At 54.9% G+C, this 226,295-nt stretch carries 217 protein-coding genes, 5 tRNA genes, 1 other RNA gene, 1 pseudogene and 1 riboswitch (2 of these 225 only partly in view); of the genes and pseudogenes, 121 read left to right on the top strand and 103 right to left on the bottom strand.

Annotated features, from left to right (window positions below):
* The 13 genes from tolR to pnuC form a co-directional block, all read left to right on the top strand.
* Positions 1-236, top strand: the 3' portion of a protein-coding gene (tolR, locus tag ACI2J2_RS11725) for a colicin uptake protein TolR (RefSeq protein WP_037418155.1). 193 nt of this gene lie to the left of the window's left edge; 236 of the gene's 429 nt are visible here — the last part of the coding sequence; the start codon falls outside the window, past its left edge; it ends in the stop codon at positions 234-236.
* Positions 237-317: 81 nt separating this feature from the next.
* The gene (gene tolA / locus ACI2J2_RS11720; RefSeq protein WP_404760150.1) at positions 318-1,559 is read left to right on the top strand and encodes a cell envelope integrity protein TolA; all 1,242 of its coding nucleotides are present in this window, start codon (positions 318-320) and stop codon (positions 1,557-1,559) included.
* Between the two features lie 133 nt (positions 1,560-1,692).
* On the top strand, positions 1,693-2,985 hold the full coding sequence (gene tolB, locus ACI2J2_RS11715) for a Tol-Pal system beta propeller repeat protein TolB (RefSeq protein ID WP_020825685.1): 1,293 nt from the start codon (positions 1,693-1,695) through the stop codon (positions 2,983-2,985).
* A 44-nt stretch (positions 2,986-3,029) separates the two neighbouring features.
* Complete coding sequence (gene pal, locus ACI2J2_RS11710) at positions 3,030-3,539, top strand: peptidoglycan-associated lipoprotein Pal (protein ID WP_037418161.1); 510 nt, start codon at positions 3,030-3,032, stop codon at positions 3,537-3,539.
* 9 nt (positions 3,540-3,548) lie between these two features.
* A complete protein-coding gene (gene cpoB / locus ACI2J2_RS11705; protein ID WP_404760149.1) occupies positions 3,549-4,349 on the top strand; it encodes a cell division protein CpoB in 801 nt (266 codons plus the stop codon).
* Positions 4,350-4,528: 179 nt separating this feature from the next.
* Positions 4,529-4,604: transfer RNA gene (locus ACI2J2_RS11700), tRNA-Lys, on the top strand.
* Positions 4,605-4,636: 32 nt separating this feature from the next.
* A tRNA-Val gene (locus ACI2J2_RS11695) sits at positions 4,637-4,712 on the top strand.
* A gap of 7 nt (positions 4,713-4,719) precedes the next feature.
* Positions 4,720-4,795: transfer RNA gene (locus tag ACI2J2_RS11690), tRNA-Lys, on the top strand.
* 131 nt (positions 4,796-4,926) lie between these two features.
* A tRNA-Lys gene (locus tag ACI2J2_RS11685) sits at positions 4,927-5,002 on the top strand.
* A gap of 55 nt (positions 5,003-5,057) precedes the next feature.
* A tRNA-Lys gene (locus ACI2J2_RS11680) sits at positions 5,058-5,133 on the top strand.
* Between the two features lie 43 nt (positions 5,134-5,176).
* Positions 5,177-5,301: non-coding RNA, RtT sRNA (locus ACI2J2_RS11675), on the top strand.
* Between the two features lie 447 nt (positions 5,302-5,748).
* Positions 5,749-6,810, top strand: a complete 1,062-nt coding sequence (gene nadA, locus ACI2J2_RS11670; RefSeq protein WP_404760148.1) for a quinolinate synthase NadA — start codon at positions 5,749-5,751, stop codon at positions 6,808-6,810.
* A gap of 32 nt (positions 6,811-6,842) precedes the next feature.
* The gene (pnuC, locus tag ACI2J2_RS11665; RefSeq protein ID WP_404760147.1) at positions 6,843-7,568 is read left to right on the top strand and encodes a nicotinamide riboside transporter PnuC; all 726 of its coding nucleotides are present in this window, start codon (positions 6,843-6,845) and stop codon (positions 7,566-7,568) included.
* Positions 7,569-7,617: 49 nt separating this feature from the next.
* Here pnuC and zitB read toward each other — a convergent pair whose 3' ends face one another.
* From zitB to ACI2J2_RS11650, 3 genes are read right to left on the bottom strand one after another with little or no spacing between them, the layout of a single operon-like run.
* Positions 7,618-8,580, bottom strand: coding sequence for a CDF family zinc transporter ZitB (gene zitB, locus ACI2J2_RS11660; RefSeq protein ID WP_209636232.1), 963 nt, complete (start codon positions 8,578-8,580; stop codon positions 7,618-7,620).
* A complete protein-coding gene (locus ACI2J2_RS11655; protein WP_404760146.1) occupies positions 8,580-11,792 on the bottom strand; it encodes an ATP-binding protein in 3,213 nt (1,070 codons plus the stop codon). Before ACI2J2_RS11655 ends, zitB begins: the two co-directional genes overlap by 1 nt.
* Positions 11,789-12,394, bottom strand: a complete 606-nt coding sequence (locus tag ACI2J2_RS11650; RefSeq protein WP_209636228.1) for a response regulator transcription factor — start codon at positions 12,392-12,394, stop codon at positions 11,789-11,791. Before ACI2J2_RS11650 ends, ACI2J2_RS11655 begins: the two co-directional genes overlap by 4 nt.
* A gap of 331 nt (positions 12,395-12,725) precedes the next feature.
* Between ACI2J2_RS11650 and aroG the strand changes: the two genes are divergently transcribed.
* Complete coding sequence (gene aroG / locus ACI2J2_RS11645; RefSeq protein WP_209636226.1) at positions 12,726-13,781, top strand: 3-deoxy-7-phosphoheptulonate synthase AroG; 1,056 nt, start codon at positions 12,726-12,728, stop codon at positions 13,779-13,781.
* 68 nt (positions 13,782-13,849) lie between these two features.
* On the opposite strand, the gene gpmA is transcribed toward aroG, so the two are convergent.
* The 9 genes from gpmA to modE all read right to left on the bottom strand — a co-directional run bounded on the left by gpmA (position 13,850) and on the right by modE (position 22,880).
* Positions 13,850-14,602: a 2,3-diphosphoglycerate-dependent phosphoglycerate mutase gene (gene gpmA, locus ACI2J2_RS11640; RefSeq protein ID WP_004941818.1), complete on the bottom strand. Its 753-nt coding sequence runs from the start codon at positions 14,600-14,602 to the stop codon at positions 13,850-13,852.
* Between the two features lie 214 nt (positions 14,603-14,816).
* Positions 14,817-15,155, bottom strand: coding sequence for a PsiF family protein (locus ACI2J2_RS11635; RefSeq protein ID WP_209636224.1), 339 nt, complete (start codon positions 15,153-15,155; stop codon positions 14,817-14,819).
* Between the two features lie 196 nt (positions 15,156-15,351).
* Complete coding sequence (gene galM / locus ACI2J2_RS11630) at positions 15,352-16,395, bottom strand: galactose-1-epimerase (protein WP_209636222.1); 1,044 nt, start codon at positions 16,393-16,395, stop codon at positions 15,352-15,354.
* Entirely contained in the window at positions 16,389-17,543 is a 1,155-nt protein-coding gene (gene galK / locus ACI2J2_RS11625; protein WP_314587329.1) for a galactokinase, read from the bottom strand. Before galK ends, galM begins: the two co-directional genes overlap by 7 nt.
* Positions 17,540-18,589: a galactose-1-phosphate uridylyltransferase gene (gene galT / locus ACI2J2_RS11620; protein ID WP_209636219.1), complete on the bottom strand. Its 1,050-nt coding sequence runs from the start codon at positions 18,587-18,589 to the stop codon at positions 17,540-17,542. Before galT ends, galK begins: the two co-directional genes overlap by 4 nt.
* 286 nt (positions 18,590-18,875) lie before the next feature.
* Positions 18,876-19,697 (bottom strand): CPBP family intramembrane glutamic endopeptidase, encoded by an 822-nt coding sequence (locus ACI2J2_RS11615; RefSeq protein ID WP_209636217.1) that lies wholly within the window; start codon positions 19,695-19,697, stop codon positions 18,876-18,878.
* Between the two features lie 136 nt (positions 19,698-19,833).
* Positions 19,834-20,406 carry a cysteine hydrolase family protein gene (locus ACI2J2_RS11610; protein ID WP_209636215.1) on the bottom strand — a complete coding sequence of 191 codons (573 nt, stop codon included), beginning with the start codon at positions 20,404-20,406 and terminating at the stop codon, positions 19,834-19,836.
* A gap of 128 nt (positions 20,407-20,534) precedes the next feature.
* On the bottom strand, positions 20,535-21,998 hold the full coding sequence (gene modF / locus ACI2J2_RS11605; protein WP_265554294.1) for a molybdate ABC transporter ATP-binding protein ModF: 1,464 nt from the start codon (positions 21,996-21,998) through the stop codon (positions 20,535-20,537).
* 90 nt (positions 21,999-22,088) lie between these two features.
* Positions 22,089-22,880 (bottom strand): molybdenum-dependent transcriptional regulator, encoded by a 792-nt coding sequence (modE, locus tag ACI2J2_RS11600; RefSeq protein ID WP_209636211.1) that lies wholly within the window; start codon positions 22,878-22,880, stop codon positions 22,089-22,091.
* 200 nt (positions 22,881-23,080) lie between these two features.
* Between modE and ACI2J2_RS11595 the strand changes: the two genes are divergently transcribed.
* The 9 genes from ACI2J2_RS11595 to modC all read left to right on the top strand — a co-directional run bounded on the left by ACI2J2_RS11595 (position 23,081) and on the right by modC (position 31,846).
* Positions 23,081-25,249: a TonB-dependent siderophore receptor gene (locus tag ACI2J2_RS11595; protein WP_404760145.1), complete on the top strand. Its 2,169-nt coding sequence runs from the start codon at positions 23,081-23,083 to the stop codon at positions 25,247-25,249.
* 7 nt (positions 25,250-25,256) lie between these two features.
* Entirely contained in the window at positions 25,257-26,258 is a 1,002-nt protein-coding gene (locus ACI2J2_RS11590; protein WP_265554291.1) for an ABC transporter substrate-binding protein, read from the top strand.
* 1 nt (position 26,259) lies between these two features.
* Positions 26,260-27,015: a class I SAM-dependent methyltransferase gene (locus ACI2J2_RS11585; protein ID WP_404760144.1), complete on the top strand. Its 756-nt coding sequence runs from the start codon at positions 26,260-26,262 to the stop codon at positions 27,013-27,015.
* Position 27,016: 1 nt separating this feature from the next.
* Entirely contained in the window at positions 27,017-28,066 is a 1,050-nt protein-coding gene (locus tag ACI2J2_RS11580; RefSeq protein WP_404760143.1) for a FecCD family ABC transporter permease, read from the top strand.
* Positions 28,063-28,848: an ABC transporter ATP-binding protein gene (locus ACI2J2_RS11575; protein WP_404760142.1), complete on the top strand. Its 786-nt coding sequence runs from the start codon at positions 28,063-28,065 to the stop codon at positions 28,846-28,848. Before ACI2J2_RS11580 ends, ACI2J2_RS11575 begins: the two co-directional genes overlap by 4 nt.
* 169 nt (positions 28,849-29,017) lie before the next feature.
* Positions 29,018-29,161, top strand: a complete 144-nt coding sequence (locus ACI2J2_RS11570) for an AcrZ family multidrug efflux pump-associated protein (protein WP_037421566.1) — start codon at positions 29,018-29,020, stop codon at positions 29,159-29,161.
* A gap of 157 nt (positions 29,162-29,318) precedes the next feature.
* Positions 29,319-30,092 (top strand): molybdate ABC transporter substrate-binding protein, encoded by a 774-nt coding sequence (gene modA, locus ACI2J2_RS11565; RefSeq protein WP_265554280.1) that lies wholly within the window; start codon positions 29,319-29,321, stop codon positions 30,090-30,092.
* Positions 30,089-30,778: a molybdate ABC transporter permease subunit gene (gene modB, locus ACI2J2_RS11560; protein WP_209636196.1), complete on the top strand. Its 690-nt coding sequence runs from the start codon at positions 30,089-30,091 to the stop codon at positions 30,776-30,778. The genes modA and modB overlap by 4 nt, the downstream gene beginning before the upstream one ends.
* Positions 30,779-31,846, top strand: a complete 1,068-nt coding sequence (modC, locus tag ACI2J2_RS11555) for a molybdenum ABC transporter ATP-binding protein ModC (RefSeq protein ID WP_404760141.1) — start codon at positions 30,779-30,781, stop codon at positions 31,844-31,846.
* Between the two features lie 39 nt (positions 31,847-31,885).
* Here the strand turns inward: modC and ACI2J2_RS11550 are convergent, their stop codons facing one another.
* Positions 31,886-32,710 carry a pyridoxal phosphatase gene (locus tag ACI2J2_RS11550; RefSeq protein ID WP_209636192.1) on the bottom strand — a complete coding sequence of 275 codons (825 nt, stop codon included), beginning with the start codon at positions 32,708-32,710 and terminating at the stop codon, positions 31,886-31,888.
* Between the two features lie 178 nt (positions 32,711-32,888).
* Here ACI2J2_RS11550 and pgl point away from each other — a divergent pair, with 178 nt between their 5' ends.
* Positions 32,889-33,893, top strand: coding sequence for a 6-phosphogluconolactonase (gene pgl, locus ACI2J2_RS11545; RefSeq protein WP_404760140.1), 1,005 nt, complete (start codon positions 32,889-32,891; stop codon positions 33,891-33,893).
* Between the two features lie 300 nt (positions 33,894-34,193).
* Here the strand turns inward: pgl and ACI2J2_RS11540 are convergent, their stop codons facing one another.
* On the bottom strand, positions 34,194-34,676 hold the full coding sequence (locus ACI2J2_RS11540; protein WP_209632188.1) for a kinase inhibitor: 483 nt from the start codon (positions 34,674-34,676) through the stop codon (positions 34,194-34,196).
* Positions 34,677-34,843: 167 nt separating this feature from the next.
* Here ACI2J2_RS11540 and ACI2J2_RS11535 point away from each other — a divergent pair, with 167 nt between their 5' ends.
* Entirely contained in the window at positions 34,844-35,269 is a 426-nt protein-coding gene (locus ACI2J2_RS11535) for a YkvA family protein (RefSeq protein WP_209632189.1), read from the top strand.
* Here ACI2J2_RS11535 and bioA read toward each other — a convergent pair.
* Entirely contained in the window at positions 35,250-36,524 is a 1,275-nt protein-coding gene (bioA, locus tag ACI2J2_RS11530; protein ID WP_404760139.1) for an adenosylmethionine--8-amino-7-oxononanoate transaminase, read from the bottom strand. The two genes, ACI2J2_RS11535 and bioA, sit on opposite strands and share 20 nt — an antisense overlap.
* Before the next feature lie 90 nt (positions 36,525-36,614).
* Here bioA and bioB point away from each other — a divergent pair, with 90 nt between their 5' ends.
* Genes bioB through bioD form a run of 4 tightly spaced genes read left to right on the top strand, consistent with a single transcriptional unit; the run spans position 36,615 to position 40,227 of the window.
* Positions 36,615-37,652 (top strand): biotin synthase BioB, encoded by a 1,038-nt coding sequence (gene bioB, locus ACI2J2_RS11525; protein ID WP_404760138.1) that lies wholly within the window; start codon positions 36,615-36,617, stop codon positions 37,650-37,652.
* Positions 37,652-38,803, top strand: coding sequence for an 8-amino-7-oxononanoate synthase (gene bioF / locus ACI2J2_RS11520; RefSeq protein ID WP_404760137.1), 1,152 nt, complete (start codon positions 37,652-37,654; stop codon positions 38,801-38,803). The genes bioB and bioF overlap by 1 nt, the downstream gene beginning before the upstream one ends.
* On the top strand, positions 38,787-39,554 hold the full coding sequence (gene bioC / locus ACI2J2_RS11515; protein ID WP_404760136.1) for a malonyl-ACP O-methyltransferase BioC: 768 nt from the start codon (positions 38,787-38,789) through the stop codon (positions 39,552-39,554). The genes bioF and bioC overlap by 17 nt, the downstream gene beginning before the upstream one ends.
* Positions 39,547-40,227, top strand: a complete 681-nt coding sequence (gene bioD, locus ACI2J2_RS11510; protein ID WP_404760135.1) for a dethiobiotin synthase — start codon at positions 39,547-39,549, stop codon at positions 40,225-40,227. Before bioC ends, bioD begins: the two co-directional genes overlap by 8 nt.
* A 57-nt stretch (positions 40,228-40,284) precedes the next feature.
* Here the strand turns inward: bioD and ACI2J2_RS11505 are convergent, their stop codons facing one another.
* Together ACI2J2_RS11505 and ACI2J2_RS11500 are read right to left on the bottom strand one after the other, a co-directional pair.
* Positions 40,285-41,916: a hypothetical protein gene (locus ACI2J2_RS11505; RefSeq protein ID WP_209632195.1), complete on the bottom strand. Its 1,632-nt coding sequence runs from the start codon at positions 41,914-41,916 to the stop codon at positions 40,285-40,287.
* Positions 41,917-42,095: 179 nt separating this feature from the next.
* Entirely contained in the window at positions 42,096-42,806 is a 711-nt protein-coding gene (locus tag ACI2J2_RS11500; protein ID WP_209632196.1) for an ATP-binding cassette domain-containing protein, read from the bottom strand.
* Between the two features lie 1,273 nt (positions 42,807-44,079).
* Here ACI2J2_RS11500 and uvrB point away from each other — a divergent pair.
* Both uvrB and ACI2J2_RS11490 read left to right on the top strand, forming a co-directional pair.
* Positions 44,080-46,092 carry an excinuclease ABC subunit UvrB gene (gene uvrB / locus ACI2J2_RS11495; protein ID WP_404760134.1) on the top strand — a complete coding sequence of 671 codons (2,013 nt, stop codon included), beginning with the start codon at positions 44,080-44,082 and terminating at the stop codon, positions 46,090-46,092.
* 107 nt (positions 46,093-46,199) lie between these two features.
* The gene (locus ACI2J2_RS11490) at positions 46,200-46,457 is read left to right on the top strand and encodes a VF530 family DNA-binding protein (RefSeq protein WP_209632198.1); all 258 of its coding nucleotides are present in this window, start codon (positions 46,200-46,202) and stop codon (positions 46,455-46,457) included.
* A gap of 4 nt (positions 46,458-46,461) precedes the next feature.
* Here the strand turns inward: ACI2J2_RS11490 and yvcK are convergent, their stop codons facing one another.
* On the bottom strand, positions 46,462-47,379 hold the full coding sequence (gene yvcK / locus ACI2J2_RS11485; protein ID WP_209632199.1) for a uridine diphosphate-N-acetylglucosamine-binding protein YvcK: 918 nt from the start codon (positions 47,377-47,379) through the stop codon (positions 46,462-46,464).
* A 260-nt stretch (positions 47,380-47,639) separates the two neighbouring features.
* Positions 47,640-47,782, top strand: a riboswitch (molybdenum cofactor riboswitch).
* Here yvcK and moaA point away from each other — a divergent pair.
* From moaA to ACI2J2_RS11455, 6 genes are all read left to right on the top strand, one after another.
* Positions 47,769-48,755: a GTP 3',8-cyclase MoaA gene (moaA, locus tag ACI2J2_RS11480; RefSeq protein ID WP_404760133.1), complete on the top strand. Its 987-nt coding sequence runs from the start codon at positions 47,769-47,771 to the stop codon at positions 48,753-48,755. Its footprint overlaps the riboswitch before it by 14 nt.
* A gap of 147 nt (positions 48,756-48,902) precedes the next feature.
* The gene (moaB, locus tag ACI2J2_RS11475) at positions 48,903-49,415 is read left to right on the top strand and encodes a molybdenum cofactor biosynthesis protein B (RefSeq protein WP_209632201.1); all 513 of its coding nucleotides are present in this window, start codon (positions 48,903-48,905) and stop codon (positions 49,413-49,415) included.
* A 4-nt stretch (positions 49,416-49,419) separates the two neighbouring features.
* Positions 49,420-49,899, top strand: a complete 480-nt coding sequence (moaC, locus tag ACI2J2_RS11470) for a cyclic pyranopterin monophosphate synthase MoaC (protein ID WP_122077649.1) — start codon at positions 49,420-49,422, stop codon at positions 49,897-49,899.
* A complete protein-coding gene (gene moaD / locus ACI2J2_RS11465; RefSeq protein ID WP_209632202.1) occupies positions 49,896-50,141 on the top strand; it encodes a molybdopterin synthase sulfur carrier subunit in 246 nt (81 codons plus the stop codon). Before moaC ends, moaD begins: the two co-directional genes overlap by 4 nt.
* A 2-nt stretch (positions 50,142-50,143) precedes the next feature.
* Positions 50,144-50,611 carry a molybdopterin synthase catalytic subunit MoaE gene (gene moaE, locus ACI2J2_RS11460; RefSeq protein ID WP_404760294.1) on the top strand — a complete coding sequence of 156 codons (468 nt, stop codon included), beginning with the start codon at positions 50,144-50,146 and terminating at the stop codon, positions 50,609-50,611.
* A 187-nt stretch (positions 50,612-50,798) separates the two neighbouring features.
* Positions 50,799-51,509, top strand: coding sequence for a Bax inhibitor-1/YccA family protein (locus ACI2J2_RS11455; RefSeq protein WP_209632203.1), 711 nt, complete (start codon positions 50,799-50,801; stop codon positions 51,507-51,509).
* An 87-nt stretch (positions 51,510-51,596) separates the two neighbouring features.
* On the opposite strand, the gene ACI2J2_RS11450 is transcribed toward ACI2J2_RS11455, so the two are convergent.
* Genes ACI2J2_RS11450 through cecR form a run of 5 tightly spaced genes read right to left on the bottom strand, consistent with a single transcriptional unit; the run spans position 51,597 to position 57,300 of the window.
* Complete coding sequence (locus ACI2J2_RS11450; protein ID WP_265554867.1) at positions 51,597-52,703, bottom strand: ABC transporter permease; 1,107 nt, start codon at positions 52,701-52,703, stop codon at positions 51,597-51,599.
* Between the two features lie 11 nt (positions 52,704-52,714).
* Complete coding sequence (locus ACI2J2_RS11445; protein WP_265554252.1) at positions 52,715-53,869, bottom strand: ABC transporter permease; 1,155 nt, start codon at positions 53,867-53,869, stop codon at positions 52,715-52,717.
* The gene (locus tag ACI2J2_RS11440; RefSeq protein ID WP_404760132.1) at positions 53,866-55,596 is read right to left on the bottom strand and encodes an ATP-binding cassette domain-containing protein; all 1,731 of its coding nucleotides are present in this window, start codon (positions 55,594-55,596) and stop codon (positions 53,866-53,868) included. The genes ACI2J2_RS11445 and ACI2J2_RS11440 overlap by 4 nt, the downstream gene beginning before the upstream one ends.
* A gap of 9 nt (positions 55,597-55,605) precedes the next feature.
* Positions 55,606-56,592 carry a secretion protein HlyD gene (gene hlyD / locus ACI2J2_RS11435; protein WP_265554248.1) on the bottom strand — a complete coding sequence of 329 codons (987 nt, stop codon included), beginning with the start codon at positions 56,590-56,592 and terminating at the stop codon, positions 55,606-55,608.
* An 18-nt stretch (positions 56,593-56,610) separates the two neighbouring features.
* Positions 56,611-57,300: a transcriptional regulator CecR gene (gene cecR, locus ACI2J2_RS11430; RefSeq protein ID WP_209632208.1), complete on the bottom strand. Its 690-nt coding sequence runs from the start codon at positions 57,298-57,300 to the stop codon at positions 56,611-56,613.
* Positions 57,301-57,602: 302 nt separating this feature from the next.
* Between cecR and rhlE the strand changes: the two genes are divergently transcribed.
* A complete protein-coding gene (gene rhlE, locus ACI2J2_RS11425; RefSeq protein ID WP_209632209.1) occupies positions 57,603-58,964 on the top strand; it encodes an ATP-dependent RNA helicase RhlE in 1,362 nt (453 codons plus the stop codon).
* Positions 58,965-59,043: 79 nt separating this feature from the next.
* Here the strand turns inward: rhlE and ACI2J2_RS11420 are convergent, their stop codons facing one another.
* On the bottom strand, positions 59,044-60,072 hold the full coding sequence (locus tag ACI2J2_RS11420) for an HlyD family secretion protein (protein ID WP_404760131.1): 1,029 nt from the start codon (positions 60,070-60,072) through the stop codon (positions 59,044-59,046).
* 2 nt (positions 60,073-60,074) lie between these two features.
* Positions 60,075-61,682, bottom strand: a complete 1,608-nt coding sequence (locus ACI2J2_RS11415; RefSeq protein ID WP_404760130.1) for an MFS transporter — start codon at positions 61,680-61,682, stop codon at positions 60,075-60,077.
* Between the two features lie 159 nt (positions 61,683-61,841).
* Here ACI2J2_RS11415 and ACI2J2_RS11410 point away from each other — a divergent pair, with 159 nt between their 5' ends.
* The 4 genes from ACI2J2_RS11410 (at position 61,842) to dusC (ending at position 65,080) form a co-directional block, all read left to right on the top strand.
* Positions 61,842-62,621 carry an IclR family transcriptional regulator gene (locus ACI2J2_RS11410; RefSeq protein WP_209632212.1) on the top strand — a complete coding sequence of 260 codons (780 nt, stop codon included), beginning with the start codon at positions 61,842-61,844 and terminating at the stop codon, positions 62,619-62,621.
* 12 nt (positions 62,622-62,633) lie between these two features.
* Positions 62,634-63,083, top strand: coding sequence for a universal stress protein (locus ACI2J2_RS11405; protein ID WP_209632213.1), 450 nt, complete (start codon positions 62,634-62,636; stop codon positions 63,081-63,083).
* Positions 63,084-63,108: 25 nt separating this feature from the next.
* Positions 63,109-64,068, top strand: coding sequence for a D-2-hydroxyacid dehydrogenase family protein (locus ACI2J2_RS11400; RefSeq protein WP_404760129.1), 960 nt, complete (start codon positions 63,109-63,111; stop codon positions 64,066-64,068).
* A 79-nt stretch (positions 64,069-64,147) separates the two neighbouring features.
* Complete coding sequence (dusC, locus tag ACI2J2_RS11395) at positions 64,148-65,080, top strand: tRNA dihydrouridine(16) synthase DusC (protein WP_404760128.1); 933 nt, start codon at positions 64,148-64,150, stop codon at positions 65,078-65,080.
* An 80-nt stretch (positions 65,081-65,160) separates the two neighbouring features.
* Here the strand turns inward: dusC and ACI2J2_RS11390 are convergent, their stop codons facing one another.
* Together ACI2J2_RS11390 and ACI2J2_RS11385 are read right to left on the bottom strand one after the other, a co-directional pair.
* The gene (locus ACI2J2_RS11390) at positions 65,161-65,922 is read right to left on the bottom strand and encodes an arylamine N-acetyltransferase (protein ID WP_265554235.1); all 762 of its coding nucleotides are present in this window, start codon (positions 65,920-65,922) and stop codon (positions 65,161-65,163) included.
* Between the two features lie 75 nt (positions 65,923-65,997).
* Entirely contained in the window at positions 65,998-66,936 is a 939-nt protein-coding gene (locus ACI2J2_RS11385) for a LysR substrate-binding domain-containing protein (RefSeq protein WP_404760127.1), read from the bottom strand.
* Positions 66,937-67,017: 81 nt separating this feature from the next.
* Here ACI2J2_RS11385 and ACI2J2_RS11380 point away from each other — a divergent pair, with 81 nt between their 5' ends.
* Positions 67,018-67,878 (top strand): DMT family transporter, encoded by an 861-nt coding sequence (locus ACI2J2_RS11380; RefSeq protein WP_404760126.1) that lies wholly within the window; start codon positions 67,018-67,020, stop codon positions 67,876-67,878.
* 95 nt (positions 67,879-67,973) lie between these two features.
* Here ACI2J2_RS11380 and ACI2J2_RS11375 read toward each other — a convergent pair whose 3' ends face one another.
* The 3 genes from ACI2J2_RS11375 to ACI2J2_RS11365 all read right to left on the bottom strand — a co-directional run bounded on the left by ACI2J2_RS11375 (position 67,974) and on the right by ACI2J2_RS11365 (position 72,694).
* The gene (locus tag ACI2J2_RS11375) at positions 67,974-69,017 is read right to left on the bottom strand and encodes an NAD(P)/FAD-dependent oxidoreductase (protein ID WP_404760125.1); all 1,044 of its coding nucleotides are present in this window, start codon (positions 69,015-69,017) and stop codon (positions 67,974-67,976) included.
* Positions 69,018-69,347: 330 nt separating this feature from the next.
* Complete coding sequence (locus tag ACI2J2_RS11370; protein ID WP_404760124.1) at positions 69,348-71,372, bottom strand: hypothetical protein; 2,025 nt, start codon at positions 71,370-71,372, stop codon at positions 69,348-69,350.
* A 29-nt stretch (positions 71,373-71,401) separates the two neighbouring features.
* Complete coding sequence (locus tag ACI2J2_RS11365; RefSeq protein WP_404760123.1) at positions 71,402-72,694, bottom strand: flippase; 1,293 nt, start codon at positions 72,692-72,694, stop codon at positions 71,402-71,404.
* A gap of 153 nt (positions 72,695-72,847) precedes the next feature.
* On the opposite strand from ACI2J2_RS11365, the gene ACI2J2_RS11360 reads away from it, so the two are divergent.
* Positions 72,848-73,702 (top strand): ATP-grasp fold amidoligase family protein, encoded by an 855-nt coding sequence (locus ACI2J2_RS11360; protein WP_209632219.1) that lies wholly within the window; start codon positions 72,848-72,850, stop codon positions 73,700-73,702.
* A 13-nt stretch (positions 73,703-73,715) separates the two neighbouring features.
* On the opposite strand, the gene ACI2J2_RS11355 is transcribed toward ACI2J2_RS11360, so the two are convergent.
* Positions 73,716-74,618 carry a LysR substrate-binding domain-containing protein gene (locus ACI2J2_RS11355; RefSeq protein WP_404760122.1) on the bottom strand — a complete coding sequence of 301 codons (903 nt, stop codon included), beginning with the start codon at positions 74,616-74,618 and terminating at the stop codon, positions 73,716-73,718.
* Between the two features lie 112 nt (positions 74,619-74,730).
* On the opposite strand from ACI2J2_RS11355, the gene ACI2J2_RS11350 reads away from it, so the two are divergent.
* Complete coding sequence (locus ACI2J2_RS11350) at positions 74,731-75,510, top strand: 2OG-Fe(II) oxygenase (RefSeq protein ID WP_265554226.1); 780 nt, start codon at positions 74,731-74,733, stop codon at positions 75,508-75,510.
* 38 nt (positions 75,511-75,548) lie between these two features.
* On the opposite strand, the gene ansP is transcribed toward ACI2J2_RS11350, so the two are convergent.
* Entirely contained in the window at positions 75,549-77,012 is a 1,464-nt protein-coding gene (gene ansP / locus ACI2J2_RS11345) for an L-asparagine permease (protein WP_209632222.1), read from the bottom strand.
* A gap of 446 nt (positions 77,013-77,458) precedes the next feature.
* Entirely contained in the window at positions 77,459-77,896 is a 438-nt protein-coding gene (locus ACI2J2_RS11340; protein ID WP_130379645.1) for a PACE efflux transporter, read from the bottom strand.
* A 133-nt stretch (positions 77,897-78,029) separates the two neighbouring features.
* Here ACI2J2_RS11340 and ACI2J2_RS11335 point away from each other — a divergent pair, with 133 nt between their 5' ends.
* Both ACI2J2_RS11335 and ACI2J2_RS11330 read left to right on the top strand, forming a co-directional pair.
* Positions 78,030-78,923 carry a LysR family transcriptional regulator gene (locus ACI2J2_RS11335; protein WP_209632223.1) on the top strand — a complete coding sequence of 298 codons (894 nt, stop codon included), beginning with the start codon at positions 78,030-78,032 and terminating at the stop codon, positions 78,921-78,923.
* A 78-nt stretch (positions 78,924-79,001) separates the two neighbouring features.
* Complete coding sequence (locus tag ACI2J2_RS11330; protein ID WP_209634116.1) at positions 79,002-79,625, top strand: LysE family translocator; 624 nt, start codon at positions 79,002-79,004, stop codon at positions 79,623-79,625.
* 127 nt (positions 79,626-79,752) lie between these two features.
* On the opposite strand, the gene ACI2J2_RS11325 is transcribed toward ACI2J2_RS11330, so the two are convergent.
* Complete coding sequence (locus ACI2J2_RS11325; RefSeq protein ID WP_209632224.1) at positions 79,753-80,316, bottom strand: DedA family protein; 564 nt, start codon at positions 80,314-80,316, stop codon at positions 79,753-79,755.
* Positions 80,317-80,366: 50 nt separating this feature from the next.
* Positions 80,367-81,047 carry a DJ-1/PfpI family protein gene (locus ACI2J2_RS11320; RefSeq protein WP_404760121.1) on the bottom strand — a complete coding sequence of 227 codons (681 nt, stop codon included), beginning with the start codon at positions 81,045-81,047 and terminating at the stop codon, positions 80,367-80,369.
* 91 nt (positions 81,048-81,138) lie between these two features.
* Here ACI2J2_RS11320 and ACI2J2_RS11315 point away from each other — a divergent pair, with 91 nt between their 5' ends.
* The 3 genes from ACI2J2_RS11315 to pbpG all read left to right on the top strand — a co-directional run bounded on the left by ACI2J2_RS11315 (position 81,139) and on the right by pbpG (position 84,326).
* Positions 81,139-82,083, top strand: a complete 945-nt coding sequence (locus tag ACI2J2_RS11315; protein ID WP_404760293.1) for a GlxA family transcriptional regulator — start codon at positions 81,139-81,141, stop codon at positions 82,081-82,083.
* Positions 82,084-82,130: 47 nt separating this feature from the next.
* Complete coding sequence (locus ACI2J2_RS11310) at positions 82,131-83,234, top strand: adenosylhomocysteinase (protein WP_265554217.1); 1,104 nt, start codon at positions 82,131-82,133, stop codon at positions 83,232-83,234.
* A gap of 162 nt (positions 83,235-83,396) precedes the next feature.
* Entirely contained in the window at positions 83,397-84,326 is a 930-nt protein-coding gene (gene pbpG, locus ACI2J2_RS11305) for a D-alanyl-D-alanine endopeptidase (RefSeq protein WP_209632227.1), read from the top strand.
* A 36-nt stretch (positions 84,327-84,362) separates the two neighbouring features.
* On the opposite strand, the gene ACI2J2_RS11300 is transcribed toward pbpG, so the two are convergent.
* Positions 84,363-84,818 carry a GNAT family N-acetyltransferase gene (locus tag ACI2J2_RS11300; protein ID WP_404760120.1) on the bottom strand — a complete coding sequence of 152 codons (456 nt, stop codon included), beginning with the start codon at positions 84,816-84,818 and terminating at the stop codon, positions 84,363-84,365.
* 82 nt (positions 84,819-84,900) lie between these two features.
* Here ACI2J2_RS11300 and ACI2J2_RS11295 point away from each other — a divergent pair, with 82 nt between their 5' ends.
* Both ACI2J2_RS11295 and ACI2J2_RS11290 read left to right on the top strand, forming a co-directional pair.
* Positions 84,901-85,308 (top strand): VOC family protein, encoded by a 408-nt coding sequence (locus ACI2J2_RS11295; RefSeq protein WP_404760119.1) that lies wholly within the window; start codon positions 84,901-84,903, stop codon positions 85,306-85,308.
* 97 nt (positions 85,309-85,405) lie between these two features.
* Entirely contained in the window at positions 85,406-86,326 is a 921-nt protein-coding gene (locus ACI2J2_RS11290; RefSeq protein ID WP_209632230.1) for a DUF808 domain-containing protein, read from the top strand.
* A gap of 32 nt (positions 86,327-86,358) precedes the next feature.
* Here ACI2J2_RS11290 and ACI2J2_RS11285 read toward each other — a convergent pair whose 3' ends face one another.
* Together ACI2J2_RS11285 and ACI2J2_RS11280 are read right to left on the bottom strand one after the other, a co-directional pair.
* Complete coding sequence (locus ACI2J2_RS11285; protein WP_209632231.1) at positions 86,359-86,907, bottom strand: GNAT family N-acetyltransferase; 549 nt, start codon at positions 86,905-86,907, stop codon at positions 86,359-86,361.
* A gap of 108 nt (positions 86,908-87,015) precedes the next feature.
* On the bottom strand, positions 87,016-87,939 hold the full coding sequence (locus tag ACI2J2_RS11280) for a DMT family transporter (protein ID WP_404760118.1): 924 nt from the start codon (positions 87,937-87,939) through the stop codon (positions 87,016-87,018).
* Positions 87,940-88,037: 98 nt separating this feature from the next.
* Here ACI2J2_RS11280 and ACI2J2_RS11275 point away from each other — a divergent pair, with 98 nt between their 5' ends.
* Complete coding sequence (locus tag ACI2J2_RS11275; RefSeq protein WP_404760117.1) at positions 88,038-88,916, top strand: LysR family transcriptional regulator; 879 nt, start codon at positions 88,038-88,040, stop codon at positions 88,914-88,916.
* Between the two features lie 6 nt (positions 88,917-88,922).
* Here ACI2J2_RS11275 and ACI2J2_RS11270 read toward each other — a convergent pair whose 3' ends face one another.
* From ACI2J2_RS11270 to ACI2J2_RS11250, 5 genes are all read right to left on the bottom strand, one after another.
* Entirely contained in the window at positions 88,923-89,948 is a 1,026-nt protein-coding gene (locus ACI2J2_RS11270; protein ID WP_404760116.1) for a MerR family transcriptional regulator, read from the bottom strand.
* Positions 89,949-90,073: 125 nt separating this feature from the next.
* Positions 90,074-90,886 (bottom strand): MetQ/NlpA family lipoprotein, encoded by an 813-nt coding sequence (locus ACI2J2_RS11265; RefSeq protein WP_209632235.1) that lies wholly within the window; start codon positions 90,884-90,886, stop codon positions 90,074-90,076.
* 133 nt (positions 90,887-91,019) lie between these two features.
* On the bottom strand, positions 91,020-91,856 hold the full coding sequence (locus tag ACI2J2_RS11260; RefSeq protein ID WP_404760115.1) for a DUF1460 domain-containing protein: 837 nt from the start codon (positions 91,854-91,856) through the stop codon (positions 91,020-91,022).
* 103 nt (positions 91,857-91,959) lie between these two features.
* Positions 91,960-92,502 carry a GNAT family N-acetyltransferase gene (locus ACI2J2_RS11255; protein WP_209632237.1) on the bottom strand — a complete coding sequence of 181 codons (543 nt, stop codon included), beginning with the start codon at positions 92,500-92,502 and terminating at the stop codon, positions 91,960-91,962.
* Positions 92,499-92,969, bottom strand: coding sequence for an acyltransferase (locus tag ACI2J2_RS11250; protein ID WP_404760114.1), 471 nt, complete (start codon positions 92,967-92,969; stop codon positions 92,499-92,501). Before ACI2J2_RS11250 ends, ACI2J2_RS11255 begins: the two co-directional genes overlap by 4 nt.
* Before the next feature lie 204 nt (positions 92,970-93,173).
* Here ACI2J2_RS11250 and ACI2J2_RS11245 point away from each other — a divergent pair, with 204 nt between their 5' ends.
* A complete protein-coding gene (locus tag ACI2J2_RS11245; protein ID WP_209632239.1) occupies positions 93,174-93,764 on the top strand; it encodes a Yip1 family protein in 591 nt (196 codons plus the stop codon).
* A gap of 53 nt (positions 93,765-93,817) precedes the next feature.
* Here ACI2J2_RS11245 and ACI2J2_RS11240 read toward each other — a convergent pair whose 3' ends face one another.
* From ACI2J2_RS11240 to ACI2J2_RS11225, 4 genes are all read right to left on the bottom strand, one after another.
* On the bottom strand, positions 93,818-94,669 hold the full coding sequence (locus tag ACI2J2_RS11240) for a DMT family transporter (RefSeq protein WP_209632240.1): 852 nt from the start codon (positions 94,667-94,669) through the stop codon (positions 93,818-93,820).
* A 385-nt stretch (positions 94,670-95,054) separates the two neighbouring features.
* Positions 95,055-96,773: a D-lactate dehydrogenase gene (dld, locus tag ACI2J2_RS11235; RefSeq protein WP_404760113.1), complete on the bottom strand. Its 1,719-nt coding sequence runs from the start codon at positions 96,771-96,773 to the stop codon at positions 95,055-95,057.
* Positions 96,774-96,901: 128 nt separating this feature from the next.
* Entirely contained in the window at positions 96,902-97,696 is a 795-nt protein-coding gene (map, locus tag ACI2J2_RS11230) for a type I methionyl aminopeptidase (RefSeq protein WP_209632242.1), read from the bottom strand.
* Positions 97,693-97,896, bottom strand: a complete 204-nt coding sequence (locus ACI2J2_RS11225) for a ParD-like family protein (RefSeq protein WP_208060662.1) — start codon at positions 97,894-97,896, stop codon at positions 97,693-97,695. The genes map and ACI2J2_RS11225 overlap by 4 nt, the downstream gene beginning before the upstream one ends.
* Before the next feature lie 170 nt (positions 97,897-98,066).
* Here ACI2J2_RS11225 and ddlA point away from each other — a divergent pair, with 170 nt between their 5' ends.
* Complete coding sequence (ddlA, locus tag ACI2J2_RS11220) at positions 98,067-99,170, top strand: D-alanine--D-alanine ligase (RefSeq protein ID WP_404760112.1); 1,104 nt, start codon at positions 98,067-98,069, stop codon at positions 99,168-99,170.
* 38 nt (positions 99,171-99,208) lie between these two features.
* Here ddlA and ACI2J2_RS11215 read toward each other — a convergent pair whose 3' ends face one another.
* Together ACI2J2_RS11215 and ACI2J2_RS11210 are read right to left on the bottom strand one after the other, a co-directional pair.
* Positions 99,209-99,988, bottom strand: coding sequence for an ABC transporter substrate-binding protein (locus ACI2J2_RS11215; RefSeq protein WP_265556269.1), 780 nt, complete (start codon positions 99,986-99,988; stop codon positions 99,209-99,211).
* Positions 99,989-100,030: 42 nt separating this feature from the next.
* Positions 100,031-101,185 carry a pyridoxal phosphate-dependent aminotransferase gene (locus ACI2J2_RS11210; protein ID WP_404760111.1) on the bottom strand — a complete coding sequence of 385 codons (1,155 nt, stop codon included), beginning with the start codon at positions 101,183-101,185 and terminating at the stop codon, positions 100,031-100,033.
* 342 nt (positions 101,186-101,527) lie between these two features.
* Here ACI2J2_RS11210 and ACI2J2_RS11205 point away from each other — a divergent pair, with 342 nt between their 5' ends.
* Entirely contained in the window at positions 101,528-102,457 is a 930-nt protein-coding gene (locus tag ACI2J2_RS11205) for a LysR substrate-binding domain-containing protein (protein ID WP_404760110.1), read from the top strand.
* Positions 102,458-102,571: 114 nt separating this feature from the next.
* Positions 102,572-104,869, top strand: a complete 2,298-nt coding sequence (gene bglX / locus ACI2J2_RS11200; protein ID WP_404760109.1) for a beta-glucosidase BglX — start codon at positions 102,572-102,574, stop codon at positions 104,867-104,869.
* 109 nt (positions 104,870-104,978) lie between these two features.
* On the opposite strand, the gene ACI2J2_RS11195 is transcribed toward bglX, so the two are convergent.
* Positions 104,979-106,001, bottom strand: a complete 1,023-nt coding sequence (locus ACI2J2_RS11195) for a methyltransferase (RefSeq protein WP_404760108.1) — start codon at positions 105,999-106,001, stop codon at positions 104,979-104,981.
* A gap of 334 nt (positions 106,002-106,335) precedes the next feature.
* Between ACI2J2_RS11195 and ACI2J2_RS11190 the strand changes: the two genes are divergently transcribed.
* From ACI2J2_RS11190 to ACI2J2_RS11175, 4 genes are read left to right on the top strand one after another with little or no spacing between them, the layout of a single operon-like run.
* Positions 106,336-107,385: an ABC transporter substrate-binding protein gene (locus ACI2J2_RS11190; RefSeq protein WP_209632248.1), complete on the top strand. Its 1,050-nt coding sequence runs from the start codon at positions 106,336-106,338 to the stop codon at positions 107,383-107,385.
* Positions 107,382-108,380: a FecCD family ABC transporter permease gene (locus ACI2J2_RS11185; protein ID WP_404760107.1), complete on the top strand. Its 999-nt coding sequence runs from the start codon at positions 107,382-107,384 to the stop codon at positions 108,378-108,380. Before ACI2J2_RS11190 ends, ACI2J2_RS11185 begins: the two co-directional genes overlap by 4 nt.
* On the top strand, positions 108,373-109,152 hold the full coding sequence (locus ACI2J2_RS11180) for an ABC transporter ATP-binding protein (RefSeq protein WP_209632250.1): 780 nt from the start codon (positions 108,373-108,375) through the stop codon (positions 109,150-109,152). Before ACI2J2_RS11185 ends, ACI2J2_RS11180 begins: the two co-directional genes overlap by 8 nt.
* Positions 109,145-109,876, top strand: coding sequence for a substrate-binding domain-containing protein (locus tag ACI2J2_RS11175; RefSeq protein ID WP_404760106.1), 732 nt, complete (start codon positions 109,145-109,147; stop codon positions 109,874-109,876). Before ACI2J2_RS11180 ends, ACI2J2_RS11175 begins: the two co-directional genes overlap by 8 nt.
* A gap of 32 nt (positions 109,877-109,908) precedes the next feature.
* Here ACI2J2_RS11175 and ACI2J2_RS11170 read toward each other — a convergent pair whose 3' ends face one another.
* The 6 genes from ACI2J2_RS11170 to lsrK form a co-directional block, all read right to left on the bottom strand.
* Positions 109,909-110,205 (bottom strand): hypothetical protein, encoded by a 297-nt coding sequence (locus tag ACI2J2_RS11170; protein WP_209632252.1) that lies wholly within the window; start codon positions 110,203-110,205, stop codon positions 109,909-109,911.
* Positions 110,202-110,837: an AAA family ATPase gene (locus ACI2J2_RS11165; protein WP_037425112.1), complete on the bottom strand. Its 636-nt coding sequence runs from the start codon at positions 110,835-110,837 to the stop codon at positions 110,202-110,204. Before ACI2J2_RS11165 ends, ACI2J2_RS11170 begins: the two co-directional genes overlap by 4 nt.
* A 276-nt stretch (positions 110,838-111,113) precedes the next feature.
* Positions 111,114-111,455 (bottom strand): HNH nuclease YajD, encoded by a 342-nt coding sequence (gene yajD / locus ACI2J2_RS11160; protein ID WP_037425115.1) that lies wholly within the window; start codon positions 111,453-111,455, stop codon positions 111,114-111,116.
* 98 nt (positions 111,456-111,553) lie between these two features.
* Positions 111,554-112,447, bottom strand: coding sequence for a LysR family transcriptional regulator (locus tag ACI2J2_RS11155; RefSeq protein WP_209632253.1), 894 nt, complete (start codon positions 112,445-112,447; stop codon positions 111,554-111,556).
* Positions 112,448-112,507: 60 nt separating this feature from the next.
* On the bottom strand, positions 112,508-113,692 hold the full coding sequence (locus tag ACI2J2_RS11150; protein WP_404760105.1) for an MFS transporter: 1,185 nt from the start codon (positions 113,690-113,692) through the stop codon (positions 112,508-112,510).
* Positions 113,693-113,927: 235 nt separating this feature from the next.
* Positions 113,928-115,493 carry an autoinducer-2 kinase gene (lsrK, locus tag ACI2J2_RS11145; protein ID WP_209632255.1) on the bottom strand — a complete coding sequence of 522 codons (1,566 nt, stop codon included), beginning with the start codon at positions 115,491-115,493 and terminating at the stop codon, positions 113,928-113,930.
* Positions 115,494-115,680: 187 nt separating this feature from the next.
* On the opposite strand from lsrK, the gene lsrG reads away from it, so the two are divergent.
* Both lsrG and ACI2J2_RS11135 read left to right on the top strand, forming a co-directional pair.
* Positions 115,681-115,974, top strand: a complete 294-nt coding sequence (lsrG, locus tag ACI2J2_RS11140) for a (4S)-4-hydroxy-5-phosphonooxypentane-2,3-dione isomerase (protein ID WP_209632256.1) — start codon at positions 115,681-115,683, stop codon at positions 115,972-115,974.
* Between the two features lie 87 nt (positions 115,975-116,061).
* Positions 116,062-116,655, top strand: a complete 594-nt coding sequence (locus ACI2J2_RS11135) for a LysE family translocator (RefSeq protein WP_209632257.1) — start codon at positions 116,062-116,064, stop codon at positions 116,653-116,655.
* On the opposite strand, the gene ACI2J2_RS11130 is transcribed toward ACI2J2_RS11135, so the two are convergent.
* A complete protein-coding gene (locus tag ACI2J2_RS11130; protein ID WP_404760104.1) occupies positions 116,652-117,464 on the bottom strand; it encodes an AraC family transcriptional regulator in 813 nt (270 codons plus the stop codon). The two genes, ACI2J2_RS11135 and ACI2J2_RS11130, sit on opposite strands and share 4 nt — an antisense overlap.
* 66 nt (positions 117,465-117,530) lie before the next feature.
* Between ACI2J2_RS11130 and ACI2J2_RS11125 the strand changes: the two genes are divergently transcribed.
* On the top strand, positions 117,531-117,749 hold the full coding sequence (locus tag ACI2J2_RS11125) for a hypothetical protein (RefSeq protein WP_265556279.1): 219 nt from the start codon (positions 117,531-117,533) through the stop codon (positions 117,747-117,749).
* A 33-nt stretch (positions 117,750-117,782) separates the two neighbouring features.
* Here the strand turns inward: ACI2J2_RS11125 and ACI2J2_RS11120 are convergent, their stop codons facing one another.
* The 5 genes from ACI2J2_RS11120 to ACI2J2_RS11100 all read right to left on the bottom strand — a co-directional run bounded on the left by ACI2J2_RS11120 (position 117,783) and on the right by ACI2J2_RS11100 (position 122,078).
* Entirely contained in the window at positions 117,783-118,631 is an 849-nt protein-coding gene (locus ACI2J2_RS11120; RefSeq protein ID WP_037425137.1) for a PA4780 family RIO1-like protein kinase, read from the bottom strand.
* A gap of 123 nt (positions 118,632-118,754) precedes the next feature.
* Positions 118,755-120,245 carry an alpha-amylase gene (amyA, locus tag ACI2J2_RS11115; protein WP_404760103.1) on the bottom strand — a complete coding sequence of 497 codons (1,491 nt, stop codon included), beginning with the start codon at positions 120,243-120,245 and terminating at the stop codon, positions 118,755-118,757.
* Between the two features lie 130 nt (positions 120,246-120,375).
* Positions 120,376-121,035: a DUF799 domain-containing protein gene (locus ACI2J2_RS11110; protein WP_404760102.1), complete on the bottom strand. Its 660-nt coding sequence runs from the start codon at positions 121,033-121,035 to the stop codon at positions 120,376-120,378.
* Positions 121,032-121,388, bottom strand: a complete 357-nt coding sequence (locus ACI2J2_RS11105; RefSeq protein WP_404760101.1) for a DUF4810 domain-containing protein — start codon at positions 121,386-121,388, stop codon at positions 121,032-121,034. Before ACI2J2_RS11105 ends, ACI2J2_RS11110 begins: the two co-directional genes overlap by 4 nt.
* Before the next feature lie 18 nt (positions 121,389-121,406).
* Positions 121,407-122,078, bottom strand: coding sequence for a CsgG/HfaB family protein (locus ACI2J2_RS11100; RefSeq protein WP_061806966.1), 672 nt, complete (start codon positions 122,076-122,078; stop codon positions 121,407-121,409).
* Between the two features lie 465 nt (positions 122,079-122,543).
* On the opposite strand from ACI2J2_RS11100, the gene ACI2J2_RS11095 reads away from it, so the two are divergent.
* Positions 122,544-123,467 carry a GNAT family N-acetyltransferase gene (locus ACI2J2_RS11095; RefSeq protein WP_404760100.1) on the top strand — a complete coding sequence of 308 codons (924 nt, stop codon included), beginning with the start codon at positions 122,544-122,546 and terminating at the stop codon, positions 123,465-123,467.
* Between the two features lie 24 nt (positions 123,468-123,491).
* Here ACI2J2_RS11095 and dapF read toward each other — a convergent pair whose 3' ends face one another.
* From dapF to ACI2J2_RS11080, 3 genes are all read right to left on the bottom strand, one after another.
* The gene (gene dapF / locus ACI2J2_RS11090; RefSeq protein WP_404760099.1) at positions 123,492-124,349 is read right to left on the bottom strand and encodes a diaminopimelate epimerase; all 858 of its coding nucleotides are present in this window, start codon (positions 124,347-124,349) and stop codon (positions 123,492-123,494) included.
* Positions 124,350-124,468: 119 nt separating this feature from the next.
* On the bottom strand, positions 124,469-124,726 hold the full coding sequence (locus tag ACI2J2_RS11085; protein WP_037425152.1) for a DUF1471 domain-containing protein: 258 nt from the start codon (positions 124,724-124,726) through the stop codon (positions 124,469-124,471).
* Positions 124,727-124,929: 203 nt separating this feature from the next.
* Positions 124,930-125,187, bottom strand: coding sequence for a YdgH/BhsA/McbA-like domain containing protein (locus ACI2J2_RS11080; protein ID WP_209632266.1), 258 nt, complete (start codon positions 125,185-125,187; stop codon positions 124,930-124,932).
* Positions 125,188-125,362: 175 nt separating this feature from the next.
* Here ACI2J2_RS11080 and ACI2J2_RS11075 point away from each other — a divergent pair, with 175 nt between their 5' ends.
* Complete coding sequence (locus ACI2J2_RS11075) at positions 125,363-126,007, top strand: TetR/AcrR family transcriptional regulator (protein ID WP_209632267.1); 645 nt, start codon at positions 125,363-125,365, stop codon at positions 126,005-126,007.
* Positions 126,008-126,066: 59 nt separating this feature from the next.
* On the opposite strand, the gene ACI2J2_RS11070 is transcribed toward ACI2J2_RS11075, so the two are convergent.
* The 5 genes from ACI2J2_RS11070 to ACI2J2_RS11050 form a co-directional block, all read right to left on the bottom strand.
* Positions 126,067-126,888: a MetQ/NlpA family ABC transporter substrate-binding protein gene (locus ACI2J2_RS11070; protein ID WP_404760098.1), complete on the bottom strand. Its 822-nt coding sequence runs from the start codon at positions 126,886-126,888 to the stop codon at positions 126,067-126,069.
* A 17-nt stretch (positions 126,889-126,905) separates the two neighbouring features.
* Positions 126,906-127,574 carry a methionine ABC transporter permease gene (locus ACI2J2_RS11065; RefSeq protein WP_404760097.1) on the bottom strand — a complete coding sequence of 223 codons (669 nt, stop codon included), beginning with the start codon at positions 127,572-127,574 and terminating at the stop codon, positions 126,906-126,908.
* A complete protein-coding gene (locus ACI2J2_RS11060) occupies positions 127,567-128,592 on the bottom strand; it encodes a methionine ABC transporter ATP-binding protein (protein WP_209632269.1) in 1,026 nt (341 codons plus the stop codon). The genes ACI2J2_RS11065 and ACI2J2_RS11060 overlap by 8 nt, the downstream gene beginning before the upstream one ends.
* 251 nt (positions 128,593-128,843) lie before the next feature.
* The gene (locus ACI2J2_RS11055) at positions 128,844-129,287 is read right to left on the bottom strand and encodes an acetyltransferase (RefSeq protein WP_061806970.1); all 444 of its coding nucleotides are present in this window, start codon (positions 129,285-129,287) and stop codon (positions 128,844-128,846) included.
* A 29-nt stretch (positions 129,288-129,316) separates the two neighbouring features.
* A complete protein-coding gene (locus ACI2J2_RS11050; protein WP_209632270.1) occupies positions 129,317-130,207 on the bottom strand; it encodes a LysR family transcriptional regulator in 891 nt (296 codons plus the stop codon).
* Positions 130,208-130,327: 120 nt separating this feature from the next.
* On the opposite strand from ACI2J2_RS11050, the gene ACI2J2_RS11045 reads away from it, so the two are divergent.
* The 5 genes from ACI2J2_RS11045 (at position 130,328) to trpS (ending at position 135,290) form a co-directional block, all read left to right on the top strand.
* Complete coding sequence (locus tag ACI2J2_RS11045) at positions 130,328-131,308, top strand: quinone oxidoreductase family protein (RefSeq protein ID WP_404760096.1); 981 nt, start codon at positions 130,328-130,330, stop codon at positions 131,306-131,308.
* A gap of 57 nt (positions 131,309-131,365) precedes the next feature.
* Positions 131,366-132,238, top strand: coding sequence for an oxygenase MpaB family protein (locus ACI2J2_RS11040; protein WP_404760095.1), 873 nt, complete (start codon positions 131,366-131,368; stop codon positions 132,236-132,238).
* Positions 132,239-132,403: 165 nt separating this feature from the next.
* A complete protein-coding gene (locus ACI2J2_RS11035; RefSeq protein ID WP_404760094.1) occupies positions 132,404-133,507 on the top strand; it encodes a suppressor of fused domain protein in 1,104 nt (367 codons plus the stop codon).
* A gap of 27 nt (positions 133,508-133,534) precedes the next feature.
* Positions 133,535-134,062 carry a cysteine hydrolase family protein gene (locus tag ACI2J2_RS11030; protein ID WP_404760093.1) on the top strand — a complete coding sequence of 176 codons (528 nt, stop codon included), beginning with the start codon at positions 133,535-133,537 and terminating at the stop codon, positions 134,060-134,062.
* A 220-nt stretch (positions 134,063-134,282) separates the two neighbouring features.
* Entirely contained in the window at positions 134,283-135,290 is a 1,008-nt protein-coding gene (gene trpS / locus ACI2J2_RS11025; protein ID WP_404760092.1) for a tryptophan--tRNA ligase, read from the top strand.
* A 34-nt stretch (positions 135,291-135,324) separates the two neighbouring features.
* On the opposite strand, the gene ACI2J2_RS11020 is transcribed toward trpS, so the two are convergent.
* Both ACI2J2_RS11020 and ACI2J2_RS11015 read right to left on the bottom strand, forming a co-directional pair.
* Positions 135,325-136,683, bottom strand: a complete 1,359-nt coding sequence (locus ACI2J2_RS11020; protein WP_404760091.1) for an MFS transporter — start codon at positions 136,681-136,683, stop codon at positions 135,325-135,327.
* Between the two features lie 225 nt (positions 136,684-136,908).
* On the bottom strand, positions 136,909-137,814 hold the full coding sequence (locus ACI2J2_RS11015) for an FCD domain-containing protein (protein ID WP_404760090.1): 906 nt from the start codon (positions 137,812-137,814) through the stop codon (positions 136,909-136,911).
* 139 nt (positions 137,815-137,953) lie between these two features.
* On the opposite strand from ACI2J2_RS11015, the gene ACI2J2_RS11010 reads away from it, so the two are divergent.
* From ACI2J2_RS11010 to ACI2J2_RS10985, 6 genes are all read left to right on the top strand, one after another.
* Positions 137,954-138,976 (top strand): zinc-binding alcohol dehydrogenase family protein, encoded by a 1,023-nt coding sequence (locus tag ACI2J2_RS11010; protein WP_404760089.1) that lies wholly within the window; start codon positions 137,954-137,956, stop codon positions 138,974-138,976.
* A gap of 122 nt (positions 138,977-139,098) precedes the next feature.
* Positions 139,099-139,932 (top strand): phosphonate ABC transporter ATP-binding protein, encoded by an 834-nt coding sequence (gene phnC, locus ACI2J2_RS11005; RefSeq protein ID WP_209632279.1) that lies wholly within the window; start codon positions 139,099-139,101, stop codon positions 139,930-139,932.
* A gap of 41 nt (positions 139,933-139,973) precedes the next feature.
* The gene (phnD, locus tag ACI2J2_RS11000) at positions 139,974-140,906 is read left to right on the top strand and encodes a phosphonate ABC transporter substrate-binding protein (protein WP_209632280.1); all 933 of its coding nucleotides are present in this window, start codon (positions 139,974-139,976) and stop codon (positions 140,904-140,906) included.
* Between the two features lie 184 nt (positions 140,907-141,090).
* On the top strand, positions 141,091-141,954 hold the full coding sequence (gene phnE, locus ACI2J2_RS10995) for a phosphonate ABC transporter, permease protein PhnE (protein ID WP_209634123.1): 864 nt from the start codon (positions 141,091-141,093) through the stop codon (positions 141,952-141,954).
* Positions 141,951-142,850 carry a phosphonate ABC transporter, permease protein PhnE gene (gene phnE, locus ACI2J2_RS10990; protein ID WP_209632281.1) on the top strand — a complete coding sequence of 300 codons (900 nt, stop codon included), beginning with the start codon at positions 141,951-141,953 and terminating at the stop codon, positions 142,848-142,850. The genes phnE (ACI2J2_RS10995) and phnE (ACI2J2_RS10990) overlap by 4 nt, the downstream gene beginning before the upstream one ends.
* A gap of 236 nt (positions 142,851-143,086) precedes the next feature.
* A complete protein-coding gene (locus ACI2J2_RS10985) occupies positions 143,087-143,551 on the top strand; it encodes a DUF1456 family protein (protein WP_209632282.1) in 465 nt (154 codons plus the stop codon).
* Between the two features lie 122 nt (positions 143,552-143,673).
* Here the strand turns inward: ACI2J2_RS10985 and ACI2J2_RS10980 are convergent, their stop codons facing one another.
* The 4 genes from ACI2J2_RS10980 to ssuD form a co-directional block, all read right to left on the bottom strand.
* On the bottom strand, positions 143,674-145,320 hold the full coding sequence (locus ACI2J2_RS10980; RefSeq protein ID WP_404760088.1) for a methyl-accepting chemotaxis protein: 1,647 nt from the start codon (positions 145,318-145,320) through the stop codon (positions 143,674-143,676).
* Between the two features lie 352 nt (positions 145,321-145,672).
* Entirely contained in the window at positions 145,673-147,073 is a 1,401-nt protein-coding gene (locus ACI2J2_RS10975) for an FAD/NAD(P)-binding protein (protein WP_404760087.1), read from the bottom strand.
* A complete protein-coding gene (gene sfnG, locus ACI2J2_RS10970) occupies positions 147,066-148,157 on the bottom strand; it encodes a dimethylsulfone monooxygenase SfnG (RefSeq protein ID WP_209632285.1) in 1,092 nt (363 codons plus the stop codon). Before sfnG ends, ACI2J2_RS10975 begins: the two co-directional genes overlap by 8 nt.
* Before the next feature lie 16 nt (positions 148,158-148,173).
* Positions 148,174-149,334: an FMNH2-dependent alkanesulfonate monooxygenase gene (gene ssuD, locus ACI2J2_RS10965; protein ID WP_404760086.1), complete on the bottom strand. Its 1,161-nt coding sequence runs from the start codon at positions 149,332-149,334 to the stop codon at positions 148,174-148,176.
* Positions 149,335-149,413: 79 nt separating this feature from the next.
* Between ssuD and ACI2J2_RS10960 the strand changes: the two genes are divergently transcribed.
* The 3 genes from ACI2J2_RS10960 to ACI2J2_RS10950 all read left to right on the top strand — a co-directional run bounded on the left by ACI2J2_RS10960 (position 149,414) and on the right by ACI2J2_RS10950 (position 154,301).
* A complete protein-coding gene (locus ACI2J2_RS10960) occupies positions 149,414-149,596 on the top strand; it encodes a hypothetical protein (RefSeq protein WP_404760085.1) in 183 nt (60 codons plus the stop codon).
* 11 nt (positions 149,597-149,607) lie between these two features.
* A complete protein-coding gene (locus ACI2J2_RS10955) occupies positions 149,608-151,494 on the top strand; it encodes an aliphatic sulfonate ABC transporter substrate-binding protein (protein ID WP_404760084.1) in 1,887 nt (628 codons plus the stop codon).
* Between the two features lie 239 nt (positions 151,495-151,733).
* A complete protein-coding gene (locus ACI2J2_RS10950) occupies positions 151,734-154,301 on the top strand; it encodes a putative mucin/carbohydrate-binding domain-containing protein (RefSeq protein ID WP_404760083.1) in 2,568 nt (855 codons plus the stop codon).
* 41 nt (positions 154,302-154,342) lie between these two features.
* Here ACI2J2_RS10950 and ACI2J2_RS10945 read toward each other — a convergent pair whose 3' ends face one another.
* A complete protein-coding gene (locus ACI2J2_RS10945; RefSeq protein WP_209632289.1) occupies positions 154,343-154,540 on the bottom strand; it encodes a hypothetical protein in 198 nt (65 codons plus the stop codon).
* Positions 154,541-154,874: 334 nt separating this feature from the next.
* Here ACI2J2_RS10945 and atzF point away from each other — a divergent pair, with 334 nt between their 5' ends.
* From atzF to urtE, 8 genes are all read left to right on the top strand, one after another.
* On the top strand, positions 154,875-156,743 hold the full coding sequence (gene atzF, locus ACI2J2_RS10940) for an allophanate hydrolase (protein ID WP_404760082.1): 1,869 nt from the start codon (positions 154,875-154,877) through the stop codon (positions 156,741-156,743).
* Between the two features lie 87 nt (positions 156,744-156,830).
* On the top strand, positions 156,831-160,454 hold the full coding sequence (gene uca, locus ACI2J2_RS10935; RefSeq protein WP_404760081.1) for an urea carboxylase: 3,624 nt from the start codon (positions 156,831-156,833) through the stop codon (positions 160,452-160,454).
* Positions 160,455-160,507: 53 nt separating this feature from the next.
* Positions 160,508-161,203, top strand: coding sequence for a GntR family transcriptional regulator (locus tag ACI2J2_RS10930; protein ID WP_404760080.1), 696 nt, complete (start codon positions 160,508-160,510; stop codon positions 161,201-161,203).
* 105 nt (positions 161,204-161,308) lie between these two features.
* The gene (gene urtA, locus ACI2J2_RS10925) at positions 161,309-162,577 is read left to right on the top strand and encodes an urea ABC transporter substrate-binding protein (RefSeq protein ID WP_209632293.1); all 1,269 of its coding nucleotides are present in this window, start codon (positions 161,309-161,311) and stop codon (positions 162,575-162,577) included.
* Between the two features lie 63 nt (positions 162,578-162,640).
* Entirely contained in the window at positions 162,641-164,221 is a 1,581-nt protein-coding gene (urtB, locus tag ACI2J2_RS10920; RefSeq protein ID WP_404760079.1) for an urea ABC transporter permease subunit UrtB, read from the top strand.
* The gene (gene urtC / locus ACI2J2_RS10915) at positions 164,221-165,297 is read left to right on the top strand and encodes an urea ABC transporter permease subunit UrtC (protein WP_209632295.1); all 1,077 of its coding nucleotides are present in this window, start codon (positions 164,221-164,223) and stop codon (positions 165,295-165,297) included. The genes urtB and urtC overlap by 1 nt, the downstream gene beginning before the upstream one ends.
* Positions 165,294-166,100, top strand: coding sequence for an urea ABC transporter ATP-binding protein UrtD (gene urtD, locus ACI2J2_RS10910; protein WP_404760078.1), 807 nt, complete (start codon positions 165,294-165,296; stop codon positions 166,098-166,100). Before urtC ends, urtD begins: the two co-directional genes overlap by 4 nt.
* An 8-nt stretch (positions 166,101-166,108) precedes the next feature.
* The gene (gene urtE / locus ACI2J2_RS10905; protein ID WP_265556301.1) at positions 166,109-166,807 is read left to right on the top strand and encodes an urea ABC transporter ATP-binding subunit UrtE; all 699 of its coding nucleotides are present in this window, start codon (positions 166,109-166,111) and stop codon (positions 166,805-166,807) included.
* A 269-nt stretch (positions 166,808-167,076) separates the two neighbouring features.
* On the opposite strand, the gene ACI2J2_RS10900 is transcribed toward urtE, so the two are convergent.
* Positions 167,077-167,340 carry a type II toxin-antitoxin system ParD family antitoxin gene (locus ACI2J2_RS10900; protein WP_404760077.1) on the bottom strand — a complete coding sequence of 88 codons (264 nt, stop codon included), beginning with the start codon at positions 167,338-167,340 and terminating at the stop codon, positions 167,077-167,079.
* A gap of 131 nt (positions 167,341-167,471) precedes the next feature.
* Between ACI2J2_RS10900 and ACI2J2_RS10895 the strand changes: the two genes are divergently transcribed.
* Positions 167,472-167,984 carry a DUF2165 family protein gene (locus tag ACI2J2_RS10895; protein ID WP_265556303.1) on the top strand — a complete coding sequence of 171 codons (513 nt, stop codon included), beginning with the start codon at positions 167,472-167,474 and terminating at the stop codon, positions 167,982-167,984.
* A 158-nt stretch (positions 167,985-168,142) separates the two neighbouring features.
* Entirely contained in the window at positions 168,143-169,855 is a 1,713-nt protein-coding gene (acpA, locus tag ACI2J2_RS10890; protein WP_404760076.1) for an acid phosphatase, read from the top strand.
* Positions 169,856-169,858: 3 nt separating this feature from the next.
* Here the strand turns inward: acpA and ACI2J2_RS10885 are convergent, their stop codons facing one another.
* Together ACI2J2_RS10885 and ACI2J2_RS10880 are read right to left on the bottom strand one after the other, a co-directional pair.
* The gene (locus ACI2J2_RS10885) at positions 169,859-170,371 is read right to left on the bottom strand and encodes a GNAT family N-acetyltransferase (RefSeq protein WP_209632301.1); all 513 of its coding nucleotides are present in this window, start codon (positions 170,369-170,371) and stop codon (positions 169,859-169,861) included.
* A gap of 216 nt (positions 170,372-170,587) precedes the next feature.
* Positions 170,588-171,805, bottom strand: coding sequence for an FAD-dependent oxidoreductase (locus tag ACI2J2_RS10880; protein ID WP_404760075.1), 1,218 nt, complete (start codon positions 171,803-171,805; stop codon positions 170,588-170,590).
* A 230-nt stretch (positions 171,806-172,035) separates the two neighbouring features.
* On the opposite strand from ACI2J2_RS10880, the gene ACI2J2_RS10875 reads away from it, so the two are divergent.
* Entirely contained in the window at positions 172,036-172,905 is an 870-nt protein-coding gene (locus ACI2J2_RS10875) for a LysR substrate-binding domain-containing protein (protein WP_209634125.1), read from the top strand.
* On the opposite strand, the gene sseA is transcribed toward ACI2J2_RS10875, so the two are convergent.
* From sseA to ACI2J2_RS10855, 4 genes are all read right to left on the bottom strand, one after another.
* Entirely contained in the window at positions 172,902-173,747 is an 846-nt protein-coding gene (gene sseA / locus ACI2J2_RS10870; RefSeq protein ID WP_265556307.1) for a 3-mercaptopyruvate sulfurtransferase, read from the bottom strand. The genes ACI2J2_RS10875 and sseA overlap by 4 nt on opposite strands.
* Before the next feature lie 145 nt (positions 173,748-173,892).
* Positions 173,893-176,115: a virulence factor SrfC family protein gene (locus ACI2J2_RS10865; protein ID WP_404760074.1), complete on the bottom strand. Its 2,223-nt coding sequence runs from the start codon at positions 176,113-176,115 to the stop codon at positions 173,893-173,895.
* The gene (locus ACI2J2_RS10860) at positions 176,112-179,057 is read right to left on the bottom strand and encodes a virulence factor SrfB (protein WP_404760292.1); all 2,946 of its coding nucleotides are present in this window, start codon (positions 179,055-179,057) and stop codon (positions 176,112-176,114) included. Before ACI2J2_RS10860 ends, ACI2J2_RS10865 begins: the two co-directional genes overlap by 4 nt.
* Positions 179,057-180,277, bottom strand: coding sequence for an SrfA family protein (locus tag ACI2J2_RS10855; protein ID WP_404760073.1), 1,221 nt, complete (start codon positions 180,275-180,277; stop codon positions 179,057-179,059). The genes ACI2J2_RS10860 and ACI2J2_RS10855 overlap by 1 nt, the downstream gene beginning before the upstream one ends.
* Before the next feature lie 264 nt (positions 180,278-180,541).
* On the opposite strand from ACI2J2_RS10855, the gene ACI2J2_RS10850 reads away from it, so the two are divergent.
* On the top strand, positions 180,542-180,970 hold the full coding sequence (locus ACI2J2_RS10850) for an NUDIX hydrolase (protein WP_404760072.1): 429 nt from the start codon (positions 180,542-180,544) through the stop codon (positions 180,968-180,970).
* Here ACI2J2_RS10850 and ACI2J2_RS10845 read toward each other — a convergent pair.
* From ACI2J2_RS10845 to ACI2J2_RS10835, 3 genes are all read right to left on the bottom strand, one after another.
* Positions 180,967-181,467, bottom strand: a complete 501-nt coding sequence (locus ACI2J2_RS10845; protein WP_209632307.1) for a DUF523 domain-containing protein — start codon at positions 181,465-181,467, stop codon at positions 180,967-180,969. The two genes, ACI2J2_RS10850 and ACI2J2_RS10845, sit on opposite strands and share 4 nt — an antisense overlap.
* A gap of 162 nt (positions 181,468-181,629) precedes the next feature.
* Positions 181,630-182,655: an AraC family transcriptional regulator gene (locus ACI2J2_RS10840; RefSeq protein WP_404760071.1), complete on the bottom strand. Its 1,026-nt coding sequence runs from the start codon at positions 182,653-182,655 to the stop codon at positions 181,630-181,632.
* A gap of 80 nt (positions 182,656-182,735) precedes the next feature.
* The gene (locus ACI2J2_RS10835; protein ID WP_209632309.1) at positions 182,736-184,190 is read right to left on the bottom strand and encodes a PLP-dependent aminotransferase family protein; all 1,455 of its coding nucleotides are present in this window, start codon (positions 184,188-184,190) and stop codon (positions 182,736-182,738) included.
* 198 nt (positions 184,191-184,388) lie between these two features.
* Between ACI2J2_RS10835 and ACI2J2_RS10830 the strand changes: the two genes are divergently transcribed.
* From ACI2J2_RS10830 to ACI2J2_RS10820, 3 genes are all read left to right on the top strand, one after another.
* On the top strand, positions 184,389-184,553 hold the full coding sequence (locus tag ACI2J2_RS10830; protein ID WP_404760291.1) for a DUF1127 domain-containing protein: 165 nt from the start codon (positions 184,389-184,391) through the stop codon (positions 184,551-184,553).
* Positions 184,554-185,177, top strand: a complete 624-nt coding sequence (locus ACI2J2_RS10825) for a glutathione S-transferase family protein (RefSeq protein WP_404760070.1) — start codon at positions 184,554-184,556, stop codon at positions 185,175-185,177.
* A 224-nt stretch (positions 185,178-185,401) separates the two neighbouring features.
* Complete coding sequence (locus ACI2J2_RS10820) at positions 185,402-186,532, top strand: Gfo/Idh/MocA family protein (protein ID WP_404760069.1); 1,131 nt, start codon at positions 185,402-185,404, stop codon at positions 186,530-186,532.
* Between the two features lie 104 nt (positions 186,533-186,636).
* Here ACI2J2_RS10820 and ACI2J2_RS10815 read toward each other — a convergent pair whose 3' ends face one another.
* Genes ACI2J2_RS10815 through ACI2J2_RS10805 form a run of 3 tightly spaced genes read right to left on the bottom strand, consistent with a single transcriptional unit; the run spans position 186,637 to position 189,764 of the window.
* A complete protein-coding gene (locus ACI2J2_RS10815; protein WP_209632313.1) occupies positions 186,637-188,508 on the bottom strand; it encodes an amidohydrolase in 1,872 nt (623 codons plus the stop codon).
* A 21-nt stretch (positions 188,509-188,529) separates the two neighbouring features.
* On the bottom strand, positions 188,530-189,075 hold the full coding sequence (locus ACI2J2_RS10810) for an antibiotic biosynthesis monooxygenase (protein ID WP_209632314.1): 546 nt from the start codon (positions 189,073-189,075) through the stop codon (positions 188,530-188,532).
* A gap of 44 nt (positions 189,076-189,119) precedes the next feature.
* Entirely contained in the window at positions 189,120-189,764 is a 645-nt protein-coding gene (locus ACI2J2_RS10805) for a hydrolase (protein WP_037422649.1), read from the bottom strand.
* A 141-nt stretch (positions 189,765-189,905) separates the two neighbouring features.
* Here ACI2J2_RS10805 and ACI2J2_RS10800 point away from each other — a divergent pair, with 141 nt between their 5' ends.
* Both ACI2J2_RS10800 and ACI2J2_RS10795 read left to right on the top strand, forming a co-directional pair.
* Entirely contained in the window at positions 189,906-190,814 is a 909-nt protein-coding gene (locus tag ACI2J2_RS10800; RefSeq protein ID WP_209632315.1) for a LysR family transcriptional regulator, read from the top strand.
* A gap of 38 nt (positions 190,815-190,852) precedes the next feature.
* Positions 190,853-191,233 (top strand): cell envelope integrity TolA C-terminal domain-containing protein, encoded by a 381-nt coding sequence (locus ACI2J2_RS10795; protein ID WP_404760068.1) that lies wholly within the window; start codon positions 190,853-190,855, stop codon positions 191,231-191,233.
* Between the two features lie 33 nt (positions 191,234-191,266).
* Here ACI2J2_RS10795 and nudI read toward each other — a convergent pair whose 3' ends face one another.
* Positions 191,267-191,692: a nucleoside triphosphatase NudI gene (gene nudI / locus ACI2J2_RS10790; RefSeq protein WP_209632317.1), complete on the bottom strand. Its 426-nt coding sequence runs from the start codon at positions 191,690-191,692 to the stop codon at positions 191,267-191,269.
* A 210-nt stretch (positions 191,693-191,902) separates the two neighbouring features.
* On the opposite strand from nudI, the gene ACI2J2_RS10785 reads away from it, so the two are divergent.
* The 6 genes from ACI2J2_RS10785 to ACI2J2_RS10760 are packed head-to-tail and all read left to right on the top strand — an operon-like array spanning position 191,903 to position 197,636.
* Positions 191,903-192,970 (top strand): fatty acid desaturase, encoded by a 1,068-nt coding sequence (locus ACI2J2_RS10785; RefSeq protein ID WP_404760067.1) that lies wholly within the window; start codon positions 191,903-191,905, stop codon positions 192,968-192,970.
* A gap of 29 nt (positions 192,971-192,999) precedes the next feature.
* The gene (locus tag ACI2J2_RS10780) at positions 193,000-193,932 is read left to right on the top strand and encodes an ABC transporter substrate-binding protein (RefSeq protein ID WP_209632319.1); all 933 of its coding nucleotides are present in this window, start codon (positions 193,000-193,002) and stop codon (positions 193,930-193,932) included.
* Between the two features lie 47 nt (positions 193,933-193,979).
* Positions 193,980-195,140, top strand: a complete 1,161-nt coding sequence (locus tag ACI2J2_RS10775) for an ABC transporter permease (protein WP_404760066.1) — start codon at positions 193,980-193,982, stop codon at positions 195,138-195,140.
* Positions 195,137-196,072, top strand: coding sequence for an ABC transporter ATP-binding protein (locus tag ACI2J2_RS10770; RefSeq protein ID WP_209632321.1), 936 nt, complete (start codon positions 195,137-195,139; stop codon positions 196,070-196,072). The genes ACI2J2_RS10775 and ACI2J2_RS10770 overlap by 4 nt, the downstream gene beginning before the upstream one ends.
* Entirely contained in the window at positions 196,069-196,845 is a 777-nt protein-coding gene (locus tag ACI2J2_RS10765) for an ABC transporter permease (protein ID WP_404760065.1), read from the top strand. Before ACI2J2_RS10770 ends, ACI2J2_RS10765 begins: the two co-directional genes overlap by 4 nt.
* An 11-nt stretch (positions 196,846-196,856) precedes the next feature.
* Complete coding sequence (locus ACI2J2_RS10760; RefSeq protein WP_404760290.1) at positions 196,857-197,636, top strand: phosphate/phosphite/phosphonate ABC transporter substrate-binding protein; 780 nt, start codon at positions 196,857-196,859, stop codon at positions 197,634-197,636.
* A 2-nt stretch (positions 197,637-197,638) separates the two neighbouring features.
* Here the strand turns inward: ACI2J2_RS10760 and ACI2J2_RS10755 are convergent, their stop codons facing one another.
* On the bottom strand, positions 197,639-198,367 hold the full coding sequence (locus ACI2J2_RS10755; protein ID WP_265556319.1) for an SDR family oxidoreductase: 729 nt from the start codon (positions 198,365-198,367) through the stop codon (positions 197,639-197,641).
* 129 nt (positions 198,368-198,496) lie between these two features.
* Here ACI2J2_RS10755 and ACI2J2_RS10750 point away from each other — a divergent pair, with 129 nt between their 5' ends.
* Positions 198,497-199,408 carry a LysR family transcriptional regulator gene (locus ACI2J2_RS10750; RefSeq protein ID WP_404760064.1) on the top strand — a complete coding sequence of 304 codons (912 nt, stop codon included), beginning with the start codon at positions 198,497-198,499 and terminating at the stop codon, positions 199,406-199,408.
* On the opposite strand, the gene ACI2J2_RS10745 is transcribed toward ACI2J2_RS10750, so the two are convergent.
* From ACI2J2_RS10745 to ACI2J2_RS10735, 3 genes are all read right to left on the bottom strand, one after another.
* Positions 199,396-199,569, bottom strand: coding sequence for a hypothetical protein (locus ACI2J2_RS10745; protein ID WP_404760063.1), 174 nt, complete (start codon positions 199,567-199,569; stop codon positions 199,396-199,398). The genes ACI2J2_RS10750 and ACI2J2_RS10745 overlap by 13 nt on opposite strands.
* A 102-nt stretch (positions 199,570-199,671) precedes the next feature.
* A complete protein-coding gene (gene yedA, locus ACI2J2_RS10740) occupies positions 199,672-200,595 on the bottom strand; it encodes a drug/metabolite exporter YedA (protein ID WP_209632325.1) in 924 nt (307 codons plus the stop codon).
* Positions 200,596-200,762: 167 nt separating this feature from the next.
* Positions 200,763-201,416 (bottom strand): metalloregulator ArsR/SmtB family transcription factor, encoded by a 654-nt coding sequence (locus ACI2J2_RS10735; RefSeq protein WP_209632326.1) that lies wholly within the window; start codon positions 201,414-201,416, stop codon positions 200,763-200,765.
* Between the two features lie 104 nt (positions 201,417-201,520).
* Between ACI2J2_RS10735 and ACI2J2_RS10730 the strand changes: the two genes are divergently transcribed.
* The 3 genes from ACI2J2_RS10730 (at position 201,521) to ACI2J2_RS10720 (ending at position 204,210) form a co-directional block, all read left to right on the top strand.
* Entirely contained in the window at positions 201,521-202,999 is a 1,479-nt protein-coding gene (locus tag ACI2J2_RS10730) for an MFS transporter (protein WP_314586700.1), read from the top strand.
* 120 nt (positions 203,000-203,119) lie between these two features.
* Complete coding sequence (locus tag ACI2J2_RS10725) at positions 203,120-203,689, top strand: helix-turn-helix domain-containing protein (protein ID WP_209632327.1); 570 nt, start codon at positions 203,120-203,122, stop codon at positions 203,687-203,689.
* Positions 203,690-203,691: 2 nt separating this feature from the next.
* Entirely contained in the window at positions 203,692-204,210 is a 519-nt protein-coding gene (locus ACI2J2_RS10720) for a GNAT family N-acetyltransferase (protein WP_404760062.1), read from the top strand.
* A gap of 68 nt (positions 204,211-204,278) precedes the next feature.
* On the opposite strand, the gene ACI2J2_RS10715 is transcribed toward ACI2J2_RS10720, so the two are convergent.
* The 3 genes from ACI2J2_RS10715 to ompC all read right to left on the bottom strand — a co-directional run bounded on the left by ACI2J2_RS10715 (position 204,279) and on the right by ompC (position 207,411).
* Positions 204,279-205,109: a 5'-nucleotidase, lipoprotein e(P4) family gene (locus tag ACI2J2_RS10715; protein WP_404760061.1), complete on the bottom strand. Its 831-nt coding sequence runs from the start codon at positions 205,107-205,109 to the stop codon at positions 204,279-204,281.
* Between the two features lie 21 nt (positions 205,110-205,130).
* Positions 205,131-205,982, bottom strand: a complete 852-nt coding sequence (locus ACI2J2_RS10710) for a GNAT family N-acetyltransferase (protein WP_404760060.1) — start codon at positions 205,980-205,982, stop codon at positions 205,131-205,133.
* 331 nt (positions 205,983-206,313) lie between these two features.
* Positions 206,314-207,411 (bottom strand): porin OmpC, encoded by a 1,098-nt coding sequence (gene ompC, locus ACI2J2_RS10705; protein ID WP_209632331.1) that lies wholly within the window; start codon positions 207,409-207,411, stop codon positions 206,314-206,316.
* Between the two features lie 241 nt (positions 207,412-207,652).
* On the opposite strand from ompC, the gene ACI2J2_RS10700 reads away from it, so the two are divergent.
* The 4 genes and pseudogenes from ACI2J2_RS10700 to dinG all read left to right on the top strand — a co-directional run.
* Positions 207,653-208,303 carry a glutathione S-transferase family protein gene (locus ACI2J2_RS10700; RefSeq protein WP_404760059.1) on the top strand — a complete coding sequence of 217 codons (651 nt, stop codon included), beginning with the start codon at positions 207,653-207,655 and terminating at the stop codon, positions 208,301-208,303.
* A 135-nt stretch (positions 208,304-208,438) separates the two neighbouring features.
* Complete coding sequence (locus ACI2J2_RS10695; RefSeq protein ID WP_404760058.1) at positions 208,439-208,771, top strand: carboxymuconolactone decarboxylase family protein; 333 nt, start codon at positions 208,439-208,441, stop codon at positions 208,769-208,771.
* Positions 208,761-209,147, top strand: coding sequence for a tautomerase family protein (locus ACI2J2_RS10690; protein ID WP_404760057.1), 387 nt, complete (start codon positions 208,761-208,763; stop codon positions 209,145-209,147). Before ACI2J2_RS10695 ends, ACI2J2_RS10690 begins: the two co-directional genes overlap by 11 nt.
* 62 nt (positions 209,148-209,209) lie before the next feature.
* Positions 209,210-211,301: pseudogene (gene dinG, locus ACI2J2_RS10685) on the top strand (ATP-dependent DNA helicase DinG); the annotation flags it as partial.
* A gap of 107 nt (positions 211,302-211,408) precedes the next feature.
* Here the strand turns inward: dinG and ACI2J2_RS10680 are convergent.
* Entirely contained in the window at positions 211,409-211,843 is a 435-nt protein-coding gene (locus ACI2J2_RS10680; protein WP_209632336.1) for an Lrp/AsnC family transcriptional regulator, read from the bottom strand.
* 135 nt (positions 211,844-211,978) lie between these two features.
* Here ACI2J2_RS10680 and ACI2J2_RS10675 point away from each other — a divergent pair, with 135 nt between their 5' ends.
* The gene (locus tag ACI2J2_RS10675; protein WP_404760056.1) at positions 211,979-212,893 is read left to right on the top strand and encodes a DMT family transporter; all 915 of its coding nucleotides are present in this window, start codon (positions 211,979-211,981) and stop codon (positions 212,891-212,893) included.
* Here ACI2J2_RS10675 and ACI2J2_RS10670 read toward each other — a convergent pair.
* Positions 212,852-214,204: a DHA2 family efflux MFS transporter permease subunit gene (locus tag ACI2J2_RS10670; RefSeq protein ID WP_404760055.1), complete on the bottom strand. Its 1,353-nt coding sequence runs from the start codon at positions 214,202-214,204 to the stop codon at positions 212,852-212,854. The genes ACI2J2_RS10675 and ACI2J2_RS10670 overlap by 42 nt on opposite strands.
* 113 nt (positions 214,205-214,317) lie before the next feature.
* On the opposite strand from ACI2J2_RS10670, the gene ACI2J2_RS10665 reads away from it, so the two are divergent.
* Positions 214,318-215,232, top strand: coding sequence for a LysR family transcriptional regulator (locus ACI2J2_RS10665; protein WP_404760054.1), 915 nt, complete (start codon positions 214,318-214,320; stop codon positions 215,230-215,232).
* Positions 215,233-215,288: 56 nt separating this feature from the next.
* Positions 215,289-215,918, top strand: a complete 630-nt coding sequence (locus tag ACI2J2_RS10660) for a LysE family translocator (RefSeq protein WP_209632340.1) — start codon at positions 215,289-215,291, stop codon at positions 215,916-215,918.
* A gap of 2 nt (positions 215,919-215,920) precedes the next feature.
* Here the strand turns inward: ACI2J2_RS10660 and ACI2J2_RS10655 are convergent, their stop codons facing one another.
* Positions 215,921-216,757: a helix-turn-helix transcriptional regulator gene (locus tag ACI2J2_RS10655; RefSeq protein ID WP_265556334.1), complete on the bottom strand. Its 837-nt coding sequence runs from the start codon at positions 216,755-216,757 to the stop codon at positions 215,921-215,923.
* A gap of 100 nt (positions 216,758-216,857) precedes the next feature.
* Between ACI2J2_RS10655 and ACI2J2_RS10650 the strand changes: the two genes are divergently transcribed.
* From ACI2J2_RS10650 to ACI2J2_RS10635, 4 genes are all read left to right on the top strand, one after another.
* Positions 216,858-218,279, top strand: coding sequence for an MFS transporter (locus tag ACI2J2_RS10650; protein WP_404760053.1), 1,422 nt, complete (start codon positions 216,858-216,860; stop codon positions 218,277-218,279).
* 63 nt (positions 218,280-218,342) lie between these two features.
* Positions 218,343-218,975, top strand: a complete 633-nt coding sequence (locus tag ACI2J2_RS10645) for an FMN-binding negative transcriptional regulator (protein WP_404760052.1) — start codon at positions 218,343-218,345, stop codon at positions 218,973-218,975.
* A 38-nt stretch (positions 218,976-219,013) separates the two neighbouring features.
* A complete protein-coding gene (ybiB, locus tag ACI2J2_RS10640) occupies positions 219,014-219,973 on the top strand; it encodes a DNA-binding protein YbiB (RefSeq protein WP_404760051.1) in 960 nt (319 codons plus the stop codon).
* Positions 219,974-220,024: 51 nt separating this feature from the next.
* Positions 220,025-221,881, top strand: a complete 1,857-nt coding sequence (locus ACI2J2_RS10635; RefSeq protein ID WP_404760050.1) for a M3 family metallopeptidase — start codon at positions 220,025-220,027, stop codon at positions 221,879-221,881.
* Between the two features lie 63 nt (positions 221,882-221,944).
* Here ACI2J2_RS10635 and ACI2J2_RS10630 read toward each other — a convergent pair whose 3' ends face one another.
* Both ACI2J2_RS10630 and ACI2J2_RS10625 read right to left on the bottom strand, forming a co-directional pair.
* The gene (locus ACI2J2_RS10630; RefSeq protein WP_404760049.1) at positions 221,945-222,205 is read right to left on the bottom strand and encodes a YdgH/BhsA/McbA-like domain containing protein; all 261 of its coding nucleotides are present in this window, start codon (positions 222,203-222,205) and stop codon (positions 221,945-221,947) included.
* Positions 222,206-222,370: 165 nt separating this feature from the next.
* On the bottom strand, positions 222,371-223,009 hold the full coding sequence (locus tag ACI2J2_RS10625) for a flavin reductase family protein (RefSeq protein WP_404760048.1): 639 nt from the start codon (positions 223,007-223,009) through the stop codon (positions 222,371-222,373).
* A gap of 119 nt (positions 223,010-223,128) precedes the next feature.
* Between ACI2J2_RS10625 and rlmF the strand changes: the two genes are divergently transcribed.
* From rlmF to ACI2J2_RS10610, 3 genes are all read left to right on the top strand, one after another.
* Positions 223,129-224,094: a 23S rRNA (adenine(1618)-N(6))-methyltransferase RlmF gene (gene rlmF, locus ACI2J2_RS10620; protein WP_209632348.1), complete on the top strand. Its 966-nt coding sequence runs from the start codon at positions 223,129-223,131 to the stop codon at positions 224,092-224,094.
* 304 nt (positions 224,095-224,398) lie between these two features.
* Positions 224,399-225,703 (top strand): PAS domain-containing methyl-accepting chemotaxis protein, encoded by a 1,305-nt coding sequence (locus ACI2J2_RS10615; protein WP_209632349.1) that lies wholly within the window; start codon positions 224,399-224,401, stop codon positions 225,701-225,703.
* A 190-nt stretch (positions 225,704-225,893) separates the two neighbouring features.
* Positions 225,894-226,295, top strand: the 5' portion of a protein-coding gene (locus tag ACI2J2_RS10610) for a TetR/AcrR family transcriptional regulator (protein ID WP_404760047.1). It continues 162 nt past the right edge of the window; only the first 402 of its 564 coding nucleotides appear in the window; it begins with the start codon at positions 225,894-225,896; the stop codon falls past the right edge of the window.

Genomic DNA, 226,295 nt, shown 5'->3' with positions numbered 1-226,295 from the left:
TCCTTGAGGTTTCCGGTGTGGGTCAATACACGTTAGTGGTAGATCACGATCGCATGGAGCTATTGCCGCCGGAGCAGGTTGCTGCCGAAGCCAAGTCGCGTTTAGCGGCTAACCCTAAAACGGTCTTTTTGATCGGTGGGGCAAAGGAAGTTCCGTATGATGAGATTATCAAGGCATTGAATATTCTCCATCAGGCGGGCGTCACTTCTGTAGGGCTGATGACCCAGCCGATCTGACCCTGAGGTCAGTGGCAACCCGGTTCCTGTGCTGCGGCGCAGGAACCCCGTATAAGCAACGCCAGTTTTTGGGAATCTATTTTGGTAAAGGCAACTGAGCAAAACGATAAGCTGAACCGCGCCGTTATTGTTTCGGTCGTTCTGCACTTTGTATTGATTGCCCTGCTGATTTGGGGATCGCTGCAAGAAAACGTCGAAATGAGTGCCGGCGGTGGCGGCGACGGTTCGGTCGTCGGTGCAGTGATGGTCGATCCCGGGGCAGTGGTGGAGCAGTACAACCGCCAACAACAGCAGAGTAACGACGCGCAGCGTGCTGAAAAGCAGCGCCAGAAAAAAGCGGAACAGCAGGCCGAAGAACTTCAGCAGAAGCAGGCGGCGGAACAGCAGCGCCTGAAAGAGCTGGAAAAAGAGCGTTTGAGCGCGCAGGAAAAAGCGGCCCAGGACGCCAAAGCGCAGGCTGAACAGCAAAAGCAGGCCGCAGAGCAACAAAAGCAGGCGGCTGAACAGCAAAAAGTGGCCGAGAACGCTGCGGCGAAAGCCAAAGAACAACAGAAAGTAGCGGAAGCGGCCGCTGCGAAGGCCAAGGCTGAAGCGGATAAAGTCGCTAAAGCGCAGGCGGACGCACAGAAGAAAGCCGAGTCTGAAGCCAAGAAAGAAGCCGCTGCTGCCGCAGCCGCCAAGAAACAGGCGGAAGAGGCGAAGAAAGCTGCTGCTGAGGTTGCAGAACAAAAAGCTGCCGAAGCCGCGGAGAAAAAGGCTGCTGCTGACGCCGAGAAGAAAGCGGCGGCAGAAGCCGAGAAGGCTGAGAAAAAAGCGGCCGCAGAAGCTGAGAAAAAAGCCGCTGCTGCCGAAAAGGCTGCTGCTGAGAAAGCCGCAGCCAAGAAAGCCGCAGATGCCAAGAAGAAAGCTGCTGCAGCCGCTGCACAGTCATCAGAAGTTGACGATTTGTTCGGTGGTCTGGCGGACGGCAAAAACGCGCCGAAAGGCGGCGGCAAGCAGAAGGGTGACGGCAAACCGGCGGGTCAAGGCAATGCCAAGACTGCGGGTGCCAGTGGTGCTGAAATCAACGGCTATTTGGGGCAGATTACTTCGGCCATTCAAAGCAAGTTTTACGACGCAGACTTGTATAAAGGACGTAAGTGTGACCTGCGGATCAAATTGGCACCGGACGGCCTGTTGATTGATGTTAAATCTGAAGGGGGTGATCCAGCACTGTGTCAGGCGGCAATAGCTGCTGCGAAACAGGCGAAGATCCCGAAACCGCCAAGTCAGGCAGTTTATGAGGTGTTTAAGAATGCTCCCCTTACGTTTAAGCCACAATAATGGTTGTTTTAGCTAAGTCATATCGCAGGGATGTACTAAGGTAACCAACAGGGATTATGTAGTTTTGTTTGCGTTGGTTTGTTAAAATTCTGCTAATTTATCGCAGGCATCCCGCCTGGATAAGGGAGATGAGATGAAGCAGGCATTTCGAGTAGCGTTAGGTTTTTTGATTCTGTGGGCGTCCGTTCTTCACGCGGAAGTTCGCATTGAAATCACCCAAGGGGTCGACTCTGCTCGTCCTATTGGTGTGGTGCCGTTTAAATGGGCGGGCCCAGGCACGCCTCCAGAAGATATTGGCAAGATTGTCGGCGCAGACCTGCGCAACAGCGGCAAATTCAACCCAATTGACGTGGCGCGTATGCCGCAGCAACCTACCACCGCGTCTGAAGTGACGCCGGCGGCATGGACTGCATTGGGCATTGACGCGGTCGTGGTCGGCCAGGTGCAACCTGGTGCAGACGGCGGCTACCTGATCTCTTATCAACTGGTGGACACCTCGGGTTCACCTGGCACCGTTCTGGCGCAGAACCAGTATAAAGTGACCAAGCAATGGTTGCGTTATTCTGCTCACACCGCCAGTGACGAAGTGTTTGAGAAGTTGACCGGTATTAAAGGTGCATTCCGTACCCGTATCGCTTACGTGGTGCAGACCAACGGCGGGAAATTCCCGTACGAGCTGCGCGTCGCGGATTACGACGGCTACAACCAGTTTGTGGTACACCGTTCACCGGAACCACTGATGTCCCCAGCCTGGTCGCCGGACGGCAGCAAGCTGGCGTACGTGACCTTTGAGAGCGGCCGTTCAGCGTTGGTTGTGCAGACGCTGGCTAACGGTGCTATCCGTCAGATCGCTTCGTTCCCGCGTCACAACGGTGCACCTGCGTTCTCACCGGACGGCAGCCGACTGGCTTTTGCGCTGTCTAAAAGCGGCAGCCTGAACCTGTACGTGATGAACCTTGGCTCTGGCCAAATCACCCAAATCACCGACGGGCGCAGCAACAATACCGAACCGACCTGGTTCCCGGATGGCCAGTCTCTGGCTTATACCTCCGATCAGGGCGGCCGGCCACAGATTTATAAAGTCAGTGCCAGTGGCGGTGCGTCACAGCGTCTGACATGGGAAGGCTCTCAGAACCAGGATTCTGAAGTCAGCTCTGATGGTAAATTCCTGGTGATGGTGAGCTCCAACAATGGTGCTCAGCATATCGCCAAACAAGATCTCGGATCGGGCGCCGTTCAAGTTTTAACCGGCACCTTCCTGGACGAAACGCCTAGTATTGCGCCAAATGGCACCATGGTGATCTATAGCTCCACGCAAGGTATGGGCTCCGTGTTGCAACTGGTATCGACTGATGGGCGTTTCAAAGCGCGTCTTCCGGCAACTGATGGACAGGTCAAATTCCCTGCCTGGTCGCCGTATCTGTGATGCATGTGTAAATATGTATGGCAAACTATAAAAGGATTAAAGAAATGCAACTGAACAAAGTGCTGAAAGGGCTTCTGCTGGCACTGCCAGTTCTGGCTGTAGCGGCTTGTAGTTCTAACAAAAGCGCAAACAACGACCAATCTGGTATGGGCGCTGGCACTGGTACAGAAAATGGCAGCAGCAACCTGTCTTCTGAAGAACAAGCTCGTCTGCAGATGCAAGAACTGCAGAAGAACAACATTGTTTACTTCGGCCTGGACAAGTATGACGTGAGCTCTGAGTTCGCTCAGATGCTGGACGCGCACGCTGCATTCCTGCGTAACAACCCGTCTTACAAAGTGACCGTAGAAGGTCATGCGGATGAGCGCGGCACGCCGGAATACAACATTGCCCTGGGTGAGCGTCGTGCTAACTCAGTGAAAATGTACCTGCAAGGTAAAGGCGTTTCTGCTGACCAGATCTCTATCGTTTCTTACGGTAAAGAAAAACCAGCAGTACTGGGCCACGACGAAGCGGCTTATGCTAAAAACCGTCGTGCAGTTCTGGTTTACTAAGAGAATCGCATGAACAGTAACTTCAGACGTCACTTGTTGAGTCTGTCGTTACTGGTTGGCGTAGCGGTCCCATGGGCCGCTACTGCCCAAGCGCCAATCAGTAATGTCGGCTCCGGCTCGGTCGAAGACCGTGTCACCTCACTTGAGCGCATCAGCAATGCTCAGGGCCAGCTTTTAAACCAACTCCAGCAACAACTCTCTGACAACCAGCGTGATATTGACTCTCTCCGCGGGCAAATCCAGGAAAACCAATATCAACTGAATCAGGTTGTTGAACGCCAAAAGCAGATCTATCAACAAATGGATAGCATCAGCCAGGGCGGCGCTCAGGGCTCTGCTGCCGCAGCAGGTGCCGCGGGTGGGGCAGCAGCGGCTGCATCTTCCGATGGCGCTGAGAGCGCGTCTGCGGGCGCTACAGCTGCAGCATCCGCCAGCTCGGGCGATGAAAACAGTGACTACAATGCCGCTGTTTCATTGGCGCTGGAAAAAAAGCAGTATGACCAGGCAATTTCCGCTTTTCAGACCTTCGTAAAACAGTACCCAAAATCGACTTACCAGCCTAATGCCAACTATTGGCTGGGCCAGTTGTTTTACAACAAGGGTAAGAAAGATGATGCGGCCTACTATTACGCGGTCGTGGTGAAGAATTACGGAAAATCACCAAAGGCACCGGACGCAATGTACAAGGTGGGTATCATCATGCAGGAAAAAGGGCAGGCTGATAAAGCCAAAGCCGTGTTCCAGCAGGTGATTAAACAATACCCAACCAGTGCTGCGGCCAAACAGGCGAAAAGTCGCGTCGCCGGTTAGCAAGCAAAAAAAATGAGCCCAGAAGTTAGTCGATTTGACCGATTTCTGGGCTCATTCGTGTGAAGAACAAGCAGTTGAACCACTTGTTCGAAAATTTAAGTTGCGCTGCCAAGATAAATTAGTAATATATGCCGCCGTTGCCAAGACATCTTGCAAGATGTTAAAGCAGCAAGGAAATTGGGTCGTTAGCTCAGTTGGTAGAGCAGTTGACTTTTAATCAATTGGTCGCAGGTTCGAATCCCGCACGACCCACCAATTTCTGAAGTAGTAGCAGTAACCACACTAGTGGGTGATTAGCTCAGTTGGTAGAGCATCTCCTTTACACGGAGGGGGTCGGCGGTTCGAGCCCGTCATCACCCACCACTGCTGTGGGCCGTTAGCTCAGTTGGTAGAGCAGTTGACTTTTAATCAATTGGTCGCAGGTTCGAATCCCGCACGGCCCACCATTTTCAGATTGGTAGAGATGTGAAACAGAAGGTCCAAATCGAGTTTTTCGAATTGTCCCCCACCCCGCATCGTTTTTCCGCAATACAGTCTTAGCGTCTGTATTGGTTGTTCAGCAGTAAACCACGTCAGTGGGCCGTTAGCTCAGTTGGTAGAGCAGTTGACTTTTAATCAATTGGTCGCAGGTTCGAATCCCGCACGGCCCACCATTATTGCAGCGAGTCCTTCTCCTGCTTGCGCGGTTCAGCAGTAAACCACATCAGTGGGTCGTTAGCTCAGTTGGTAGAGCAGTTGACTTTTAATCAATTGGTCGCAGGTTCGAATCCCGCACGACCCACCATTTCTCAAAGTACTTCAGCACTTTTCCCAAACTCGAATATCGCATAACGCACGAATCGTGTGGGTGAGACCCTGCGTTCAGGTTCGAGCATCGCGCAGCGATACGACAACGCGTAGCGTTGCCCGAAGGGTGAGGCCAACGGCCGAATCAATCCCGCTCGACCCACCATTTCTCAAAGTACTTCAGCACTTTTCCCAAACTCGAATATCGCATAACGCACGAATCCTGTGGTGAGACAAAAGCATATACGCTTTTGAACAGCGCTTGCGCTGGCCCGAAGGGCGAGTCTCTGAAAGAGACGAGTAACCTGCGTTCAGGTTCGAGCATCGCGCAGCGATACGACAACGCGCAGCGTTGCCCGAAGGGTGAGGCCAAAGGCTGAATCAATCCCGCCCCTTTGAGCTGATTAATCCCTTTTAGACCCCCGCACGGCCCTCTTTTGAACTTCATTATCCCAACATTTTTAATGTATTAAACACAATTAGCGTAAACGCAAAAATATCAGCGGACTTTTCGCGCGATTTTAGGTATTTTGTTTAGTATATAAAACGAATAGGTTGTGGTAGGGGGAGTACCCTTGCAGCAGACACCCAGCCTAGCACAGAGATTGTAGCGATGAGTGAAATGTTTGATGTGAACGCGGCGGTGTATCCGTTCCCGCCTAAACCCGTGCCGCTGGATGTTGCGCAGAAGGCATTTTATCGCGAGAAAATTAAAACGCTGCTCAAGCAACGTAATGCGGTGATGGTAGCCCATTATTATACCGATCCGGAAATCCAGGCGTTGGCTGAAGAAACGGGCGGCTGCGTGGCGGATTCGCTGGAGATGGCACGATTCGGCAGCAATCACCCGGCGTCGACTCTGCTGGTTGCCGGCGTCCGTTTTATGGGGGAAACCGCCAAGATCCTCAGCCCGGAAAAGCAGGTGCTGATGCCGACGTTACATGCGGAATGCTCATTGGATCTTGGCTGCCCGGAAGAAGAGTTCAATGCCTTTTGTGATAGCCATCCGGATCGTACCGTGGTGGTCTACGCTAATACCTCCGCGGCGGTAAAAGCACGTGCCGACTGGGTCGTGACGTCCAGTATTGCTGTTGAATTAATTGAGCATCTCGACAGCCTGGGTGAAAAAATCATCTGGGCACCGGATCGCCATCTGGGTAACTATGTGCAAAAGCAGACGGGTGCCGATGTTCTTTGCTGGCAGGGCGCTTGTATCGTCCATGACGAGTTTAAAACCCAGGCCTTGATGCGTATGAAGGCCTTGTACCCAGACGCAGCGATACTGGTGCATCCAGAGTCGCCTCAGGCAGTGGTTGATCTGGCAGATGCGGTGGGTTCAACCAGCCAATTGATTCAGGCGGCACAAACGCTGCCTAATCCGCAGCTGATTGTCGCCACCGACCGCGGTATTTTCTATAAGATGCAACAAGCCTGTCCGGACAAAGAATTATTCGAAGCGCCTACTGCCGGTGAAGGCGCCACTTGCCGAAGCTGCGCACACTGTCCGTGGATGGCGATGAATGGCCTGAAGGCCATCGCTGATGGGTTGGAGCAAGGTGGCGCACCGCATGAGATACACGTCGACGCTTCGCTACGCCAGAAGGCCCTGATCCCACTGAACCGGATGCTGGATTTCGCTGCGCAATTAAAAATGCAGGTAAAAGGGAACGCCTGAGGGCAGATTAACCGCTTAATAAGGATGATAAAATGAGCTTTTTCAGTACCAGCAATATTTTGGTGCATATTCCGTTGGGGGCCGGAGGCTACGATCTTTCTTGGATTGAGGCCATTGGCACCCTGTTCGGTTTGCTGTGCATTTGGTATGCCAGCAAAGAGAAGATTATCAACTACCTGTTTGGTTTGATTAACGTGACGTTGTTTGCGGTGATCTTCTTCCAAATTCAGCTCTACGCCAGCCTGCTGCTGCAGCTCTTCTTCTTTGTTGCCAATATCTACGGTTGGTACGCCTGGAGCCGTCAGACTCAGGATAACCAGGCTGAATTGAAAATCCGTTGGTTGTCATTGCCGAAAGCGCTGGCCTGGGCTGCGGTGTGTGTTATCGGCATTGCCTTGATGACGTTCAATATTGACCCTGTGTTTGCCGGGCTGACGCAGATTGCGGTCGCGGTGATGCAGGGCTTGGGCCTGAGCGTGCAAATGCCGCAGTTGCAACCGGATGCCTTCCCGTTCTGGGACTCAACCATGATGGTGTTGTCAATCGTGGCGATGATTTTGATGACCCGCAAATACGTGGAGAACTGGCTGTTGTGGGTGGTGATCGACGTGATCAGCGTAGCGATTTTCGCCTACCAGGGAGTTTATGCCATGGCGCTGGAATACGTGATTCTGACGCTGATTGCGCTGAACGGCTCTTGGCTATGGATCAAGAGCGCGAGCAGTAACCAATCGCGGCCTTTATCTTCCGCCTCATAATCTTCCACATATAAATTGTTAGGGCACCTTATTAGGTGCCCTACGTGTTTTAGTGATGATGCCCCAGGTGAGAATGTGAGCCGGAATGTGAGTGGTCACTTGGCTCGGGCGCGCGGTTAATTCCGCAGTCGGGCGTATCACAATGCCGGTATTCCATCTGAATGGTGACATGGCCAATCCGGTAGTGCTCCAGTAGGTAAGCCTGGATGCGATACAGCAGGCCATCGTGATCGTTTGGCGGTATCACCTGCGCATGCAGTGTCATGAGCTTCTGCTCACCAATTTGCCAGACGTGCACATGATGGATGTTACGTACTTCCGGAATATTCAGGCACAGGTCTTTTTGCAACTTGTTGATATCCACCTCCTGCGGTGTACCTTCCAACAGCTCGTGGAAGCTTTCTTTCAACAGCCGCCAAGCGCTGCGTATGACCAGGCAGGAGACCAACACCGAGAGTATTGGGTCGATTGGCGTCCAGCCGGTGGTCAATATCACAATGGCGGCCGCAATGGCACCCACGGATCCCAGTAAATCCCCCAGCACGTGCAATGCAGCGGCGCGTACATTGATATTCTTCTCTTCACTGCCACGGTGTAGCAGCCAGAAGGCGAACAGGTTAGCCAGCAGCCCCGCTATGGCGATAATCAGCATTGGCGTACCCATCACTGGCTGTGGTTCGAAGAAACGTCGTATGGCCTCCCACAGGATGAATACAACAATCACCAGCAACGCGGCTGCGTTGAGGAAAGCCGCCAGAGTGGTCAGGCGCAGATAACCAAAAGTGTGGCGTGCATTGGGTTTACGTTGCGAGAAGTGCACCGCCATTAGCGCGACCAACAGCGCTGCGGCGTCGGTGAGCATGTGGCCGGCATCTGCCAGCAGTGCCAGTGAACCGGAAATTAACCCACCGGCGACTTCGGCGACCATAAATACCGCAGTGACTAAAAAAGCGGTCAGTAGGCGTTTACTATTACTGTCTTTTGGCTGGTGTACATGTGGGGCGTCCGACATTATTCATCCTTATGCATAGCGAAATACGACTTGTCAGTGCTGACCAGACCCGCCAGTTCTATCAGTATCTGTTCCACTAACACACTTAATTCAGTATAGGCGGCCTGATTTAATGTTCCTTCACGGCCACTTTCTACCAGGTGCTGGCACAGGTTTGCTGCTGCCGGCAGTTGCAGCATCAACAGGCTGCCCTTAATACGATGTGCGCTTTGCCCCAATGCTGATAAATCTTGGCTCTGCAGCGCCTTTTCAAGCCGTTGTCGGTCTTGCTGTAACGTTGCCAGCAGTGTTGTCGCCAGACGTTGGAGCATCGCGTGATCATTACCCGCCATCTCGATCAGAGTCTGTTGTAGGTCAGTGAGGACTAACTGTTGCTCTGTCACCTGCGGCTGCTGCGGTAATACTTGAGCGATAGCCGACAGCGAAATAGGTTTGGTTAAAAACCGATCGATCGCCACCCGTCCTGATGGGATGCGAGTAAATTCCTGCACATCTGCCGAGCACAGAATAATTTGGCAGGCGGGAAGGTGGTGGCGTTGTTCGTCCCGGCGTATCAATCGTGCCAGTGTCAGGCCGTCCGGGCGCGGCATATTGTAATCAATAAACAGCAGGTCAAACGGATGCTGGCGGTGGGCTTTCAGCAGTGTATAGCCCTGTTCGAACAGGGTTGGTCGTAGCCCGAAGTGGCGTAATTGCCGCTCCATCAGCAACAGATTGGTGGGATGATCGTCGATCAGTGCCACGCGTAGGGTTGGCGACGGTAAATTGAACGGTTTGTCAGCCGGGTGGGTTGCCCGATCAGCCGCGATCGGAGTCACTGGCACCCTAACATAAACCTGGGTGCCCACGCTGGGTTGTGAATGTAGCGCAATATGGCCACCCATTTGCTCGACGATTTCCTTGCAGATAGACAGACCCAGCCCGGTACCCTGCACGGATACGCGCTGTGCACTGCGCGCGCGGTAAAAGGGTTGGAACAGCTTGTCTATCTCGTCGGCGGCGATACCACAGCCGCTGTCGGCCACCGTCAGGCACAGGTCCCCCTGAGGCGCGGCGGACGCGTGCCAATCGATATTCACCTGAATAGTGCCGCGGGGGGTGAATTTAATCGCATTATTTATCAGATTGTTAGCTACCTGAAGTAAACGCTCACCATCAACAAGAACGGCGGTGGGTAGGTTGTCGGCCGCATTCACACTGAATCTCACCGGGCGTTCGCCAATCAGTGGTTGATACAGGGCGCTGATGTGGTCAATCCAGGGGCGCAGCGTCACAGCTTTGGGCACTAATGTCAGCGAGCCGGTTTCCAACCTTGCGTGATCCTGCAAGTCATTGAGTAAGTTGAGTAACGATGACGCTGAGCTGTAAATGACCGGTAATCCCTCAGGGGCTGGCTGGCGCTTTAGCTCCAGCTCCAGCAAGCCGAGAATAGCGTGCATTGGCGTGCGCAGTTCATGGCTGACGGTAGCCAGAAATTTGCTTTTCATGCGATTTTCCGCTTCAGCATGTCGGCGTGCCTGCTCGAGCACTTCACGCTCGCGCTTTTCTCGTCGTTGAAGCACAAAGCGGCGAAGTGTCAGCCCCAGCAACAGCAAGATTGCTGCTGCCAGCAGCGCTAAAAGCCAGGTAGTTTGTGGCTGCATACGGTTTTCGTTCACGGCATCAATCAAGTTGCTGCGATCGACAATCCATTCATCGCGTAATGATTGCAGCGTTTCTGACGGGATCTGCATCAGATTTTTATCGAGGATAGCTAACAGCAACGGCTGATCCTGACGTACACCGAAGGCCACTGGGTAGGCAATGTTATTGGCGGCAAACGCCAGTTTTATCGCACCAGAATAGCGTGACAGGGCGACAAAGTTTGCTGAGATCACATTATCTACCAGCGCATCTATTTGGCCGTTGGCCAACGCGTCATACAGGGTTTTGCTGTCGGTAAAACGGATCAGCTCTTCATCGGGGGGAACAAGCCCTTGAGCCAGGTCCCCCTGCAACACCCCGATACGCTTGCCGGCCAGATCGCTCCAGGTGGAAATGCCGTTGGTGTGTTGGCCAATGTAAACCCCCCACAGCGAGCGGTGGATTGGCATGCTGGCGCTGTAGCGCGCTTTAACGCCACGGGCTAATGGCAGTGCCGTTCGGAAACTGGCCTGACCGGATTGCACCAGTTGGTCCGCCTCCTCGGCATTACGTGCCCAAAGCGGCATAAAGCGCAGCCCGGTGTTCTGCGCAATGATATTCAAAATGTCGATTGCGTAGCCGCGCGGCTGCCCACCGGCACCGCGGTAGGCGAACGGAAAGTTATTCTCAATGGCGGCGTAATAAACGGTAGGGTGGGTTCCCACCCAACTTTTTTCCATTTGGGTCAGATCGGCGTTGCCAGTGTCGAGATAGCTGGGGATTTTTTTGCTCCAGCGGCTTTGAATGGCATTCATAAACTCCATCGGGGTATCGGCGATGGCAATATTGAGAGTGTCTATCAGTTGCGGGTTGCCGGCGGCAAAGACGAACGACAAATTCCCGAGATTAACGGTACTTTCGATCTGATAAAGCTGCCCGAGCTGCAATTGGTCAATAATAAAGCTGGCGCTGGCTTCGTCAGCAATAAAGTAGTCGCTGCTGCCGTTCAGTAAGGCATATACCGCCTGCAAGTTATTGTCATAACGCTGTACGTGAGGGGAGATCGCTTTCAACGCGTTACCGGCCTGCATATCGGTTAAGGTACTGATCGCCACCCGTGCATTGGCGGAATTGAGCATCACCTGACGGTCATTACTGCGATCTCGCAGTACACGTAAGTTACTGACGTAATAAGGCTGAGAGACTTTCAGATTATGCAGCGCTTCGTTTTGCGGAATGCCGTACACCAGATCGATAGTGCCGTTATGTAATGCCTGCTCAAGGCGTGCCAGATCGGTAAAGCCGTAGATTTGAAAGTGGATGCCTGTGACCTGCTGAATGTAACCGAGGTAGTCGGCGTTCAGGCCGTACAAATCGTCATCCACAATGATGTTATAGGGGCTGGTGTTTTCACTGATGATCCCGATGCGCAGGCTGGCGTCGCGCCAGGGGTTTTTCTCACTGGCGATCAGCATATCGGGAGGGATACTCAGGTTGCTGACCAGTTGGTAGCGCACCGGTTGCCCCGCTTGCGCGGTTTTACCTAAACACAACAGCAGGGCTAACAACAATAGAACGCCACGCATCATGGCGTTAGCTCTTTAAATACCGCTACCAGTTCCAGCAGGTTGCTGGCACCGGTTTTGCGCAAAATATTCTTCTTGTGGGTGCTGACGGTTTTGTTACTGATGCTCAGCATGTCGGCAATTTGCAGATTAGACAGTCCCTTGCTGAGTAATCCGAGAACCTGCAGCTCTTTTGGGGTCAGCAGCGCCCCTTCCACTGACTGAGTTTCTTCTGCCATTGCCGTGTCGGGAAAGCTCAGGGCACCATCGAGTACAGTTTCAATCGCTTGCACCAGCTGTTCGAGTCGGCTGCCCTTATGGACAAACCCATTGGCACCTGCTGCATAGGCCATACGGGCATAAATGTCTTCTTCCTGTGCGGTATAGATCAAGACCGGTTGCTGTGGATAGCGACGACGGATTTTTTTCAACAGCTGCAGGCCATCTACCTGCGGCAGGCCAATATCGAGGATCACCAACGAAAAATCGCGAATGGCCAGTTGGCTCAGCGCCTGGACATCGTCTTGTACCGCCTGCAGGTGATACGGGCGGGACGATTTGATTAGCGCCGCTTCCAGTGCGACATGAACCACCGGGTGGTCATCAACTAATAACAGAGAGGGCATGGTTTGGCTCGAGTAACTGTATCCTGGTTGTTAGCATAACGAAAAAGGAGCCACTACGCTCCCCTGATGAAACAGCACAATCTACTGTTAATTTGGCCGTTCATTCTGCGGGCGGCAAAGGTGATTTACAGCGCTACCCTCACAGGCTAAATTGATGGGATCTATACCCGTCGCCTTTCAAGTTGCAGCGTTGTTACCTGCACTCACTCACCTCAGTGACTTACTTAAGTAAGCGCCTGGGGATGAGTGAACTGGGTGCCTAGCTGCAACTTGAAATTCATAGGGTATGCGTTTTGTGAAATACCGCCTCTCGATACCGAATGGAAAAGTTATGAATTACCAAAACGACGATTTACGCATTAAAGAAATTAAGGAACTCCTGCCACCGGTGGCCCTGTTAGAAAAGTTTCCGGCGACTGAGCGCGCAGCAGAGACGGTGTCCAAGGCACGCAATGCTATTCATCAGATCCTTCGTGGTAGTGACGATCGCTTGCTGGTTGTCATCGGTCCTTGCTCTATTCACGATACCAAAGCGGCCAAAGAATATGCGGGCCGTTTGCTGTCACTGCGTCAGGAGCTGAGTGGCGAGCTGGAAGTCGTGATGCGTGTTTATTTTGAAAAACCGCGCACCACCGTGGGCTGGAAAGGCCTGATCAACGATCCACAAATGGATAACAGCTTCCAGATCAACGACGGTCTGCGTCTGGCACGCAAACTGTTGCTGGATATCAACGACAGCGGTCTGCCGGCAGCTGGCGAATTCCTCGACATGATCACCCCGCAGTATCTGGCGGATCTGATGAGCTGGGGCGCGATCGGCGCACGCACTACAGAATCCCAGGTACACCGCGAGCTGTCTTCCGGCCTGTCTTGCCCGGTTGGCTTCAAGAACGGTACTGACGGCACCATCAAGGTCGCGATTGACGCCATCAATGCTGCCAGCGCACCGCACTGTTTCCTGTCAGTCACCAAGTGGGGCCATTCGGCGATTGTGAATACCAGCGGTAACGGCGATTGCCACATCATTTTGCGTGGCGGTAAAGAACCGAACTACAGTGCTTCACATGTGAAAGAAGTCAAAGAAGGCCTGGTCAAAGCGGGTCTGCCTGCACAGGTGATGATCGATTTCAGCCATGCGAATAGCAGCAAGCAGTTCAAGAAGCAGTTGGACGTGAATGCCGACGTTTGTGGGCAGATCGCCGGGGGTGAAAAGGCGATCATGGGTGTGATGATCGAAAGCCATCTGGTGGAAGGTAATCAGAACCTGGAAAGCGGCGAGCCGCTGGTTTACGGCAAAAGCGTCACCGATGCTTGCATCGGCTGGGCGGATACCGAGACGGTACTGCGCGAACTCGCGCAAGCCGTGAAAGCACGACGCGCCAAATAAAGCTCGCTTTGCGCCATAAAAAAAGCCCCCGGCCAAAACCGGGGGCTTTTTAGATCAACGGGCGAAAATTACTTCGCTTTACCCTGGTTTGCCACGGCGGCCGCTTTAGCAGCGATCTCGTCGGCATTGCCCAGATAGTAACGTTTGATCGGCTTGAAGTTCTCGTCAAACTCATACACCAACGGCACGCCGGTTGGGATGTTCAGTTCGAGGATCTCGTCTTCGCTCAGGTTATCCAGGTATTTCACCAGTGCACGCAGGGAGTTACCGTGTGCCGCAACGATAACGCGCTCACCGCTTTTGATACGTGGCAGAATTTCTTCGTCCCAGTATGGGATCACGCGATCGATAGTCAGGGCCAGGCTTTCAGTCAGTGGCAGCTCTTTTTCGGTCAGCGCAGAGTAACGTGGGTCGTGGCCCGGGTAACGCTCGTCATCTTTGGTCAGCTCTGGTGGGGTGACGGCAAAACCGCGACGCCATTGCTTAACCTGCTCATCACCGTATTTTTCTGCGGTTTCAGCCTTGTTCAGACCCTGCAGCGCACCGTAGTGACGCTCGTTCAGCTTCCAGGATTTCTCCGTCGGCAGCCAAGCCTGATCCAGTTCGTCCAGAATGTTCCACAGGGTGTGGATTGCACGCTTCAGTACGGAGGTGTAAGCAAAGTCAAAGGAGAAACCTTCATCTTTCAACAGCTTGCCTGCTGCTTTTGCTTCGGTACGGCCTTTGTCTGACAAATCAACATCATACCAACCGGTGAAGCGGTTTTCGTTGTTCCACTGGCTTTCGCCGTGACGCACCAGAACCAGCTTAGTTACAGCCATAGCTTAACTCCTTAATAATCTGACATTTCAATGATAACGAAAATCATTATATTGCCGCGGCCAGTGGCTCGGCAATCGATAGTGTTTAACCATAGCCAATTTCTTGCCGCAAAGTAAGTGCTGTGCTGAGGAAAAGCTGAATCGTTCAGGCGGGCGCCGAAAGGGAAAGTCGCACGGCTAAAGGGAATTCAGCCGTGCGGCAAGAGCAGGGGAATCAGGCCGATTTTTTCAGGCAATTACTCATAAAGGTTTTACGTTCGTCGCCTTTCAGACTTTTGGTCTTGGCATCGGCGTTACAGGTTTTCATTTTCTGCTGCTGCGGTGTCAGCGTTTTCGTCGCAGCGGTACCTTCAGATTTCAGGCAGGTGCTCATAAAGGTGGAGCGGTCCGCGCCTTTCAGCGTTTTGCTAGAGGCCTGTTGATTACAATCGGTCATGCGTTTCTGCTGCGCGGCCTGGGCGGGTGAAGGTGTTTTTGTTGCCGTTTCAGCCGCCATCAGGTTGGTGCTAAGCAGTAAACCTGCCAGTAATGGAAGTGCAGTAATCAGACGCATAGGTGTTCCTTCAGCTATTGACCGGCCGGGCTGGCCGAAAATTGTGACGTTGCACAAGGTGTTGTGCTTATCACCGTAGCCTGATTCTAGTGCGAGGTTTGGAATAAGGAAAGGTAACGGCCGGCAGGGTGGAGATGTAAAAAGGTAAGTATTTATAACAAACGGCCCCTTGCCGCATGGCAAGGGGCGTAGCGGGTCAGATAGGATAAAACTGATAATGGGTGGCGCTTTGATAACGTTGGCCGGGTTGCAGCCAGCAATTGGGCTGCGGCCATTCTGGGTGGTGCGGGCTGTCCGGTAAGAACTCGCTTTCAAGAGCTACGCCAGCGTAATTTGCGTAACTGCCCCCGTCACGCGCTGGGGTACCGCCCAGATAGTTGCCACTGTAGAGCTGCAATGCCGGTGCAGTGGTGAAGACACTCATTTTCACCTGGCCATCTGCCGACCACAGGTGCGCCGCCGGGCTGTCTAACGCAACGCATGTGCGGTGCAGCAGGAAGGCGTGATCGTAGCCCTTTACACGTTGTTGGTCGCGGTCGCGCAGAAAATCCTGCAGCAATGTTTTTGGTTGACGGAAATCCATGCCACTGCCTTCTACCGGTGTAAGCGCAGCACAGGGGATCCCATCACTGTCGACCGGCAGATAACGGTCGGCAAACAGTTGCAACCGCTGGTGGCGTGCATCGGTGCCCTCACCGTCCAGGTTGAAGTAGGCGTGATTGGTCAAGTTGACGGGACAGGCGCTATCGGTTTGCGCCTGGTAACTGATTTCCAGCCGGTTATCGGCAGTGAGCTGATAGCACACCTGGACATCGAGATTACCGGGGAAGCCTTGGTCACCGTCTGGCGAATGGAGGGTGTAACTGACCTGACGTTCACTCTGCTCAATAATCCGCCATCTCCGGGCGTTGAAACCCTCTGGCCCGCCGTGTAACTGGTGTTCCCCTTGATTGGCATCCAGAGGATGCCGCTTGCCATCAATCTGCAGGCTCGCGGTCGCGATACGGTTAGCGTAGCGCCCGACGGTGGCTCCCAAATAGGCCGCTTGCAGCAGATAGTCAGCCGGCGTTTGGCAGCCCAGCAGCAGTTCGCGGGTTTTGCCTGATTTCAGCGGAAGGACGGCAGAAAGCCAGGTAGCGCCCCAGTCCATCAGGGTTACCGTCATCCCGGCTGCGTTTTTCAACTGGGTTAATTGGTAGGGCTGGCCGTCAGGCGCCAGCGCCTGGTTGTCGCTCAACATGTACCAGCCCCCTCGGATGCTTTGCAAACGTAGAAGGTTTCTTTCAGCCCATTGGTCTGTAATGGATATTCACGGGCTACTGCTTCGCGCACGGGGGCAACTAACGCCTGTGGCATCAAGGCAACAATACAACCGCCAAAGCCGCCACCCGTCATACGCACCCCGCCTTGGTCGCCGATAACGGCTTTGACAATGTCTACCAACCGGTCGATTGGCGGCACGGTAATTTCAAAGTCATCGCGCATAGAGGCGTGAGATTCCGCCATGAGTCGGCCCATCAATGTCATATCGCCCGCGGCCAATGCATCAGCCGCGGCCAGCGTACGATCGTTTTCACTGATCACGTGGCGCGCTCGTTTGGCGACGATCGGATCCAGTTCATGTTGGATCGGGAAAAACAGATCTGGGCTGACATCGCGTAGCGCCTTGACGCCAAAGAAGCGCGCTGCGGCTTCACACTGCTGGCGTCGGGTGTTGTATTCGCTGTCCACCAAACCGCGTTTTACATTGGAGTTGATGATGACCACGGCAATATCTTCCGGTACGGATACCGCCCGTGTCTCCAGTGAACGGCAATCGATCAACAGAGCATGATCTTTCTCACCGAGTGCGGAAATCAATTGATCCATAATCCCGCAGTTGCAGCCGACAAACTGGTTTTCTGCCTCTTGTCCATTCAGTGCCAGTGCCACGCCATCCATCGGTAATTGATACAGAGCCTGTATCGCCTGGCCTACAGCAACTTCCAGCGAGGCAGAGGAACTTAGGCCGGCACCCTGCGGCACGTTGCCGGAGATCACCAGATCGGCACCGCCAAAATCGGCGTTGCGCTGCTGCAGGTGTTTGATCACTCCCCGCACATAGTCGGACCAGCGCTGGCTCGGGTGGCTCACGATCGGCGCGTCGAGCGAGAATTGATCCTGTTGGTTGTCGTAATCGGCGGCAATGACCCGGATCTGACGATCATTGCGTTTGGCACAGGCGATCACTGTCTGGTAATCAATGGCGCACGGCAGCACAAAACCGTCGTTATAGTCAGTGTGTTCGCCGATCAGGTTCACCCGGCCAGGGGCCTGAATAGTCAGCTCTGGCGCGTAACCAAAACGTTCGCTGAACAGGGAGTGGGTAAGATTTTTCAAACTCATTATTGGACTCCGGCTTCACGGTAATGAATATCACTAACGGCGCGCAGACGCTCTGCGGCCTGTTCTGCTGTCAGATCACGTTGGGTTTCCGCCAGCATTTCGTAACCCACCATAAATTTACGCACCGTGGCGGAACGCAGCAGCGGTGGATAGAAGTGAGCATGCAATTGCCAGTGGCGGTTATCCGCATCATTGAACGGCGCACCGTGCCAGCCCATGGAATATGGGAAGGAGCACTGGAACAGGTTGTCGTAGCGGCTGGTGAGCTTTTTCAGTGCCACGGCCAGATCGCCACTTTGTGCGGTACTGAGATCGGTAATACGCTGCACGCTCTGCTTCGGCAACAGCAGCGTTTCAAACGGCCAAGCGGCCCAGTAGGGCACCACAGCCAACCAGTGTTCGGTTTCCACTACGGTGCGGCTGCCGTCGGCCAGTTCGCGTTGAACGTAATCCAGCAGCATGGGGGATTGGTGTTGTTGGAAATAGGCGCGCTGAAGGCGATCTTCATGCTCGACTTCGTTTGGCAGGAAACTGTTGGCCCAAACTTGCCCATGCGGATGGGGATTGGAGCACCCCATCGCTGCACCTTTATTCTCAAATACCTGGACCCACGGATAGCTGCGCCCCAGATCGGCGGTCTGTTCTTGCCAGGTTGCGATCACGCATTCCAGCGCCGGAAGCGTCAACTCCGGCAGCGTTTTGCTGTGGTCGGGGGAGAAGCAAATCACCCGGCTGGTACCACGTGCGCTCTGGCAGCGCATCAAAGGGTCTGCACTTTCCGGTGCCAGTGGGGTGTCAGTCATCAATGCGGCAAAGTCATTGGTGAACACAAAGGTATTTTTATAATCCGGGTTTTTATCGCCGGTCACGCGGGTATTTCCTGGGCACAGGAAGCAGTTCGGATCGTGCTGCGGCAGTGTTTCTTGCTGCGCGGATTCCTGCTGGCCCTGCCAAGGCCGTTTGGCGCGGTGCGGTGAAACTAATACCCATTGCCCAGTCAGCGGGTTATAGCGGCGATGGGGGTGATCGATTGGGTTAAATTCCGTCATGACGGTTCCTTTTCTTGGTCGATGCGGCTGGGTGTAATCGCTTTCATCTGCCGCTAACGGCCCAGTAATGCATATAAATGGATAGCTATGGGCAAAAAGATAGCACGTCTTTCGGAGGGAAAAGGTGATCTAGCGCGAAAAATGGAATCGCTTACACAAGGTGTGCCGGTAAGGAGTGCCGGTGATGTAGTCCGAGGAATATCAGGAAGGAAACAAGAATTCGTGCATGGGTGATAACGTTTTCACCAGGACGGCCGGCAGGCAGGTACCTACCGGCTAAAAGGTGTCAGGAATGTTGATAGAGCGGGTAAGTGAACAGCAACAAATGTGTCAGATTAAGCCCAAAGTGGAACAAAATAGGTACCCACAAGCGACCACTCCACATCCATGCCAGACCGTATATCAATCCGGCCAGCGTGGCGAAAGCCACCATCAACATGCCACCAGCCAGATGTGCGGCACCAAAAATCACGGCTGCGATAATCAATGCCGGCCAGGCACCCAACCATTGGCTAAGACGTTGCTGCAAATAACCGCGGAATAATGCCTCTTCAGCCATGCAGACAAAGAACAGGTTAGCCATGACGAACGGCAGGATCCAGGCCGGGGTATGCAGCTCGATCTTCAGGCCGCCAAGTGCCACGGCTATCAGCAGTAGAACCGGAACGCTGATAATCAACGCTATCCAGGACAATGACCCTCTGCTTTTCTCCGGTTCGTCGCGTTTAAATAACGTTGGTAAACAAGCAAATAGAAGGAATGGCACCAGCGCTTTGTCGAAGTTGTAGTACATCGTAAAAGGCGCGCTTAACGGGCCCGCTTTTTCACCGTCGATCATCAATTGGTTATTGATGCCCGGCACCAGATGCAGGAACAGCGCCACACAACTTGCAACGACCAGCACTTCGAACAGGACACTGAGATTACGCTGCGCGCGGAAATGGTGCCTTAGCCCCGCGAGAGCAACGATGCCCAATAAGCATGCCAGGCTGAGCGGAGTAAGCACCCCATGGTACATCCCCATCCCTGCTGAAGCGGCCAAAATTGACCAGGCAATCAGCCGGTTAAATGGCAAAAAGAATAACGAAGCAGCCAGTACGCCCCACATAACTATGTCCCTTTAAAATATGTACACGGCGCTCAGTGCCTTTGCGGCGTGTGATTATGGCGGAATTGAGCGCTAAGTCGGATAGTAACACAGTGAAGTTACAGTAAAGGTCGGGGCAGTAGCGCAAATGTTGCTATTAACCTTTCATCCAGGTTGACGACCGGGAAATTTCCGCCAAATTCTGCAAAATGTCCAGACTCTGCTGGTGGATTTCCAGGGTGGGGGCTGCACACAAATCCTGTAAGACCGTGATCTGAAAACCGGCATCGTGCGCCTGTCTGGCGGTACTTTCTATTGCCAGTGGCGTGCTGACGCCGCCCAGCAATAGATGGTGGCAATGATGTTCCTGCAACCAGGCTAACAAATTGTTACCGGCAAAGGCGGAGACGCCATGCTTTTCAAACTTAATATCTGCCGGCAACACCTGCAAATCCTTATCCCATTGGCAACCGGGGCTACTCAAACGCAGCGCGCCTATCTGTTTTAGGTGGTTGAACAGAGGGGAGTGGGCGGGAATATCGTGATAGTCGTCGGCAAAACCGACGCGCACCCAAATCACCGGGATTTTACGCACACGGGCGTAAGCCGCAGCGGCATTGGTGTTGGCAATCAGATTTTGCGCCACTGCCTGTTCACGACAATGATTCGCACGGCCTTTGGGGCCAATCAGATCGTCAATAAGATCGATAATAATCAGTGCGGCGGACATAGTGTCTCCAGAAACGAATCCTTTACCCCTTATGATAAAAGGCCAAATGTGATGTGTTACGGAGGAAGTGTTGCCGGATATGTCATCGGATGAGTGGCCTTGCCACCCATCCGCATCATTCTCGGGGATTAGGCTAATGCATCGTGCTGATAGCGATATCCTGCATCGTCAGGGACAAAGCTCAGGCGGTGAGTAATGCTCTGCGGCGCGTCTTCTGCATGGTGAGAGACAAACAGTAACTGGGTGTTACCTTGGGCGATCAATACGTCGATAAACCGGCGTACCAGCTGGCGATTGAGCGGATCCAACCCTTGTAGTGGTTCATCGAGGATCAGCAGCGTCGGGTGCTTGACCAGTGCGCGGGCGATCAGGGCCAATCGCTGTTGTCCCCAGGACAGGCTATGAAACGGCGCTTCTCCCTGTAATCCCAACAGCGCCAACCATTGATCGGCCAACTGCCGTTGGCGATCGGATACCGCCTGGTAAATACCAATCGAATCGAAGAAACCGGACAGGATCACGTTGCGGACGTTGGTGCTGACACGGTAGTCGAGGTGCAGGCTACTGCTGACGTAACCGATGTGGCGTTTGATATCCCAGATGGTTTCTCCGCTACCGCGACGGCGACCAAACAACGTGAGATCGTTGCTGTAGCCTTGAGGATGATCGCCAGTGATCAGGCTGAGCAGGGTGGATTTTCCCGCACCGTTCGGACCAACGATCTGCCAGTGCTCCTTGGGGTTAACCTGCCAGTCGAGGTGGTTAAGGATCGGTCTGTCGTCGTAACTGACAATGCCGTCGCGCAGGACAATTAACGGTTGATCCGCCGGTAACGTGGTTGTTTGGGTTGGATCTTCCGTTTCTGGCAGTGCCAGGCCATCAAGATTTTCACTGTGCGCCAATTGTGCGACCAACGCGTCGGCCATGACCTGTTCGCGTGTCCCCTGGCTTGCCAGCGTGCAATCTGCCAATACGCCAACCTGGCGGATAAAGTCCGGCACTTCGTCAAAGCGATTGAGCACCAGGACCAGGGTATAGCCATGCCCAGAAAGGTCGCTCAGCAGTGCAGCCAACTGGGCACGCGAATTCACGTCCAGCCCGTCGAACGGCTCGTCCAGGATCAGTAAATCGGGTTGTGGCATCAGCGCGCGGCACAGCAGCGTTTTGCGTGTTTCGCCGGTTGAAAGGTATTTGAAACGGCGTGACAGCAGCGGAGTAATGCCAAACAGCTCGGCGAGTTGCGCACAGCGCGCGGGGTCTTTGACGTCTTCCTGAATGATTTCAGCCACGGTGCGCCCGGTGTCTTCTTCACCGGGACTGAGCAGGTCGGTATTGTTGCGTTGCCATTCGTCGCTGACCAGCTTTTGCAACTGTTCGAAAGAGATGCGCACCGCATGCTTGAAATCGCTGCTGCGTTCGCCGTTGAGCAGCACCAGTTCATCGGCAAGTGCACGTGCCAGCGCGGATTTTCCGCTGCCGTTGGCACCAACAAAGGCCCAACTGTCGCCGGCCTGAATATCCAGCGTCTCCAGCGTCAGGGTACGGGTATCGCTTAAGCGAAACGAACCTTGCGAAATGTGCAACGACGACATCACCTATTCCTTTTTATGCAATTATTTTGTTTAGAAATAGGCGCATTGCAAGGCGATGTCAATCGGCAAAAATGCAACGTAACGTTGCGTTTAGCACAACGTCGCGACGATCACGCGATCGGCATTAAACAAGGCCTGTACTGTGCTGCCGGGGCGTAATTTAAGTTGTTGCAACTCTGGATTGGCTACTGTGGCGCACAGGGTTTCACCGCCCGTCAGCGTGACCAGCACTTCGCTATGATCGGTGCCTGGCTGGATACTGGCTACCACGCCCTCCAGCGCGTTGTCCGCGGCCCCCGCCAACGCGGGATCGGTATTCAGCTTTACCCAAGGGGCTTTAATCAACGCCAGCACGTCTTTACCGGGGGAGAGTTGCAGTCTATCGGCACTTTGCTGGGTTATCGCCGCACTAAGACGCGTTTTGCCGTCGTTAAGCAAGATATCGAGATGTTGTTGTACTTTCTGGTGATCGCGTCCTATCACGGTGCCAAAGAATTGGTTACGCGCACTGGTTTGCAACGAGAAACGCGAGATGGCCGCCAATAGGCTGTCGAGCGGCAGGTTGTCTTGTTGCAACACATCGAAGGCTTTTTGCTGGATCTGCCCCAACAGGTCGTAAAGCTGGATCAGACGTTCACCGTAATGGGTCACCTGCGCACCGCCACCGCCTTTTCCCCCGGTCGCACGCTCAACCACAGTCTGCTCCGCCAACTGGTTCATGTCGTTAATCGCATCCCAGGCGCTTTTATAGCTGATACCCGCCAGTTTTGCGCCCTGGCTAATGGAGCCTGTGTGCCGGACCTGTTTAAGCAGCGCTATGCGGCGTGGATCGGCGAACAGTTTTTGCTGGAGTTTTAACGTGAGAAGAATTTCGGCCTGCATAACGCGTCCTGTCGGCTGCAAAAGTCTTATTGTCGCTGATTTAGCGGCAAAGCGCCAAAGGATGGCGCGTTAGTTGTCGTGGGGAGTGCACAAGGACAATAAAACTGGCGCCCAAGTTTCGATATGTTATAACATAACAAAAAATATAATGATGGCCTTAGGCCTCGCCACGTTTTTATTTCACCACAGGGATGCTGTAAATGAGTGCTGCACGCCGGCGTTTCGTCACGCCAATAAAATCACTTTATCGTCTGATTGCCACGGGGTTTTTTCTCTTCTCGGGTGTCGCTCTGGGCGCCGTCAACGGTTGCGACAAAGCAGACGCGTCACCAGGCTGTGAAGACAGCGTTACCGTAGAAGCTTCAACTGCGTCTCCAGGAACCTACAGCGCCTTGGCGTCTGTCACACACGCGGCCTCACGTTTGGGACTGACCAACAAGGAAACGCCGCGCAGTGTGGATGTGATCGGCCACCAGGCTATTGCGCAACGTGGGGACAAAACGCTGGCTGACGTGGTCGAACACGCAACCGGTATGTCTGGCGTGGCATCACCTACGCTGAGTAATAACTTTTCGCTACGTGGTTTTAGGCCGGTGTCTTGGCTGTATAACGGTGTCGAAACACCCGGCAGCACGATCCAACTGGCGGATCCGTCGCACTACGACAGTGTTGAGGTGCTGCGCGGCCCCGGCTCGGTGCTCAATGGCCTGAGCGCAGCCGGCGGTAGCGTCAATCTGGTGTCACGCCAGCCAACGTTTAGCCGCCAGCCTGTTGAGTTCGACTACGGCTTAGCCAGTTACAACAGCCAGCGTTTACATTTTGGTTCTGGCGGCACGCTTTTGGATGATGTGGCAGCTTATCGTCTGGATGTCAGCGGTAACGACAACGGTACCAACGTGCAATATGAACGCGATAAGCAGAAACGCGTATCCGGCTCATTGCTGTTTAAACTGACAGAAAATGCCCTGCTGACGCTGAGTTTGGATCGCATGCTTAACCGCACGACCAATCCTTACTACGGCACACCGCTGGTGGACGGGCGCATTGCACGCGAGCTGCGCGATATCAACTACAACAACCTGACTGACAGCCGGATTCAGAGCAATGCGACGTCTTTCCAGGCCAGTTTGGACTGGTTCACCACCCCGGAAATCGAGCTGCATAATCAGTTCTATTACTACAGCGGTTTTCGTGAGTGGCGCAATGTAGAACGTTATCGTACATCTGCCGCGACCCAACCCGGCTATGTAAATCGCGATTCTTTCGGGGCGTTGGCCCACGATGATGATCTGATAGGCAACCGCAGTTCACTGGTATTCGATCGGCCGCTGGGCGGTTTTGACAACCGGTTGGTGATCGGTGTTGATGTAAGCAAAAGGCGCTTCCAGTACTACTCCAACGGGTTTCCCGGTTCTGAGGACGTTTCGCTGCTAACGCCGGTCAGAGAGGACTTCTCGCAGGGAACGGATCTTCAGCGTTCTCCTGTTCGTCACGTCACGCAAAACCAGTACGCGGGATTCCTGGAAGATCATTTCAGCCTGACTGAGCGCTTAACCTTGCTGGGGCAGCTGCGTTACAACCACATGCTGATGGATTGGCATTTCCAAAGCCCACAAGAAGAAAGCCATGAGCACACCTACGCGTTTAGCGTCTGGAGTCTGGGGCCCAGCTATGCGCTAACCGACAACCTTAATGTCTACGCTAACTACACCACGGGTCAGGAACCTGGCAACGATCTGTTCTTTTTAAGCCCGGCACAAACCGGTTTGCCGTTAACTCGAGCGCGCCAGTGGGAAATGGGTGCCAAGGGCCAGTTTTGGGCGAACAAGGGGGAAGCCACGCTGGCGTTATACGAGCTGCGCAAGGACAACTTGTTTGTGCCTAACGCACAACAACCGGATACGTTGAATGCTGTCGGGCGGCAGACCTCGCGCGGCGTTGAGTTAAGCGTGATGCTGCGGCCAAGTTGGCAATGGGAACTGGCTGCCAATGCGGCCTATACCCACGCTCGTTACGATGAATACCGTGGCGGTAGCCCGTTGCGCAGCTATAACGGCAATCGTCCGGCTTACATTCCTGACTGGACCGCCAACCTCACTGCGCGTTACAAACCGACGGAGTCATTAGGGCTTACGTCATCGCTGCGCTACGTAGGCAGCAGCTATAACGACGATGCCAACCAGCGCAAAATGCCGGCCTACACCACGCTCGATCTGGCAGCAGACTATCAATTAACCCCAATCGTTAACCTGGGCGTTCGTATCAGAAATGCGACCAACCAACTGTACGCCTACCAGCGCACCTACCCGGATCAGGTGCTGATTGCGCCGTCGCGTACGTATGAAAGCTTTATTTCGGTGAGGTTCTGATAGCGCCATGCCATCGATAATCCGCCTGCTGTGCGCACTTGGGCTGGTGATGAGCACACTGGCACAGGCTACGCCTGTGACGCTAAGCAACTGTGGCCAACAATACCGTTACCCTTCGGTGCCTGAACGCGTATTGGTGTACGCGAACCCTGCGCTGGAAAATATGCTGGCTCTGGGAGTCGTGGCGCACGTTGTTGGCATTATTGGCTATGACTACGCGCAGGATACTGTGCCCTCTCCGGCGCCCGCAGGATGGAATAAGGCACTGAGTAAGCTGTCGGCCACCGCGCCACCTGCGGCGGAGTCCTTGTTGTTATTGAACCCGGATTTTGTCTACTCGGCCAGCTACTACTGGCTTAACAGCCCGGAAACCCCGAATCGCGAACGGCTGACAGAGTGGGGGATAGCGACGTATCTCTCGCCCAATGTCTGCGGGGGGCAACAAAGCGCGACAACTTCAACAGCGAGCTTTGACGGTATTTTCGCCGAATTGAGAGAGATTGCCCGCATTTTTAACGTCACTCGCGACGCCGAAACCTTAATCCAGCATCAGCAAGATCGGTTGCGGGAACTCAGGCAACAGGCGGCATCACTTCCTCGTCAGCGGCTGCTTTGGTGGTATGCCGGTACTCAAACACCATATGTGGCAGGGTGCTGCGGAGCTCCGGCGCTGCTTACCCGGGAAGTCGGCAGCGAAAATCTGTTTGCCGATCTGGCTGCACTTTGGCCTACCGTCTCATGGGAGACCATCGCTGCCCGCGATCCTGATGTGATTGTACTTGGCGATTTGCCCCGCGGTGGCCTTGGCGACAGCGCCAAAGACAAAATCTATTTTTTAGAACATCACCCGTTAACGGCAACTTTGCGTGCCGTGCGACAAAAACGCTACGTCATTTTGCCCGGTTATGACCTGGATCCTTCGGTCCGTACGGTTCCGGCTTTGCACCGTTTAATCAAGGGCCTGCAGCAACAGGTCTCACCATTGCCCATTCCCAACAAGGAACCCTGATATGTCCTCCCTTTCATTCTCTTCACTGCTGGCCTCATGGGATCAACAACAAGGTGCCTACATCGCCGAGCGGGAAGCGCGTTTCAGTGCACAGTTGGATGTACTGGAACTCTCGGTAGGCCAGGATTTTCATGTGCTGGATCTGGCCTGTGGGCCAGGTTCACTCAGCTTGCGCATCCTTCAACGCTTCCCGAGAGCCAAGGTGACGGCAATGGATTTGGATCCATTATTGCTGGCAATTGCCCGTGGCGCCTTAGCGGAATACGGCGATCGGGTCCGTATCCTTCAGGCCGATCTCGCCGATCCTGACTGTTTTGCATCTCTAGGCGGCTCCGCACCGCAAGCGGCGGTTTCCAGTACCGCACTGCACTGGCTAATGCCGGAACAATTGGGGGTTTTGTATCGTAACATTGTCGAACTATTGCCCGACGGTGGCGTGTTTTTGAATGCGGATCACCAGCGTTTTGATCACCGGCACCCACGCATTAAAACGCTCGCCGAACAGCACGATGACCAGACACAACAGCGGGCGTGGCAAGAGGGGGTTGAGGACTGGGACCAGTGGTTTGCCAAGGTGCAGCAACTGCCTGAGTTGGCACAATACCAGCAACAGAGGGAGAGCCTGTTCGACGTGCGTCCAGTGCCCCCTGCGGTAGCATTGGACTTTCACGTCGCCAGTTTGATACAGGCGGGTTTTAAAGAGGCAGGGTCGGTCTGGCAATGGCTGGATGACTACGTGATTGCAGGCTGGAAATAACATGGATGGGTCCGTACGTCGTCGTTTCACTCGCTTGCCGGGAAGCTCTGGGGGCTGCTGGCTGTTAATGCTCACCCTGGCGTTACCGCTGTTTTTACTGGGTGCGTCTTTGTATGGACCGGCCCCGATATCGTTGCAGGATGCGTGGCATATTTTATTTGCCCCCGGTGCTGCTGATGCCTACGGAAACACGGATGTCTACCAACGGATAATCTGGTCGCTGAGAATGCCAAGAGCCTTGCTGGCTGCGGTAGCGGGGGCCGGATTGGCGCTGGCCGGTACGCTCCTGCAGTCGCTGACGCGCAACCCACTGGCCGATCCCTGGGTATTGGGGATCTCTTCCGGTGCAGGTGTTGGCGCAGTTCTGGTGCTGGTTTTGGGCGTGGGTGGTGGCTTGCTGTCGGTATCTGGCGGGGCATTTATCGGTGCTGCCGGCGCGTTTGCGCTGGTTTTACTGCTCGGCGGGCGCGCTCTGAATGCGGAGTCATCATTATTTATTCTGGCCGGCGTCGCGGTTACGCAACTGCTGTCTGCCCTGACCTCGCTGATTACCCTGTGGCAAGCGGACGCCAATACCACTCGCGGCGTGATGTTTTGGCTGCTGGGATCTTTTAGTGACGCTCGTTGGCCGCAGGTGGCTCTGATTGCGTTGCTGCTGGTCGTGGCATTATTGATTTGCTGGATGAAGGCAGGGGAGCTGGACGCACTGGCTTTCGGAGGCCTGACCGCGGCCTCTTTGGGGGTGGCGGTGGTGCCACTGAAGCTGCTGCTGTATGTCATTACCATGGCACTGACCGCCGTGATTGTCGCGTTCAGCGGTGCGGTGGGGTTCATCGGCCTGACGGTGCCCCATGTCGCCAGGCTCCTGGTTGGACCGCGCCACCGGCTGTTGCTACCCGCCAGCGCATTGTGCGGTGCGCTGTTTGCCGTTGCAGCAGATACGCTTGCCAGAACCCTGTTCGCACCCCGTGAATTACCGGTGGGAGTACTGACCGCGTTGTTGGGCGTCCCGGTGTTTCTGGCATTGCTCTATCGGAAAATAAACGCATGAGGGATGAAAACGCTGTATCCGGGTTGCGTGTTGAACATGTGGGGTGGTCAACGCCGGAAAATGTGGTGCTGGACGACCTCAGTTTTCAGGCGCGTCCCGGCGAGGTTACCGGCGTGTTGGGCGTTAACGGTAGCGGAAAATCCACGCTACTCAAACTGTTGGCAGGGTTGATCCCGCCCAGTCGTGGGCGGATTTATCTGCACGAGACGGATATTGCCACGTTGAAGGGGCACGAGCGGGCAAAACGGATGACGTTCCTCGAGCAGTCTGGCCCCAGCGCCTTTGCCATACCGGTAAAGGACGTGGTGTTGCTTGGGCGCTTGGTGTACGCCAGCCGTTGGGCGGGATTTAGCGCAGAAGATTACCGCATTGCCGGACAGGCAATGGAGCAGGTGGGAATGTCATCGCTTGCTGAGCGAGAATGGCATCAGTTGTCGGGCGGCGAGCAGCAGCGCGTCCATCTGGCGCGCGCATTGGCACAGCAAACGCCATGGCTGCTGCTGGATGAACCCGCTAATCACCTTGATATTGCCCACCAGCAACAGTTTATGGCTTTACTGCGACGTTTGGGCATCAGCGTGGTGGTATCGCTGCACGATCTGAATTTGGCGGCCAATTACTGCGACCGACTGATGCTGTTGAAAGAGGGGCGTTTGCATGCCTTTGGCCCACCGCAGCAGGTGCTAACGCCTGAGACGATTCGTGACGTGTATGCTGTTAATGCCCGCGTGGCATCGGTTAGCGATTATGCCGCACCGTTGATCTATTATCCTGCTCAATAACGTCTATCGGCAGTCGGTATGACGCATCGCTGCACAAATGGCACGTTTGGCCGGTTACAAATGTCGTGCAGCCTTTAAAATAAGCACGTTTTAGTCTGTATTTTGGTTTAAAGTAGAGATTACGTGGCGGTGTTCATTACCGCTCAATGGGCAGTTAAGTGAGGCTACCATGTTGGAATTATTGGAAAGTTTGCTGTTCGCCGTCGTGATGGTACCTATTGTGATGGCTATCATTCTCGGGTTGATCTACGGTTTGGGTGAGGTGTTCAACATTTTCTCCAAAGTGGGCCATTCTAAAGAGAATCGTACCTAGCACCACCCCTTCCTTATACCCGTCGGCGCCGTTCGGCGGGTGTTTCTCAAGTTATGTCCCACTCTGCCGATAAACCGCATGACAAGCTTCTGCGCGACGTTATATTATTTTTTATATAGCGAAGAGTGATAATGCACGTTAACTTGCGGAGAAAACAATGAAACAGCAATGGACTAAGTGGGTCGGCGGTATCGTATTGGCATCCGGTATGGTCATGCAGGCGTCTGCGGCAGATAAAATTACCGTTTTTGCAGCAGCATCGCTGACTAACGCGCTGCAGGACATCGCAACCCAGTATCAGAAAGGCAAGGATGTCCAGGTGGTGTCTTCATTCGCCTCGTCCTCCACGCTGGCACGTCAGATTGAGCAGGGCGCTCCCGCTGATTTATTTATCTCCGCCGACCAGCAGTGGATGGACTATGCCATCGACAAACAGCAGATGGTTAAAGACACGCGTTATACCCTGTTGGGTAACGAACTGGTGCTGATCGCCGCTAAAGATGCCAAACAGGCTAAAATTACGCTCGATAAACAAACCGATTGGACAAAACTGCTCAATGGGGGCCGTCTGTCGGTGGGCGATCCGGACCACGTACCGGCCGGTATCTATGCCAAGGAAGCACTGCAAAACCTCGGTGCCTGGACCGCATTAGAACCAAAGCTGGCACGGGCCAACAACGTACGTAGCGCTATGGCGTTAGTGGAGCGCGGCGAAGCGCCGTTGGGCATTGTTTATGGTTCAGACGCGGTAGCCAGTGATAAAGTCAGCGTTGTGGCCATCTTCCCAGAAGACAGCCATAAACCGGTTGAATACCCGATGGCGATCGTTAAAGGTCATCAAACACCGGCCGTTAGTGCGTTCTACAGCTACCTGAAGGGCCCAGAAGCGGCTGCTATTTTCAAACATTATGGATTCTCCCCGCGTAAATGATGTTGAGTGAGTACGAATGGCAGGCGGTAGAGCTGAGCCTGAAAGTGTCCGCCCTGGCGGTGGTGTGCAGCTTGCCCTTTGGCATTTTGATGGCCTGGGTGTTGGTTCGCTGCCGCTTCCCCGGCAAGTCACTGTTGGATAGTATTATTCACCTGCCGTTGGTGCTGCCGCCCGTGGTGGTCGGCTATTTATTGCTGATCGCCATGGGGCGGCGCGGCGTGATTGGCGAATGGCTGTATGATTGGTTCGGTTTCAGTTTCAGCTTCAGTTGGCGTGGCGCTGCCTTGGCTTCTGCGGTGGTGGCATTCCCTCTGATGGTGCGTGCCATTCGGTTGGCGCTGGAAGCGGTGGATACCCGTTTAGAGCAGGCTGCCCGTACGCTTGGCGCTAACCCATGGCGGGTGTTTTTCACCATAACGTTGCCATTATCGTTACCCGGCGTCATTGTTGGCGTGGTGCTGGCTTTTGCCCGCTCATTGGGCGAGTTCGGCGCCACCATTACCTTTGTTTCCAATATTCCCGGTGAAACGCGCACCATCCCGCTGGCGATGTATACCCTGATAGAAACACCGGGGGCAGAAGCCGCCGCTGCGCGCTTGTGTGTGATTGCCATTGTGTTGTCACTGGTTTCACTGATGGTTTCCGAGTGGCTGGCCCGCTGGGGTCGCAAACGGATGGGCGTGTAAATGCTGGAACTGGATTTTTCCCAACGGCTTGGCGATCTGAATCTTAACGTCCGCGCCGATCTGCCCGCCCAGGGCATCACCGCCATCTTTGGTCTGTCTGGCGCAGGTAAAACCTCCTTAATCAACGCCGTCGGCGGTCTGACACCTCTGCAACAGGGGCGCATTGTGCTCAATGGCCGTACGCTGGTGGATACCGATCAGGGGCTTTGTCTGCCGCCGGAAAAACGCCGTATTGGCTATGTGTTTCAGGATGCGCGGCTGTTCCCGCATTACCGGGTGCGCGGCAACCTGCAATACGGCATGGCAGCTGGCATGCGCAAGCAGTTCGACAGCATTGTTGAGCTTTTGGGGATCGGCTCGCTGCTCAATCGTCTTCCGTTGACGTTGTCAGGGGGAGAGAAACAGCGAGTGGCGATTGGTCGCGCTTTGCTGACTGCCCCCGAGCTGCTGTTGATGGATGAACCCTTGGCATCACTGGATCTGCCGCGTAAACGTGAGTTGCTACCCTACCTGGAGCGACTGGCGCAGGACGTCAATATCCCAATCCTCTACGTTAGCCACAGCATGGATGAAATTCTGCAGTTAGCGGAGCAGGTGATGGTGCTGGATAACGGCCAGGTACGGGCATTCGGTGGGCTGGAAGAGGTGTGGGCCAGCAGTGCATTGCGTCCGTGGTTACAGCGTGAAGATCAGAGCAGCGTGTTGCGTGTCAGTGTGATCGAACACCATGCGCGCTATGCGATGACTGCGCTGGCACTGGGTGACCAACGCCTGTGGGTCAGCGGTGTTGATACCGCATTGGGGGCTCAACTGCGTATACGAATCAATGCCGCCGATGTCTCTTTGGTGTTACAACCGCCGGTCAACAGCAGTATTCGCAACGTTCTGCCCGCCAAGGTGACCGAGTGCCTGGAGGTCGATGGGCAGGTAGAGGTGAAACTGGCGGTAGGGGAAAGCGTACTGTGGGCGCGGATTACGCCATGGGCGCGAGACGAATTGGCGATCCGGCCGGGACAGTGGCTGTATGCACAGGTTAAAAGCGTGTCTATCAGCCGGGAAGCTCGTTGAAAATGCCCTCTCATCTATTTTGGAGAGGGCATGGCATCATTACTGGCCCAGCACACGCGTGCGGATCACCTCGGCGATGCCGGGTTGCAGGTGATCGGCGATCACCAAATCGGCACGTTGTTTGATGGCATCATCGGCATTGCCCATTGCCACACCCAATCCGACCGCTTCCAGCATACTGAGATCGTTGTAGTTATCCCCAAAGGCCACCACCTGATCCATGCTCAGGCCCTGTGACTCGACCCACTGCTGCAGGCGTTTCCCCTTGCTGTTACCGCCTTTAGCGATATCAACCTGATCGTGCCACGACCATTCGCACGCCAACCCCAGTTCTTTTTCCACTGTTTCAGCGAAGTTGCGCAGCGCAGGAATATCGGCATGCGAGGTGGCGAACTTCCAGATGGACTGCGCTTCATCGGCTGCTTGAGCCAGGCTGTTGACCTGCAGCAGTGTTGGGCGTTGCGCCGGTGGCAGGGTTTCCGCCCAGGCTAATGAACGGGTGACGTGGCCACTCGTATCCTGATATAGCATGGCATCGTCAACGTACATCAGACCATGAATATCGCTTTGTTTTAGCATCTGCAGTACCAACCGAGCCTGATCTTTTTCCAGTGGATCGGCAGCCAGCACTTTTTTCTGCTGGAAGTCATACAAATAGGTGCCGTTGCAACAGATTGCTGGGGTGTCTATCTCCAGTGCCTGATAGAACGGATGGATCGCCACATGATGACGACCGGTGACCACCACCACTTTGACGCCGGCGGCACGTGCTTCAGCCAGGGCCGCCAGTGACTGCGGTAAGATGCGTTTTTGGGTGTCCAGCAAGGTGCCATCCAGATCGAGGGCAATGACGCGGTAGCTCATAGGGATCTCATTATCGTTAGCAACAAAATTAAACCGATGGTACACCGGATAAGCGATGGATAAAACCGCACATATTTCACCTATAACACAGGGTTGTTATGTCACGGATGTGAGGTAAGCTAGGGGAAACCGAAAAACCTGAAACCGGTTTCTCTTTTACCCTATGCAAGGAGAACACATGAAGCAAATCGTTTATGTCGCCAGCCCGGAGAGCCAACAAATTCACGTGTGGCAGCTCAGCGATACAGGTGCGTTAGCACTGTTGCAAACCGTTGACGTCCCCGGTCAGGTTCAACCGATGGCGATCCACCCGGACAGAACACACCTGTATGTGGGCGTGCGTCCGGCTTTCGGTATTGTCAGCTACCGCATTGAGGCGGATGGCACGTTGCAACAGGCCGGTATGGCACCGCTGCCAGGCAGCCCGACCCATATTTCTACCGATTTGCAGGGACGTTATCTGTTCTCCGCATCCTATAGCGGCAACTGCACCAGCATCAGCCCGATCGGCCATGACGGCGTAGTGGTGGCCCCTATCCAGCAGATTGATGGTTTAACCGCGCCGCATTCGGCGAATATCGACCCGACCAATCAGCTGCTGTTGGTTCCCTGCCTGAAAGAAGATCGCATCCGTCTGTTCAATCTGGATCAGCAAGGCACCTTGACGCCGCATGCTCAGGAAGCCGTAGCGACTGCCGTTGGCGCTGGTCCGCGTCATATGGCATTCCACCACAATGACAAATATGCCTATTGTGTCAATGAGTTGGATGGCACAGTGGATGTGTTCGCCATCAGCGAAAACGGCGGCAAATATACTCTGGTGCAAACTCTGGACATGATGCCGGCTGATTTCAATGGCACCCGCTGGGCGGCAGATATTCATATCACGCCGAACGGCCGTTTCCTGTACACCAGTGACCGCACTGCCAGCATTTTGACGATTTTCAGTGTGTCCGAAGACGGTAGCACCCTGTCGGTCGTGGGCTACCACCCGACCGAAGAGCAGCCGCGCGGTTTCAATATCGATCACAGTGGGCGCTTTGTGATTTCGTCCGGTCAGAAGTCCGATCATATTGGGGTGTATGAAATCGATCAGGCCAACGGCAAGCTGACTACCCTGGCGCGGTACCCGGTAGGTAAGGGCCCGATGTGGGTCAGCATAGTAGATACCCGTCATACTTGAAGTTGCCTCTGTGTTGGCTGCGTTTGCTCACCCCAGTCACTTACTTGAGTAAGCTCCTGGGGATTTACAAACTTGCCGCGTTACTCGGCAAAGCCTCGCCCCGTTGGGGCCAGCGCAAGCGCTGTTCAACTAAGCCGTGGCTTTGTTGTGATGCAACTCCAATTATTTGGGGTATAGAAAAGGAATATTACGCAAGGTATGACAGGTGGTGATGTAGATTGGCTTTTGCAGTCTCATCTTCATCATATCTATGTCGAGCCAACATTCCCATCGGGGCGGGTATATCCGCCCCGAATCAAATCAGCTGTACGTCACCGTCAGCGTGGCGCTGCCGAGGCTGTGGAAGTGCACGTTAAAGCCGACCAGTGCACCGCTGGAGCCCTCATCCACCTCAATGTTTTCTACATCCAGCGCATGTACAGTGAAGTGGTAGCGGTGGCTTTCGCCCTGTGGGGGAGCCGCGCCGCCATAACCGGCGGAACCAAAATCGGTACGGGTCTGGATAGCCCCGGCCGGTAACCCCCCTTTGCCTGAGCCTGCTCCCTGCGGCAGTTCGCGCGCCGTCGCGGGGATATTGGCGACCACCCAGTGCCACCAGCCAGAGCCGGTCGGCGCATCGGGATCGTAAACCGAAATCACAAAACTCTTGGTGCCTTCCGGCACGCCATCCCAGGCCAGATGCGGAGACAGGTTATCGCCGTGATAACCCATGCCGTTAAAGACCTGAGGCTCCGGCATTTTTGCGCCGTCCTGCAGATCGTTGCTGTACAAACGAAAAGCCATGGTGACTCCCAGTTGTCGGTAAAAGCAGAACGCCTAAGCTAGATCGTTTTGCCGCAACAACACAAGCATCATTGTATCTCGCCAGCTGTGTCACCAATGGGTTACCATAATTAACGCCGAGGCTACAAACTCGACATCTACAATTCACAGAACGATATAAAGTAACCATGATTTCATTAAAAAAACGCACGCCGTGGTTTGGCTGGCTGCGCCGCTGGGCCAAGGGCATTAAGCGCGACATTTATGCACTGTGGTTGGCGGCCCGTGACCGGCGCACGCCATGGTATGCAAAATTGATTGCCCTGTTGGTTGCGGGTTATGCCGTGTCGCCTATCGATCTGATCCCGGATTTTATCCCGGTGTTGGGCTATCTGGACGACGTGATCATCGTGCCGCTGGGCATCATGCTGGCGGTACGCCTGATCCCCCGGCCACTGATGGCGGAATTTCGTGAGAAAGCACAGCGGCGTATCGATAATCCTACCGGCCGCATGGCGGCAGCCATGATTATTGCGCTGTGGGTGTTATGTCTGGTGATGCTGGCCCGCTATTTGGACCAGCATTGGGAATCGATTACTGCACCGCTGCCGTGATGGCGGAGGTCAACTGGCTGAGCTGATCGGGTTCAATGATGTATGGCGGCATCAAATAAATCAGTTTACCGAATGGCCGGATCCACACGCCACGTTCAACGAACCCACGCTGTAGCTGTGCCACATCTACGGATTCACGCATTTCCACCACGCCGATAGCCCCCAACACTCGCACATCCGCCACTTTTGGCAGTGACTTCAGCGGTAATAGCTGCTGTTTCAACTGGGTTTCGATAGCGGCGACCTGCTGTTGCCAGCGATTTTCCGCCAGCAGTGACAGGCTGGCGTTGGCCACCGCACAGGCCAGCGGGTTACCCATAAAGGTGGGGCCGTGCATAAAGCAGCCTGCCGCGCCGTTACTGATGGTTTCCGCCACATGGCGGGTGGTCAGGGTGGCGGACAGCGTCATATAGCCGCCCGTCAGCGCTTTGCCCAGGCACAGAATATCCGGCACCACGTCGGCATGCTCACAGGCGAACAGTTTGCCCGTGCGCCCGAAGCCGGTGGCGATTTCGTCGGCAATAAGCAGCACTTGATGGCGATCGCAGAGTTCACGGACTCGCTTGAGGTAGGTCGGATGGTAAATACGCATGCCACCGGCTCCCTGAACCACGGGCTCCAGGATCACCGCGGCCACTTCTCCGGCGTGCTGTTCCAACAGCGCGGCGAACGGCGCGATATCATTTTCATCCCAGGCTTGGTCGAAACCGCATTGCGGCGCAGTAGCAAACAGGTGTGGCGCGAGGTAGCCTTGGTACAGGCTGTGCATTGAATTGTCAGGATCGCACACCGACATCGCACCGAAAGTATCGCCGTGATAGCCATGCCGCAGGGTCAGAATACGCTGCCGCTTTTCCCCACGCGCCTGCCAATATTGCAGCGCCATCTTCAGCGAGACTTCCACCGCCACCGAACCGGAATCGGCCAGAAACACACACTGCAACGCTTCCGGCGTCATATCCACCAGCTTGCGACACAGAGCAATCGCAGAGGGATGGGTAATGCCACCGAACATCACATGTGACATTTTTTCCAGCTGCTGCGTGGCTGCCTGATTCAGTTGTGGGTGGTTATAGCCGTGAATTGCCGCCCACCAGGAAGACATGCCGTCAACCAAACAACGGCCATCTGCCAGTTGTAGCTCAACGCCGCTGGCGGACTCTACGGGGTAACAGGGGAGCGGATGGCTCATTGACGTGTACGGGTGCCAAATGTGGCGCTGGTCAAATTCGAGGTCGGCAGCAGTGATAGACATACTTGTAAACCAAATCGTTTTCGTAATGGTTGACAGTATATCCACAATATCTAAACTGACGACACTTTTTTCATTTTTGGAGACGCCGTGATGGCCGATCGCATTCACTGGACAGTGGGTCTTGCCCAGACCCTGTTTGATAAACCCCTGCTTGAGCTGTTGTTTGAAGCACAGACTGTCCACCGCCAGCATTTTGACCCGCGTCAGGTGCAGGTGAGCACGCTGTTATCAATCAAAACAGGTGCCTGCCCGGAAGACTGCAAATATTGCCCGCAAAGTTCACGTTACAAAACGGGCCTGGAGTCTGAACGGTTGATGCAGGTGGAGCAGGTGCTGGAGTCTGCACGTAAGGCCAAGGCGAATGGGTCGACGCGTTTCTGCATGGGGGCGGCGTGGAAAAACCCGCATGAGCGCGATATGCCTTACTTGCAACAGATGGTGCAAGGGGTGAAGGCGATGGGCATGGAAACCTGCATGACGCTGGGCACGCTGGACGACACCCAGGCGGAACGGTTGGCAGAGGCGGGGTTGGACTATTACAACCACAACCTGGACACCTCGCCGGAATTCTACGGCAGCATTATCACCACCCGCAGCTACCAGGAACGTCTGGATACGCTGGGCAAGGTACGCGGAGCGGGCATTAAAGTGTGTTCTGGCGGCATTGTTGGGTTGGGCGAGACGGTTCGCGACCGCGCCGGGTTGTTGGTGCAGTTGGCCAATTTGCCAACCCCGCCTGAAAGTGTGCCGATCAACATGTTGGTGAAGGTAAAAGGTACGCCACTGGCGGACAACGAAGACGTCGATCCTTTTGATTTTATCCGCACTATCGCGGTTGCACGCATCATGATGCCGGGTTCATACGTACGCCTTTCTGCCGGGCGTGAGCAAATGAACGAGCAAACCCAGGCGATGTGCTTTATGGCTGGTGCCAACTCCATCTTCTATGGCTGTAAATTGCTGACGACACCTAATCCGGAAGAGGATAAAGATCTGCAATTGTTCCGTAAGCTGGGCTTGAACCCGCAGCAGACCGAAACCGAGCATGGCGACAACCAGCAACAAGAAGTGCTGGCTGCACGACTGATGCAGGCCGATACCGCTGAGTTCTATAACGCGGCGCTGTAATGAGCTGGCAACAACGAATTGAACAGGCGCTGGATGAGCGGCAACAGAGTGCTGCTTATCGGCGCCGGCAGGTTAATCAGGGCGGCAATAGCCGCCATATTCAGCTTAACGGTGAGCGTTACCTAAATTTTTCCGGCAATGACTACCTTGGCCTGAGCCAGGATGCGCGAGTGATCGCCGCCTGGCAGCAGGGCGCGCAGCAGTATGGTGTCGGCTCTGGCGGCTCTGGCCACGTAACGGGGTTCTCTGCGGCGCATCAGGTGCTGGAACAACAATTGGCGGAATGGCTCAGCTATCCCCGTGCGCTGCTGTTTATTTCTGGCTATGCCGCAAATCAGGCACTGCTTGCGGCGTTGATGCAAGCGGAGGACCGCATTTTAGCGGACCGCCTTAGCCATGCCTCGCTGTTGGAAGCCGCGGCGCATTCTCCCGCCCAGTTGCGGCGTTTCCGCCACAATCATCCGCAAGCATTAGCCGATTTGCTGACGAAATCCTGCGGTGGCCAAACGTTGGCGGTCACTGAAGGCGTTTTCAGCATGGACGGTGACAGTGCGCCATTGGTAGAGCTGCAACGTTTGACCCGCCAAGCGGGCGCCTGGCTGATGGTCGACGATGCGCACGGTATTGGCGTTCAGGGTGAACAAGGGCGAGGCAGTTGCTGGCAGCAAGGGGTGCGACCGGAATTGCTGGTGGTCACCTTTGGCAAAGCTTTTGGCCTCAGTGGGGCAGCCGTGCTGTGCGATGAAGCCACGGCCGAATACCTGCTGCAGTTTGCCCGCCATTTGATTTACAGCACGGCAATGCCACCGGCACAGGCCTGCGCACTGCAAGCGGCTTTGCACTGCATCCAGCAGGGCGACGAACTACGCGCCAGATTGCAGGACAACATTCAACGTTTCCGCCAGGGGGCAGCTCAGTTATCGCTTACCCTGACGGCGTCGGTTACTGCCATTCAGCCGCTGCTGGTTGGCGATAACCAGCGTGCACTCGATCTGGCACAGCACTTGCGTGCGCAAGGCCTGTGGGTGAGTGCTATCCGTCCGCCAACGGTGCCGCCAGGTAGCGCGCGTCTGCGCATTACCCTGACGGCGGCACATCAAGCGCAGGATATTGACCGGTTGTTGGAGGTATTGCATGACGTCAGCGTTTGAGCCGGTTAATAAGCACGCCGTAGCCTCGGCTTTCAGCCGTGCGGCGGGCAGTTATGACGCGGCAGCGGTGTTGCAACGTGATGTTGGTGAGCGCTTGCTGGGGATGGGGCAGGAGCACCGCGGTGAGCAATTGCTCGATGCGGGCTGTGGCACCGGTCACTTCAGCCGTCGTTGGCGCGCATTGGGCAAACAGGTCACTGCGCTCGATCTGGCTCCGGGCATGTTGGCGTTTGCTCGCCAGCAACAGGCGGCGGATCATTACCTGCTGGGGGATATCGAAAACGTACCGCTTCCCGCGGAGGCAGTGGATATGTGCTTTAGCAGCCTGGTCGTCCAATGGTGCAACGATCTGCCGCGTGCGTTAGCGGAGTTATACCGCGTCACGCGCCCAGGCGGCATGATTCTTTTTTCAACCCTGGCGGCTGGCTCGTTACGTGAGTTAGGCGACGCCTGGCAGCAGGTGGACGGCGAACGCCATGTGAATGATTTCCTGCCGTTGGCGCAGATCGCGTCGGCCTGTGCAGACTATCGTCACCGTCTGGACGTGGAATGGCAAACCCTGAACTATCCGGATGTCATGGAGCTGATGCGATCGCTCAAAGGGATCGGGGCGACCCATTTGCATCAAGGCCGCGAGGCCGGGCTGCTGTCTCGCCGGCGGCTTGCAGCCTTACAGGCGGCCTACCCCTGTCAACATGGGCTATTTCCGCTGAGTTATCATCTGGTTTATGGAGTCATTTATCGTGATTAAGCGTTGGTTTGTCACCGGGACCGATACCGAAGTCGGCAAAACGGTGGCGAGCAGTGCCTTGCTGCAGGCTGCCAATCTGGCGGGTTACCGCACTGCGGGTTACAAGCCGGTGGCTTCCGGCAGTGAAATGACTGACGAGGGATTGCGCAACAGTGATGCGTTGGCATTGCAGGCTAACAGTGCGGTGGCGCTGAGCTACCACGAAGTGAACCCTTACGTTTTTGCCGAACCGACGTCACCGCATATTGTCAGTGCCGATGAAGGCCGACCGATCGAACTGGCGCAGCTTTCTGCTGGGTTACGCCATTTGGAACAGAAAGCAGACTGGCTGCTAACGGAAGGGGCAGGGGGCTGGTTTACGCCACTTTGCGAGCAATATACCTTTGCGGACTGGGTACAGCAGGAACAGCTGCCGGTGATTTTGGTGGTGGGTATTAAGCTGGGCTGCATTAACCATGCAATGCTGACCGCGCAGGCGATTCAGCAGGCGGGGCTGTCGCTGGTCGGCTGGATTGCCAATGACGTCAGTGCGCCGGGCCGCCGGCATCAAGAATATCTGACTACGCTGCGCCGCAGGTTGCCTGCACCGTTATTGGGCGAGATCCCACATCTGCCTGAACCTGAACGACAAGCGTTGGGGCATTACCTGGATTTGAGCGTTTTATCCCTTTGAGTGTTAAATCCTCCGTCCATGGACTCGCCATGGACGGAGATAACCTGATTTACTGTTTTACATGGCGGTGATGCAAGCATTATCGAGGTAAAGCACCCCGTTTTTCGCTAACGCATACAAATTGAAAGACAAGATGACATGGGTTGCCCAAACCGGCACTTTTCGTCTGTTGCTGTTAAAACGATACTCTTTGAACTCGGCATAGTCAGTGACCCTGAGCGTGCCGTCCCAGGCGGCGGTATCCGATTTGGCGATGATTGATACGCCGTTGCCTTCCGTTTCCTGAATGCAGGCATACTGGAGTGAGCTATAGATATTGCTGGTGCCGCCATTCAGTATTTTCATCGTAAAACAGGCACCGAGTTGTTCATATTGCGAAACGGGAACAACCAACTGCACGCCCGCCCTGGAATTGGTATTGCCCAGTTTGGTCACTTTTAGTGCATTGCTGCCGTTAATGCCTGCCCCTGATTCGATGGCGAGAGTAATGGCATCTGAAGTGAAAGGATCGTTGATATTACCGCCGGAGACTTCCCAGCCAAAGGGTTTGGTGGTAAATGAAAAATTGCCGTCCTTTATTTTGTTATTGTTCTCCGTGGTCAAGGTTTGAATACCGGCACCCGCGCCGCCGCCGTCGAGACGGCTATTGCTAATCACGAAGTCGCCGGTGCCGCCGAAATAACGACCGGTCAGGGTTCTTACCCCATAGAATTTAACGTTTTCGACAATGATTCCGCTGCTACCCGTTTCGGCGTAGAAACAATAGTCTTGAGGCAAAGAGCCTTTCAGCGTGATGATCTCTCCACCTTGAATGAGTAATGAAGCATTCTGGTTAGCACTACAGCGGAATGGGATATCTGTGATTAGGCTGTTTTCATTGTTGAACTCGATATGACAGCCGTGCAATTCGACGCTGCCGGCTTTCACATTCACAATGGCACTGGCGTAATCTATTGATGTGCCAAAGAAACGAAATGCACCGTTAGGATTCTGGTTGCCGATAGCAAGCCCTTGCGAATTACCAAGGGTACCGCCAAAGAAATTGATACCTTCCCCAAAGTTTTTAGCCCCAGAGTCAGCGTGTGGCATATGTACGCATTCAAAGCAGCGGACGATCTCACAGGCATAGTGATGTCCAATATAGGCGTTGGTACCAAAATACATGCCGTAATAAAAACCGGAAATATAAACGCTGCTTACGGCGAAGTTTCCCAGCAAACTTTCCGGTGATTGAAAAATGATCCCATCAATAAAATTATACACTGGAGGCTGACCCTCCACTTCGGGTTGTTTTGCTCCTATTCCTTTGACAGTAAAGTTTTTCAGGATAGGTGCTGGACGAATGGGGATCCCATTATCCAATGCGAGAGACGTTGCGTAGCAACGCATAAAGTAGTTGTGATCGCTTTCAGTACCACCTGGAATATTAGTGGTAATTTTTACGCCATTACCGTCGATATAAACGAAGCCTACGTCGATATCGGTCTTGGGCGCGACCCATTCCTCAAAGGGCGCAGTGAATTTGACGATTGCCGGTCTTTTTAATGTGTCTTTAATGAAGGTTTGCGCTTTGATCAGTTCGTCACGTGACTTGACGTAAATGCCTTCTACATCGAGGCGTTCTTTTAACGTCCAGTGCTTATTGTCCAGATCGCTATATTGAATAAATTGTGCGTCATTATCAGCCATGGTCTAACCCTCAATTCAAGTTTAAATGGTGTGAAAACCCGTTGAATATGAAGGGAAGGCTTGGCAGTCGCCAGACTGCATGGTTCTGCCAGTGTTGGTACAACAGCGGGTGTCCTTAGCAAAGCACCCGTTCTCGATCTTCAATAAGAAGTGGGGCGAAATATTTCACGCCCCGCCTGTCACACTGCCAAATAGGCATTGATCAATTCCTCATCCAACTGTTCCAGTGTGCCATCTGCCACACTGCGTCCCTGATCCATGAGGCAAAAACGATCCGCTACGCGACGAACAAACGGCAGTTTGTGCTCGACTAACAGGATAGTCATACCCAGTTCGCGGTTAAGTTTACGAATCACGTTAGCGATGTCGCCAGCGATCGTCGGCTGAACGCCGTGAGTGGGTTCATCGAGTATCAGTAACTCAGGTTCCAGTACCAGGGCTCGGCCAATCGCCAGCTGTTGTTGTTCACCGTCGCCTAAGTCGCCGGCGCGGCGACTGCGCATTTCCCGCAGGTTGGGGAATAGGGCGTAAATCAATGGCGGAATACGGCGGGTCTTATCGCGGCCGGCCATGAGTGCTACCTGCAGATTTTCTTCTACGCTGAGCTGAGAAAAGATCTGCCGGCCCTGGGGTACATAGCTGATTCCCAGAGCGGCTCGGGTTTCAACCGGTTGCTGTAATAGATTCTGCGGAGGTTCGCCGGCCAATTGCCAGGTCATGCTGCCACTGACGACAGGCAAGTGACCCATAATACAGTTGACCAATGTGGTTTTTCCCACGCCGTTACGGCCAATCAGCACCGTACATTGGCCGCGTTGCAGCTCAAGATTGATGTCCCAAAGGGTGTGATTTTGGCCGTAGAACTGATTTACTGCCCTTAAACTCAACATTTGGCATTTCTCCTCAAAGACCTGTATTCCACTCGTGGATGTACGCCCCCTTGGGGCGCTGGCGGAACGTCCCCTTAACGGGCCGTGCCGATCGCACCGGGTAGTGCGACAGGACGACCGGCGCAGGAACGTTAATCGAACTCTCTACTTCCTTGTTTTTTCCAATCCTTGTTGCCGTTTCCGCGTTTGCGGTTTCTTTCCCGAGTGTCTTAATGTCCAGAATAAAATGCTGTTAGGCTACCTTTAATGAGGTAGTTAGGTTCAGGCTTAAATCAGCAATAGGGAGCCAAAAATGGTGACTAATAGCCGTTTATCAGCGTTCTTTTGTTTTTTACATGCAAATGATGGCTATTTCGTGCTGCCTTTTGAGTGAACGGATAGCCGATCATTTCCCCGTTCATTAGTGGATATTTATCCCGGTAGTCATTGGGTATGCAAAGGTAATGCAAGCTATGAGCCAACTTTTAAAATCAGTTAAAAATGAGGGATTGTTATTGCCTTGTTAACGGCTGGCCGGGCTAAGGCAAGGGTGTTGAACAAGTGAGAAAAGCGGGGGAAAGTTAACGCGGACGATTTTTGCACTCTTCCAGTGCTCTGCAGAATGGTTATGGTGCAAGCTGTTTCGGCGGTTGTGGAAAGATGCAACAGGTGACGGCAACAATGAGATAAATCTGTTTTTGGCAATGGGGCTTTTTAGCATTAATCGGCATAAACAAAGCGATATTTCTGTGAAAAAATAACTAAAAAAGCCGTTCAGGCAATGAGAAATGGCAAAAAGCGTTCTTTCTGCAACTCCCGTCGCTGGCGGGACGGTGAGAGTTATCCACTATTCCTGTGGATAACCTTGTGCATTAGATTTAGAAAAGCGGTTTGAAGCGAGAGCTGACGCGGGTTCTGTTCGCTTTGTCCGCAATCTCGTCTTTTTTATAAATTAGTTATTTATCAATAAATTAACTAAAATCAAGCGGCCAATGTATTGATGAAGTCTCTATGTATGATTTTTCACCGCAGTGCTATCAATAAGTTAATTCGTGGCGGATTTTGGGGATAAATCTGTTATTGACAATAAAAATGTCACGCCGCTGTAACCCTGCCGGTGCATTCCGCCTGGTTTGACGCACGCAAAACAGACGAATCGCTTGAAGCTGGTTTTATATCCAGTATCATAGGCACTGGCGAAAATCGCCGGGGCTTTCCATAATTAGAGGCCATTCATCGAGCATCAGCTCTATGGCCGCCTGAGCGCGCACATCTCCACAGGGTAGCCGAGTCAATGAGTAAAATTTTCAAACTGCATTCTGATTTCAAACCGGCCGGCGATCAGCCGCAAGCCATCAGTAAGCTGGAAGAGGGCCTGGAAGACGGCCTGGCTCACCAGACGCTGTTGGGCGTTACCGGTTCGGGTAAGACCTTCACTATCGCCAATGTGATCGCCGATCTGAACCGGCCAACCATGGTGCTGGCACCCAACAAAACGCTGGCGGCACAGCTTTACGGCGAGATGAAAGAGTTCTTTCCCGAGAATGCGGTCGAGTATTTTGTTTCTTACTACGACTACTACCAACCCGAAGCCTACGTCCCGAGTTCCGACACGTTTATTGAGAAAGACGCCGCGGTGAATGAACACATCGAACAAATGCGCCTTTCTGCGACTAAAGCGTTGCTGGAGCGTCGTGACGTTATCGTGGTGGCGTCGGTGTCCGCGATCTACGGCTTGGGCGATCCGGATCTGTACCTGAAGATGATGCTGCATTTGACCAAAGGCATGATTATCGATCAGCGTTCGATTCTGCGCCGCTTGGCAGAGCTGCAATATACCCGTAACGATCAGGCCTTCCAGCGTGCAACTTTCCGCGTACGTGGCGAGGTGATCGATATTTTCCCGGCTGAATCAGACGAGTTGGCGCTGCGCATTGAGCTGTTTGACGAAGAAGTTGAACGGCTTTCGCTGTTTGATCCCTTGACCGGGCAGATCGAGCAGATAGTGCAGCGCTTTACCATTTATCCAAAGTCGCACTACGTGACGCCGCGTGAGCGGATCCTGCAGGCGATGGAAGAGATCAAAGTGGATCTGGCCGAGCGGCGAAAGGTGTTGCTGGCCAACAATAAACTGCTGGAAGAACAACGTTTGACGCAACGCACCCAGTTTGATCTGGAGATGATGAACGAACTGGGCTATTGCTCCGGCATTGAAAACTACTCGCGCTATCTGTCAGGGCGTGGAGAAGGCGAGCCGCCCCCAACGCTGTTTGATTATTTACCGGCGGATGGCCTGCTGGTGGTCGACGAATCCCACGTCACCATTCCGCAAATCGGGGCCATGTTCAAGGGCGACCGTTCGCGTAAGGAAACCTTGGTCGAATACGGTTTCCGTCTGCCTTCGGCACTGGACAACCGCCCGCTGCGTTTTGAAGAATTTGAAGCACTGGCTCCGCAGACGATTTATGTGTCAGCTACGCCAGGCAAGTATGAGCTGGAGAAATCCGGTGATGACATCATCGATCAGGTTGTGCGGCCGACTGGGCTACTGGATCCTCAGATAGAAGTGCGGCCTGTGACGACGCAGGTGGATGACCTGCTTTCCGAGATCCGTAAGCGGGTGGCGATCAACGAACGCGTGTTGGTCACCACCTTGACCAAACGCATGGCGGAAGACCTGACGGAATACCTGGAAGAACACGGTGAACGCGTACGTTACCTGCATTCGGACATTGATACCGTAGAACGTGTCGAAATCATTCGTGACCTGCGCCTGGGCGAGTTTGATGTGCTGGTGGGTATCAACTTACTGCGTGAGGGGTTGGATATGCCTGAGGTGTCACTGGTGGCGATTTTGGACGCCGATAAAGAAGGCTTCCTGCGTTCTGAACGTTCGTTAATCCAGACCATTGGCCGTGCTGCGCGTAACCTGAACGGCAAGGCGATTCTTTACGGCGACAGAATTACCGACTCAATGGCCAGGGCGATCGGCGAGACTGAACGCCGCCGCGCCAAACAGCAGGCGTTCAACGAAGAAAACGGCATTGTGCCACAGGGCCTGAACAAGAAAATTTCCGATATTCTGCAGCTGGGCAAACCGGGTAATCGCGGTAAAGGCCGAGGAAAGGGCAAGGTGGCGGAAAATACCGAGCAATACCAGAACCTCACGCCGAAAGCGCTGGATCAAAAAATCCGCGAGCTGGAAGCGCAGATGTACACCCACGCACAGAACCTTGAGTTCGAACAGGCGGCGGGCTTGCGCGACGAGATTCACCAGCTGCGCGAGCAGTTTATCGCTATTTCGTGACCGGTTGGGGCGCCGCAGAGCGCGGCGCTGCCAAACATAAAGTCCTTGTCGCTCCCGCCAAAGCTGATTATGGTGTGCGGCCAATTCACTACAACGAGCTACCGATCATGACCGAACACCAGTCCAAAGACCCGCTGCACGGCGTCACTCTGGAACAACTTCTGAATAAACTGGTGGAGAGCTACGGTTGGTCGGGGCTGGCTGAACGCATTCGCATCAACTGCTTCAGCAGTGATCCCAGCATTAAGTCCAGCCTCAAGTTTTTGCGTCGTACCCCTTGGGCGCGCAAGCAGGTGGAAGATCTTTACATCGACATGATCGAAAAAGCCGCCAGCGATAACCCGTGGTTGCGTGGCGGCAAGTAAGTGCTTAGGCGCGGGTGCCTAATTCGATCAACGCCTGATCCAGCGCCTGGCGCAGCAATTGACGATCGTGGCGGTAGGGGATATCGGTCGCTTCCAGCGGTTGTTTGATCACCACGCGATCTTGCACTTCACTGGCATCCACCGAGGGGCCGACAATCAGCGCGTCGATCATCTGGCGACCAATCTTCTCTTCCATCAGCTCCAGCTTATTTTTCAGCGTCAAGGCTGCAGCCGCGACGCTCAGTTCCCGTCCCAGGTTACCGATATAAATCATATTGGCGCTGCTGCGACGCAAGGCCTGCGTGAGGTCATCAAGCAGCAGCAGGGGCATCAGGCTGGTCAGGAAGCTACCTGGCCCGATCAGAATCACATCGGCCTGTGCAATGGCATCCAACGCTTCGCGCGTCGCGTTGACGCGCGGTGACAGCATCAACTCTTGCGGCATGTCGGTCAGCTGATCGACATTCACTTCACCGTAGACATGGTTGCCTTCGTGGTCGTGCGCCATCAGATCCACGGGCTGCTCGGACATCGGGATCAGGGCTGCATCTACCTTCAGTAAGCTTCGCACCAGATTGATCGCTTCCAGTGGGCGAACGCTGAGGTGATCCAATGCCTTCAGCATCAGGTTACCGAGGTTGTGTCCCGAGAGCTCACCATTGCCGCTGAAACGATATTCAAACATGGCGGAAGCCACGCTCGGTTCCGTGATCAACTGATTGAGGCAGTTACGGGTGTCGCCCCAGGCGATGCCGCCTTCTGAACGTCGGATACGGCCGGTTGAGCCGCCGTTATCGGTGGTGGTGACAATACCGGTTAAACGGGATCCTAAAGACGACAGGGAAGACATTACGCGGCCCAGGCCATGGCCACCGCCTAATGCCACCACCCGATCGAGATCGGCCAGGGTACGATTACGCATAAATTTCCTTACAAAGGGGCTTAACTGCCCGCATAAAGTAGCGGATTTGGCGCAAAAACGCGAAAAAGAGTGTGATTCACGTGATTCCGGTCAATTCGTCTGCGTAAAGGACGTTTATCATGGTTTATCAGATTTGGAGCCGCCTAAAATCGCTGTATACACAATTATATAGCGAAATTGCGCGTTGGCTATCCAGTTTGTTTAGCGCTAGAATTCTGATGAAAACCACGGTTTCGTTCCGGCTACTCAATCAGTAGGAACTGAAACCAAAACTCCTAGCCTCTGGGCCTACGTTGTTCTCGCGGATGATATGGCGCTTTGGCCGTGGCGAAGTTAGCCACCAGGGTGCAGAGTGGAAACGCTCGCACCTCCCGACTTTGGAAGGTGTTATGGTGCCGCAACTCATTGATGCTTATGAGCGTAAGTTCTATTACTTGCGCCTGTCGATTACCGACGTGTGTAACTTTCGTTGCACCTACTGCCTGCCGGATGGCTATCGTCCTAATGGTAGCCCAAAAACCTTCTTGTCACTGGATGAGATCAGACGTGTTAGCCGCGCATTCGCCGAGCTGGGCACAGAAAAAGTGCGCTTGACCGGCGGCGAGCCCTCGCTGCGTCGCGATTTTACCGAGATCATTGCCGCCGTGCGTGAAAACCCGGCTATACGCCAGCTTGCCGTGACCACGAATGGCTACCGTCTGGCGCGCGACGTCGCCGGCTGGCGTGATGCCGGCCTGACGGCAATCAACGTCAGCGTCGACAGCCTGGATCCCCGACAATTTCATGCCATCACCGGCCAGGATAAATTCCGTCAGGTGATGGAAGGTATCGATGCCGCTTTCACTGCCGGTTTCAACAAGGTCAAGGTTAATGCCGTGCTGATGCGTGATGTTAACCATCAGCAACTGGGTACCTTCCTGCACTGGATAAAAGACCGCCCAATCCAACTGCGTTTTATCGAGCTGATGGAAACCGGCGAGGGCGGGGAACTGTTCCGCAAACACCACGTGTCTGGCGATGTGATTCGCTTACAGCTGGAGCAGCAAGGTTGGCAGCGCCAGCCACGCGGCCGTAGCGACGGTCCGGCCCAGGTGTTCAGTCACCCGGACTATCAGGGCGAGGTGGGCTTAATCATGCCGTACGAGAAAGATTTCTGTGCCAGTTGCAACCGACTGCGGGTGTCCGCCATCGGTAACCTGCACCTGTGTCTGTTTGGTGAACAGGGCATTACCTTGCGCGATCTGCTGGCGGATGACAGCCAGCTTGAGGAATTGAAGGATCGCATTCAGGGCGGGCTGCTAACCAAAAAGCAAACCCACTTCCTGCACCAGGGCAACAGTGGCATCACGCAAAACCTGTCGTTTATCGGCGGCTGATACCCGGCATATTTCAAGCCGCAGCCTTGTTGGCTGCGAGCGTGCACCCCAGTCACTGACTTGAGTCAGCGCCTGGGGATTGACGCACTGGCCGCCGAGCTGCAACTTGAAATCTATTGGGCATCCTAAACAGGAGCATATTGAACAATGAGTCATGCCAGCAGTGAATTCATTCCGGCACATATCGCTATTTTGACCGTTTCAGACAGTCGTGGTGAAGCAGAAGATACCTCCGGCCAATACCTGCAGGAAGCCGCGCTTGAAGCGGGGCACCAGGTTGTGGATCGCGCCATCAGCAAAGACGACATTTATCAAATCCGTGCACAAGTTTCCGCGTGGATCGCCGACGAAAAAGTACAGGCAGTGCTGATTACCGGCGGCACCGGTTTTACGGCCCGCGATAACACGCCGGAAGCCCTGCTGCCGCTGTTTGATCGTGAAGTGGAAGGGTTCGGCGAGCTGTTCCGCATGGTGTCTTATGAAGAGATTGGCACCGCCACCATCCAATCGCGTGCCTTGGCTGGGATTGCTAACCAGACGGTGATTTTCGCCATGCCTGGATCGACCCGGGCCTGCCGTACGGCCTGGGAACGTATTATTGGAGAGCAACTGGACGCACGCCACCGTCCATGCAACTTCCTGCCACATCTGAAGAAATAAAAATATGACCCAGCTAACTCACATTAACGCCGCGGGCGAAGCCCATATGGTCGATGTTTCCGCTAAAGCTGAGACGGTGCGCGAGGCGCGTGCCGAGGCTTTCGTGGAGATGCTACCCGCAACTCTGGCGATGATTATCGACGGCAGTCACCACAAGGGCGACGTATTCGCCACGGCGCGCATAGCCGGTATTCAGGCGGCAAAACGCACCTGGGAACTGATCCCACTGTGCCACCCACTGATGCTGAGCAAAGTTGAAGTGCAGCTGGAAGCACAGCCGGAACACAGCCGGGTACGGATTGAAACCTGCTGCCGGCTGACCGGTAAGACGGGGGTTGAAATGGAAGCCCTGACCGCAGCCTCGGTGGCTGCATTGACCATTTATGACATGTGTAAAGCGGTACAGAAAGATATGGTGATCGGCCCGGTGCGGCTACTGGCGAAAAGCGGCGGTAAGTCCGGTGATTTTAAGGTGGAACTATGATTAATATTCTGTTTTTTGCGCAGGTGCGCGAACTGGTCGGCACCGGCGATTTGTCTATGCCGGCGGACTACCCTACGGTAGAGGCACTGCGTAAGGCGCTGTGTTCCCGGGGTGATCGCTGGGCGCTGGCACTGGAGTCCGGAAAGCTACTGACTGCGGTGAATCAGTCGCTGGTGGCGGCCGAACACCCGCTGCGCGCAGGTGATGAAGTCGCTTTCTTTCCACCGGTAACCGGAGGTTAATGGTGGAAAATACCCGTATCCGCGTAGGTGAAGCGCCATTTAATGTGGGTGATGAATACCAATGGTTGGCGCAGTGCGATGACGATGGCGCTGTCGTGACGTTTACCGGCAAGGTGCGTAATCACAACCTGGGCGATAACGTCAGTGCGCTAACGCTGGAACATTATCCGGGTATGACCGAAAAAGCGTTGGCGGAGATCCTGGACGAAGCCCGTAGCCGCTGGCCGTTGCAGCGTGCAACGGTCATCCACCGCGTGGGCGAGCTGTTTCCTGGCGATGAAATCGTGTTTGTTGGCGTGACCAGTGCGCACCGCAGCATGGCCTTTGAAGCCACCGAGTTCATCATGGATTACCTGAAAACTCGCGCCCCCTTCTGGAAGCGTGAAGCGGTTGGGCAGGGTGACCGCTGGGTCGATGCGCGTGACAGCGATCGACAGGCGGTGGAACGCTGGCATAAAGCGGTTAAATAGCCGATAAACAGCGGAAACAAATCAATACCTTTGCTGCTTTCGCGTTAGGTTTTCTGTGGTACGCTTATAGCAGGTAGATCCTTGGGATACCCTATGAATTTCAAGTTACCGCCAGGCAAACTGGGGCTTGAAAGGTGATGGGTATCGGGGGATTTAAATCTTGTTTCACACATAAAAGGTAACCGTCATGGACCGATATCCACGCTCTAATGGTTCAATCGTCGAACGTGCCAACAGCGGCATTCAGGCTTACATGGCGCAGGTTTATGGCTGGATGACCTGCGGCATGCTGTTGACGGCGTTTGTTTCCTGGTACGCGGCTAACACGCCTGCGATCCTTAACTTTATCTTCTCCAGCCAGATCACCTTCTTCGGCCTGATTATCGTGCAGTTGGGGCTGGTGTTTGTCATTTCCGGTATGGTCAACCGCCTGAACGGTACGGTAGCCACCGCGCTGTTTATGCTCTATTCGGCACTGACCGGGTTGACGCTTTCCAGCATTTTCATCGCTTATACCTACAGTTCAATCGCCAGCACGTTTGTGGTGACTGCCGGTATGTTCGGTGCAATGAGCCTGTACGGCTACACCACCAAGCGTGATTTGAGTGGTTTCGGCAGCATGCTGTTTATGGCGCTGATCGGGATTGTGCTGGCTTCACTGGTCAATATCTGGCTGAAAAGCTCGGCGCTGATGTGGGCGATTACCTACATTGGTGTGGTGGTGTTTGTTGGCCTGACGGCGTACGACACCCAGAAGCTGAAAGCCATGGGCGAGCAGCTGAACTCGGATGACAAAGACAGCTTCCGTAAATACGCCATTGTCGGCGCACTGACGCTGTACCTTGATTTCATCAACCTGTTCTTGATGTTGCTACGTATTTTCGGCAACCGCCGCTAAATCCGTCTTCTTTCAAACTGCAGCTTGAAATCCATAGAATTTATAGTGAATAGTAAGACTCTGCGATCCCTATCGCAGAGTCTTTTTTTATGCAATTTTGCGGCGGAACATGGCGTAGGCGGCGCTGCCGGTAGTGGCAGTGATCACCAACAGCGGCCACAGGCTGTGCCAGATGATGCTGAAACTGGCGTCCTTCAGGTAAATCTGTTTGGTGATGTCGGTAAAGTGGCGGATCGGGTTGAGCCAGGTGAGGTTTTGCAGCCATACCGGCATGTTTTCCACTGGCGAGACATAACCGGAAAGCAGGATAGCCGGCATCATAAACACGAATACACCGATAAACGCCTGTTGCTGAGTGGCGCACAGCGACGAAATCAGCAAGCCGAACCCCACCAACGACAGCCCGTAAACCAGCATCGTGCCGTAGAACAGCAGCAGGGAACCGGCGAACGGAATCTGATAGATAAAGATACCAATCAACAACACGATGCTGGCCTGAAAGGTCGCGACGATCAGCGCGGGGACCGCTTTGCCGATAAATATCTGCCAGGTGGTTAACGGCGACACCAACAGCTGTTCCAGCGTACCCTGTTCGCGCTCACGTGCTACTGACAGTGAGGTGACAATCAGCACGCCGATGGTGGTGATCATGGCAATCAATGACGGCACCACAAACCATTTATAGTCCAGGTTCGGGTTATACCAATTGCGTATTACCAACTCGCTGTTGTTAGGCTTGGCGCGCCCACCGATCAGCTCATTTTGATAGTCCTGCACAATTTGCTGCACATAGTTGGCAGCGATCTGCGCACTGTTGGAGTTGCGCCCATCCAACAACAGCTGCAGCGGGGCGGTATTGCCAGTGGCGATATCACGCGAGAATTGCGCTGGGAAGCGGATCAGCAGCAGGGCTTTTTGATTGTCGATGGTGGCTTGGATCTCCTGTGGGCTACGCAACAGCAGCACATGGGAGAAAGCTTTTGCTTTGGCAAAACGCTGGGTCAGTTCGACGGAGGCATGGCCGCTGTCTTCGCTATAAACCGCGATGGTGGCATTGGTCACCTCCAGCGTAGCGGCGAACGGGAACAGCAGGACCTGCAAGATCACTGGCATAATCAAAATGGTACGCGTTTGCGGATCGCGCAGTAACGTCTGCATTTCCTTGATGATTAACGTCCAAAGACGGTGAAACATCATCTAGCTCCTTAATCCAGCCGTCGCTGGGTTTTCCAGGCGGTCAGGCCAATAAATACCACCGCCGAAGCGATCAGGAACAACAGGTTAACCATCAGCACTGTGCCGACGTTGCCCGCCAGAAACAGCGTTTGTAGCGTGCTGACGAAGTAACGCGCCGGAATGATGTAGGTTACGGCCCGTACGATGGCCGGCATGCTGTCTATCTGGAAGATAAATCCAGACAGCATGATCGACGGCAGAAAGGCAGCATTCAGCGCCACCATTGCTGCGTTGAACTGGTTACGGGTGATGGTCGAAATCAGCAGCCCCATACCGAGCGTACTGGCAAGGAACAGGCTACTGATGACGAATAAAATCAGCAGCGAGCCGCGGTAGGGGACGCCAAGTACCCATACCGACACCCCCATGCACAACACCATGGCGATCATGCCGAGGAAGTAATAAGGCACCAGTTTGGACAACAGCAGTTCGGCACGCGTGACCTGAGTGGAGAGCAGAGCCTCCATGGTGCCACGTTCCCATTCACGGGCGATCACCAGTGAGGTAAGGATAGCGCCGATCACCGTCATGATAATGGTGATGGCGCCGGGGATAATGTAATGCCGGCTGATCGCCGCCGGGTTGAACCAATAACGCATCTGAACATCAATTAACGGCTTTTCCTCACGCCCGCGATCGGTGGCGCGTTGTTGCTGCCAGATTTGCCACACTCCCTGGGTATAACCTTGAACAAAGTTGGCGGTGTTTGGCTCGCTACCGTCGGTAATAATTTGAATCGGTGCGCTATCCTGTGGCCGTGCCATGCGTTGAGCAAAATCATTGGGGATCACGACCAGCCCGCGGATACGGCCCGCCTGCATCAGTTGGATTAACTGTTGGCGATTATCGCTAATGGTCGGTTCGATATAGGGTGAGCCGGCAAAGGCATTCGCCAGATCGCGTGCATCTTCGCTTTGTTGTTCCATCAGGATCCCCAGCCGCAGCTTGCTGGAGTCCAGATTGATGCCGTAACCGAAGATAAACAGCAGCATCAGTGGAATGACAAAGGCGATCAGCCCGCTGCTCGGATCGCGCAGGATTTGCCGCGTCTCTTTCAGGCACAGTGCGCGCAGGCGTCGCCAGGAAAAACCGCTGTCGTCACGGGTGGCCATTTTGCGACTCATGGCTGCTCCTCCTGATCATAACCTTGCACCAGTTCGATAAACGCCTGCTCCATCGACGGATTGGGATTCTCGGCGCTGGCGATCTGGTGTTTGAGATCGTCCGGAGTGCCTGCGGCAATGATCTTGCCGCGGTACACCAGCCCAATGCGGTCGCAGTATTCCGCTTCGTCCATAAAGTGGGTGGTGACCATCACGGTCACGCCTTTGTCCACCATGCCATTAATGTGCAGCCAAAATTCACGGCGGGTCAGCGGATCGACGCCGGAGGTCGGTTCATCGAGAAACAGAATATCCGGCTCGTGCATAAGTGCGCAGGCCAGCGCTAACCGCTGTTTGAAGCCAAGCGGCAGCGAATCCGGTGTTTGGTCGAGGATGGGGCCAAAATTGAAGGCGTTGGACATCTCGCCGATTTTTTCGCGCTGTGCCTTGCCGCTCAGGCCGTAAACCCCGGAGAAAAACTTCAGGTTTTGCGCCACGGTCAGGTTACCGTACAGCGAGAATTTCTGCGCCATATACCCCAAATGCTGGCGAGCCTTGCCGGAACTGGTTTTGAGATCCATACCCAGCACCAGTGCTTTGCCTTCGGTTGGCACCAATAACCCGCACATCATTTTAAACGTGGTGGATTTACCGGCACCGTTCGGGCCCAGCAGGCCAAAAATCTCACCGCGTTGCACTGTGAAGTCCACGTGATCGGTGGCAGCGAAGTCGCCAAATTTCTTTGTCAGCCCCTGCGCTTCGATCACGGTTTCAGTTTTTTCGCCTTCGACGGTAGGCATGATCTCCGCCAGCGCTGATTTACTGTTCGGTCCACCGCCGAGCAAATCGATAAACGCATCTTCAAACCGAGGATCCGCCTCGCTCAATTCGGCGTCCGGCAGATCCAGCGCCTGTAGCAATTGCCGATGATCTTCACCTTCTTTGAGGATCAATCGCAGGTATTTACCCTGGATCACACCGTCAGTGACTGCAGGCAGACAGATCGCCCGTTGCAGCACGGCCCGGTGATTACCGGCGGGCGGCGCGATCAGCACGGTGCGCCCAGCCATGCGCTGGGTAAGATCCTGGGGAGCGCCACTAAAGAGCAGCTCGCCCTCATTGAGCAGCAAAACTTCGCGGCACTGTTCAGCTTCGTCCAAATAAGAGGTGCTCCACAGGATCAACATGCCGTCGTTGGCCAGTTCGTGCACCATGCGCCACAGTTCGCGCCGTGAGATCGGATCGACCCCGACGCCAGGCTCATCCAGCAGCAGCACCTGCGGCTGCCCGACCAGCGTACAGGCCAGCCCGAGCTTCTGCTTCATGCCGCCGGACAGTTTGCCCGCCAACCGGGTAGTGAAGCGGGTGAGATCGGTGAATGTCAGCAGCCGATCAAACGTCTGTTTACGCAGATCACCGGTCACACCGCGCAGATCGGCGTAAAGCGTCAGGTTTTCCATAACGGTCAGATCCTCATACAGGCCAAATTTCTGTGGCATGTAACCGAGGATGGCGTGCAGCTGGCGATCCTGGGCGATCGGATCCAGCCCGGCGACACGCAGTGTGCCGCTACTGGGTTTCAGTAGCCCTGCCAGCATACGCAGCAGGGTGGTTTTACCCGCGCCGTCTGGGCCAACCAGCCCGGTGACGGCACCGCTGGTCAGTCGGGTGGTGAGGCTGGCGACCGCCGGCTTTTCCAATGTCGGGAAACGTTTTTCCAGCGCTTCAAGTTCAATCACCTGTTCCATCACCCCCCCTTAAGGTTTGGCAAAGCGAACGGTGACTGGCATTCCCTGGCGCAATGCGTCATCGGCGTCAGTGACAATAACGCGTAGCCGGTATACCAAATCGGTGCGCAGGTCCGGCGTTTCCACGCTTTTCGGCGTGAATTCAGCGGTGGGTGACACAAAGCCGATTTTGCCGTGATACGGCTTGTTTGGCCGGCTGTCAGTATAAATTTCCAGTTCGGTGCCGGGTGCTGCTTTGCCCAGACTGACTTCGTTGACATAGGCGCGCACCCACACAGGGCGCGTCAGCGACAGGGTAAATACCGTGCCACCGGCGGCGAGCATGCTGCCCGGTTCGACCGCACGGGTCAGCACCGTGCCCGCTGACGGGGAAACCAGACGGGTATCTTGTAAATTCAGCTGCGCCTGAGCCAGCGCGGCTTCGCTTTGCGCAAGGTTAGCTTTGGCTTCTTCAATCTCCTGTGGGCGGTTACCGCTCAGGTATTGCGATAGCTTGTCTTTCGACGCTTGCAGGTTGGCCAGGGCTTGATTGCGTGAGGTACGGGCATCTTCCAGCGCGTCGGCTGAGGTGGCGTTTTTTGCCCACAACCCTTGTTGCCGCTTCAGGAAACTATCGGCGTAGTTAAAGGCCGACAGACGTTGAGCCACTTCTGAGCGTACCTGCGCAATTTCCTCGGCGCGATAACCGGCCAGCAGCAGTGCCAGTTTGGCTTTGGCGCTACCCACGTTAGCCTGCGCCTGCTGCAATGCATTGAGGTATGGGGCATCGTCCAGTTTGCCAAGCAATTGCCCAGGCTGGAGGGTATCGCCTTCATCGACCGTCAGCGACGCCAGCCGCCCATCAACACGGAACCCCAAATTCACTGTGCGGATATCTACGTTGCCGTACAGCGTCAGTGGTTTTTCTTGCTGCTGTTGGTAATACCAAACCCCGTAAATGGCCGCGGCGATAAGTACAATAACTGCAACAATGAGGGCACTGCGTTTCTTATTCATAACACTCCCTGCCTGAATTTACGCGCCATAGCGTTGGCGCAGCCCATTAACCAGAATTTCAATGTGTTCAGCCAACACTTCGCTGATTTGATCCGCCTCGGCGGTGCCAATTTGCTGCCAGCCAGCCTGCCGGCGTACGGTTTCCCTCGCCACGCGGAACGACAACACTTCGCCGATCAGTGCGTGGGTATGCAGCACGATTTTGGTCGAATGCGGGTCGATGCCTGTGTAGGCCGCCAGCAGTCGGCAAAGCTTGTCATGCAAGGGGGCGACCACTTGTTGGTGAATCAGAGGATAGGCGTCAGTGGGGGAAAGCTGCTCACGCGACATAATCTTGCTGAGGTTGAGCGTCTGCGGTTGCGTCATCAGGTCGCTGAATGCCAGCAGGCCGCGTTTAAGGTGCTCGAGGTAGTATTCCCGCGGGCGTTCGGCCTCTGGCAACTGCCAGAAGCGATCAATCTCGTCGGCCAGGGGGCGAAATGCCTGCTGGATAAAGTCGGCAATCCACTGTGCGACGGCCAGGTAAAGGCCCTCTTTGGAATTGAAGTAGTAGGTGATGGCCGCGATATTGTGCCCGGCGCGCTGCGCAATATCGCGGGTGGTGGCACCCTGAATGCCGTATTCACCGAACATCTCGATGGCGGCGGCGATCAGCTGCTGGCGTGCCTGTTCACCGCGAGCCCGGCTGGCCGTTTGATTGTTTGGCATTGATGACGCTCGCTAAAGTTAATCAATCATATGATTAACTTTATGCCAGATTGCACGAAATGCAATCAGTAACCGTGATTTATTTAAGGGCTTTTTTTCGGACTAGGCTGAATTCTCGGCATATTGTGCTCTGAGTCACTTAAATTACGTTTTCTTGTTCGACTTCTGCTACAATCGCCCGCTTGGTGCACTGCAGTTTGTGCCAATCCCTCGTGGTCATGCTTAATGTCCCGTCTGATAATCCTCCCAGGAAACTGCACCGAACACTGTTAGGTTAGGGGGGATCTGGAGTTTTTCTCTTTATGTCATTTGAAACCCTCGGCTTAAGTGCTGAAATTCTGCGCGCTGTTGAAGAACAGGGCTATCGCGAACCTACGCCAATTCAACGCCAGGCGATTCCTGTCGTATTGGAAGGTCGTGACCTGATGGCCAGCGCCCAGACCGGTACCGGTAAAACCGCTGGCTTTACCCTGCCGCTGCTACAGCTGCTGAGTAAGCATGATCATGCGGTCAAAGGTCGCCGTCCTGTACGTGCACTGATCCTGACGCCAACCCGTGAATTGGCGGCGCAGATCGGCGAAAACGTCGAATCCTACAGCAAATATCTGCGTCTGCGTTCGCTGGTGGTATTTGGCGGCGTGAGCATCAACCCGCAGATGATGAAACTGCGTGGCGGTGTTGATGTTTTGGTGGCAACACCAGGCCGTCTGCTGGATCTGGAACACCAACGTGCGGTTGACCTGTCCAAAGTTGAAATTCTGGTGCTGGACGAAGCGGACCGCATGCTGGATATGGGCTTTATCCATGATATCCGTCGCGTGTTGGCCAAGCTGCCTGCCAAGCGTCAGAACCTGCTGTTCTCTGCGACCTTCTCCGACGACATTAAAGCATTGGCTAACAAGCTGCTGCATAACCCGGCATCGGTTGAAGTGGCGCGTCGTAATACCGCGTCCGAGCAAATCGAACAGAGCGTGCACTTCGTTGATAAGAAGCGTAAGCGGGAACTGCTGTCCCAGATGATCGGTGAAGGTGACTGGAAGCAAGTGTTGGTGTTCAACCGCACCAAGCACGGCGCTAACCACCTGGCCGAACAGCTGAACAAAGACGGCATCACTGCTGCAGCCATCCACGGCAACAAAAGCCAGGGCGCCCGTACCCGTGCATTGGCCGATTTTAAAGATGGCAAAATTCGTGTGTTGGTGGCGACAGACATCGCGGCGCGCGGGTTGGACATCGACCAACTGCCACACGTGGTGAACTACGAGCTGCCGAACGTACCGGAAGACTATGTACACCGCATTGGCCGTACCGGCCGTGCAGAACGTACCGGTGAGGCTATCTCGCTGGTGTGTGTGGATGAGCACAAACTGCTGCGTGATATCGAACGTCTGCTGAAGCGTGAAATTCCGCGTATTGCCCTGCCAGGCTACGAGCCGGATCCAAGCATCAAGGCGGAGCCTATCATCAATGGCCGTCAGGGTGGCGGACGTGGTGCTCCACGCGGCAACGGCGGTGGTCAGCGTTCCGGTAACGGCGGTGGCCAGCGCAGCGGCAATGGCGGCCAGCGTGAAAATCGCGGTGGTGGCAGCGCCCGCCCGCAGGGTGATGGCAAGCCGCGTTCAGGTGCGCCTTCGCGCCGTCCGCGCAGCCGCCCAGCGGAGTAAATTGCGCTGCTGTCAGCGAATAAAAAGCCACCGTTTACGGTGGCTTTTTTTTATCAAAAAATCAGGATGATGCCCAATATCAGCGCATCTCAAGTTCCGGTACGACCGACATACCGACGCGCAGCCGCGCCAACGCCGGCTGATTGGGCTCCAGCAGAATTTTCACCGGCAGGCGTTGCACCACTTTGGTGTAGTTGCCGGTGGCGTTATCGGCGCTGATGGCGGCAAACGTGGAGCCTGTTGCGGGCGCAATGCTGTCTACGTGGCCCCGTAATGTCACCCCAGGCAGCGCATCTACGCTGATCGACACCGGCTGGCCGGCAGAGACGTTGGCCAGCTGGGTTTCCAGAAAGTTGGCGACCACATAGCTTTGTTGCAGCGGTACCACCGCCAGCAAGCGTGTTCCTGCGGAGACCCAGGCACCCTGACGTACCGCGCGCTGGCCGACAGTGCCGCCAATTGGGGCAACAATCCGCGTATAGGAAAGGTTCAGACGTGCCTGATCAACGCTGGCCTGTGAAGCGGCAATGTTCGCTTCTGCCTGTTTCCGGCTGGCCTGCAACACGCCAACCTCCTTGCGTGCAGACACCACGGCGGCCTGGTTCTGTTTCAACTGCGCTGCGGCGGTTTGCATCACGGAAGCGGATTTTTGCTGTTCATCCGCGGTGGCAGTACCGGTTTTTAACAACCGGCGATAGCGATCGGCATTTTGTCCGGCATAGTTAAGCGTAGCCTGGCTCGCGCTGACGCTGGCTTCTTGCTGAGCAATATTGGCCTGTTGTTGATCCAGCTGTGCTTGAATGCTGGTGAGTTTGGCCTGGCTAATTTGCAGATTGGCCTGTGCCGTTTCCAGCGCAACGCGGTAATCCTGGTCGTCGATGGTTGCCAGCACTTCACCGGCTTTCACCTGCTGATTATCACCGACATTCACGCTGCGGATATAACCGGAAATTTTGGGGGCCACCAGCGTGTAATCAGCACTGACTACCGCGTCATCGGTACGAAAATGATGACGATTGAGAGAGGCACGAATAAAGAAAGCGATAGCCAGCAGGACTAACAGCAGCAACGCCAAAGTTAAGGTTCGTTTTGCAGGGGTGAAGCTCATGGTTATGATCCTGATGTTTTTGGAACTAAAGGTAAAAGCGTTTGCGGTGGATAGACCCGCTTCGGCAACCAGGCGGTCAACAGCACCAGCAGCAGGGCGAAACCAATAATCAGCAGATAGGCGTCACTGATGCTGAGGATCACCGCCTGATGTTTTAGCAGCGTCGAAAAATGCCCAAGATTTTCCGCTGAACTGACTGATCCATCCGGCAACAGGGGCATAGCACCGCTGGCGCGATCGGCGTTCTCTGCCGTCATCAACCACGGGTGATTGCCCAACCGATCAACCAGCACCTGAGAGTGAAATTTCTCCCGGTGGGTAATAACGTTTTCTACCAGGCAGCTTGCCGCCACGGCGGAAAAACCGCGCACGGTGTTAAACATTGCCGAGGCAAAGGGGCCTTCTGGGGCCATGATCACGCTGGTAGACGTCATTAACACCGGTAAAATCATCATCGGTTGGCCAAACGCCTGGAGGCTTTGGATCAGCCAGAAATTTTGTCGCGCCCAGTCGTCTGTCAACTGCATTCCGAGCAGACAAGAGCAGGCTATTAGCGCAGCACCGAGGGTCAGTACCCAGCGGGCATCTATCCAGCGCAGGTTCAACAGGGTGGCGATTAAAGGCGCGATGACCAATTGTGGCAAGCCAACGGCCAACGCCAAGGGGGCGAATTGCACGGTGCGAAAGCCTTCCACCTGCGAAAAGTAAAAGGATGGCAGCATCGAGCCTGACAACGCCAGCAACAGCACGCCAGCCAGCGTCAGCAGGCTATAAGAAAGATTTATTCGCTGCAGTAGTTGCAGTTTTAGCAGTGGCAACGGATGGAACCATTCGTTGATCAAAAATACCACCAACAGCGCAATAGAAACCGGCAACATCAGGCTGATCAATGGCGAATTGAACCAGTCGAGTCGTTCTCCCTGGGTTAGCGAAAGAATCAATAGCGCGATGCCACTACAGCCGGTGATCATGCCGAACAGATCGATTTGACGAAAACGTTCCAGGCGTAAAGGATCCTGCGGCAACCCCCAACTTATCAATAAGAAGGCGATCAGACACAGCGGGATCGCTTGCCAAAAGACAAACTGCCAGCCCAGATTGTCGGTCCATAGCGCCGCCAGCGGCGCGGCGACATTGGGGCCAAAGGTGGCAGTGAGCGCATAGGCGGCCAGCCCGTAAAGCTTGATGGTGGGGGGCAGAAAACGCAGCGCCACTGTCATCAGCAAGGGGGGCAATGCGCCGCCAAACAGACCTTGCACGACGCGCAACGCAATAAACAGCCCTGGGTCTGTGATTAACGGCTGGATTACGCCGACGGCGGCAAAACCGCCGATCACCACCAGAGCAAAGCGGCGCAGCGAGAAGGTCACGGCAAACCAAGGGGCGATCATCATGGCCGAGACTTCCGCCGCCTGATAAACCGAGGTGATCCAACTGCCTTGATCGAAACCTATACCGATAGCCGTACGGATATCTGCCAGCGCCAGATCGCTTGTCCTGTCATTCAATCCAGAGGTCAAGGCGGCAATCAGCACGCCCACCAGCCCTAATGCCAAACGCAGAGTGAAAGGATGCGGCGCAGCGGCGGGGGGCGCAGGCTGAGCGTTCATAGTATGACTCCAGAAACGAAACTTACGATGCACTGTATTGTATGGCGATACATTGTGACACATGCTACATTGTGATGCGTTGTATTGCAATGTGGTACATCGTGCCGACGGCCAGAAAAAAATGTTACAGTGTGGCCAAAAGTAAGGAAAAGAACCCCTATGTCTGAACCCTCTACATGCTGCGATGACGAAAGAACCGGCGGAATTCAAGTCATTACCCGTGCAGCGAAAATTCTCGATGCGCTGGGCGCAAAGCCAAATGGCATGAGCCTGGGCGAAATTGCGCTGGCGGTCGATCTGCCGCGTTCTACCGTACAACGTATTGTCAACGCGCTTGATTCTGTGCAGCTGGTGCGAGGCGGTGCTGGTGGCGTGCGTCTGGGGCCGTCGTTGCTGCGGCTGATTGCCAGTGTGCACACCGAAATGGTCGCGATTGCGACGCCCTGGCTGCAGGCATTGAGTGATGCGACTGGCGAGACGGTTTCGCTGGGACGCGCCAGTGGCCTACAGCTGGCGGTGGTGCACTACATTGTTGCGGATCGCGAGCTGCGGGTGGTACCGCGCATCGGTATGAATCTGCCGCTGTACAGCACCTCCGGCGGACGCGCGCTGTTAGCGCTGAACAGCGATGATGCGGCCCGGGAGTTGCTGGGGGAGGCCTATATGGCGGTGACCGATATGACGGTGCGTGATTTCCCGGCATTGCTGGAACGCCTGACCGAAATACGCCGCACCGGCCTGTCCTACGATCGGGAAGAAACGCTGGAAGGTGTCTCCACCATGGCGGTGGCTATCGACACCATTCTGGGGCGCTTCTCCATCAGTTTGTTAGTACCCAGCACGCGTTTGGCCAAGAATGAAGCTCGCTTCCGCGAGGAAATCCTTAAGTGTAAAGACGCGCTGATCGACGAGATTGGCAAGGTCGCGTCGCGAGATTAACCGGAGAAGGTAATGAAAACACTGTTGGTCGCGGTTGATAACTCCGCCAATGCGCGCAAAGTCATTTCACTGGCTGCTGAACAGGCATTGGCTCAACAGGCGGCGGTCGTGGTGTTGTGCTGCGTAGACCTTAGCTATTCCATTGCCGGTCCGTATGACATTGAAGCGGGTGAAGATCCGGCGGATTTTGGTTGCGCACTGGATGAACAACAGGCCGCTGCCACTGTGGTACGCCAGGCGCTGAACGAGCTGCAAGGCGCGGGCGTCAATGCGCGTGGGCGTGTCGTCGCCGGTGAACCGGCAGAAACCATTGTTGCCCAGGCTAATGCGCTGAACGCGACGATGATAATTATGGGTCGCCGCCATCTTTCCCCCTTTAGACGACTGTTGAAAGGGTCGCATAGCGCCTTGGTGATTGAAAATGCCGATTGCCCGGTATTGGTTGACGTGCGTGCCGACTGACTGTGTTTGATCCCTGGAGCCTAAAATGAAACTAAAATGTGCCATTCTTGACGATTATCAGCAGGTCGCGCTCAACATGGCGGACTGGTCCGCCATCGCTGACCGGGTTGAGGTGTTCGCAATCAACCAACATTTTACCGATGAAGCGGAACTGGCAGTGCATCTGCAGGACTGCGACATTCTGGTGATCATGCGTGAGCGTACGCCGATGACGGCGACATTGCTGGCTCGCCTGCCCAAATTGCAGCTATTAATTACCTCAGGTATGCGCAATGCCTCGATTGATCTGGCCGCAGCAGCACAGCGCGGGGTTGTCGTCTGCGGTACCGACAGCGGCTCTGCAGCGCCGATGGAGCTGAGCTGGGCATTATTGCTTGGGTTGGCTAAACATCTGGTGCCGGAAAATGACGGTCTGCGGCACAACGGGCCTTGGCAGCAATCGCTGGGTGTGACGCTGCAGGGTAAAACGCTGGGTCTGCTGGGGCTGGGCAAGATTGGTCGTCAAATGGCCGTGGTGGCGCACGCTTTTGGTATGAAAGTGCAGGCCTGGAGCCAAAACCTGACGGCGGACAAGGCCAATGAGGTTGGCGTTACGCTGGCGGAATCAAAACAGGCATTGTTTGAACAGAGCGACTTTGTGTCCATTCACCTGGTGCTGAGCGATCGCAGCCGTGGGCTGGTTGGTCAACAAGAGCTGAAGGCAATGAAAAAAACCGCGTATCTGATCAATACGTCACGCGCAGCGATTGTCGATAGAACCGCGTTGATTGATGCGTTACAGCATGGGCAGATTGCCGGTGCCGGGCTGGACGTATTTGAGGTTGAACCTTTGCCGGCCGATGACATTTTCCGCCAATTGCCCAATGTGTTGGCGACGCCGCATTTGGGCTATGTGGCTGACAGCAACTATCAAACCTATTTCCGCGAAGCGCTCGAGGACATTGTGGCGTTTCTCGCCGATGAACCGATACGCCGTCTGAGCTAGACGCTTTTATTTCCCTGGATGCTTGTCTGATACTGGGGTTCGCCCGTATCATTGCGCGTCTTTTTTAGCAGGGGTAATCATGCGCGTATTATTGGCTCCGATGGAGGGCGTTCTCGATTCTTTGGTGCGCGAATTGCTCACCGAGGTGAACGACTACGATCTGTGCATCACCGAATTCCTGCGCGTGGTTGATCAACTGCTGCCTGCCAAATCTTTTTACCGCTTGTGCCCAGAATTGCATCACGCCAGCCGCACACCGTCTGGCACCCTGGTGCGCATTCAACTGCTGGGGCAATACCCGCAGTGGTTAGCGGAAAATGCTGCGCGTGCGGTCGAACTGGGCTCTTACGGCGTCGATCTTAACTGTGGTTGCCCGTCGAAATTGGTGAACGGCAGCGGCGGTGGGGCGACGCTGCTTAAAGATCCTGAGCTGATTTATCAGGGGGCTAAGGCCATGCGTGCGGCGGTGCCAGCCCACTTGCCGGTGACGGTAAAAGTGCGACTGGGGTGGGACAGCGACAGCCGCAGCTTTGAAATTGCCGATGCGGTGCAGCAGGCCGGCGTCACGGAGCTGGCGGTACATGGCCGCACTAAAGAGGACGGTTACAAGGCGGAGCGTATCAACTGGGCGGCGATTGGCGAGATCCGCCAGCGCCTGACCATTCCGGTGATCGCCAACGGCGAGATCTGGGATTACCAAGGTGCGCAAGACTGCCTGCAAACGACGGGTTGCGATGCGGTAATGCTCGGACGCGGCGCGCTGAATGTGCCAAATTTGAGCCGGGTAGTGAAATACAATGAACCGCGCATGGCCTGGCCGCAGGTGGTGCAGCTACTGCAAAAATACGTTCATTTGGAAAAGCAGGGCGATACCGGCTTGTACCACGTGGCGCGCATCAAGCAATGGCTGGGGTATTTGCGTAAAGAATATGATGAAGCGACTGAGCTGTTCGGTGAAGTGCGCGCACTGACCAATTCAAAAGATATCGCCCGGGTGATTTGCTGCTCGTAATAGTCTACACCCGCCAACCAAGCCTACACCAATACCTCGCGTAGGGGCGCTGCAGGTTGCGCCCGCGTTAGCTCAGCGTTTCAGTCGTCCAGATCAATCGAGAAATAGCGCATTAATGCTTCACGGCGTTCTTCTTCCGAATGCAACGTCGACTCCCGACGGTGGTGATCTTCGGTGATAATCAGTTTGTTCTCGCTGATGGTCACTCGGCCGTTTTCCGTGGCGTGGGAGCACACCAGTTTCTGGGTAAAATGCGACTGCGGCGAGGTGCTGTGGTAATGGCACATGTCGGTAAATTCGTCGAGTTGGCGTTTTTGCAGGCTGAAACGGTAGAGCGTTTTGGCGTGCGAGCGCTGATCGCCGTTGCGACGCTCCAAAAAATAAACCTCGCCTTCCTGTTCCAAATGGAAGGTGCCGGTGCTTTGTGGCTGTTGCTCGGCCGTCGTGATCCTTAGCGGGGTCAGGAAGGAATCACCAAATCCCACGTCCACCAGATAGGGCTGATCCAGCTCGACCAGCAGTGCCATATGATCGAACGGCGGGCCAAAACTGCCGTCACGGGCGCGGATCTCGCCGGAAATAAAATGCACGCTAAAGCCAATGTCCTGCAGCAACAAAGCAAATAGCCGGTTTAGCTCATAACAAAAGCCGCCGCGGTTGTGTTCAACAATTTTACTGAACAGCGCCTTCTCTTCCAGATGAATGCCCTGATGATAAATAATGCTCAGGTTTTCAAAGGGAACCTTGAGCATATGACCACGGTGTAATTGTTGCAGCGTCGGAAGGTCGGGTTGGGGGATGCCTGCGAATCCAATATGTTGCAGGTAACGTTGTCTGTCCACGGCGTGTCTCACAGCAGAAAAATTGAACATAAAATAGTTGGATTTGGCAACGTTGTGAGGGCAATAAGTGCTATGTCAGAACGCCGGGGATTTGCCGGCGGCCTGCAGCAACAGATTTACCCAGCGGCGGGTGGTGGCGCTAACGAACGCGCTGTCTGCCCAGCAAAGGCGATACTGGTAGGCGGCAGGCAATTGCCGATCCTCGTCAAACACCCGCACCAGCTTGCCGGTGGCCAGCGCATCCTGCGCGACGGCCAGGCTTCCGAGTACAATGCCATTGCCTTCTATTGCTTCCTGCAGCGCATGACCGACGCTATTGAACGTGAGAATGCCGCGCGGCGCCGTAATACCCTCACCAAAGGCCATGAACCAGTCTTGCCAATTGGCGATCCCCAGCCCCTGAGCATCTTTCCACGGTGAGTGAATCAACTGCGATTGGGCGACATCGGCAGGGGTGGCGAGTTTAGGGTGTGCAGCGAGAAATGCTGGGCTTGCCAACGGCGCGAAGGCATCGGCGAGCAGCTCACGGGAGTGTGGCGGCGGGGTGCGCGTTGGACTGTAACGAATGGCGATATCCGCTTCGCCATTGGCCATATCGCGCAGGCTTTCATTGGCGTCCAGCACCAGCGAAACATCAGGATCGGCACGGCGCAATGCCGGCAGGCGCACTGCCAACCAGTGGCTGGCAATCCCCAGCGTACAGGTCAGTTTCAGTGTTTGCTGTTGCTCTGGCCGAACGCGATCGCTGGCTTTTTGTAGCAGCGTCAGTGCACGGGTAACGTCGATCGCTAGCCGTTTTCCCGTCTCATTGAGCGCAACGGCGTTACCTTTACGGTGAAATAGCTCGACCCCCAGCTCGTTCTCCAGATGGCGTATCTGGCGGCTGACCGCACCCAGTGTCACGTTCAACTCTTCTGCGGCCTCGGTAAAACTGGCGCAGCGCGCCGCAACCTCGAATGTATGCAAGGCCTTCAGCGATGGCAGACGTGGTTGAGCGTTCAGCTTGAGTTTCATTCAACCATATTGCCAATCTATCGATGTTCCACAAGTGATTTTTTGCATACTTTTGAGGCAAAGGTTCAAGAGGAATACGACGTGGATATACTGATGGGGCTGGCTGCCGCGCTGTGCTGGGGCGGTACGGATTTTTTGGTTGGGATTAACGCCAGATCGGTGGGGGTACGCAGGGCAGTATTTTTTTCTCAAGCGATCGGCTTTGTGATTTTTACTGCGTTGCTGTTGGTCTCAACGTCACCTGTCTTTGTGGCTTCAGGCGCAGTTTGGGGGTTGGCGCTACTGGCTGCCGGTTTGATGGTGAGTGGTTCGTTAGCCTTGTCACAGGCCTTTGCCATCGGCCAGGCGGCGATGGTGGCTCCACTGGTCACCTGCTATGGCGCTGTCACTACGTTGTTGTCGTGGATCAGTGGAGAACAGCTTACTGCGTTGACGCTGGCAGGGTTGGCGATCTGCCTATTGGGCGTAATGCTGACGGCGATAAGCCCAGGGCGGCAGCCGGGCCACCGGTCATCATCGTTACCGGCAATCGTCTTCGCGTTGCTCGCCGCGTTCTGTTACGGCACGGGGTTCTGGCTGCAAGGAAAATACACGCTGCCGGTATTGGGTCCCAGCGTTAGCCTGTGGCTCGGTTATACCCTGGGGTTGCTGGCTCTGCTGACGCTAACAACGCAGCGGCGAGCGCTGGTGTCGCGACCCGATTGGCGGCAGGCCGGGTTGCTGCTGGCAGCCAGTTTGCTCAACCTGGGCGGCTTTAGTGCATTTTCCGTGGGCGCCAGCGGCGGATCGGTGGCTGTAGTTACCGTGCTTAGCACCCTGTCCGGCGGTATTGCCGCGCTGCTGGGCACATTGCTGTTACGGGAGCGGCTTTCTGCCCTACAGTGGTTGGGGGTATTGACGGTATTAGTTGGCGCCGTGGTACTGCATTTGAAATCGAGCTAGTTTGCCACCTATCAACTCTCCTATTTGGGGCGTTGTTCTGCTCAAGCGACATTCAATCCCACTTTGAATGTCGCCCGGTTTGGCTGTTTGAGCTGTTATTCATTGCTGAAGCGAGCGGGCCGATAACGCGCTGGGATTTCGCTGTTTTTTCCCGTGATCAACTCTTCACTGACCATCCTTCCCACCGTGGCTGCACAGGTTACAGCTGGGTGCATTACCGTCACGTAAAGACCGGTGAGGCTTTCGATAAACCCCATAACGGGGCAGCCATCCTGCGGTACGGGCCGCTGTCCCACGGACTGGCTGAGCAGGTGTGCAGATCCTGTTCCTCTCAGTCTGTCGTTGATTGCCGCCAGGGCGTCGCAAGCTATTTTGTCAGTGCCGCCCGTTGCCGGGTAATCTTCGGCGGCCAGAATATCGCCGTTGCGGGCGTGGCGAACCTCCATGTCATCCCCCGATAGGAGCGTGTTGATGACCCGATCCTGTGTGCCGTAGCGCAACAGAATGGCAGGCGAGGCTGAAACGGGAAGCGGGACTTCTATGGCGTTTAGCAAGGGAGAAATACCCGTGCCGCAGGCCAGCACGACACAGTCCGCGTTGAATGTTCCCTGCGGGGTTTCAACGCCGGTAATGGCAGTGCCTGCACGGGTGAATCCAAGGACAGGCGTCTGAGTTTTTACCACGGCTCCGAGGCCGCAGGCTTTGTCCAGCAGGGCACGGGTGGCATCGATAGGGTCAACGGCACCGTCCTGCATTGCAAAGTATGCTCTCGAAGGCGGGTTATTCAGCGCAGGCTCAAGCCGGGCGATATCGGATTGGCCAAGCATTTTTTCGGTGGCCTGACGTTCCAACGAGTCAGCATCGTAACTCAGCGCACCGGCCCAATGCAGCCAAAGTTCCGGGACTTCTTTTTCTAGCCGATGCCAGTCGGCCACAGATGCACGGCGGAGCAGCACGTCTGGCGAATTCTCGCTCACCGTGCTGTGGATCCAGCCAAAAGAGCTTCCGGTGGCACCTGAAGCCGGGTGGTTTTGGTCAAGTACAGTAACTTTCACCCCGCGTTGGGCCAAATGATAAGCGATTGACGCGCCAATAATGCCTGCGCCCACAATAATAATATGCTTGTCCGGGAGACCCATTTTGACTTTCTTCCTCACATGTACCGGGCGCAAACTATCCCATAAATTAACGATGTCATGCAGATAAATATGCGGCTGTGCTGTCGAGCAGGTGACGTCCCTCAAAGAGCACTACGGCAATGGACCGGGGGCGCCCAAGGCCAAGCATTTTCAACCGGCGTGCTGGGAGCGTCTGATATAGGTCAACGGATTCAGCAAGCGCAAGTGCATTTGCAATACTATCCCCACGGCGGAAGAGGTAATGAAGTCGCGTTATTCATATTTGGAGCCAAATATGACGAGTTGCATAAAGAGATAAAGAGCCGCCTTGTTTGAGGCGACTCTTGTACGTTACCAGGCTTTACGCGGATTGCGGGAAACGATATCGATTTTCTGGCACAACAGTTTGGTGATATCTACCGAAGCTGGGCTAGTGGCACTGCCAGCGAAGTTTTTCAGGATAATGAGGATACGGGCATAGTTCACATAGCCCTCAGGCAACGGCAAATACTCGGCAGAGTTCAGTGCAGTAATACGATCCGAAGTCATGGTTGCCGAAGATGTCGGGGTTACCGTCCCGGTCCTGCCCCACTGACAGGCTTTCTCAAGTAGGATATTGACCCCGGCGTTGCCGTTAAGCTCATACTTCCCTTGGTAAGTACCCACGGTGACATCCAACGTGCTCAGACCTTTAAGGTTCTCCAGTGTGGTGCGCCACAAGACCAGATCATTTTTTTCAATTGGGAAATAAATCTCAATTTTTTTGTCCGTTGTTGCCGCTGTTTTGGTCGTTGCGGTAATGACGCCATCTTTCAGGGTAATCGCCAGGTCTGAGGTTTCTGTTTGTGAAATTCGGTTGCCGGTGGCGGCATAAACGTTGTTCAGCAATAACGCACTATTTTCTTTCCAGGTCGGTTCAGGAAGATGATTAACACCATCCCCCAAATACAATAAGCGCCACATATTAATGTAGCCCGGCGCTCCAATCCTTTTCATTTCGATATGGTTGTTTGACCAGCCTTTTTTAATATCTGAGTTAATCAGATCGAAACCGTCAATGTAGCATTTACCGCTAAGATCGCTGGACTTATCGAAATAGAAATACTCAACGTATTGATAGGGGACCGTGCTGCCTGGGTCAGTCACATTGGTTTCAACGCTATGCCACTGGCTGTCTTTGATTTTTACCGTGCCGCCGTTATTGCTGGTAAATACAGGTCGGGAGTTACGGCGATTTTTATTTCCCCATTCGAAGTGGCAGTTTTTAAAGTCCAGCGTGCCGGATTTAACATCGAATAAACCATAGTCAGTATTCGCTTGTTGATCGGCCACACTGCTAAAACCACTGTAGTCAAATGAGCAATCACGGAATGCCAGCGAATGGACACCTTGATAAAAGTTGCTACCGTCGCCAAACAAGCATTTGTAGAACACAATCTTTTCGCCGGCATTGGCGGTGCTGTCTGACCAAATTGGCCAGCCGCAGCCACGTACCATAATGCTGTGCCAGCTTTGGATATAGGCATTGTTGCCAAATACGATACCTTTATACAGGTCGGTGAGCCATACGTTTTGCACCAGCAATTGGCTGGTTGGCATGCCGTGAATATTCACCGCATCGCTATAAACGCACAGGCCACGCAGGTTGGCTGCTGCATCTGAAGTACCGACAATACGTAGGTTATAAATGGCCGGAGCACCTGAGCTGTAAAGCACTCGTACGCATTCAATATCGGTCGCCCCGCGGAAATCCAGAATAGTGCCCTTAAAATCGACGGAATTTTTCCAGAGTTTCAAATTGGCAGTGGTTTTACATTGACGTACACCCCCTGGCCCAACAAGGTTAATACCTGCGGGCGTAGTCGGAATGGCTGATTTCCACCATTCGTCACCTGTAACCTGTAAAAAATTGCTGGCGCGGTTAATGGTCAGAGAATAGTCCTGTTCATCGCCAGCTTGATACCACCAGTCGATACTGTAATTCCCGTTGTTGATAATACGTTTCCAACAACGGTTCTGAGTATCACGCAGAATAGTGGCACCGTTATCCAAACTAGTCGTGTCTCCACTGTCACGGAGGAATACACCGTGGTGATAGCTATTTTCAATCATTACGGTTGATTCGCTGCCGGTATATGCACGTATAGTGACATAGTCATTTAATGCGATCATAGGGTTATCCTCACATTTTCGGTTATGTAGGCTTTTGAAAATTAATAATTCCAGTAACGCAGAGTTGTTTTGAATATAAAAATATGCAGACCGAAAGAGATTCGTTTGTGAAGCTTTCGGTCTGTGGGAGTAAATTAACAGGAGGGGGAGGGCATTTTTAGCACTGAGCGTTGTGCCCGCTGTCAGCGGGCGAACGGGAAGCACAATTAACGCACCCGCGGTTATGGACCTGATTAACCTCCCTGAGGGGAGCGTCTGAAATAGGTCAACGGATTCAGCGAACGCAGGTGCAGTTGCAATACCACGCCGCGGCGGAAGAGGTAGTTGAGAACGGTCAACGACAACAGCTCAGTCAGCAAAGTGCTGTAGGCGGCGCCCATCATGCCGTACTGACGGATCAGGCAATACGACAGCGGGATATTGATGACAAACACCAGGAACATCTTCTTCGACAGGAAGCCGTAACCGGAGAACATCACAATGTATTTGTAGGCCAGGGTACCCAGCGCGGAAAGCAGGGTGGCAACCGCCAATACCCCCATAGCAGGATAAGCGGCTAAGTATTGTTCCCCGTACAATAAGACGATCACCGGTTTGCCGAGCAAGACAATGCCGGCCACGATCGCGGCGGAGATCGCCAGCACCAACCCATTCAGTTTGGCTGCGGTACGCATGGCATCATTGCGGTGATAAGCAAATATTTTGGCGAAAAACGAGGTGATAACCGCATCGGTGACAAACATCCAGGCGGTTGCCAGGGTAATGGCGACGGAGTAAATACCCAGCGCTTCGGCGGAAACAAACCACATCAGGAACAACTGCGCCAGTCGGGTATAAATGGCGATGGAAACATTGGATATTGCCAGCGGCAGGCCACTGGCGAGCAAATAGCGCACATATTTACGCCGAACGCGCCCGGGTGCGATAAAGCGCGGATGGCGGCGGTGGTACATGTGGTGGCGAATCAGATAGGGGATCAAATAAACCATCACAATCGGGATCGCCAGGTAATACAGGTGAAGATCAAAATACACAATCAAATAACGCACCAGCAGCGCACTGCCCAGCCCGGCCACGTTGGCCAACGTATTGAAGCGCGACTCCAGCCGGGCATCATGGTAAATGGTGAAGACGTCTCTCAATGAGAAAAAGCTGGCGACAAAAGTGGCGGCACAAAAGTAGAAGGTAATGAAGTCTTCTCGCAGGCCGGTGTAAATCAATATTGCTGCAGAGAGCACGATGAAACAGCCTTGGCGCAGCCGATTGGTGGAGAACATCAGCGCAGTTCCAGAGCCTGGATTGCGGCTAATTCGCTTGAACAGAACGGTATCGGAACCCAGTAGCGCCAGCGTTTGGGTAATGGCGAAAATGGCGGTAGCAAAGGTGATCTTGCCGAAGCTTTCCGGGCCAATATATCTTGCCATATAGGCGGTGATGAATATCACGCCCAAGATGGACACCATCTTTTCGGATATCATCCAAAACGCATTGCTCACTATCCTGATATCTATGAAATTTAATTTCATTCGCGCTTTCCCTGTCGCATCTTTTAATAGGAATTATCCGATTATTTCCTTAACCTCTGTAGGGATGACTCGCAGGGTTTTATAATTGAGATGCTATAACCGGAGTGTCAGAAGCATTTCTACGTATGCTATGTTCATGGAAGAAAGAGAAGAATGAGAAAACTCGTAAAACGACTCTATCGGGCCGCGCCCGATTTTATTTATTATCAAGTCAGCCATTACCTTGTCCACGGCTCTTTTGTTAACTTCAAATCCCCAAAGACATTTTCAGAAAAAATCTATCGACGCATGCGCTATCCGCATAATGATTTCAGTATGTTAGCGGATAAGATGGCGGTCAGGGAGTATATTGCCCAGCGGGTGTCGGATAAATACCTAACGCCTATTATTATGGCGACGCCTAATTTCACTGAACAAGACTATCTTTCTTTACCACAATCATTTGTTATCAAAACAAATAATGCGTCACAACAAGTCAAGATAGTGAAAGATAAAAGCACGGTATCCTATCAAGATATTGCGAATATTCTTAAGCAATGGTCTGCAATAACCTATTGGAAAAGGTATCGAGAAAAGCACTACGCAAATATTCCGCAGCAGGTTATCGTCGAAGAGCTGCTGGATATTGAATGTGACGGTGAATTGATTGACTACAAGGTGCATGTATTTAACGGAAAACGGCCTTACGTGTTTGTCGAATTGCTGCGTGGTGGCCCTGAGCCGAGCTCGCTGGAGTTTTTAGATGAGCATGCACGCCATTGCTTTTTTACCCAGGCAGACATTCCGCAAGTCAATACGCTGTATGAAAAACCGGCTTTCTGGGATGAGATGATTCAGGTCGCTAAAGCGGTTTCCGCGGATTTGGACTATTGCCGCGTCGATTTTTATCTCACACGTGAGCAAATATACATCGGCGAATTGACGCTTACCCCAGGTGCTGGCAACGAAGTCTATTTGCCACGTGCCACCAATCTTCTGCTGGGCGAGATGATGTCTAAAGCGTGGTGATCCTTGTGGTAGGTTACTGCCCGCCGCCTGCAGGCGAGATGCTCTGTAGCCACGCAAGAAACTCAGCTGCTTTGGGTTTTTCCAGCGTACGTTGAGGATAAACCACGTAATAGGGCTTGCTGAGCGGTAGCGCCGGTTCTGCCAGCGGCACCAATGTCCCCTTGGCCAGTTCCCGCTGAATAAGTTGTTGCTGGCCAAGTAAAATACCCAGGCCTTCCACAGCGGCATCTATTGCCAATGAGGTCAGGTTATAGGTCAGGCCACGTCGCTGTGGTGGAGGCAAGCCGGCTGCGTTAAACCATTCATGCCACCCCGGCAGGAACTGGCTTTCCTTACCCCAATCGACATGGATCAGCGGCTGGTGCGTCCAGTCGCCAGCCGCCTGCAACTGCGGGCTGCACACCGGTTGAACAGCGTCCTGAAACAAACGCACTTTTTCCAATAGCGGGTAGTCTTGATCGCCAAAACACAGGGCAAAGTCTGCTGTTGAGCTGGCGAAGTCCACTTCGCCGTGGGTAGCATGCAGCCGGATATCGACCTGCGGGTGTTGCGTAAGCCAGCCCCCAATCACCGGGTTTAGCCATTTTGATGCCAGTGCCGGTAGGGCAAATAGCGTCAGCGTCTCCTTGCCTCGCTGGCGATCGACATGCTGCTGCGCGATACGCAGTGTCTCAAATGCCTGCTGCACGTACGCCAGGTAATCCGCGCCCTGTTCGGTTAGTGTTACGCCGCTTTTGGCTCGGGTGAACAGCACAATGCCCAGGTGCTGCTCAAGCTGGCGGATTTGCTGGCTGACGGCGGCGGCGGTCAACGCCAGGCTGTCTGCCGCTTTGGCTAAGCTGCGGGTGCGAGCGGCGGTTTCAAAAGCCAGAATAGCGCTCAGTTTGGGCAGACGGCTACGGGTGGGTGCGTTCATGGCAGTTATCGCTAAGAATTGGTTAACATATCCTTAACGCATTTTTGTTATTACGGCAATGTGACATTCGCTACAGTGGGGTTATCCGGCCTAATGCCAACAGGAGCCTCTGATGCAACCACTCGCTCATATCATTGATTTATCCGCCAACCCGATTGGCGACGCCGCTTTTCAGGCTCGCTGTAAAGCGACGCTGGATACGTCCGGGGCGCTGGTATTGCCGGGCTTCCTGACGGCAGCGGCCTTGGCAAGGGTGCGTCTGGAAGGGGCGCAGAACGGCCATGCTGCGTTTTACGCAGCCAGCAAGCATAACGTCTACCTCAAACCACAGGACGAAACGTTACCGGCCAATCATGCACGCAACCGGCTGGTTGTTTCATCCAAAGGCTGCATTACCGACGAAGAGATCCCGGCTGAGTCACCGTTGCGCACGCTGTACGACGCACAACCCTTCCGTGACTTTCTCTGTGCGGTACTGGAAGAGCAGCGCCTTTACCCTTACGCGGACCGGCTGTCTTCTATCAACCTGCATTATGCCCACCGAGGGCAAGAGCTGGGTTGGCATTTTGACAATTCGTCGTTCGCCATCACGCTGCTGATCCAAAAACCCCAGGCCGGGGGGCGCTTTGAATATGTGGAAAACTTGCGTGATGCCGATCGTGGCGAGATGAATTATGCCGGTGTTTCCGAGGTATTGGACGGTGAGCGGGCAGCGAAGCCGCTGACGATGGAAGAGGGGGATTTGGTGCTGTTCCGTGGGCGCAATGCCATGCATCGCGTCACGCCGACGGAGGGGGATACCACCCGGATGCTGGTGGTCCTGGCCTACAATGCCCAGCCGGATATTGCGCTGTCGGAGAGTGCCAGAATGACTTTTTACGGCCGATTGTAGAGATAAAAGAACTGCCCCGAACGGGGCAGTTCAGCGGCTTAGTGGTGAGCGTCTTCGTGTGCTTGCTGTTCCAGTTTCACTTCCTGCGCGCGTTTGCGCAGGCCGAACCAGCCCAGCGTCAGTAACACCGCCAGTACCGGAATGGTGGCAATAGTCCAGGTGCCGTTCGGGTAGTCAAACGCCATCATGATTACGACCGCCAACAGGAACGCTAGCGTCAACCAAGAGGTGACGGGCGCGCCAGGCATTCTGAAAGATACCGGCTGGGCGCGGCCTTCACGCACGGCTTTACGCAGGCGCATCTGGCACACGATGATAAATGCCCAGGAAGCTATAATGCCCAGTGACGCGATGTTCAGTACGATCTCAAATACCCGCGAAGGCACCAAATAGTTCAGCAAAACGCCAATCACATAGATGCCGCAGGTCACCAGGATACCGGCGTAGGGCACTTGCTGGCTGCTCATTTTGGCCATGAATTTCGGCGCTGAACCGCCCATCGACAGCGAACGCAGGATGCGGCCAGTGGAGTACAGGCCAGAGTTGAGGCTGGAGAGTGCGGCAGTCAGTACCACGATGTTCATGATGGTGCCGATATAAGGCACGCCCAGCTTGCTGAAGAAGGTCACGAACGGGCTTTGTCCCGCCTGGTAGGCGTTCCATGGCAACAGCAGCACCAACAGAACGACCGAGCCGACATAGAATAGACCAATGCGCCAGATAACGCTGTTGATAGCCTTTGGCATCATTTTGGCCGGATCCTTGCACTCACCGGCAGCGGTGCCGATCAGCTCAATCCCGGCGAAGGCGAAGATAACCCCTTGGACTAACACCAGCGCAGGCAGCAAGCCATGTGGGAACATGCCGCCGTTTTCGGTAATCAGGTGCAGGCCCGTGGTGTTGCCCGCCACCGGGGTGCCTGTACCGAGAAATACCACGCCAACCACCAGGAACAACGCGATGGCGACGACTTTGATCAGCGCAAACCAGAACTCCATTTCGGCAAACCACTTCACGCCGATCATGTTCATGGTGGCGACCACCCCCAGGGCGCAGAGTGCGAACAACCACTGCGGGACGTCGGCGAAGGTGCCCCAGTAGTGCATATACAGCGCCACTGCGGTGATATCGACGATACCGGTCATCGCCCAGTTGAGGAAGTACATCCAACCGGCGACATAAGAGGCTTTTTCGCCGAGAAACTCACGGGCGTAAGACACAAAACTGCCGCTGGAAGGGCGGTGCAGAACCAATTCGCCCAATGCGCGCAGAATGAAGAAAGAGAAAATACCGCAAACCAGATACACCAGCGCCAACGCCGGGCCGGCCAATTCCAGGCGGCCGCCGGTGCCGAGGAACAAGCCGGTACCGATCGAACCGCCGATGGCGATCATCTGTATTTGCCGATTGCCCATGCTTTTGTGATAACCGGATTCATGGGAATCTAACCATCGTCTTCTGGCTGCGTGTTTGTCATGCGCAGACTTTTTATTTGATTGCATCATCCGTCCTGTTTACCTGTCTGTAGAGTTACCCTGCTCTGGTTTCAGAGCAAACGATTGCTATTGCCAATCGTTATAAGAATGAGGTCATGGCATCATTCTGTTGTTTATTGTGTATACAAGCCGCCATTAAATAACGGCGGAGCATGCTACCTTTTCTCTGTAAAGGTGGCAAAAATTCCTGCGTATAAATCGTGAGCAATTGTGTTTGTTTTTTGCGCTATATATAAAAGAATATATTATTCAATAAGATGGTTGATTTTATCAAGACGGAAATAACGAGGAATAAAAAGTGATTAAAATCACACAATAATAATTACCGCGCAAACTACAGGGTGTTTAGCTTATTTATTCGCGATGAGAAAAAAGGGGGGAATAAGCGTCTCCCTGCCTGCGGCGATATTCTGGGCAGGCAGGGAGCAAAGGGGGGGATTAACGGCTAATTCTTAAGCTGACTCGCCGGCTGGCAGTGCCGAGGTGGGCAGCCCGAAGATTTTGTCGAAGGCCCAGTTAAATACAAAGGTATAACAAGGGATAATCACGATCAGTGCCATATCCAGCAGTAGCGCCTGCCAAAGCGTAATCCCCATCCACCAGGCGATCAGCGGGATCAGATACACCACCAGCGTTAATTGAAAACCGATGGCATGCAGAATACGGCGTTTAAGCGTACGGCCGCGTGATGCCTGGCGGCTTTCCCACAGTTCAAACAGCGAGTTATAAATAAAGTTCCAGCTTACGGCGATCGTCGTGATGATCACGGCCAACGGCCCGGTGCTGCTTGGCGCATTGCCGGAAAGCAAGGCTAATCCGAGTGCGGAGATCGTCATGCCGATAATTTCATAGGCGGTGACATACACCAGTTTGCGTTTAACGCCCTGCATTACTTATCTCCTGAGCCTGACTGAATTTTTGGCTTTGCGGTCGGGTGACCTTTTGCCGTCTGGCGAGTAAGATAGCGTCAATCATATTGATAGAAAAAGTCAGGAGCTGTCAGTTTTACTGACAGGTAATGCAATGAATTTTTCCAGCGATAATATTGAGCTGTTTCTGGCGGTATTGGATCGCGGTTCGTTTTCCGCTGCCGCTCGCTCACTGCGCCGCGTGCCTTCTGCGGTCAGCATGGGCATCGCCAACATGGAAGCAGAATTGGGGTTTCCATTGTTTGACCGTTCGCACCGTGAACCCGTACCGACGCCGTTGGCATTGGCGTTGGCACCGCACGCGCGGCTGATTGCCGACCAGCTTAAGCAATTACAGAACCATGCTATCGAGCTGTCGCAAGGGTTAGAGAGCACGTTATCAGTCGGTGTCGCCTCGGACATCAATAGCAGCGGTCTGCTGGTGGCGATCAAAACGCTGGCTGAACGCTACCCCCTGCTGAATATCGAAGTGCTGACGGCCCCGCAGGATGATGTGCTTCATATGCTGCACCAGGGCAGGGTGGGTGTCTGCCTGGCGTTTGGTGGCCTGAATATTAACAGCCAGGAACAGTTTCATTTCGTGGGTGCGGAATCGTTGGTAGCCACACTTTCGCCACTGCACTCATCGCTGAACGGTGTGGCGGATGAGCTGTTTCTCGAGGATTTGGTCAACGTACGGCAGATTATGGTGGCCAGCCGCGACCTGCCTATTGCCGATCTGCGGCCTCGCGTGGCGGAGTCTTACTGGCGTACCGACAGCCTGCCGATGGCGCTAAGTATGGTTGAGGCCGGTTTGGGTTGGGGGAATTTTCCACTGTCGCTGACTGCACCTTTGTTGGCGCAGGGGCGTCTCATCCGGTTGAAGTTCAAAAATACCAAAAATGAACTGCGCTTGCCGATGCATCTGATCTGGTTAAAAAGTCGACCGCTGGATAAGGCCGCCGGTGAACTGGTGGCGTTGATGCGTGATATGTCGCAAACAGAATAATTCCCGCTATCTCATTGCTTTTATTTTCATCGCTGCGCTACTTTGAGCAATGGGATGTCAGGGGGCGCAGAAAATATGATGAGCGAAACGGCATTATCGGTATTAAGCATTAGTGGGGCGATTACGCTCGGGGCGATGAGCCCAGGGCAAAGCTTTGTTCTTGTCGCGCGTACCGCCGTTGCCTCTTCGCGCCGCGACGGTATGGCGGTTGCATTGGGCATGGGCGTCGGCTGTTTTATCTTTGCGCTCATCGCCCTGCTGGGGTTGCAGTCACTGCTGCTGGCGCTGCCGTGGCTCTACACCACACTTAAAGTGTTGGGGGGTGCTTATCTTATCTATCTGGCCTGTAAAATGCTGCGAGGCGCCAACCAGCCGCTGAGCGTAGAGGCGGTTGGTGAGCAACACCTGGGGTTCCGCAAGGCATTTACCACCGGCTTGCTGACGCAACTGGGCAACCCCAACACCGCCATTGTATTTGGCAGTGTGTTTGCCGCGTTGCTCAGCCATAAAATTTCGCCGGTGATGTATGTCGTGCTGCCAGTGATCGCACTGACGATCGATGTCGTGTGGTATGCCTTCGTGGCATTTGTCCTGTCGTCACCGCGCCCGCGGCGCACTTATCTACGTTTTAAAGCCGGGTTCGATCGGCTCGGTGGCGGTGTGCTGGCGCTGCTCGGCCTGAAGCTGATGCTAAACCGATAGTGCCTTGCCCGCTTGAAGTGGCATCTTGGCTTGCTGCCTGCACTTACCCCGATCACGTACTCTGTGTACGCTCTCGGGGGCGGTTCGTCGCCGCCTCAATGCAACGCCAATTATGTTGGGTATAGCCTTAATCGGCATGGCGGCGGCGCCACCAAAACCGTAGTAGCAAGATAGCGGCGATCACCAGTGCGCAAAACAGCACGCTGGTGAGTCGTTTGTCGAAGCCGGAAATAAAGCGGGTAATCGCTTCACCACCGAAATACCCCAGCAGTACAAAGATCGTTGCCCACAGGATGGCACCGAGAATGTTCAGCGGCACAAAGCGTGACGGCGGCAACTTGCTGGCTCCGATCAACACGGGCCCGATAATGCGAAAACCATACATAAAACGAACGCCAATCACGAACAGCATCGGGTGACGAGCTATCAATTTTCTGGCCCGTTCGATACGTTTTTCCTGGCTTTTCATGCGTGAAATCACCCGTCCACCAAAGTGGCGGCCGAGGAAAAACAGCACCTGATCCCCCAGTGTGCCACCCAAGGCCACGACGGCAATCACCCAAGGTAAATGCAACAGTCCCTGATGCGCGGCAATGCCACCGAGTAGCGTGATGGTCTCGCCTTCGGCCAGGCAGCCGATGAACAACGCCCAATAGCCGTAGTCCGTAATATAATGGGCTAAATCCGCCATCCTGATTCCCTATGTCTATAACACATAAGGTTTAGTATACGCCCTGTGGACTAACCGCGGGAGGCCATCTGCGCCACCAGTGCCTGACGTTGCCGCAGGCTGTCAGCCATTTGTGCCTGAACGCGCGCCAGAATATGCGCAGGTGCCAGCTCCGGTGTTCCCCCGAGGAACGGCGGCGCCGGCGCGTATTCCAGATACAGTTGAATCGTCTGTGCGGTTTCCTCATCATGCAATTCGGCGATCAACGCCAGGGCAAAGTCGATACCGGCGGTTACGCCGCCGCCACTGATCACGTTGCCGTCGCGTTCTACCCGTGCGTGGCTGGGGATGGCGCCAAACAGCGACAGGCTGTCGCGCATGGTCCAATGACAGGCTGCGCGTTTGCCCTTCAACAGACCCGCCGCGGCCAGGATCAACGAGCCGGTGCAGACCGAGGTCAGATACCGGGCATTGGGCCCCAGGCGACGGATCTGGCGCATAAAGTCGTCATTCTGTAGTGCCTGGGTGCAACCGGCACCGCCGGGCACGCAGAGTACGTCGCAGCGAGTCACCTCTTCGAGCTTCTGTAATTGGGTAAAGTGCAATCCTTCAGCGCTGATATCTGCGCCACCGACTGAGGCGACGACAATCTCTGCGCCTGGCATGTGCCGTAAAAACTGCAGTGGGCCGGTAAAATCGAGCTGGGTGACACCCTGATAGATCGGAAAAACAATCACTAACGGTTCAGACATGATATTCGCCTCAGTTTTATCATTTAACTTGGCTCATAATAGTCGCCCTGTTTTTGTCTTGTATGACATATAACCCTCAAAAAGCGCCATGATGAAAAATATCGGCTTTGTGGTTTTCCCCGGTTTTAACCTGCTGGACTTTGCTGGGCCATTGGCGGCGTTCGATAACGCCAATCAGTTCACGGCGACCCCGGTTTATCGCTGTGTGCCGTTATCAGAACTGGGGGGCAGCGTGATGAGTTCATCGGGTGTGGAAGTGCTTACGCACCCGTTCGACGAGGGGCACTTCGACACCTTGTTGGTTGCGGGGGGAAGCGGTAATGTCGTCGCTGCGCAGTCTGCGGCGTTGCTGGCGTTTTTGCACCGGCAAAGCCATCAGGTACGGCGTATGGCCAGTGTGTGCACTGGGGCATTTATTCTGGCCGAAGCAGGCTTGCTGGACGGTAAGCGAGCGACCACCCACTGGTACCATGCTGCACGTTTGCAGCAGGGTTATCCGCGCATCCGCGTTGACAGTAATCGTATTTATATCCGCGATGGCGCGGTCTGGACTTCCGCCGGGATCACTGCCGGTATCGACTTGGCGTTGGCGATGGTTGAGGAAGATCTCGGCAGCGAACTGGCAGCCAACGTGGCGCGGCAGCTGGTGGTGTACCACCGTCGCCCCGGAGGCCAGTCGCAGTATTCGCTGCTGTTGGAATTGAACCCGTCCTCAGATCGCATTCGCAGCGCGCTTTCTTATGTTCGCGAGCATCTGCATCACCCCCTGACGGTGTCGGGGTTGGCTGATGCCGCCTGTCTGAGCGAACGTCAATTTGGACGGCTGTTCCGCGCAGAAACCGGCCAGACGCCGGCCAAGGTGATTGAGCAACTGCGGGTTGAGGCGGCCAGAGTGCGGATTGAAGAGGGCAGTGAAGCGCTGGAGTCAATTGCTCGCGCCGTGGGTTTTAGCGATCCCGAGCGCATGCGGCGGGCATTTATTCGCGTCTTTGGCCTGTCGCCGCAGGCGATTAAGCGCCTGAGCCGCACCGGTTAAATTATCCCGTCGCGCCCTGGTGGCGTGGCGCAGTAGAGGAGTGACAGATGTATCAGGATTTTGAAAGTGAACTGGATTGGGCCATGCGTCACATGCCACGAACCCGTGCAGCCGTTGCCGCGTTGCCCGATTTAAGCGGTGTGCGGTTGGCCTGCAATATGCACTTGGATCTGAAAATGGCACCGCTGGTGGCAGGCTTACTGGATAAGGGCGCAGCGATATACTTAACCACCTGTAACCCGACGACGGTGCAGGATGATGTGGTGGCCTGGTTAGAGCGCCGCGGCGCGCAGGCGTATGCCTGGCGTGATATGAGTGACGCCGACTGGTCTGCATCGTTTGACCGCGCCTTGGCCTGGGAACCGACCCACCTGTGTGAAATGGGCGCGGACCTGACCACACGCCTGCACCAGTCAACCGAGGGGCCGCAGATTATCGCCGGGCTGGAGGCGACCGGTTCTGGTATTAGTCGGCTGAACGGTATGGCGCCGCGTTATCCGATTTTCAACTGGGATGACTTGCCGGTCAAAGAAGGGCTGCATAATCGCCATATGGTCGGCCTGACCGCGTGGCACACGTTCTTCCAGACAACCCATCTGACGCTGCATGAAAAATGCGTAGTGGTGATTGGTTATGGCCTGGTTGGGCAAGGCGTCGCTGCGGCGGCAAAAGCCTATGGCGGGCAGGTGATTGTGGCAGAGATCGATCCGGCACGCGCACTGCAAGCACGTTACGATGGCTGGGCCGTGGTCGATTTGGCGAGCGCAGTCAGCCAAGCTGATGTCATTGCCACTGCCACCGGGGCTAAAAACGTATTGTCGGCACAACACTTACAGCACGCGAAGGATGGCGTATTCATTCTTAACGTCGGCCATGTGACGGCGGAAATTGACGTCGGCTTCTTGCAGAGCCTGCCGCACAGCGAGCCTATGCCGTTTGTGAATGCCTACCAACTGGGTGATAAAACGGTTTATTTACTGGCTAACGGGTCGATGTTTAACCTGACGGCGGGCTACGGTGACAGCCTAAATGCCTTTGACGTAACACTGGCGGTGATGGCTGCGGGCATTGGTCATATCGTTGGCGAGGGGGCTCGCCAAACGCCCGGTTTGTATCTGTTACCGCAGTCGGCCTGGCAACCGGCACTGTAACTTTTTTATCGCGGGCGCTCACCCCAGAGCGCTCGCGGTTTGCGCAATTTTCTGTCCGACAGAATTTGTCACAAATCGGCTCGCATAATCCCAGTGCCAACTTAAGATCCCTCACATATAATTCGGCAAAATAAGACCTTCATCTTCTTCAGTGACAGAGTAATGCATGTGAAAATACGTGTTTTGGTACTAACCCTGCTCGCTTTGCAGGCAGGAGCAGGCATCGCGCCGCGCGCGCTGGCCAGCGAAAATAATGCCGTCACCCGCGCCGCCGAGCCTGAATTGGCGTCGGGCAGTGCGATGGTCGTGGATATGCAGACCCACAAGGTGATGTATGCGCGCAATCCTGATGAAGTGGTGCCGATTGCCTCCATCACGAAGCTGATGACCGCAATGGTGACGCTGGATGCTCATTTGCCGATGGATGAAATGCTGTCGGTAGATATTCACCAGACACCGGAGATGAAAGGGGTCTATTCGCGCGTCCGCCTGAACAGCGAAATCAGCCGTAAAGATATGCTGTTGCTGGCGCTGATGTCGTCAGAGAACCGTGCGGCCGCCAGCCTGGCGCACCATTATCCGGGCGGTTACGGCGCGTTCATTAAAGCGATGAATGCCAAGGCGAAGTCTCTGGGTATGACCAATACACGCTATGTGGAGCCAACCGGGTTGTCGATTCATAACGTGTCGACTGCACGTGACCTGACCAAACTGTTGATCGCGACCAAACAATATCCCCTGATCGGCCAGCTCAGTACTACCACTGAACGCATGGCGACGTTCAAGGATCCAAACTATACGCTGCCATTCCGTAACACCAACCATCTGGTGTACAACCCGAAATGGAACATCCAACTGACCAAAACCGGGTTCACTAACGAAGCGGGGCATTGCCTGGCGATGCGTACTGTGATCGGCAGCCGTTCAGTATCGTTGGTAGTATTGGACGCTTTCGGCAAATATACCCACTTTGCTGATGCCAACCGCCTGCGCAGTTGGATTGAAACCGGTAAGGTCACGCCGATCCCTGCGGCGGCTCGTGACTATCGTCGCCAAAAAGACGCCCGTCTGGCGAAAAACGACACCGAATAATCTGTTCTGCGGCCTGCGGAGCCTTTCTGCAGGCCGTTATCGCCCTTCAGGGCGTCTGATCACAAAGCCTCGCTCTCGATCGCCGTCGAACCCGGCGCGCAGATACAGCTGATGTGCGCCGGTACGTTGCTGGCCGGAGAGCAGCATCACTTTGTAGCACCCTTTTCGCCATGCCAATTGCAGCGTGTATTCGAGCATCGCTGATGCAATGCCTTGCCCGCGATGCGATGGGGCTGTGATCACGTGTTCAATAATGCCGAACGGCTGCGCTTGATGGACCAGCCCCGGTACCATGGCCAGCATGCAGGTTGCTATGGGGCGTTCGTCCAGGGTGCTAACGACCAGACGAATTGCCGGATTGTCCAGCAGGCGTTGCAATGCACGTAACGCAGTGTCTGGGCGCATCGGTTGATCTTGCGGGCGCAATTCCTGATACAGTGCCAGCAGGCTGGCAAGATCGCTCAACTGGGCCAGACGGTGGGTGATGGTCATCTTTCCTCCTTTCAACCGTCGCGGCGGCTTATCCATCCGCTATCATCAATGAATACCCTATCGTACGCAGAGGGAACATCCAATGAGTAACGTTTCAACCTTTGTCATGTTTCAGGGCAATGCCCAACAGGCGATTGATCTTTATAGCGAACTGTTCCCCGGTTTCCGGGTTCAGCAGGTGCAGCATTATGATGAGCAGGATACGGGGCCGCGGCGGATCAAGTACGCGGCTATCGATTTTGAACGGCATAACCTGGTCTTTACCGACAGCCCAGTCAGCCACGATTTCAGCTTTACCCCCGCGGTGTCACTGCACGTTAATCTCGCGACCGACGCGGAACTGGAGCGGATTTTTACCCGTCTGGCTGCGGGCGGTGAGGTCTTGATGCCGATCGATGATTATGGTTTCAGCGCCCGTTTCGGCTGGCTGAATGACCGCTTTGGTTTGTCCTGGCAGTTGAACGTGCCGGCCGGTGATTTAGGCCGATAACCTTGGTGTTTTCAGCGATCGTCCCATACCCATTCAGGGGTGTTTAACACTATGCTAAACGGATAATGACCAATGACATTGAAAAGGATGGATCACTTTGGCCGGAAGTAGCTTACTGACTTTAATTGATGATATTGCCTCACTGTTGGACGATGTCTCGTTGATGACCAAAATGGCGGCGAAAAAAACTGCCGGGGTCTTGGGGGACGATCTGGCGCTGAATGCGCAGCAGGTGTCTGGGGTAAAGGCCGACCGCGAGCTGCCGGTGGTGTGGGGCGTGGCCAAGGGGTCGTTTATTAATAAAGCGATTCTGGTGCCGCTGGCGTTATTGATCAGTGCATTCGCGCCTTGGGCGATCACTCCGCTGCTGATGGTGGGCGGTGCCTACCTGTGTTACGAAGGTTTTGAGAAGGTGTTTCATAGCCTGACCCACAGCAAACAAGCGGGTGAAGAGAAAAAAGACGCGTTGGACGCCACGGAAGACGTGGTGGCCTACGAAAAACGCAAGGTAAAGGGCGCGATCCGCACCGACTTTGTGCTTTCTGCCGAGATTATCGCCATTACATTGGGTACCGTGGCTGGCGCGACCTTCAGCCAACAGGTGATCGTACTGTGCGGTATTGCGATTGTCATGACGGTGGGGGTTTACGGCATTGTGGCCGGCATCGTTAAACTCGATGACTTGGGGCTGTATCTGAGCCGAAAAAGCAGCGAGCTGGTGCGTTCGATCGGCAATGGGATTGTCAGTGCCGCGCCTTATCTCATGAAGACCCTGTCCGTTGTCGGTACCATCGCCATGTTTATGGTCGGGGGCGGCATTTTGACCCACGGCCTACCGCCTGTACATCATCTGTTTGAAGACTGGGCATCTTACGCCACCGTGGTGCCGACCTTCGGTCATATCCTGCAGGGCGTTATTCCCGCCTTACTCAATGTGGCGTTCGGCCTGGTTGCCGGCGGTGCAGTGCTGCTGGTGGTGTCGGCTCTGGGTACGATTCGCGGCCGTTTAAAAGCCTGATCATTTCGCCGGGTGCATCTTCTGCACCCGGTTTATTTATTATTCTGCGGCAAACTATGATTACCCTCTCCCAGCATGCGCTGCATGATATGGGTGTCACGCCATTCACCGAACTTAAAGCCTACCGCTTTTAATGTGCCTACGCTGGTAAACCCCAGTTTCTGATGCAAGGCCAGCGAGCCATGATTATCCTTGGCATTGCCGACGGTCGCCAACATTTGACGCCAGGGGCCGCGTTCGCAGCGGGCAATCAGTTCTGACAGCAACGCTTTACCGATACCTTTCCCCTGCTGACCCTCGGCGATATAGACGGAGTCTTCCACGGTGAACCGGTAGGCCGGGCGTGGTCGATAAGGTGTGGCATAGCAATAACCCACCACGAGATGTGCTTGTTTGGCGAGCAACCAGGGTAAGCCCGCTTCCTGCACTTTGCTGAGGCGCTGTTGCATTTCTTCCAACGTCGGGGGCATTTCTTCAAATGACGCTGCGCCGTACAACACATGATGGGTGTAAATCTGTAGTACGGCGGCCATGTCGTCTGGCGTAGCGTCGACAAGCATCAGCGGAGCTGCTGGAGGCATAGAGATACCTGTTTACCTTGAAAAATAAGAAGATAAACGCATTATGCACCCTGTTCTACAACAAGGTAAATTGGGCTTTCTTATGCTGAAGATAAGAAAAACCTATGGTTAACCTATGGCCGAGCGCCGTGGCATAAAACGCATGAATATGCCCGAAGCCAAAAGCACGCCAAGGATCACCCAGGCTGCCCCGGCCAACTGCCAAGCATTGGGGGCGGTACCTGTGACTGTTGCCACCAACATGGTGAAAACTGGCGCCAGATTAAAGAAAATTGCGGTGCGTACCGAACCGATTTTTTCCAGCCCGTTGAACCACAGCAAGTAGGCCAGCAGTGACCCACACAGTGCCAGATACGCCACGGCGGCATGTACGCCAAGGCTGGCTGAGGCCAGGTTTTGCAGTGGGTTCTCGAAGATAAATCCCAGGGGCAGCAGGGCCAGGGTGCCGAACAGCATTGAATAACTGGTGTTTTCGATGGCAGTGGCATGACGGACCAGACGACGGGTGCCAACCATATTCAATGCCCAAGCGAGGCTACCGAGTAAAATAATGCCATCACCGGGGCTCACCTCCAGACGCAACAGCGTTTGAATATGGCCTTTGGTGATCACCAACACCACGCCGATAAAACCAGCCAGCAAACCGGCGATGCGTGATCCGTTCAGTTTTTCATTCTCCCAAATTACGCCAAAGACCAGTGTCCATAGCGGTGTCGTGGCGAGGATCAGCGCGCCATTGACCGGCGTGGTGGACTGCAGACCGAAAAAGGTGCACAGATTGAATATCGTGAACCCCAGTACACCCAGCCCTAAATAAGCCAGCCAGTTGCTTTTCAGCGTACTCAGGCGCAGCTGCCCACGCAGGCCGAAAAACACCAACAGCGCCAGCGTTGCCAAACTGAAACGTTCGATAGATGCGCTGATTGGTGGCTGATGGGCGATGATGTAGGCACCGGCATTAAAGTTGGTGCCCCAGAAAAAGGTGGCGACAATGACGCCCAGATAGGCCAGCGGCAGCGAGGTTTTCATCATGGTTTCCTGTGGTGACAAAATAAACAGAAAACAGTTTGCGCTCTAACTCTTTACGTTAATATTCCCCATATGTTCACTTTTGATGTGAGAAAACGCCCATGTTTAATTGGGAAGATCTGCACTACTTCATGGTGTTCGCGCAGGAAAAATCGCTGTCGGGTGCCGCCCGCAGCTTGAAGGTCGATCACGCCACCGTCGCTCGGCGTATTGCCAGTCTGGAAACGTCGCTCAAGTTAAAGTTGGTGGATCGTCGCCCGCGCAGCTACTTGCTGACTGCCGACGGACAACGAATCGCCGCAGAGGGCGACAGCATGACCCTCAACGCTTTTGCGGTCGGCCGCGCCGCACTCAGCGGCCGACAGGGCATTGCAGGGGTCGTAACGCTAAGCGTACCGCCCGTGATGGGGCTGAAGCTGATCGCGCCGCGCGTTGTCCAGTTACAGCGGCGTTATCCCGATTTACAGCTGACCTTACTGGCGGATACCGCTAACGTCTCGTTGCTGCGCGGGGAAGCGGATATTGCCATTCGCCTCAGTCGCGCCAGTGAGAGCGATCTGGTCACCCGAAAGATTGGCACCGTTGAATTTGGTCTGTATGCCAATGCGGGGTATTTACAGGCGACGCCGGAGACAGAATGGGGGTTTATCGGTTATCACGATCCGCGGGCGGCATCGGTCCAGCAGAAATGGCTGTTGGAGCAGGCTGGCGAGCGAGCGCTGGTCATGCGCAGCAACGACTTGATGATTCAGGCCGCAGCTGCGGAAGCCGGCACGGGCATTGCGCTGTTGCCTCATTTTATCGGCCAGGAACTGGGGCTTGATCGTCTTGTGGGAACGCGTTCGCTCCAGCGCGAGATTTGGCTAACGGTGCATAACGACATTCGTCATGCACCGGGCATTGCCGCCGTGACGGCATTTTTATTGGACTGCTATGCGGACGTTGTCGGTATTACCCGGCTGGTGGACACCCTCGGCTGAGTGAGGCTAACCACGCATCAACTGCGCCACCGCCTGCTGCAAATAACGCAACAGCGGCGGTGTTAGCCAAGTGCCCTCAACCAACGTAGGTTCCCGCTCCATTGCCTGGCGGATTTTCATTTGAGTGGCGGGGTCGGTACCCGCATAGGATTGGAACAGTTCAAGCCATTGAGCTGCCAGGCGTGTCGCCCGTTCAGATTCTGGCGGTACACCGTCATTCAATGCCTGGTGGAACTGGGCTATCAATGCCGGCCATTCCTGCAGCCGGGTGAAATAGTGCCGGCGGACATAGGCGTACTCTTCTTCCGACAGGTATTTTTGGTAAATAGACAGCTTGGTTTCAGCAAATGCGCGGGTGACGTAATCAGTCATTGCCGGGGTGATGCCCGTTTGTTCGCGCATTGAAGGCTCTTCGGCATGCATGGCATTTAACCGAGTAAGAAATGCCGGGTTGTTTGCGGTATCGCGTTCCAGCATCAGCATCCAACGTCGGGCCAGATCCTGAGCCTGTGGCGCTTGCGGCGCAACGCCGTTTTCGATCAGCTGGCGAATACCGCTGACCAGTTCGCCCCATTCCCGGTTACGCGTTGGGTTGGCCTGATAGAAAGGCAGTTGTGCCAGTTCGTCTGCGGTAAAATATTTATCGTACATGGTCATTAACTCCAACGTAGCCAGCCAGTCGTTCAACTCAGGTTCGTCACCGACGGAAAGCTGTGCGTGCATTTGCTGTAAACGGTCGCGCAGTGTGGCGGTCTGCACCAGTTGCCGATTCAGCATGGTGATTTGCTGTTCGATCACGGTGGTGAGTGCCATCCCTGAACGCGCCAGAATTGCCCCGACCTCCGCCAGCGTCACCCCCATTCGGCGCAATGCCTGAATATGGTGCAGGCGAGTGATGTCGGCCCGGTTATATAAGCGATAGCCGGCGTCGGAACGCGCAGAAGGAACCAGCAAACCTATGCTGTCGTAGTAATGTAACGTCCTGACCGTGATGCCGGAACGGCGAGCCAGTTCGCCAACTTTCAGTAACATGAAGTGTGCTCCTCCCTTGTGCGTGCAGAAATACTAAAGCCTGACGTCGCGTTAGGGTCAAGGGGGAGGATGGGGATATTTTGAGGGAGGGGGGCGGGTTCTGCGATGAGAACCCGCAATTGACATTACCAGCCTTTTACCGCACCACCGTTAAAGATTTTTTCGGCGGCCTTGGCCACTTCATCCGACTCGTAGGCTTTGATGAAGTTTTGTACGTTAGGTGCATCTTTGTTGTCTTCACGCGTCACTATGATGTTGGTGTACGGTGAATTCTTGTCTTCGATAAAGATGCCGTCCTTGGTGGGTGTCAGGCCCGTTTGGTTGATGTAAGTGGTGCTGATGACAGCCACGGTGACTTTGGGATCGTCCAGCACCTGAGGTAATTGCGCCCCTTCCAACTCCATAATCTTATAGTTATGCGGGTTGGCGCTGATATCCAGCGAGGTTGGCAGCAGCCCTTTGCCCGGTTTCAGCGTAATCAAGCCGGTTTTCTCCAGCAGGAGCAGCGCACGGCCGAGGTTGGTGGGATCCAGGGGAATGGCAATGACCGCGCCATCCTGCAATTCTTTCAGTGATTTGATTTTTTTCGAATAACCGGCCATAGGAAACACGAAGGTATTGCCGACCGCGACCAGTTTATATCCGTGATCTTTATTCTGCTGTTCGAGGAACGGGCGGTGCTGGAAGACGTTAGCATCCAACTCACCTTTATCGGTAGCGTCGTTGGGCAGCAGTGAACCGCTGAACCCGACCAGTTCGACGTCCAGGCCGTATTTGTCTTTAGCCACCTGCTTGGCGACCTCCGCCACGTCCTGTTCTGCACCGTTGATTACCCCGACCTTGATATGATTCTGATCGGTTTTTTTCTCGCAGCCTTGAAGCGCCAGTACGGCGGCGAACGCTGCCAGCAGAGGGGTATAACGCCAGTTTTTGGTCATCAAGTTTTCCCTGAAAAAAACAATAAAATCAGTTGGTTTTGTACTGCTAGCTAAGCCTGAACCTGCAGGGAAGTCAAACACTTGCTCAGCACAAAGAGGTATAGCTAATAACCGGACGTTTTATTGCACACCCTTATTTTGCGCGTAAAACCACGATGCCTGGCGTGGCCAGCACGTAATCCATAAAGGGCGAGTCCACCACCTGCATATTCTCTTTGCGTGAAGAGGCATTACGCAGCACGGGGCCGTTTGGGGTCATGATATAGATGCCGGTATGGGTAACGTCCAGGCCGGCCAGATTGGTGTAAATACCGATATAATCACCGGTGTGCAACTGGGCCAACACGTGATCATCAATAAAATCACTGGGCAGGTAAGTGATACTGCGCTGTACGTTTTTCAGGCCCGGCAAATAGCTGCTGCCGTCGGACTTCTGGTTCAGGTTTTTCGTCAGCGTGACACTGTGCGGGCTGAGTGTAGCGGTAATATCCGTCACGTTGGTTTTAGCCTGGTGTGACCAGTCGGTAAAGAAGTGTTTGCGTTGCAGGAAGTTAATGTCGCCGTTGGCGTAGCGAATGTGAATCAGCCGCTGGATAAAGTCTGCCTGACTGTTTGCCTGACTCAAAGCATCGACATAATCGATATAAGTAAAGCAATCCAAACCGCGGAAGTCGATCACCAATTTTTCCGGTGTATCCTGCGAACCCACCAGCATATTCGCGACGTAGGCAGTACCAAGGAATGGCCGGGATAGCAGGTCGATCATGCGTCCGTTATCTTTTTGCACGTCTGCCGGCGCGGCAGCGCGCAAGGAAAGAAGAGCGTTGAGTTCATTTAACGTGTGATTATCCATGCTGGCCTTGAGATTTGCAGGTGGGGTGGAAATGGGTTCAGGCGTTTGCCTTACGGGGATTTTATCTGCACAACCGGCAAGCGCAATAGCCAATATCAATGAAACAACCTTGTACATTGTACCCCCCACGGTTTTGGCGTGTTAACAGACAAATGTTAACAGTTCTCACCTTGGTCCGGCGTTTTAATGCTTAAACACAGCCTCAACGGTCGGCTATCACTCAATACCCCATTTCGCTGTTAAACGGCAAATACCAGAATAGCGCGATCTCGTGATCGGCGAGGTCAGGATGAGCGCGATACAGCAAATGGTCGATACCGCCGAGGATAAAACCAAAACGTTGATAGCAGCGGCAGGCGGGCAGGTTAGTATTTTGCGTTTCGAGCATCAGGCCGGAAGTTTCGTGGCGTTGTGCCCAGAGCTTCGCTGTTTCAAGCAGGGCTGTCGCAATCCCCAGGCGGCGCACATGGGCACTGACGACGATCTCTTCGATGAGCGCATAGCCATTCCAGTTATTGCTGAGCGTGATGTGACCCACCGCCTCGCCACGATGACGGGCCAAAAAGGTTTCGCTTTCCTCATTGACGAACGGGGCTAACGGGTAGTCTTTGCGGAATGGCGTGACCGGCAGCAGCGGCCAACTGTCGATCGGCGTGTCGAAAGCCGGCTGGGCATAGCGTGCAATCTGAAAGCCAAAGTCGCAGCTTGTCAGGTACCCGTCGGGTAAACGGGTGACGGGAGTAATTTGGATCGCTGGGCTCATGGGGCAAGCTCCCTCAACAAACGCGCCGGATTACCGGCATAGATCCCTTTGCGGGTGATGTTTTTGGTGACGACTGACCCGGCACCGATCACGGTGCCGCTGCAAATTTCCACTGCCAGCACCGTGGCACCGGAGCCAATAGAAACATGATCACCAATCAGTGTGCGGCCCCAGCTTGCGGCATCGGCATTGGGGGCGCCTTCTTTAAACAGATCGTTGGCGAAGGTGACATTGTGGCCGATGAAACAATCGTCGCCGATGGTGACATATTCACAGATAAAGCTGTGTGACTGGATTTTGCTGCGGGCACCAATGCTGACGTTTTTTTGGATTTCGACAAAGGGCCCGACGAATACGCCCTCGCCGAGCCGGCAGCCATACAGATTGCAGGGCTGAACGACGGTGACATTTTGTCCGGCGTCGACATCGACAATGCCAACGTGGCGAACGGTAAGGACAGATGACATGGCGTTTCTCACGGCAGTGGCGCAGTGGGCGAATTATAAAACAAACTGTGGTTACGTCTGTGCTTTCCGAACGTTTTTTCAGCGAAAGACTATAATTAATACAGGGGAGAGAGCCCCGTGGCCGCAATCCTCGTACGGTTAGTCATCCGTCAGAGGGGTAAATTCGTTCGCCGATCGCGACCTACGGCGATGAGGAGGTGTCTCATGGTTAATCATGTTTGGGGACTTCTGGCGCATCCAAGCACCGAGTTCGAACACATTAAAAGCGAGAACGAAAGCGTCTCGCACCTTTACACCCATCATGTCCTGTTATTGGCGCTGATCCCGGTGGTTTGCGCGTTTATCGGTACCACCCAACTGGGCTGGCTCTCCGGCGAAGGACATGCCATCCGGCTCAATACGTTCACCGCATCTTATACGGCTGTCGCTTTTTATTTGCTGATGCTGGCGGGCGTGGCAATCATGGGGAAAGTCATCCACTGGATGGCACGGCGTTATGAAGTCCGTCCGAGCTTGCACCGCTGCATGGTGTTTGCCGGTTATGTTGCTACGCCGATGTTCCTCAGCGGTATAGTGGCGTTGTATCCCGTTGTGTGGCTGTGCCTGTTTGTCGGCGTGATTGGCCTGTGTTATTCGGGCTATCTGCTGAATCTGGGCATACCGCACTTCCTGAATATCGACAGTAAAGAAGGGTTTATCTTCTCCAGCTCGACCTTTGCCATTGGCATCTTGTTGCTTGAGCTGCTGCTTGGGGTAACGGTACTGCTGTGGGGGTATGGTTCCTGGTTATTCTGATGTCATTTTAATATTGCCCCTCATGCCGGTTTGGCGTGAGGGGCTTTTGCTATTTAGGGCTGGCGAAATACCAGCATGACGCCGGCCAGAATCGCCGCCATGCCCAGCATACTGATGGCTGCCAGCGCGTGCCCGAGCAGCAGATAGTCCAGTAGCGCGGTCACCGCCGGGATCAGGTAAAACAGGCTAGTGACTTGCACCAGGTTGCCGCGTTGAATCAGCTGATACAGCAAAAAGGTGGCCAACACCGAAATTACCACGGCCATCCATAGCAGAGGCACAATAAAGGCCATGCTCCAGTCGACGCGGAGGGGTTCAAACGGCAGCACCAAGGTGCACATCAACAGTCCGACGGCGTACTGTAACGGCAAGACCGCCAAAGGCGGCTGTGCCAGACCTTTTTGCAGCAGCGTACCGGCGGTCATGCAGCCGAGAGCGATAAAAGCGCACAGCATGCCAACCAGCGAAAAATGCGCAATCATCAGACTTTGATACACCACCAGCGTTAAGCCGCCCATGGCCAACAACAGGCCAAGACCACGCAGCCCCGAACACCGGCGTTCAGTAATGAACTGAGTGAGTATCGGCTGCACGCCAAGCAGGGTTGCCAGTACACCAGGGGTAATACCTTGTTCCAGCGCCAGCAGATAGCAAATCTGATAACTGCCAATCATTAACAGTCCGATCAGTGCGACACGGCGGCGGGTGCCAGGGGCGGGCAGGTATTGCCGTTGCCACAGGCCTATCGCCAGCAGCAATGCCAGCGCGATAGCACAGCGGAAGAACAAAAAAGCAAAGGCGGATGCATGTTCCAGCCCCCAGCGTGAGAAAATTGCGCCGCTGCTCCAGAGCAGGACGAATAAGGTCGCGAGGCCCGCGTTGGCCCATTGAGACATAAATCGCATTGAGTTTTCACCTGTCGTGAAAATAATAAGCTCCAGCAGACACGGCGTTCTATGCCGGGACGCACATCAAGCAATGCTGGAGAAGAGAATTCGGTTTGGCTTAGCGCACAACCACAGAGCGTGGCGGGTAAGCGGCAACCGCAGAGACGACAGAGAAAACGGCGGGTGGGGCAGAGGATGCGCACAGCAGAACGACGGCCGGAAGGGTCGTGTTCGCAGAATCTTTCATGTGCGCAAACTGAATCATGGGCATTCCTGAACGCAGGGCGTGATTAACCAAACCAAGATAGTGAAGTTTGGTTGACTGCGCAACATAAAATTAACATGCGTCTTGCCAGACGAGGTGGCCCCCGAATGTCGGGGGCGCAATCTGAGAGATGGCTTATTACGCCTTGTTATCGGCCCAGTGCTTTCGCTTGCTGGTTTTGCCGAGGCCTGGGTTAAAGCTGTTGGTGGGATCGGCAGATCGGTAAAACGCTTGCAGGTCGGGTTTGGCCGGATAGAGGTGGCCGACGTTATGTTCCGCAGGGTATTCCGCACCGCGCTGGTCGAGGATTTCGAGCATTTTTTCTTTCAGCGCGTGGCTGTCGACGCCTTTTTTCACCACATAATCCTGATGGAACACGTGGCACATAAAGTGGCCGTAATACAGTTTGTGTACCAGTTGGCTGTCGATTTCCGGCGGCAGGGTTTCAAACCAGTCGGTGTCGTTACGGCGCAGCGCAATATCCAATGCCAAAATGTCCTCTACCTTGTCGGCATGTACCGCATGGTAACGCACTGCAGCGCCGGCGGCGGCAAAACGGTGCAAGAAGGCTTTCTTGCCTTCATCTGGGGTGCAGACGAAGAACTCTCCATTGGCATGGGCAAAATACTGACTCAGATACTGTTGTGCTTCTTCAACGCCTGGACCGGCCATTTTCAGCAGCAGGTGATGTTCAAAACGCTCGCGGTACGTTTTCATCCGTTTTGGCAGGTGGCTGGGGGCAAGGTGACTCAGGCCCTGCATCAACCTGTCGGTCAGGTTATGCGGCAGCAACGGCAGTTTGTTGAGGCTGGCGTCCATGCGGCCTTTTAAGGTGAAGAAGCTCGGCATCTGATCGGTACCGAGCTTGTCGATCATCATAAAGGTGTCTTTGCCATACACTTCGGCGATATCAAAAATATCTCGGTGCATGTATTCGCCAGCGACCGGCAGGTTGTCGAAGGTGCTGAGCATGTGGCGGCGTAGTTCGGTCAATACGGCAGTGTCGTTGGTGCCGATGTAAAACACCTGCTCTTTGCTTTCTTTTTCGAAGGTATCCAGGCGCACTGCAAATACGGCCAACTTACCGGCGCAGCCGGAGGCCTCGTACAGGCGGCGTTTGTCGGCGTTAAATCGGGAAGGGGTATCGGCATTGACGTCACGTACCCGGCTGGCATATTCGTTGTCGGACGCACGCAGTTCACCATATTCAACATCTTCTGGCCGGTAATCGCCTTTTTCCAGGCGGGTGAGGATTTCCTCCGGCGTATTGCCGAGTTTAATGCCCAAATGGTTGACCAGCCGCAGTTGGCCGTCTTCACCCAACTGTGCGTACAAAGCCATCTCGGTATAGGCTGGGCCGCGTTTGACCAGCGAACCGCCAGAGTTATTGCACACGCCGCCGATCACCGAAGCACCAATGCACGAGGAACCGATCACCGAATGGGGTTCGCGGCCATACGGCTTGAGTAATTTTTCCAGCTGATTCAGTGTACTGCCCGGGAAACCCACCACCTGCTTGCCGTTATCCAGTACCTGCACATGGTTAAGTCGCAGGGTACTGACAATCACAATATCGCGGTCATAGTCATTGCCGCTGGGCGTCGAACCTTCAGTCAGGCCGGTATTTGCCGCTTGCATAATGACAATTTTATCGGCGGCGACGCAGGCCTCCAGCAGTTGCCACAATTGCAGCAGACGCGTGGGGAACACCACCGCCAACGCTTTGCCTTCGCCAGAACGGAAGCCTTTGCGATAACGTTCGGTGCTGCGTTCGCCTGTCAGCAGCTGTGGGCCACCGACGATGCTTTTGAGCTGATTGAGAAACGCCTGGTTAGTCGCGCTGGTAAACTGCGTCATGCCGATCTCCCTGTCGTACCCCATGCCTTTCCCGTTCGCCGTATCGTCGGCGGTAAAGTGAGAGCCATAGGGTAATAATGTAATGGCCTATTAGCTTGTTAGCTTATTAAGTTGATAGCTTGCGTGAATTAATAACGTTCCAGGTAGCCAGCCCGACGCTCTTCGTCTCGCAGCGTCAGGATTTCCACGCCGTCGGCGGTTACTGCGACGGTATGCTCCCATTGGGCAGAGAGCTTCTTGTCGCGGGTCACTACCGTCCAACCGTCTTTTTTCTGCTTAATCCGATGATCGCCTTGGTTGATCATGGGCTCGATGGTAAACACCATGCCTTCCTGTAATACCATGCCGGTGCCCGGCATGCCAAAGTGCAACACCGCGGGTTCTTCATGCATGTCGCGACCAATGCCGTGGCCGCAGTATTCGCGCACAATGCTGTAGCCGGCTTTTTCGGCGTGCTGCTGAATAGCATGGCCGATATCACCCAATGTGGCTCCGGGTTTCACTACGCGGATGCCTTGCCACAGTGACTCATACACCGTGTTTACCAGCCGCTTGGCCAAGGGCGTGGTCTGCCCGATGCAGTACATTTTACTGGAGTCAGCGATGTAGCCGTCATTTTCCAGCGTAATGTCTACGTTAACGATCATGCCGGAACGCAAAATTTTACTGGCAGAAGGAATACCGTGGCAGATCACATCGTCGATCGATGTATTAAGCACATAAGGGAAGTCGTACTGGCCTTTGCTGGCCGGGCGCGACTTCAACTCATTGACGATAAAGGCTTCGGCGCGGTCGTTGATCTCCATAGTAGAGATGCCTTCGACAATCACCTCATCGAGCATAGCAAACACCTGCGCCAGCAGGGCGCCAGAGTGACGCATTTTGGCAATTTCTTCCGACGTTTTGATCACAATCTCTTTCACCCGACAATCTCCTTCAACGTCAGCGCGTTATCTTTCATCATTTTTTTTACCAATTGGGGGTAGGTCAGTTCCGGATGGAATTCCGCCAACATCCCGATCTTGATCCAGTATTCCGCCTGCGCGTTGATTGAACGCGTCATCGAGAGACTTGCGAGGCGAAGATCGTCATGCAGTGCGTCTGAAATTTTCACAATGCCCATAATCAGCTCCATAAGCGATTTATATACGAAGTGTATACGTTTGGGATGGTGAGAATTGTGCAATCCGTGGCATAGGAAGATTCCGGGTCACAATGATTGCCGCCGTCGGGCAATGCGTTTATTGTGATAAACGACTTTTTTTGCACTGATTTTTCAGAAGGATTTAAGGCGTGGCTAAATTACGTGTTGGGGTGATCTTTGGCGGTAAATCGGCGGAGCATGAGGTTTCGCTACAATCGGCAAAGAACATCGTGGATGCAATCGACAAAGAGAAGTTTGACGTCACGCTATTGGGGATCGACAAGCAGGGGCAATGGCACATTAACGATGCGTCCAATTATCTGCTGAATGCGGAAAACCCGGCGCTGATAGCACTGAACCGCTCAAATAAAAATGTGGCTCTGATCCCCGGCCAGGAAAAACAACAGCTGATCGAATCTGGCAGCGCCAGCACGCTGGGCCAGCTCGACGTTATTTTCCCCATCGTTCATGGCACGCTCGGGGAAGACGGCTCGCTGCAGGGGTTGCTGCGGATGGCCAATCTGCCGTTCGTCGGTGCCGGTGTGCTAGGGTCGGCGGTCAGCATGGACAAAGATGTCACTAAACGTTTATTGCGTGATGCCGGGCTGGCAGTCGCGCCGTTTGTGACACTGACACGCGCTAATCGCGCGAAATTCAACTTTGAACAGCTCAGCGAACGCCTGGGATTGCCCTTGTTTGTTAAGCCCGCTAACCAGGGGTCTTCGGTGGGGGTCAGCAAGGTCCAGGATCGCGCCGGCTTTGAGGCTGCCGTGACGCTGGCGTTCAGCTTCGATCATAAAGTGTTGGTGGAGTCGGCGATTGTTGGCCGTGAGATTGAGTGCGCCGTATTGGGCAACGATGAACCGCAGGCCAGCCTCTGTGGCGAAATTGTGTTGAGCGATGCCTTCTACTCCTACGACACCAAGTACATCAATGAGCAGGGTGCTCAGGTGATCGTGCCGGCGGCGATTACGCCGGAGGTGAGCGACAAAATACGTGACGTAGCGCTGAAAGCGTTTCGTGCGCTGGAATGCTTCGGTCTGGCGCGTGTGGACGTGTTCCTGACGCCGGACAACAACGTGGTGATCAACGAGATCAACACGCTGCCGGGCTTCACCAACATCAGTATGTATCCCAAATTATGGGCCGCCAGTGGCGTCAGCTACAGCCAACTGATTACTCGCCTGATTGAACTGGCGCTGGAGCGCCATCAGCAAGATCGCGCGTTGAACAGTTCGGTGTTCGATCGCTAAAGCAAACAGGGGCGAAGTGATTTCCGCCCCTGGTTTTTTTACTTCACTGTCACATCAATATCGCCAAAGTATTTCTTTGCCAACTGGCTCACAGTGCCTTGCTGTTTCACTTTGACGATGGCGTCATTCAGCTTTTTCTTCAGTGCGTCATCCCCTTTACGCAGGCCGAAGGCAATGCCCTCACCCAGGATCTTGTCGTCACTGACCGCATCGCCAACGAAGGCGAAGCCTTTGCCGTCAGGGTGGGACAGAAAACCGCTTTGCCCTGAAGGAGCCATCACCAGCGTGGCGTCGAGGCGTCCGGCGGTCAGATCAAGGTAAGCCTGGTTCTGATCCTGATAAGACACGACGTCCACGCCTTGCGGTGCCCAATGTACCTTGGCGTAGGTTTCCTGAATTGAGCCTTGCAACACGCCGACATGCTTGCCAGCCAATGAGGCGGCATTTGGCAGCAGGCCGCTGTCCGCCTTGGCGATCAGCCGGTTCGGCACCTGATAGATTGCGTCGGTGAAATCTATGGCCTGACGACGTTGGTCAGTGACGTTCATTGCCGAGTTAATGGCGTCAAATTTGCGTGCTTTTAACGCCGGGATCAGGCTATCGAATGAGGTTTCGACCCAAGTGCATTTCAACTGTGCAGTGGCGCATACGGCCTTACCCAGATCGATATCAAAACCTTCAAGCTGACCGCTGGCAGATTTGGATTCGAACGGGGGATACAGTGCTTCCAGGCCGAAGCGCAGCGTATTTTCCGCCGCCAGCGTGGAACCGGCGGCCAGCAGGCAGCCTGCGGCGATCAACGTTTTCAGTGATTTCATATTCAGAGCCCTTTTCCCATGGTCAAAGCAAAAATGAATACATTACACCTGACACAGACGGCGTGCGCCTTCCAGCAGGGTTTCGTTATCTTTTGAAAAACTCAGTCGAATAATACCGGTGTCGGTTCCGTCGCTGTAAAACGCCGACAGCGGGATAGTCGCCACTTTGGCTTCGCGGATCAGGCGTACCGCAAAATCGTTGTCGCTTTCCTGACTGAAGCCGCTAAAACGGGCCAACATAAAGAAACTGCCACGGCTGGGCAGCAATTCAAAGCGAGAATCTTGCAGCGCGCTGGCCAGTAAATCACGTTTCTGCTGATAAAAGGCCGCCAGTCCCAGATAACTCTGCGGGTTGCTCAATGCGTCAGCGAAGGCATATTGCATCGGCGTATCGGCAGAGAACACCATAAACTGATGCACTTTACGGATCTCGTCCATCAAGGCTGCGGGTGCCATACAGTAACCGACACGCCAGCCTGTCACGTGATAAGTCTTGCCAAATGACGAGACAATCACACTGCGTTCGGATAACTGCGGGTGGCGTGCCATGCTGTGATGAATGTCACCGTCGAAAACAACGTGCTCATACACTTCATCGGACAGAATAACGATGTCGGTGTTACGCGTCAGGGCGGTCAGTCGCTCAATGTCATGCTCGCCAAACACGCTACCCGTTGGGTTATGCGGGCTGTTTACGATGATCATCCGCGTTTTGCTGTTGATAGCGGCAGCGACCTCATCCCAGTCAATGTGCAGATCCTGTAACGAAAGCTTGATGGCAACCGGGGTGGCGCCCTGCAGGCGTACAATAGGGGCATAGCTGTCGAATGCCGGTTCGAAATAAATGACCTCATCGCCCGGGTGCACCAGCGCGCTGATGGCGGAGTACAATCCTTCACTGGCGCTGGCAATGACCGTGATTTCTTCGTTGGCATCGTAGCGCGCGCCATACAGTTGTTCGACTTTATCTGCCAGTGCCGATCGTAACGCCGCTACGCCACTCATTGGGGCATATTGGTTATGACCTGCACGCATGGCTTGCGCTACCGCCTCAACCAATTGCGGTTCACAGGCAAAGTTGGGTGCGCCCTGCGACAGGTTCAACGCCTGATGTTCAGCACTGAGCTGGCCAATAACGGTAAAAATAGTGGTGCCGACGTCCGGCAACTTTGAACGGTGTGAGCAGGCGCTCTGCATGAGTGGCTCCAGGGAGAAGGGGGAAGTATCGTTTGATTAAGCATCAATGACGGTAGGCCAACAAGGGAAAGTTTGTCATACTTGCCATGCATACAGATCATGCCTAATTCCCCTTCATTCTTGAAACGATCACGGCGTTGGCTGCGTGATTTGGCCCATCCTTGGGTCTCACCCCTAAGGGAGCGGCTGCAAGCAACGTTCAAATCTGCTCCCGGCAGATTTGCCGCTTAGCCGAATTACTGGCTCATGTCAGCTCATCGGGCTGCATTCATTGGCCGCCTGGATGTCGTTCCAATTATTTGGGGGAATCTTTGTAATTTTGAGTATCCAGAGGAGCTCGCTATGCAGACACCATTACCGTCGCTCGATGTGTTAAAAACCTTTGTGGTGGTGGCTCAACGGCTGAATTTCACCCATGCCGCTCAGAGTTTGCACCTGACGCAGGGGGCCGTGAGCAGGCAGATCCTCGGGCTGGAGCAGCATCTAGGCTACCCATTATTTAGCCGTCAAGCACGTGGCCTGGCACTGACCCCACAGGGCGCATTGCTAGTGGTTCCGGTGCAGCAGGCTCTGGGGCAGTTGGATGAGGCGTTATCGCGCGTTGGGGCGCAGTCAGGAACCCTGCGTATAAAGTGCCCGACTTGTGCAATGCGCTGGGTGTTACCGCGCATCATTCGGCTGCAAAACGAACGACCGGAAATGCACATTGAGCTGACCGCTTCGGTATCGCACGGGCTGGATTTCGGCGCGGAACATTTCGATGCCGCCGTGGTGTTCGGGCGGCCTCAGGGCAAAAAGTTGACGGTGCATCATCTGTTCGATGAAATCCTCACGCCGGTCTGCACGCCGTCTTATCTGCCCGAATTACCCCAGCCACCAACCCTGGCCGATCTGTCAGAGAAAACCCTGCTGCACCCGACGCGCGATCGTCGCGATTGGCTGTTGTGGTTGAAAGCGGCAGGAAAAGAGGCGCTGCCTTCGCGCAAGGCGCAGCATTTCGATACGCTCGATCTGGCGATGAGCGCCGCGCTACAGGGTTTTGGGATCGCCATCGGCGATTTGTGCTTGTTGGAAGAGGATATTCAGGCGCAGCGCATCGTCACACCTTTCGCACTCAGCGTTGTCAGCGGCGCGGCATACTATTTGGTCTATCCTGAACGGGCTGTGCAACCACTTGCATTAGCCACGCTGGTCGATTTCCTCGGCGACGAGGCTGCGCAAAGCCGTGCCCGGCTGCAAAACTATCGCCCAGCCTCCGCTAACAGCTTGTAACCTTTAACATTACAAATTATTTCTGCGGTGAAAAGGAGTATGGCACACTGCTTTTCACATTGATTGATCATCCCCGCCGCGGCCTGCGATGGGAACATGCCTGAGATAAAAAATATGAAATGGCTTTGTGTGGTGAGTATGTTGTCCGGTCTGGCCATCAGCCCGGTTTTTGCGCAGGAAAGCACCGTCATGCAAGATGTCAATGCGCAGCAGCGCGACGCCTTTGTCTCCAACCTGATGAAACAGATGACGCTGGAAGAAAAAATCGGGCAGTTGCGGTTAATCAGCGTGGGGCCGGATAACCCGAAAGAGGCGATCCGCGACGGTATCAGTAAGGGCCAAATTGGCGCCATCTTCAATACGGTTACCCGACCGGATATCCGCGCGATGCAGGACCAGGCCATGCAGCTCAGCCGCCTGAAAATCCCGTTGTTCTTCGCCTATGATGTGGTGCACGGCCAGCGTACCGTATTCCCGATCAGCCTCGGATTGGCCGCCAGTTTTGATCTCGAAGCCATTGCGCTCAGTGGCCGCGTATCGGCCCAGGAAGCCAGCGACGACGGCCTGAACATGACGTTCTCCCCCATGGTGGATATCACCCGCGATCCGCGCTGGGGCCGGGTATCGGAAGGTTTCGGTGAAGATACCTGGTTGGTGTCTACAATAGCCAAAGTGATGGTGGATGCGTATCAAAACGGCGATCCTTCCAAGCCCGGCGCAATCATGGCCAGCGTGAAACACTTTGCACTGTACGGTGCCACCGAAGGGGGCCGCGACTATAACACGGTCGATATGAGCCCGTTGAGAATGTACCAGGACTACCTGCCGCCGTATAAGGCGGCGGTGGATGCAGGCAGCGGTGGCGTTATGGTGTCGCTCAATTCGGTGAACGGCATTCCGGCGACCGCTAACCCGTGGCTGCTGAAAGATCTGCTACGCGACCAGTGGGGCTTTAAGGGCATCACCATCAGTGACCACGGCGCGATTAAAGAACTGATCAAACACGGTGTGGCTGAAGATCCGCGCGACGCCGTGCGGCTGGCGATCACCTCTGGTGTCGACATGAGCATGAGCGACGAATATTACGACCAATACCTGCCGGGATTGGTGAAGGACGGGCTGGTGTCGGAAAGCGACATCGATCGCGCTTGTCGGGACGTGTTGAATACCAAATATGACATGGGTTTGTTCAAAGACCCGTATACCCACCTTGGCCCGGTGGGGTCTGATCCACAAGACACGAATGCCGAAAGCCGCTTGCACCGTGCCGAAGCGCGCGTGGTTGCGCGTAAAACCATGGTACTGCTGAAGAATGACAAGCAGACGCTGCCGCTGAGCAAGCAGAGCACCATTGCGCTGGTCGGCCCGATGGCCGACAGTCAACGTGACGTGATGGGCAGTTGGTCAGCCGCTGGGGTGGTCAAACAGTCGGTGACCCTTCGCGAAGGGCTGGAGCGTGCGGTGGGTGACAAGGCGAAGATTCTCTACGCCAAGGGTGCCAACGTCACTCAGGACAAGAGCATTATCGACTACCTGAACGAGTATGAACCGGCTGTGGTGTTTGATACTCGCCCGCCACAGCAGATGATTGACGAGGCGGTGCAGGCCGCGAAGAAAGCCGATGTGGTGGTGGCCGTCGTCGGTGAGTCGCAGGGTATGGCGCACGAGGCCTCCAGCCGCGCCGATATTACCATTCCACAAAGTCAGCGTGACCTGATCGCCGCGCTGAAAGCCACGGGTAAGCCGCTGGTGTTGGTGTTGATGAACGGTCGCCCACTGGCGCTGAGCTGGGAAAGCCAACAGGCCGATGCGATGCTGGAAACCTGGTACAGCGGCACCGAAGGCGGCAATGCGGTGGCCGACGTGCTGTTTGGCGACTACAACCCGTCAGGCAAACTGCCGATGACCTTCCCGCGTTCGGTCGGGCAGATCCCGATGTACTACAACCATCTGAATACCGGCCGTCCATTTGGCAAGGAAAATCCGGGCAAGTACACCTCCCGTTACTTTGATTCACCCAATGGCCCGTTGTATCCGTTTGGTTACGGCCTGAGTTATACCAGCTTTAGCCTGTCGGACCTGAAACTCTCCAGCCCGACAATGGCGCGCAACGGCAAGATCACCGCCAGCGTTACGCTCAAGAACACCGGTAAATATGACGGTGCGACCGTGGTGCAGTTGTATCTGCAGGACGTGACCGCGTCGGTTAGCCGCCCGGTGAAAGAGCTGCGCAACTTTAAAAAAGTCACGCTGAAAGCGGGCCAGGCGCAGACCGTTGAGCTGCCAATCACTGAAGACGATCTCAAGTTCTATAACGCCAGCCTGAAATGGGGCGCAGAACCGGGCAAGTTCAACGTGATGGTGGGGCTGGATTCCGACAACGTACAGGCGCAAAGTTTTACGCTGAAGTAATCACCTGCGACCGCCCCGGATTGCATGGGCGGTCACATTTTTGAGCGTGATAATCTGGCGAAAAGCGGTTGTCGTCGTTTACGCCGCATTATTTTTGCTGAGGTGCTAATTACATTTTTTGTGCAGTCACAATACTGCAATAGCCGAGAGAAGGAATGATTTCTATTTGTTTGAATCCAGCCTGCAGTAATAGCTCACCAATTTCCTCACCTGAGTATTGTCTGCCGTGTGTCCAACCTAACATCATAAGACTATAGGCTGCTGCGGCCAGTGGCCCGGGTTGATGACTGTTATACAGAACTTCATGGATAATAATCCTTCCTCCTACGGGGAGTGCCGTATAGCTTTTTTTAGCCAGAAATCTGTTTTTATCCAGTGGCCAGTCGTGAAAGATATTTGAATATAAATGTAAATCTGCGTTGGGATAAGGATCCTGCCACATGTTGCCGCTATGGGTATTAATGCGATCGCTTAACCCATATTGACGGGCATAGTCATCTGAAACTGGGCAGACTTCCGGCAGATCAAAAATAGTGCAAGTCAGATTAGGCCAATACGAAACCATGCTGATCGCATGGGCACCTGATGCCCCACCAATATCAAGCGCCGTACGGTATTGCGCCAATGACAGTCTGGTCGGCCAGATGCTTGCCGAGCCAATGCTCAGGCTGTGCATGGCGTGAGTAAATTTCCGTGCCTTATCTGTATCAAGGGTGTGCGTATCGAAAAGATCCTGCTCGCCGTAGGCCTGCGCCGTGTTTTTTCTAATGGCTTTCTCTAACTGTTTCAGAGAAAAATTCTCACTGTTTTCATACATCAGATCCCAGAAATAACCGAAGTAGTTAGGCCTGTCTTTTAACAGGTACTCTTCCGCTTCCGGGGCGAGGTGAAATATTCCTTCTTCCATTCTTACCAAATTCAACGCCCGTAATGTAGCCATAATGGCTTCAGCAGGGCGTTGTTCAATATGGGCCGCTGAACAGATTTCTTTGATGGTGCTTTGTTGGTTATGAATAAATTCAAATATTCCCAATCTATGGGCTATAATAATTGCCGGGTAAGCATATAAATTCATCGTGATATCGAAAATGCTCTTGTCACAGTAATTGGGGTTTCTAAGCATTTTATCCATTGCAGTGTCCTGATGAGTCACCGGGTGTAATTAATAAATGCTAAGTCATTAATTATATTTTGGCAAAGTCAATTTGCGCGTTTTTATTAATTTGATGTTTTTACACCCTTTTTATTAAACGTTGTTTTTAAATAAATTAGCAAACTATATTATCTTGGCCACCTCAAATGGTGGAATAAATTAATGTGAAAATATAATACGTAATTACATTAATCGGTTATTGGTTTTTTTGGGCAATCCGGTGCCTTTAGACTGTTTTTTGATCCCGCTGATTGTTTCGCCAGGGTTATCGCTATATGATTTTGTATATAACGATAACTCACCGGAATTTCCCATGTTCAAACGCTTCCCTCGGATGCTGCTATTTATCATCCTGTTTTCTTCCGCCGCGCAGGCAGATCGCCAGGTTACCGATCAACTCAACAGGCAGGTCACGTTGCCCGATACCATCACCCGCGCTGTAGTGCTGCAACACCAGACGTTGAATCTGTTGGTGCAACTTGATGCTATGCCGCAGGTCGTGGGTGTGCTTAGCAGTTGGAAAAAGCAACTTGGGCCAAACTATCTGCGGCTGGCACCGGAACTGGCGAACATGCCGATGCCGGGCGATCTCACGTCGGTGAACATTGAAAGCCTGCTCAAATTGCATCCGCAGGTGGTGTTTGTTGCCAACTACGCGCCGCCGGAAATGATTGCTCAGATAGCGGGTGCAGGTATCCCTGTGGTCGCGGTTTCGCTGCGCCGTGAAGCGGCGGATCAGGCCGGGAAAATGAACCCGGTGCTGAACGATGAAGACCAGGCTTACAATCTTGGCCTGCAAGACGGCATTCGTCTTATTGGTACGGTAATGGGCCATCAACCGCAGGCTGAAGCGCTGATTCGGGACGTGTTCCAACAGCGGACGCTGGTGGCCGATCGGCTGCGGGACGTGCCGGAAGATCAACGCGTACGGGTCTATATGGCTAACCCGGATTTAACCACCTATGGCTCAGGCAAATACACAGGGCTGATGATGCAGCATGCGGGTGCGCTGAACGTGGCGGCAAAAGATATTCAGGGATTTAAGCAGGTGTCGATTGAGGACGTGTTGAAATGGAACCCGGCGGTGATTTTTGTGCAAGAACGCTATCCTGAGGTGGTGAAACAAATCCTCAGCTCCCCGCAGTGGCAGGGTATTGATGCGGTGAAAAATAAACGTGTCTACCTGATGCCTGAATACGCCAAGGCCTGGGGCTACCCCATGCCGGAAGCGCTGGCGTTGGGCGAACTGTGGATGGCGAAAAAGCTTTACCCACAGCGCTTCAGCGACGTTAATTTGCAGCAGCGGGTGGACGCCTATTATCGACAGTATTATCGCAGCAGTTGCTGCCAGAGCGAGCAATGAAGCTTGGCTGGCTGATACTACTGACAGTGCTGTGTGCGTTAGTGTCCTTGGGCATTGGCCGCTATCCGGTATCGGCGACGCACAGTTTGATGATTCTGCTGGAGCCACTTACCGGGCCACAGGGAGGGATTGATGCGGTCCAACGCCAGGTGATCCTCGGGGTACGCGTGCCCCGGGTGCTGCTGGCGATGGGCGCAGGTGCCGCATTGGCCTTATGCGGCGCTGCGCTGCAAGGGGTGTTTCGTAACCCGCTGGTGGACCCGCATATTATTGGTGTCTCTTCCGGTGCCGCATTTGGCGGCACATTGGCGATTTTGCTCAGTTTGCCGATGGTGATGCTGCTGCTGTCTGCATTCGTGTTCGGCATGGCGGCGTTACTGTTCATTTTCGCGATGACCAGTGTCATTGCCAGGCGCAATATCTTGTCTCTGGTATTGGCCGGGGTGATCCTCAGTGGATTTTTCTCTGCCTGCGTCAGCCTGCTGCAATATCTCGCCGATACCGAAGAGAAACTGCCGAGCATCGTATTTTGGCTGTTGGGCAGTTTTGCCACCGCGAATGATAGCAAACTGCTGATGTTATTCCTGCCGCTGCTCTTGGCTGGCGGGATGCTGCTGGCATTGCGCTGGCGCATTAATGTGTTGTCGATGGGGGACGAAGATGCTGCTGCGCTGGGGGTTAACGTCGAACGCACTCGCTGGCTCATTTTGACGCTGTGCGCAGCGATCGTTGCTGCGCAGGTGGCGGTCAGCGGCAGTATCGGTTGGGTAGGGTTAGTGATCCCACACATTGCGCGGCTGTTGGTCGGCCCCGATCATCGGCGTCTGTTGCCGGCCTCTATGTGCCTGGGGGCGCTGTATATGGTTTTGATCGACGATCTGGCGCGTACGTTGAGCAGCAGTGAAATTCCGTTAGGCATCTTAACGGCATTGATCGGTGCGCCGCTATTTGCGTTGCTGTTGCGCCGCGCGCAGCTGAGAGGTTGGCATGGGTGATACGTTATTGGCCGTCAACGATTTGAGTTTTGGCTGGCCGGGTCAGGCACCGTTATTTAGCCAACTGAATATGCAACTGCGTCGCGGTGAGGTACTGGCGGTGCTAGGCCCGAATGGGCGTGGTAAAAGTACCCTGATGCAGCTGCTGCTGGGTACTTTGCCGTTGCAAAAGGGCGCTGTTGAACGGGGAAACGGTATTGGCTTTGTGCCGCAGCATTTCGCGGCTCCCTTTGCCTATCGCGTATTGGATATTGTGTTAATGGGGCGTGCGCGTTACGTGGGGGTGTTCCGTTCGCCGTCGGCGCAGGATCATCGGCTGGCTAAAGAAGCCCTGCAGTCGCTGGATATGCTGAGCTTCGCCGATCGCGAGTTCGGCAGTTTGTCCGGCGGACAGCGGCAGCTGGTGTTGATAGCCCGCGCCCTGGCGATGAGCTGTGAGGTGTTGATGCTCGATGAGCCGACCTCGGCATTGGACTTGCACCATCAGGATCGGGTGCTGAGCCTGATCTCGCATTTGGCACGGGAAAGACGGATGGCGGTAATGTTCTCTACTCATCAACCTAATCATGCGCATGCGGTGGCCGATCGGGCTTTACTGCTGGGGGCCTCGGGGCAACATCAAATTGGGGCATGCGCCAGGGTACTCACCGCCGAGAGCCTGTCACCGCTGTTTAATTTGGCCATTGAGCGGGTGGCTGTAGAGATTGACGGTCGGCAGTTTGAAACGCTGGTGCCATTGTATCGTAGCCAACGGGAGCGGGAACGTGAGTAATATTTTGCTGTTTGCTGCCGGTAGCCTGCGTGGGGCGTTGGGTCCCTTGCTGGCGGCGTTTCAGGCACAAACCGGTGAACAGGTAGACACCCTGTTTGGCCCGGCGGGTCTGTTGCGCCAGCGAATCGAAGCGGGACAGCATCCGCATATTTTTGCGTCGGCCAATCTGGCACACCCACAGCGCTTGGTTGATTTGCGGCTATCACCGCGGGTGCAACGTTTTGCACAGAATCGGCTATGCGCCACCGTGCGCAATATTACCGAGTTAACTAAACCGCCATTGTTGTCGGTGTTACTGGATTCACGCTGGCGGATTGCGACGTCCACGCCAGGCGCCGACCCTTCCGGTGACTATGCACAACAGTTGTTTGACCGCATTGAAACGATAACACCGGGAGCGGGGGATTCACTGCGGCAACGGGCGCTGGCATTGGTGGGGGGGCCTGACTCGGCACCGCTGCCGCCGGGCCGGCTAGCGGCGGAGTATCTGCTTAACAGCGGCCAGGCAGACATTTTTCTCGGTTATGCCAGCTATGGCAGCGTGTTAGCTGAATTTCCCGAACTGGCGGTAAGGTATTTCCCGCCGTCGCTGGCGATTAGGGCTGACTACGGCCTGTGCCTGTTGGATGAACGAGCGCAGCGTTTAGCCGCGTTTATTCTGGGGGCGCAGGGGCAGGCGATATTGCAGGAACAGGGGTTTTTACCTGCCAACGTGGTGAGCTAATAGCTTATTAAGCTGGCAGGTTGTGAAGTTAACTACAGCTTTTTCAGCAGTTGCATAAGGTGTTCTTCGCTTTTTTCCGCCAGCCTGTCAATCGCCAGCTTGATAATGTCTGAACGGGTAATGCGCACTACGCCATTACGTGCGGCCTGCATAATAATTTCATCGATAGCATCGATATGGTTATCGGTCAGGCTGACTGAAATGGCTTTATAAGTGCGTTTGCGGCCCTGTGGTTTGGCTTCGGCTGCGGGCACCAACAAGGTGTGCGAGGTGGCGCTGTTGATAAATTCGTCTTCTGACATGCGGTGGGTTGGGGTGCGCTTTTTCACAGAATCACCTCTTTTACCAGGCTTTCGATTTCTGCCTGCGCTTTTGCGTTATGTGCCTCGTGCACGGTAATCGCTTCACCCCAGGCATCACGGTAGATCTTGCGATCACACAGACGGTTGCTCACTAACGTCAATTCTGGGTATTCACTCAACACCTGCGCCGCTTCGTTGGCTTCATTAATAAAGATGTTGGTTGGGCACATGTTCAGCACAATGTAGCCTTTCACCTTCTCGTTATACTCCTGCGCGGTGGCAAACATTTCCGACAGATAGCCGACGGTGTCGAGATCCATCTGCGATGGGCGCAACGGGGAGAGGAACAGATCGGCAGCCAGCAAGCCGGAACGCAGTTCGGCGCTATCGCGGCCCGCGGTATCGACAATCACATAGTCGTAATGGCGATCCAGCTCCAGCAGCGTTTCTTTGATTTTGCCTGAGGCGGCGACCACAGGGATATGCGGCAGGCCTTCAACATTCTGGCGGTCGTTATACCAGGTCATGATTGATTTCTGATCGTCAGCATCAACGATGATGGCCGTTTTCCCCTGTTTAAGAATCAGATACCCGGCGATATTGACCGCCTTGGTTGATTTTCCTACGCCACCTTTTTGCGAGCCAATCAAAACAATCATGCTGCCATCTCTTAATTTATTAAGCTGATAACTTATTAAGTTAATATGCTTGTTAGGTTGATAATTAAACAGGTTAACAACAATAACGCCTGAACAATATGCACCAACTGCGGCGGCTTGCCAAGCCGTATGCGGTTAACTTTACAGCCTATTTTGCTGGTAATTGAGTCAGTGGGTAAGTAGGAATGTTCTGGGAAGATGTGGGAGGTAGGGGGATTATTTTAATTTGGTAGCTTAATAAGTTATTAAGCTACCAGTAATGAAGAGCCTTGGGCGCTACTTTTTCAGCATCGACTTCAGATTGGCAAACGGGTTGTGGGTCGCGAGGCCGATGTCTTTTTGCGCGTCTTCACCGGCGATCACCGTTGAGCCATATTGGTCGGCTTCGGTATATTTTGAATGTTCATGATCGTGGCAGTACAGGCACAGCATTTCCCAGTTGCTGCCATCTTCCGGGTTGTTGCTATGGTCGTGATCGATATGGTGGACCGTTAGTTCGCGCAGATTTGAGTAAACAAACTCGCGCGAGCAACGCCCGCAAACCCAAGGGAAGATTTTCAACGCTTTTTCGCGGTAGCCGGTCTCCAGCCTCGCGTAGTTTTTTGGGATATATGCCATGGTCGGTGCCTGTCGGGTGATAACAATAATGCGTCTAATAATATCACAAAGCGCCGGGTTACAGCGTGCGGTACTTCATTGTCAGCGACGGTTATCGGCTATTTAAACGTCTCGACGGCCCAATCGATAAACACGCGCATCTTGGCGCTGAGATGGCGGTTGGAGGGATAGACCACATACATCTGTTCGTTTGGTGGCTGCCAATCCTGCAGCAGGCTGACCAGCTCGCCGCTGTCGAGATGCTGCTGCGCCATAAAGCGGAAGGTCTGGATGATACCCAGGCCGGCCAGCGACGCTGCCAGCAGGGCATTGCCCTCGTTAACGCTGACGTGATAGCGATGTTGAATATCAATCTCCTTGCCCCGATCGACAAAGTGCAGCGGCTGGATGCGATCGTTCAGCGCATGGCGGTAGTGTGCCAGCGGATAGCCCTGCTCCAGGTCGCAAGGGTGCTGTGGCGTACCGTAGCGTGCCAGGTAGGCCGGGGTTGCGCAGGTCACCCATTCAAGCGCGAACAACCGGCGGGCAATCAGGCTGGAATCTGCCAGCGGACCGCTGCGGATCACGCAGTCGGCGCTGTCGTTAATCAGATCGATGAGCCGGTCGCCTACGCCCAGATCGATCTGGATTTCCGGGTAACGTGCGATAAAGTCCGGCAGCGCGGGCAGCAGCAGTTGGCGTGCGGTCGAGCCACCGGCGTCAATGCGCAGCACCCCCTGCGGCGCGCTTTGCGACTCGGTCATGCTGCCTTCCATTTGTTCCAGTTCAGCCAACCACTTAACCGTGCGTTGGTAATAGCATTCGCCTTCGGGCGTCACCGACACGCTGCGGGTGGTGCGTTGGAACAGCTTGGTTTGCAGATGATCTTCCAGGTTTTGAACCAGCTTGGTGACGGTGGCCTTGGGCATCCGCAGCGAATCCGCGGCGCGAGTGAAACCGCCGGTTTCGACTACGCGGTTAAATACCCGGATAGCGAGTAAATGATGATCCATAACGCTCTCAGTGCAAAACCCCGACCAATGCCGGGGTGTATTTCTGCGGATGAACAATGATTATGACTGTTTAGCGCCAATCATGCCGGAGCGCAAGGTCAGACCGAAAACCAGCGCGGCGGACAGGGTGAGCGCGCCACCGAACAGCATCGCGCTGCTGACGCCTTGCCAGTCGACCACTTCTCCACCCAGCAGTGCGCCAGAGGCTAAAGCAATCTGAATCACGCAGACCAATAATGCCTGGCCCGCCTCCGGGGCTTGGGGGACGGCGGCGAACATCCAGTTGGTTGCGCAGACCGGCACCGCGCCAAACGCCAGCCCCCATACCATCACCATCAATGTGGCACCCGCGATACCGCTGAGGAACGGTGAGACGATCAGGATTGCGGCCAGCATCGCGGCAATCAGGATAAAGGTGGCTCGTAGGCTGCGTTCAGCCAGCCGCTCGCCAAGGAAAGTACCGAGCAAACCAATGGCACCGTAGGCCAGCAGCTGCAGTGAAATCGCCGATGGGCTGAGAACAAACACCTGCTGCAGCAGCGGTTTCAGGTAGGTATAGGCGGCAAAGTGGCCGATAAACAACAGAACGATGGCGATAAGCCCGGTACGTGCCATCGGCAGACGCAGCGGGAGCAGCAGATCGCGTGGGGTCACAGGGCGGGTAGGGGGGACCGACGTCAACAGGCGTATTTGCGCCAACAATACCCCGACCGCCAGTACGGCACTGCCAAAGAAGGCTGCGCGCCAGCCGAACAGGTCACCGATCAATGCGCCGGCGGGAACACCGCACACGGCGCCCACTGAAATGCCGCTCAGGATCAGGGCAGTGGCGCGGCCCTGGCTGGCTTCAGGGACCAGATGGCGGCCGTAGTTGGCGGCGAAAGCCCAGAAGCCACCGACGCAAATGCCCAGCAGCACACGGCCCAGCAGCATCATCGGGAAGTTAACCGCCAGGGCAGAGACCAGATTGGAGACCGTGAGCAGCACGCTCAGCGCCAACATCAGCAGGCGACGATCAAGTCGACCGGCCGCCAGGCTCAATGCGGGCGCAGCGATGGCTGCGACGATACCGGGTACGGTCACCATGAGGCCGGCCTTGCCGGTGCTGACATCCAGGGAAGGGGCAATGTTGGTCAGCAGGCCGATCGGCAGAAATTCGGTGGTGACCATCACGAAACAGGCGACGGTGAGCGAAAAAATCGCCAGCCAGGGTGATGGTGCAGGTTTATCATTATTATTCAGCATAGTACCGTTCGTCCCAAGTGTAAGTGTAAACCGCGCGGCCAGCGCGGAGTGACAGAGATCACAATTTACGCAGGCATCTGCGGCGGATAAATCCGCTTTCGGTGGTTACACTGTTTCTGTGGGGGAATAATCACGGGAAGCGAGTGGGGCGGCGGCTGGCGCTGGGGCGTCAGGCCAACGATGTAATCGGCATAAGATTATGCAAAGGGCGCAGCTGGCCGCGCCCGAGTGAAGATTATAACCCCGGCGCTTTCCACATCGAGGTGGTCAGCCCGTGATCAACCAGAGTGAGCTGATCGGCGTAGACCTGTTGCCAGGTCTCTTTTTGCCGCTGATACAGCGCATGATTGGCCATATTCGGCTGATATTCGCGCTCCCAGCGCACCAGTTTTTCGCCGGTTTGTGCCAGTGATTCATACAGCCCGGCGCCCACGCCGGCAGCAATTGCGCAGCCTAGCGCCGTCGCTTCTTTCACCACGGGGACGCGTACCGTCAGGCCAGTGACGTCGCTGAGGATCTGGCTCCATAATTTGCCCTTTGAACCACCGCCGGCGAATACCAGTGAGCCCGCCTGCACGCCGGAGAAACGGGCGATCTGCTCCAGATTACACGCCGACACAATGGCGGCGTTTTCTTCCAGCGCCCGGAACAGCGTCTGCTTATTACAACGCTCGGGGTCGAGCGACAGGTTGATAAACGACGGTGCGGCGTGGTACCAGGTTTTAAAATGCATGGCATCGGAAAATATCGGCATCACGCCGTAGGCTCCGGGTGGTACTCGCGCCGCCATCTCTTCCAATAAGCTGTAGGCGTCTACGCCGAGCCTTTCCGCCATCAGCTTTTCTTCGGCACAGAAGGCGTCGCGGAACCAGCGCATGGTCAACCCGGTGAAGAAGCTGATCGATTCTGCCTGTGCCATACCGGGGATCACGTGTGGATTGATGCGGATGTTCATCTCTGGATCGGTTGCCGGTTCCGGCAGATTGACGATCTGTTGCCAGAAGGTACCGCCCAGCACCGCGGTCTGCCCGGCGTGCACGATCCCCAGCCCCAGGCTACCCAGTTGCACATCCCCACCGCCCATCACGACCGGGGTACCGCGCAGCAACCCGCTTTGTTCTGCCGCCAGTTCAGTGATATACCCCAGCACGCTGCCCGTCTCTTTCACCGGGGAAAGCATGTCGGCACGCAGCCCTGCCATGTCGAGCAATGCAGGACGCCAGTCGCGGCTGACTAAATCCAGCATGCCGGTGGTACCGGCATTAGAGGGATCCACCGCCAGTTCGCCGCTTAGCATATTCGCCAGCCAGTCGCTGATCATGGTCAGCGTCGCCGCTTGTCGGTAAATATCCGGCCGGTGATGCGCGAGCCACAGCAGGCGTGGTATGGCGCTCAACGCCAGCGTTTGGCCTGAATACTGGTAAACCTCACGTTCGAAATTATGGTTGTGCAGTTCTTTCAGTTCGCTGACTTCCTGGCTGGCACGTGCATCAACGTTGGCGCAGGCCCAGATAGGTGCGCCGTTACGATCGTAGAGCACAATGCCTTCGCGCATGGAACAGCAGGCTACGGAACGGATCGCCTGGCCAGTCAGGCCGGCGTTTTGCAGCGCCTGGCGGATGCACTGACAGGTTAATTGCCAGTTGTGGGTGAGATCAAACTCCATTGAGCCGGGTACGTCAGGTACCGCCAAATGCCGCCACTCGGCCTGGCCCTGGGCTATCTGGTTGCCTGCCAAGTCAAAAATTACCGCGCGAATGCTACCGGTGCCGGCGTCCAGCGCCATCAAATAGTTATCCATAGCTCACACTCTCTGGGGTTTGAATCTTAACTATAGATGTCGCTTCCCTCACGCTTGTGGGGGAAGTGAAGGGGGGCGCGGGATTTGTGAACTGCGCAGCAAAATTGCCGCTGCGGGGGGTAAATCGGCGGGAATAAATCTATGGTTGGAAAGCACATTGACCTTCAAAGTGAATCAAGGAGCAGTCATGCACGTCACTCTGGTAGAAATTAACGTTAAACAGGACAAAATCGACGAGTTTATTGAGGTCTTTCGCGCCAATCACTTGGGGGCGATCGAGGAGCCGGGTAATCTGCGTTTTGACGTGCTGCAGGATGAAACTATCCCAACGCGTTTTTATATCTATGAGGCTTACCGAGACGAGCAGGCCGTCGCCGCGCACAAAAAAACGCCACACTATCTGCAATGCGTGGAAAAGCTTGAAGCGCTGATGACAGGCCCGCGTAAGAAAACGACTTTCATCGGCTTAATGCCGGGTTAGGGCGTAACGCTAGGGTAATTTTGTTCAATACAGCGCGCGCCCGAATCGTCAGGCTGGCATCTGTGAACTCTTTCTCAGGTGCCCGTAATGAATATCTATCTTTCGATGGCCGCTTTTGCGCTGGCCGCCTCGATTACCCCCGGTCCGGTCAATATTGTTGCGCTGAGCGCCGGGGCACACTTCGGTTTTCGCGCCACCCTGCGCCATGTCTCTGGCGCCACACTGGGGTTTACTCTGTTGTTAATCCTGATAGGGCTCGGGCTGCACAAGTTGTTGCTGTTGTGGCCGGTGCTGACGCAGGTGCTCCAGTGGGCTGGCATCGCATTTTTGCTGTTTATGGCCTATCAATTGGCGTTTGATGACGGGCGGCTGGGTAACGGCAGCCAGGCGCAAGCGCCGTCTTTTTGGTATGGCGCACTGTTGCAGTGGCTAAATCCCAAGGCTTGGCTGGCTTCGGTGGCAAGCTTGGGGGCCTTTGTCGCCGACGGCGATCGGTTGCTGTTGTGGCAGTTCGCGGTGATTTACTTTGTGATTTGTTATGCGTCGGTGGCTTGCTGGGCCTATGTGGGTGCCATGCTCACGGGCCTGCTGCAACAGGCCCGTAATGTGCGGCGTTTTAATCGTTTGATGGCGTTGTTGTTGGCGGCCAGCGCCTGCTATCTGTTGGCCGACGGTGTTTAGCGTGGGTTTTGATACTGTCCGGGGGTTGCGGCCAACAGCAGTTTGAAGGTGCGCTGAAAGTGCGCCTGATCGGCGAAGCCGCTTTCGCTGGCGGCTGCGGCAATGGGGTATCCACGTTTGAGTAGCCGGTGGCCGAATTGAATACGTCGATTAACCAGATAGGCGTGTGGTGTCATACCGTAACGCTGTTTAAAAGCGCGAATCAGGTAAGACGGTGACAGTGAGGCGGCCTGACAAATGGCTTCTAACGTCAGCGGCTGAGTGCAATGCGTGCTGATAAACGCCGCCGCGGTTTCCAGCCTGGGGTGCTCGGTTGTTGGCGTGCGAGCGTTGCCCTGATGGATTTGCAGTTCAGAGAAATACTCTATCAGGGCAATGTGTTTTTCCAGATGGCCGCGCTGTGGGTCAATCAAGAGCGCATAAAGCCGATTCAGGCCATTGAACAGGGCAGGATCACGGCTGAGCACCGGGTTGAACGGGATAAACTCCCCTTCGCCCCCGCTGATTTCCTGCTGCAATTTACCCAGCCAAACGGCGTCGATATAAAACATGATGTACGACCATCGCTGGTCACCGATTGGATTGCAGGCATGGGCTTGCTGCGGGTTAATTATCACCACATCCCCGGTACTGACCTGCAACTGTTGGCTACCGTTAATATAAATGCTGGTGCCATCGGTGATGGCACCGATGGAAAAGATCTCATGGCTGTGTAAGGCGTAGCAGACCTTGCGGCCATCTTCAATGGCACGGGCTTCCACGAACGGGAGCAGCGGGTCACGCCAGAACTGCGGTACATTTTCGGTCATTGGCTTTCCTTTCTGGCGCGAGGGGCTAGCTTGTTATAGCGTAAAATATGCGCTGGAGGGAGTGCGATGATGATTTTTAACGTGTTCGGTCGCCTGCTGGGCGTCAAACGGGTGGGAGCAGAATGGCAGCTCTTTCGCGTGACCTTGCCGGAGCGAAAATATGCGCGTAGCCACGACATCGTGTTGCCAGATGAATTGGCCGAGGATGACATTGCCGGTTATCTGGGGGACATTTACCATGAGGCAGCGACGGAGCGCCATCCTGACGTCTTCAGAATTGAATAGCCCTCGGTCACGGGGACATGACCGGGGCAGCGTTTAATCTTCTTCGTTGCGGGCCATCAGCTGGCGCTGGTGTTCTTCGCTTGCCGCCTGGATTTCTTCCAGAACTGAGCCGACATCCGCGCGTTTATTGCTTTCGATAAACTTGCCTGTCAGCACGCTCGCCGGCGTTAGATTGCCTTCTTGATACAGCGCCCAAATCTCTTTAGCGTACTTGCTGCCAAGCAGTTCGGGCGCGTACTGGCCGTAATAATGCGACATGTTATTGATATCGCGTTCGAACATACTTTTGGCGTGGTTATTGGCGGCGGCGTCCACGACCTGCGGCAGATCGATAATCACTGGCCCGTTTTTGTCCATCAGCACGTTGAATTCCGACAGGTCGCCATGTACCAGCCCGGCGCACAGCATGCGCACGGCGTAGTTCATCATCAGTGCGTGATCGGCCCTTGCCTGTTCCGGCGTCAGGGTCACATCGCTCAAACGCGGGGCCACCAGGCCTTCTTCATCGGTAATGAGTTCCATCAACAACACGCCATCCAGACAGATGTCTGGTTGCGGCACGCGCACGCCCGCTTTGGCGAGCAAATACAGCGCATCGACCTCCGTATTCTGCCAGGCTTCTTCTTGCTGCTGGCGACCGAACTTAGAGCCTTTGCTCATGGCGCGTGCATCGCGGCTGTTACGTACTTTACGGCCTTCCTGGTAGTTCACGGCCTGCTTGAAGTTACGCTTGTCTGCTTCTTTGTAAACTTTGGCGCAGCGGATCTCTTCGCCGCAGCGCACGATAAACACGTCGGCTTCTTTGCCACTTTTCAAACGGCGGATGACGTCGTCGATTAAACCATCATCTACCAATGGCTGGAGTCGTTTTGGAATTTTCATGCAGCCTTGTACCCTATTTAGGCTCCGGTGTGAATGGTTTGCTAAGGTGTTACCCTCATTTAGACCCGAAAGGCAAAATTTAGTTTGTCGCCGCTGCGACACATTGCCGCAACGGCGCATTCTCTACAGGGTTTCTGCCAAAACCCAAACGCTGACGCTGCCGCCGTTAACCGGAAAAGTCGCCTTCCCGTTTTCATCGGTGGTGACCTCATCCTGCCGATTATCAAGCAGATCGCGCCAGTTTTTGTGTGCCAGTTCAGCACCCAGCGCAACCGTTTTGCCGCTTTCAGCCCCATTGGTCAGCACCACGACGCAACCAGGAGCGTCGGCGGTACCGCTTCGGCTGAAAGCCACGCAGTTTTTATCATCAAAATAATCGGTTTGCACGCCGTTGGCAAAGCGTTGTCGCGCCTGAATCAACTTTTCGAGTTCAGGGATGATCGGCATATCAATTTGGTATTCCTGGCCGTCGCTGCCTTTGTCTTTATAGCTGGCACCGTACAGGTCGGGATAGAACACGCAAGGCACGCCCTGTTCGCGCAACAGGATCAAGGCGTAAGCCAGTGGCTTGAACCAGGGTTCGACTGGCGCTTCCAGCGACTGTAGCGGTTGAGTGTCGTGGTTGGCGACCAGCGTGACCGAATGTGCGGGATCGGCGGCAGTCAGGGTGTCGGTGAAAATTTGTGCCATGTCGAACCCGTCCCCCTGTTTCGATGCCTGGTGAAACTTTAGGTGCAAGGCTACGTCGAACAACATCACTTTGCCATCGACCAGGTCAATATACTGCTGAAGGGCGGTCAAATCGTGCGACCAGTATTCGGCAACGATAAACAGATCACGTTGTGCGCTGTCACGTATGTGGTCAGCCCACTCTTTAAAGAACCAGGCCGGAATGTGTTTGGCGGCATCCAAACGGAAGCCATCGCACGGCAAGGTTTCCATCAGCCAGCGTGCCCAGTATTTCAGTTCTTCCACCACAGCCGGATTGCGGAATTCAACGTCGGCGCCCATCAGATAATCGTAATTGCCTTTCTCGTCGCCGACCTGATCGTTCCAGCCGTCGTCGCCGTAGTCATTGGCAATTTTAAATACGCCTTTCTCATCAGGCTGTTCGACGTAATCAACGCCACCAAAGCAGGTGTAATTCCAAATGAACTGAGAGTAGGTGCCTTGTCGGCCGGGGAAGGTGAAGCGGGTGTAGGCCAGTGCATCGAAGCCCTGATCGTTAATATCATTGCGGTTATTGGCGTCCGCCTTATACACGTGCACCTGTTCTTTCTCGTCGGCGCCGAGTTTATGGTTGAATACCACGTCATAAATTACCCGCACGCCGTTGTCGCGTAACGTCGTGGCGGCTTGGGCCAGCGCCTCCTTGTCACCGTATTTGGTCGCGCGGCTGCCTTTTTGATCGAACTCGCCTAAATCGAACAGGTCGTAGCTGTCGTAACCGACCGAATAGCCGCCGGAAGCGCCCTTGTACGCGGGAGGGAGCCACAGATCGGTAATGCCCAATTCGGCAATATGTGCGGCGCGTTCGGCGGCTTCCTGCCATAACGTTCCGCCGTCGGGATAATACCAATGGAAAAACTGCAGCAACGTGGTTTTTTTCGTCATGAGCAAGCCGCCCTAATTGGCCAAAAGGAGGTGCAAGATGAGCCGCAACCCATCCTATCCTGTTACAGCATGGGCTACTTTTGGCAAAAGGGAAACTCGATTCGGGCGGCTGGATGCGCCGCCCTGAGGGTTAACGCTGACTGGCGTAATGCGGCGAGCGCGGGCCATACAAAATGGCACCATTATTACCGTTTGCCGACAGTAGGCGCGTATTGGCAATGGCGCCAATATCGAAGCCTTTGTCGCTGATGGTGTCGGCAATTTGCGCGATGGCCGCGCTGATCACCATACCCAGCAGACCGCCGCCGGCATTGTTGTTATTTTCGCTGCTGGAGGCAGTTGCGCTGCCAGCCCAGAGCTGTTTGCCGTTACGCAGATCGACCAACCTGGCGTTTACGGTAACGCGCGTTTCACTGTTAATCACGATATAGCTGGTGCCATATTGAACGACGTCCAGATACAGCACCGCGTCGGCACCGAAGATCTTATGCAACTTTTGAATGCTAACGGCGCGTATATCGTTGGCGTTAGTCAGGCCATTTTGCTGGAACGTCTCCTCGACCACGGCGACGGGTAAGACATAGTAACCTGCTTCTGCAAGCGGCAGCGTAGTACTGGCAAGCACGCTGTGGCTGGCTTTGACATCCGGCGACTGATTGACCGGCGGCAGTACCAGGATTGATTTTGGCTTACTCTCGTGGAACGCCGCATAATCATATGGAGCCTGTTTGGCGCAACCGCTCAGCAGCAAAGTGACAGCGATGCTGAAGAAACCTAATGCACGGTTCATTTAAAGCTCCCCTTATCCTTGGCCATCAGGAAATTCATAAACGGCGCCGATTCCGGGAACAGCGTTTTTTCCGTATTGAATTCGGCCATGGCTTGCCCGGTATTACCGGTTTTGCTGTACAGCAGGCCCAGTTGCGCATGCAGGCCTGGCGGCACGGCTTTATCCTTGGCGCGGGATTTTTCCACGATTTCCTTTAGTGTCAAAATCTGTTGCTCAGGGCTGAGGCCATCCTGCTGGTAATATTGATAAATCGAGGTTTGGTAGCCATCCCAGTTATAGAGCGTTTTTGGCGCGGCACAGCCGGCCAGCAGGGTTGCTGCAACCAGCACCCCACCCATTCTTTTAGTTATCATTTTTCTGCTTCTATTCCGTTAGTTAGCAGGGCGCCATGCGCCACTTTCGATACCGGCAACCAGGTTATTGACCGCTTCACGGACTGCCAGATCCAGAACTTTGCCGTTGAGGGTGGAATCGTAGCTGGCGGTGCCACCGAAGCCGATGATTTCACGGTTGGAGAGCTGGTACTCACCGGCACCCTGAGTGGAGTAAACCACTTCTGAGGTCTGTACGTTGACCACGTTCAGGTTGACCTTGGCATAGGCCACCTGTGTTTTACCGCGTCCCAGAATGCCCCACAGCTGGTGATCGCCCACTTCTTTGCGGCCGAACTCGGTAACATCACCGGTGATCACATAATTGGCGCCTTTCAGCGTCTGGGTTTTGCCCTGAATGCCCGCTTCGGTTTTCAGTTCATCCATATTGGCGCGATCCAGGACGTTGAAACGACCGGTCTGCTGCAGATGAGTGATCAGGATAGTTTTGGACTGGTTACCTAAACGATCGACGCCATCAGAGAAAATGCCGTTCATATAGCTGGAACGGTTATCGAATTTGCCGACGGAGATAGGGCTGCGTTGACCTTGGTAGCTGGTGTTGTAAGACGCCACTTTAGGGACGTCCAGAGAACGCGAGGATTCTGTGGCACACCCGGCCAGCAGGCTGACAGAAAGGGCGACTGAACAGATAACGAGTGATTTATTCATTGAGGTGCAATCTCTCCATGATGATAAAACAGCGCAAGACAAACCGCCTTACGCCCAGGGTTTAAACACGCGGGGGAATCACTGCGACTATTTAAACGCCGTGATCCTGCCATGGATGTGTAACAAAATACAACTTAATATCGACATATTGGTTGTCATCGTAATTTTAATAACTCATTTAAATACAATGAATTGAGTAAGGTCATTATTCTTATCTTATCCGTTTTACTTTATTGGCTGTTTTTTAACTGATTAATTCTTTATTTAACCTAAATTAATTGGCTTTTTATTTTTTCAATTTAGCTAAATGAAGAAGGTAATTCTGCTGACGCTATCCTCTGGCCCTTGCCGTCGTGCCTGATCGATATTTATCCCCGAACAAATATCCGTTATGGTAGTGAAAATTAGATAACACTATCAACTAAGTGGTGGGTTTCACTGCCCGCCGAGACAGGGAGATTGACTATGGACATCAGAGATTTCAGGGCATTGTCACGCAGTCTGGTCAGAGAACTGGGCATGTTGAATAAACAAAGTAATGGGACGCGTTTTTCGCCGTTGCAGATCCACATTCTTATTGAGATCAGCACGTTGCCGTTGGGCGTTACCTGCCTGGCAACCCGGCTGTGTATTGATAAGGCCAGTGCCAGCCGCGCAGTGCGCAGTCTGGTTGCTGCCGGCATGATTGAGGCCGTGGATTATCCCCATGATAAACGGCATAACCTGAACCAACTCACCAAACTGGGGCGCAAAACGCTGGCGTCGATTGATGCCAATGCCGACGGTTTTATGCAGGACGCCTTGGCACAGCTGGACGACGATGAGCTGGCAGACACGACCGCGACGATGAAAAAGATGGCTGCGGCATTACGCAGTGCTCGCAAACAGCGTGATGCCGCTTTACGGGTTCGCCCGATAACCGAGGCAGATGACGCAGCGATGGCGGGTATTATTTGCGCTGTATTCTGTGAATACGGCATGGACAAAATGGACGGTGTAAGCCTGCACGATCCCGATCTGGATCGTTTGACGGGCGTTTACCGGGATAACGGCGGCAAGTATTGGGTGCTGGAACAAGAGGGGAAAGTGGTTGGTGGGGTTGGTATCGCACCTTTGGTGGGGGGAGATGCGGGTTACTGTGAGTTGCAAAAGCTGTTTTTCAAACCCAGCGTGCGTGGGTTGGGTATGGCGCGCTATATGGTGGTACAGGCGCTGAAAGCCGCGCGAGCAGCAGGGTTCCGTTATTGCTATCTGGAAACCACGGAACAACTGAAGGAAGCACTGGGATTATATCATGCGCTGGGTTTCACTTTGTTGACGGAGAAACGCGGTAACACGGGTCATCACGGCTGCAATATCTATATGCTCAAGAACCTGCAAAGCGACTGATGTTCGCATTATCCGCAACGTGTTTCAGCGCAGTGCATTTTCGCCGCCGACAAAGCAGTCTTCGTCCAGCGTCACGCTGGCGATTTTATGCACCGGCCCGAGCATGGTGACGTCAAAGTCGTCGCTGATCCCAATCTGTAGCTGGCCGCCGGGCATATGTACGCTAACTTTATCGCCAACCTGATTCAGTTTGCGCATCACGCTGGCGGCGGCACAACTGCTGCTGCCAGAGGCCATGGTAAACCCGGCGCCACGTTCCCAAATGCCGATGCGCAGCGTATTGCGATCTATCACTTCCACCAATTGCACGTTGGTTCGCTTGGGAAACAGCGGATGATGTTCGATCTGTGGCCCCAGTCGGTTAACCTGAGCCAGATCAAGCCGGGCGACGGGAACCACGCAGTGCGGGTTGCCCATCGACACCAAAGAAACCTTGACGCTTTCGTCAGCTAATTGCAGCGGGTAGTTGAGAACTTCAGGCAAGTCGATCAGTGCCGGCAAGGCTGCCGGTGCAAAATTGGCTCGGCCCATTTCCACTCGAACCTGGTGTTTATCCTCACTGACCTGACAGCGTACGTCGCCGCCTGCAGTGTGTACCAAAAACGGCAGGTGGCTAACGCGACCAATATCGAAAAGATAACGGGCGTAAATACGCAGGCCATTGCCACTTTTTTCCGCTTCGGAACCGTCCGGATTAATAATGCGCAGCGTAGGATTTATGCGGTCTCCGCTGTCTATGAGCAAACCGTCCGAGCCTATACCGTAATGGCGATGGCACAGCATACGTATCTGTTGGTCAGTCAGCCGTGCGGCAACTGAATGATGACATACCAAATAGTCATTACCCAGGCCCTGATATTTGTGGAATAGCAATGGTGTCATGGACGTTGTTGGGAGGTTGTTGTGGGGGCGTGTTTACAGACTACAACAGATCTTGAAAGCAGGGGGAAAAAACAAAAGGCGGCCAAGGCCGCCTCTTTGCACAATTGCCGAATCAGCAATTAATTGTAGATGATCGCAGTACCGTGCAGTTTGTTGTCGCCGGTTGTTGAGATGATCTGGAATGATTTAGCGCCGGCTTCATCTGCTTTGGCTGCCAGCTTGTTTTCCAGGCTGGTCAGGTCGGAAGCACCACTGACGGTAACCACCCCGACTTTTTGCAGATCTGTCGGTTGAGCATTAACCAGGTCGGCGGCGAAGCTGCCGAAAGAGGCAGAAGCAAGTGCGATAGCAGCGATGGTGATTTTCAGGTTTTTCATGGTCTTATTTCCTATCTCAATATTCTGTACGATGTTTTTTCGTTGGGTCGTTAAATTAATTAGCGATCGATAATTTAATGTTAGACGCCTGTTCGGCGATTTGCAACTATTTTTTAATGTTCGTTAATTAATTTGTTTTTAGGCTTCTTCCGCCAAGAGGTCGGTTACGATCGTCTTGGCAGTGAATTACGTCTAACCTGCTGTTATTGATAGATTACTGCGGTTCCGTGAAGTTGGTTATTACCCCCGGCGCCAATGATGCGGAATGATTTTGCGCCAGCTGCATCCGCTTTGGCCGCCAAACTGGCTTCCAGTGAGCTGAGATCGGAAGCGCCGCTGACGGTAATCACACCGGATTCTTGCTGATCTGCCGGCTGGTTATGGACCAGATCAGCGGCGAAGCTACCGAAAGAAACCGAGGCCAGAGCAAGAGCTGCAAGAGTCATTTTTAAGTTTTTCATGATGTTATTTCCTATTCTAGGTGCGTAAACTGGGTTGATTACTCTGTGTCGTTATGATTACTTAACGATCGATAATTAAATGTTAATCGCTTCTCGACGGGAGCGCAATATTTTTTTATAATGATCGTTAATTTAATTCGTAAGCCCTGCTGCGGGGCAGGATAAGAGAGGGTCTATGAGTATCAATGAAGACGTCTGTGCCAAAAAAACGCGTGGCAGACCGAAACAGTTTGATCGTGACCGTGCGCTCGATAGCGCACTCGATCTGTTCTGGCGGCATGGTTATGAATCGACGTCGCTGTCCGATCTGGTTGAAGTGACCGGGGCTAAAGCGCCGACGCTCTATGCGGAGTTCGGCAACAAAGAAGGGCTGTTCCGCGCGGCAGTGGAACGTTATCTGCAAAAATACACCACTTGCACCAATCAGCTGTTGGAGCGGGATCTGCCGGTCGCTGAAATCGTTGAAGCCTATGTGCGTTCTTCGGCTGAAGTATTTACCGACCCGGATACGCCTTCCGGCTGCTTTATGGTGTGTGCGTCTGCGGCACTGTCGTCGTCGTCTGATGACGTCGCCGAGATGCTGCGTAAAAAACATCATTCGAATGAAGCCAGCCTGCGCGCGTGCTTTGACCGCAAGGTGCAGCAGGGGGAGTTGTTGGCGAAAACCGATACCGCGTTGTTGGCCAAATATATCGTTTGTACTGTCGAAGGGATGTCCGTTCAGGCGCGTGAAGGGGCAAGCCGTGAGGATTTATTCCGTTTGCTGGATGCATTGATGCTGGTGTGGCCGCGCCTGAGTCAGGTGGGCAATAAAGTCTAGGGCAGGGCGGGTGTCATTCAACAAGGCGAAAGGCCGCATTACTGCGGCCTTTGTGTGTATTACTGGTTAACGGGGATCACGGCGCCTTGGTATTTTTGGCGGATGAAGTCCTGAATCGCTTTGGAATGCAACACGTTTACCAGTGCCACAATCTCTGGTTTGTTAACGTCGGCTTTATGTACGGTGATGATGTTGGCATAAGGATTGTTTTCACCGCTTTCGACCGCGATTGGATCTTTGGTCGGATTCAGCCCGGCATCGATGGCGTAGTTGGCGTTAATCACTACCGCATCCCCTTCATCGTTGTTGTACATCTGCGGCAGTAACGCCCCTTCCACGTTTGCCAGGAACTTCAGATGTTTTGGGTTTTCCACCACGTCGGAGATACGCGCATCCACCTTGCTCACGCCCGGCTTCAGCTTAATCACGCCTTCCTTCTCAAAGATTGACAGAATTCTCCCCTCTTCTGCCACGGCGTCACGCATGATGATTTTGCCGTTGTCTGGCAGATCCTTCAGGCTTTTATACTTCTTGGAGTAGATGCCGATTGGTTCGATATGGATGGCACCGGCGCTGACAAAGTCGTAGCTTTTATCACCGGCATGGTCCTTCAGCACCGAATTCAGATAAGGCACATGCTGGAAATAGTTAGCGTCAATGTCGTGGCTGGCCAGCGCGGTGTTTGGCAGGATGTAATCCTGGAAAGGTTTGATCACCAGATCAATGCCTTCCTTCGCCAAAATCGGCTTCGCTTGCTCGAGGATTTCCGCGTGGGGCACATTGGATGCGCCGACCACCAGCTTGGTTTCCGCCGCTGCACCAAAAGACGCCAGTGCGGTCAGAGAGGCGAAAGCCAGCATCATCATTTGCTTTTTCATCATCATTATTCCCTGGTTATTTATCGTTTATCGAGCGTTGTTGTAATGGTGTCGCCGATGAATTGGATAACGAAAACGATCAGCAGGATCGTCAGCGTTGCCATCAGCGTTACGTCACCGTGATTGCGTTGAAAACCTTCCAGATAGGCCAAATTACCCAGACCGCCTGCACCAATCACCCCTGCCATCGCGGTATAGCTCACCAGCGCTATCAGTGTGACGGTAATGCCGGAAACCAATGCCGGAGAGGATTCCGGCAGCAGCACGCGGAAGATAATGGTGCTGGTTTTAGCGCCCATGGAGCGGGCCGCTTCGACGACCCCTTTATCCACTTCGCGCAGGCCAATCTCAACCAGCCGCGCGTAGAATGGCGCTGCGCCAACAATCAGCGCCGGCAGCGCAGCATCGGCCCCCAAAATGGTGCCGATCAGCGTCTTGGTAAATGGGATCAGCAACACGATTAAAATGATGAATGGGATAGAGCGGAACACGTTGACCAGTACTGAGATTAGCGAGTAGACGACGCGGTTTTGCAGCAGTTGCCCACGAGAGGTCAGGAACAAAAGCACGCCCAATACAATGCCAAGCACCAGCGTTGCCAACCCGGCAATGCCCGTCATGTACAGCGTTTCCCAGGTGGCGCTCAGCAGTTGGTCAATACGCAGGTGAGGGAACAGTGATTCAATCATGTTTAATGACCTCAACGGCGATTTCTTGTGTCTTCAGTAAGTTCAACATGCTGTCGATTTGCAGACAGTTGCCTTCGGCGTGGATATACAGCTCGCCAAAGGACCCATTCAGGGTTTGGCTAATTTTGCCGTGCAGGATGTTAATGCTCACCCTGTAGCGCAGGATCACCTCTGAAATCACGGCCTGATGGGTTTGTACGCCGACAAACGTCAATTTGAAGATTGCGCCTGGCAGATGTTTAGCGAGCAGGGGATTGAAGCTTTCCTCGGTCTCCTGATACTGCGAAACCTGCCTGACGAACTGTTGGGTAATCAACTGCTGTGGACGGGTGAAAACATCGATCACTGGGCCTTCTTCGACGATGCGGCCATTTTCCATGACGGCTACGCGGTGGCAGATTTTTCGTACCACGTGCATTTCATGGGTGATCAGCACAATAGTCAGGTTGAGTTTGCGGTTGATGTCCAACAGCAACTCAAGAATCGCATCGGTAGTCTGGGGATCGAGCGCCGAGGTGGCCTCATCGCACAATAAGACCCCTGGGTTATTGGCCAATGCGCGGGCAATGCCGACCCGCTGTTTTTGTCCGCCGCTCAGCTGTGACGGGTAGGCATCTTCACGGCCTTGCAGACCCACCAGCGCAATCAGTTCTGCCACGCGCGGCTTAATCTGTGCCTTGGGCACGCCGGCAATTTGCATTGAGAACGCGATGTTCTGGCTAACGGTGCGCGACCACAACAGATTGAAGTGCTGAAACACCATACTGATTTTCAGCCGCGCCTCGCGTAACGCGTTGCCTCTGGCACCGGCGATATCGAAACCGTCGACCTGAATACTGCCACTGGTGGGGGATTCCAACCCGTTAAGCAAACGGATGAGGGTGCTTTTACCTGCGCCGCTATAGCCAATAATGCCGTAGATTTGCCCGGCTTCTACCGCAAGGCTCACATCATCCACCGCGACAACGCGGCCCTGTGTGCTATCAAAAGTTTTGCAAACGTTCGAAAGAACGATCATAGAGAAGCGAATCCTTATTAATACATCACAGCATTCCGCCTGGAACGCGTAACACCGGACAGGGTTCGGTTTCTGGGGATAAGGGCAGGCGGGACGTCTGTTGCTGGTGAATACAGGGCAATCCTACCGGGGGTTGATAGTGACAGGAAGAATGTAAATTCTATTAGTTATTCTGATTTGATATATAAAATGATGAGCAGAAGTAATGGGAAAATGGCGGCCAGAACGCACGCTGACCGCTTGGACGTTATTTAACGTTTGGTCAGTTTCATGTGCAGTAACGGGAAAGGATTACCCTGACCGTCGAGCGCAGAGCGACCGGTAATTTCAAAACCGTAGTGGCGGTAAAAACCGCTGGCCTGCGGGTTTTGCTCATTGACGTCCAACTGCAATTCGTTATGCAACGATTCCGCGTGTGTCAGCAGCGCTTTACCAACGCCTTTGCCACGCTGCTCGGCATCGATAAACAGCATCTCTACCTTGTTGCCATCAAGCCCAATAAAGCCGCAAGGATGGCCTGGCCTATCTTCCGCCACCCAAACGTTGACCGAGGGCAGATAGTCGTTGAGTACCAACGGGTAAAGTTGAGCGATGTTTTCTTCAGTGAGAAAATGGTGAGTGGCGCGCACCGACCGCTGCCAAATCTCCGCCAGTTGCGCATTATCTTCCGCTGCGCGTGCTCTGATAGTGATCATAGAAATCCCCATGATTGAACCCACTTATTTTAAACGCGCCCCCACAGTTTGGCGACGGTCAGGGCGATAAAAGCTTCCAGTTTGGCTGACTGCCGCCGTTCCGGCAGATAGACCAAATGCATCGATCGCGGGTGTGGCCAATAGTCGGGTAACACCTGTATTAATCGGCCGGCGGCGATATCGTCATCCAGCAACATGTTGGCATGTAACACGACGCCAAAACCGGCTAACGCAGCGCGGCGCACCCCTTCGCCAGAGTCCATCCGCAGACGTGGCCTGACCGGCACGCTGACTTCCCCGTGTGGCCCCTGTAATCGCCAAACGTGGTTGCCCTCCCACTGGCTGAAACCGAAACAGCTGTGCGTACTAAGCTGTTCAGGCCGCGTTGGTACGCCGTGCTGTGCCAAATAGTCTGGCGAAGCTGCCAATGTCATGCGGTAATCGGGCAAGGCTCGTGCGACCAGGCCGTCATCCGCTACTGGCCCAATGCGAAACGCGGCTTCGTAACCTTCCTCAATCAAGTCCACTTTGCGATCTGATAGCACCACTTCGGCTTCTACTTCCGGGTGCTGCTGGAGGAATTCGGTCAGGATTGGCGTTAAAACGCGGTTGCCAAAGGTGACGGGGGCACTGATGCGCAGCAGGCCACTCGGGGAACTCAACAGGGCTCGTGCACTTGCTTCGGCGGCGTCGGCATCGGCCAGCAGGCGACGGCAGCGTTCATAGAACACCCGGCCGGCCTCGGTCAGCCCTTGCCGGCGGGTGGTACGGTTGAGCAGCGGTGCATTCAGCCGTTGTTCCAGGTGGCGGATATGTTTGCCTACCATGGTTGGGGAGATAGCCATCTCCTCGGCGGCGGCGACAAAACTGCCTTTTTCCACGACGCGAACAAACACCGCCATGCTGGTTAACCGGTCCATTATAAACCTCGGGTGTTTTCTGAATGCGCTGTGGGCCACTGTGCTTGATTATAGCGCTTTGCGATAATCATTCTATCGACCGTCAGTGCGTTATTGGCGGAAATTTCCCGGAGCAGCAACATGCATGCATTAGCGTTTGAACAATTTGGCGGGCCAGACGTGCTCGAATACCTTGAACTGCCGACGCCTGCGGTACCGGCGGGTGCTGTCCAGGTGCGAATGGGGGCTGCCGGGTTGAATTTTGCTGACATCTACCGTCGCAAGGGCAATTACGTGCTGCACGGCAATCCGCCACATATTGGCGGTTACGAAGGTGTGGGCACCATTATTGCCGTGGGTGAGGGTGTCGAAGGTTGGCAGATCGGCGAGCGAATCGGTTTTGCCGATGTGCCTTTCTGCCATGCTACGCGCATCAATGTGCCGATAGAACATGCATTACGGCTGCCGCAGGCGCTAAGCGACGTAGAAGCCGCGTCTATTTTGTTGCAGGGACTCACGGCGCAGTATCTGATAAATGACAGCGTGCAGGTTAAGGCAGGCGATCGCGCGCTGGTGCATGCAGCGGCGGGGGGCGTTGGGCAGATCCTGACTCGCATGCTGGTTGCACGCGGCGCGCAGGTTTACGCCGTGGTGTCTTCAGCACATAAGCAACAGATTGCGATGAATAACGGCGCAGCGGCGGCCTTCACCTATCAGCAAGACTGGGTTGCACAAATTGCCGCATTGACCGACGGCGGCGTGGAGTACGGTTTTGATTCGGTGGGTATCACGTTGCAACAGAGCATTGACGCACTGCGCCCCGGTGGCCGAGTGGTGACTTTTGGCATGGCGGGCGGCGAGGCACCGGCAATTTCGGCTTACAGCTTGATGATGGACTCCAAAGGCGTGGTCGGTGGCGATCTTTGGACATATCTCAACAGTGGCGAAGCGCGGCGTGAACGTGCCGAGCGCTTGTTCAGCAGTTGGCAGAACGGCGAATTTGCTGTGCCGCATATCGAAACCTTCCCACTGAGCGACGGGGCCGCGGCTCATCGCCGTCTGGAGGACCGTAGCTTTGCCGGCAAAATTGTCTTGCTCAACGATCGCGACCCGCAGAGTTAAAAGCGCCTCCCCACGACGTGCTACACTGACCGCCGAAACGTAAGCGGGGTCAGCGGAATGGAAGTCATACGCGCAGCAATAGAAAAGCAGGTAATCAGTCTGACCGGGCTGGCACTCGGCGGTATCGATTTTGAGAATCCGCCGGGCGATCCGGGCCTGTTTGGGCCACAGTCGGTCATCTGGCGGGTGCACAGTGATTTCACCTCAATGCTGTGCGGCGGCGTCAGCGCCTTATTGTTGCAGATGCTGCACCCCTTGGCGCTGGCCGGGGTGTGGGATCATTCCAACTTCCGTGACGATATGCTTGGACGTTTGCGCCGCACCAGCCAGTTTGTCTCCGTCACCACCTTTGGCCCTACCGCAGAGGCCGAACGGCTGATCGCCAAAGTGAAAGCGATTCATCTGAAGGTCAACGGAATTAGCAGCGATGGCAGGCCTTATGCCGCCAGCGATCCTGACTTGCTCACGTGGGTACACGTGGTGGAAAGCAGCTGTTTTTTGGCCAGCCATTTGCGCTACCACAACCCTCATCTTCCTTGCAATCAGCAAGACCGTTATTACGGTGAAACGGCGCGCGTAGCCGCTGCCTTGGGTGCACGCGATATTCCAACCACCTGTGTGGCGGTGGAGGACTACCTGCAACGGATGCGGCCTCAGTTGGTGTGCGATGAACGCACGCGGGAAGTGGCGCGCATTCTGCTGGCCGCCCCGGCACCGAGCACGCTGGCGCGGCCTTTTGGTGCCCTGGTGATGCAGGCAGGCATCGATCTATTGCCGGATTGGGCACAACGGCAGTTTGGTTTTGAACCCGGTGTATTGCGCCAGCGGCTGGTACGCGTCGGTACCGCCGGCGTCGGTAAAGTGCTGCGCTCCTCAATGCGCAACGGGTCCTATCAGCGAGCCTTACGCCGAATTGGCCGGTCTGTCTGAGCCATCACACCCTATAATTGTCATCAAGAATCCCAGGTTTAGGACCACTTTTGAGACTTTTACGGGTGATCCGGCCGTTAATGCGCTTTACACTGGGCATAAGCCAATTTCCATTTTATTTAGCGTGCAGCAATTATTCTGCACCTCGACCCTATTTGAGGTTATATGAACGAGTCACACGTACTTGCTGAAGTCAGTAATGAGAACCAGACGCTGGTGGCGGTGGTTCAGCAAGATCATCGGGCTGCCTATTTTTATATTTATCCCTCAGAACAAGAAAGCGAACGTTTTCAGGTGCGTGCGTGCTGGTTACGTAACCTGGCGGCGGCCCCGCAGCAAGAAGACAGCGCAGCGCTGGCGCTGGGTCAGCCACCGATGCTGGCGGCCGAGTTTTGCCGTAATCTGGAAGGCGAAGCGCCATTGAATCCAGAAGGATTGATGGTGGTCTGGACAGAGAGTGATGACGGTGCGGCGCTGTGGTATTACGGTCAATTGTTGGCGGTGATCCCCGGCTGGAGTCTGTATATCGACCATTCGGTGTGTTATTCCGCCAGCTGTATCAAAGAGAGCCCGTTGGCTTATCCACTTGGCTCCGCGTCGACCAATACTCAGTATGCGCTGGCGGAAAATACCCGTCAGTTCTGGCGTAGCTGGCAGCGTGAAGAAGGCAACCCGTGGCCAAAAATGCAGAGCGATTATCAGGCGCGTTACGAGCAGCATTTTGGCCCTTCGGTGAAATACTATGCCATCGATCAGGGCAAATGGCCGCCGATGGCCATTACTCAGCATGAACGTGAGGGTATCTACTATTTTCTCACCATGGGCGTCAGCATCCGGCCGATGCCGTGGGTGGAAATCCTGTTTAATGACGACGCGTCCCGCTATCGCCGTATGGAAATGGGCATCGCCATCGATGGTCAATACATGAACGAAGAGAATGCGGTACAGATGGCCAGCGCATTGGCCGGGTTTGCTCATGCGCCTTGGGCGAAAATTACCTGGTTTGGTGAAGGGCATACTTTGGAGTCTGACGTTGCGCCGCAGGGTTATGAGGGCTACGTGCTGTCTTCGTCGTTTTATCCGTACAGCGAGCATCTGAGTTTGCCTAAGCAGTATGGCGACCCGGTCAATATTTTCTGGGCCAGCCCGGTCTTTGAAGCGGAGCGTTTGTTGGCGCATGCCACGCCGAATGGGGGCCATGAGTTGGTGAATAAGCTGCGTGAGCAGGGGGTTGACCATATCTTCCGCCCGCGCCAACCGGTATGCTAACTTCCGATTCTATTCACGGGGGTTATCATGAAGTCAGCGCTGTTGATTATTGATGTGCAGAAAGGGCTGTTTACGCCGCCGCCGGCAGATGCCGAGGCCACGATCGATCGTATTAACACCTTAAGCGCCAGTGCCCGCCAGGCTGGCGTCCCGGTTATTTTCATTCAGCATCAGACCGCAGGCGATGAATTGGCTCATGGCAGTGAAGCCTGGCAGATTGACCCGCGCTTGCAGGTGAACGACGCCGACCATCGGGTGGCAAAAACCACGCCGGACTCATTCCTGCGCACCGGGCTTGGCCCACTGTTGGTTGCCAATGGCGTGTCGCATCTGGTTATCTGCGGTTATTCCACCGAGTTTTGCGTAGATACCACCACCCGCCGCGCGGCAGGATTGGGGTATCCCGTTACCCTGGCGGCCGATGCGCATACCAGCCATGACAAAGCGCATGCCACCGGCCAGCAGATTCGCGATCATCACAATGCCACCCTGTCTTGCATCAAAAGTTTCGGCGTACTGATCGATGCACTGCCGACGGCAGAAATTCGTTTCTGACTGCTTTTAAGCTCCCTGGCATGCTTCGGTTATTGACAACATTTATACCGGGGCGTACCGTAAAAACATGAATATACCGATGCACTCTATTTGCAGCCAGTCCTGGTGGCGCCTCTTCTAAAGGCGGCACGGGTATTCACACCTCTTTTTAATGCCGCCGGTTCTGGCGGCATTTTTATTGCGTTGATCCGGTGGTGTCTTTACTTTCAGGAGCAATGCAATGAGCTACACCATTCTGACCGGCGACCGCCCAACCGGATCTCTACATTTAGGCCACTACGTCGGATCGCTGCGCCAACGCGTTGAGCTGCAACATCAGCATCAGCAAACGGTATTGGTAGCCGATTTACAGGGGCTGACCGATAACGGCAGCGATCCGCAAAAAATCAGCACCAACGTGCTTAATCTGGTGGCTGATTACCTGGCTGTCGGTATCGACCCGCACAAAACCACGATTTGCCTGCAATCTGCACTGCCGGCGCTGGCCGAATTAACGATGTATTACCTCAATCTGGTCAGCGTGGCGCGGCTGGAACGCAACCCGACAGTAAAAAGTGAAATTATCGAAAAAGACTTTTCCCGTAGCCTGCCCGCGGGCTTTCTGGTTTATCCGGTCAGTCAGGCGGCAGATATCACGGCTTTTGGCGCCACCCATGTTCCCGTCGGCGAAGATCAACTGCCTATGCTGGAGCAGACCAACGAAATTGTGCGGCGTTTCAATCGTATTGTCGGCCGAGCGGTATTGACGGAATGCCAGCCTTTGCTGAGTAATGTGAGCCGCCTGCCGGGCTTGGACGGGCAGGGCAAGATGTCAAAATCGCGTGGCAATACCATCACCCTGGGTGCCGATGCCGACCAGGTGCATAAGGCGGTAATGAGCATGTTTACCGATCCAGGCCACCTGAACGTCAAGGATCCTGGCCGGGTTGAAGGCAATATGGTGTTCACCTACCTGGATGCTTTCTGTGAAGATACGGCGTTGGTGGCAGAGCTGAAAGCGCATTACCGCCGTGGTGGGTTGGGGGACATGAAAATCAAACGCCTGTTGGAAGATTGTCTGCAAAGTCTGCTGGAGCCGATCCGCACCCGACGCGCAGAATACATGGCCGACAAGGGGGAGTTGCTGCGCATTCTGCAACAGGGCACCCAACGTGCCGACCAGTCCAGCCGACAAACGCTGGGACAGGTGAAGGCCGCGTTGGGGCTGGATTTCTTTACGCTGAATTGAACATTCCCCCCTCGACAATAAGAGGGGGGATGGGTCAGGCTGCCTCCTCAACAATCGGGTGTTTAACCACGAAGATATAAGACAGTGCACCGATGACGGTGAAGCAGGAACACAGCGTGAGCGCCAGACTGAAAGAGTGAGTGGTATCCAGGATCCAGCCGGTGACGACCGGCGCGAACGAGGCAAAGATAAAGCTGGCGAAGTTTTGAATGCTACCCACTGAGGCGGTCATACGTGAAGTGACCGCGACGTGGATCAGGCCCCAGCAGGAGGTACCGGCAAAGTGGATACAGAACAGCGCCATGCCGATTAATAACACCGCACTGTAGGTCGTGGTGGCTTGAGCAACGACGGCGGTAAAGGAAGCGGAAAGCAGCATGCCTGCGACGATGCATATTTTACGGCTTTTAAGCGGAGCCATGCCGCGGCGCACCAGAAAATCGGTGACGAAACCATTCGACAACATACCGGCGGCACCAAACAGAAAAGGGATGGCACTCATCAACCCGGTGCTTTTTAGATCCAGATGATAGGTGGTTTGCAGATAGCCCGGCAGCCAGGCCAGGTATAGCCAAGCGGTATAGTTGATGCCGCTAAAGCCAATCATCATGCCCCACATGGTGCGGTTCCTGAATAGCGCCCGCCATTCGCGGAAGTTCATCGGCTCTGGCCGTGTTCTGACGCTGCCGGCGTTCAGATAGGCCTGTTCTTGAGCGCTCAGACTGACGTCCTGTCGGTTGCGGTACAACATGTACCAGCCTATCGACAGTGCGATCCCCAGCACGCCGATAGTGATAAACATGCCGCGCCAGCCGAAGGCCAACATCATGGCTGTCAGGATCGGCGGGCTCACCGCCAGCCCAATGGTTGAGGCGGCATTGAAAATCCCCATGGGCATACCGCGATCTTTGATGTTGAACCAGTCATTGATCACTTTCACCCCACAGGGGTTCATCGGCGCTTCACCTATCCCCAACCCGATACGCACCCAGATAAACTGCGTGAAGTTATGGATCATGCCGGACAGCGTTTGGAACACCGACCAGACAAACATGCCAATGCCCAGCATGATACGCGGGCCTTTTCGGTCCAGTAAGAGGCCGCAGGGCAACTGGGCGATACCGTAGGCCAAGGAAAATGCCGATAGCAGTAAACCAATTTCGGTCCCGCTCAGGCCCATTTCTTCCCGGATGGTGGAGTTCGCCACTGAGAGAGAACTGCGGTCAAGAAAGTTTATTATTGCGGCCATAAATAACAGGATCATGGCCGTGGTTTGAATTTTTTTTATTTTTGCTGAGCGAACCAGCATTCCTTCAGGTGGCATCGGAATTATGTGGTCGGAATAGGTTTCGGGCTGTTCCTTTCCGGTAGTTATCGTATTACTTCTTTCCATTCAGTCCTCCAGAATTTCGCATTAATAATATTTATTATTCCGGGTGTTCCCCTGGACAGTATTTTAATGAAGGCATTAGCAGGTGGTCGGCAGTAAGCCTAGAGGGAGAAATATTTTGGTGGGCTGTTTTGTCACGGTTCCGTGCTGCAGTTACTACTTTGCTGTTCTTTATCGGTTCTAAATGGCGTAGTGATGCTTTTTATTAATAAAAAACATCACGGTTTGTCATGGTAACGTTTGATTGATTGAACGGATCATCGACTGCTTGGCCGTATCCAGATGGCGATGCAGGCCGTTGATCGCCTCTTGATCATTGCGGCAGATAAGTGCACTGAGAATGGTCATATGTTCTTCAATTGCCACGATATTGCGTTGTTTAAGATCGGTTTCATCCCATTGATAATGGAAGTGGAAAATCACCGAAATGATCTCCAAAGATTGATTGAAGAACGGATTATTAGCGGCTGAGAGAATCAAGCCGTGAAAATCGCGATCCAATTGGGAGAACAGGCGGTAGTTGTCGCTGATGTTTTCCCGCAGCTGGCGGTGGCGGCTCAGTAGCTCTTTCGCCTGCAACCAGCGAGCATCCTGTGCCGGAAGGTTGATAAAGTGGGACAGAGCGTGCGTTTCCAGCATCTGCCGTAGTTCAAAAAGTTGCTCGGCATAGCGCTGGTCAAACTTCTTCATGCTCCATTGCCCGCGCTTGACGCTATCGATCAGATTATACCGACTAAAATGCAGCAAAAATTCCCGCACCACCACAGGACTCACGTTGACTGCACGCGATAGCTGGAGTTCGGTGAAGGTATCTCCGGCACGGAGTTGTTTCTGATTGATCATCTGATAAAACGCTTTTTCGAACCTTTGGCCTTGTTCGTCCAGGGAGGCTCTTTGGCAGTCGAAACCGTCCTCTGCTGCAGGTTGGCGCAAAATGACGTAGTCATCGCCCACCTTTTCCAGTACGCCGCGCTGGAAAAAATGCGTTAGCGTATGGCGCACCGTGGTGCGGCTGATGTTGTACATTTCGGCCAGGGCTGCCTGAGAAGGAAGCGGAGAGCGCAGGTGACCATTATTGATACCGTCGATCATCTGGTTAACGACATTGTGGCGCAGGTTTTGGGTTCTGCTCATGGTGAGTCTCGGATGTTTTTTATCTATTTAAAACCAATTTAAAGCGGTTTATTTTGTACTGCCTCACAGATTTTATTTCCGGCTTAATATCGCAGAGGCATTTTGTTTAATAACGTTCCCAACGATCTAAGGGGACGCCATGAAAACAATGAAGGTATTAGTGTGTGAACAGCCCAAAAAATTAATTTATCAACAACGCCAGACACCCGTACCTGCGGATACGGAGGCGGTGATAAAAATGATTACCGTCGGTATTTGTGGAACGGATATTCATGCTTGGTCTGGTCATCAGCCCTTCTTTAGCTATCCGCGGGTTTTGGGCCACGAAATATGCGGTGAAATTGTTAGCTTGGGGAATAAAACCACAGGTTGGCGACTGGGGCAGCGTGTCGCGGTAATACCGTATCTTTCGTGTCATCATTGCGGTGCTTGCCTGAGCGGCAAAACCAACTGCTGTGAGAATATTTCGGTGATTGGGGTGCATCAGGATGGTGGTTTCAGCGAATACCTCAGCGTGCCGGTAAATAATCTGCTGGCGGTGGATGACGTAGCGCCAGAGGCGGCAGCGCTTATCGAGCCGTTTGCTATCAGTGCGCACGCGGTGCGTCGTGCCACTGTGGCGCCGGGTGATCATCTGCTGGTGGTGGGGGCCGGGCCTATCGGGTTGGGGGTGGCGGCGATTGCCAAAGCCGACGGTGCACGGGTGGTGGTCGCCGATACCCGCGATGAACGGCGCCAGCATGTCGAACAAGCATTGCAACTGCCCACATTGAACCCGCTGGATGATCGGTTTGAAACGGCATTGCGCGCGCAGTTCGGCGGTATGCTGGCGGCTAAAGTGATTGATGCGACCGGGAGCCAACAGGCAATGAATAATGCCGTTAACCTTATTCGCCACGGTGGCAGCATCATCTTTGTCGGGTTGTTCAAAGGGGACCTGCAGTTCCCAGATCCTGAGTTCCATAAAAAAGAAGCCACCCTGATGGGCAGCCGCAATGCGACCGAAGAGGATTTCGTCAAAGTCGGCCGCCTGATGGCGGCAGGGAAGATCACCGCTGAAATGATGTTGTCCCATCACTTTGATTTTGACGGCATGGCACAGGCTTACGAAGCGCAGGTGATCAACAACCCTCAGCTCATTAAGGGGGTCATTCACTTTTAATCGTCCAACCGGGAAATGGCGTTATGCGTCATTTCCTAGCCATAAAACCATCATCCCGTTGTCACAAAGTTATTCGTTAATAGGTGCCCATAATGATTAGCCACTGAAACCAGAGAAATCATATGGCTCAGGCACTGTTAAAACTTGCACCGACTGACTTTCCAGGGCAACAACCGATCCCCTCTCGCAAGGTGTTATCGGTAAAAGGCTTAGGTAAAGCGTATAAATCTCAGCAACAGGTGCTGGACGATATCAACTTCGACCTGCACGCGGGTGAGTTTGTGGCGGTGATCGGGCGTTCCGGCGCCGGTAAATCCACGTTGCTTCATACCCTGAACGGGACGATCCCTTCGAGCTGTGGTGAGATGCTGCACTTTGAAGACGACGGCATCGCGCAGGATATCGCTCAGCTTTCCGCCCGTCAGATGCGTCAGTGGCGTGCCCGTTGCGGCATGATCTTCCAGGACTTCTGCCTGGTACCGCGGTTGGATGTAATGACCAACGTGTTGTTGGGCCGTCTGAGCCACACCTCTACCCTGAAATCCTTCTTTAAAGTGTTTGATGACGCCGACCGTGCACGCGCTATCGAACTGTTGCAATGGCTCAATATGCTGCCGCATGCATTACAGCGTGCCGAGAACCTGTCAGGTGGCCAGATGCAGCGCGTGGCTATCTGTCGTGCGCTGATGCAAAACCCCAAAATTCTGCTGGCCGATGAGCCGGTGGCGTCACTCGATCCGAAAAACACCCGTCGCATTATGGATGCGCTGCAAAAAGTCAGTGAAAACGACATTGCGGTCATGGTGAACCTGCATTCGGTCGAGCTGGTGAAAGAATATTGCACCCGGGTGATCGGCATTGCCCAGGGCAAGATCGTGTTTGACGGGCACCCTTCGCAATTGAACGAACGGATACTGCACCAGTTGTATGGCGAGGACGCCAATCAGATCCATTGAGTATTTATTCACTTTTACCTTTACACACACAAGGCATCGTAATGAAAAAAGTATTGAGTCTGACCACCCTGATGGCCGGCGCGATGATGGTCTTTAATGCGACGGCAGCGGACGCCCCTAAAGTACTGAACCTGGGGATTCTCGGCGGGCAAAACGCCACTCAGCAGATCGGTGATAACCAATGCGTGAAGCAGTTCCTGGATAAGGAACTGAACGTGGATACCAAGCTGCGCAACTCTTCTGACTATTCCGGTGTGATTCAGGGCCTGCTGGGCGGCAAGATTGACCTGGTGCTGAGCATGTCACCGTCGTCATTTGCGTCGGTGTATATCAAAGATCCGAAAGCGGTGGACATTGTCGGCATCGCGGTTGATGACGTTGATCAGTCACGCGGTTACCACTCGGTTGTGATCGTTAAAGCGGGCAGCCCGTATAAAAAACTGGAAGACCTGAAAGGTAAGGCGGTGGGGTTCGCCGACCCGGATTCCACGTCCGGCTTCCTGATCCCAAACCAGGAATTCAAGAAACTGTTCGGCGGCACGGTCGACAACAAATACAACAACACGTTCTCTAGCGTCACCTTCTCTGGCGGCCATGAGCAAGACGTTCTCGGTGTGTTGAATGGTCAGTTCGAAGGCGCAGTGACCTGGGCGTCGATGATCGGCGACTACAACACCGGTTACACCAGCGGTGCATTCACTCGCATGATCCGTATGGATCATCCAGACCTGATGAAACAGATCCGGATTATCTGGCAGTCGCCGTTGATCCCCAATGGCCCGATCCTGGTCAGCAACGCGCTGCCGGCTGAATTCAAAGCCAAAGTTGTCACTGCGATCAAGAAGCTGGATAAAGACGACCACCAGTGCTTTATCAAAGCGATGGGCGGCAAACAGCACATCGGCGACACCACGCTGGCGGAATACCAGAACATCATCGATATGAAGCGTGAGCTGACTAAAGGCGACCGTTAATACTGCCGGGGTTCGGCCTGTCTGAACCCCGTTGAATAACTCACGTCGGAAGCCAATACCCAATAGATTTCACATCGCAGGTAGGCGGCAACTGAGTGAGGCCTCAGGAGCTTGGCCTCACCAAGTGACTGGGGTGAGTGAAGGCAGTCAACACCCCTGCGATTTGAAAGATGAAGGGTATATTTTGAATAAAGATTTTGCGCACTATTACCAGCAAGTCCGCAGTAAACAAAAACGCGAGACGTTGATCTGGTCGCTCGGTCTGGTGGTGCTCTATCTGGGTGCCGGCAATATCGCCGAGTTCAATTTGCACACCGTCTGGGTGTCTATCCCTCATTTCTTTGATTACCTGGCAGAAACTATTCCAACATTGCATTGGTCGTCGCTGTTTGCCGATAGCCATACCGAAGGGTCATTTGCCTACTGGGGCTATCGACTGAACATCCAATTGCCGCTGATTTGGGAAACGTTGCAATTGGCACTGGCGGCGACCATCCTTTCCGTACTGGTGGCCGGCGTATTGGCATTTCTGGCGGCCAATAACACCCATAGCCCAGCAACGTTGCGCATGGCGATCCGTACGCTGGTGGCATTTTTGCGCACCATGCCAGAATTAGCCTGGGCGGTTATGTTTGTCATGGCCTTCGGCATCGGTGCCATTCCGGGCTTTTTGGCTTTGGCGCTGCATACTATCGGTAGCCTGACCAAACTGTTTTATGAGTCGATTGAAACGGCATCCAACAAACCCGTACGCGGTCTGGCAGCCTGCGGCGCGACGCCGCTGCAACGCATGCGTTTCGGCATGTGGCCACAGGTGAAGCCGGTATTCCTGTCTTACAGTTTTATGCGGCTGGAGGTTAACTTCCGTCAGTCGACCATTCTTGGACTCGTGGGGGCGGGCGGCATCGGTCAGGAACTGATGACCAATATCAAACTCGATCGCTATGACCAGGTCAGTATGACGCTGTTGCTGATTATCGTGGTGGTTTCGTTGCTGGATTACGCCTCCGGTGAGCTACGCAAACGGGTCGTGGAGGGGAAAAAATGATGTCAGCACCAAGCATCTCGGCTGAAAAGCTGCAGACACTCAAACAAGAACACCCAGAGATTTTCTCACAGCAACGCCGTTACCTGCGTACTGTTGGTATCATCGCTGCAGCTATCGTTTTGTATTATCTATTTTTCTTCCAGTTTTTTGGGATCTCCTGGCCGCAGTTTATTAACGGTTGCCAACAGCTCGGCCGCTACTTTATGCGTATGTTCGTTTGGCATGATTTTGTTAATTGGCCGTTTATGTACTATTTCCAGCAAATCTTCATCACTATCGGCATTGTGTTCGCCGGGACGATTACCGCGTCATTGATAGCCTTGCCGCTGTCGTTCTTTGCTGCGCGTAACGTGATGTCGACGCCATTGCTGCGGCCGCTCTCCGTGGTGGTACGTCGTCTGCTGGATATTCTGCGCGGTATCGACATGGCAATTTGGGGGCTGATTTTTGTACGCGCCGTCGGCATGGGGCCGTTGGCCGGGGTGCTCGCGATCGTGATGCAGGACGTTGGGTTACTCGGCAAGCTGTATGCTGAAGGCCATGAAGCTGTGGAGAAATCCCCAAGCCGGGGCCTGACGGCAGTCGGTGCCAACGGTCTGCAGAAACACCGTTACGGTATCTTTACCCAGTCGTTCCCCACTTTCCTGGCGCTCAGCCTGTATCAGATTGAATCCAATACCCGCTCCGCAGCGGTACTGGGGTTCGTTGGGGCAGGGGGTATTGGTCTGGTGTATGCGGAGAACATGCGCTTGTGGAACTGGGATGTCGTGATGTTCATCACCTTGATCCTGGTGGTCGTGGTGATGATTATGGATAAAGTGTCCTCGATTCTGCGTAATAAATACATCATTGGCGAAGATATTCCGCTGTATCAGCAAAAAAGCCAAATCGATTGAGAAACCCCGCTCTGATCCCTATACTGCCGCACATATTCAACTGTGCGGCCCTACCCGTCATACTTGAAGCTGCCTCTTTGTTGGCTGCATTTTTGCGCCCCAGTCACATAGTTATCTATGCTCCTGGGGACTTACAAACTTGCCGCCGCGATGCAACTCCAATTATTTTGGGTATAGGTGTATTTTCATTTCACACTGCGCGCAGTTCTTCCGGTTTACAAGCTAAAGGCAATTCTATGATCAACAATGACGTGCTGCGCAGCGTGCGCTACATGCTGAGTATTAACGACGCGAAAATGGTTGAGATTATCAAATTGGATAATTTCGACGTTGCTGTCTCGGCGATGGGTGCTTACGTCATCAAGGAAGGTGAGCCCGGTTTTGAAAACTGCCCGGACGACGTCATGGCGCATTTCCTGAACGGTCTGGTGTACTTCAAGCGCGGTAAAGATGACAAATTCCCTGCGCCGGAGGTTGAACTGCCGATTACCAACAATTTGGTGTTGAAAAAGCTGCGCGTGGCGTTTGAGTTGAAAGATACCGACATGCACGAGATCTTTACCGCCGTTGATTTCCGCATCTCCAAGCCGGAACTGAGCGCGCTGTTCCGTAAAGAAGGCACCAAAAACTTCCGCCCGTGCGGCGATCAGATGCTGCGTTACTTCCTTAAAGGCTTAGCGCAACGCCTTCGCAGCGTATAATCCTGCCCTGGCTTTCCGATCCCCAGGCAAGGCAGGGGCGTTGCCTATCGCGCCCGCATTCCAACGCCAACAATCTGTTGGCGTTGTGGTTTTAAACAGACACTTAAATGCGCTTTAGTGCCTTAAAAGCTGCTCCAATTTTCATCATTATCCTCAGCAATCGCTTTTACCTTAGGTGCGACAATCGCCTGTGGCTGAATGCGAGTCACTGAAGGGGTCGGCGTAGAGAGTTTGAAAAGAGACACGGTTTGGTTTAATTGATTGGCTTGATCTTCCAGTGCGCTGGCAGCGGATGCCGATTGTTCAACCAGCGCGGCGTTCTGTTGAGTCACCTTATCCATTTCGTTAACTGCCTGCGCAATTTGCGCGATTCCACGGCTCTGCTCCTCAGACGCATTTGAGATTTCCTGCATGGTTTCTGTCACCTGACCAATGGCAGTAACAATTTCCGTCATGGCGCCACTGACGTTCTCCACCAGATCGTTGCCTTGATCGACGCGTAGCACGGAGGTGTCAATCAGTGTTTTAATCTCTTTGGCAGCCTGGGCACTGCGTTGTGCAAGGTTACGAACTTCGCCGGCAACAACGGCAAAACCGCGGCCTTGTTCACCCGCCCGAGCCGCTTCGACTGCCGCATTGAGTGCCAAAATATTGGTTTGGAAGGCGATGCCGTCGATGACGCTGGTGATATCGCCAATTTTGCGTGAGCTGTCGGCGATATCGCTCATGGTGACGACCATTTTACGGGTGATCTCGCCGCCATTGACCGCACTTTGCGAAGCGCGTTTCACTAGCGAGGTGGCAGCGCCGGCACTCTCTGCGTTGTTCTTCACCGTAGCAGAGAGTTGTTCCATGCTGGCTGCCGTTTCTTCCAGTGAACTTGCCTGTTCTTCAGTACGGCTTGAAAGATCGTTGTTACCGGCGGCAATTTCTTGCACACCGGTGTAAATGTTTTGCGTTCCTGCACGGACGGCGCTGACCGTATTTGCTAGCTCGTTACGCATATTGACAAGACCCTGCATCAGAGTGCCAATTTCGTTATTTCCACTGGCATTGATTTTAATTGCCAAATTACCCCGTGCAATTTCGGCCTGGTAATCGATAATCTGATTAATTTTGTTCAGTACATATTTTCTGATCCAGACCAATACAGCCCCGGTCAACAGAATAAAAATTAAAATAAACGTAAGCGATAAAGGCACCATTTGGCGATAGCTGGCCTGTGCCGCCGCAGCTGCCGGCGTAATAATATCGTTGGCCACGTAGGCAGACGTATCGTCAAGTGCGGACATAAAGTGCGTCGCCGAGCTATTGTGCATAACGGACTGGAAACGGATGAGATCACCGTCTTCCAGACTGATAATTAATTGAAGCAGATCGTCGCGCGCTTTGTCATACAGTGTCTTTACGTTTTTGGTCCGTTCGCGATCGCTCTGGTCAGAAAGGGAGAGTTGATAAAACTGCTCCATCAGTTTATCAACGTCTGTAAGACGTTGACGCAGTTGGCCAAGGGATTTTTTTGCGTTGCTGTTTTGCGGTTGCATACTGAGCATCAGTGCGTCTTTAAGCACCTCTTCGCGGATCTCGGTAACGGATGCGTAGACATTATCCATTGCCATAATTTGATTAAAGCCAGAAGATATTTGCGTAAGGCGATTATTTGTACCTGAAGCATCCAGAATGCTCCACACGCCGGAAAATATCTGAATAATACAGAATAGGGTTAAAATTCCCATTAATCCGTGGGAGATTTTTAATCGTTCAAACATAGCACAACCTGAAAATTTCAATTGAATGTCAGTGCAGCAAATAGCGTTCTTTTGCCGCGGAAAGTGCTGTTTGTTTTCGGCAGGATGAGATAAAACTTTAACGATTAATCATATTCTGATTCTGGCAATGTTTTTAACTTTCTGTTTTTAATTGAAACATAAATATAACACCTCTTGGCGTGAGACCTATTATCCAAAAAAATATGTGCAAGTGGCAGTGATATCACGCAGAAAACGGCACTGAAATACGGCAAAAGCGCGTGTCCCTTGATCCTTCACCGTTATTAATCCTGTTTCTATTTCTGTTCGGGTCATTCGGGGAAAGCGTCAGACATTTTCCCCTTATAACAGGCTAGTCAGGGGCGGTGGGGGCAGCTGTAGACACCCCCAGTAACTGCTGCGCCAACGCTTGTGCATGTTGTGCCACTTGGGGTAACCCCATCAGCTCACCGAAACGGCCACGGGCGGCGGGGCCGACGACGTAAAGACGATCGTTGCTCTGATGCTGGCGGTTAATCGGCCGGGAGCAGGCATCGACCCAAATGCCTAATGCCAGCGGATCGGGCTGGATGACCCCTTCAGTGGTGAGCTGCTTTAGCAAAGCATCACTTTGCAACAGCGCGCCGTGCGCCGGGCCGGTTGTGACAATCAGCTTATCCACCACGCGCGTTTGTGTTGTTACATGGCCACGCGCTTTTAGGGTCAGAGCAAGGGCAGCGTTATCCACGGAGACGTGTTTTAGGTTGGCGGCCAGCACCTCGAGTTGCCCTTTTTGCTGCATGTCTGTCAGCACATCGCTGACCTGTGGCGCGATGCGATAACGATGCACGTCCCACCATGGGCGCAGATGGCGCAGAAAACGCCGTTGCTCTTGCAGTGACCACTGCTGCCAAATCTGCTGACCGTTAAGGCGAATGTCATCCAGCACCAATTGCCAGGGCTGATGGTCTGCATTGGCCAGCATGACTTCCTGCCGGACTCGTCGCAACCACCCACGGGCCGTCGCTGCTTGCGGACGCCGGTAATCAAGTTGGCGAGCGGCATAGTCACCGCTCAGGTTTGGACGGGGGAGCTGACCGCGGCGTGAGAAAGCCAGAATCGGTCCACGATGCCCCTGCCGATGCAGCGAGGCAACCACATCGGACATGGTCAAACCGGTGCCGATGATCGCGACCCGGTCATTGTTTTTCACCTTCGCCAGGGCTTCCGTCAACCACGGATTGGCGATCAATCCTGGATGATCTTTCAGCGCCTGTTGAAGCTGTTTCGGTACGGCAGGTGGTGGGTGGCTGATGGCCAGCACCACGTCATCCGCAGGATAGGTATTCCCGGAAGCCGTCAGCACGACACCATGACGCAATGCCACCGCGTACTCCTGGACGTGGACGATCTCTACCGCAGAGCGGGTTAGCGCGCTGGCCAGTTTTTCGGCGATGTAACGGCCAAACTGCCCCCGCTGCGGATAGACGCTGCCGTCCGGTCTGAGCGCCTTTACATCCTGCGTGAAGGCCTCAGAAGCACGGAACCAGCGATCGAAATCGCCTTCTTCCTCGGCGGAAAGCTGCATGCGCGCGGCGGGGACGTTGATGCGGTGTGCCGGATCGCGGGTGCCGTAAGCAACCCCCTGTGCCAACTGGGCGCGAGGCTCAATAATCACCACCTTTAGCCCGGCCGTCCCCTGGCGCACCAGATGGATCGCCAGCGCGGTACCGCTAAAACCGCCACCGATGATAACGATGTGTCGATCAGCCATGACTGGGCACCGGATGCTGTTGGCGCTCCAACTCACGCACCAGCGGGATCACTTCACGGCCAAAGAACGCCACCTCTTCCTGGAAGTGCAAAAACCCCAGTAGCATCAGATCTACACCCGACTGTTTCAGTTCGATGATCCGTTCTGCTATTTGCTGTGGTGTGCCAATCAGGTTGGTTTTGAATCCATCGTTATACTGCACCAGATCCTCCAGCGTTGATTTAGCCCAGTTACCTTCTCCCTCTGGCGAGGCGCTACCGGCATTTTTAACCTCGGATTGAAAGCCTTTCACCGCTTCGGGATTGGCATGATCCAGGATGTCGCGCAGTACGCTGTGTGCTTCCTGCTCAGTTTGGCGGGCAATAACAAACCCATTCACGCCGATCCTCACCTTGTGGTGGTTTTCTGCGGCCTTGAGCTGAATATCCTCGACCTGCAGGCGGATAGCCTCTGGCGTATTGCCATTGGTAAAATACCAGTCAGAGACCCGTGCCGCCATATCGCGCGCGGCTCTTGAGCTACCACCCTGGAAAATTTCCGGTTGTGGGTCAAGCGGTTTCGGTTTCAATGAATAGTCGCGAAAGCGGTAAAAGTCGCCGGCAAAGGTGAAGCTCTCTTCCTGCCAGATGCCCTGCAGGCAACGGATAAACTCCTCAGAACGCAGATAGCGTTCTTCATGATCCAGCCAGGGTTCACCAATGGCTTTGAATTCGCCGCGGAACCATCCACTCACAACATTAATCGCAATACGCGCGTTGGACAGGTGGCTGATGGTCGCGATCTGCTTGGCCGCCAGCGTCGGATTCCACGGCCCTGGCAGCAGCGCGGCAATCACCTTGAGCTTCTCGGTCGCGGCCAGCAAATCTTGGGAAAACGTCACCGACTCATGTTGGTTATCGGCGCCATAACCGGCGGTAAAACGGATCTGCGTCAGGGCATAGTCAAACCCGGCGTGCTCGGCAATTTGTGCAAGCTTACGGTTATAGGCGGCATCCCAGTGGGTGCGCTGAGGGATCTGGCTGATCACCAGCCCGCCTGACACGTTAGGTACCCAGTAGGCGAACTTAATTGGCTCATTACTCATAGTTTGCTCCTCAGTTTCACTGTTTCACCGGACGACGATCGCCACCGATGGTCTCGCCAAATGGCCCGGTGTTGACCCTGCGCTGACGTTTCGCGCTGTTGCCTGCCAGGGGTAATAGCGGCATCACCAGTTCGGCAAATCGATGCGCTTCTTCCAGATGCGGGTAGCCCGAGAAAATAAAATGGGTGATGCCCAATGCCTGATATTCACGGATGCGCTCTGCAACCTGTTGTGGATTACCGACCAGTGCTGTACCAGCGCCGCCCCTTACCAGTCCTACACCAGCCCACAAATTGGGCGCGATACGTAAACTCTCTTTCGAACCGCCGTGCAGAGCACTCATTCTGGCCTGCCCGGTAGAATCCATGCGTGAGAAGATTTTCTGCGCGGCTGCGATGGTGTCATCATCCAAATGGGCAATCAGTTTGTCGGCCGCTGCCCAGGCTTCCTCTTCGGTTTCCCGTACAATGACGTGCAGACGAATGCCATACTCCAGCGTACGGCCCCGCGCTTGTGCCCGTTGACGGACCACGGCAATTTTCTCTGCCACTTGCTCAACCGGCTCTCCCCAGGTCAGATAGGTATCAATCTGGTTCGCCGCGACTTCCAGTGCGTCTTCAGAAGAACCGCCAAAAAACAGCGGCGGCCCGTTTTCTTGCACCGGCGGGAACAACACCTCAGCACCTTCTACCCGCAGATGCTCCCCCTGGAAATCGACTTTTTCTCCCTTTAGCAGGCGGGAGTAAACCGACAAAAACTCACGGGTAACCTGATAACGTTCGGCGTGGCTTAGGAAGATGCCATCGCCTTTGTTCTCCACGGGATCGCCACCGGTGACCACATTGATCAACAGACGGCCTTCTGAAAGGCGATCCAGCGTGGCGGCCATGCGTGCGGCCAGGCTCGGGGGTTGCAACCCAGGGCGCACGGCGACCAGATAGCGTAGGCGTTTGGTGAGAGGGGCGAGTGCGGCAGCGACCAGCCAGGCATCCTCGCAGCTTTTGCCGGTGGGGATCAGCACGCCGTAATAGCCCAGACTGTCGGCGGCCAGCGCAACCTGCTGTAAATAAGGTAAATCTACTGCTCTTCCGCCTTCTGTTGTTCCCAGATAGCGGCCGTCACCGTGGGTGGGTAAAAACCAGAATACGTTGATGTTGTTCGCCAGCTCTTCGCGCATTATCCATTTCCTATATAACTATATCTCAATTTATTTCATAGAATATTTAATCTTGGTTATAAACAGATAAGCAGGAAGCATGCCAAAAACAGATTCCTATTTTTGTTTTATTTATCAGATTGTTAATTTTTTTATTGGGCCGGAATTATGCTGCAAATGCAGCAGTGGCTGGCGCTTTGCTGCTGCATTTGCAGCAAAGCGGGTATTTCACCCCTCGTTATCCCTGGCGTCTGAGGGTATGGTTTCCATTCAACTTCCTTAAAGGTCACCAGCATGCAAGCCTCCGGCCCGCTGTTAATCGATCCTGCTTCTATCGCCTTCCAAAATGTTTTGGATCGATTGGCTCCGACAGATGCCACAGTGCTTATCGTTGGCGAAACCGGTACGGGCAAAGAGGGGGTGGCGCGTTATCTTCATCATCACAGCTCAAGACGTGATGGCCCCTTTCTGGCGGTGAACTGTGGGGCTCTGACCGAGAGCCTTGCCGAGTCGGAACTGTTTGGCCATGAGAAAGGGGCTTTTACAGGGGCCGTTGACCGCCATCAAGGGTGGTTTGAGGCGGCGGAAGGCGGCACGCTGCTGCTGGATGAAATCGGTGAATTGAGTCTGCCGTTGCAGGTAAAACTGCTGCGTGTTTTGCAAGAACGGGAGGTGACCCGTGTCGGCTCTCGCCGGCCGGTAAAGGTCAATGTCCGGGTCGTGGCCGCCACGCATGTGGATCTGACTAACGCCATCCGCGAACGCCGCTTTCGTGAAGATCTCTATTATCGGCTGAATGTGGCTGCGGTTGCTCTGCCGCCATTACGCCAGCGGCGCGGGGATATTCCACTGTTGGCTGAGCATTTCCTGACGCTGTACGCACGGCGGCTGGGGCGGCTTCAATTGCGGCTCAGTGAAGAGGCACTGGCAACCTTAATGAACTATTCATGGCCAGGGAATATCCGCGAGCTGGAAAACACCCTGCACAATGCGGTCCTGCTAAGCAAAGAGCCACTGATTACGCCACAGCAGCTAAGGCTGAGTGCTGAAAACGTCGGTTCACAGATTTATGGTGATGATTCACTGGATGTGTTTCTTCGCCAGCAGCTTGAGGGCAATGACAGCTCTCTCTATCAGAAGGTGCTGGATTCGCTGGTGCGCAATGCTTTTGAACTGAGCCAGGGCAATCAGTTGCAAGCGGCGACGCTGTTGGGGATAAGTCGTAATACGTTGCGTACCCATTTAGGGCATCTTGGTCTGATTAAGGCCAGGCGTAGTGCAAAAGGCGGGCGACCAAGCCCCGCCCCGCGTGCCGGTAGCAATGAACGCGAGCTGCGTATTGGCTATCAGAAATTTGGAAACCTGGGGATCCTCAAAGCACGCCAGTCGCTGGAGGCCCAGTTTGCTGACAGTGGAGTGAGTGTGTTGTGGAGTGAGTTTCCTGCCGGCCCTCAGTTGCTGCATGCCCTGGCTAACCGCGACATCGACTTTGGCACCACCGGTGAGGTTCCGCCGTTATTTGCGCAGGCCGGCAACAACCCGTTGTTATATGTTGCCTGGGAACCCGCAGCGCCACAAAGCGTGGCATTGCTGGTGGCTCACGATAGCCCGATCCAGACTCTGGACGATCTGCGCGGGAAGCGGATTGCGGTCAACAAAGGCTCCAACGTCCATTATCTTTTGCTGCAACTACTTGATGAGGCAGGGTTGACGCTGGAAGACGTGCGGGTGGTCTACGCACCGCCTAAATACCCGCTAACCCCCAGCGATCATCATGCTGTGGATGCCTGGATGATGTGGGATCCTTTGTTGAGTGATGCCGAGCATGGTGGCCAGCTTAGGGTTATCGCCAATGGCGTTGGGCGGGTGAGCAACTATCAGTTTTATCTCGCGCACCGTGACTTTGTCAGGCACTCTGCCGATCTACTGCATGGGCTGATGGCCGCGTTGGAACACACCGGCCACTATATTGACGCCCACCGTGATGAGGCGGCGGCACTGTTATCGGTTGAATTGGGGTTGGCGACGTCTTCGCTCACCCATGCTTTGGCCCGTCGTAGCCATCAAACCCGTCGGATGGATTTGAATATTATTCGCCAGCAGCAGGCCATCGCCGACCGTTTTTATGCTCTGGGGTTGCTGCCACGGGCAATTAACGTTCGCGAGGCCGTCTGGCAATGATGTGGTCATGCTTATCAGAAGAAAAGACGCAAAATGACGTTCAGTTTTACACTGTCTCTCTCTGGTTTTATTGAGGCTAATGTTATTCATTTATACTGAAGCGCAGGGATATATTATCAACAATACGTCTGTTTTTGTTGTGTGGTGGCTCAGCCACGCCTCGCCGTTCGTTCTTACGATAATTTCCGGTTAATTTCTCATGGTCAGTTATATGAAAAACCATTGTGAGGAATTAAAAAATGCCAACTATCACGCAATCAAAATCACTTTATACGTTGCCAAGACCGGAATGGTTAGATGCAGCGGGAATGAGTAAAGGGATTGGTCACGATCGTCAGCATCTGGGGATTATTCTCCCTGCGGGGCAGGTGTTGCGCGTACGCCAGACTAATACTGCATTTACCGCGAAGCTAAAGCTGCGTTTGTTAAATGATGATAATAAAACGGAGGCCGAATTCAACGTGGGTAGCGAGTGGGTTGAGGCACGTGTCAATGCCGTCTCGGTGCCTTTTATTGATACGCCTTATGTCGCGGGCGCGCCTGCCGTGGAGTTTGACTCCCCAGAGACGGCCAAAGCCTTACCGGTCTACCGCAAAGGTGAAAATGAAGCGGCATTTTTTGCGCGTTGGGATGCGCAGGATGCCGAATTTTCGCTCGTTGATTCCGAATATGCCACGCTCTTGGTCCCTAAAGTCAGTAAAAATGATTTGAAGTCGTTGGGAGAAGCAAAAAATATTGATGGCCTGATCGCCTATTACGAACGTATCTTCACATTTTATAATGCGCTGGCAGGCATTTCTTTTGAGGCTGAGGAAGATTCGAGTCGTAATATAAAAAACAGATATTTTATCAAGGCTGATAAAAATGGAGCAGGTGCGGCGTATTATGGGGGCAGTTGGACGGCAGAAAGTACCCCGTCAGTCAGCAGCTTCTGGTTGACGGCGAAATATAATAACTGGGGGAGCCTGCATGAAATTGCCCACGGCTACCAGGGGCACTTTATGGGCGATAAGTCTTTTTCCACCGGTGAAGTGTGGAACAATATTTATGCCGCCTGTTTTCAAAGTGTGATGTTGGGTGACCGTAAATACCAAGAAGGCTGGCTGTATAATTACGGCAATATCCTTTCTGTTGAAAAACAAATTACCGACTATGTCATTCAGGCTAAACCGCTCAATCAGTGGGATCTGCGTTCTAAACTGTATTTTATCGTATTGATGGTTGAGAAGGCCGGGCGCAACGCGTTCACGCATTTTAATCAACAGTATCGCAAGGATTGCAATACGACGGGCTTTGTCCCTGGCGAACATGCTCTGCTGGATATGCTGTCGGAAAGTTTCGCCGTGGCTGGCGACAAGGTGGACGTTACGCCATTTATTCAATGGGTCGGCGGCTATGTGACCGAGACGCAGTGCAATCGAAACACCTTTAGCCACGCGAAAGCGGTTTATCCGCTGTGCCAGTTGGTCGGTGCACAAGATCTTGAGGCCGTGAAATTGCAGTTGAAGCTGAGTTCCACATTGCAGTTGGTTGACTCAAGCCAGTTGAAAGCCACCGGTCTGAAAGGTAATGCGACGCTGCATTTCAATATTGACGATTTTGCACAGATTTATGGCGAAGACCTGATCCTGATGGAAGGGGCGCGTTACGCTTATAAAACGCGGATCAACAGCCCAACAATGGTGTTGAGCGAGTTACCCATTGGCGTATATACCCTGCGTTTGCCCACCGGAAAAGACCATAAGTATCAGCCGACTCCCGGCTATCTGGTGCTGAAACAGGGGGACAATGCGGTGGAGATTAACTTTGTTAAAAAAGTCTCTTCGCCGATTGTTTCGCAGGACATCAACCTGTTGGGATTGGGGGATGCCGTTTTCGCCACCGTGGTCACCGATCACGGTAAGGGCAAGGTGGTGATTGACGTGACCAGCACCACGCCACATTCCTATTTCCCTGATATGACCTACGCCAAAGTTATCGTGCGTAATCAGCAAAATACGGTGGTTTTCAGCAAGGATATTCCTGGCACCAAAGCGACGTTGAGCCATGATGAATTGCCGTTCGCCGCAGGTGACAAAATTGAAATTTATCATGAGGAACCGGGGCGAGTGCGGGTAAGCCCGGCGTATCCAAACATTATTGATAGCAAAAACAAAACTAACGTTTTACTTATCACCAAAAGCGGGCTGAAAAATGACGCCTTGATGGGCGATCCAGAACAGGCGTTATTGGTGCGTCTTGAGAGCGCGGTGCAGCGTTTGCGCAGTTACCGTCAGGCCTATTATGCCCCGTTCTCTGTGTTTAAAGACGATATCTATCTGGCGATCAACACGTTTGGCAGCCCCCAACGTGAACAGCTATTGGAAACCTATAAAGACTGCATTTCTGCCAGCAATACCCGCCCGGACAGTGATGTGGGCAATCTCTTTACCCTGGCTTGCAAAGGCATTAGCGATTGGCAGTTCCTGACCGCCACGGTTGATCTGGTGAAAAAAACCGTAACGGTGAACATTGAAGGCGGCATTGCGCACCACTACTTCCCAGAGGTGTATGCCACCATGCGTTATGACGACGCAGACGGTAATACCCTGTTTCACTATGAAGTGATTGGCAGTGAAGCACGGCAAGCCAGTTCGGTCGTACTGCCGATCTCAGGTTATGGCGGTGAGGTGATCCACTTGCATCATGAAGAACCGAACAACCGGTTAGTGATCACCAACGAGATGCAACAGGTGCGGTTGGGGGCTGCGGGCAAGCAACAGACCTATTGCATTACCCCGGTGGGGCTGGCGCGGATCGCGGATTAACCTGCCCATGAGGTTCAGACGCCGATGAGAAAGGTGCCGGGCTATTTGCCCGGTGCCGTTTGGCAAAGGGTATCCCGTTGGCTTTTGGCATGATCGGGAGAAACGGCGTGATGTGACAATGAAACCGAGCCTGTTTTTTGGCCATTATCCGCTGCCGCATTCAGTTTGACGGCGCTATAGCTAAAGGTTGAAAACAGTACCAGCAGAGGAATGGCGAGAAAGAGGTTACGTATAGTCATCGGTAGCTCCTGTGAATGGGTAGCCTAATGGCGGTACCGATAATAAGCAGGAGCTGTGTAAAGCTTTCAGCGGCGGAGGTAAATCTGGTCGAAAATGATGTAATCAAGCTTGTCTGGTAGCCGAGTCACAACGCGCTCAAGAGTGCGACACAACAAACACTAAAATAGAAGCGTTACTGCACCTTTTTTGCTCGCCCGTTGTGCGTCGTTGGTGCAGGTTTTTTAATCTTTAGCCATAAGTTTCAATTATAACTTATTGGAATCAGTCAATTAAAAATTGGCACGCCAGTTGCTCTGGTGAATCCCATCTTGTGTACTAGATGGAATTCAGCCAATGACCCAGTCTGTTAACCTGCGCGGTTTCACCCTTACTGAATGGCAGCATCATTATCGCACCCACTCGGCTGGCGAGCGGATGGCTTGCGTGCGAGCCACGTTGGCCGCATTGGTTGCGGGCCTGCCGACAGAGGATAACGCCTGGCTGTATCTTGCCGATGCGGCACAACGCGAGGCGCAATGCCAACGATTGGCGCAGCAGCTTGAAGCCGTTGCCGGCGATATCAGCCGCCTGCCGCTGTTTGGCGTGCCGTTTGCTGTCAAAGACAATATCGACGTTGGCGGCTGGCCGACGACCGCAGCCTGCCCGGAGTTCGCTTATCAGGCGGCAACTGACGCTACCGTCGTCGCCAATCTGTGCGCCGCGGGTGCCATTGTTATCGGCAAAACCAATCTTGATCAGTTTGCTACAGGCCTGGTAGGCACCCGCTCACCGCATGGCGCGGTGGTTAACAGTTTCGATAGCCGCTATGTCAGCGGTGGCTCCAGTTCCGGGTCGGCCTCGGTGGTGGCTCGCGGTTTGCTGCCGTTCTCACTGGGTACCGACACGGCGGGTTCCGGGCGTGTGCCGGCAGGGTTCAACAATATTGTTGGCCTAAAACCCACCAAGGGATGGTTGTCGAACCGTGGCGTCGTCCCCGCGTGTCGGTTGAATGACACCGTCTCGGTATTTGCCCTGACAGTGGCGGACGCCGCGCTGGTGGCTGAACTGGCGGGGGGTTATGACCCTGCCGATGCTTACTCTCGCACTCATCCCCAGACCGCCCCGGCGGATCTTCCCGCTGCCCCCCGTTTTGCGGTGCCTGCCCAGCTTGAGTTTTTCGGCGATGTACAAGCCGAGCAGGCATTTCAACGGGCGTTGGTGCAGTTGCAACGCTGCGGTGTAACGCTGGAAAGGCTCGATTTTACGCCGTTTCGTGTCCTGGCAGAGCAGCTGTATTACGGCCCCTGGGTGGCGGAACGTACCGTCGCGGTCGAAGCCATGCTGAGCGCTGACCCGCAGGCCATCAACCCGGTGGTTCGCGGTATCGTCAATAACGGCCTGGAGTACAGCGCCTGTGATGCTTACAAAGCGGAGTATCTCCGTGCTGAATTGGCACGGCAGATCGGGCAACGGCTTGCCGCCTTCGACGCGCTAGTGGTGCCGACTTCACCGACCATCCGCACCTTAGCGGAAATGGAACAAGAACCGGTGTTGTTCAATTCGCAATTCGGGACCTACACCAATTTCACCAACCTGGCCGATCTGAGCGCACTGGCACTGCCAGCACCGATGCGTGATGACGGTTTGCCTGCGGGAATCACACTGGTCGCGCCTGCCTGGCACGACCGGGCGCTGGCAGCGTTCGGCCTGCGCTGGCAGCAGGCACAGGATCTGCCGCTTGGTGCGACAGATCGCTTGTTGCCTCCTTCTCAACCTTTGGCGTCATCGAGCCAGCATGTGCGTGTGGCGGTGGTCGGTGCGCACCTTAGCGATATGCCCCTGAATTTCCAGCTCACGCAGCGATCGGCGACCTTCGTAGAGCACACCACCACCGCACCTTGCTACCGCCTCTACGCGCTGGCCAATACTCAGCCGCCCAAACCGGGGTTGGTTAAGGCTGAGCAGGGGACGGCCATCCGCGTCGAGCTGTGGGATATCCCGTTGGCACGCTTTGGCGAGTTCGTGGCGGAGATCCCCGCACCGCTGGGCATTGGCACGCTACTGCTGGCGGACGGACGTCGGGTAAAAGGCTTTATCTGCGAACCCTGGGCGCTGCAGGGCGCCATGGACATCACTGAATTCGGCGGTTGGCGCAACTATACCCTTCATCTTTCAAACCGTGGCGTTGTTGGCTGCGCAGACACACCCCAGTCACTTCCCTGAGTGAGCGTCTGGGGATGTCCCTGTTTGCGTCTGGCCACAGCCTGAAAGCTATTGGGTATCGCTCTTTGGTCCTATGAGGAATACATCATGTTTACTACCGTATTAATCGCCAACCGCGGTGAAATTGCCTGCCGCGCGATCCGCACCCTGAAGCGTTTGGGGGTCATCAGCGTAGCGGTATACTCCGACGCCGATCGCAATGCGCCGCACGTAACAGAAGCCGATCTGGCGGTGCCACTCGGCGGCGAAAAGGCGAGTGACAGTTACCTGTGCATCGACAAGATCCTGACGGCGGCGAGAGAAACTGGCGCGCAGGCGATCTACCCCGGCTACGGCTTTCTGTCTGAAAGCGCGGAGTTTGCCGAGGCTTGCGAAGCGGCGGGCATCGCGTTCATTGGCCCAACTGCGGCGCAAATTCGCGAGTTTGGCCTGAAACACCGGGCGCGTGAATTGGCGGCGGTGGCACAGGTGCCGATGACGCCAGGTACCGGTTTGTTGGGCAGTATTGAAGAGGCGATTAACGCCGCCAGAGATATTGGCTATCCGGTGATGCTGAAAAGCACCGCGGGAGGGGGCGGTATCGGCTTGACGCGCTGCGATGATGAAACTGCGTTGCGTGAAGCCTACGACAGTGTGAAGCGGCTGGGCGAGCAATTCTTCTGTGACTCTGGGGCGTTTATCGAACGCTTTGTCGATCAGGCACGCCATGTCGAAGTACAGATCTTTGGCGACGGCCAGGGCTGGGTGGTGGCACTCGGCGAGCGCGACTGTTCTTTGCAGCGACGCAACCAGAAGGTGGTGGAGGAAACCCCCGCACCGAACCTGCCGGCGGCGACCCGTCAGGCGTTACATCAGGCGGCGGTGGCACTGGGGGCCTCGGTCAATTACCGCAGCGCAGGCACCGTAGAGTTTATCTACGACGGTGTGCGCGACGAGTTTTATTTCCTTGAGGTGAACACCCGTTTGCAGGTGGAGCATCCCGTCACCGAGATGGTGACCGGGCTGGATCTGATTGAGTGCATGTTGCAGGTGGCAGCGGGTGACGCGCTGGATTGGGCGGCGCTGCAACGACCACCGCAGGGCGCGTCTATTGAGGTCCGTATTTATGCGGAAGATCCGCTGAAGAACTTCCAGCCTAGCCCAGGGGTTTTGACCGACGTGTATTTCCCGGCGTCTGTGCGGGTTGACGGCTGGGTGGCTACCGGCAGTGAGGTGTCAGCCTTTTACGACCCGATGATCGCCAAGTTGATTGTTCATGGGGACGATCGCCAACAGGCGCTGGAGAAAATGCGGGTAGCGCTGGATGCCACCCGGTTGCACGGCATTGCCACCAATTTGGATTACCTGCGGCAGGTGATCGCGACGGCCGAATTCCAAACCGGCAGCGTGTGGACCCGAATGCTGGACAGCTTCCGCTTCCAGCCCAGCAGTATTGAAGTGTTGCAACCGGGCACCTACAGCAGCGTACAGGATTACCCAGGACGCCTCGGTTATTGGGATATCGGCGTACCGCCATCGGGGCCGATGGACGATTTTGCCTTCCGGTTGGCGAACCGCATCGTTGGCAACCACCCCAGTGCTGCCGGGTTGGAGTTTACCCTGCAGGGCCCAACCCTGCGCTTCCATTGTGACGCCACCATTGCCTTGACCGGTGCCGACTGCCCGGCAGATTTGGACGGTGAAGCCTTGCCCTATTGGCAGCCGATAACCGTTAGGGCGGGGCAAGTGTTACGGCTTGGTCGTGCTCAGCACGGATGCCGCAGTTATCTGGCGGTACGCAACGGCTTTGACGTGCCGGTGTATTTAGGGAGCCGTTCGACATTCGCACTGGGGCAGTTTGGTGGGCACGCCGGGCGCACCTTGCGCGTGGCAGATATGCTGACGGTATCTCAGCCGGCGCTGGCGGCCTCTACCACTCCGGCACCGATCGCCGCACCGCAGGCAATGGATGACAGCCTGATCCCGCAGTACGGCAACGTGTGGAACATTGGCGTGCTGTATGGTCCTCACGGCGCACCGGACTTCTTTACCCCAGAATCTATCGACAACTTCTTTGCTGCCGAATGGCAGGTGCATTACAACTCCAACCGACTGGGCGTGCGCCTGTCTGGGCCGAAACCTGACTGGGCACGACAAGACGGCGGCGAAGCCGGGTTACACCCGTCCAACGTACACGACTGCGAATACGCTATTGGCGCGATTAACTTCACCGGCGATTTTCCGGTGATCCTGACCCGTGACGGGCCCAGCCTCGGGGGATTTGTCTGTCCGGTGACTATTGCCAAGGCTGAGTTGTGGAAGGTCGGTCAGGTGAAGCCGGGCGACCGCATCCGTTTTCATCCGATCGGTTTCAAACAGGCGCAATCACTGGAGCAGGCACAGCTCGGCAGTATCGAAGCGTTGGCCGCAGTGAAGGCCATTACTCTGGCACCGCCGGATCTGACACCGGGTATCACCGCGTCCGCCACGATTCTGGCGGCGTTACCGTCCACCGACAGCCGTCCCGCAGTGGTTTATCGTCAAGCCGGGGATGGCTACATTTTGCTGGAGTACGGTGACAACGTGCTCGATCTGGCACTGAGGCTGCGCATTCATCTGCTGATGCAGTCGCTTAAGCAGGACGCGATCCCCGGCGTCGAGGAACTGTCACCCGGCGTACGATCGCTGCAAATTCGTTACGACAGCCGCACCCTTAGCCAAGCCGATTTACTCCAGCGCTTGTTGGCGCGTGAAGAGACTCTGGGTGATATCAGCCAGTTGAAAGTACCGACGCGCACGGTTTATCTGCCGATGGCGTTTGAAGATTCTGCCACGCTGGGGGCGGTGGAGCGCTATCAGCAGACGGTGCGTTCATCCGCGCCCTGGCTACCCAACAACGTCGATTTCATTCAGCGCATTAATGGGCTTGGCACCCGCGAACAGGTGCGCGACATCATCTTTGACGCCAGCTACCTGATCCTCGGGTTGGGTGACGTTTACCTCGGTGCGCCGTGCGCGGTCCCGATCGACCCGCGCCACCGCTTGCTCAGTTCCAAGTACAACCCCGCGCGTACCCATACCGCCGAGGGCACGGTCGGCATCGGCGGCATGTACATGTGCATCTATGGCATGGACTCACCGGGCGGCTATCAACTGGTTGGCCGCACGCTGCCGATCTGGAACAAATTCCTCAAAAACCCTCAGTTCAACCCTGGTGAACCCTGGCTGCTGCACTTCTTCGACCAGGTGCGCTTTTACCCGGTCAGCGAACAGCAACTGGATGAACAACGCGAGGCTTTCCGTGAAGGGCGCGCTCAGATCCGCATCGAAGACAGCGTGTTTGATTTTGCCGAGTATCGCCGTTTCCTGGCGGATAACGCCGCGGATATCAGCGCCTTCCAACAGCGCCAGCAGCAGGCGTTTAACCACGAGGTGACGCGGTGGCAGGCTGAAGAAGGGGAAGCCGAGGCACAGCTGCTGCCGCTACAGGACGATGAAGAAGAGGTCGATGGGTATCTGGTGAGCGCCGATCTGAACGGCAACGTGTGGAAAATTTTGGTGGAGCCGGGCCAAACCGTGGAAGCCGGCCAGCCGCTGATTGTGGTTGAGGCAATGAAGATGGAGCTGGCGGTCACTGCCCCGCGTGCCGGCGTCATTAAGCGCATCAGTTGCCGGCAGGGACGGCCGGTGGGGCCGGGTGATGCACTGCTGTGGTTGGAGCATGCCAGCTAGCCATCTTTATTGATCGCGGGGCGTGGCACGCTGCGCCCGCAGAGAGGAATGCGATGCAAATCATTAATAGCCGCAGTAAGGCGCGACCAGAAGGGTTGGCGGAGCGCATCTATCTCCAGCTCAAGGACGATATTTTCGATTTCCACCTGCTGCCGGGGGACCGCTTTAGCGAAAACGAGGTTGCACAACGGATGGACGTCAGCCGTACGCCGGTGCGGCAGGCCCTGTTTTGGCTGGAGCGTGAGGGGTATGTCGAGGTGCATTTCCGCAGTGGTTGGCAGGTGCGGCCGTTCGATTTTGCTTACTTCGAAGAGCTGTATGACCTGCGCATTGTGCTGGAGTGTGAGGCAGTCAAACGCCTGTGCGCGAGACCTGCGGGGACAATGCCGCTGCAACTGGAGGGGCTCACCCGCTTCTGGATCGACGAGCCGCAGTTGGAAGACGGCAAGACGGTTTCGCAGCACGACGAGCAATTTCATATGGCGCTGGTGGACGCGGCGGGCAATGGCGAAATGGCGCGTATTCATCGCGACCTGACCGAGAAGATCCGCATTATCCGCCGGCTGGACTTCACCCAGACAAGCCGGGTTGAAGCGACCTACAACGAACATGCCGCCATTTTACGGGCGATCTTGCAACACCATACCGGGGAGGCGCAAATGCTGCTCACTAATCATATCGCCGTCAGCAAGGCTGAGGTACGAAAAATAACGCTGCACATGCTGCATCAGGCAAGGCTTCAGCAATAACCCCTCAGTCTTTCGTGCTGTGGCGGGTCATGCTGCAACTCGACATCAAGAGGGGCGTTTTTCTTAAAGAAGGTTGGTTTTCTAACATTCACCGGGAGTTTGAATATGAAACGTCGTCACTTTATAAAAGCGTTTGCGCTGTCTGCCACCATGGTCGGAATGGGAATGGCCTGGAGCGCACAAGCCGCCGACACCATTAAGGTCGGTATCCTCAGTTCGCTGTCCGGCACCATGGCCATTTCTGAAACGCCGCTCAAGGACGTGGCACTGATGACCATTGATGACATCAATGCCAAAGGCGGCGTTTTGGGTAAAAAACTGGAAGCGGTGGTGGTTGATCCGGCCTCCAATTGGCCGTTGTTTGCCGAAAAGGCACGTCAGTTGCTGAGCCAGGATAAGGTGGCGGCGGTGTTTGGTTGTTGGACCTCGGTGTCGCGCAAATCCGTTCTGCCGGTATTCGAAGAGCTCAATGGCCTGCTGTTCTACCCGGTGCAGTACGAAGGGGAAGAGATGTCGCCCAACGTGTTCTACACCGGTGCGGCGCCTAACCAGCAGGCGATTCCTGCGGTGGAATACCTGCTGAGCGAAGATGGCGGCTCAGCCAAACGCTTCTTCTTGTTGGGTACCGACTATGTGTATCCGCGTACCACCAATAAGATCCTGCGTGCCTTCCTGCATTCGAAAGGCATTCAAGATAAAGATATCGAAGAGGTTTATACGCCGTTCGGCTATAGCGACTACCAAACCATTGTCGCCAACATCAAGAAATTCTCTGCCGGTGGCAAAACGGCGGTGATCTCCACCATCAACGGGGACTCCAACGTCCCGTTCTACAAAGAATTGGCTAATCAGGGGATTAAGGCCACCGATGTGCCGGTGATTGCATTCTCGGTCGGGGAGGAAGAGCTGCGCGGTATCGACACCAAACCGCTGGTCGGCAACCTGGCAGCCTGGAACTACTTTGAATCAGTGGATAACCCGACCAACAAGCAATTCGTCAGCGAATGGCGTGCCTATGCCAAGGCACACAATCTGCCGAACTACGCGACCGCGGTGACCAACGATCCGATGGAAGCCACCTATGTCGGCATCCATATGTGGGCACAGGCGGTTGAGAAGGCCGGCACGACTGACGTTGACAAGGTGCGAGCCGCCATGGCCGGACAGACTTTCGCCGCGCCGTCGGGCTTTACCCTGACCATGGATGCCACCAACCACCATCTGCACAAGCCGGTGATGATCGGTGAGATCGAGGGCAACGGTCAGTTCAACGTGGTATGGCAGACCGATGCTCCGGTACGTGCCCAGCCGTGGAGCCCGTACATTCCCGGCAATGACAAAAAACCGGATTACCCCGTAAAAGGCGGTAAGTAATGCCTGGCCCCCCGTGATGGCGGGGGGCTGACTGAGCTATGCCCCATTGCGACGAGACATCTGATGAAACCTTTATCTTCAAACCCACTCAGGCATCTGTGGTTATTGCTGTGCTGCCTGCCCATGTTCGCGCAGGCGGGCCCAGCCGATGATTTTGTTGCGGCCAGCCGCACGCAGCAAGCCAAATTATTGCAGGCCTGGGCGATCGCGCCGGACGCTTCGCGCTTGCCGTTACTGCAGGCGCTGAAGCAGGAAAACGTGGTGGTCGACGAGGCTAAACATGCCTTTGCTCAGCAGGGCGATCGTTATCAGCCGTTGGACGGCTCCGCGGCCCCGACCGGTGTGCCAAAGAAAGTGTGGCTGAATAACCGCCTGCGCATTCTGATCGCCAACGCGCTGTCGGCCCACCGGTTGGTCAGCGAGGATCCTGCGCTGCGTTTGCAGGCGGCCCAGGCCTTGCAGCGTGAAGCGCAAAACGATCAGCTGCCGTTGCTGAGCCAGAGACTGGCACAGGAGAAAGACAGCCGGGTGCACGAGGCGTTAAGCATTGCGTTGGCTAATCTGCGACTTGCCGATAGCGATGCCGGGGTGCGCCTTAATGCGGTTCGGTTGCTCGGTAGTTCGGGCGATCCGGAAACCCAGACGCGGTTACAGGTAATGACTGACGCCACCCATGAGCCGGATGCCGCCGTGCGTGCCGAAGCGCTGAAAAGCCTGAGCAGCGTGAAACATCGGCTGATGTTAGGCGATCTGATCGGCCAGGCGTTTACCGGGCTGTCACTGGGGTCGATCCTGTTGCTGGCGGCGCTCGGATTGGCGATCACCTATGGCTTGCTGGGGGTGATCAATATGGCGCACGGTGAAATGCTGATGCTCGGCGCTTACTCGGCTTATCTGGTACAGGGGGCGTTTCAACAGTTCGCACCGCAGTGGCTGGCGCTGTATCCGCTGGTGGCCTTGCCGGTGGCGTTCGCTATCACCGCCGGCATAGGTATGGTGCTGGAACGCACGGTGATCCGCCATCTTTATGGTCGGCCGTTGGAAACCCTGCTGGCGACCTGGGGGATCAGTCTGGTGTTGATCCAAGGGGTACGGGTGTTGTTTGGTGCACAGAACGTAGAGGTTGCCAACCCGGCCTGGCTGTCGGGGGGCATTCAGCTGTTGCCGAACCTGGTGCTGCCCTGGAATCGCATTGCCGTGATCCTGTTCGTGGTGCTGGTGTTGGTACTCACCTGGCTATTACTGAATAAAACTCGCCTTGGCATGAACGTGCGCGCCGTGACGCAAAATCGCGCGATGGCGGCTTGCTGCGGCGTGCCCACCGGTCGTGTCGATATGCTGGCATTCGGTTTGGGTTCCGGTATCGCCGGATTGGGGGGCGTCGCACTGTCGCAGCTGGGCAATGTCGGGCCCGAGCTGGGGCAGGGTTACATCATCGACTCGTTCCTGGTGGTGGTGCTCGGTGGCGTCGGCCAACTGGCGGGTACCGTGGTGGCGGCCTTTGGTCTCGGTATCGTCAACAAAATTCTTGAACCGGAGATTGGCGCCGTGCTGGGTAAAATCCTGATCCTGGTGCTGATTATTCTGTTTATTCAAAAACGTCCTCAGGGGCTATTCGCCTTCAAAGGCAGGGTGATCGACTGATGAGCCAACCATTGACTGTAACCGGCGTGCAAAAGGCACCCCGGCTGGCGCTGGGCATCGGCGGGCTGGTATTACTGGCGCTGTTAATCATGCCGTTTCTTGCGCTACTGCCGGCGGATAATCCGCTGGCAATGTCCACCTATACCCTGACCCTGGTGGGCAAAATTCTGTGCTATGCCGTGGTGGCCGTGGCGCTTGACCTGGTGTGGGGTTATGCCGGGCTACTGTCGCTAGGGCATGGGCTGTTTTTTGCCCTCGGCGGTTATGCCATGGGCATGTACCTGATGCGTCAGGCTGCGGGCGATGGCCTGCCGGGGTTTATGGCGTTCTTATCATGGAATGAGCTGCCGTGGTTTTGGAGCGGTACGCAGTATTTCGCCTGGGCATTGTGCCTGGTCGTGCTGGTGCCTGGAGTACTCGCCTTCGTTTTTGGTTATTTCGCTTTTCGTTCAAAAATTAAAGGGGTGTATTTCTCCATCATGACCCAGGCGTTGACCTACGCCGGTATGTTGCTGTTTTTCCGTAACGAAACCGGCTTTGGCGGCAACAACGGCTTTACCGGGTTTACTACGTTATTGGGCTTTCCGATCACGGCGACCGGCACGCGGGTGGCGCTGTTTCTGACGACGGTGGTGCTGCTGGTGGCCAGTCTGGCGATCGGCTTTGCCCTGGCGCGCAGTAAGTTTGGCCGGGTATTGACGGCGGTGCGCGATGCGGAAAACCGCCTGACGTTTTGTGGTTACGATCCAAAGGGCTTCAAGCTGTTTGTCTGGACGCTGTCGGCGGTGTTGTGCGGGTTGGCCGGGGCATTGTACGTACCGCAGGTGGGGATTATCAATCCGGGCGAAATGTCGCCGACCAACTCAATCGAAGCCGCCATCTGGGTGGCGCTCGGCGGGCGCGGTACCTTGGTGGGACCCTTGCTGGGGGCCGGTATTGTCAACGGCGCCAAGAGCTGGTTCACCATGGCGATTCCCGAGTATTGGCAGTTCTTCCTTGGCCTGATGTTTATCGTCGTCACATTGTTCCTGCCCAAAGGGGTTATCGGGTTACTGCGCAGAGGTAAGTCACAATGAATTCACTGCAAATGACTGACGAACTCTTTACCCAAGCGCTACCGGCAGATAAATACCGCCAGCAAACCGACCCGGTGCTGCTGCTCGACAAGATCAACGTCAGCTTTGATGGTTTTCGTGCGCTGAGCGACCTGTCGTTGCAGATTGGCGTGGGAGAATTGCGTTGCGTGATCGGGCCTAACGGTGCGGGGAAAACTACGCTGATGGACGTGATCACCGGCAAGACCCGCCCGGACAGCGGTAAGGTATTTTATGATCAAACCGTCGATCTGACCGCGCTGGATCCGATGCAGATCGCTCAGGCAGGCATCGGTCGCAAGTTCCAAAAACCCACGGTGTTTGAGGCGCTGACGGTGTTTGAAAATCTGGAAATTGCGCAGAAAACCCAAAAGTCGGTATGGGCCTGTCTGTGTGCCAGACTGAGCAGCGAACAGCGCGATCGTATCGACGACATGCTGAAAACCCTGCGGCTGGGCCACGAGCGGCACCGTCTCGCCGGACTCTTGTCCCACGGGCAAAAGCAGTTTCTCGAGATCGGCATGTTGTTGGTACAGGAGCCGCATCTGCTGCTGCTCGACGAGCCGGCGGCGGGCATGACCGATGCGGAAACCGAGTATACCGCCGAACTGTTCCGCACGTTGGCGGGCAAGCATTCGCTGATGGTGGTGGAACACGACATGGGGTTTGTCGAAACCATTGCCGACCACGTGACGGTGCTGCATCAGGGCAGGGTCTTGGCGGAAGGTTCATTGGCGCAGGTACAGGCCGACGAGCAAGTGATCGACGTCTATTTGGGGCGCTAGGAGCAGCTATGTTGCAAGTAAACGAACTGAATCAATATTACGGCGGCAGCCACATTTTGCGTGGCCTGTCGTTTGACGCTCATGTCGGCGAAGTCACCTGCTTACTCGGGCGTAATGGCGTGGGTAAAACCACGCTGTTGAAGTGCCTGATGGGCTTGATCCCAGCCAAGAACGGCAGCATAAGCTGGCAGGGCGAGAACCTCAACGGCAAGAAGCCGCATCAACGGGTGCAGGCCGGCATCGCCTATGTCCCGCAAGGGCGGGAGATCTTTGGCCGTCTTACGGTGGAGGAAAATCTGTTGATGGGCTTAGCGCGTTTTTCTGGCGCTGAGGCGCGCAAGGTGCCGGATCACATCTATGAACTGTTTCCGGTGCTGTTGCAGATGAAAGATCGGCGCGGTGGCGATCTCTCTGGCGGGCAACAACAGCAGTTGGCGATTGGCCGCGCGTTGGCCTGTCGGCCACAGCTATTGATCCTCGATGAACCGACGGAGGGGATCCAGCCTTCGGTGATCAAAGAGATCGGCGCGGTGATAAAACAGTTGGCGGCGCGGGGCGATATGGCGATCCTGTTGGTAGAACAGTTTTATGATTTTGCCGCCGAGCTGGCGGACCGCTATTTGGTGATGTCACGCGGCAGCATCGTACAACGTGGCGCAGGCAGTGCGATGGAACATGACGGCGTACGCGGGCTGGTGGCGATCTGAACGTCGGGGTTATTCGGGTTGGGTCACGGGAATGATGCAATACCCTGATAATCCTTACCGACTGAGCATTATCCCGGAAATAGATAACATGTTTTCCTGTCGGTAGAGCGCAGAGGTCACTCGCTATTGATTCTATGCGCCTGCCAATTTCAGGTTATCGAATACATCGTGAATATGACTTAGGTCGTCTTCGGCGGCGGCTAACCCGTACCGGGTCAAACCATACACATGAATATCTTCCATATCGGCCAATGCTTTTGGCCTGATCGTTATTTTTCTGCGCATCCTTTTGCTTTGCCTCGTATTCTTTCCATGAACACATCAGGATCCCATTCCACTGCGTTCCCGCTGTTTTCACCTTCGGCGATTAAACGACGCAGCTCTTCCAGCGTTGAGGCGGCGGTACGTTCACGCAGGGTGCGTACCGATTCACGGATAACTTCGCTGGGGGTACGGTAGTCGCCGCTAGCGACCAGACCTTCAACAAAATTACGCAGTTCTTCGCCCAGGTCCACTGTTAATGTTCTGCCCATGTTTTTCCCTCCGTTATTCTCTCAATCATTGCAAGATTAGTTCTTACACTATGCACGTTAAACCTGGAGAGCCTAAACTGCGGCAATACAAGGAACTCTTGGTTTTATAACCTCGAAAATTAAGGATAATGATGAACGAAATCACTGTGTCACGCCTGTCTTGCATCCTTCTGTCACTGTTCCCGGCCCTGTGGGGCATCTTCAGCCTGCTGAATAATACTGCGGGTTTCACCGATACGGCCCGCCATGCCGTGGGGCCGTTGCTTACCATGCAGGATACCTACCAGGTGCCCGGCCTGATGTGGCGTGCCGTCACTGCTCCCTGGGCCGGAATGCTCGGGTTGGTGTTTATCACGTTGCTCGAATCCCTGGCCGGGATAACGGCAACCTTGGGCATTGTGTTGATGGTGAAACATCTGGGCCATTCTTATGCCGCTTTCGCCAAGGGTAAAGCCTGGGCGATGCTGGGCGCGTTGTGTGCCATTGCGGTGTGGGGGATCGGCTTTATGGTGGTCGCCGGCGACTGGTTTATGGCCTGGCAGGCTAAAGACAGCCCGCTGGCGGTGCAACTGGGTGCCTTGCTGTATATGGTGCCCAATACGTTGGCGTTGATGCTGCTGATGCTGCAACGTGATGCGCGTTAACCGGCGGGGGTGATTAAAACTGCGGCGAAATGCGCGAAAGTGTTGCCAAATGCTAACCTGCCGCAGGTTGTCACATTTCGTTCATAATTCTGTCCTAGCATAATAAACCTTAAATAAATTTATAATAAATCAACAAGTTAATTTTTAAGGGGTTACACATGAGCGATAAACCGCATAACGATCTGCCGCCGTCGGCAGAAGAGCAGGAGCAGCAACCGAGCAACCCGGCGCGTCGCCGTTTTCTTGCCGGCGCCACGGCGTTAGGGGTGGGGGCTTCTATTGCGCCGCTCGCCAGAGCGGCGGCTGACGGCAACAAAAACGTGCTGTTAAACACGCTACCCACCAATGCGCAAAACGCGCTGTTGCGACGACATGTGAAAAATGTGGTGGTGATCTACGCCGAAAACCGCAGCTTCAATAATCTGTTCGCCAATTTTCCTGGGGTAGAAAAACCGTTGTCGGCGCTCAAGCCTGAAGACTACCAGCAGCGTGATCGCGATGGTCGCCTGTTGGATTCGCTGCCGCCAATTTGGAAAGGATTGGTGCCAAAAGCGCAGGAGGTTGGGCATGTTAACTACAAAATCGACGAAAATGCGGTATTTACAACGCAATTGCCGAATCAGCCGTTTGTGCTGATCGGGCCGCAGGGCGAAAACCTGCCGCACGGTGTGGTGACGCGCGACCTGTGGCATGTGTTTTATCAGAACCAGATGCAAATCAACGGGGGCAAAAACGACAAGTTTGTCGCTTGGGCCGATTCTGGCGCCTTAACCATGGGCTATTACGGAGACGGTGCATACAACCTGCGGCTGTGGACCTTGGCTCAGGAATTTACCCTGTGTGATAACTTTTTCCAGGGCGCGTTTGGCGGCTCGTTCCTTAATCATCAGTATCTGATCTGCGCTCGCCCGCCGTTTTACCCCGAAGTGCAAAACTCGGTAGCCAAAGGGGGGATTGCCCAGCTCGAAAGTGATGATGTGACGGACCCGCGTCTGAAACCGCTGAGTGATTCACCGGTCAGCGCCTCGTTTGGTATCCCCCTGTTTGGCAAGAGCCTGCTGACGCCGGACGGTTATGCGGTCAATACCATGGCGCCGCCGTACTGGCCATCCTGGACTCAAGACGAGAAAGACCCGACGCTGGCGGATGCCACGATGCCGAACGTCATGCCACCGCAGAAACACCCCCATATTGGCGACTTGCTGAGCCAAAAAGGGATCGACTGGGCATGGTATGCCGGCGGCTGGCAGTACGCGTTAGATAACCGCAAGGATCAGGGCGATTTCCCCGGTGCACCGGATTTTCAGTATCACCATCAGCCGTTCAACTATTTTGAAAACCTGGGGCCAGCCAACCCGCAGGCTCGCGAAGCGCATCTGCGTGACGGTGGTATTGGCGATTCTGTTGCCAGCAATAAATTTTTAGCCGCGGTGGAAGCGGGTACGTTACCGCCAGTGGCGTTCTACAAGCCCCAGGGCAACCTGAATATGCACGCCGGTTATTCTGACGTGGAAGCGGGCGATCGCCATATTGCCCATATCATCAACAGCTTGCGTAATGGCCCGCAGTGGGACAACAGCGTGGTGGTGATTACCTTTGATGAGAATGGTGGCTGGTGGGATCATGTGGCACCGCCGCAGGGCGATCGCTGGGGGCCTGGATCACGTATCCCGGCATTGGTGGTCTCACCGTTTTCCCGCAAGGGATATGTCGATCATGAGGTGTACGATACCGGTTCTATCCTGCGTTTAATCAGCCGGGTGTTCGATTTGCCGTCGCTCGATGGGCTGACCGAACGCGATAAGGCGATGGCAGCGCGCAGCCAAAAACCCTTGGGGGATCTGACCGGCGCGCTGGCGTTTCCTGGCTAGTCGTTACAGCGCTTTCGACATATACCAGATGCCAATGGAACCTTGGGCGCTGGTGTAACAGGTCTCGCCGCAAATGCTCAGCCCCTGGCGTTGGTAAAAACGCTGGGCGCTGGTATTGCGCTTTAGCACTTCCAGCCAGAACGTTTCTTGCTTACGTTCTCGCGCCCGTTGCTGAACCTGTTCAAAAAAACGCTGGCCATAACCCCGCCCGGCATATTCCGGCAAGAAATAGATCTTCTGTAGCTCTGCGCCAAGGGCTTGGGTAGGGGTCAGCAGGCTGTCGAAATTCAACCGCGCATAGCCCACCAGGTTTTCGCCTTCATACCCCAGCAGCCAGCACACATCCGGATCCTGTAGCGTTTTTTCGAGGGCTTCAACCGCAAAATCTTGCGCCAGAAAAGCGTCTAACTCCTCTTTGTGGTGCCAAAGTTCGCCAAAGTGGGCCTGATAAGTGCGGATACCCACGTCGCGAACCTGTGCTAAATCACCGCTCAACGCCTGGCGGATGCTGAACATGTAGACCTCTTTTGGGGAAATGAGTAACGGTTGCTGCCCTGAAGGGAACGGACTGCTCCTGATGAATATTTTGCCAACGTAAAACACGGGAGATATTTTTATCCCGCAGCGAGTATGACGTGAAAGGTCAAACACAACAAAAATTATTCAAGGTTAAGCGGGCGTTGCGAGCGTCAGACGCCATGTCCAACCGCAGCACGCCCGATGGGAAGACAATCACTCAGCAAGATGTTTCGGTGTTTCCCGCCTGAACCCCAGACCAATAATCCGCCCAAATAACCGCGGCAACCAGCGGCTGTTACCGACGCGCATCATCAGGTTTTTCCCACCCTGCGCGCGGCGTTTTTTGGGCCTGCGTTGGCTCATTTTAATTTGCAGGAACTGTGTGGCTTTGGTGGGGAAATTGCGGCGGCGTTGCACACGCAGCAGGTGTTTTAACTGCAAGTTCTGATTGCGTAGCGGAGGAATAATGGCGTTGGCGGTAGCGACCGCATCCTGAATCGCCAAATTCACCCCGACACCGCCAATGGGGGACATGGCATGTGCGGCGTCACCAATACACAGTACGCCCGGTTTGGCCCACCGATCCAGCCGATCAATACGGATGCTCAAGAGTTTCACCTGATCCCAACTGAGGATCTCTTGCAAACGAAGGTCCTGGAAAGGGGCAACTTCGGCGATATGCAGCAAAAACTTGTCCAGTCCGTCCTGCTGGATCGTCTCAAAACTGCCTTTGTCGATTGAATAACCGCACTGCCAGTAGTCGCCTCGGTCGATCATGATGAAGTTTTGTTTTGGCCCGGTATGGCCCATCGACCAGGCGGGGTCACCGGGTTTTTTATCAAGCTTCATCCACAAGACGTCGCGCGGCGAGCCAAAAGAACGGCTGCTGAGAGCCGCCTGTTCGCGCACCACTGAATTGCGCCCGTCGGTACCTACCACTAACTGGCAACGCACACGGATCGGGCCATCCGGCGTCTCTGCCAGTACGCCGCAGACCTGGCCACGGTCGTACAACAGTTGGTGTACCTGAGCCGATGTGATCAGCGTGAACGTCGGAAACGCGGCGGCCTTTTCGGCCAGAAAGTTGAGAAACTCCCATTGCGGCATAAAGGCGATAAATTTGCAGCGCGTCGGCAGGCGCGTGAAGTCCGCAAGTCGAATATCGCGCCCGGCGATTTCGGCGTGCAATGTTTCTGCACGTTGGTGAGGCAGTGCCAGCAGTTCTTCCAGCAGGCCGAGCTGGTGCATGATTTCTAACGTTGAGGGGTGAATGGTGTCACCGCGAAAATCACGCAAGAAGTCGGGGTGCTTTTCCAGCACCATCACGTTTATCCCTGCCCGTGCCAACAGATAGCCAAGCATCAGCCCAGCGGGGCCGCCGCCAACGATACAGCAGCGGGTGACATAAGGTGTAATCAGTGATGATGACATAGTGGCTGACCTCAAGGGCGGCATCCGGCAGGCCCTCATTGAAAACTTATCATTGATAATGATTATCAATATCAAATCTGGCTGTCAACCCGTGGCACAGTGTGGTCAAAGGGCATGGCAAGTATCACGATTCTCCTCAAAGCGGTTGACCGGGCGAGTATCCCACGCCATCTTTATCAGTGAAATCGGCATTACTTTGATTCATGGTTCTGAAAAACGGGATGGTCATGATGGGACGAGTCACCTTCGATCTCGAGGATCTGCGCAGTTACGTCACGGGCATTGAGCTGGGCAGTTTCGCTAAGGCGGCGGAGCGGCTGGGGCGTTCAACCTCTGCGGTCAGCGCACATCTGAAAAAGCTGGAGCAGCAGATCGGCACACCGATCCTGACAAAGGCCGGGCGCGGTATGGTAATGACGGAAGCCGGTGAAACATTACTGGGCTACGCCCGCCGATTGCTGGAGCTTAACGATGAAGCCGCCGCGGCGGTACGCGGGCTGGACCTGCAGGGGACGGTACGCCTGGGGCTGCAGGAGGACTTCGGCGAAACCTTTTTGCCCCAGGTTTTGGGCAGTTTTGCCCGGGCGCATCCACGAGTGCGTATCGAAGCGCGCATTGCCCGCAATGCCGAGCTGATCGACTGGGTGCTGAAAGGGCAGTTAGATTTGTCGCTGGCCTGGGACGGGGGGATCAGCACGCCGTACCATCAGATGCTGGGGCAGCGGCAGATGCATTGGATAACGTCGCCCCATTTCGAACTGGCATCCTGGCGTCAGGGAGACGAGCCATTGCCGTTGGTGATGTTTGATGCCCCTTGTCTGCTGCGCAGCGCGGCGACGCAGGCCTTGGATCGCGCCGGCATTGCGTGGCGTATTGTCTTTACCAGCCGTAGCCTGAACGGTATCTGGGCGGCAGTCAGCGCAGGATTGGGGGTGACGGTACGCACCGATGCCGGGCTGCCGTCGGGTTTATCCCGTTTGCCAGCCGGTACGTTACCGTCATTAAACGCGCTAGGTGTGGTACTGCACCGTGCGGAAGATCACCCCTCGGGGGCAATCCAGCGCTTAGCGCAGATCGTGGCCGATCGGATCCAGAATTAGTCCTGTTCGATCGGCTGTTTGCCACTCAGTGCGCCCCATTCACTCCAGGCGCCGTCATACAGCTTCACCTGCGGTGCATTGAGCGATAACAAGCCGAAAGCCAGCACCGCCGCAGTGACGCCGGAACCGCAGCTGGTGATGATTGGGCCATTGATATTCACCCCTTTGTCGGTGAAGGTCTTGTTGAGGGCTTCCAGCGATTTGAAACGGCCATTTTCCAGCAGTTCCCCGTAAGGAATGTTGATGCTGCCGGGAATATGACCGCGGTGCAGGCCTGGGCGGGGTTCTGGCGCTTCGGCGTAAAAACGGGGGGCGGCGCGTGCATCAAGGATTTGCACTTCCGTGTTCAGCGCTTGCTCCACCTGCTGCATATTGACGACCGCATCGGCATTAAAACGGGCGTTGAACGTGTGCGGCGAACGCTGTGCAGCGCCGGTTTCCAGTGGCTGGCCTTGCGCTATCCAACCGTTTAAGCCTTCGTCCAGCACATAAACCTGTTGTGCGCCAAAGTTGCGGAAAGTCCACCAACCGCGCGGAGCAGAAAATTGATTGCCCTCGTCATAAAACACAATGGTCTGTTGTTCGTTGATGCCCAACTTGCCGACGGCAGCGCCGAATTCATCGGCTGTCGGCAGCATATGCGGTAAGTCGGTATGTTTGTCCGCGACGTTATCAATATCAAAATACACCGCGCCCGGTATATGGCCGCGTTCAAACTCGGCGAGCATGTCTTTTTTCGGCACCAGACCGACAGGAGACATTCTGACATCAACGACGATCAGATTTTCATCGTTGATGTGCTGCGCAAGCCATTGTGGAGTAACCAGAAACGGAGAGTTCATCGTTATTGTTCGCCTGTGGTGAAAACGGTTTTTCACTATACCCTAAATCATTGGCGTTGCATTGCGGCGCACAAACGCAGCCAACAAGCATGCTGCGGGGATAGACACCAGCCGCTTTGACGATGTGATCCATCAGTAAAAATTATCAGGCTGCCTCAGTGCGTAACGCGGCGACAATGGTGGCCAGCGTTGCATGGGAAGTCTCGCCGAGTGGACCCTTCGCTTCGGCAACCCCATTCTCAGCCAGCAGCGTCTGGAGGCCGATCAGCCAATCGTAAATATAAAATGCCGTATTTCTTGCCGGCGTGGGCGCCAGCTTGGCTAGCCGCTGTTGGCTACCCCAGTTAACCGCCGGCTGCGGCGGTGGGGAAAAGATCGGCTGGCCGTGATTAATCCGGCTGACAGGGCGTAAAGCGGCCTCGCGCTGCTGGAAACCCAACCAGGTGACGAAATCCCCCAATATTGCTAACGCCTGGCTCACCTGCCGATCTTCGCCTTGTTCGGGTAGGGACCCGGCAGACAGCGCGCGTTCCAGCGATTCAGCAATTCCCAGCCGACAAGCGGCGGTGATCAATGCATCAACCAGTATCTCCAGATGCTGTTTTCCGACGCCCAGCAATATCCGCAATTGAGGATTATCGGGCAGGGTGCGCAGGTGGTTGACCCAATCGGCAAACACCCGTTGGGCAAAGGGGGAACCGCTAAGTTCTGTTGGCGCGGCGGGGGGGATATTCCCGTCGCCAAACAGATCGATCTCCTCATCGAACGGCGAAGCTGAGGTCACGGGTGCAGGTAAGATATGCTGTTGTTGCACGTACAGCTGACGCAGCGTGTTGGACTGCGGCAGCAGCCATTCGAGTAACTCGCCGTGAACCCCGGCTTGTGCCTGTAGCGCACGGAGTAGGTGTTGGGCGCGCTGATGCGTTAACTGCGGGTCTGTCTTGCGCAGCCAGTTGCCCAGCAAACTTTCCGTGAGTTCGCGTTGCAGCTCCTGCCGTTGTTCCAGGACGCGGTCATGCTTCAATGTCGGACGTGCCTGTGCGGCCAGATAGGCCACCATGCGATGGCAGTCGCTCTCATCCACCGCCAGCAATGTGGCCCAGCTTTCGCCCGGCTCACCGACATAGCGTTGAACGGCATCATCTGGGCGTGGTTTTCCCTCTTGGCGTGAGTCGAAGGCTGTGATCGCCCAGATTAAGCCCGGCTTTCTGCGGGTGCGGACCTCTGTGTTTTCACCCTGGGTTTGTCTGACCCAGTAGGCCAGCGCGTTGCCCGCACGGCTGGCATCTTGCGGCGTGCTGGCGGCATCGGTAACCAGCAGCAGGTTGGCGTGCAGGCTATCGGCAGCGAGAATCAGCAGGCTGGCACGCTTTGCCTGCTGCATGCGTTCAGTCACCCCAGCACCAGGGCATCGGCTGCTGGTCGGCAGGTCAAGCAGTTCTACGTCGTCTGGCAACCCGGCGCCTTTCCTCAGCGGTAATGTTGTTGTCACTTCTGCTGCCAACCAGGCCAGACTCTTGAGTGCAATGCCCACGGTGTCACCCTTCTCCGTCAGTACGGTAAGTTTGTCCTCCGTGGGGGCTGTCATCATACCGGCATGCAGAATGCCGCTGTCTGGATCCAATACCTGACGAGATGCCTGTACTCGCTGACAGTGACCCAGATCGTGCAACGCATGCGCCAACTGCCGATAGTTGGCAGTCAGAACCGGATCCTCACCCCAAAGCGGCGCAAACAGCCTGGCACGTTCATCCACACTCAGATAGGGCGCCAGCAAGATGGCCTGTGGCCAGAAGTGTCTTTCCAGCGCCTGTTGCGCTTTGCCACCCTGGTGACGCAGGCTGTCCCACAGCGCAACCACCGCGTTGCTGTCCAGACCGTCGATAGCCATAGGCTGGCGGTGGCGCTCCAATGCAGCAAGGTGCGCGGCCATTGCACGCGTGTCCCCGTCTGCATGAAAACCGCCCATCACGGCGGTGCCGATCATCATGGCAATCAACTGCGCTTCATCAAGTAAGGAGATGGCAACAGGATAAGCAGGGGGCGTCTGGGTGCCGGAAGCGCTGTAACGCACCGTCAACGTAGCAGCGTCGGTCAAGGGACTGGCGCCGGGAGCCAACGCCGCCAATAAATGGGCTTTGGCTGCGGCGTTGTGGCCATAAAGGCCGATGGCAACGCGATGATGCATAGCGCTGTCCAGTTGTCTGGCCCGGTTGTAACTGCGGCGTAGACGAACCGTCAGATTATCGGCTTCTCTGCTCAGCCGCGTGGATTGCTGCCGCGTGCTGGCAACCCAGTCAATCGCCTGAATGATGCTGTTACCCAGGCTGTTTATCGGCTCTGCTGCGCCGGAGGTGATAGGTTTCATCGTTGATAAATGCTCCCGCTGTCGATCCAATAATGGGTTGCGCCAGAGGCGCTGGCAGCCAAGGTATTAAGTTTTAATTGCAGATGATGAGCGGGAATAGGCGTTCCATCGGCTAAATGCGCCTGGGCGATGCTGACCCCTTCAGCGCCCTGTTCATCGCTGCCGGTAATCGCCAAGCGTAGGCTGATGACGGCATCGCCCGCCAGTTTACGCGCCAGCTGAGGGTCGGTGATGGTGAGGGTATACAGTGGCGACGCGGGCCAGCGTTCGTTATCCAACTGGCGGAACCCCAGGCGCAGGGGGCCACGAAGCTGGAAATACGTGTCGGGATCCAGCGAAAAGTCCGCGCAATCGAGATCGATATCGCGATAGTAAAGGTTATCGTCCGCCAGCATGTTATTGCTATCCAGCATGCCCAGATGGCGAATGGTGGAATAGGGCTGGAAGTCCCCGACGTTAAAATAAAAACTCTCCAGACGCAGATCGATCGCAAGCAGGCACAGCATGGCCCCCACGGCGGCGGTTGATTTTGGGTTATCGATACGCCCACCCTTATTAAAGGGGTACCAACTGCGTGTGTGATATCCCTCGAGCGGTAAGATTCGGCTGGCAGGTAGCGGCTGCAGGTGGCGCAATAATGTCTGAACCCCAGGGAAACGCGCCGGCCGGCCGGTCAGCAGCAGCACATCGCAGGTGTATAACGCCACAACTTCGGCAAGCAGGCGCAGGCAGTGATTTATGCCGATCCTGTCAGACAGGAAGGCCGCGTGCAGGGCACCCAGACGAATGACCAGTGGGGTGTGCAGAATATCGAAGTCAGTGGCCGAGGACTCGCGCTGAATCTCACCGTTGATAAAGGCCAGCACCTGTGGCGTCGGCGTCTGTGGCAGCAACTCACCCAAACTGGTGGCGATTTCCGCATGGGCATCCAGGGGATCGTAATCCTCGTACGCACTAAGCAATGCACGCCCGGCAGGCATGAAAATTTGTAGCGTGGCCTGCTGACGCAGCGTGGAAAACCCATCTATACGGCCTTCATTGCCAAACAGCTTGTCCATTATTGCCGGTGTTGCGACGACGCCGGCATTTTCGACGGCCTGCTGTACAGCAGGCAAAATAAACAGCTGAATGATATCCAGCAAAATATCGTCACCGGCGATTTTAAATCCTTCGCGGAACAACAAACGCGGATTGATTTTAATGTTGTTGCCAACGCCATCATCCAGCGCGTATTGGGTGATGGCCAAATCGGTCGTGCCGCCACCGATATCAATGGAGGCGATACGCAGCATTTTTCCCGGTTGTGTTCCGGGTTCTGTTGGCCGGTCAGGCCTGGCCATTGCGGCAAAAAAGGCGTCGGTGCGGCCGGCAAAATTCACCTGGGTTTCGTTATACAGATAAACCATCTGGCCGCAGGTCGCCTCATCCCATTCCATGTGCACCTGAGGCACGGGGACACGGGTGTTGCCACCGTCGAATGGCGCATCCAGCGGGTGCCAACCCATGGCTTTCCATACCAGACCAATGGCTTCCTGCATGCGGCGACGGAAAATTTCACGCTCTGGTTTGGGCATCGCCGAAGGCAATGTCAGGATGATGCTACGCAACCGACGCGGTGCAGAGGTGTTCGGCATTTTAAGCCGCTGAGCGACGCTGTTGATTTGCATCAGCACCTGCGCCAGCAGTTCGGTCAGCATCAGGGTCATGACTGCACTGCGGCTATAATGGGCGGCAAATACCGGCAGCCGTGCCTCTACGGGCAACCCGGACAGCGGCAAACCTTCGTCGTTGATCAGTGACGTCAATGGCGCTGCGGCGGCCATGGGCTCTTGTTTGCCGTTAAAGCGCCAGCCGGGCGCATAGCGTTCTTCGTCCCACAGATAACGGCGCGGGCTGGATATTCCGGTGGTGCCTTCGGTACCTTCCCGTTGCTGCGCCAGTTGCATGGCTTCGTGGCCGACACGGGTAATCGAAGGCCAGATAAAGGCATCATCGCGTCCGCTTTGGAAGGAGAGATGCTGTTTGCCAAATGAGGCTTGGGCAAACTCGACCCGGCTTTCAAACAACGCGCTGTAAACGCAATGCGGCATGGACAATGAGCGCAATTGCAATTCATTGGTCTGCTTCAAACCGTTATTTTCCTGCGGATGATCTTCGACCAGCACCCCGCAGGTGTGGGAGTTCCCGACATCTAAAATCACGTCCACGTTAATCGCGGGCTGCTGTGGCGTTTCCCCGATGATTTTTATCCGTGGAACCGTTAGCTGGTTGCCCAGCATATTCAACACGTTGAGATAATGCGCCTGGTATTCGAAGGTTTTCAGCCCGGCGTATATCTCTGTTTCGGTGCGCGCCTCCAGGCTGGACGCACATTGCGTAAAGACCTCGCGCAGCCAACTGTCTACCCAGGTCAGATCGAGAAACTCGCCTAACTCATGGTTACGGTGGGCCAGTGAGAAGCTGAGCCCCGTATTGAGATCGCTTTCGCTTGGGCCAAGAGCCTCCTGTCCCGCCGGGACCAGTCGGGTATCAAAGGCAAACACGACCCGCAGCAGATTGCCGTCCTGATCGGGCGCATCCAGCAAGACGATCTGCATCCGCGCCCAATTATCAGGCCCGGATAGAAATGCACCGGATGACGTGCAACGAGAGAAAGGCAGCGGCAGCCAGGTGTTATTCAGCAGTTGCAGCGATTGCTGCAGGGAAAAGCTGAACTCTGGACGTACCACCTCGGGAGCCTGCCCTGGCTGGGCGGGCAACAGGTATTTGCCCGTGTCGACATCCCATTGCAGGCGCAGAAGCGGGCCGCTTGCCGTCTGACGGACGAATTTGCCCGGAAAATCGGCATCCAATACCGGCGTCAGGGCAAAATCCATAAATTGGATGCCACTGTCCTGAATCAGCGTAATGGCTTGTTTGTAATCCACCAGGGGTGCCAACATCATTTACTCTCGCGCTTTAACGTCATGGGATAGACCGTGTCCGCATCGTAGCGGCCGGTGCACTCTGCAGGCCCGGTTTCGTTTTGCTTGCAGACGATTTCCGGTATTTGGTAGCGGCTGCCGTCGCTGCAGCGCGCTTTGGTGCGGCTATTGATTACCAGATTGCCAGACTGCATTAGCCCGGCTTCCACCGGTGTTCGGCAGGTGATGGCATCACCGTAGGTAATTCTCGCTGTCCCTTTGCCACCGTTCAGACGGTATTGCAGGCTAGGGCGTTTGCCTGTGAGGGGATCTTTCAATGCCACGGTGGCGCGCCACTGGCCATTGAGAAAACGCGTCGATCCGGCTTTGACGGCGTCAGCGGGCAGCACTAACGAATTCTTGTCTGCCGGCGGCAGGGCTACCGGGGCAGGCGGTGGCGGCATCAGCGTTGCATGGGCTAATGGGAGTTGCAGTTTGAACGCCGGGACGGCAGCGCGGACCGGCGATGCCGGTTGCTGCGCCACGGGAATGGGGCCGGGTAGGGCGCTCGGTGAAGTCATCCTATGGGCCAGCAGGGCAACCAGCATCAGCACAGGTAAAATCCACCCATAGCGGCGCCACTGGCGGCGTGGCTGTGCGGGTGTGACGGCCACCGATGGCACGACTTCTGGTGCAGGCACCGGCGTAGGTTTGGTTAGAGGTATCACTGTGGGCCGCGGTGTGGGGGCGATTGGCGTCGGTTTTTCTTCTGTCACGTCAACCGGGCGTAAGCACGCCAGAGGATCGTCCTGACACTGCGCGTGCGGCTTGATAAACCCCCAAAAGGTCAGCACCGGTTTACCCTCTACCAGATAGACATGCTGTGAGTCGGGGATTTGCATTGCTTTGGTCAGCAATGCGCCAAACAAACGGTGGCTTGGGTGCTCGGTGGCCTGTGTCTGGGCGATCAAGGTACGGAATGCTTCCAGGCTCTGTTCCAGTAGACGCACGGCCTGCGTACGTTGGGCATCACTCGCGGCCAGCCAAGACGTCACTTTCCCCGGAAAAGGAGAATACCAGTCAATGCGGGTGCCCGTTTCGTTCGGCTGCGGGATTGCCAGGCAATCGGCTGCTTGCTGCTGTTGGCGAATGCGCAATGTTTCTCGCAACTGCAATGCACAGGCATAAACCGGTTGCCCATTCTCGCCCAATGCAAGCACATCATCTAAACTGCCACTGCGTAAAAAGGGTTTCACCACGGCAAAAAACCTTGTCCTGTTCTGCTAAAACGTGCAAACAGGCATGGTAACCCGCGGCGTGAGCGGTCAAACGGCTGAGGACAGGCGTAAAACTACGTTTCTTTTTCCTCTATCGCGCGAGTTCGCCGGTATTTACAGTGGTGGCCCCTTTTTTCTGCGGATCTGTCACGTCGACGATGATGGCACGGATCGTGGTTTTGCCTTGATTCACCACTGACCCCGGGGGAGACCGCGCTGAGGCTTATCCAGACAGAGGGAGAAATAATGTCACTGACTACCGACAACCACGACTTTGGCGGCGCCAAAATCGCGCTGCTATGCGGTGATAAGTTGCTCACTTACCAACGTGATAACAATGCGAATATTCCCTGGCCTGGCTGTTGGGATTTGCCCGGGGGTGGGCGTGAAGGCGATGAAACGCCATTGCAATGCGTGCAGCGGGAAACTCAGGAGGAATTTGGCCTACAGATTGATGCGCGGCAGGTGAAATGCCAGCAGTATTACGACGGCATTTTGGCTGGCTACCCTCCGACCTGGTTTATGTTGGGCGAAATGACCCCAGAAGACATTGCCGCCATTCGTTTTGGCGATGAAGGGCAACGTTGGCAGATGATGTGTATCGACACCTTCATCCATCACCCGCAGGGCATTTCGCATTTGCAGCAGCGATTAGCGCGGCATCTTCGGCGTTAAACCTGTTCCACCGCCTCAACGCGGGCGATCAATGCGTCGAGCTGATGCTCGGAAAACACCTCGATGCCATGTTGGCGTAGCAACTCGGCGGTGACGCCGCTACCGGGTTTGGTTTGCCCGCTGAAAGAGCCGTCGTAGATAAACTGACTGCCGCAGGATGGGCTGCCGTCCGTGAGTAAGGCAAAACGACAGCCGTGTCGCCGTGCCGTTTCTAACGCCAGATGCGCGCCAAGCAGATAGCTGTCGGTGACGTCCCCGCCGCTGACTTCCATGACCCGTGCTTGCTGAGCCAGCACCGTGGCACCTTCGGCAGCCGCCGTAATTTCTGCCGAGGGGCGCGGGGTCGAAAACCCCGCGGCCAGCTCTGGGCAGCAAACTACCAAGCGCCCTTCGCGCTGCCAGCGTTGCAGCGTGGAGTCGAATAAGGGTTTATTGGAACCGTTGTAGCGAACGTGAAAACCGGCCAGGCAGGCGCTGAATAAAATCTTTGACGGCATGCGATTTGTCTCTGTCACAGGGGCGAAAGCGCGGCACTGGCGGCCCACGCGCGCGGCTTTAACATAGCAGAATCTTCTCTCCGATGGCAGCGCCAACAAGACGTTCTCGGTTGCGCTTTTGACGCTGGCCGATCGTGCCACTGGCGCCCACGATGTTCAGGCTCATTGCCTGTTCTCTTTGGCGTCGGCAACCCGTCGAGTGCGCCAGCGGTTGGGCGTTTGCTCTTCCCACTGCATAAAAGCGCGGCTGAACGAATTCAATTCTTCAAACCCCAGCACAAAGGCGATTTCACCCGGCTCCAGATCGGTCTCCGCCAGCAGTTGGCAGGCGGTACGGTGGCGGGTTTTGTCCAGCAGCTGTTGGTAGCTGTAACCCTGCTGTTGCAAGCGGCGCTGTAGCGTGCGTGCGCTGACATAGAGCTCCGCCGCCACACTGTTGACGCTGGGGCGCTGGCCACGCATGCTGCGGCCGAGTATCGCCATCACCTGTGTCGGCAAATCCTGCGCTTGCTGTGCCTGTCTCAGTTCGGCCTCGAGTCCGGGCAGCAATGTCGCCAGCATGTCCTGGTTATAGGTGATGAACGGCTGCTGCATGAGTGCACGATCAAACACCAACACATCCCGCGGCGCGTCGAAGTGAATGGGACAGCCAAAGTAACGCGGCAGCGGTGAGGCCGCGTTGTGTCGCCGCGTCAGCTCGATGGATCGCGGGCGTATCAGCAGGCCGGTACCGCGGCGGCATAGGGTGATGATGGAGGCAAAGATGGCGTCAATCAACAGCGCCGGTGCGTGACCTTCGGCCATGATCCAGCGGATGTGCATACGCACACCGTCGCCATCTTCCGTCAGCGTCAGTTCCTCCGGGCACAGGAGTCGCTTGTAACGGGCGATTTTTTGTAATGCTTCCCCCAGCGTGGCGGAGTGCAGTGCAGCGGCCGAAGCAATATCATAATGCTCTGGCGCTACGTCGCCGCCGAGGCGCAGGCCGAATGTGTTGTCATCGGCCAACTGAGCGAGGGCGCGCCAAATATCAAAGAACTGTCGGGTGGACAGCTTTACCTTGTCACGTCGTGCGTTGAGCAGCCCAACCGGCAGGCGAGCCAGTTGGCACACCCTTTCGATATCGACGCCAAGAACCGCCAGACGGGCGAATAGCACGCTGGATAGGGGGATCTGATCGCTACTCATCGTTGCGGATGCCTTTTCGTTTTGGATGGTGCCACTTTAGAATAGGGTGGCACCGGGCGATAATCCGATGACGACATGGTTTAATCCGATCGCGCCAATGCAGTTTCAAGCATTGGAGAAGGTGCCAGCATCAGTTTTTGGATGGTGGCCCCTACCCGTTGTACGGCCTGCTCAATTTCTGCCGTCAGCTTGGGCGCATAGTTGAGACGTAGACAGTTACGGTATTTGCCGGAGGCAGAAAAAATACTGCCGACGGCGATCTGCACGCCCTGTTGCTCCAGATAGCGGTTCAGGCGCAGGGTATCAAAGTCTTCATCCAATTCGATCCACAACATAAAGCCACCGCGCGGTTGGCTGACGCGGGTACCGGGGGGGAAATACGCCATAATCCACGCGGTCATTACGTCGCGGTTTTGCTGATAACGCACGCGCATACGCCGCATGTGCTGCAAGTAGTGTCCATGACGGATAAAGTCGGCAATCGCCAACTGGGGCTGAGTGGCGGTGGAGCCGGTGCCGATGTATTTCAAGTGCAGCACGCGTTCCAGGTAGCGTCCGGGGGCAATCCAGCCAATGCGCAAACCCGGAGCCAAGGTTTTTGAGAACGAGCTGCACAGTAGCACCCGCTCGTCTTCATCGAAGGATTTCAGAGACGGCGGGCGCGGGTACTGATAGGCGAGATCGCCGTATACGTCGTCTTCAATAATCGTCACGTCATAACGCTGCGCTAACGTCAGTAAACGTTGCTTGCGTGCCTCAGGCATGATGTAGCCCAACGGGTTATTGCAGTTCGGTGTTAATAGAATGGCTTTCACCGGCCATTGTTCCAGCGCCAATTCCAACGCCTCCAGACTGATGCCGGTGAGGGGGTCGGTAGGGATTTCCAGCGCCTTCATGCCTAACCCTTTCAGCGTTTGCATGGTGCCATGGAAGCAGGGGGAATCCACCGCCACAATCTCACCTGGCTGACACACGGCGCGTAAACCGGTGGAAAGGGCCTCATGGCAACCGGTGGTGATGACCAATTGGTCGGGGCTGATCTGACAGCCGGAATCCAGTAGCAGGCGGGCAATTTGTTCGCGCAGCTCCAGCACACCCTGAATGCTGTCGTAGAGCAGGCTGCGCAAATCGCCGTGGCGGCCCATGTGCCCCAAGGCTTTCATCAGCGGCTTCAGTGTCGGCTCACTGATATCCGGCATGCCGCGTCCGAGTTGTATCAAATCTTCGCGGGGCTTGTGACGGATCATTTCCAGCACCTGCTCCCATTGCGAAATATCCACGGGGCGTTGCACCGGGCGAGTGACGGCGGGCAATTCAGCTAATGTGCGGCGCCGGCGTACAAAATAGCCCGACTTGGGCCGCGCCTCCACCAGTTGGCTCTCTTCCAACAGGCGGTAGGCCTGTTGCACTGTACTGATGCTGACGCCGTGTTCCTGGCTCAGCGTGCGGACAGAGGGCAAGCGGTCACCCGCCGGATAAAGACCCTGTTCAATGCGTTGGCTAAGGATCGCAGCCAGTGTGGCGTAGCGTGTCATACAGATGCCTAAAATAAGAATGGATGAGAAAAAACCGGTACAGATGACGTTAAATTAGACCATTCAGACAGACAGAGACAGCTTTTGTATGGAAAAAATACCGCGGGCTTGAATCTGTATTGTTTTTTCCATGCCCAGCATCATGACTCCAGAGCAAACACGAAGGAGAATATGATGACGAGCTTGTCTGTTGACAGTATGCCAACCCACTCCCAGCCCCCTTTTTCCCGCTGGCGTCTGTATCTGCAACGCTATCGCACACGTCAGGCGCTATTGCTGTTGGACGACGTGCAGCTGGCGGACATCGGCCTGACACGTGCTGCGGCATGGCGAGAAGGCAGCAAGCCTTTCTGGCGGCGTTAAGTGCTGAAACTGCTCGGTAAGGCCTCATCGATTAACGTTCGCAAGGTGCTGTGGACCTGCCATGAACTGGCGTTACCTTTAACCCGGGAAGAGTGGGGAAGTGGTTTTCGCTCCACTCAGGAACCGGAATTTCTCGCACTAAACCCTAATGGGCTGGTGCCCGTGCTGATCGACGGTGAACAGGTGTTATGGGAGTCCAACACGGTTTGCCGTTATCTGGTGGGGCGAGAAGGGCGTCAGGATTTGCTGCCAGAGGCTCCTGGTGCGCGTGCGGCTGTCGAAATGTGGATGGATTGGCAGGCGACGGATCTCAACAATGCATGGCGCTATGTGTTTATGTCACGGGTGCGCCAAGATCCCGGGTATCAGGATGCGGGTAGCCTTGCCGCCGCCGAACGGCAATGGAACCGGCTGATGGGCCTGCTGGATCAGCATCTGTCACGTGGTCGCCTTTATGCCGCCGGAGACGTTTTCACCCTGGCGGACATTGTGCTGGGGCTCTCTTTGAACCGGTGGTTAATGACGCCGTTTTCACGGCCGAGCTACCCGGCGTTGAACCGCTATTTTCAACGTTTGCAGCAGCGGCCTGGTTTTCTGCTGCACGGGGCCAACGGGCTGCCCTGATTCGGAATGAAAAGTTCATTTCAATCGGCCGGGTGAGTTTATGCTCACCCGGCTTTTCGTTGTTTCATCCCAGTCTGCAGTGTTTTATGAACGACATCACGATTATCATTTTTATTTTACCTCTCGCTTGTGATTGAAATTTATATTCCATATAAACGATTATCAGATGGTGTATTTCATTATGTGCGCCGTCATATTATGGCTATGGATGATGGGAGAGGGCGATGAAACAGGTACGCGTTGGGTTAATTGGCACCGGCTACATTGGCCGCTGTCACGCTATTGCTTATGCGCAGGCTGCGACGGTATTTCCACTGAAAGGCGAATTGGTGCTGGAAATGCTGGCTGAGGTCACGCCGGCGCTGGCGCAGCAGCGCGCTGCGGAGTTTGGTTTCTCGCGTTCGACCGGCGACTGGCGGCAACTGGTGGCGGATCCGTCGATTGATGTGGTGGATATTTGCGCCCCTAACTTCCTGCACAAAGAGATGGCGCTGGAGGCCATCCGCCATGGCAAGCACGTCTATTCTGAAAAGCCGCTGGCACTGGATGCCGATGATGCCGCCGAAATGGTGCAGGCTGCCCGCGCCAAAGGTGTAAAAACGTTGGTGGGCTTTAACTACATGAAGAACCCGACCAGCCAACTGGCCCGGGAAATTATCGCCAGCGGTGAAATCGGTGAAGTGGTGCATTTTTATGGCACCCACAACGAAGATTATCTGGCCGATCCGCGTACGCCGATCGACTGGCATTGCCGCAAGGCCACTGCCGGGTTAGGGGCGCTGGGGGATTTGGCCGCACATATCGTCAATATGGCGCATTATCTGGTTGGCGACATTGTGGCGGTTTCCGGTGATATGCAAACCATTATCAGGCAGCGTCCGGATGCGAAAGACCCTTCGCTGATGCATGCGGTAGAAAATGAGGATCAGGCCAGTGCGTTGGTGCGTTTTGCCAGTGGTGCCATGGGCACGATCGAAACCTCACGTATAGCCTGCGGGCGTAAGATGGGGCTGACCTATGTGGTTACCGGCACCCAGGGGACGCTGAGTTACACTCAGGAACGCATGGCGGAATTAAAGCTGTATCGTCACGATGAACCAGCAGAACGCCAGGGGTTTAAAACATTGCTGGTCGGGCCCAAGCACCCGGATTATGCCGCCTTCTGTATTAGTGCCGGACACGGCATTGGGTTTAACGATCAAAAAACGGTAGAGATCCGCGATTTGGTTAATGGCATTGCTGCGGGTGATCCTATGTGGCCAGACTTTGAAGAGGGCTGGAAAGTCTCCTGCGTTTTAGATGCGATAGCCGCTTCTGCGGAACAGCGCCGTTGGCTGGACATTAACCGCGACTGATTGCCAGGCTCTGACGCTCACAGGTTGAGAGCGTCAGAGTTTATGAGGTTACTCAGTTAATTTGCTATCAACTTAATAAGCTATTAAGTTGATAGCTTGTTTGCTTAGAAAGCAAAGCATGAGCAGCCAAGCGCCCCCCAGAAGGCATTCTCGTCTGAAATTGGAATGCTGGAACGGCGAGCCACGTCATGCTGATGTGCGTGCACACCGCATGGGCCACAGCATTGGTGCGCCTGGCTCAACACGCCGACTCGGCTTGCAGCGGACGGTGGCGCAGAACGATAATGCCCTGGCACCTGCGTTACCGGTGACCAGTCCGGCAATACCGGTATTGCCGGTGGCGCTAACGGCGAGAAGCTCCCGGCGGCATAAACCACTTTGCCGTCTACCACGGTCATGACCGATTCAATCCCTTTGATCAGCTCTTCCGGCACGCTGAAATAGTCTTGTGACAGCACGGCCAAGTCCGCCAATTGACCCACCTTAATCTGGCCTTTTTTACCCTGTTCAGTCGAGAACCAGGCGCTGCCTTGAGTCCACAGCATCAGTGCCGTCTCGCGATCCAGTCGTGCGTTGTCGTCGTACATCGCCATACCGCCGACAGTACGGCCAGATACCAACCAGTACAGTGCGGTCCACGGGTTATAGCTGGCTACGCGGGTGGCGTCGGTGCCCAGCCCTACTGGCAGCTCGGCTGCCAGCATTTTCGCTACGGGTGGCGTCTGTTTGGTCGCCTCTTTGCCGTAACGTTCGGCAAAATATTCCCCCTGGAACGCCATGCGATGCTGCACGGCGATGCCGCCACCCAGCGCTTTTACCCGCTCAATGTTGCGTTCGGAGATGGTTTCCGCGTGGTCGAAGAACCAGTGCAGACCGTTGAACGGAATATCGCGGTTCACTTTTTCGAACACATCCAGCATGCGGCTGATGGACTCGTCATAAGTGGCGTGCAGGCGGAACGGCCAGCGGTGTTCCGCCAGGTGCCGGACTACGCGCTCCAGTTCATCTTCGGTGCCTTCCGGCAGATCGGGGCGCGGCTGCAAGAAGTCTTCGAAGTCGGCAGCGGAAAACACCAGCATCTCCCCGGCACCGTTATGGCGGTAAAAGTCAGTGCCCTGGCCCGGTTTCAGCATGTCGGTCCACAGCTCAAAGTCTTCCAGCTCCTGTTTAGGCCGTTGGGTGAACAGGTTGTAAGCAATACGGATGGTTAGCTGCTTCTTCTCATGCAGTTCGGCGATCACCTCATAGTCATCCGGGTAGTTCTGGAAACCGCCGCCGGCGTCAATGGCGCTGGTCAGGCCGAGCCGATTCAGCTCGCGCATAAACTGGCGGGTCGAGTTAACCTGTTGCTCCAGCGGCAGTTTCGGCCCTTTCGCCAAGGTGGCGTACAAAATCATCGCATTGGGTTTGGCAATCAGCATACCGGTTGGGTTGCCGTTACTGTCACGCTGAATCTCGCCGCCCGGCGGATTCGGTGTGTCCTTGGTATAACCGACGACTTTCAATGCGGCACGGTTAAGCAGGGCACGGTCATACAGGTGCAAGATAAACACCGGCGTGTCCGGCGCCGCCTGATTGATTTCGTCCAGTGTCGGCATGCGGCGTTCGGCGAATTGGAATTCAGTCCAACCGCCGACCACCCGCACCCACTGTGGGCTTGGAGTACGCAGTGCCTGTTCTTTCAGCATGCGCAATGCATCGGCCAGCGAAGGCACGCCTTCCCAGCGCAGCTCCAGGTTATAGTTCAGGCCGCCACGAATCAGGTGCAAATGCGAGTCGTTGAGGCCGGGCACAGCCGTATGGCCGTGCAGGTCAATCACTTGTGTCTCCGGCCCTGCATGCTGCATGACCTCATTTTCACTGCCGACGGCGAGGAACTTACCGTCGCGGATAGCTACCGCGTGGGCGGTGGGCGCCTCACGATCGACAGTGTGAAATTTACCGTTGGTGATAATCAGGGAAGCACTGTTATTCATAACGTTCTCCGGGCAAGCCGCCTAACGACGGGTGAGCCATTGATGAAATACGCGAGTCACGATCGGCATCCAAAGGAAAACAACCAGGGCGACTACCGTGGCGTCATTGAGAAAATGGCCGGTCAGCGTGCCGTTTAATTGGGGGAGCAGCTTGCCCCAAAACCAAGGCACCAGATTGGTGGACGGGAAGATCACCAGCAGGGTGATTAAAAATTGCTTCCATTTGGCAGGTTGGCGCGTGTTGGCGCTCGGCGGTGTAAACCAAAACTCTGCACCTGGTCGAATTTCGATGTGGTCGTTTTCCAACAGCAGCGGCGACACTTCCTCGATATAGCGTTTGCGCAGCGGTGAGTTAACCCATAGCGATAAATTGTCGAGGTTGTCAAAACGGACTAAAACGGTATAGGCCTGTTCGCTACCGGTGGGGCGGATCACATTGACGCCGAGGTGGCCGGTGAAGGCGGCGGCCTCTGGCATAATGCGTTTCAGCCATGCCTCGTAGGCCTGTTCTTGCCCTGGCGCCAAACGATGAGTGATGACTAACGTGACATGCTGCGGGTGAGCCATAACAACCAACTCCAGAAAACCCCGGCGCAGGGCCGGGGTAGGATTTATTTCGCCACGCGCGCCGGGGCGTGATGCACCATGGTGTAAGCATAATCAACGCCCATACCGTAAGCGCCGCTGTGTTCGCGCACCAGCGCCATGACGGCGTCGTAAGTCTCTTTGCGCGCCCAGTCACGTTGATATTCCAACAGCACTTGCTGCCAGGTTACCGGGATGGCACCGGCCTGCACCATGCGGTCGATAGAACGCTCATGCGCATCGACGGATGTCCCGCCGGACGTGTCGGTGACGACATACACCTCATAACCGGCTTCGAGTGCCATCAGCGCGGGGAAAGTCAGGCACACCTCGGTCCAGAGCGCAGAAATAACCAGCTTTTTACGGCCGGTAGCCTCTACGGCTTTCACGAAAGCGGCATCTTCCCAAGAGTTCATGGAGGTACGCTCGATCGGGGTGATTTCAGGGTGTACCGCTAAAAGCTCGGGCCAGATATAGCCACTGAAGCTTTCGGTTTCGACAGAGGTAAAAAGGGTGGGAACATTAAAAATCTTGCCGGCTTTGGCTAAACCGACCACGTTGTTTTTCAGTTGCTGACGATCAATATTAGCCACGCCAAAAGCCATTTGTGGTTGATGGTCGATGAAAATTAGAGCGGAATTATCTTTATCAAGTAATTGAAACTTAGACATGATTTACCTTCCCAGTGATATTAGGGTTCAACAAAGGATGAATACAACGCCGATGAACCGCATGGTAGGCAGGGGCTGATTTCAAAGATAGCGCAGAATTTTTGCCGTCTTGTTAAGTTTTTTTATACACGGAGGGAAGCGGTGAGATTAAACCTGGAAGCGTTACTGATTTTGGATGCACTTGACCGGCATGGTTCCTTTGCGGCAGCGGCAGCAGTGCTGTTCAAAACGCCGTCAGCATTGAGCTACATGGTGCAAAAACTGGAGAACGATCTTGAGGTCACCTTGCTTGATCGTTCAGGCCATCGGGCAAAATTTACCGATACCGGCAAACTGATGCTGGAAAAGGGACGGGTGTTGTTGCGTGCGGCGCAGGATTTGGAGCAACAGGCGCGTTATGTGGAAAACGGCTGGGAAAGCGAGATTACGCTCGGTATTGACGCGTCTTTTCCATTTGAACGTATGTTGCCGCTGATCGAGGAGTTTTATCAGCAGCACCACCATACGCGCCTGCGCTTTAGCCATGAGGTGCTGGCGGGGTCCTGGGAGTCGTTGGTTTATGGGTGCGCAGATATTATTGTTGGCGCGATTTGTGAACCCCCGTCGCGCGTAGGCTATGCTTTTAGTCAGCTGGGGCGATTGGATTACGTATTTGCCGTGGCGGCACAGCACCCGCTAGCGTTAATGGCAGAGCCTTTGCCGAAGGCTGAAATTCGTCAACACAGAGCCGTTGTGGTTCGTGATACCTCGCGCGTGAATGCGCCGCAGAATTTGAACATTCTTGAGGAGCAGGATCAGCTGACGGTCTTCGGTTTCGATGCCAAATTGCGGGCACAGCTTAGCGGCCTGGGTTGCGGCTATCTACCGCGATATCTGGCGGAACCCTACCTGAAAAGCGGTGAATTGGTAGCGAAACGCGTCGAATCTGAACACTGTAGCGACGTTTCTTATTTTGGCTGGCGTGAAAGTGCCACCGGCCTGGCGGTAAAATGGTGGCGTGAGCGCTTACAGCGATATGCCGATGCTGGGGGCGCATACCCGGAATACTGATTATTCACCTGTGGGTGACAGGACAAGGATGCAGAGACATGAAAACAGGGATGTGGCTATGGGCGGTGTTGCTGACGGGCTGTGGTGCCGATCAGGGCACCCGCACTGCCGGTGTCATGCTGGAAACACCGGTTGTTGCAACGTTATCGACATCTTCGCCCCGCAGCAGTTATCCGGAAAGGATGCGCGTTGCTATCACCCAGGAAATGCAGTTACCCGGCAAATATAAATCCCAAACCTGTTCGATCAGCCTCCATCTGTTGCCAGATGGCTCACTGAAAGATTTTAAGGTGCTGAGGGGTGACGACGCGCTTTGCGCAGCGGCCAGTCAGGCGGTGCAACGCGCTAAACTGCCGAAAATGGCCAATGAGACCGAGTATGCACTGTTCAACCTTGTGGTACTGGATTTTATGCCCTGATGCGGTGAGCAAAGTGCGCGCAGAAAAGCCGGGTTATAAAATGCCTTTTTGCGCAAACGTGATACGCGTGGCCTCATTGAGATCGAGCTCAGGTATCTTGTCGGGGCTGACCCAGGCGATTGCCTGAAACTCTTCATTAAAGCTGATCTGCCGGTTGGCACTCACACAGTCGAAAATCAAATACAGCATGTAGATTTCCTCTGTTGTGCCATCTGAGTAGGTCTTGGTACGGACGTCATCCCTGAAGGTCCAGGGAGTAATCTGGGTGATATGCAGTGCTTCTCCCAGTTCTTCTTTTATCTCACGGCGGAGGGCCTGCTCGAGGGTCTCCCCTGGCTCCATACCGCCACCGGACAGTGCCCACTGACCGGGGAATACGCCCCGGTCGTCGGCCATTTTGCACAGTAAATACTCGCCCTTATTTTCTATAATTGGGCAGACGATGATCCGCTGACGCATGTCACCTCCTGATGTCACCATTTTTCATTAACTTATCAGATAGTGGCTTTTATTGAGCCATGATTCTTTCAGCAATGCCTGTGGGATCATGAAATTGCATTGAATGCGTAATAACGTGCTGATTTTTCACTTTGCTTTGCCGCTTTCGTTATTTTGAGCGTCCAGGCAGCTCGCTGATACTGAGCAAAATCTTATACAGCGAGCCCATGCATGTCCTCAGATAAACGTCATAGTCACTATTTGCATCCTGCCCAACGCGATTGGATCCAACAGCTTAATCAGCGCTGGTTTTGGCGTTTGGAGCTGCCAACCTGGGGGATTATGGCGGCGGTTTACGGCGGCTGGTTTGGCGTCGTGCAATACTGGCAGACAATGGGCCCCTGGCTTGGCACGCCGTTGCTGATTTTGCTGACAACCTGGTATATGTCGCTACAGCATGAGCTTATTCACGGTCATCCGACGCGCTGGCCGCGGCTCAATCAGCTTTTCGGCTTGCTGCCACTGGCGGTATGGTATCCCTATGGTCTGTATCGTGATTCGCATATTCAGCATCACCGTAATGAACATCTCACCGATCCACATGAAGATCCTGAAAGCTATTACGTTAGCCAAGCGCAATGGCAACGCTACCCACGGATTTTTCCGCTGTTGGCCAAGGTGCGTAATACGCTGGTCGGGCGCATTGTGCTTGGCCCTGCGCTGGACATTGCGGCTACCGGAATTACGGCGATAAAAACGATCGCTGCCGGTGAAATGCGCACATTGGTGATGTGGTTGGTGCATCTGTTATTGCTGGTGGCGGTATTGGGGTGGTTGCAACAGCATGGCATTGGCACGGTATTTTACCTGGTGGCGATCAGCTACCCGGCGCTGGCGATGACCAAGGTGAGATCATTTTTTGAACATCGCGCCGTGGACGCACCGCAGGCACGTTCTATTATTAATGAGGCGGCTTGGCCGTGGCGGCTGCTGTTTCTCAATCTGAACTATCATTTAGTTCACCATGATCTCCCCGGCTTACCGTGGTACGGTTTAAGGCAGGTGTATTTGGCGGAGCGCAGTGCATACCAGCAGCGTAGCCAAGGGTTTGTGGTTCAGGGCTATGGTCAGTGGGTGAGTGACTACGCGTTCACCCCGATCGACGTTGAAGTGCATCCGTTTTCCGTTGGCGAGCCGCTAAGGGAATCCCAGGGCGAAAACCTTGTTTGGTCGACGGAGACATTTATTGTGCGATGGACGCGCGTTTCTCAAGATTTTCCAATCGATCTGGCCAAATAGCCGGACACTACACAACAAGAGGAAAAAGTATGGCAATCACTCCATCACGTGGTCGTGTCTTTGCGCTGGCGCTGAGTTTGCTCGCGGCGAGCGTCGGTGTGGCGCAAGCGGCCGATACGGTACGCGTCGGCTCTAAAATTGATACCGAAGGCTCATTGCTCGGGAACATCATCGTACAGGTGCTGGAATCTAACGGCATCAAAACCACCAATAAGTTGCAGCTTGGCACCACCAAAGTGCTGCGCGGGGCGATCACCTCCGGCGAAATTGACGTTTACCCGGAATACACCGGCAACGGTGCGTTTTTCTTTTCTGATGAAAAAGACCCTGCATGGAAAAATGCTCAGGCCGGGTTTGAAAAAGTGAAAAAGCTGGATTATGACAAGAACAAAATTGTCTGGTTGGACGCCGCCCCGGCCAACAACACCTGGACCATTGCTATCCGTCAGGACGTGGCGGATGCCAACCATCTGAAAACGCTTGCCGATCTGGGCAAGTGGATCAACGGAGGGGGCAAGTTCAAACTGGCGGCGTCGGCGGAATTTATCGAACGCCCAGATGCTTTGCCGGCATTCCAAAGTGCCTATGGCTTTACGCTGAATCAGGATCAGTTGCTGTCGCTGGCCGGGGGGGACACGGCGGTGACCATCAAGGCTGCGGCGGAACAGACATCCGGTGTGAACGCGGCCATGGCCTACGGGACCGACGGCCCGGTGGCGGCGCTGGGGCTGCAAACGCTGGATGATCCAAAGGGTGTGCAGCCGATTTACGCGCCAGCACCGATTATTCGTGAAGCCACGCTAAAACAGCATGCCAACATCGCTGAATTACTGAAACCGGTATTTGCTTCACTGGATGGCCCGACGCTGCAAAAGCTCAATGCACAGATCGCGGTGGAAGGTCAGGACGCCAAACAGGTGGCTGCGGCTTACCTGAAAGAGAAAGGGTTGGTGAAGGGGTAACACCACTGGCCCCCAGTTGGGGGCCAACATGGAGCCGGAGAGTTTCTTTGATTATTGCCGTAAAAAACCGTGTATTACTGACGCTGCTTATTCTGTTACTGCTGGCTGCATTTGGCCTGCCGTTTCTCAGTTATGCCCCCAATCGCCTGTTATCGGGCAAGAGTATTTCCCTGATTTCCCTGTTGCACGGTCCCGCGTTGTGGCTGCTGGCACCCATGTTGGTATTGGCCATACTCAGCCTGTTGGCCCCACGGAGGCGTCATGCGCTGCTGACTGCGTTGTCGGCTTCGGCATTGCTGGCGCTCACCTTTTGGCTAAGCGGCCATGCAGCTCAGCAATTGGCATTGGATGGCTCAAGGCTGGCCCGCACCTCCTGGGGAAGCGGTTGTTGGCTGATACTGGCACTAAGTCTACTGATTGCCGCCGATGCCGTGAGCCGCATAACCGCTTCGCACGTGTGGCGCATGTTCGGCAATCTGATGGTGATGTTACCGACGCTGTTGCTGCTGTTTAATCACCAGTTGGATCAGCTTTCACTGTTGAAAGAGTACTACAACCGGCAGGACGTGTTTGATGCAGCGCTGTTGCAGCACCTGACGATCCTGTTGGCGACGCTGGTGCCGACGCTGTTAATTGGCCTGCCGCTCGGGGTGCTGTGTTTTCGCTCCGCACGTTGGCAGACACCGATATTCTCCACGCTGAATATTATTCAGACCGTACCCTCGATTGCTTTGTTTGGCCTGTTGATCGCGCCCTTGGCCGGTTTGGCGAAGGCATTGCCCTGGTTGGCAGAGCATGGCGTCAGTGGCATTGGTATGGCTCCGGCCATTGTTGCGTTGGTGCTGTATGCCCTGTTGCCGTTGGTACGCAGCGTCGTGGCGGGGTTGCAAAGTGTGCCGGCCAGCGTGATCGAATCTGCCAGTGGCATGGGGATGACGCGTAGTCAGGTGTTTTTCCGCGTACAGCTGCCGCTGGCATTGCCGCTGTTCCTGACCGGTGTGCGTATTCTTGCGGTACAAACCGTTGGCATGGCGGTCGTGGCGGCACTGATTGGCGCCGGAGGCTTTGGTGCCATTGTCTTCCAGGGGCTGCTCAGCAGCGCACTGGATCTGGTGTTGCTGGGGGTCATTCCGGTGATTGTGATGGCGGTTATCGTCGATTCACTGTTTAAGTTCATGGTTTCAATTTTGGAAGTGTCACGCCGATGATTCAGTTTAATCAGGTCAGCAAGATTTTTCAGGGCAAGCCCGCGGTGGACGATCTGACGCTACAGATTGCCAAGGGTGAATTTACCGTATTGATCGGCACCTCTGGCTCAGGCAAGTCCACAACGTTGAAAATGATCAACCGACTGATCGAACACGACCAGGGGAAAATCTACTTTGCCGGTGAAGAGATCCAGAGATTCAAACCGCAGGATCTGCGCCGCCGGATGGGGTATGCGATCCAGTCGATCGGCCTGTTTCCGCACTGGACGGTGGAGGAGAATATCGCCACTGTGCCACAGCTGCTGAAATGGCCACGGGCACGTATTCGCGATAGGGTGACGGAATTACTGGAGCTGTTGCATTTGGAACCGGATGTGTTCCGTCATCGTTACCCGCACCAGCTTTCCGGCGGGCAGCAGCAACGGGTAGGCGTGGCGCGCGCATTGGCTGCCGATCCCGAGGTGTTGCTGATGGATGAACCCTTTGGCGCACTCGATCCGGTGACGCGTGCGGCGTTGCAAACGGAGATCGCGCGTATTCATCATCTCTCCGGACGTACCATTGTACTGGTGACGCACGACATTGACGAAGCACTGGCACTGGCGGACCGTATTGTGTTGCTCGATCAGGGCCGCATCGTACAGCAGGGCACGCCGCTGGCGTTATTGACGGCCCCGGCCAACGATTTTGTCCGCGATTTCTTTGGCCGCAGCGATCGCGGTATCAAACTGCTGTCGTTGGGCACCGTGGCTGAGCGGGTACGCCCTGGTCATGCTGAAGGGGACCCTATCGCTGCCGCTATGAGCCTGCGTGAAGCGCTGTCAGTGTTTGTGGCACGTGGCACGGAATGTTTACCGGTGATGGGTGAACAAGGTGAGGCGCTTGGCGTGCTGCATTTCAGCGATCTGATTACCCAAAAGGCTCTGTCATGAGTGTGCCTCAAGCCCTGCGCTGGCTGCGCGATCCGCTGCCCTGGACCTTTGCCCTGTTGCTGGCATTGGTGTTTGGCATGAATCATTTGCATGGCCTGTTTGCCGCCTGGTTTCCCGATCTGGATCGGCCAGTGTATCAGCAGGACAGTTTTATCTCGCTGGTATGGGCGCATCTGCTGCTGGTAGCGGTTTCCAGCCTGATTGCGGTCGTAATTGGCGTGGCGGCCGGGATTGGGGTGACGCGGCGTGCCGGTAAAGAGTTCCGTTCGCTGGTGGAAACCGTCGTGGCGGTGGGACAGACTTTTCCGCCGGTTGCGGTGTTGGCGGTTGCGGTACCGGTGATGGGGTTTAGCGAACAGCCGGCAATTATCGCGCTGGTCCTCTACGGTTTGTTGCCCATCCTACAGGGCACGCTGGCGGGTATTGAATCAGTGCCCAGAGCCACCCGTGAGATTGCGCAAGGGGTGGGGATGAATGCTCGGCAGATCCTGTGGCGCGTCGAACTGCCGCTGGCGGCGCCGGTGATTGTTGCCGGTATCCGCACCTCGGTAATCATTAATATTGGCACGGCGGCGATCGCCTCCACGGTCGGCACAAAAACACTCGGCTCGCCGATTATCATTGGCCTTAGCGGCTTTAATACCGCCTATGTGATCCAGGGAGCCGTGGTCGTCGCCCTATTGGCGATCATCACCGACATGCTGTTTGAGCGCTGGGTGTGCCATCTCACCGCCTGGCGTCAGCAGACGCTAATGGCCTCTTCTGCGGAATAAGGGGAAACATGATGCAGGTATCCTTACCCATGTACGGCGTCACTCATCACATGGCTGAGTCTTTCTGGCACGTGCTGCGCGGAAAATTGTTGAAACTGGGGTTGCCGCAAGCGCCGGAACAGCTTATTTGGCCACAAGACCTGGCGCAGCACTGGCAGCGGGATGACTTATTGCTTAGCCAAACCTGCGGTTATCCGCTGGTCAGCAGCCTGCCGCAGGTTCAGTTGATTGGGACTTATCACTACCGTGTTGAGGGTTGCGAAGGGCCAGATTACAGCAGTTGGTTAGTGGTGCGTGAGGATGAGCCCGGCGACCGGCTGGCGGACTTTCGTGGCCGGATCGCCGCCTATAACAGCACTGACTCTCAATCAGGTCATAACAGCCTGCGGGCACTGATCGCACCATTGGCACAGGAGGGAAAATTCTTCCGCGCCGCCGTGGCGTCCGGTGCACATTACCAGTCAATAGCGTTGATCAAAGCGGGGCAGGCGGATATTGCCGCCGTTGATTGTGTCAGCCTGGAACTGCTGAAGCGGGCACAGCCGCAGGCGCTGGCAGGGTTGAAAATTATTGGACGAACCGCCACCGTGCCGGGGTTGCCGCTTATTACCTCAGCACGAACGCCAGCGGCACAGTTGGAAATACTGCGTGCCGGTGCGAGGGCGATGGTGGGCGAAGCGGTCAGCGACGGCCTGTTGATCGGTGATTTTAGCGTGGTACCGCGTTCGGCATACCAAAAAATCACGGAACTGGAACAACAGGCCGCAGCGCTTGGGGTGACGGCGCTGTAAGTTTACAGCAGCCCTCCGCCGTCAATATCGATCACGCTGCCGGTGATAAAGCCGTTTTCTATCGCCAGCAAATAGCCGGCGGCCACATCTGCTGCCTGGCCAACACGCCCGACGGGTAACCCTGAACCCGCTTTGGCAAACATCGCCTGGCGCTGCTCGGCATTCAAGCTGTCGTAGGCTTCTGTGGCGGTAACGCCCGGGCTGACCACGTTGACCCGCCGCGGTGCCAACTCTTTCGCCAACTGCTTGCCAATCGCCTCCAATGCCGCGTTGATGCCGGTTTTTATTAACTGACCGCTGAGGTATTTCCGTGAAAGTTGGCCGGACGTTAGGGTGATGGAGCCTCGTGGTGACAGGGTGGGTAACGCGGCTTTAATGGCGCGCAGTGCGCCCCACAGTTTGACATCGAAGTTGGCCTGCGCCTCGCTGAAATCGGTATCTGCCAATAGTCTGGCTTGCACAACCGGTCCGGCGGTGAAGACCAGATGATCGAACTCACCGACTTCAGCGAACAGTGCGCGCAGTGAGTTTTCATCGGTCACATCTGCCTGCATGACGCGCAGGTTGTCGTCTGCCGGCTGGTATTGTTGCATGCTACCGGTACGACGTGATGCCAATACGACACTGGCACCCTGAGCCAGGGCGGCATAGGCTACCGCTGCGCCGATGCCGCTATTACCCCCCAAGATCACCAGTTTTTGTCGGTTCAGAGAAGAAGAAAGGAAAGTCATGATAGTGCCTCAATTTCGGTTAATTTCAGTGTTATCTATCATTAACCATTGAAAATCCGCGAACAATTGGCCTAAATGGCAAATACTTGTAAATTAATTTTAATAATTGGCGTGGTACAGGAATAACCCATGACATCTTTTATCGACCTTGAGGTGTTTGTCCGTACGGTGGAAGGCGGGAGTTTTTCTGCAGCAGCCCGTACGCTGGATATTACGCCAGCGGCGGCCAGCGTCGCGATAAAAAGGCTGGAGCAGCGGTTGGGGGCCCGGCTGCTGGTGCGCTCTACACGTAGTTTGCGCCTGACGGAAGAAGGGCTGCGGTATCTCGACAGTGCCCGCCTGGCGCTAGGAGCACTGGCGGAGGGTGAACAGGCGATACGTGAGAAACATCAGGGACTTTCTGGTGTGTTGCAAATTTCCGCTCCCTCAGATTTTGGTCGCAACTTGTTGCTGGGCTGGCTCGACGAGTTCAAACAACAACATCCGCATATTCAACTGCAATTGCTGATTAACGATCGCCATGCAGATTTATTTCGTGAACCGGTGGATATTGCTTTGCGCTTCGGTCAATTGGCGGACTCTTCGCTGGTGGCGTTGCCGATCCTGCCGCAGCACCGTCGCCTGATTTGCGCCAGCCCCGATTATCTGCAACAGCATGGTGTACCACAAACACCTGCCGAACTCGCTCAGCACAGCATCCTGATCTATCAACCCAGTGGACGTAGGCAGGCCCAATGGCGTTTGTGGCGAGGCGATGAGCTGGTGGAGGTGGCGCTGAGTGGGCGTTATTTTACGGATGACGGTGAGATCGCGCGCCGTTGGGCACTGGCAGGACATGGCATCGTCCGTAAGTCAGCCATCGATGTGGTGGCCGATATTCAGGCCGGACGGTTAATCCCTGTGCTGCCGGAATGGCAAAGCGACGCGGTGCCCATCAGCCTGGTTTGCCCACACCGTTCACAGGTATCGGAGCGCGTCAGGCTGCTACAGCGCTTTTTACAACAGCGTTGCCAGGGCTGGATGTCGCATTACTTGGCTTGAATATTCTCTGTCGTCGTCGTGGCAGTGGCTTCACTGGACGCGGGGGCTTCTTCTTGTGGCGTAGTAGAGCGGGTGTACATATTCAGCCCAGCCAGGAATACGCCGCCGAGTGAGCCAAAGGCGCACAGAAAGATAACGATAATGAACGATTTTTTCAGCATTGGGATGATTTCGCAGGTTGCTCGGAACAGCGGGAATTATAGTCTCTTCAACGGGCGAAACAAGAATCGTTTTAAATGGCGGCCCGCAGACCGCCCTTTTGGTCACTCTTTGATGCTACCGACAGGTTGAATTTTGACCGGGCGCGCAAACAGGAATTTGCCCAAGGTCACCAGCACCACCGCCGCGACAATAATCACCAGCGCGACCCATTCACGCGGTGCCAGTGATTCGCCGGCGAAGCCGATACCAAGCAGCACGGCCACTACCGGATTGACGTAGGCATAACTGGTCGCAACTGCCGGGCGCACGTTTTTCAGCAAAAACATATAGGCGCTGATCGCCAGCATTGAACCAAAGACAATCAGGTAGCCTAGTGCGAAGAAGCCTTTGGCGCTGGGCATCTGCGTAAGGTGTTCGCCACTCAGCTGGCTAACGACCAATAGCACTACGCCTGCGACCAGCATTTCTGCGGCTCCGGCCATTGGTCCAGCCGGTAACGAAATACGCGAACCGAGCACAGAGCCAAAGGCCCAACTGGCGGACGCCAGCAGGATCAACAGTGCACCTGTTGGGTTGCCAACCAGGTTATTGCCGGTATTGAGCAGCACGATCCCAACGAGCCCCAGCCCGATGCCTGCCCACTCCAGTTTGGTATTACGCATGCCCCAAAACAGACTAAAGCACAGCGTGAACAGGGGAACGGTTGCCACCATCACGGCGGCGATACCGGAAGGTACGTGTTGATGCTCTGCCACAGTCACCAGGCCATTACCCACCGCCAGGAGCAAAATACCGATGGTGCCCGCGGCCAACCATTGCTTTGGGGTGGGCAGCGCGTGGCCGCGCAGCGCCAAAAAGCTGAAGAGCACAATGCCGGCGACCAGGAAGCGAATGCCCGCCATCATCAACGGCGGCCAGCTTTCTACACCCAGGCGAATCACGAAGTAGGTCGAACCCCAGACAATATATAACGTGAACAGCGCCCCGATTAACGGCAGGACGTTACGGCTATTTTGGCTCAGCATGGATTTTTATTCTGTAGGGAAAGTTATTATTAGAACGCTCAGTAAACCCGATCGGGCAGAGGATAAGCAACGCTTTTCCGTACTTTTTAATGGAATGAGAGGCTGGTGAATCCGGGATGATTCACCGGACGACACCAGCCAGTACGCGGCTTGATTCCGCGTGCCAGTTACAGCAACGAAATACGATAAGCACAACGGCGTGCGCCGGCCAGAATGTGTTCGGAACGTTCAACCTGTGCCTGCAGCACTTCGGTGAAAATGCTCAGCTCTGCACGACAGAACCCTTGGCAAACCGTGGCGGCAGCGCAAATAGGGCAATGGTTTTCCACCAGCAGAAAGGAACCGTCCTCCTGTGCGCGCCATTCGGCCATATAGCCCTCACGAGAACGGATTGCGGTCAGGCGTTCAATGCGTTCCTGTAAATCGGCCGCGCCGATCATCGCCTGCTTGTAGTTAATGCGCGTTTCTTGTTCCCGCGTGTCGATCAAAAGTTCGATCGCCTGTTCGCCCAATTTGTCGCGTACGGTACGCAGCAGTTGGACGGTCAGTTCGGAATGGGTATCCGGAAAGCGCGCATTGCCTGCGGCAGTCAGGTGCCAAAGTTGCACCGGACGGCCGACGCCACGGGTTTCCGCAACGGCCTCCACCAACCCCTCTTTTGCCAGTTTAACGAACTGCTGGCGTGCTGCCTCGCCGGTTGTGCCAAGGACCTTTCCTGCATCAGACGCTTGCTGTGGGCCGCGGGTTTTTAGAAGTGTCAGCAAACGGTCACTGACCGATTGTGCGGAACCACCGCTATTTTCCAAGTTTATTCTTGACATATTTCTCCGCCTCGCCCTACCATTATTCCAAGTTAACTCTTGTTAAATTTAACGCAATATCACTATTAACTCAATGCCATTCCTCTGAAAACAGGACGACAACCGTGATAACCCATGATGATAGCCGCTGGGCCGATCTCTTTTCCGGCAAAAATGGTGCCAGTGCGATCGCGCTCTCACTCGGCGTAGCGCTGCATGCAATCAATATTCTGGTCGCCACCACCATTCTGCCCTCGGTGGTGCAGGACATCGGTGGTCTGAACCTGTATGCCTGGAACACCACGTTGTTTGTGGTGGCGTCTATTCTGGGGTCGGCATTATCGGCACGATTACTCAGTGGCTATGGTGCGCGCAGTGCCTATCTGGTGGCGTCGCTGTTCTTTATCGCCGGGGCGATGTTATGCGCACTGGCACCCTCAATGCCGATAATGCTCATAGGCCGAACCGTGCAGGGTTTCGGTGGCGGGCTGATTTTCGCGCTTTCGTACGCCATGATCAATCTGGTGTTTGAGCAAAAGCTGTGGCCGCGCGCAATGGCGCTGATTTCTGCGATGTGGGGTATCGCAACCCTGGTCGGACCGGCCGTAGGGGGCATTTTTGCCGAGCTAAACGCCTGGCGATGGGCCTTTGGCATTCTGTTGCCGATCATGGTGTTGTACGCCGGGTTTACCTTCCTGATCCTGCCGAAAGGCAAGCCACAACAGCAGGCGGCGCCGTTGCCGGTAGCCCAGTTATTGTTGCTAGCGACTGCGGTGTTGGTGGTTTCCGCCGGTAGCCTGGCAGATAGCGCGTGGATCAATCTGGGCGGTATTGCGTTGGCCGTGTTGATGATGGCCTGGCTGATACAGCGTGAAGCGCACTCCCAGGCTCGTCTGTTGCCACAGGGCGCTTTACGTCGTGGATCCTCCTTGGCCTCGCTGTATATCACCGTCTCTTTGCTGGTGGTGGGCATGACCAGTGAAATCTTCGTGCCTTATTTCCTGCAAACGCTGCATGGCCAGTCGCCGCTGATTTCTGGCTATATTGCCGCAACCATGGCGGCAGGCTGGACACTTTCAGAGATCCTCAGTTCCGGTTGGCGTAGTGCGGGTATCCGCCGGGCAATCATCAGCGGGCCAGTGTTTGTCCTGGTCGGTTTGCTGGCGTTGGCCGTGCTGATGCCGACGCCTTCTGGCGGCCATTGGGTAGCGCTGACGCCAATTGTGATTGCCCTGACGTTGGTGGGGTTTGGCATCGGGTTTGGTTGGCCGCACCTGCTGACGCGAATTCTGCAGGTCTCGCCTGAGGCGGACAAAGATATTGCCGGGGCGTCGATCACCACGGTGCAACTGTTTGCGACCGCGTTCGGTGCCGCCTTGGCGGGGATGATTGCCAACCTGGCGGGGCTGAATGTGCCGGGTGGCGCGCCGGGGGCAGCTTCCGCAGCGCGTTGGCTGTTCCTGCTGTTCGCCTTGGCACCGTTGCTGGCGGTATTTAGCGCCTGGCGCTGTGCGGCGATTACACCGCCATCCGCTGCAGAAGCGTCTGTGGAATCAGACCCGTTATCCGCGGAATGCCCGGCGATACCCCGTAACAGTGCGTAAGTGTTGCTGACAGTCTGCTGATTCTCGCGTTTTTGTTAGGCCAGTATAAAACGTGATTGACTAATCCCGTATTTGAGATTATTTCTCTTATATGGGATTTTTTGTATCAGAGACGCAATAATGGATAACGGATTGGAAAGTGCCGATCTCCGGCTGGCACAACGGCTGTCTGATTTACGCCAACAGCAGGGCTGGTCACTGGAAGAACTGGCACAACAAACCGGTATTAGCCGGGCGACGCTGTCGCGTGTGGAACGTGCTGAAACCAGCCCGACGGCCTCGTTGCTCAATAAGCTGTGTTCGGCGTATGGATTGACCATGTCACGGTTGCTCAGTGAGGTTGAGGACGAGCCGCCGGAGTTACTGCACCGCGAAGCGCAAACGGTGTGGGTTGACCCGGCCAGCGGTTTTCATCGTCGTTCGGTATCCCCGCCCGCCGCGTTGTACAAGGCTGAATTTGTCGAGTGCCGGCTTGAGGCCGGCGCGGTAATTGCCTATGACGGGCCATCGATACATGCACTCGAGCACCATTTGTGGCTGCTGGAAGGCCAACTCGAACTGACGTTAGAAACGCGCACTTTCCTGCTTAAGCCGGGCGATTGTCTGCGTTATCGGCTGTTTGGCGCGTCAAAATTTCATGCACCCGGCCCCGAGCCGGCCCATTACACCCTCGTTATCTGCAGGCCTTAATCATGATTGAGATACAGCAATTGAATGCCGATGCAGCACAAAGCGCAATTCCCGAACTGGCGGCCATGCTGCAAGCCAGTGTGTCTCAGGGGGCGAGCATTGGTTTTATCATGCCGTTCAGCCTTGAACAGGCGCAGGCGTTCTGGTGTCGCCTGTTGCCGGCGATTGAGCTTGGGGAAAGGGTGTTATTGGTGGCCCGTGATGCCGGGCGCGTTGTCGGCACGGTGCAGTTGCTGTTGGATATGCCTGACAATGGCCGTCACCGCGCAGAGGTGGTGAAACTGATGGTGCATCCGGATGCCCGTCGTCAGGGCATTGCCCGTAATCTGATGCTGCAAGTGCAGCAAAAAGCGATTGAGCTTCAGCGGCACTTATTGGTGCTCGATACCCTGACCGGCGATACAGCAGAGGGCATGTATCGCCAGTTGGGGTTTCAACTGGCGGGCAGCATTCCGCAATACGCCCGTGCCAGCAAGGGGAATGCGTTAGAGGCCACCAGTTATATGTATAAATTACTTTGAGTAGACCCGTCGTCTTTTAAGCGTTGTCACCGTAGTGGGGCGAATACATTCGCCCCGCTCAATCAGGGTTACTGCCCGTTCCAGGCCTTAATGGCCTGTTGGCGGATCTGCAGCTTTTGCTCTGGTGTCAGTTTGTTATAGTCCTTCGCCATGCCGCTTTCCCAGTCGCCATACAGCGGGTTCGGCAGCACGATAAACTCGGTGCCAAATTTGCTTTGGTTTTCGCTGACAAAGGCCCGACGTTGGGCGTTATCCTTGTGATAGGTCGCCGCGCCGAAATCGTTCAGGTTGTCACCGGCATACACCACGACGTCGTAACCGGCGTTTTTGATGGCGTCGAAACGCGGCTGCTTGTTGGAGGTATCACCGCTAAGCAGTACGGTTTTTTCCGACATGCCGGTAAAGCCCAGTTTCTGCATGTTGGCGACGGTGGCAGCGTATTCAGACTGTTTACGGTTTGAAACGTAGAACATGGTGCCCTGATGGCTATTGACGTACCGGGCAAATTGCACGGCACCCGGCACGGCACCGGCTTGTTCTGCCTGTGACCATTTTGCCCAGGTTGCCGCTGCAAAAGGTTGGCCCTGCCGCGCTTGCCAGCCAGAATAGGGGCTATTGTCCAGCATGGTTTCGTCCAGATCCACAACCACGGCTTTCTTCTTGCCTGGCGTGACCTTGGCGTGATCAAACGCCAGTCGGGCGCTGTTGAACGCCTGGTGCGCCAGTGCCTGATATTCCCCGGACTGCTGGAACCAGTTCAGTGCCAGCACGGATTGATCCGCCAGGCGCTGTTGGGCTTGCAGATCCGTTTTCGGTGGCTGCGCGCAGCCAGCCAGGGTCAGTAGCGCAATACCGATTGCTGCGCCAAGGGTCACTTTTTGTCTATGTATTCCTGCCATAAAGGGATAGCTCTCTGTTTGTTATTGTGGTGTTTCTAAGGTCATGGTCATTTCAAACTGGCGTAACGGATCTTGCTGCCAGCCGAGTCGATCAAAGAAGGGGGCTGCCACCTCGGGAACGTAAACGTTAGCCGCCAAGGGTAAGGGTGAAAACCGTGCTTGCAGCGCCGCCAGCATCGTTCGGGCATGGCCTTGGTTGCGGTGCTCCGGCGGCACGTAAATCATGCGCAGAAAGCACTTATCGGCACCCACCTGCACCACGGCATAGGCAAGGTGTTGCCCAAGGCTGAATGCGTGGGGTTTACCGGGCAGTTTAAACAGCGATTCTGGAGCGATCAGCCAGGGCAAACTGGTGGCACCCTCGGCGACCAGGCGGTGAGAAACGAAGAGCGGATCGATCTCCTGCAGTGGTGCAACCTCGGCCTGGCTTTGTTCTGCGGCCAAGTGGCCGGTCAGCGTCCGGACGATGCGCAATCCTGCCTGGTGGTATAGCGCAATGGCGGGATCGTTACCTTCTATCACCTCCAGCGACAGCTGACGATCGCCGCGCTTATGCGCATCGGCGACAATCCGTTGCATCAGCGCTTTCCCCAACCCTTTGCCACGCATTTCCGGTCGGATAGACAGCGCCGACACCCGGCTGTGTAAGCCACGTCGGCTAATCAACGCCAGTGCTACCGGTTGTTGCTGATGGGTGACGATAATGCTGTCGTTCAGGCTGAGATCTTCCGCGCCAAAGCGGCGGGCGAAGGTGTCGCCGTCAATCACAAAACGTACAATGTAGTTTTCAAAACAATGGCAGAGGATCTGCGCCAACGCGTCGCTGCTGTAGCGCAGGGCGCTTTGATACTCAAAGAGTTCCTCGGTGTGCATGATGTGTTCCGGTTTAAAGTGGACGCGATATACCCATCATCTTTCAAATTGCAGACCTGTCACCCCAGTGACTGTAGGGGCGCAGCATGCGGCGCCCCTACAGTCACTGGGGATGAGCGAGCCGGCCGCCCGGCTGCAACGTGAAAGCTGTAGGGTATACATCTAGACCTGATTGTTTTACAAGGCAAGTTTCGGCGTGCGGTTACGGGATGCAGAACAGCGATCGGGCGGGAAAGGGGGAAAAGCACCAATGAAAAAAACCGGGCGTAGCCGCCCGGCGAAGTAACATATCAAGTGAAGCTAAGGTTTGCAGTGGTGGTTATTCATCACATCAGAACTGGTAAGTCAGGGCGACGGCGATGACGTTGTCATCTTTCAGACCCAACTTATTGTTGCTGTCGAGTTGGTTGATTTTATAATCAACATAGGTCGACATGTTCTTGTTGAAATAGTAGTAAGTACCTACGTCGATATATTTAACCAGGTCGGCGTCGCCGATGCCTTCAATATCTTTACCCTTCTGCTGAACATAACCCAGTGATGGGCGCAGGCCGAAGTCGAACTGATATTGTGCAACCAGCTCCAGACCTTCTGCTTTATTGGCAAAGCCGCTGACGGAGGTAGACGTATTATTAATGGTCGCCGTGCCAGAAATAGGCGCGATATTGCGGCTTTGTGAATAGGTTGCTGCCAGGTAAACGGCATTATTGTCGTATTTCAGACCGCCAGCCCAGATATCGGCTTTGTCGCCTTTGCCGAAGGTGCCCGCTTTTTGGCCGGCAGTACGGTTAGAAGAAGCATAGGCTGCGCCCACGCTCAGGCCGTCGATAATTTCATAGCTGGAAGACAAGCCCCAACCGTCACCGTTCGCTTTGCTGCCGGCGCGGCCGTCATTTTCGTTCTTGCCTTGGTACTGAATGGCAAACTTCAGACCGTCAACCAGACCGAAGAAGTCGTTGTTACGGTAGGTTGCAACGCCGTTGGTACGGCCATTCATAAAGTTGTCGGTTTTGACGTAAGCATCATCACCGAACTCAGGCAGCATATCCGTCCAGGCGCCGACGTCATAAATAATGCCGTAGTTGCGACCGTAGTCGAATGAACCGAGGTTTTTGTATTTCAAACCGGCGAAGCCCAAACGCGTTTTGGTGTCTTTCGCGCTGTCGGATTCAGAATGGTTCGCTGAAATCTGATATTCCCACTGGCCATAACCAGTCAGCATATCGTTAATTTGAGTAGCGCCTTTAAAACCGATACGCACATAGGTTTTGTCGCCATCATTGCCGGTATCGTCAGAGAAATAGTGCAGTGCTTTTACGCGGCCGTAAAAATCAAGTTTGTTGCCGTCTTTATTGTAGATTTCTGCTGCCTGTGCTGTCTGCGCAATTAAAAGTGCCGGAATAATAACGGCCAGAAGATTACGTTTCATGATTTACCCTGCTTTATTCGATTGAAAGACGCTTATCATCAGTTGTACTGCTGTTTCACTGTGCCGCTTGATTGTTTGCAGCGCAGGTTTTTTACCGCAGTTATGTGATCTATTTATGACAAAATATTCATTTTCATATCGAACGATTAAAAAAGTTGCGGAAAGTGTGAATTTCTTCCTCGAGCAAGTGTCAGCGACTGGTCTACAGTTAGCGATACTGTTCCTGATTTTAGGAAAAATCATGCGTGAAACTTATACGTTATTGGGTACCCGCGGTTGCGGCTCCACGATTGTTGCCGCTGCTCTGGAGCTAACGGGGTTTCCCTGGGGCTACGAGGAAGTGGACTATCAGTTGGACAGCCCCGAGCGCGATCGGCTGCTGGAACTGAACCCGTTAGGGCAGGTTCCGACACTGATTCTACCCAATGGGGAAGTGATGACGGAAAGCGCGGCAATTATTCTGTTGCTGCACGATCGTGCCCCGCACGCCGAGCTGGTGCCGCATGCGGGGTCTGCATTGCTGCCACAATTTTTGCGGTGGTTGCTGTTCATCAACGCTGAAATTTATCCTACTTTTACCTACGCTGACCATCCTGAAAGATGGCTGCCAAAAGCGCCGGAGTCAGAACAATTAGCGGCCGAAATTTTGCGCTATCGCCAGCGGCTACTGTTGCAATTGGCCAGTGCCTGTGACGATGGCCCCTGGTTTCTCGGCAGGAGCTTCAGCGCACTGGATCTTTATGTGGCGGTAATGTGTCATTGGCGGCCGGGGCAGCGTTGGTTCCAACAGCATTGCCCGACGCTGAGTGCCATCGCCAGGAAGGTTGAGCAGCGCGCCGAATTTAACGCCTTGTTCCAGGCGCATTTCGATAATGTGGCCCCGCTCGAATAGGTGTTGCCTCTCAGGCTGAGTTGGGGGGCATTAACCATCCTGTTTTGATGAACCTTCAATGCTAAAAATCCCGATTTTCACCCCTGAGGTTAAGGGGTAGCGTAACGCTATCCCTTAAAACAGCAGGAGTATGTGATGCAACCTTCCCAACAGACGGCCCAGCAAGCATTCGGTGACATTGCCCCCAAACTGGCACAGCTCAGTGACAGCGTATTATTCGACGACGTTTGGCAGCGACCGGACCTCACTCCGCGTGAACGCAGCCTGATTACGGTCGCGGCACTGGTGGCACTTAACCGTGTGGAGCAATTGCCTTTTCACCTGCGCTTGGCCGAACGCCATGGCGTGAGTATTGAACAGCTTGCCGAGTTGATCACCCATCTGGCTTTCTATGCCGGCTGGCCTGCGGCAGCCACCGCCGTGGCGCGCCTGCGTGAACTGAAACAGGCGTCGTCCCATGCCATTTAGCCGCATCGCGTTGCATCAGGGCAAATCGGAACGCTACCTGAAAACCCTGTCCGATAGCCTTCATCAGGCATTGGTCGAAACCTTCCATGTGCCGCCAGCCGATAAGTTTCAGGCTATCGACCAATACCGCCCTGGCGAGCTGATTTACGATCGTGACTATCTGGGCGGCCCACGGTCGGAAGATTATGTACTGTTTTACATCACCATCGGACGTCCGCGAGATACCGCCACCAAACAGCGCTTTTACCAGCGGTTGGCGCAACTGCTGGCGGAAAACATAGGGTTACGTCCGCAAGATGTGATGGTGGTGATCACCACGACGCAATTGGATGAGTGGTCGTTCAGTGCGGGGCGCGCTTCAATGATCGAAGGCTAGGCTGACGCGGCAGTCGGTCTGTGGGACAATAGCGCCATCATTTCGTAGAGATATAGAGTTGAATGGCGCTCTCCCCCGCAGTTAAAGATCAGATTGGCCAGTGGTACAAAGCCCTGCAGCAACAAATACCGGATTTTATTTCCCGTGCACCGCAACGGCAGATGATCGCTGAAGTCGCGAAAACGTTGGCGGGGGATTATTCGCGCCACCTGGCGATTGAAGCGCCCACCGGTGTAGGCAAAACCTTGTCCTACCTGATCCCGGGGATCGCCGTGGGTCGCGCAGAAAGCAAACCCTTGGTGGTCAGTACGGCTAACGTGGCGTTGCAGGATCAGATCTACAGTAAAGATTTACCGCTGCTTAAGAAGATCATTCCCGATCTGAAGTTTACCGGCGCCTTTGGTCGTGGCCGCTATGTTTGCCCGCGTAATTTAGCGGCGCTGAGCACAGACGTCAGTGAGCAGGGCGATCTGACACTGTTTTTGGATGACGAACTGGCACCTTCGAGCGGTGAAGAGCAAGCGTTATGCCAAAAACTGAGTAAAGCGCTCAGCCGCCATGAGTGGGACGGGTTGCGCGACCATTATCAACTGTCGATTGACGATCCGCTGTGGATCAAGCTGAGTACCGATAAAGCCAACTGCCTGGGGCGCAATTGCCACTATATTCGTGAATGCCCGTTTTATATTGCCCGCAAAGAGATTGAAACTGCCGATGTGGTTGTGGCTAACCATGCGCTGGTGATGGCGGCGCTGGAAACCGAATCGGTACTGCCGAATCCCAAGGAGCTGCTGCTGGTGCTCGATGAAGGCCACCACCTGCCGGACGTTGCGCGTGATGCGTTGGAGATTGACGGTGAAATTACCGCGCTGTCGACCAATCTGCAATTGGACATGATCGTGCGCCATGTTGAACAGTGCATGACGCAATATCGGCCAAAGAACCCGCCGGGCCTGACGAACGACGAACGCTTGAAGAACCACTGTGAAGAGATGCGCGAACTGATCCAGATTTTTGAACATCAGGTCAGCGCCTTTCTGCCGACAGATACGGTGATCGCCGAACACCGCTTTGAAATGGGTGAACTGCCGGTAGAGATGGTGGAAACCAGTGCACGGTTATTCAAACTGACGGATGCCTTACGCGGGGTGGCAGAGTTCATACTCAACGATCTCAGTGAACAGACCGGCAAGCACGATATTGTGCGTCTGCATCGTTCGATTATTCAGATGAGCCGCACCTTGGGGTATCTGGAGGCCATGAGTAAGCTCTGGCGACTCGCTGCGCTAGACAAGTCTTCTAATGCCCCCATCTCAAAATGGGTGACGCGTGATCTGCGGGATAACGTGACGCATCTGTACCTGCACTGCGTGGGTATTCGCGTCAGCGATCAGCTGGAAAAACTGCTGTGGCGCAAGGTGCCGCACGTGGTGATCACCTCGGCAACGCTGCGTTCATTGAACAGTTTTGCGCGCCTGCAAGAAATGAGCGGGTTGAGCGAAAAAGCCGGCGATCGTTTCGAAGCGCTGTCTTCACCCTTTAATCACGTGGAGCAGGGCAAAATTGTTATCCCGAACATGCGTTTTGAACCGGCGATGGCCAATGAGGCCGAACATCTGGAAGAGATGGCGCGCTTTTTCCGCGCCGAACAGGCCGGTGGCAAGCACAAAGGCATGTTGATTTTGTTCAGTAGCCACCGGGCAATGCAAACTTTTCTCAGCTATGTCACGGATCTGCGCTTGATGTTGCTGGTACAGGGTGATCAGCCGCGTTACCGGCTGGTGGAAGAACACCGCAAACGGGTTGAGAAGGGCACTGCCAGTGTGCTGGTTGGCCTGCAGTCGTTTGCCGAAGGGTTGGATCTGAAGGGCGAACTGCTGACCCAGGTGCATATCCACAAGATTGCTTTCCCGCCGATCGACAGCCCGGTGATCCTGACCGAAGGCGAATGGCTAAAATCGCTGAAGCGCTATCCGTTTGAAGTGCAGAGCCTGCCGAGCGCCTCCTTCAACCTGATCCAACAGGTGGGCCGGCTGATCCGCAGCAATGAGTGCCATGGCGAGATCGTGATTTACGATCGCCGCTTGTTGACCAAAAGCTACGGTTCGCGCTTGTTGGCGTCACTGCCGGTGTTTCCCATTGAACAGCGGGAAGTGCCGGACGCTGACAAGGCGCACAAGGCTGCGCTCAAATCCGCCGCAGCGGCGGAGAAAAAAGACAAAAAACGCAAGAGCCCGTACGCCCGCCGGCGCACGCGCTAATCAAAGCAGGGGCGGCAAACGACGCTTCACCGGCGTGGTTTTGACGATGGCGGTGTTGCTCTGCGCCCGCTCGGCCAGTTGATCGAGGATCTGGTCGAGCTGCTCCATCGAATGTGCCACCAGTCGCACGATAAAGCAGTCCTCGCCCGTCACCTTGTCACACTCAATCACCTCCGGGATATCCTGAATCATCTGCTCGACCTTCTTCAGCATGCCCGGCAGCGGCTTGATGCGTACCAGTGACTGAAAAGCGTAGCCCAACGCCTGCAAATTGACGTTCAGCGTATAGCCCTGGATGACGGCGTTCTCTTCCAACCGTCGCAGACGCTCCGAAGTGCTGGGCGACGAAAGCCCAACGCTGGCGCTGAGGGTTTTGAGTGAGACTCTTGCATCCTCAGCAAGCAGCGTCAGGATCTGGCGATCAATATCATCCATATAGCCTCCATTAGGTTATTTCTGTTTTATGCCTTCAATAAAAAGGCAGTTAAGCATATTGGCCTTTTTTATGCCATGGAAAGCTGGAGGGTAAAGTCGCAAGCTAAGTCTATTGGCTGATTAGAGGAAACAACGATGAATGCAGAGATAAAACGCGGCTCGCTGGAGATGATTGCCGCAATGCTGATTTCCGGCACCATTGGCTGGTTTGTGCTGATGTCCGGTCAACCGGTGATTAATGTGGTGTTCTGGCGCTGTGCAGTGGGGGCACTGGTACTGCTGGCCATCTGTGCGGCACTCGGCCAGTTGCGGCGTGATGTCCTGACGCGGGCCACGCTGCTGTTGGCGATTGCCGGCGGTGTCGCGTTGGTGGTCAACTGGTTATTGCTGTTTGCCGCTTATTCCTATGCATCCATCTCCATCGCTACCGCGGTGTATAACACCCAGCCTTTCATGTTGGTGGCCCTGGGAGCACTGTTCCTCGGAGAGAAACTGACTGCCCGCAAGCTATTGTGGTTGGTGTTGGCGTTTGTCGGCATGATGCTGGTGGTGCTGGCGCAGCCTAAGCAGACGGGCGGTCAGAATAACTACCTGCTGGGAATTTTGCTGTCGTTGGGGGCGGCCTTTTTTTATGCGCTGATGGCGCTGGCCGCCAAGCGGCTGAAGGGCACGCCGCCGCACCTGATCGCGCTGATCCAGGTTACGGTCGGCGTGGTGATGTTGTTGCCGTGGGTTGATTTTCACGCGCCAGCCAATGTTGGGCAGTGGGGAATGCTGGCGACACTCGGTGTATTACACACCGGGCTGATGTACGTGCTGCTGTATGGCGCGATCCAAAAGTTGCCAACCAACCTGATCGGTTCGCTGTCATTTATTTATCCGATTGCTGCCATGCTGGTCGATCGGTTGGCGTTTGGTCATCGGTTGGTCGCCCTCCAATTTGCTGGTGCTGCGATCATCTTGCTGGCGGCCGCTGGCATGAACCTGTTAGGCGAACGTCGTATCCGCTCAACGGCGATGCCAGACAGCAAGCAGGCCTCCGAACAATGAGAGCAGCAACAGCAGCAGCATCACGGCCTGGTAGCCGTAGGTCGGATAAATCAATGCTGCCAGGGCTAACCCAACCGCGCCGCCAAGATTGTGCAGCGTCCAGGTAATCCCCAATGCGCTGCCGCTTTGCGCCTCGCTGACGGTACTCAGCGTTGCCAACACCAAGGGGCCGAGGATGCATCCCCATCCTAGGCCCATGAGGGCAAAGGCGCCAAGTAATAAGGGTAACGGGCTGCCGGCGTTAAACTGGCTTTGCAGTGCGGCAGAAGCGGCCAACGCGGCAAAACCAAGGACCAGCGCCGGCTGCGGGCCGGACTTATCCACCCACCTGCCGACCCAGGGCGAAATCAATGCCATTACGGCGGTGGTCGGCAACAGCAGCAGCCCCAGCATCACGCCCTCATAATGGCGGGTGTTTTCCAGATAAATGGGCATCAGGAAGAAGGCGGCACAGTAAAAGAAGGCTAACAGCGCGCTTAACAAACAGACACGCAATAACGCCGGACGCCGCAACAGCGCTAAGGGTACCAAGGGAGAGTGCGCTCTACGCTCGACCGGCACCAGCAGGATCAGTGTGGCCACCGCCACTGACGCCGTGAGCCACGTTTTCAGGCTCAGCCACCCCCACTGGCCACCTTGGCTAATGGCCAACAGCAATCCGGCAACGCCAGTCACCAGCAAGATCAGGCCGGTAATATCCAACGTTGCACCTTGCTGTGCGCGGGATTCCTGCACAGTGCCCAGGCAGAAGGCGAAACTCAGCGCGATCAGCGGTACGTTCAACAAAAATACCCAGCGCCAGCCAAGCGTGCCGACCAGCAAGCCTCCGGCGACCGGACCGATGGCCAACCCCAGACCGTTAACTGCCAATAAAATGCCAATTGCGCGACCGCGCTGCTGGGGGGGCCAGGCATCGGCGACAATGGCGGTGGTGGCGGTATACAACACTGCGCAAGCTGCGCCCTGCACAAAGCGCCAAACATTGAGCAGCTCAATACTGCCCGCCAGCCCCGCCCCCAGTGACGCGCCGGCGAACACCAACATCCCGCAATACAATACCCGGCGGCGGCCGTACAGGTCTGCCAGTCGCCCGGCGCTGACCATAAAGGCGCACAATGCCATGACGAACAGCGTCATGACCCATTGCACCTGACTCAAGGGCGCGGCCAATTCGCGCTGAATGGCGGGAATGGTGGTATTGACGATAGTGAAATCGATGCAGCCCAAAAAGCTGGCGATACTGATGCCAATCAGCAGCCGCCACAGGCGCGGGGTACTGACGTCGGTCAGAATTTCGCTGCGTTCACTCATCGGGTATGTCCTCGGTTAAAAAGCCTGCCTTCAGTGTACTCAGTGCTTGTTATAGCCAGTGGCGGTGTTTCATCGTTTAATAGGCGAATTAATATCGTCAATAAGAGGCCAGCATGATTTCCAGTGAACGGCTACATGCGATCCGCGCTTTTGTGCAGGCGGTGCAGGCGGGGGGATTTAGTCGCGCAGCAGAGCAGTTGGGGCTTTCCCGTTCAACCGTGGGGAAAGCCGTGGCGCGACTGGAACAGCGGTTACAGGTGCGGCTATTTCAACGCACCACCCGCAGTCTGTCTTTGACTGACGAAGGGCAACTGTTTTATGACGATTGCCTGAAAGCATTGGCAGCGCTGGAAGCGGCGGAAAACCAGCTCGCGGCCCGCGCCCATACGCCAGAAGGGCGATTGCGGGTATCGCTACCGGTATTGTTTGGCCAAAAGTGGGTGATGCCGCCGCTATTGTCGCTGGCGGATCGTTACCCTCTGTTGCAGCTCGACGCGTTGTTTTCCAACCGTAGGGTTGATCTGGCGGAAGAGGGGATCGATCTGGCGGTGCGTATCGGTTCACCAGGCGATGCGGCGGCAATCACCGCACGCCAATTGGGTGAACAACAGCAAATACTCTGTGCCGCCCCGGCCTATCTGGCGCGGCAAGGCGAGCCAGATAGGGTCGCTGAGTTATCGCGGTATCAGGCGGTGGGCCTGTTACGCGATGGGCGTAGCCCGCCCTGGCAGTTAATGGATGAACAAGGAAAAGTACAACGCGTGACCCTGCCGACCCGTTTGCGGCTGAGCAATATGGAGGCGGCACTCAGCGCAGTTTGCGCGGGACAGGGGATTGCCATGTTGCCGCGTTGGCTGGCGCACGACGCACTCGCTGCGGGGACATTGCAAGAGATTTTGCCAGGCAGTTGTGGCGCGGGGCTGGCGATTAACGTGGTGTGGCTGAAAGGCATCACCATGCCGCTACGGGTGCGGGTGGCCATTGAGGCGCTGCTGTCGGCCTTCACGCCCAAAGCACCTTGGCAGTGATTTAGCGCTGGCATATGATAACGCCTGCTTCCCACCATGCTGCGTACGGGTGACTTATGATTGACGCTTCCACCATTTTGCTGTTTTCCGGCGCCTGTCTGGCGCTCGCGGTCACCCCAGGACCAGATATGTTGCTGATTGCTTCACGCAGCGTTAGCCAGGGGCGTCGAGCCGGTTTTGCCTCTCTGGCGGGCATCCAACTGGGCACCTACTGCCATGCTCTGGCGGCGGCCCTGGGTTTATCACAACTGTTTGTCGCAGTACCCTTGGCCTACGATACGGTGCGGCTACTGGGGGCGGCGTATTTACTGTATTTGGCATGGAAAACGTTACGTTCTGGCAGCCATTTGCAGGCATCTGCCGGATTAACGGCAGTGCCAACCGTCCGAATTTTCCGGCAAGGGTTGTTCACCAATATCCTCAATCCCAAAATGGCGCTGTTCGTTTTGGCACTGTTCCCGCAGTTTATCGATCCGCATGCCGGTTCACTGGTGGCGCAAATGCTGCTGCTCGCGACAGTGCTAAATCTGGTGGGTTTGGTGATTAACGGCGGGCTTATCATGGCTGTCAGCAGCATGAAAAGCCGCTTTGTCGGCCGCCAGTTCAGTGCCCGTTGGCCGAACTACCTGCTGAGCAGCGTGTTCGCCGGGTTGGCCTGCAAGTTGATTTTTGACAGCCGTAAATAGCCTTACGCCTGTAATAACGCCTCAAACGCCGCGCTGGTCGGGCATTGCGCCAGCGCGCTGTACATCACCAACCGCAAATGATTTTCCTCATCGACAATGAACGACGCATGTTCAAACGTCACCTGACCGGCACCGGGCACATTGAACGTGCGCTCTCCCTGACAACGGCCGTGAATGTCATGCTGTTGCCACAGCTGGCGAAACTGTGGTGAGACCTGTTCCAGTGCCTGTACTCGTTGCTGCATGGTGGCATCTTCCGGGGCGCGGGCGTAGTCACGACGGAAGCTGGCAAGGATTTGCGGCGCTTGCGCCTGCCATTCCACCAGACGCTGGTTGAGGTGTGGATCGGCGAACAGCATCCACAACATGTTGCGCTGTTCTGCCGGGCGGTCGCCAATGGCGAACAGCCGTTCCGCAGCAGGGTTCCAGGCGATGATGTCCCAACTCAGGTTCATGACGTAAGCCGGACGAAGGTGCAGATCGTCCAGCAGACGACGCACCAGCGGCGAGACCTGGCACCATTGATGGCCAACCGGTACGGGGGGACGTTGATGTGCCAGCAAAAACAGATGGTAACGGGCGGTTGCATCCAGCTTCAGCACACGTGCCAGGTTCTCCAAAAAATCCACCGAGACGTTGATTTCCCGCCCTTGTTCCAGCCAGGTGTACCAGGTGAGGCCGACCCCTGCCAGCGCGGCGACTTCTTCACGCCGCAGTCCCGGCGTACGGCGTCGGGTGCCGCTTGGCAGACCGACAGCCTGCGGTGACAATTTTTCGCGCTTTTGACGCAGAAAATCCGCCAGATCCTGACGGGTTCGGTTGAGGGTACGTGGCGGCATAGTGACTGTCCTGTTGCTCTCAGTAATAGTATAACTGGCTATATAGTAACAGTTTAGGACATGTTCCATACTGCTGCCATCTCAATATTTGGAGGCATTTATGGAACAGTCATTAGCGGAGGGTGATCGTCGCCTGGTGGGGTTGCCCGTGTTGCTGTTGGGGGGCTTTGTCACCGTATTCGACCTGTTCGTAGTAAACGTGGCTGCGCCCGTCATTCAGCAGCAGTTCGCCGCTGATTTTGCCGGTGTCGGGCTGATTATTGCCGGCTATGAGCTGGCATTTGGTGTGTTATTGATTGCAGGCGGACGTTTGGGGGATCGTTTCGGGCGACGCCGGATGTTCAGTCTGGGCATGCTGGGGTTTACGCTGGCGTCGGCACTGTGTGGCTTGGCGACGTCTCTGGCCATGTTGATCGCAGCGCGTTTTTTGCAAGGGGCGATGGCGGCACTGTTGTTTCCGCAGATCTATGCGCTGCTGCGTGTGCTGTACGGCCCACATCAACGGCGGCGCGCTTTTGCCTGGTTAGGAATGACGCTGGGGCTGGCGGCCATTTTGGGGCAGATCTTCGGTGGATTTATCATTGAAGCCAATATTTTCGGTAGCGGCTGGCGCATGATTTTTCTGATTAATTTGCCGATCGGTGCATTGGCGATCTTGGCGGCGCGGAGTCTCCCAGAATCACGTCTCGAACAGGCTCAGCGGTTGGATGGCATGGGATTACTGCTGGCCGCGACAGGGTTGTTATTGCTGTTAGTTCCGCTGTTGGAGGGACCATCGCGTGGTTGGCCCTGGTGGATATTGCCGGTATTGGCACTGGGTTTGGGGGTGCTATGGGCCTTTATACGCTGGGAACGTCGACTGTCGATGCGTTCCGGCGATGCGGTACTGGATCCGGCGCTGCTTCACCAGGGGAGTTTTACCCCGGGTGTGGTGGTGGTGCTGGCGATTTACTCTACGGCTTCCTCCTTCTTTTTGTGTTTTGCCCTGTTGTTGCAATCGGGAATGGGCCTGACGCCGTTTCAGGCGGGAAGCCTGTTTGCACCCGCCAGCGTGGCATTTATGCTGGCCTCATTCCTTGCACCGACGTTTGTGCAGCGCTGGGGGAATGGTGTTCTGGCGTTTGGCGTGGTGATCTATGCAACCGGAATGGCGCTGTTGGTGGTGCAAGTGGTGTGGGGAGCGGCGTTGGCGCAACCATTGTGGCTCCTGCCGGGGCTGGTGATCCTGGGTTTTGGTCAGGCGATGAGTATGACGCCATTACTTAATCTGGTTCTGGGGCTGGCCAAAGAAGAGCAGGCCGGCATGGCTGCGGGGGTGATTTCCACCGTGCAGCAGATTGGTGGTGCAATGGGGATTGCCGCCAGCGGCGCGTTTTTTGTCCCCTTGTTGGTGGGTGACGCTGGTGCAGAACGCTATGGGCAGGCGTTTGCCGGAGCGATGATCTACAACCTGTTGGCCATGCTTGTCGCCTTTGTGCTGTTAAGGTGGATCATTCAACAACAGCGCAAAGTGGCTCTTTAATCAACGGTCGTCGGGTGCTATTGCTATCTCATCATTCCATTGCGCTGAAGGAAGCCTGACACCATGTATCAACCCACCTCATTCCGTGACGACTGTCTGGAGAGCCACATTGCACTGGTGCGTGCCAACCCGCTGGGGATGCTCATTAGCCATGGAGACCAGGGCCTGGTGGTGGACCCGTTGCCGTTCTTGATTGATGCGGATGAACAGGGCCACGTGCATCTGCGGGCGCACCTGTCCCGCGCCAACCCACACTGGCCATTGTTGCAGGCCGTGCAGGAATGTCTGGTGGTATTTCAGGGGCTACAGGGCTATATCTCGCCGGGTTGGTATGAAACCAAACGGCAAACCGGTAAAGCCGTGCCGACCTGGAATTACAGCGTGGTGCAACTGCGAGGTGTGCCGCGAGTGACAGAGGACGCAGGCTGGCTGCGGCAACAGTTGGACGGATTAACGGCGCTGCAGGAAGGCCGTCAACCTGAGCCCTGGCATAGGGAAGATGCACCTGCCAATTATATCGCTGCGCAGATGAAGGGCATTGTCGGTATTGAAATCACAGTGACCCACCGGGAAGGTAAATGGAAGATGAGCCAGAACCGCAGCGCCGATGACGTTGACGGGGTTGTCGCTGCATTGCGTGCCGGTGACGTTGCCCAGCAGCAACTGGCGGATGAGGTTGAGCGGCGGCGTGGATAAGGTATGCTAATCCCAGATTGAATTAGGGGATGCAGGCGATGGATTACACCAAAATTATCAAAGAAATAGGCCGTGGCAAGAACCACGCACGCGATCTCGACCGGGAAACTGCCTTTCAGCTCTATCAAAAGATGCTGGCCGGTGAAGTGGGCGAACTGGAGCTGGGCGGTATCTTGATCGCCCTGCGCATTAAAGGGGAAGCCGAAGAGGAAATGATCGGCTTTTACCAGGCCATGCAGCAACAGGTGATGCGTTTGCAGGCACCGCAAGGGCGACCGATGCCAGTGGTGTTGCCCAGCTATAATGGTGCGCGCAAACAGGCGAACCTGACGCCACTATTGGCGCTGCTACTGACGCGCGTTGGCCTGCCGGTGGTGGTACATGGCGTGTTGGATGACAGCACCCGCGTGACCAGCGCCGACACCTTTACGTTGCTGGGCCTGCCCTGGTCGCAAGAGGCTGCCCATGCCCAACACCGCCTCGATAAGGGGGAAACGGTATTTATCCCGGTATCTGCCTTGTCAGCGCCCCTGGAACGTCAACTGGGTATGCGCTGGCGCATGGGGGTGCGCAACAGCGCCCATACGCTAGCCAAACTGGCGACGCCGTTTGCCGAGCAGGATGTATTGCGTATCGCCAGTGTGTCGCACCCTGAGTACGTTGGCCGTGTGGCGTCATTCTTCCGCCAGATTGGGGCGCGTGGGTTACTGATGCACGGCACCGAAGGTGAAGCCTATGCCAACCCGCAGCGTTGCCCGCAGATTCATTACATTGTCGACGGTGAGCAGCAGGTGCTGCTAGAGCGTCCGGTGCAGGATGAAACGCCTGATTTACCGGCAGCGAAAGATGCAGAGACCACGGCACGTTGGACAGAACGTTGCCTGGCGGGTGACATTGCGATCCCGTTGGCGATCCAGCGCCAAATTGCCTGTTGCCTGGTAGCAACCGGTGAAGCAGACACCCTGGAACAGGGATTGGAACGTTTACGCGACGCGTAAATCCATTGGCTATACTGGAACATTTCGCAAATCGGCTCTGAAAGGATGGTTATGCAACAGGCTCTCGATTACTTCAATCAATTGAATCAGGATTACCTTGACGTTCACCGCACCAAAGAAGATCTGTTCTGGCAGAATTATATGGGCATGGGCGGTGATGACGTTTCCGCGCGTTTCTCTGCAGCGGAGAGCGCCTACAAGCGCTTTATCGCCGAGCCGCGTCGGTTGGCTGAAATTCGCCAGTTGCTGGCCGGGCTGGAGATTTTGCCGCAGGATGCGCAGCGTGATGCTCTGCAACATGGGTTGAACGGTTGGCTGCGGTTTTTTGATTGCAACGCGATTGAAGACGCCGACGCCCAGACACTGTTGGACCAAATTATCAGCGCCGAGGCGGATCTTTATACCCGACGCAAGAGCAATCCGGTTAGCCATCAGAATGCGGCTGGGCAGCGGGTGAACGCCTCGCTCGGTGAACTGCTGACCAACCAGGCCACCAATGAAAACGAAGAATACCGCCGCAGTTCACAAAACGCGTTGCGCGAGCTGGAGCAATGGCTACTGCATAATGGTTTGCCGGAGCTGATTAGCCTGCGCAATCGCTTTGCGCGCCAGATGGGTTTTCGTAACTACTTTGACTACAAGGTGAATAAAACCGAGCGTATGACGCCGGAGCAGTTGTTCGCCATTTTGGATCGTTTCGAACAGCAAACCCGCGAAGCGAACTCACGCAGCTTGCAGCAGTTGGCCGCGGAAAAAGGCGAGCAAGCGTTAGAACCCTGGAATGTGCGCTTTGCCAGCGCGGGTGACGTGACCCGCCAACTGGATCCTTACTTTCCATTTGCGCAGTCGCTTGAGCGTTGGATCAACAGTTTTAAACGTCTGCATATTGGGTTCCGCGGCGCGCAAATGGATCTCGATCTGTTGGTACGCCAGGGCAAATATGAAAATGGTTTTATGCATGGCCCGGTGCCGCCGTTCATTCAAGAGGGGAAATGGCTACCGGCACGCATTAACTTCACCAGCCTGGCGCAGCCGGACCAGGTGGGTAGCGGTGCTCATGGTTTGAATACGTTGTTCCACGAAGGCGGCCACGCGGCGCACTTTGCCAATATTTGCCAGAATGCCCCCTGTTTCTCACAAGAGTTTCCGCCGACCTCGATGGCCTATGCTGAAACCCAGTCGATGTTTTGCGACAGCCTGCTGGACGACGCCGACTGGTTGAAGCGCTATGCGAAAAATGCCGCCGGTGAACCGGTGCCGGATGCATTAATTGAGGCCAGCATCGCCGCACGTCAACCGATGCGCGCGTTCAATGAACGCCATATTCTGCTGGTGCCTTACTTTGAGTGGGCGTTGTATCAGTGGGATGACGAACAGCGCACGCCAGAAGCGATCACCGCGTTGGCACGTGAAGTTGAACGTAAGATTCTGGGCATTAGCGGTAGCCCGCGCCCAACGTTGGCCATCCCACACTTGTTGTCTCTGGAGTCGGCGTGTTCCTATCAAGGTTATCTGCTGGCGCTAATGGCCGTTGAACAGACGCGCCAATTTTTCCTGCAGCGTGACGGCTATCTTACTGACAACCCGGCCATTGGACCGGATCTGGCGCGTCACTATTGGCTACCGGGAAACAGCGTGAGCCATGACGATACGTTGCGCAGCCTGACTGGGGAAGGCTTTAACCCCGATTATCTGGCGCAGTCTTGTAACCAGACGGTGGCTCAGGCATGGCAGGATGCGCGTCAGACGATTGCCGATGCTGCTACGCGGCCTCAACCCGCAGCGGATTTTGATCTGGCGGCGCATATCCGCGTGGTGGATGGTGAGCAAGTACTGGCGGACAACGCGGAAGGCGATGAGAAGATGTGTCGTGATTTCGCCGCGGCGATAAACGCACGCCTGGCCTGACGACCATGAAAAAAGCCCGCCGATAGCGCGTATCGGCGGGCTTTTTTATTTCTAATCGGTCGATCAGTTATAGAGGACAGCCGTGGCATGCATCAGGTTGTTGCCGCTGGTGGAGGTAATGGTGAAGGCCTTGGCACCTGCTGCATCGGCTTTGGCGGAGAGCTGTGCTTTCAAGCTGCTCAGATCGGTAGCACCACTGGCAGTGATCACACCGGCTTTTTCAAACTGGACGGCGTCCTGTGCGCTAACGTGTTCTGCAGCAAAAGATGTGAAAGAAACCGCAGTAAGAGCGATAGCAACAGCAAAAGTTTTGATGTTTTTCATGATGGTCATTCCTGTCAATTTTATAAGGGTGAAAGGGGGTTGCCTTTCGATGGAATAATTATTGCGCAGTGACAGGCAGGATGAAATCGGAGAGTATTGATAATCTTTTTCAGATTTTTTGATTGTTAATTAACCCTCTCTCCAAACGGAGAAAGGGTGGCTTGCTCAGCGCTTTTGCGCGTCCGGGCGAATCATATCGAAACGGTGTTGTTCCGAGATACCATAGTAAGCCGTGGGGCCTCCCGCACGCAGGATCGGTTCGGCAGCCGCGGTCTGATAGATGCCGTGCTCGTCCAGCAAGCCACGATCGATATGCACGGCAACCACTTCCCCCAGTACCAACCAGGTGTCTACCTTTTCCCCGGCAGCACTTTGCAATTGAATACATTGTGACAGACGGCATTCAAAGTTGACCGGGCTTTCCGCTACCCGTTCAGCCTTTACCCGGCGGCTGGCTAACGGCGTTACGCCGGCAAAGGCAAATTCGTCTTCACCCCGTGCCAGGCTGGCAGAACTGTTATTCATGGCATCGGCAAGTGGGCGTGTCGCCAGATTCCAGACAAATTCGCCTGTTTCGACAATATTTGCGACGCTGTCTTTCCAGCCACTGCTGGCAAAGCCAACGATCGGCGGGCGGTAGTTGAAACAGTTAAAAAAGCTATAGGGCGCCAGATTACGTTGTCCGGCAGCGCTGATTGATGAGATCCAGCCGATCGGACGTGGGCCGATGATGGCGTTCAGTGGATCGTGTGGCAGCCCGTGGCCTGCGGCGGGTTCATAATAATAACGAGACTCACTGCTCATAAGTGACCTGTCATGAGATAAGAGAGCTTTTATTCTGACGTGTTTCCCGCACGCTGCAAGTTTAGCGGCGCTTTATGGTATCTTACGCGCCAGAAATACCTTTAAGAGATCCCGTCACGGTGGAAAAAAAGAAAACCTTCCCGCAGCAGAAAAGCGGCCTGCACCCGCGTAACCGTCATCGCTCACGCTATGATTTCCCTGCACTGATCGCCAGTTGCCCGGCATTGGAGCCGTTCGTCAAGCCGAACGCCTGGGGGGATGTCTCAGTGGATTTTGCCGATCCGGCAGCGGTTAAAATGCTCAACCGTGCGTTGCTGCAACATTTTTATGGTATCGAGCATTGGGATATTCCAGCCGACTACCTTTGCCCTCCGATCCCTGGTCGCGCAGATTACCTGCACCACTTGGCGGACTTGCTGGCAACCAGTAACGGTGGCGAAATCCCGCGCGGTAAAGGTGTGGCGATCCTTGACGTAGGTATTGGTGCCAACTGTATCTATCCGATCGTTGGCCTGCGCGAGTACGGCTGGCGCTTTACCGGATCTGAGATCGACCCCGTGTCACTTAATTCGGCCAAAATGATCGTCGAGATGAACCCAACGCTGAGAAACAGCGTGCGCCTGCGTTTGCAAAAACAGCCGGAATTCATCTTTAACGGTATTATCGGTGTGGCAGAGAAGTTTGACGCTACGCTGTGTAACCCACCGTTCCACGGTTCTGAACAAGAAGCGCATGCGAGTACCCGCCGCAAACTGCACAAGCTGGGCAAAGGCGAGGTGGCTGACAAGCCGGTGCAGAACTTTGGCGGTAAAAATAATGAGCTGTGGTGTGAAGGGGGCGAAGAAGCCTTTGTGCGTAAAATGGTCGAGGAAAGCGTCAGCAAGGCGCAGAATTGCCTGTGGTTTACGTCGCTGATTTCTAAAAACACGACGCTGCCGTCGATTTACCATGCGTTAAAATTGGCGGGTGCCGCCGAAGTCCGTACCATTGAGATGGCGCAGGGACAAAAGATCAGCCGTTTTGTGGCCTGGACCTTCCACGACGCAGAACAACAAGCCGCGTGGGCGGCAGAACGCTGGCGTTAATTCCCCGGGTGCCGGTTTTGTCGCCGGCGCCAATAAAACTTCGCGTTTCCCTTTCAATTTCTTCAACTTGCGTTATTCTCAATACAGTTATCTGTAACAAAAATCCTAATTTAATTATTTATTCAAAAAATAATAATCACATAACTAAATTGATGTTTTTAACTCGGTTAATATCGTCTATCCGGGGAAATTAGGCTCGCCTGTTTCTCGGGGTGTTGCACGTCTGTGTGTGGGCGCAGCGTGCAAGAAAATAAAATGAAAAGCGTTTTCTCGCTAAATCATCTGCCAGAAGGACACCCACATTATGCTGTTACGATTCAGTCAGTTAAATACCCACAGCCGCGCTGAGTTGAGTGCGATAGAAAATGCCGTTGCCATGATTGTATTTAAACCTGATGGCACTGTGCTGCGCGCCAATGATTTATTTTTACAGACCATGGGATTCCAGCGGCAGGAGGTGATTGGCCAGCATCACCGTATTTTTTGTGACCCGCAATATGTCGTAAGTTCTGCCTATCTCAAACATTGGGATATGTTAAATAATGGCAAACCGATCACGGATAATATAAAACGCATTCGCAAAGACGGTGAAACGGTGTGGTTGCAGGGTACCTATGCACCGGTCTTAAACAAGAAAGGCCAGGTGGTGGAGATCGTCAAGATCGCCAGCGTAGTGACGGAACGCATTACTCAGGCGCAGGAACATCAGAGTTTATTGGCGGCGTTAAATCGTTCCATGGCGATGATCACGTTCAACGCGCAGGGAACGATCCTCGACGCCAACGACAATATGTTGAAGGTCATTGGCTATCGGCTGGAAGAAGCGCGCGGGCAGTCACACGCGGTGCTTTGCACGCCGGAGTTTGCTGCCTCCGATGATTACCGCCAACACTGGCAGCGACTGTCTCGCGGTGAGTTTATCACCGGGCGCTTTGAACGCGTCAACCGCCGTGGGGACAGGGTATGGCTGGAAGCCAGTTATAATCCGATCCTCGACGGAAATGGGCGGTTGGTGAAGGTTGTAAAAATCGCTCAAGACATCACCCGACTCATGATGCAACAGCAGCATGAAGAGGAGATGGTACGCAACGTGCACCATTTGTCGTTGGATACTGACCGGCAGGCATCGCAGGGCGCGCTCATCGTTCAGCAGGCGGTGGAAGGCATGCGGCAGGTTGAGGCGGCAGCGCGTCAAACGTCTGATGTGATCAGTGAATTGGGCCAGTGCTCACAGCAAATTGGTACCATTGTTGAGGCTATCCGTAAAATCGCTTCCCAAACAAACCTGTTGGCGATCAACGCGTCGATTGAGGCCGCACATGCGGGCGAGCACGGGCGGGGTTTCGCCGTGGTGGCCAATGAAGTGCGCACGCTGGCAGAGCAATCGCGTAAGGCGGCGACGGAGATAGAGCGAATGACCAAATCCATTCAGCACGGCGTGGCAGCGGCGATTGCCGGCATGGCAACCTGCGTGGATCAGGCTGGTGGTGGGGTGACTCTGACGCATGACGCCGGGGAAGTGATCAATCAGGTGAACGTTGGCATGCAGGACGTGGTGAAACTGATGCAGGCCTTCACCTCGGTTAAACAAGAGGGTGCACTGCACTGATCGTCTCTACGCTAACCCTGGGCAACGGGGTTAGCGCCTTTCTCGCTTTACCCTTCTGCGGGTTGTTTATCTTTGGTTCAAACTCGTCGGTTTGACATTCTGTATGCTGCCATTAAAAGTGAACGAACGTTCGTTCACTTGCGTAATAAATTGAATGTCGCTAGCCACCTTTCAACCGCGAGACAGGCTCATGGGAAACCGAGAAAAAATTGTTGATGCCGCATTGCACAGCTTTACCCATAAGGGTTTTCACCAGACCAGTATGCGAGATATCGCACAGGCCGCGGGTGTCAGCGTGGGTAACCTTTACAACCATTTTGCCGGTAAGGACGCCTTGATCGGTGAAATAGCGCTTCTGGAGAATGCGTTCTTCACGGAGTTCGCCGCACGGTTGGTTGAGGATAAACACCGGCCCCGGCAGGCGCTGTCCGACTTTTTCACCGCTTATCATGTTTTTGTCTCATCACCGGACAGCGTTCAGTTGGCGACGGAAATCGTGGCGGAGGTTGCCCGCAATGCCACTTTGGCGAAGAAGTTTGATGCCAACCAGCAGCAACTGACGGAGGCGCTGGTGCAGGTTATCGTCCTGGCG

The sequence above is a fragment of the Serratia sp. NPDC087055 genome, from assembly GCF_044900985.1.
Lineage (GTDB): Bacteria > Pseudomonadota > Gammaproteobacteria > Enterobacterales > Enterobacteriaceae > Serratia.
This window is presented reverse-complemented; position numbering and strand designations above follow the sequence as displayed.

What these genes read in the sequence shown, in the direction of transcription:
- tolB (WP_020825685.1), top strand. Translation starts at nt 1,693, where the DNA reads ATGAAGCAGGCATTTCGAGTAGCGTTAGGTTTTTTGATTCTGTGGGCG.
- pal (WP_037418161.1), top strand. Translation starts at nt 3,030, where the DNA reads ATGCAACTGAACAAAGTGCTGAAAGGGCTTCTGCTGGCACTGCCAGTT.
- cpoB (WP_404760149.1), top strand. Translation starts at nt 3,549, where the DNA reads ATGAACAGTAACTTCAGACGTCACTTGTTGAGTCTGTCGTTACTGGTT.
- nadA (WP_404760148.1), top strand. Translation starts at nt 5,749, where the DNA reads ATGAGTGAAATGTTTGATGTGAACGCGGCGGTGTATCCGTTCCCGCCT.
- pnuC (WP_404760147.1), top strand. Translation starts at nt 6,843, where the DNA reads ATGAGCTTTTTCAGTACCAGCAATATTTTGGTGCATATTCCGTTGGGG.
- zitB (WP_209636232.1), bottom strand. Translation starts at nt 8,580, where the DNA reads ATGTCGGACGCCCCACATGTACACCAGCCAAAAGACAGTAATAGTAAA.
- ACI2J2_RS11655 (WP_404760146.1), bottom strand. Translation starts at nt 11,792, where the DNA reads ATGATGCGTGGCGTTCTATTGTTGTTAGCCCTGCTGTTGTGTTTAGGT.
- ACI2J2_RS11650 (WP_209636228.1), bottom strand. Translation starts at nt 12,394, where the DNA reads ATGCCCTCTCTGTTATTAGTTGATGACCACCCGGTGGTTCATGTCGCA.
- aroG (WP_209636226.1), top strand. Translation starts at nt 12,726, where the DNA reads ATGAATTACCAAAACGACGATTTACGCATTAAAGAAATTAAGGAACTC.
- gpmA (WP_004941818.1), bottom strand. Translation starts at nt 14,602, where the DNA reads ATGGCTGTAACTAAGCTGGTTCTGGTGCGTCACGGCGAAAGCCAGTGG.
- ACI2J2_RS11635 (WP_209636224.1), bottom strand. Translation starts at nt 15,155, where the DNA reads ATGCGTCTGATTACTGCACTTCCATTACTGGCAGGTTTACTGCTTAGC.
- galM (WP_209636222.1), bottom strand. Translation starts at nt 16,395, where the DNA reads ATGTTGAGCGACAACCAGGCGCTGGCGCCTGACGGCCAGCCCTACCAA.
- galT (WP_209636219.1), bottom strand. Translation starts at nt 18,589, where the DNA reads ATGACGGAATTTAACCCAATCGATCACCCCCATCGCCGCTATAACCCG.
- ACI2J2_RS11615 (WP_209636217.1), bottom strand. Translation starts at nt 19,697, where the DNA reads ATGTGGGGCGTACTGGCTGCTTCGTTATTCTTTTTGCCATTTAACCGG.
- ACI2J2_RS11610 (WP_209636215.1), bottom strand. Translation starts at nt 20,406, where the DNA reads ATGTCCGCCGCACTGATTATTATCGATCTTATTGACGATCTGATTGGC.
- modF (WP_265554294.1), bottom strand. Translation starts at nt 21,998, where the DNA reads ATGTCGTCGTTGCACATTTCGCAAGGTTCGTTTCGCTTAAGCGATACC.
- modE (WP_209636211.1), bottom strand. Translation starts at nt 22,880, where the DNA reads ATGCAGGCCGAAATTCTTCTCACGTTAAAACTCCAGCAAAAACTGTTC.
- ACI2J2_RS11595 (WP_404760145.1), top strand. Translation starts at nt 23,081, where the DNA reads ATGAGTGCTGCACGCCGGCGTTTCGTCACGCCAATAAAATCACTTTAT.
- ACI2J2_RS11590 (WP_265554291.1), top strand. Translation starts at nt 25,257, where the DNA reads ATGCCATCGATAATCCGCCTGCTGTGCGCACTTGGGCTGGTGATGAGC.
- ACI2J2_RS11585 (WP_404760144.1), top strand. Translation starts at nt 26,260, where the DNA reads ATGTCCTCCCTTTCATTCTCTTCACTGCTGGCCTCATGGGATCAACAA.
- ACI2J2_RS11580 (WP_404760143.1), top strand. Translation starts at nt 27,017, where the DNA reads ATGGATGGGTCCGTACGTCGTCGTTTCACTCGCTTGCCGGGAAGCTCT.
- ACI2J2_RS11575 (WP_404760142.1), top strand. Translation starts at nt 28,063, where the DNA reads ATGAGGGATGAAAACGCTGTATCCGGGTTGCGTGTTGAACATGTGGGG.
- ACI2J2_RS11570 (WP_037421566.1), top strand. Translation starts at nt 29,018, where the DNA reads ATGTTGGAATTATTGGAAAGTTTGCTGTTCGCCGTCGTGATGGTACCT.
- modA (WP_265554280.1), top strand. Translation starts at nt 29,319, where the DNA reads ATGAAACAGCAATGGACTAAGTGGGTCGGCGGTATCGTATTGGCATCC.
- modB (WP_209636196.1), top strand. Translation starts at nt 30,089, where the DNA reads ATGATGTTGAGTGAGTACGAATGGCAGGCGGTAGAGCTGAGCCTGAAA.
- modC (WP_404760141.1), top strand. Translation starts at nt 30,779, where the DNA reads ATGCTGGAACTGGATTTTTCCCAACGGCTTGGCGATCTGAATCTTAAC.
- ACI2J2_RS11550 (WP_209636192.1), bottom strand. Translation starts at nt 32,710, where the DNA reads ATGAGCTACCGCGTCATTGCCCTCGATCTGGATGGCACCTTGCTGGAC.
- pgl (WP_404760140.1), top strand. Translation starts at nt 32,889, where the DNA reads ATGAAGCAAATCGTTTATGTCGCCAGCCCGGAGAGCCAACAAATTCAC.
- ACI2J2_RS11540 (WP_209632188.1), bottom strand. Translation starts at nt 34,676, where the DNA reads ATGGCTTTTCGTTTGTACAGCAACGATCTGCAGGACGGCGCAAAAATG.
- ACI2J2_RS11535 (WP_209632189.1), top strand. Translation starts at nt 34,844, where the DNA reads ATGATTTCATTAAAAAAACGCACGCCGTGGTTTGGCTGGCTGCGCCGC.
- bioA (WP_404760139.1), bottom strand. Translation starts at nt 36,524, where the DNA reads ATGTCTATCACTGCTGCCGACCTCGAATTTGACCAGCGCCACATTTGG.
- bioB (WP_404760138.1), top strand. Translation starts at nt 36,615, where the DNA reads ATGGCCGATCGCATTCACTGGACAGTGGGTCTTGCCCAGACCCTGTTT.
- bioF (WP_404760137.1), top strand. Translation starts at nt 37,652, where the DNA reads ATGAGCTGGCAACAACGAATTGAACAGGCGCTGGATGAGCGGCAACAG.
- bioC (WP_404760136.1), top strand. Translation starts at nt 38,787, where the DNA reads ATGACGTCAGCGTTTGAGCCGGTTAATAAGCACGCCGTAGCCTCGGCT.
- ACI2J2_RS11505 (WP_209632195.1), bottom strand. Translation starts at nt 41,916, where the DNA reads ATGGCTGATAATGACGCACAATTTATTCAATATAGCGATCTGGACAAT.
- ACI2J2_RS11500 (WP_209632196.1), bottom strand. Translation starts at nt 42,806, where the DNA reads ATGTTGAGTTTAAGGGCAGTAAATCAGTTCTACGGCCAAAATCACACC.
- uvrB (WP_404760134.1), top strand. Translation starts at nt 44,080, where the DNA reads ATGAGTAAAATTTTCAAACTGCATTCTGATTTCAAACCGGCCGGCGAT.
- ACI2J2_RS11490 (WP_209632198.1), top strand. Translation starts at nt 46,200, where the DNA reads ATGACCGAACACCAGTCCAAAGACCCGCTGCACGGCGTCACTCTGGAA.
- yvcK (WP_209632199.1), bottom strand. Translation starts at nt 47,379, where the DNA reads ATGCGTAATCGTACCCTGGCCGATCTCGATCGGGTGGTGGCATTAGGC.
- moaA (WP_404760133.1), top strand. Translation starts at nt 47,769, where the DNA reads ATGGTGCCGCAACTCATTGATGCTTATGAGCGTAAGTTCTATTACTTG.
- moaB (WP_209632201.1), top strand. Translation starts at nt 48,903, where the DNA reads ATGAGTCATGCCAGCAGTGAATTCATTCCGGCACATATCGCTATTTTG.
- moaC (WP_122077649.1), top strand. Translation starts at nt 49,420, where the DNA reads ATGACCCAGCTAACTCACATTAACGCCGCGGGCGAAGCCCATATGGTC.
- moaD (WP_209632202.1), top strand. Translation starts at nt 49,896, where the DNA reads ATGATTAATATTCTGTTTTTTGCGCAGGTGCGCGAACTGGTCGGCACC.
- ACI2J2_RS11455 (WP_209632203.1), top strand. Translation starts at nt 50,799, where the DNA reads ATGGACCGATATCCACGCTCTAATGGTTCAATCGTCGAACGTGCCAAC.
- ACI2J2_RS11450 (WP_265554867.1), bottom strand. Translation starts at nt 52,703, where the DNA reads ATGTTTCACCGTCTTTGGACGTTAATCATCAAGGAAATGCAGACGTTA.
- ACI2J2_RS11445 (WP_265554252.1), bottom strand. Translation starts at nt 53,869, where the DNA reads ATGAGTCGCAAAATGGCCACCCGTGACGACAGCGGTTTTTCCTGGCGA.
- ACI2J2_RS11440 (WP_404760132.1), bottom strand. Translation starts at nt 55,596, where the DNA reads ATGGAACAGGTGATTGAACTTGAAGCGCTGGAAAAACGTTTCCCGACA.
- hlyD (WP_265554248.1), bottom strand. Translation starts at nt 56,592, where the DNA reads ATGAATAAGAAACGCAGTGCCCTCATTGTTGCAGTTATTGTACTTATC.
- cecR (WP_209632208.1), bottom strand. Translation starts at nt 57,300, where the DNA reads ATGCCAAACAATCAAACGGCCAGCCGGGCTCGCGGTGAACAGGCACGC.
- rhlE (WP_209632209.1), top strand. Translation starts at nt 57,603, where the DNA reads ATGTCATTTGAAACCCTCGGCTTAAGTGCTGAAATTCTGCGCGCTGTT.
- ACI2J2_RS11420 (WP_404760131.1), bottom strand. Translation starts at nt 60,072, where the DNA reads ATGAGCTTCACCCCTGCAAAACGAACCTTAACTTTGGCGTTGCTGCTG.
- ACI2J2_RS11415 (WP_404760130.1), bottom strand. Translation starts at nt 61,682, where the DNA reads ATGAACGCTCAGCCTGCGCCCCCCGCCGCTGCGCCGCATCCTTTCACT.
- ACI2J2_RS11410 (WP_209632212.1), top strand. Translation starts at nt 61,842, where the DNA reads ATGTCTGAACCCTCTACATGCTGCGATGACGAAAGAACCGGCGGAATT.
- ACI2J2_RS11405 (WP_209632213.1), top strand. Translation starts at nt 62,634, where the DNA reads ATGAAAACACTGTTGGTCGCGGTTGATAACTCCGCCAATGCGCGCAAA.
- ACI2J2_RS11400 (WP_404760129.1), top strand. Translation starts at nt 63,109, where the DNA reads ATGAAACTAAAATGTGCCATTCTTGACGATTATCAGCAGGTCGCGCTC.
- dusC (WP_404760128.1), top strand. Translation starts at nt 64,148, where the DNA reads ATGCGCGTATTATTGGCTCCGATGGAGGGCGTTCTCGATTCTTTGGTG.
- ACI2J2_RS11385 (WP_404760127.1), bottom strand. Translation starts at nt 66,936, where the DNA reads ATGAAACTCAAGCTGAACGCTCAACCACGTCTGCCATCGCTGAAGGCC.
- ACI2J2_RS11375 (WP_404760125.1), bottom strand. Translation starts at nt 69,017, where the DNA reads ATGGGTCTCCCGGACAAGCATATTATTATTGTGGGCGCAGGCATTATT.
- ACI2J2_RS11365 (WP_404760123.1), bottom strand. Translation starts at nt 72,694, where the DNA reads ATGAAATTAAATTTCATAGATATCAGGATAGTGAGCAATGCGTTTTGG.
- ACI2J2_RS11360 (WP_209632219.1), top strand. Translation starts at nt 72,848, where the DNA reads ATGAGAAAACTCGTAAAACGACTCTATCGGGCCGCGCCCGATTTTATT.
- ACI2J2_RS11355 (WP_404760122.1), bottom strand. Translation starts at nt 74,618, where the DNA reads ATGAACGCACCCACCCGTAGCCGTCTGCCCAAACTGAGCGCTATTCTG.
- ACI2J2_RS11350 (WP_265554226.1), top strand. Translation starts at nt 74,731, where the DNA reads ATGCAACCACTCGCTCATATCATTGATTTATCCGCCAACCCGATTGGC.
- ansP (WP_209632222.1), bottom strand. Translation starts at nt 77,012, where the DNA reads ATGCAATCAAATAAAAAGTCTGCGCATGACAAACACGCAGCCAGAAGA.
- ACI2J2_RS11340 (WP_130379645.1), bottom strand. Translation starts at nt 77,896, where the DNA reads ATGCAGGGCGTTAAACGCAAACTGGTGTATGTCACCGCCTATGAAATT.
- ACI2J2_RS11335 (WP_209632223.1), top strand. Translation starts at nt 78,030, where the DNA reads ATGAATTTTTCCAGCGATAATATTGAGCTGTTTCTGGCGGTATTGGAT.
- ACI2J2_RS11330 (WP_209634116.1), top strand. Translation starts at nt 79,002, where the DNA reads ATGAGCGAAACGGCATTATCGGTATTAAGCATTAGTGGGGCGATTACG.
- ACI2J2_RS11325 (WP_209632224.1), bottom strand. Translation starts at nt 80,316, where the DNA reads ATGGCGGATTTAGCCCATTATATTACGGACTACGGCTATTGGGCGTTG.
- ACI2J2_RS11320 (WP_404760121.1), bottom strand. Translation starts at nt 81,047, where the DNA reads ATGTCTGAACCGTTAGTGATTGTTTTTCCGATCTATCAGGGTGTCACC.
- ACI2J2_RS11315 (WP_404760293.1), top strand. Translation starts at nt 81,139, where the DNA reads ATGAAAAATATCGGCTTTGTGGTTTTCCCCGGTTTTAACCTGCTGGAC.
- ACI2J2_RS11310 (WP_265554217.1), top strand. Translation starts at nt 82,131, where the DNA reads ATGTATCAGGATTTTGAAAGTGAACTGGATTGGGCCATGCGTCACATG.
- pbpG (WP_209632227.1), top strand. Translation starts at nt 83,397, where the DNA reads ATGCATGTGAAAATACGTGTTTTGGTACTAACCCTGCTCGCTTTGCAG.
- ACI2J2_RS11300 (WP_404760120.1), bottom strand. Translation starts at nt 84,818, where the DNA reads ATGACCATCACCCACCGTCTGGCCCAGTTGAGCGATCTTGCCAGCCTG.
- ACI2J2_RS11295 (WP_404760119.1), top strand. Translation starts at nt 84,901, where the DNA reads ATGAGTAACGTTTCAACCTTTGTCATGTTTCAGGGCAATGCCCAACAG.
- ACI2J2_RS11285 (WP_209632231.1), bottom strand. Translation starts at nt 86,907, where the DNA reads ATGCCTCCAGCAGCTCCGCTGATGCTTGTCGACGCTACGCCAGACGAC.
- ACI2J2_RS11280 (WP_404760118.1), bottom strand. Translation starts at nt 87,939, where the DNA reads ATGATGAAAACCTCGCTGCCGCTGGCCTATCTGGGCGTCATTGTCGCC.
- ACI2J2_RS11275 (WP_404760117.1), top strand. Translation starts at nt 88,038, where the DNA reads ATGTTTAATTGGGAAGATCTGCACTACTTCATGGTGTTCGCGCAGGAA.
- ACI2J2_RS11270 (WP_404760116.1), bottom strand. Translation starts at nt 89,948, where the DNA reads ATGTTACTGAAAGTTGGCGAACTGGCTCGCCGTTCCGGCATCACGGTC.
- ACI2J2_RS11265 (WP_209632235.1), bottom strand. Translation starts at nt 90,886, where the DNA reads ATGACCAAAAACTGGCGTTATACCCCTCTGCTGGCAGCGTTCGCCGCC.
- ACI2J2_RS11260 (WP_404760115.1), bottom strand. Translation starts at nt 91,856, where the DNA reads ATGTACAAGGTTGTTTCATTGATATTGGCTATTGCGCTTGCCGGTTGT.
- ACI2J2_RS11255 (WP_209632237.1), bottom strand. Translation starts at nt 92,502, where the DNA reads ATGAGCCCAGCGATCCAAATTACTCCCGTCACCCGTTTACCCGACGGG.
- ACI2J2_RS11250 (WP_404760114.1), bottom strand. Translation starts at nt 92,969, where the DNA reads ATGTCATCTGTCCTTACCGTTCGCCACGTTGGCATTGTCGATGTCGAC.
- ACI2J2_RS11245 (WP_209632239.1), top strand. Translation starts at nt 93,174, where the DNA reads ATGGTTAATCATGTTTGGGGACTTCTGGCGCATCCAAGCACCGAGTTC.
- ACI2J2_RS11240 (WP_209632240.1), bottom strand. Translation starts at nt 94,669, where the DNA reads ATGCGATTTATGTCTCAATGGGCCAACGCGGGCCTCGCGACCTTATTC.
- dld (WP_404760113.1), bottom strand. Translation starts at nt 96,773, where the DNA reads ATGACGCAGTTTACCAGCGCGACTAACCAGGCGTTTCTCAATCAGCTC.
- ACI2J2_RS11225 (WP_208060662.1), bottom strand. Translation starts at nt 97,896, where the DNA reads ATGGGCATTGTGAAAATTTCAGACGCACTGCATGACGATCTTCGCCTC.
- ACI2J2_RS11215 (WP_265556269.1), bottom strand. Translation starts at nt 99,988, where the DNA reads ATGAAATCACTGAAAACGTTGATCGCCGCAGGCTGCCTGCTGGCCGCC.
- ACI2J2_RS11210 (WP_404760111.1), bottom strand. Translation starts at nt 101,185, where the DNA reads ATGCAGAGCGCCTGCTCACACCGTTCAAAGTTGCCGGACGTCGGCACC.
- ACI2J2_RS11205 (WP_404760110.1), top strand. Translation starts at nt 101,528, where the DNA reads ATGCAGACACCATTACCGTCGCTCGATGTGTTAAAAACCTTTGTGGTG.
- bglX (WP_404760109.1), top strand. Translation starts at nt 102,572, where the DNA reads ATGAAATGGCTTTGTGTGGTGAGTATGTTGTCCGGTCTGGCCATCAGC.
- ACI2J2_RS11195 (WP_404760108.1), bottom strand. Translation starts at nt 106,001, where the DNA reads ATGGATAAAATGCTTAGAAACCCCAATTACTGTGACAAGAGCATTTTC.
- ACI2J2_RS11190 (WP_209632248.1), top strand. Translation starts at nt 106,336, where the DNA reads ATGTTCAAACGCTTCCCTCGGATGCTGCTATTTATCATCCTGTTTTCT.
- ACI2J2_RS11185 (WP_404760107.1), top strand. Translation starts at nt 107,382, where the DNA reads ATGAAGCTTGGCTGGCTGATACTACTGACAGTGCTGTGTGCGTTAGTG.
- ACI2J2_RS11180 (WP_209632250.1), top strand. Translation starts at nt 108,373, where the DNA reads ATGGGTGATACGTTATTGGCCGTCAACGATTTGAGTTTTGGCTGGCCG.
- ACI2J2_RS11165 (WP_037425112.1), bottom strand. Translation starts at nt 110,837, where the DNA reads ATGATTGTTTTGATTGGCTCGCAAAAAGGTGGCGTAGGAAAATCAACC.
- yajD (WP_037425115.1), bottom strand. Translation starts at nt 111,455, where the DNA reads ATGGCATATATCCCAAAAAACTACGCGAGGCTGGAGACCGGCTACCGC.
- ACI2J2_RS11155 (WP_209632253.1), bottom strand. Translation starts at nt 112,447, where the DNA reads ATGGATCATCATTTACTCGCTATCCGGGTATTTAACCGCGTAGTCGAA.
- ACI2J2_RS11150 (WP_404760105.1), bottom strand. Translation starts at nt 113,692, where the DNA reads ATGCTGAATAATAATGATAAACCTGCACCATCACCCTGGCTGGCGATT.
- lsrK (WP_209632255.1), bottom strand. Translation starts at nt 115,493, where the DNA reads ATGGATAACTATTTGATGGCGCTGGACGCCGGCACCGGTAGCATTCGC.
- lsrG (WP_209632256.1), top strand. Translation starts at nt 115,681, where the DNA reads ATGCACGTCACTCTGGTAGAAATTAACGTTAAACAGGACAAAATCGAC.
- ACI2J2_RS11135 (WP_209632257.1), top strand. Translation starts at nt 116,062, where the DNA reads ATGAATATCTATCTTTCGATGGCCGCTTTTGCGCTGGCCGCCTCGATT.
- ACI2J2_RS11130 (WP_404760104.1), bottom strand. Translation starts at nt 117,464, where the DNA reads ATGACCGAAAATGTACCGCAGTTCTGGCGTGACCCGCTGCTCCCGTTC.
- ACI2J2_RS11125 (WP_265556279.1), top strand. Translation starts at nt 117,531, where the DNA reads ATGATGATTTTTAACGTGTTCGGTCGCCTGCTGGGCGTCAAACGGGTG.
- ACI2J2_RS11120 (WP_037425137.1), bottom strand. Translation starts at nt 118,631, where the DNA reads ATGAAAATTCCAAAACGACTCCAGCCATTGGTAGATGATGGTTTAATC.
- amyA (WP_404760103.1), bottom strand. Translation starts at nt 120,245, where the DNA reads ATGACGAAAAAAACCACGTTGCTGCAGTTTTTCCATTGGTATTATCCC.
- ACI2J2_RS11110 (WP_404760102.1), bottom strand. Translation starts at nt 121,035, where the DNA reads ATGAACCGTGCATTAGGTTTCTTCAGCATCGCTGTCACTTTGCTGCTG.
- ACI2J2_RS11105 (WP_404760101.1), bottom strand. Translation starts at nt 121,388, where the DNA reads ATGATAACTAAAAGAATGGGTGGGGTGCTGGTTGCAGCAACCCTGCTG.
- ACI2J2_RS11100 (WP_061806966.1), bottom strand. Translation starts at nt 122,078, where the DNA reads ATGAATAAATCACTCGTTATCTGTTCAGTCGCCCTTTCTGTCAGCCTG.
- ACI2J2_RS11095 (WP_404760100.1), top strand. Translation starts at nt 122,544, where the DNA reads ATGGACATCAGAGATTTCAGGGCATTGTCACGCAGTCTGGTCAGAGAA.
- dapF (WP_404760099.1), bottom strand. Translation starts at nt 124,349, where the DNA reads ATGACACCATTGCTATTCCACAAATATCAGGGCCTGGGTAATGACTAT.
- ACI2J2_RS11085 (WP_037425152.1), bottom strand. Translation starts at nt 124,726, where the DNA reads ATGAAAAACCTGAAAATCACCATCGCTGCTATCGCACTTGCTTCTGCC.
- ACI2J2_RS11080 (WP_209632266.1), bottom strand. Translation starts at nt 125,187, where the DNA reads ATGAAAAACTTAAAAATGACTCTTGCAGCTCTTGCTCTGGCCTCGGTT.
- ACI2J2_RS11075 (WP_209632267.1), top strand. Translation starts at nt 125,363, where the DNA reads ATGAGTATCAATGAAGACGTCTGTGCCAAAAAAACGCGTGGCAGACCG.
- ACI2J2_RS11070 (WP_404760098.1), bottom strand. Translation starts at nt 126,888, where the DNA reads ATGATGAAAAAGCAAATGATGATGCTGGCTTTCGCCTCTCTGACCGCA.
- ACI2J2_RS11065 (WP_404760097.1), bottom strand. Translation starts at nt 127,574, where the DNA reads ATGATTGAATCACTGTTCCCTCACCTGCGTATTGACCAACTGCTGAGC.
- ACI2J2_RS11060 (WP_209632269.1), bottom strand. Translation starts at nt 128,592, where the DNA reads ATGATCGTTCTTTCGAACGTTTGCAAAACTTTTGATAGCACACAGGGC.
- ACI2J2_RS11055 (WP_061806970.1), bottom strand. Translation starts at nt 129,287, where the DNA reads ATGATCACTATCAGAGCACGCGCAGCGGAAGATAATGCGCAACTGGCG.
- ACI2J2_RS11050 (WP_209632270.1), bottom strand. Translation starts at nt 130,207, where the DNA reads ATGGACCGGTTAACCAGCATGGCGGTGTTTGTTCGCGTCGTGGAAAAA.
- ACI2J2_RS11045 (WP_404760096.1), top strand. Translation starts at nt 130,328, where the DNA reads ATGCATGCATTAGCGTTTGAACAATTTGGCGGGCCAGACGTGCTCGAA.
- ACI2J2_RS11040 (WP_404760095.1), top strand. Translation starts at nt 131,366, where the DNA reads ATGGAAGTCATACGCGCAGCAATAGAAAAGCAGGTAATCAGTCTGACC.
- ACI2J2_RS11035 (WP_404760094.1), top strand. Translation starts at nt 132,404, where the DNA reads ATGAACGAGTCACACGTACTTGCTGAAGTCAGTAATGAGAACCAGACG.
- ACI2J2_RS11030 (WP_404760093.1), top strand. Translation starts at nt 133,535, where the DNA reads ATGAAGTCAGCGCTGTTGATTATTGATGTGCAGAAAGGGCTGTTTACG.
- trpS (WP_404760092.1), top strand. Translation starts at nt 134,283, where the DNA reads ATGAGCTACACCATTCTGACCGGCGACCGCCCAACCGGATCTCTACAT.
- ACI2J2_RS11020 (WP_404760091.1), bottom strand. Translation starts at nt 136,683, where the DNA reads ATGGAAAGAAGTAATACGATAACTACCGGAAAGGAACAGCCCGAAACC.
- ACI2J2_RS11015 (WP_404760090.1), bottom strand. Translation starts at nt 137,814, where the DNA reads ATGAGCAGAACCCAAAACCTGCGCCACAATGTCGTTAACCAGATGATC.
- ACI2J2_RS11010 (WP_404760089.1), top strand. Translation starts at nt 137,954, where the DNA reads ATGAAAACAATGAAGGTATTAGTGTGTGAACAGCCCAAAAAATTAATT.
- phnC (WP_209632279.1), top strand. Translation starts at nt 139,099, where the DNA reads ATGGCTCAGGCACTGTTAAAACTTGCACCGACTGACTTTCCAGGGCAA.
- phnD (WP_209632280.1), top strand. Translation starts at nt 139,974, where the DNA reads ATGAAAAAAGTATTGAGTCTGACCACCCTGATGGCCGGCGCGATGATG.
- phnE (WP_209632281.1), top strand. Translation starts at nt 141,951, where the DNA reads ATGATGTCAGCACCAAGCATCTCGGCTGAAAAGCTGCAGACACTCAAA.
- ACI2J2_RS10985 (WP_209632282.1), top strand. Translation starts at nt 143,087, where the DNA reads ATGATCAACAATGACGTGCTGCGCAGCGTGCGCTACATGCTGAGTATT.
- ACI2J2_RS10980 (WP_404760088.1), bottom strand. Translation starts at nt 145,320, where the DNA reads ATGTTTGAACGATTAAAAATCTCCCACGGATTAATGGGAATTTTAACC.
- ACI2J2_RS10975 (WP_404760087.1), bottom strand. Translation starts at nt 147,073, where the DNA reads ATGGCTGATCGACACATCGTTATCATCGGTGGCGGTTTTAGCGGTACC.
- sfnG (WP_209632285.1), bottom strand. Translation starts at nt 148,157, where the DNA reads ATGAGTAATGAGCCAATTAAGTTCGCCTACTGGGTACCTAACGTGTCA.
- ssuD (WP_404760086.1), bottom strand. Translation starts at nt 149,334, where the DNA reads ATGCGCGAAGAGCTGGCGAACAACATCAACGTATTCTGGTTTTTACCC.
- ACI2J2_RS10960 (WP_404760085.1), top strand. Translation starts at nt 149,414, where the DNA reads ATGCCAAAAACAGATTCCTATTTTTGTTTTATTTATCAGATTGTTAAT.
- ACI2J2_RS10955 (WP_404760084.1), top strand. Translation starts at nt 149,608, where the DNA reads ATGCAAGCCTCCGGCCCGCTGTTAATCGATCCTGCTTCTATCGCCTTC.
- ACI2J2_RS10950 (WP_404760083.1), top strand. Translation starts at nt 151,734, where the DNA reads ATGCCAACTATCACGCAATCAAAATCACTTTATACGTTGCCAAGACCG.
- ACI2J2_RS10945 (WP_209632289.1), bottom strand. Translation starts at nt 154,540, where the DNA reads ATGACTATACGTAACCTCTTTCTCGCCATTCCTCTGCTGGTACTGTTT.
- atzF (WP_404760082.1), top strand. Translation starts at nt 154,875, where the DNA reads ATGACCCAGTCTGTTAACCTGCGCGGTTTCACCCTTACTGAATGGCAG.
- uca (WP_404760081.1), top strand. Translation starts at nt 156,831, where the DNA reads ATGTTTACTACCGTATTAATCGCCAACCGCGGTGAAATTGCCTGCCGC.
- ACI2J2_RS10930 (WP_404760080.1), top strand. Translation starts at nt 160,508, where the DNA reads ATGCAAATCATTAATAGCCGCAGTAAGGCGCGACCAGAAGGGTTGGCG.
- urtA (WP_209632293.1), top strand. Translation starts at nt 161,309, where the DNA reads ATGAAACGTCGTCACTTTATAAAAGCGTTTGCGCTGTCTGCCACCATG.
- urtB (WP_404760079.1), top strand. Translation starts at nt 162,641, where the DNA reads ATGAAACCTTTATCTTCAAACCCACTCAGGCATCTGTGGTTATTGCTG.
- urtC (WP_209632295.1), top strand. Translation starts at nt 164,221, where the DNA reads ATGAGCCAACCATTGACTGTAACCGGCGTGCAAAAGGCACCCCGGCTG.
- urtD (WP_404760078.1), top strand. Translation starts at nt 165,294, where the DNA reads ATGAATTCACTGCAAATGACTGACGAACTCTTTACCCAAGCGCTACCG.
- urtE (WP_265556301.1), top strand. Translation starts at nt 166,109, where the DNA reads ATGTTGCAAGTAAACGAACTGAATCAATATTACGGCGGCAGCCACATT.
- ACI2J2_RS10900 (WP_404760077.1), bottom strand. Translation starts at nt 167,340, where the DNA reads ATGGGCAGAACATTAACAGTGGACCTGGGCGAAGAACTGCGTAATTTT.
- ACI2J2_RS10895 (WP_265556303.1), top strand. Translation starts at nt 167,472, where the DNA reads ATGAACGAAATCACTGTGTCACGCCTGTCTTGCATCCTTCTGTCACTG.
- acpA (WP_404760076.1), top strand. Translation starts at nt 168,143, where the DNA reads ATGAGCGATAAACCGCATAACGATCTGCCGCCGTCGGCAGAAGAGCAG.
- ACI2J2_RS10885 (WP_209632301.1), bottom strand. Translation starts at nt 170,371, where the DNA reads ATGTTCAGCATCCGCCAGGCGTTGAGCGGTGATTTAGCACAGGTTCGC.
- ACI2J2_RS10880 (WP_404760075.1), bottom strand. Translation starts at nt 171,805, where the DNA reads ATGTCATCATCACTGATTACACCTTATGTCACCCGCTGCTGTATCGTT.
- ACI2J2_RS10875 (WP_209634125.1), top strand. Translation starts at nt 172,036, where the DNA reads ATGGGACGAGTCACCTTCGATCTCGAGGATCTGCGCAGTTACGTCACG.
- sseA (WP_265556307.1), bottom strand. Translation starts at nt 173,747, where the DNA reads ATGAACTCTCCGTTTCTGGTTACTCCACAATGGCTTGCGCAGCACATC.
- ACI2J2_RS10865 (WP_404760074.1), bottom strand. Translation starts at nt 176,115, where the DNA reads ATGAAACCTATCACCTCCGGCGCAGCAGAGCCGATAAACAGCCTGGGT.
- ACI2J2_RS10860 (WP_404760292.1), bottom strand. Translation starts at nt 179,057, where the DNA reads ATGTTGGCACCCCTGGTGGATTACAAACAAGCCATTACGCTGATTCAG.
- ACI2J2_RS10850 (WP_404760072.1), top strand. Translation starts at nt 180,542, where the DNA reads ATGTCACTGACTACCGACAACCACGACTTTGGCGGCGCCAAAATCGCG.
- ACI2J2_RS10845 (WP_209632307.1), bottom strand. Translation starts at nt 181,467, where the DNA reads ATGCCGTCAAAGATTTTATTCAGCGCCTGCCTGGCCGGTTTTCACGTT.
- ACI2J2_RS10840 (WP_404760071.1), bottom strand. Translation starts at nt 182,655, where the DNA reads ATGAGTAGCGATCAGATCCCCCTATCCAGCGTGCTATTCGCCCGTCTG.
- ACI2J2_RS10835 (WP_209632309.1), bottom strand. Translation starts at nt 184,190, where the DNA reads ATGACACGCTACGCCACACTGGCTGCGATCCTTAGCCAACGCATTGAA.
- ACI2J2_RS10830 (WP_404760291.1), top strand. Translation starts at nt 184,389, where the DNA reads ATGCCAACCCACTCCCAGCCCCCTTTTTCCCGCTGGCGTCTGTATCTG.
- ACI2J2_RS10820 (WP_404760069.1), top strand. Translation starts at nt 185,402, where the DNA reads ATGAAACAGGTACGCGTTGGGTTAATTGGCACCGGCTACATTGGCCGC.
- ACI2J2_RS10815 (WP_209632313.1), bottom strand. Translation starts at nt 188,508, where the DNA reads ATGAATAACAGTGCTTCCCTGATTATCACCAACGGTAAATTTCACACT.
- ACI2J2_RS10810 (WP_209632314.1), bottom strand. Translation starts at nt 189,075, where the DNA reads ATGGCTCACCCGCAGCATGTCACGTTAGTCATCACTCATCGTTTGGCG.
- ACI2J2_RS10805 (WP_037422649.1), bottom strand. Translation starts at nt 189,764, where the DNA reads ATGTCTAAGTTTCAATTACTTGATAAAGATAATTCCGCTCTAATTTTC.
- ACI2J2_RS10795 (WP_404760068.1), top strand. Translation starts at nt 190,853, where the DNA reads ATGAAAACAGGGATGTGGCTATGGGCGGTGTTGCTGACGGGCTGTGGT.
- nudI (WP_209632317.1), bottom strand. Translation starts at nt 191,692, where the DNA reads ATGCGTCAGCGGATCATCGTCTGCCCAATTATAGAAAATAAGGGCGAG.
- ACI2J2_RS10785 (WP_404760067.1), top strand. Translation starts at nt 191,903, where the DNA reads ATGTCCTCAGATAAACGTCATAGTCACTATTTGCATCCTGCCCAACGC.
- ACI2J2_RS10780 (WP_209632319.1), top strand. Translation starts at nt 193,000, where the DNA reads ATGGCAATCACTCCATCACGTGGTCGTGTCTTTGCGCTGGCGCTGAGT.
- ACI2J2_RS10770 (WP_209632321.1), top strand. Translation starts at nt 195,137, where the DNA reads ATGATTCAGTTTAATCAGGTCAGCAAGATTTTTCAGGGCAAGCCCGCG.
- ACI2J2_RS10765 (WP_404760065.1), top strand. Translation starts at nt 196,069, where the DNA reads ATGAGTGTGCCTCAAGCCCTGCGCTGGCTGCGCGATCCGCTGCCCTGG.
- ACI2J2_RS10760 (WP_404760290.1), top strand. Translation starts at nt 196,857, where the DNA reads ATGCAGGTATCCTTACCCATGTACGGCGTCACTCATCACATGGCTGAG.
- ACI2J2_RS10755 (WP_265556319.1), bottom strand. Translation starts at nt 198,367, where the DNA reads ATGACTTTCCTTTCTTCTTCTCTGAACCGACAAAAACTGGTGATCTTG.
- ACI2J2_RS10750 (WP_404760064.1), top strand. Translation starts at nt 198,497, where the DNA reads ATGACATCTTTTATCGACCTTGAGGTGTTTGTCCGTACGGTGGAAGGC.
- ACI2J2_RS10745 (WP_404760063.1), bottom strand. Translation starts at nt 199,569, where the DNA reads ATGCTGAAAAAATCGTTCATTATCGTTATCTTTCTGTGCGCCTTTGGC.
- yedA (WP_209632325.1), bottom strand. Translation starts at nt 200,595, where the DNA reads ATGCTGAGCCAAAATAGCCGTAACGTCCTGCCGTTAATCGGGGCGCTG.
- ACI2J2_RS10735 (WP_209632326.1), bottom strand. Translation starts at nt 201,416, where the DNA reads ATGTCAAGAATAAACTTGGAAAATAGCGGTGGTTCCGCACAATCGGTC.
- ACI2J2_RS10725 (WP_209632327.1), top strand. Translation starts at nt 203,120, where the DNA reads ATGGATAACGGATTGGAAAGTGCCGATCTCCGGCTGGCACAACGGCTG.
- ACI2J2_RS10720 (WP_404760062.1), top strand. Translation starts at nt 203,692, where the DNA reads ATGATTGAGATACAGCAATTGAATGCCGATGCAGCACAAAGCGCAATT.
- ACI2J2_RS10715 (WP_404760061.1), bottom strand. Translation starts at nt 205,109, where the DNA reads ATGGCAGGAATACATAGACAAAAAGTGACCCTTGGCGCAGCAATCGGT.
- ACI2J2_RS10710 (WP_404760060.1), bottom strand. Translation starts at nt 205,982, where the DNA reads ATGCACACCGAGGAACTCTTTGAGTATCAAAGCGCCCTGCGCTACAGC.
- ompC (WP_209632331.1), bottom strand. Translation starts at nt 207,411, where the DNA reads ATGAAACGTAATCTTCTGGCCGTTATTATTCCGGCACTTTTAATTGCG.
- ACI2J2_RS10700 (WP_404760059.1), top strand. Translation starts at nt 207,653, where the DNA reads ATGCGTGAAACTTATACGTTATTGGGTACCCGCGGTTGCGGCTCCACG.
- ACI2J2_RS10695 (WP_404760058.1), top strand. Translation starts at nt 208,439, where the DNA reads ATGCAACCTTCCCAACAGACGGCCCAGCAAGCATTCGGTGACATTGCC.
- ACI2J2_RS10690 (WP_404760057.1), top strand. Translation starts at nt 208,761, where the DNA reads ATGCCATTTAGCCGCATCGCGTTGCATCAGGGCAAATCGGAACGCTAC.
- ACI2J2_RS10680 (WP_209632336.1), bottom strand. Translation starts at nt 211,843, where the DNA reads ATGGATGATATTGATCGCCAGATCCTGACGCTGCTTGCTGAGGATGCA.
- ACI2J2_RS10675 (WP_404760056.1), top strand. Translation starts at nt 211,979, where the DNA reads ATGAATGCAGAGATAAAACGCGGCTCGCTGGAGATGATTGCCGCAATG.
- ACI2J2_RS10670 (WP_404760055.1), bottom strand. Translation starts at nt 214,204, where the DNA reads ATGAGTGAACGCAGCGAAATTCTGACCGACGTCAGTACCCCGCGCCTG.
- ACI2J2_RS10665 (WP_404760054.1), top strand. Translation starts at nt 214,318, where the DNA reads ATGATTTCCAGTGAACGGCTACATGCGATCCGCGCTTTTGTGCAGGCG.
- ACI2J2_RS10660 (WP_209632340.1), top strand. Translation starts at nt 215,289, where the DNA reads ATGATTGACGCTTCCACCATTTTGCTGTTTTCCGGCGCCTGTCTGGCG.
- ACI2J2_RS10655 (WP_265556334.1), bottom strand. Translation starts at nt 216,757, where the DNA reads ATGCCGCCACGTACCCTCAACCGAACCCGTCAGGATCTGGCGGATTTT.
- ACI2J2_RS10650 (WP_404760053.1), top strand. Translation starts at nt 216,858, where the DNA reads ATGGAACAGTCATTAGCGGAGGGTGATCGTCGCCTGGTGGGGTTGCCC.
- ACI2J2_RS10645 (WP_404760052.1), top strand. Translation starts at nt 218,343, where the DNA reads ATGTATCAACCCACCTCATTCCGTGACGACTGTCTGGAGAGCCACATT.
- ybiB (WP_404760051.1), top strand. Translation starts at nt 219,014, where the DNA reads ATGGATTACACCAAAATTATCAAAGAAATAGGCCGTGGCAAGAACCAC.
- ACI2J2_RS10635 (WP_404760050.1), top strand. Translation starts at nt 220,025, where the DNA reads ATGCAACAGGCTCTCGATTACTTCAATCAATTGAATCAGGATTACCTT.
- ACI2J2_RS10630 (WP_404760049.1), bottom strand. Translation starts at nt 222,205, where the DNA reads ATGAAAAACATCAAAACTTTTGCTGTTGCTATCGCTCTTACTGCGGTT.
- ACI2J2_RS10625 (WP_404760048.1), bottom strand. Translation starts at nt 223,009, where the DNA reads ATGAGCAGTGAGTCTCGTTATTATTATGAACCCGCCGCAGGCCACGGG.
- ACI2J2_RS10615 (WP_209632349.1), top strand. Translation starts at nt 224,399, where the DNA reads ATGCTGTTACGATTCAGTCAGTTAAATACCCACAGCCGCGCTGAGTTG.